187 protein-coding genes, 3 tRNA genes and 2 pseudogenes (1 of these 192 only partly in view) are annotated in these 230,686 nt (G+C 71.4%); 98 read left to right on the forward strand and 94 right to left on the reverse strand.

All coding sequences use genetic code 11. The features are described 5' to 3' along the window. The first annotated feature begins 168 nt into the window (after positions 1 to 168). The 10 genes from ACFYZF_RS14270 (at position 169) to ACFYZF_RS14315 (ending at position 9,258) form a co-directional block, all read left to right on the forward strand. Entirely contained in the window at positions 169 to 948 is a 780-nt protein-coding gene (locus ACFYZF_RS14270; protein WP_387019897.1) for a hypothetical protein, read from the forward strand. 181 nt (positions 949 to 1,129) lie between these two features. Continuing rightward, complete coding sequence (locus ACFYZF_RS14275) at positions 1,130 to 1,798, forward strand: hypothetical protein (protein WP_387019900.1); 669 nt, start codon at positions 1,130 to 1,132, stop codon at positions 1,796 to 1,798. A 267-nt stretch (positions 1,799 to 2,065) separates the two neighbouring features. Next, on the forward strand, positions 2,066 to 2,752 hold the full coding sequence (locus tag ACFYZF_RS14280) for a dienelactone hydrolase family protein (protein WP_387019901.1): 687 nt from the start codon (positions 2,066 to 2,068) through the stop codon (positions 2,750 to 2,752). Between the two features lie 19 nt (positions 2,753 to 2,771). Then, on the forward strand, positions 2,772 to 3,485 hold the full coding sequence (locus ACFYZF_RS14285; RefSeq protein ID WP_387019904.1) for a uracil-DNA glycosylase: 714 nt from the start codon (positions 2,772 to 2,774) through the stop codon (positions 3,483 to 3,485). A gap of 18 nt (positions 3,486 to 3,503) precedes the next feature. Then, complete coding sequence (locus tag ACFYZF_RS14290; protein ID WP_387019907.1) at positions 3,504 to 4,259, forward strand: DUF4129 domain-containing protein; 756 nt, start codon at positions 3,504 to 3,506, stop codon at positions 4,257 to 4,259. Beyond that, entirely contained in the window at positions 4,256 to 4,837 is a 582-nt protein-coding gene (locus ACFYZF_RS14295; protein ID WP_387019910.1) for a hypothetical protein, read from the forward strand. Before ACFYZF_RS14290 ends, ACFYZF_RS14295 begins: the two co-directional genes overlap by 4 nt. Then, the gene (locus ACFYZF_RS14300; RefSeq protein ID WP_387019913.1) at positions 4,837 to 5,844 is read left to right on the forward strand and encodes an AAA family ATPase; all 1,008 of its coding nucleotides are present in this window, start codon (positions 4,837 to 4,839) and stop codon (positions 5,842 to 5,844) included. The genes ACFYZF_RS14295 and ACFYZF_RS14300 overlap by 1 nt, the downstream gene beginning before the upstream one ends. Then, complete coding sequence (locus ACFYZF_RS14305) at positions 5,841 to 7,217, forward strand: DUF58 domain-containing protein (protein ID WP_387020417.1); 1,377 nt, start codon at positions 5,841 to 5,843, stop codon at positions 7,215 to 7,217. Before ACFYZF_RS14300 ends, ACFYZF_RS14305 begins: the two co-directional genes overlap by 4 nt. A 28-nt stretch (positions 7,218 to 7,245) precedes the next feature. Next, positions 7,246 to 7,815 carry a hypothetical protein gene (locus tag ACFYZF_RS14310; RefSeq protein WP_387019916.1) on the forward strand — a complete coding sequence of 190 codons (570 nt, stop codon included), beginning with the start codon at positions 7,246 to 7,248 and terminating at the stop codon, positions 7,813 to 7,815. Between the two features lie 114 nt (positions 7,816 to 7,929). Then, complete coding sequence (locus tag ACFYZF_RS14315) at positions 7,930 to 9,258, forward strand: NAD(P)/FAD-dependent oxidoreductase (RefSeq protein ID WP_387020419.1); 1,329 nt, start codon at positions 7,930 to 7,932, stop codon at positions 9,256 to 9,258. 56 nt (positions 9,259 to 9,314) lie between these two features. Here the strand turns inward: ACFYZF_RS14315 and ACFYZF_RS14320 are convergent, their stop codons facing one another. Beyond that, on the reverse strand, positions 9,315 to 11,225 hold the full coding sequence (locus tag ACFYZF_RS14320) for a hypothetical protein (RefSeq protein ID WP_387019918.1): 1,911 nt from the start codon (positions 11,223 to 11,225) through the stop codon (positions 9,315 to 9,317). Positions 11,226 to 11,325: 100 nt separating this feature from the next. Here ACFYZF_RS14320 and ACFYZF_RS14325 point away from each other — a divergent pair. The 4 genes from ACFYZF_RS14325 to ACFYZF_RS14340 all read left to right on the forward strand — a co-directional run bounded on the left by ACFYZF_RS14325 (position 11,326) and on the right by ACFYZF_RS14340 (position 13,650). Next, positions 11,326 to 11,406: transfer RNA gene (locus tag ACFYZF_RS14325), tRNA-Leu, on the forward strand. 120 nt (positions 11,407 to 11,526) lie between these two features. After that, on the forward strand, positions 11,527 to 12,345 hold the full coding sequence (locus ACFYZF_RS14330; protein ID WP_387019921.1) for a Bax inhibitor-1/YccA family protein: 819 nt from the start codon (positions 11,527 to 11,529) through the stop codon (positions 12,343 to 12,345). A gap of 190 nt (positions 12,346 to 12,535) precedes the next feature. Continuing rightward, complete coding sequence (locus tag ACFYZF_RS14335) at positions 12,536 to 13,294, forward strand: Bax inhibitor-1/YccA family protein (RefSeq protein ID WP_387019923.1); 759 nt, start codon at positions 12,536 to 12,538, stop codon at positions 13,292 to 13,294. Positions 13,295 to 13,329: 35 nt separating this feature from the next. Next, positions 13,330 to 13,650: a hypothetical protein gene (locus tag ACFYZF_RS14340; RefSeq protein WP_387019925.1), complete on the forward strand. Its 321-nt coding sequence runs from the start codon at positions 13,330 to 13,332 to the stop codon at positions 13,648 to 13,650. 51 nt (positions 13,651 to 13,701) lie between these two features. On the opposite strand, the gene ACFYZF_RS14345 is transcribed toward ACFYZF_RS14340, so the two are convergent. The 3 genes from ACFYZF_RS14345 to ACFYZF_RS14355 all read right to left on the reverse strand — a co-directional run bounded on the left by ACFYZF_RS14345 (position 13,702) and on the right by ACFYZF_RS14355 (position 16,971). Further along, positions 13,702 to 14,964 carry an acetyl-CoA C-acetyltransferase gene (locus tag ACFYZF_RS14345; RefSeq protein WP_387019927.1) on the reverse strand — a complete coding sequence of 421 codons (1,263 nt, stop codon included), beginning with the start codon at positions 14,962 to 14,964 and terminating at the stop codon, positions 13,702 to 13,704. A gap of 127 nt (positions 14,965 to 15,091) precedes the next feature. Beyond that, a complete protein-coding gene (locus tag ACFYZF_RS14350) occupies positions 15,092 to 15,922 on the reverse strand; it encodes an SGNH/GDSL hydrolase family protein (RefSeq protein ID WP_387019930.1) in 831 nt (276 codons plus the stop codon). Then, on the reverse strand, positions 15,919 to 16,971 hold the full coding sequence (locus ACFYZF_RS14355; RefSeq protein WP_387019931.1) for an SGNH/GDSL hydrolase family protein: 1,053 nt from the start codon (positions 16,969 to 16,971) through the stop codon (positions 15,919 to 15,921). Before ACFYZF_RS14355 ends, ACFYZF_RS14350 begins: the two co-directional genes overlap by 4 nt. A 130-nt stretch (positions 16,972 to 17,101) precedes the next feature. On the opposite strand from ACFYZF_RS14355, the gene ACFYZF_RS14360 reads away from it, so the two are divergent. The 3 genes from ACFYZF_RS14360 (at position 17,102) to ACFYZF_RS14370 (ending at position 20,062) form a co-directional block, all read left to right on the forward strand. Then, positions 17,102 to 17,458 carry a YkvA family protein gene (locus tag ACFYZF_RS14360; protein WP_387019934.1) on the forward strand — a complete coding sequence of 119 codons (357 nt, stop codon included), beginning with the start codon at positions 17,102 to 17,104 and terminating at the stop codon, positions 17,456 to 17,458. A gap of 75 nt (positions 17,459 to 17,533) precedes the next feature. Continuing rightward, the gene (locus tag ACFYZF_RS14365; protein WP_387019936.1) at positions 17,534 to 18,904 is read left to right on the forward strand and encodes a cystathionine beta-synthase; all 1,371 of its coding nucleotides are present in this window, start codon (positions 17,534 to 17,536) and stop codon (positions 18,902 to 18,904) included. Between the two features lie 201 nt (positions 18,905 to 19,105). Next, the gene (locus ACFYZF_RS14370) at positions 19,106 to 20,062 is read left to right on the forward strand and encodes a hypothetical protein (protein WP_387019939.1); all 957 of its coding nucleotides are present in this window, start codon (positions 19,106 to 19,108) and stop codon (positions 20,060 to 20,062) included. Between the two features lie 16 nt (positions 20,063 to 20,078). Here ACFYZF_RS14370 and ACFYZF_RS14375 read toward each other — a convergent pair whose 3' ends face one another. The 5 genes from ACFYZF_RS14375 to ACFYZF_RS14395 all read right to left on the reverse strand — a co-directional run bounded on the left by ACFYZF_RS14375 (position 20,079) and on the right by ACFYZF_RS14395 (position 26,704). Next, entirely contained in the window at positions 20,079 to 20,591 is a 513-nt protein-coding gene (locus ACFYZF_RS14375) for a GNAT family N-acetyltransferase (RefSeq protein WP_387019942.1), read from the reverse strand. Beyond that, on the reverse strand, positions 20,588 to 21,517 hold the full coding sequence (locus ACFYZF_RS14380) for a ribonuclease Z (RefSeq protein WP_387019945.1): 930 nt from the start codon (positions 21,515 to 21,517) through the stop codon (positions 20,588 to 20,590). Before ACFYZF_RS14380 ends, ACFYZF_RS14375 begins: the two co-directional genes overlap by 4 nt. A 380-nt stretch (positions 21,518 to 21,897) precedes the next feature. Then, the gene (locus tag ACFYZF_RS14385; RefSeq protein ID WP_387019948.1) at positions 21,898 to 23,085 is read right to left on the reverse strand and encodes an osmoprotectant NAGGN system M42 family peptidase; all 1,188 of its coding nucleotides are present in this window, start codon (positions 23,083 to 23,085) and stop codon (positions 21,898 to 21,900) included. Next, entirely contained in the window at positions 23,082 to 24,917 is a 1,836-nt protein-coding gene (gene ngg, locus ACFYZF_RS14390) for an N-acetylglutaminylglutamine synthetase (protein WP_387019951.1), read from the reverse strand. Before ngg ends, ACFYZF_RS14385 begins: the two co-directional genes overlap by 4 nt. Positions 24,918 to 24,919: 2 nt before the next feature. Further along, the gene (locus ACFYZF_RS14395; RefSeq protein ID WP_387019954.1) at positions 24,920 to 26,704 is read right to left on the reverse strand and encodes an N-acetylglutaminylglutamine amidotransferase; all 1,785 of its coding nucleotides are present in this window, start codon (positions 26,702 to 26,704) and stop codon (positions 24,920 to 24,922) included. Between the two features lie 349 nt (positions 26,705 to 27,053). Here ACFYZF_RS14395 and ACFYZF_RS14400 point away from each other — a divergent pair, with 349 nt between their 5' ends. Further along, positions 27,054 to 28,706 carry a PKD domain-containing protein gene (locus ACFYZF_RS14400; protein ID WP_387019956.1) on the forward strand — a complete coding sequence of 551 codons (1,653 nt, stop codon included), beginning with the start codon at positions 27,054 to 27,056 and terminating at the stop codon, positions 28,704 to 28,706. 133 nt (positions 28,707 to 28,839) lie between these two features. Here ACFYZF_RS14400 and msrA read toward each other — a convergent pair whose 3' ends face one another. Then, positions 28,840 to 29,502 carry a peptide-methionine (S)-S-oxide reductase MsrA gene (gene msrA, locus ACFYZF_RS14405; protein ID WP_387019958.1) on the reverse strand — a complete coding sequence of 221 codons (663 nt, stop codon included), beginning with the start codon at positions 29,500 to 29,502 and terminating at the stop codon, positions 28,840 to 28,842. A 479-nt stretch (positions 29,503 to 29,981) separates the two neighbouring features. Then, complete coding sequence (locus tag ACFYZF_RS14410) at positions 29,982 to 30,392, reverse strand: HIT family protein (RefSeq protein ID WP_387019961.1); 411 nt, start codon at positions 30,390 to 30,392, stop codon at positions 29,982 to 29,984. Positions 30,393 to 30,505: 113 nt separating this feature from the next. Between ACFYZF_RS14410 and ACFYZF_RS14415 the strand changes: the two genes are divergently transcribed. The 3 genes from ACFYZF_RS14415 (at position 30,506) to ilvA (ending at position 34,484) form a co-directional block, all read left to right on the forward strand. Continuing rightward, positions 30,506 to 31,648 carry a cystathionine gamma-synthase gene (locus ACFYZF_RS14415; RefSeq protein WP_387019964.1) on the forward strand — a complete coding sequence of 381 codons (1,143 nt, stop codon included), beginning with the start codon at positions 30,506 to 30,508 and terminating at the stop codon, positions 31,646 to 31,648. Between the two features lie 16 nt (positions 31,649 to 31,664). Beyond that, complete coding sequence (locus tag ACFYZF_RS14420) at positions 31,665 to 33,074, forward strand: amidase (RefSeq protein WP_387019966.1); 1,410 nt, start codon at positions 31,665 to 31,667, stop codon at positions 33,072 to 33,074. Positions 33,075 to 33,263: 189 nt separating this feature from the next. Then, positions 33,264 to 34,484, forward strand: coding sequence for a threonine ammonia-lyase (ilvA, locus tag ACFYZF_RS14425; protein WP_387019969.1), 1,221 nt, complete (start codon positions 33,264 to 33,266; stop codon positions 34,482 to 34,484). Between the two features lie 54 nt (positions 34,485 to 34,538). Here ilvA and greA read toward each other — a convergent pair whose 3' ends face one another. Beyond that, a complete protein-coding gene (greA, locus tag ACFYZF_RS14430) occupies positions 34,539 to 35,039 on the reverse strand; it encodes a transcription elongation factor GreA (protein WP_387019972.1) in 501 nt (166 codons plus the stop codon). Positions 35,040 to 35,178: 139 nt separating this feature from the next. After that, on the reverse strand, positions 35,179 to 35,613 hold the full coding sequence (locus ACFYZF_RS14435; protein ID WP_387020421.1) for a DUF4307 domain-containing protein: 435 nt from the start codon (positions 35,611 to 35,613) through the stop codon (positions 35,179 to 35,181). Between the two features lie 193 nt (positions 35,614 to 35,806). Here ACFYZF_RS14435 and mca point away from each other — a divergent pair, with 193 nt between their 5' ends. The 4 genes from mca (at position 35,807) to ACFYZF_RS14455 (ending at position 42,917) form a co-directional block, all read left to right on the forward strand. Continuing rightward, complete coding sequence (gene mca / locus ACFYZF_RS14440; protein WP_387019975.1) at positions 35,807 to 36,688, forward strand: mycothiol conjugate amidase Mca; 882 nt, start codon at positions 35,807 to 35,809, stop codon at positions 36,686 to 36,688. Positions 36,689 to 36,736: 48 nt separating this feature from the next. Next, positions 36,737 to 37,018: a hypothetical protein gene (locus tag ACFYZF_RS14445; RefSeq protein WP_387019978.1), complete on the forward strand. Its 282-nt coding sequence runs from the start codon at positions 36,737 to 36,739 to the stop codon at positions 37,016 to 37,018. Between the two features lie 229 nt (positions 37,019 to 37,247). Further along, positions 37,248 to 39,737 (forward strand): putative bifunctional diguanylate cyclase/phosphodiesterase, encoded by a 2,490-nt coding sequence (locus tag ACFYZF_RS14450; protein ID WP_387020423.1) that lies wholly within the window; start codon positions 37,248 to 37,250, stop codon positions 39,735 to 39,737. A gap of 441 nt (positions 39,738 to 40,178) precedes the next feature. Then, positions 40,179 to 42,917 carry a tetratricopeptide repeat protein gene (locus ACFYZF_RS14455; RefSeq protein WP_387019980.1) on the forward strand — a complete coding sequence of 913 codons (2,739 nt, stop codon included), beginning with the start codon at positions 40,179 to 40,181 and terminating at the stop codon, positions 42,915 to 42,917. A gap of 78 nt (positions 42,918 to 42,995) precedes the next feature. Here the strand turns inward: ACFYZF_RS14455 and ACFYZF_RS14460 are convergent, their stop codons facing one another. Both ACFYZF_RS14460 and ACFYZF_RS14465 read right to left on the reverse strand, forming a co-directional pair. Continuing rightward, positions 42,996 to 44,027, reverse strand: coding sequence for a phosphatidylinositol-specific phospholipase C domain-containing protein (locus ACFYZF_RS14460; RefSeq protein ID WP_387019983.1), 1,032 nt, complete (start codon positions 44,025 to 44,027; stop codon positions 42,996 to 42,998). 88 nt (positions 44,028 to 44,115) lie between these two features. Further along, positions 44,116 to 44,724 carry an NUDIX hydrolase gene (locus ACFYZF_RS14465; protein WP_387019986.1) on the reverse strand — a complete coding sequence of 203 codons (609 nt, stop codon included), beginning with the start codon at positions 44,722 to 44,724 and terminating at the stop codon, positions 44,116 to 44,118. Here ACFYZF_RS14465 and ACFYZF_RS14470 point away from each other — a divergent pair. From ACFYZF_RS14470 to purE, 3 genes are all read left to right on the forward strand, one after another. After that, positions 44,702 to 46,741: a thioredoxin domain-containing protein gene (locus tag ACFYZF_RS14470; RefSeq protein WP_387019989.1), complete on the forward strand. Its 2,040-nt coding sequence runs from the start codon at positions 44,702 to 44,704 to the stop codon at positions 46,739 to 46,741. The genes ACFYZF_RS14465 and ACFYZF_RS14470 overlap by 23 nt on opposite strands. Before the next feature lie 70 nt (positions 46,742 to 46,811). Then, positions 46,812 to 47,972 (forward strand): 5-(carboxyamino)imidazole ribonucleotide synthase, encoded by a 1,161-nt coding sequence (locus ACFYZF_RS14475; protein WP_387019991.1) that lies wholly within the window; start codon positions 46,812 to 46,814, stop codon positions 47,970 to 47,972. A 40-nt stretch (positions 47,973 to 48,012) separates the two neighbouring features. Further along, complete coding sequence (gene purE, locus ACFYZF_RS14480) at positions 48,013 to 48,504, forward strand: 5-(carboxyamino)imidazole ribonucleotide mutase (protein WP_387019994.1); 492 nt, start codon at positions 48,013 to 48,015, stop codon at positions 48,502 to 48,504. A gap of 139 nt (positions 48,505 to 48,643) precedes the next feature. Here the strand turns inward: purE and ACFYZF_RS14485 are convergent, their stop codons facing one another. Together ACFYZF_RS14485 and ACFYZF_RS14490 are read right to left on the reverse strand one after the other, a co-directional pair. Then, positions 48,644 to 53,560, reverse strand: coding sequence for an SCO7613 C-terminal domain-containing membrane protein (locus tag ACFYZF_RS14485; protein ID WP_387019997.1), 4,917 nt, complete (start codon positions 53,558 to 53,560; stop codon positions 48,644 to 48,646). Positions 53,561 to 53,722: 162 nt separating this feature from the next. After that, complete coding sequence (locus tag ACFYZF_RS14490) at positions 53,723 to 55,147, reverse strand: UDP-glucose dehydrogenase family protein (RefSeq protein ID WP_387020000.1); 1,425 nt, start codon at positions 55,145 to 55,147, stop codon at positions 53,723 to 53,725. 245 nt (positions 55,148 to 55,392) lie between these two features. Here ACFYZF_RS14490 and ACFYZF_RS14495 point away from each other — a divergent pair, with 245 nt between their 5' ends. Beyond that, positions 55,393 to 56,562 carry an acyl-CoA dehydrogenase family protein gene (locus ACFYZF_RS14495; protein ID WP_387020003.1) on the forward strand — a complete coding sequence of 390 codons (1,170 nt, stop codon included), beginning with the start codon at positions 55,393 to 55,395 and terminating at the stop codon, positions 56,560 to 56,562. A gap of 50 nt (positions 56,563 to 56,612) precedes the next feature. On the opposite strand, the gene nshR is transcribed toward ACFYZF_RS14495, so the two are convergent. Then, positions 56,613 to 57,410, reverse strand: a complete 798-nt coding sequence (gene nshR, locus ACFYZF_RS14500; protein ID WP_387020006.1) for an NshR/TsnR family 23S rRNA methyltransferase — start codon at positions 57,408 to 57,410, stop codon at positions 56,613 to 56,615. A gap of 646 nt (positions 57,411 to 58,056) precedes the next feature. Here nshR and ACFYZF_RS14505 point away from each other — a divergent pair. Then, positions 58,057 to 58,863, forward strand: coding sequence for a BTAD domain-containing putative transcriptional regulator (locus tag ACFYZF_RS14505; protein WP_387020009.1), 807 nt, complete (start codon positions 58,057 to 58,059; stop codon positions 58,861 to 58,863). A gap of 16 nt (positions 58,864 to 58,879) precedes the next feature. On the opposite strand, the gene ACFYZF_RS14510 is transcribed toward ACFYZF_RS14505, so the two are convergent. Genes ACFYZF_RS14510 through nocL form a run of 12 tightly spaced genes read right to left on the reverse strand, consistent with a single transcriptional unit; the run spans position 58,880 to position 74,797 of the window. After that, entirely contained in the window at positions 58,880 to 60,103 is a 1,224-nt protein-coding gene (locus ACFYZF_RS14510) for a cytochrome P450 (protein ID WP_387020011.1), read from the reverse strand. Further along, complete coding sequence (locus ACFYZF_RS14515; RefSeq protein ID WP_387020014.1) at positions 60,093 to 61,262, reverse strand: cytochrome P450; 1,170 nt, start codon at positions 61,260 to 61,262, stop codon at positions 60,093 to 60,095. Before ACFYZF_RS14515 ends, ACFYZF_RS14510 begins: the two co-directional genes overlap by 11 nt. Beyond that, complete coding sequence (locus tag ACFYZF_RS14520) at positions 61,259 to 62,497, reverse strand: cytochrome P450 (RefSeq protein WP_387020016.1); 1,239 nt, start codon at positions 62,495 to 62,497, stop codon at positions 61,259 to 61,261. The genes ACFYZF_RS14515 and ACFYZF_RS14520 overlap by 4 nt, the downstream gene beginning before the upstream one ends. A gap of 13 nt (positions 62,498 to 62,510) precedes the next feature. Then, positions 62,511 to 63,521 carry a lantibiotic dehydratase C-terminal domain-containing protein gene (locus ACFYZF_RS14525; protein ID WP_387020019.1) on the reverse strand — a complete coding sequence of 337 codons (1,011 nt, stop codon included), beginning with the start codon at positions 63,519 to 63,521 and terminating at the stop codon, positions 62,511 to 62,513. Beyond that, positions 63,511 to 66,123, reverse strand: a complete 2,613-nt coding sequence (locus tag ACFYZF_RS14530) for a lantibiotic dehydratase (RefSeq protein ID WP_387020022.1) — start codon at positions 66,121 to 66,123, stop codon at positions 63,511 to 63,513. The genes ACFYZF_RS14525 and ACFYZF_RS14530 overlap by 11 nt, the downstream gene beginning before the upstream one ends. Beyond that, positions 66,120 to 67,598 (reverse strand): nitroreductase family protein, encoded by a 1,479-nt coding sequence (locus tag ACFYZF_RS14535; protein WP_387020024.1) that lies wholly within the window; start codon positions 67,596 to 67,598, stop codon positions 66,120 to 66,122. Before ACFYZF_RS14535 ends, ACFYZF_RS14530 begins: the two co-directional genes overlap by 4 nt. Then, entirely contained in the window at positions 67,576 to 69,489 is a 1,914-nt protein-coding gene (locus tag ACFYZF_RS14540; RefSeq protein WP_387020027.1) for a TOMM precursor leader peptide-binding protein, read from the reverse strand. The genes ACFYZF_RS14535 and ACFYZF_RS14540 overlap by 23 nt, the downstream gene beginning before the upstream one ends. Continuing rightward, complete coding sequence (locus ACFYZF_RS14545) at positions 69,486 to 71,393, reverse strand: hypothetical protein (protein WP_387020030.1); 1,908 nt, start codon at positions 71,391 to 71,393, stop codon at positions 69,486 to 69,488. Before ACFYZF_RS14545 ends, ACFYZF_RS14540 begins: the two co-directional genes overlap by 4 nt. Then, on the reverse strand, positions 71,390 to 72,673 hold the full coding sequence (locus tag ACFYZF_RS14550; protein WP_387020033.1) for an AMP-binding protein: 1,284 nt from the start codon (positions 72,671 to 72,673) through the stop codon (positions 71,390 to 71,392). Before ACFYZF_RS14550 ends, ACFYZF_RS14545 begins: the two co-directional genes overlap by 4 nt. Then, on the reverse strand, positions 72,643 to 72,837 hold the full coding sequence (locus ACFYZF_RS14555; RefSeq protein ID WP_387020036.1) for a hypothetical protein: 195 nt from the start codon (positions 72,835 to 72,837) through the stop codon (positions 72,643 to 72,645). The genes ACFYZF_RS14550 and ACFYZF_RS14555 overlap by 31 nt, the downstream gene beginning before the upstream one ends. Next, a complete protein-coding gene (locus ACFYZF_RS14560) occupies positions 72,834 to 73,544 on the reverse strand; it encodes an alpha/beta fold hydrolase (protein WP_387020038.1) in 711 nt (236 codons plus the stop codon). Before ACFYZF_RS14560 ends, ACFYZF_RS14555 begins: the two co-directional genes overlap by 4 nt. Continuing rightward, positions 73,541 to 74,797 (reverse strand): 3-methyl-2-indolic acid synthase, encoded by a 1,257-nt coding sequence (gene nocL / locus ACFYZF_RS14565; protein ID WP_387020042.1) that lies wholly within the window; start codon positions 74,795 to 74,797, stop codon positions 73,541 to 73,543. The genes ACFYZF_RS14560 and nocL overlap by 4 nt, the downstream gene beginning before the upstream one ends. Before the next feature lie 331 nt (positions 74,798 to 75,128). On the opposite strand from nocL, the gene ACFYZF_RS14570 reads away from it, so the two are divergent. From ACFYZF_RS14570 to ACFYZF_RS14580, 3 genes are all read left to right on the forward strand, one after another. Continuing rightward, positions 75,129 to 75,278, forward strand: a complete 150-nt coding sequence (locus tag ACFYZF_RS14570; protein ID WP_117665676.1) for a thiocillin/thiostrepton family thiazolyl peptide — start codon at positions 75,129 to 75,131, stop codon at positions 75,276 to 75,278. 162 nt (positions 75,279 to 75,440) lie between these two features. Next, positions 75,441 to 76,679 (forward strand): coproporphyrinogen-III oxidase family protein, encoded by a 1,239-nt coding sequence (locus tag ACFYZF_RS14575; RefSeq protein ID WP_387020045.1) that lies wholly within the window; start codon positions 75,441 to 75,443, stop codon positions 76,677 to 76,679. Further along, positions 76,676 to 77,785 (forward strand): hypothetical protein, encoded by a 1,110-nt coding sequence (locus tag ACFYZF_RS14580; protein ID WP_387020048.1) that lies wholly within the window; start codon positions 76,676 to 76,678, stop codon positions 77,783 to 77,785. The genes ACFYZF_RS14575 and ACFYZF_RS14580 overlap by 4 nt, the downstream gene beginning before the upstream one ends. Positions 77,786 to 77,851: 66 nt before the next feature. Here ACFYZF_RS14580 and ACFYZF_RS14585 read toward each other — a convergent pair whose 3' ends face one another. Beyond that, entirely contained in the window at positions 77,852 to 78,295 is a 444-nt protein-coding gene (locus ACFYZF_RS14585) for a hypothetical protein (RefSeq protein ID WP_387020051.1), read from the reverse strand. A 632-nt stretch (positions 78,296 to 78,927) separates the two neighbouring features. Between ACFYZF_RS14585 and ACFYZF_RS14590 the strand changes: the two genes are divergently transcribed. Further along, positions 78,928 to 80,094, forward strand: a complete 1,167-nt coding sequence (locus ACFYZF_RS14590) for a cytochrome P450 (RefSeq protein ID WP_387020054.1) — start codon at positions 78,928 to 78,930, stop codon at positions 80,092 to 80,094. Positions 80,095 to 80,178: 84 nt separating this feature from the next. Here the strand turns inward: ACFYZF_RS14590 and ACFYZF_RS14595 are convergent, their stop codons facing one another. From ACFYZF_RS14595 to ACFYZF_RS14615, 5 genes are all read right to left on the reverse strand, one after another. Further along, positions 80,179 to 81,015: a TylF/MycF/NovP-related O-methyltransferase gene (locus ACFYZF_RS14595; RefSeq protein ID WP_387020056.1), complete on the reverse strand. Its 837-nt coding sequence runs from the start codon at positions 81,013 to 81,015 to the stop codon at positions 80,179 to 80,181. 37 nt (positions 81,016 to 81,052) lie between these two features. Next, positions 81,053 to 82,000: an NAD-dependent epimerase/dehydratase family protein gene (locus ACFYZF_RS14600; protein WP_387020059.1), complete on the reverse strand. Its 948-nt coding sequence runs from the start codon at positions 81,998 to 82,000 to the stop codon at positions 81,053 to 81,055. Beyond that, positions 81,997 to 83,259: a glycosyltransferase gene (locus tag ACFYZF_RS14605; protein ID WP_387020062.1), complete on the reverse strand. Its 1,263-nt coding sequence runs from the start codon at positions 83,257 to 83,259 to the stop codon at positions 81,997 to 81,999. The genes ACFYZF_RS14600 and ACFYZF_RS14605 overlap by 4 nt, the downstream gene beginning before the upstream one ends. Position 83,260: 1 nt before the next feature. Continuing rightward, the gene (locus tag ACFYZF_RS14610) at positions 83,261 to 84,088 is read right to left on the reverse strand and encodes a class I SAM-dependent methyltransferase (RefSeq protein WP_387020065.1); all 828 of its coding nucleotides are present in this window, start codon (positions 84,086 to 84,088) and stop codon (positions 83,261 to 83,263) included. Positions 84,089 to 84,542: 454 nt separating this feature from the next. Continuing rightward, the gene (locus tag ACFYZF_RS14615; RefSeq protein WP_387020068.1) at positions 84,543 to 85,202 is read right to left on the reverse strand and encodes a hypothetical protein; all 660 of its coding nucleotides are present in this window, start codon (positions 85,200 to 85,202) and stop codon (positions 84,543 to 84,545) included. Between the two features lie 23 nt (positions 85,203 to 85,225). Here ACFYZF_RS14615 and ACFYZF_RS14620 point away from each other — a divergent pair, with 23 nt between their 5' ends. Together ACFYZF_RS14620 and ACFYZF_RS14625 are read left to right on the forward strand one after the other, a co-directional pair. Beyond that, complete coding sequence (locus ACFYZF_RS14620) at positions 85,226 to 85,744, forward strand: acyl-CoA thioesterase (protein ID WP_387020071.1); 519 nt, start codon at positions 85,226 to 85,228, stop codon at positions 85,742 to 85,744. A 196-nt stretch (positions 85,745 to 85,940) separates the two neighbouring features. After that, complete coding sequence (locus ACFYZF_RS14625) at positions 85,941 to 87,986, forward strand: acetoacetate--CoA ligase (protein ID WP_387020074.1); 2,046 nt, start codon at positions 85,941 to 85,943, stop codon at positions 87,984 to 87,986. A gap of 50 nt (positions 87,987 to 88,036) precedes the next feature. Here the strand turns inward: ACFYZF_RS14625 and ACFYZF_RS14630 are convergent, their stop codons facing one another. Then, a complete protein-coding gene (locus ACFYZF_RS14630) occupies positions 88,037 to 88,726 on the reverse strand; it encodes a TIGR03089 family protein (protein ID WP_387020076.1) in 690 nt (229 codons plus the stop codon). A 151-nt stretch (positions 88,727 to 88,877) separates the two neighbouring features. On the opposite strand from ACFYZF_RS14630, the gene ACFYZF_RS14635 reads away from it, so the two are divergent. Further along, on the forward strand, positions 88,878 to 90,023 hold the full coding sequence (locus ACFYZF_RS14635; RefSeq protein WP_387020078.1) for a glycosyltransferase family 4 protein: 1,146 nt from the start codon (positions 88,878 to 88,880) through the stop codon (positions 90,021 to 90,023). A gap of 53 nt (positions 90,024 to 90,076) precedes the next feature. Further along, on the forward strand, positions 90,077 to 91,168 hold the full coding sequence (locus ACFYZF_RS14640; protein ID WP_387020081.1) for a mannose-1-phosphate guanylyltransferase: 1,092 nt from the start codon (positions 90,077 to 90,079) through the stop codon (positions 91,166 to 91,168). 55 nt (positions 91,169 to 91,223) lie between these two features. Here the strand turns inward: ACFYZF_RS14640 and ACFYZF_RS14645 are convergent, their stop codons facing one another. Continuing rightward, the gene (locus tag ACFYZF_RS14645; RefSeq protein ID WP_387020083.1) at positions 91,224 to 91,811 is read right to left on the reverse strand and encodes an NUDIX hydrolase; all 588 of its coding nucleotides are present in this window, start codon (positions 91,809 to 91,811) and stop codon (positions 91,224 to 91,226) included. Between the two features lie 70 nt (positions 91,812 to 91,881). Here ACFYZF_RS14645 and ACFYZF_RS14650 point away from each other — a divergent pair, with 70 nt between their 5' ends. Both ACFYZF_RS14650 and ACFYZF_RS14655 read left to right on the forward strand, forming a co-directional pair. Beyond that, a complete protein-coding gene (locus tag ACFYZF_RS14650) occupies positions 91,882 to 92,916 on the forward strand; it encodes a hypothetical protein (protein WP_387020085.1) in 1,035 nt (344 codons plus the stop codon). A gap of 280 nt (positions 92,917 to 93,196) precedes the next feature. Then, entirely contained in the window at positions 93,197 to 94,192 is a 996-nt protein-coding gene (locus ACFYZF_RS14655) for a helix-turn-helix domain-containing protein (RefSeq protein ID WP_387020088.1), read from the forward strand. Between the two features lie 57 nt (positions 94,193 to 94,249). Here ACFYZF_RS14655 and ACFYZF_RS14660 read toward each other — a convergent pair whose 3' ends face one another. Further along, complete coding sequence (locus ACFYZF_RS14660) at positions 94,250 to 95,335, reverse strand: coenzyme F420-0:L-glutamate ligase (RefSeq protein WP_387020091.1); 1,086 nt, start codon at positions 95,333 to 95,335, stop codon at positions 94,250 to 94,252. Beyond that, on the reverse strand, positions 95,332 to 96,285 hold the full coding sequence (gene cofD, locus ACFYZF_RS14665; RefSeq protein WP_387020093.1) for a 2-phospho-L-lactate transferase: 954 nt from the start codon (positions 96,283 to 96,285) through the stop codon (positions 95,332 to 95,334). Before cofD ends, ACFYZF_RS14660 begins: the two co-directional genes overlap by 4 nt. Before the next feature lie 100 nt (positions 96,286 to 96,385). Between cofD and ACFYZF_RS14670 the strand changes: the two genes are divergently transcribed. The 3 genes from ACFYZF_RS14670 to ACFYZF_RS14680 all read left to right on the forward strand — a co-directional run bounded on the left by ACFYZF_RS14670 (position 96,386) and on the right by ACFYZF_RS14680 (position 101,097). Continuing rightward, a complete protein-coding gene (locus ACFYZF_RS14670) occupies positions 96,386 to 97,402 on the forward strand; it encodes a hypothetical protein (RefSeq protein WP_387020096.1) in 1,017 nt (338 codons plus the stop codon). Between the two features lie 189 nt (positions 97,403 to 97,591). Beyond that, positions 97,592 to 100,207, forward strand: coding sequence for a bifunctional FO biosynthesis protein CofGH (locus tag ACFYZF_RS14675; protein ID WP_387020099.1), 2,616 nt, complete (start codon positions 97,592 to 97,594; stop codon positions 100,205 to 100,207). 632 nt (positions 100,208 to 100,839) lie between these two features. After that, positions 100,840 to 101,097, forward strand: a complete 258-nt coding sequence (locus ACFYZF_RS14680; RefSeq protein ID WP_007074725.1) for a WhiB family transcriptional regulator — start codon at positions 100,840 to 100,842, stop codon at positions 101,095 to 101,097. 100 nt (positions 101,098 to 101,197) lie between these two features. On the opposite strand, the gene ACFYZF_RS14685 is transcribed toward ACFYZF_RS14680, so the two are convergent. After that, on the reverse strand, positions 101,198 to 101,647 hold the full coding sequence (locus ACFYZF_RS14685) for a metallopeptidase family protein (RefSeq protein ID WP_387020101.1): 450 nt from the start codon (positions 101,645 to 101,647) through the stop codon (positions 101,198 to 101,200). 176 nt (positions 101,648 to 101,823) lie between these two features. Between ACFYZF_RS14685 and ACFYZF_RS14690 the strand changes: the two genes are divergently transcribed. After that, positions 101,824 to 102,201, forward strand: coding sequence for a DUF3499 domain-containing protein (locus ACFYZF_RS14690; protein WP_387020104.1), 378 nt, complete (start codon positions 101,824 to 101,826; stop codon positions 102,199 to 102,201). A gap of 11 nt (positions 102,202 to 102,212) precedes the next feature. Here the strand turns inward: ACFYZF_RS14690 and ACFYZF_RS14695 are convergent, their stop codons facing one another. Both ACFYZF_RS14695 and ACFYZF_RS14700 read right to left on the reverse strand, forming a co-directional pair. Further along, positions 102,213 to 103,589: an NAD(P)/FAD-dependent oxidoreductase gene (locus ACFYZF_RS14695; RefSeq protein WP_387020107.1), complete on the reverse strand. Its 1,377-nt coding sequence runs from the start codon at positions 103,587 to 103,589 to the stop codon at positions 102,213 to 102,215. A 13-nt stretch (positions 103,590 to 103,602) separates the two neighbouring features. Beyond that, complete coding sequence (locus ACFYZF_RS14700) at positions 103,603 to 104,949, reverse strand: aspartate aminotransferase family protein (RefSeq protein WP_387020110.1); 1,347 nt, start codon at positions 104,947 to 104,949, stop codon at positions 103,603 to 103,605. Between the two features lie 1,171 nt (positions 104,950 to 106,120). Between ACFYZF_RS14700 and ACFYZF_RS14705 the strand changes: the two are divergent. Continuing rightward, positions 106,121 to 106,890, forward strand: a pseudogene (locus ACFYZF_RS14705) (DUF5753 domain-containing protein). After that, a complete protein-coding gene (locus tag ACFYZF_RS14710) occupies positions 106,881 to 107,090 on the forward strand; it encodes a DUF397 domain-containing protein (protein ID WP_387020112.1) in 210 nt (69 codons plus the stop codon). The pseudogene ACFYZF_RS14705 and the gene ACFYZF_RS14710 overlap by 10 nt, the downstream one beginning before the upstream one ends. 129 nt (positions 107,091 to 107,219) lie before the next feature. On the opposite strand, the gene ACFYZF_RS14715 is transcribed toward ACFYZF_RS14710, so the two are convergent. After that, positions 107,220 to 107,732, reverse strand: a complete 513-nt coding sequence (locus ACFYZF_RS14715; RefSeq protein ID WP_387020114.1) for an Lrp/AsnC family transcriptional regulator — start codon at positions 107,730 to 107,732, stop codon at positions 107,220 to 107,222. 210 nt (positions 107,733 to 107,942) lie between these two features. On the opposite strand from ACFYZF_RS14715, the gene ACFYZF_RS14720 reads away from it, so the two are divergent. From ACFYZF_RS14720 to ACFYZF_RS14750, 7 genes are all read left to right on the forward strand, one after another. Continuing rightward, positions 107,943 to 109,127 carry an extracellular solute-binding protein gene (locus ACFYZF_RS14720; protein ID WP_387020117.1) on the forward strand — a complete coding sequence of 395 codons (1,185 nt, stop codon included), beginning with the start codon at positions 107,943 to 107,945 and terminating at the stop codon, positions 109,125 to 109,127. Positions 109,128 to 109,132: 5 nt separating this feature from the next. Next, positions 109,133 to 110,299 (forward strand): ABC transporter ATP-binding protein, encoded by a 1,167-nt coding sequence (locus ACFYZF_RS14725; protein WP_387020120.1) that lies wholly within the window; start codon positions 109,133 to 109,135, stop codon positions 110,297 to 110,299. After that, on the forward strand, positions 110,296 to 111,210 hold the full coding sequence (locus ACFYZF_RS14730; protein ID WP_387020123.1) for an ABC transporter permease: 915 nt from the start codon (positions 110,296 to 110,298) through the stop codon (positions 111,208 to 111,210). The genes ACFYZF_RS14725 and ACFYZF_RS14730 overlap by 4 nt, the downstream gene beginning before the upstream one ends. A 120-nt stretch (positions 111,211 to 111,330) precedes the next feature. Further along, positions 111,331 to 112,176 (forward strand): ABC transporter permease, encoded by an 846-nt coding sequence (locus ACFYZF_RS14735; protein ID WP_387020125.1) that lies wholly within the window; start codon positions 111,331 to 111,333, stop codon positions 112,174 to 112,176. After that, entirely contained in the window at positions 112,173 to 113,594 is a 1,422-nt protein-coding gene (locus ACFYZF_RS14740) for an NAD(P)/FAD-dependent oxidoreductase (protein ID WP_387020128.1), read from the forward strand. The genes ACFYZF_RS14735 and ACFYZF_RS14740 overlap by 4 nt, the downstream gene beginning before the upstream one ends. Next, positions 113,594 to 114,796 carry a saccharopine dehydrogenase family protein gene (locus tag ACFYZF_RS14745; protein ID WP_387020130.1) on the forward strand — a complete coding sequence of 401 codons (1,203 nt, stop codon included), beginning with the start codon at positions 113,594 to 113,596 and terminating at the stop codon, positions 114,794 to 114,796. The genes ACFYZF_RS14740 and ACFYZF_RS14745 overlap by 1 nt, the downstream gene beginning before the upstream one ends. Positions 114,797 to 115,046: 250 nt before the next feature. Then, complete coding sequence (locus ACFYZF_RS14750; RefSeq protein WP_387020133.1) at positions 115,047 to 115,739, forward strand: DUF559 domain-containing protein; 693 nt, start codon at positions 115,047 to 115,049, stop codon at positions 115,737 to 115,739. 125 nt (positions 115,740 to 115,864) lie between these two features. On the opposite strand, the gene ACFYZF_RS14755 is transcribed toward ACFYZF_RS14750, so the two are convergent. The 5 genes from ACFYZF_RS14755 to ACFYZF_RS14775 form a co-directional block, all read right to left on the reverse strand. Continuing rightward, positions 115,865 to 116,275, reverse strand: a complete 411-nt coding sequence (locus ACFYZF_RS14755) for a DUF779 domain-containing protein (protein ID WP_387020136.1) — start codon at positions 116,273 to 116,275, stop codon at positions 115,865 to 115,867. Then, positions 116,275 to 117,780, reverse strand: coding sequence for an aldehyde dehydrogenase (gene adh, locus ACFYZF_RS14760; RefSeq protein ID WP_387020139.1), 1,506 nt, complete (start codon positions 117,778 to 117,780; stop codon positions 116,275 to 116,277). Before adh ends, ACFYZF_RS14755 begins: the two co-directional genes overlap by 1 nt. A gap of 41 nt (positions 117,781 to 117,821) precedes the next feature. Beyond that, entirely contained in the window at positions 117,822 to 119,102 is a 1,281-nt protein-coding gene (locus ACFYZF_RS14765; protein ID WP_387020142.1) for a GAF domain-containing protein, read from the reverse strand. A gap of 148 nt (positions 119,103 to 119,250) precedes the next feature. Further along, on the reverse strand, positions 119,251 to 120,522 hold the full coding sequence (gene gabT, locus ACFYZF_RS14770; protein ID WP_387020144.1) for a 4-aminobutyrate--2-oxoglutarate transaminase: 1,272 nt from the start codon (positions 120,520 to 120,522) through the stop codon (positions 119,251 to 119,253). Positions 120,523 to 120,525: 3 nt separating this feature from the next. Further along, positions 120,526 to 121,962, reverse strand: a complete 1,437-nt coding sequence (locus tag ACFYZF_RS14775) for a gamma-aminobutyraldehyde dehydrogenase (RefSeq protein ID WP_387020147.1) — start codon at positions 121,960 to 121,962, stop codon at positions 120,526 to 120,528. A 142-nt stretch (positions 121,963 to 122,104) separates the two neighbouring features. On the opposite strand from ACFYZF_RS14775, the gene ACFYZF_RS14780 reads away from it, so the two are divergent. Next, positions 122,105 to 123,544, forward strand: coding sequence for an aldehyde dehydrogenase family protein (locus tag ACFYZF_RS14780; protein WP_387020148.1), 1,440 nt, complete (start codon positions 122,105 to 122,107; stop codon positions 123,542 to 123,544). 2 nt (positions 123,545 to 123,546) lie between these two features. Here ACFYZF_RS14780 and ACFYZF_RS14785 read toward each other — a convergent pair whose 3' ends face one another. Continuing rightward, positions 123,547 to 124,776 (reverse strand): SUKH-3 domain-containing protein, encoded by a 1,230-nt coding sequence (locus ACFYZF_RS14785; protein ID WP_387020151.1) that lies wholly within the window; start codon positions 124,774 to 124,776, stop codon positions 123,547 to 123,549. An 80-nt stretch (positions 124,777 to 124,856) separates the two neighbouring features. Here ACFYZF_RS14785 and ACFYZF_RS14790 point away from each other — a divergent pair, with 80 nt between their 5' ends. The 5 genes from ACFYZF_RS14790 to ACFYZF_RS14810 all read left to right on the forward strand — a co-directional run bounded on the left by ACFYZF_RS14790 (position 124,857) and on the right by ACFYZF_RS14810 (position 130,682). Then, positions 124,857 to 125,270, forward strand: a complete 414-nt coding sequence (locus ACFYZF_RS14790; protein ID WP_387020153.1) for a YbaB/EbfC family nucleoid-associated protein — start codon at positions 124,857 to 124,859, stop codon at positions 125,268 to 125,270. A 5-nt stretch (positions 125,271 to 125,275) separates the two neighbouring features. Continuing rightward, positions 125,276 to 125,620, forward strand: coding sequence for a hypothetical protein (locus ACFYZF_RS14795; protein WP_387020155.1), 345 nt, complete (start codon positions 125,276 to 125,278; stop codon positions 125,618 to 125,620). Positions 125,621 to 125,638: 18 nt separating this feature from the next. Beyond that, positions 125,639 to 129,952 carry a toxin glutamine deamidase domain-containing protein gene (locus ACFYZF_RS14800; protein WP_387020158.1) on the forward strand — a complete coding sequence of 1,438 codons (4,314 nt, stop codon included), beginning with the start codon at positions 125,639 to 125,641 and terminating at the stop codon, positions 129,950 to 129,952. 8 nt (positions 129,953 to 129,960) lie between these two features. Next, positions 129,961 to 130,398, forward strand: coding sequence for a hypothetical protein (locus tag ACFYZF_RS14805; RefSeq protein WP_387020159.1), 438 nt, complete (start codon positions 129,961 to 129,963; stop codon positions 130,396 to 130,398). Between the two features lie 211 nt (positions 130,399 to 130,609). Next, positions 130,610 to 130,682, forward strand: a tRNA-His gene (locus tag ACFYZF_RS14810). 58 nt (positions 130,683 to 130,740) lie between these two features. Here the strand turns inward: ACFYZF_RS14810 and ACFYZF_RS14815 are convergent. Together ACFYZF_RS14815 and ACFYZF_RS14820 are read right to left on the reverse strand one after the other, a co-directional pair. After that, the gene (locus tag ACFYZF_RS14815) at positions 130,741 to 132,039 is read right to left on the reverse strand and encodes an Ig-like domain-containing protein (RefSeq protein ID WP_387020162.1); all 1,299 of its coding nucleotides are present in this window, start codon (positions 132,037 to 132,039) and stop codon (positions 130,741 to 130,743) included. A 212-nt stretch (positions 132,040 to 132,251) separates the two neighbouring features. Beyond that, positions 132,252 to 133,523 (reverse strand): Ig-like domain-containing protein, encoded by a 1,272-nt coding sequence (locus tag ACFYZF_RS14820; RefSeq protein ID WP_387020165.1) that lies wholly within the window; start codon positions 133,521 to 133,523, stop codon positions 132,252 to 132,254. Between the two features lie 186 nt (positions 133,524 to 133,709). On the opposite strand from ACFYZF_RS14820, the gene ACFYZF_RS14825 reads away from it, so the two are divergent. Continuing rightward, positions 133,710 to 133,785: transfer RNA gene (locus tag ACFYZF_RS14825), tRNA-Lys, on the forward strand. A gap of 230 nt (positions 133,786 to 134,015) precedes the next feature. Here the strand turns inward: ACFYZF_RS14825 and xerC are convergent. Then, a pseudogene (gene xerC / locus ACFYZF_RS14830) lies at positions 134,016 to 135,551 on the reverse strand (tyrosine recombinase XerC); the annotation flags it as partial. 110 nt (positions 135,552 to 135,661) lie between these two features. Between xerC and ACFYZF_RS14835 the strand changes: the two are divergent. Further along, positions 135,662 to 135,826: a hypothetical protein gene (locus tag ACFYZF_RS14835; RefSeq protein ID WP_387020168.1), complete on the forward strand. Its 165-nt coding sequence runs from the start codon at positions 135,662 to 135,664 to the stop codon at positions 135,824 to 135,826. 1,113 nt (positions 135,827 to 136,939) lie between these two features. Here ACFYZF_RS14835 and ACFYZF_RS14840 read toward each other — a convergent pair. Then, positions 136,940 to 137,377: a helix-turn-helix domain-containing protein gene (locus ACFYZF_RS14840; RefSeq protein WP_387020171.1), complete on the reverse strand. Its 438-nt coding sequence runs from the start codon at positions 137,375 to 137,377 to the stop codon at positions 136,940 to 136,942. A 521-nt stretch (positions 137,378 to 137,898) separates the two neighbouring features. Between ACFYZF_RS14840 and ACFYZF_RS14845 the strand changes: the two genes are divergently transcribed. The 17 genes from ACFYZF_RS14845 to ACFYZF_RS14925 all read left to right on the forward strand — a co-directional run bounded on the left by ACFYZF_RS14845 (position 137,899) and on the right by ACFYZF_RS14925 (position 155,755). Beyond that, positions 137,899 to 138,765 (forward strand): MinD/ParA family protein, encoded by an 867-nt coding sequence (locus tag ACFYZF_RS14845; protein ID WP_387020174.1) that lies wholly within the window; start codon positions 137,899 to 137,901, stop codon positions 138,763 to 138,765. Positions 138,766 to 138,847: 82 nt separating this feature from the next. Beyond that, positions 138,848 to 139,162, forward strand: a complete 315-nt coding sequence (locus tag ACFYZF_RS14850; protein WP_387020176.1) for a hypothetical protein — start codon at positions 138,848 to 138,850, stop codon at positions 139,160 to 139,162. 12 nt (positions 139,163 to 139,174) lie between these two features. Beyond that, complete coding sequence (locus ACFYZF_RS14855; RefSeq protein ID WP_387020179.1) at positions 139,175 to 139,882, forward strand: hypothetical protein; 708 nt, start codon at positions 139,175 to 139,177, stop codon at positions 139,880 to 139,882. Positions 139,883 to 139,922: 40 nt separating this feature from the next. Next, positions 139,923 to 142,037: a hypothetical protein gene (locus ACFYZF_RS14860; RefSeq protein ID WP_387020182.1), complete on the forward strand. Its 2,115-nt coding sequence runs from the start codon at positions 139,923 to 139,925 to the stop codon at positions 142,035 to 142,037. A gap of 13 nt (positions 142,038 to 142,050) precedes the next feature. After that, positions 142,051 to 143,547, forward strand: a complete 1,497-nt coding sequence (locus ACFYZF_RS14865; RefSeq protein WP_387020185.1) for an SCO6880 family protein — start codon at positions 142,051 to 142,053, stop codon at positions 143,545 to 143,547. Further along, complete coding sequence (locus ACFYZF_RS14870) at positions 143,544 to 145,118, forward strand: hypothetical protein (RefSeq protein ID WP_387020187.1); 1,575 nt, start codon at positions 143,544 to 143,546, stop codon at positions 145,116 to 145,118. Before ACFYZF_RS14865 ends, ACFYZF_RS14870 begins: the two co-directional genes overlap by 4 nt. A 47-nt stretch (positions 145,119 to 145,165) precedes the next feature. Continuing rightward, positions 145,166 to 146,971 carry a type IV secretory system conjugative DNA transfer family protein gene (locus tag ACFYZF_RS14875; protein WP_387020190.1) on the forward strand — a complete coding sequence of 602 codons (1,806 nt, stop codon included), beginning with the start codon at positions 145,166 to 145,168 and terminating at the stop codon, positions 146,969 to 146,971. Then, the gene (locus ACFYZF_RS14880; protein WP_387020192.1) at positions 146,971 to 147,570 is read left to right on the forward strand and encodes a hypothetical protein; all 600 of its coding nucleotides are present in this window, start codon (positions 146,971 to 146,973) and stop codon (positions 147,568 to 147,570) included. The genes ACFYZF_RS14875 and ACFYZF_RS14880 overlap by 1 nt, the downstream gene beginning before the upstream one ends. Next, positions 147,567 to 147,827 carry a hypothetical protein gene (locus tag ACFYZF_RS14885; RefSeq protein WP_387020195.1) on the forward strand — a complete coding sequence of 87 codons (261 nt, stop codon included), beginning with the start codon at positions 147,567 to 147,569 and terminating at the stop codon, positions 147,825 to 147,827. Before ACFYZF_RS14880 ends, ACFYZF_RS14885 begins: the two co-directional genes overlap by 4 nt. 8 nt (positions 147,828 to 147,835) lie before the next feature. Next, entirely contained in the window at positions 147,836 to 148,048 is a 213-nt protein-coding gene (locus ACFYZF_RS14890) for a hypothetical protein (protein ID WP_387020198.1), read from the forward strand. Continuing rightward, complete coding sequence (locus tag ACFYZF_RS14895; RefSeq protein WP_387020200.1) at positions 148,045 to 148,548, forward strand: hypothetical protein; 504 nt, start codon at positions 148,045 to 148,047, stop codon at positions 148,546 to 148,548. Before ACFYZF_RS14890 ends, ACFYZF_RS14895 begins: the two co-directional genes overlap by 4 nt. Then, complete coding sequence (locus tag ACFYZF_RS14900; protein ID WP_387020203.1) at positions 148,545 to 149,624, forward strand: M23 family metallopeptidase; 1,080 nt, start codon at positions 148,545 to 148,547, stop codon at positions 149,622 to 149,624. Before ACFYZF_RS14895 ends, ACFYZF_RS14900 begins: the two co-directional genes overlap by 4 nt. 196 nt (positions 149,625 to 149,820) lie before the next feature. Then, complete coding sequence (locus tag ACFYZF_RS14905) at positions 149,821 to 150,354, forward strand: MarR family winged helix-turn-helix transcriptional regulator (protein ID WP_387020206.1); 534 nt, start codon at positions 149,821 to 149,823, stop codon at positions 150,352 to 150,354. Next, the gene (locus tag ACFYZF_RS14910; RefSeq protein WP_387020208.1) at positions 150,351 to 151,739 is read left to right on the forward strand and encodes an APC family permease; all 1,389 of its coding nucleotides are present in this window, start codon (positions 150,351 to 150,353) and stop codon (positions 151,737 to 151,739) included. Before ACFYZF_RS14905 ends, ACFYZF_RS14910 begins: the two co-directional genes overlap by 4 nt. A gap of 128 nt (positions 151,740 to 151,867) precedes the next feature. Further along, positions 151,868 to 153,154 (forward strand): MFS transporter, encoded by a 1,287-nt coding sequence (locus tag ACFYZF_RS14915; protein ID WP_387020425.1) that lies wholly within the window; start codon positions 151,868 to 151,870, stop codon positions 153,152 to 153,154. A 114-nt stretch (positions 153,155 to 153,268) separates the two neighbouring features. Then, complete coding sequence (locus ACFYZF_RS14920; protein ID WP_387020211.1) at positions 153,269 to 155,107, forward strand: hypothetical protein; 1,839 nt, start codon at positions 153,269 to 153,271, stop codon at positions 155,105 to 155,107. Positions 155,108 to 155,374: 267 nt separating this feature from the next. Continuing rightward, positions 155,375 to 155,755, forward strand: a complete 381-nt coding sequence (locus ACFYZF_RS14925; protein WP_387020214.1) for an Lsr2 family protein — start codon at positions 155,375 to 155,377, stop codon at positions 155,753 to 155,755. Between the two features lie 469 nt (positions 155,756 to 156,224). Here the strand turns inward: ACFYZF_RS14925 and ACFYZF_RS14930 are convergent, their stop codons facing one another. After that, entirely contained in the window at positions 156,225 to 157,565 is a 1,341-nt protein-coding gene (locus tag ACFYZF_RS14930; RefSeq protein WP_387020217.1) for a hypothetical protein, read from the reverse strand. Positions 157,566 to 157,900: 335 nt separating this feature from the next. Here ACFYZF_RS14930 and ACFYZF_RS14935 point away from each other — a divergent pair, with 335 nt between their 5' ends. The 5 genes from ACFYZF_RS14935 (at position 157,901) to ACFYZF_RS14955 (ending at position 169,709) form a co-directional block, all read left to right on the forward strand. Then, positions 157,901 to 158,977, forward strand: a complete 1,077-nt coding sequence (locus ACFYZF_RS14935) for a TauD/TfdA dioxygenase family protein (RefSeq protein WP_387020220.1) — start codon at positions 157,901 to 157,903, stop codon at positions 158,975 to 158,977. Then, positions 158,974 to 159,588: a DUF6875 domain-containing protein gene (locus tag ACFYZF_RS14940; RefSeq protein WP_387020223.1), complete on the forward strand. Its 615-nt coding sequence runs from the start codon at positions 158,974 to 158,976 to the stop codon at positions 159,586 to 159,588. Before ACFYZF_RS14935 ends, ACFYZF_RS14940 begins: the two co-directional genes overlap by 4 nt. Before the next feature lie 104 nt (positions 159,589 to 159,692). Then, on the forward strand, positions 159,693 to 166,964 hold the full coding sequence (locus tag ACFYZF_RS14945) for an amino acid adenylation domain-containing protein (protein WP_387020226.1): 7,272 nt from the start codon (positions 159,693 to 159,695) through the stop codon (positions 166,962 to 166,964). A 160-nt stretch (positions 166,965 to 167,124) separates the two neighbouring features. Then, on the forward strand, positions 167,125 to 168,618 hold the full coding sequence (locus tag ACFYZF_RS14950) for an IMP dehydrogenase (protein ID WP_387020229.1): 1,494 nt from the start codon (positions 167,125 to 167,127) through the stop codon (positions 168,616 to 168,618). Between the two features lie 143 nt (positions 168,619 to 168,761). Beyond that, positions 168,762 to 169,709, forward strand: coding sequence for a DUF5954 family protein (locus ACFYZF_RS14955; RefSeq protein WP_387020231.1), 948 nt, complete (start codon positions 168,762 to 168,764; stop codon positions 169,707 to 169,709). Between the two features lie 79 nt (positions 169,710 to 169,788). Here ACFYZF_RS14955 and ACFYZF_RS14960 read toward each other — a convergent pair whose 3' ends face one another. Beyond that, positions 169,789 to 170,871: a hypothetical protein gene (locus ACFYZF_RS14960; RefSeq protein ID WP_387020234.1), complete on the reverse strand. Its 1,083-nt coding sequence runs from the start codon at positions 170,869 to 170,871 to the stop codon at positions 169,789 to 169,791. Next, entirely contained in the window at positions 170,871 to 175,139 is a 4,269-nt protein-coding gene (gene mobF, locus ACFYZF_RS14965; RefSeq protein ID WP_387020236.1) for a MobF family relaxase, read from the reverse strand. The genes ACFYZF_RS14960 and mobF overlap by 1 nt, the downstream gene beginning before the upstream one ends. A gap of 235 nt (positions 175,140 to 175,374) precedes the next feature. On the opposite strand from mobF, the gene ACFYZF_RS14970 reads away from it, so the two are divergent. Further along, positions 175,375 to 175,815: a hypothetical protein gene (locus ACFYZF_RS14970; RefSeq protein WP_387020239.1), complete on the forward strand. Its 441-nt coding sequence runs from the start codon at positions 175,375 to 175,377 to the stop codon at positions 175,813 to 175,815. Between the two features lie 61 nt (positions 175,816 to 175,876). On the opposite strand, the gene ACFYZF_RS14975 is transcribed toward ACFYZF_RS14970, so the two are convergent. The 12 genes from ACFYZF_RS14975 to ACFYZF_RS15030 all read right to left on the reverse strand — a co-directional run bounded on the left by ACFYZF_RS14975 (position 175,877) and on the right by ACFYZF_RS15030 (position 185,824). Then, positions 175,877 to 176,548 (reverse strand): hypothetical protein, encoded by a 672-nt coding sequence (locus tag ACFYZF_RS14975; protein WP_387020241.1) that lies wholly within the window; start codon positions 176,546 to 176,548, stop codon positions 175,877 to 175,879. A 92-nt stretch (positions 176,549 to 176,640) separates the two neighbouring features. Then, entirely contained in the window at positions 176,641 to 177,027 is a 387-nt protein-coding gene (locus ACFYZF_RS14980) for a hypothetical protein (RefSeq protein ID WP_387020243.1), read from the reverse strand. An 11-nt stretch (positions 177,028 to 177,038) separates the two neighbouring features. Next, positions 177,039 to 177,440 (reverse strand): hypothetical protein, encoded by a 402-nt coding sequence (locus ACFYZF_RS14985; protein WP_387020246.1) that lies wholly within the window; start codon positions 177,438 to 177,440, stop codon positions 177,039 to 177,041. A 132-nt stretch (positions 177,441 to 177,572) separates the two neighbouring features. Next, positions 177,573 to 178,022: a hypothetical protein gene (locus ACFYZF_RS14990; protein WP_387020249.1), complete on the reverse strand. Its 450-nt coding sequence runs from the start codon at positions 178,020 to 178,022 to the stop codon at positions 177,573 to 177,575. Between the two features lie 61 nt (positions 178,023 to 178,083). Continuing rightward, on the reverse strand, positions 178,084 to 178,725 hold the full coding sequence (locus ACFYZF_RS14995) for a GGDEF domain-containing protein (protein ID WP_387020251.1): 642 nt from the start codon (positions 178,723 to 178,725) through the stop codon (positions 178,084 to 178,086). A gap of 121 nt (positions 178,726 to 178,846) precedes the next feature. Beyond that, positions 178,847 to 179,272, reverse strand: a complete 426-nt coding sequence (locus tag ACFYZF_RS15000) for a hypothetical protein (RefSeq protein WP_387020254.1) — start codon at positions 179,270 to 179,272, stop codon at positions 178,847 to 178,849. Between the two features lie 601 nt (positions 179,273 to 179,873). Next, a complete protein-coding gene (locus ACFYZF_RS15005; protein ID WP_387020257.1) occupies positions 179,874 to 181,487 on the reverse strand; it encodes a hypothetical protein in 1,614 nt (537 codons plus the stop codon). Between the two features lie 336 nt (positions 181,488 to 181,823). Continuing rightward, entirely contained in the window at positions 181,824 to 182,042 is a 219-nt protein-coding gene (locus ACFYZF_RS15010) for a hypothetical protein (protein WP_387020260.1), read from the reverse strand. 85 nt (positions 182,043 to 182,127) lie between these two features. Then, positions 182,128 to 182,631, reverse strand: coding sequence for a hypothetical protein (locus ACFYZF_RS15015; RefSeq protein ID WP_387020263.1), 504 nt, complete (start codon positions 182,629 to 182,631; stop codon positions 182,128 to 182,130). 134 nt (positions 182,632 to 182,765) lie between these two features. Beyond that, positions 182,766 to 183,980: a DUF932 domain-containing protein gene (locus ACFYZF_RS15020; protein WP_387020265.1), complete on the reverse strand. Its 1,215-nt coding sequence runs from the start codon at positions 183,978 to 183,980 to the stop codon at positions 182,766 to 182,768. A gap of 628 nt (positions 183,981 to 184,608) precedes the next feature. After that, positions 184,609 to 185,022, reverse strand: a complete 414-nt coding sequence (locus ACFYZF_RS15025; RefSeq protein ID WP_387020268.1) for a hypothetical protein — start codon at positions 185,020 to 185,022, stop codon at positions 184,609 to 184,611. 283 nt (positions 185,023 to 185,305) lie between these two features. Continuing rightward, positions 185,306 to 185,824 (reverse strand): hypothetical protein, encoded by a 519-nt coding sequence (locus tag ACFYZF_RS15030; protein ID WP_387020271.1) that lies wholly within the window; start codon positions 185,822 to 185,824, stop codon positions 185,306 to 185,308. Between the two features lie 348 nt (positions 185,825 to 186,172). On the opposite strand from ACFYZF_RS15030, the gene ACFYZF_RS15035 reads away from it, so the two are divergent. The 3 genes from ACFYZF_RS15035 (at position 186,173) to ACFYZF_RS15045 (ending at position 191,846) form a co-directional block, all read left to right on the forward strand. Next, complete coding sequence (locus ACFYZF_RS15035) at positions 186,173 to 189,562, forward strand: AAA domain-containing protein (protein ID WP_387020274.1); 3,390 nt, start codon at positions 186,173 to 186,175, stop codon at positions 189,560 to 189,562. Further along, entirely contained in the window at positions 189,555 to 190,991 is a 1,437-nt protein-coding gene (locus ACFYZF_RS15040) for a hypothetical protein (RefSeq protein ID WP_387020277.1), read from the forward strand. The genes ACFYZF_RS15035 and ACFYZF_RS15040 overlap by 8 nt, the downstream gene beginning before the upstream one ends. 273 nt (positions 190,992 to 191,264) lie before the next feature. After that, positions 191,265 to 191,846, forward strand: coding sequence for a hypothetical protein (locus ACFYZF_RS15045; RefSeq protein ID WP_387020280.1), 582 nt, complete (start codon positions 191,265 to 191,267; stop codon positions 191,844 to 191,846). Positions 191,847 to 191,879: 33 nt separating this feature from the next. Here ACFYZF_RS15045 and ACFYZF_RS15050 read toward each other — a convergent pair whose 3' ends face one another. The 9 genes from ACFYZF_RS15050 to ACFYZF_RS15090 form a co-directional block, all read right to left on the reverse strand. Next, on the reverse strand, positions 191,880 to 192,320 hold the full coding sequence (locus ACFYZF_RS15050) for a hypothetical protein (RefSeq protein WP_387020283.1): 441 nt from the start codon (positions 192,318 to 192,320) through the stop codon (positions 191,880 to 191,882). After that, positions 192,317 to 194,209, reverse strand: coding sequence for a hypothetical protein (locus ACFYZF_RS15055; RefSeq protein WP_387020286.1), 1,893 nt, complete (start codon positions 194,207 to 194,209; stop codon positions 192,317 to 192,319). The genes ACFYZF_RS15050 and ACFYZF_RS15055 overlap by 4 nt, the downstream gene beginning before the upstream one ends. Before the next feature lie 138 nt (positions 194,210 to 194,347). Next, positions 194,348 to 195,844 (reverse strand): DUF3560 domain-containing protein, encoded by a 1,497-nt coding sequence (locus ACFYZF_RS15060; protein WP_387020289.1) that lies wholly within the window; start codon positions 195,842 to 195,844, stop codon positions 194,348 to 194,350. A 99-nt stretch (positions 195,845 to 195,943) separates the two neighbouring features. After that, positions 195,944 to 196,207, reverse strand: coding sequence for a hypothetical protein (locus tag ACFYZF_RS15065; RefSeq protein ID WP_387020291.1), 264 nt, complete (start codon positions 196,205 to 196,207; stop codon positions 195,944 to 195,946). 104 nt (positions 196,208 to 196,311) lie between these two features. Then, positions 196,312 to 197,235, reverse strand: coding sequence for a PP2C family protein-serine/threonine phosphatase (locus ACFYZF_RS15070; protein ID WP_387020294.1), 924 nt, complete (start codon positions 197,233 to 197,235; stop codon positions 196,312 to 196,314). Positions 197,236 to 197,671: 436 nt separating this feature from the next. Next, positions 197,672 to 198,412, reverse strand: a complete 741-nt coding sequence (locus tag ACFYZF_RS15075; protein ID WP_387020298.1) for a GntR family transcriptional regulator — start codon at positions 198,410 to 198,412, stop codon at positions 197,672 to 197,674. Positions 198,413 to 198,881: 469 nt separating this feature from the next. Continuing rightward, positions 198,882 to 200,627 (reverse strand): ParB/RepB/Spo0J family partition protein, encoded by a 1,746-nt coding sequence (locus tag ACFYZF_RS15080; RefSeq protein WP_387020300.1) that lies wholly within the window; start codon positions 200,625 to 200,627, stop codon positions 198,882 to 198,884. Between the two features lie 446 nt (positions 200,628 to 201,073). Further along, entirely contained in the window at positions 201,074 to 201,595 is a 522-nt protein-coding gene (locus ACFYZF_RS15085) for a hypothetical protein (RefSeq protein ID WP_387020303.1), read from the reverse strand. Then, positions 201,592 to 201,957: a hypothetical protein gene (locus ACFYZF_RS15090; protein ID WP_387020306.1), complete on the reverse strand. Its 366-nt coding sequence runs from the start codon at positions 201,955 to 201,957 to the stop codon at positions 201,592 to 201,594. Before ACFYZF_RS15090 ends, ACFYZF_RS15085 begins: the two co-directional genes overlap by 4 nt. A 975-nt stretch (positions 201,958 to 202,932) precedes the next feature. Between ACFYZF_RS15090 and ACFYZF_RS15095 the strand changes: the two genes are divergently transcribed. The 4 genes from ACFYZF_RS15095 to ACFYZF_RS15110 are packed head-to-tail and all read left to right on the forward strand — an operon-like array spanning position 202,933 to position 208,661. After that, a complete protein-coding gene (locus ACFYZF_RS15095) occupies positions 202,933 to 204,285 on the forward strand; it encodes a site-specific integrase (protein WP_187691461.1) in 1,353 nt (450 codons plus the stop codon). Beyond that, complete coding sequence (locus tag ACFYZF_RS15100) at positions 204,269 to 206,173, forward strand: hypothetical protein (protein WP_387020309.1); 1,905 nt, start codon at positions 204,269 to 204,271, stop codon at positions 206,171 to 206,173. Before ACFYZF_RS15095 ends, ACFYZF_RS15100 begins: the two co-directional genes overlap by 17 nt. Further along, positions 206,170 to 208,248, forward strand: a complete 2,079-nt coding sequence (locus tag ACFYZF_RS15105; protein ID WP_187691557.1) for a hypothetical protein — start codon at positions 206,170 to 206,172, stop codon at positions 208,246 to 208,248. Before ACFYZF_RS15100 ends, ACFYZF_RS15105 begins: the two co-directional genes overlap by 4 nt. Then, on the forward strand, positions 208,245 to 208,661 hold the full coding sequence (locus ACFYZF_RS15110) for a hypothetical protein (RefSeq protein WP_187691558.1): 417 nt from the start codon (positions 208,245 to 208,247) through the stop codon (positions 208,659 to 208,661). The genes ACFYZF_RS15105 and ACFYZF_RS15110 overlap by 4 nt, the downstream gene beginning before the upstream one ends. A 139-nt stretch (positions 208,662 to 208,800) precedes the next feature. Here the strand turns inward: ACFYZF_RS15110 and ACFYZF_RS15115 are convergent, their stop codons facing one another. The 3 genes from ACFYZF_RS15115 to lgt form a co-directional block, all read right to left on the reverse strand. Continuing rightward, on the reverse strand, positions 208,801 to 209,286 hold the full coding sequence (locus ACFYZF_RS15115; protein ID WP_208810960.1) for a VOC family protein: 486 nt from the start codon (positions 209,284 to 209,286) through the stop codon (positions 208,801 to 208,803). Positions 209,287 to 209,371: 85 nt separating this feature from the next. After that, a complete protein-coding gene (locus tag ACFYZF_RS15120) occupies positions 209,372 to 209,620 on the reverse strand; it encodes a hypothetical protein (RefSeq protein ID WP_274477752.1) in 249 nt (82 codons plus the stop codon). Positions 209,621 to 209,806: 186 nt separating this feature from the next. Continuing rightward, complete coding sequence (lgt, locus tag ACFYZF_RS15125) at positions 209,807 to 210,691, reverse strand: prolipoprotein diacylglyceryl transferase (protein WP_187691560.1); 885 nt, start codon at positions 210,689 to 210,691, stop codon at positions 209,807 to 209,809. 212 nt (positions 210,692 to 210,903) lie between these two features. On the opposite strand from lgt, the gene ACFYZF_RS15130 reads away from it, so the two are divergent. After that, a complete protein-coding gene (locus ACFYZF_RS15130; RefSeq protein WP_187691563.1) occupies positions 210,904 to 212,073 on the forward strand; it encodes a cysteine--tRNA ligase in 1,170 nt (389 codons plus the stop codon). On the opposite strand, the gene ACFYZF_RS15135 is transcribed toward ACFYZF_RS15130, so the two are convergent. From ACFYZF_RS15135 to ACFYZF_RS15155, 5 genes are read right to left on the reverse strand one after another with little or no spacing between them, the layout of a single operon-like run. Beyond that, positions 212,044 to 212,565: an isoprenylcysteine carboxylmethyltransferase family protein gene (locus tag ACFYZF_RS15135; RefSeq protein WP_187691561.1), complete on the reverse strand. Its 522-nt coding sequence runs from the start codon at positions 212,563 to 212,565 to the stop codon at positions 212,044 to 212,046. The two genes, ACFYZF_RS15130 and ACFYZF_RS15135, sit on opposite strands and share 30 nt — an antisense overlap. Before the next feature lie 9 nt (positions 212,566 to 212,574). Next, complete coding sequence (locus ACFYZF_RS15140) at positions 212,575 to 213,159, reverse strand: rhodanese-like domain-containing protein (protein ID WP_274477754.1); 585 nt, start codon at positions 213,157 to 213,159, stop codon at positions 212,575 to 212,577. A 33-nt stretch (positions 213,160 to 213,192) separates the two neighbouring features. Continuing rightward, a complete protein-coding gene (locus ACFYZF_RS15145; RefSeq protein ID WP_274477755.1) occupies positions 213,193 to 214,026 on the reverse strand; it encodes a sulfite exporter TauE/SafE family protein in 834 nt (277 codons plus the stop codon). Continuing rightward, positions 214,023 to 214,364, reverse strand: coding sequence for a rhodanese-like domain-containing protein (locus tag ACFYZF_RS15150; RefSeq protein WP_208812871.1), 342 nt, complete (start codon positions 214,362 to 214,364; stop codon positions 214,023 to 214,025). The genes ACFYZF_RS15145 and ACFYZF_RS15150 overlap by 4 nt, the downstream gene beginning before the upstream one ends. Next, entirely contained in the window at positions 214,361 to 215,182 is an 822-nt protein-coding gene (locus tag ACFYZF_RS15155; RefSeq protein WP_208812869.1) for a GntR family transcriptional regulator, read from the reverse strand. Before ACFYZF_RS15155 ends, ACFYZF_RS15150 begins: the two co-directional genes overlap by 4 nt. A gap of 99 nt (positions 215,183 to 215,281) precedes the next feature. Between ACFYZF_RS15155 and ACFYZF_RS15160 the strand changes: the two genes are divergently transcribed. From ACFYZF_RS15160 to ACFYZF_RS15170, 3 genes are all read left to right on the forward strand, one after another. After that, on the forward strand, positions 215,282 to 216,640 hold the full coding sequence (locus ACFYZF_RS15160; RefSeq protein ID WP_187692054.1) for an MBL fold metallo-hydrolase: 1,359 nt from the start codon (positions 215,282 to 215,284) through the stop codon (positions 216,638 to 216,640). A 71-nt stretch (positions 216,641 to 216,711) separates the two neighbouring features. Then, the gene (locus ACFYZF_RS15165; protein ID WP_208812868.1) at positions 216,712 to 217,917 is read left to right on the forward strand and encodes an FAD/NAD(P)-binding oxidoreductase; all 1,206 of its coding nucleotides are present in this window, start codon (positions 216,712 to 216,714) and stop codon (positions 217,915 to 217,917) included. 15 nt (positions 217,918 to 217,932) lie between these two features. After that, positions 217,933 to 218,289, forward strand: a complete 357-nt coding sequence (locus tag ACFYZF_RS15170; protein WP_187690160.1) for a DsrE family protein — start codon at positions 217,933 to 217,935, stop codon at positions 218,287 to 218,289. A 163-nt stretch (positions 218,290 to 218,452) separates the two neighbouring features. Here ACFYZF_RS15170 and ACFYZF_RS15175 read toward each other — a convergent pair whose 3' ends face one another. From ACFYZF_RS15175 to ACFYZF_RS15185, 3 genes are all read right to left on the reverse strand, one after another. Continuing rightward, a complete protein-coding gene (locus ACFYZF_RS15175; RefSeq protein ID WP_387020320.1) occupies positions 218,453 to 218,800 on the reverse strand; it encodes a hypothetical protein in 348 nt (115 codons plus the stop codon). Between the two features lie 377 nt (positions 218,801 to 219,177). Continuing rightward, complete coding sequence (locus ACFYZF_RS15180; protein WP_387020322.1) at positions 219,178 to 219,855, reverse strand: HAD family hydrolase; 678 nt, start codon at positions 219,853 to 219,855, stop codon at positions 219,178 to 219,180. A gap of 116 nt (positions 219,856 to 219,971) precedes the next feature. Then, positions 219,972 to 221,018, reverse strand: a complete 1,047-nt coding sequence (locus ACFYZF_RS15185) for a protein-L-isoaspartate O-methyltransferase (RefSeq protein ID WP_387020325.1) — start codon at positions 221,016 to 221,018, stop codon at positions 219,972 to 219,974. Positions 221,019 to 221,638: 620 nt separating this feature from the next. Here ACFYZF_RS15185 and ACFYZF_RS15190 point away from each other — a divergent pair. Continuing rightward, a protein-coding gene (locus tag ACFYZF_RS15190) for an IS3 family transposase (RefSeq protein WP_387020327.1) occupies positions 221,639 to 222,807 on the forward strand; the annotation gives its coding sequence in 2 pieces (ribosomal slippage) (positions 221,639 to 221,923 and positions 221,926 to 222,807; 1,167 coding nt in all). A gap of 9 nt (positions 222,808 to 222,816) precedes the next feature. On the opposite strand, the gene ACFYZF_RS15195 is transcribed toward ACFYZF_RS15190, so the two are convergent. Continuing rightward, on the reverse strand, positions 222,817 to 223,635 hold the full coding sequence (locus tag ACFYZF_RS15195) for an AAA family ATPase (RefSeq protein ID WP_387020330.1): 819 nt from the start codon (positions 223,633 to 223,635) through the stop codon (positions 222,817 to 222,819). Between the two features lie 1,099 nt (positions 223,636 to 224,734). Further along, positions 224,735 to 226,249, reverse strand: coding sequence for a multiprotein-bridging factor 1 family protein (locus ACFYZF_RS15200; RefSeq protein ID WP_387020333.1), 1,515 nt, complete (start codon positions 226,247 to 226,249; stop codon positions 224,735 to 224,737). Between ACFYZF_RS15200 and ACFYZF_RS15205 the strand changes: the two genes are divergently transcribed. Together ACFYZF_RS15205 and ACFYZF_RS15210 are read left to right on the forward strand one after the other, a co-directional pair. Continuing rightward, positions 226,236 to 226,703: a glycine-rich domain-containing protein gene (locus tag ACFYZF_RS15205; protein WP_387020336.1), complete on the forward strand. Its 468-nt coding sequence runs from the start codon at positions 226,236 to 226,238 to the stop codon at positions 226,701 to 226,703. The genes ACFYZF_RS15200 and ACFYZF_RS15205 overlap by 14 nt on opposite strands. 113 nt (positions 226,704 to 226,816) lie before the next feature. Then, on the forward strand, positions 226,817 to 227,575 hold the full coding sequence (locus ACFYZF_RS15210; protein ID WP_387020339.1) for a hypothetical protein: 759 nt from the start codon (positions 226,817 to 226,819) through the stop codon (positions 227,573 to 227,575). A 123-nt stretch (positions 227,576 to 227,698) separates the two neighbouring features. Here the strand turns inward: ACFYZF_RS15210 and ACFYZF_RS15215 are convergent, their stop codons facing one another. The 3 genes from ACFYZF_RS15215 to ACFYZF_RS15225 all read right to left on the reverse strand — a co-directional run. Then, positions 227,699 to 228,610: a hypothetical protein gene (locus ACFYZF_RS15215; protein ID WP_387020342.1), complete on the reverse strand. Its 912-nt coding sequence runs from the start codon at positions 228,608 to 228,610 to the stop codon at positions 227,699 to 227,701. A 455-nt stretch (positions 228,611 to 229,065) separates the two neighbouring features. Further along, the gene (locus ACFYZF_RS15220) at positions 229,066 to 229,734 is read right to left on the reverse strand and encodes a 2'-5' RNA ligase family protein (protein ID WP_387020345.1); all 669 of its coding nucleotides are present in this window, start codon (positions 229,732 to 229,734) and stop codon (positions 229,066 to 229,068) included. Then, a protein-coding gene (locus ACFYZF_RS15225) for a helix-turn-helix domain-containing protein (RefSeq protein WP_387020348.1) crosses the window boundary here: on the reverse strand, positions 229,731 to 230,686 show its 3' portion. The gene runs 352 nt beyond the window's last position; the window shows 956 of its 1,308 coding nt (coding positions 353-1,308); its start codon lies beyond the right edge, outside the window; it ends in the stop codon at positions 229,731 to 229,733. Before ACFYZF_RS15225 ends, ACFYZF_RS15220 begins: the two co-directional genes overlap by 4 nt.

The raw sequence follows: 230,686 nt of genomic DNA on the forward strand, positions 1-230,686 counted from the left end.
GGCCCGGGGGGGGGGGGCGCCCCGGGCGGGGGGGGGGGCGGGGGGGGGGCGGCGCGGCGGGGGGGGGGGGGGGGCCCCCGCGGGGGGCGGGGGGGGGGGGGGGGGGGGGGGGGGGGGGGGGGCCCCCCCCCCCCCCCCCGCAACCTGGACCAGCGGGCCACCGCCGTCGTGTCCTGGTTCCGCGCCCGGCTGCGCGCGGCCGACCTGCGGCTCGGCCCGATCCTCGGGTACGCCGCGGCGAGCGAGTACCTGCGGCTGCTCCGCCCCGCCTGGTGGGTCCTGCGCGGATACCTCGCGGCGATGCTGATCACCGTCATCACCACGGGTGCGCCGTTCGGGCTGCTGCCGAGGCTGGGCGGCAGCACGCTCGCCGCGTTGCTGCTGCTCGCCGTCTGCGTGCTGGTCTCGGTGTGGCTGGGCCGGCGCACCCCCACGCTGGGCCGCTGGCCCCGGATCGCGCTCCGCGCCGGCACGGCCATCCTCGCCGTCTTCGCGTTCGCCGGGTTCGTGGACGCGGACGACCGGCTCGGCTGGAACGAGTCCGGCTACGAGCCCACCTCGGAACAGGTGCCGTACGTCCGCGACGTCTTCGTCTACGACAGCGAGGGGCGGCTGGTGGAGAACGCCCGCCTGTTCGACCAGGACGGCAACCCGATCCGCCTCGGGTACCGGGAGTGCGTGCGCGAGGGGCTGCCCGAGTCGAAACAGGGAGCACCCGCGTACCCGTACTGCCCGGAGCACGCGCCGTTCCGGACCGGGCCGGGCGGGCCGCGCCCGTCGCCCGTTCCGCCGATCGTGGGGCCGGTCCCGTCCGCCGTGCCGACCGAGGGCCCGACGCCGTCCGGCGCGCCGACGGCCGGGTCGACCCCGCCGCCGGCGGCGACCATCGGCCCGCTGCCCGGCACCGGCGTGCCGGTTCCGACCGCGTCGCCCGCGCCCACCTCCTGATTCGCACCCACCCGCCACGCGTCGGGGTGTCCGGGCCGCCGGACGCCCCGACGCGCTCGTTCGTGTCCTGGAGCGAGCCGGGGGTGGAAATTGGCTGAACGGACGATCCGGACGGGACAGCATCCCTCGATGTTGATCGCTACGGTGTCGTCTGCTCGTCCACCCCTCGGAAGGAACCTCAGTGCCAGAGCAGGTCGCACCGCCCCCCAACCCGCCGTCCGAGGACGCGCCGCGACCCGCCGACCCGCCGGCCGCCGCCGAGGCCGCCCCGCCGGCCGCCGGGCCGCCGCCCGCTGCCGAGTCCACCGCCGCCGGGCAGCCCGCCGGGCCGCCGGCCGCTGGGCAGACCGCCGCCGGGCTGCCGGGAGACTCCGCGTCGGCCCCGGCCGGGCCGCCGGCCGACGCCGCTCCGGCCGCCGAACCGACGAAGCAGCCGGAGGGGGAGCCGGAGAAGAAGCGGTCCGTCGGCCGCAAGGTGCTCGGCGCGGTCGGCGTGCTGCTCGCCGTCGGCGTGGTCGCGGCGCTCAAGTTCGGCGTCGGCTCCGCCGTGGCCACCGCGTTCGACAAGGACGGCACCGCCGACGCGAAGACGGGCGACTGCCTCGCCGAACTGCCGGACGTGGCCGAGGGTGAGCGCAAGGACGCCAGCGGCGCCGAGGTGGTCGCCTGCACGTCCAGCCAGGCGGCGTACACGGTGGTGGGTCGGGTGAACAGCCAGACCGAGGCCCAGGCGCGGACGGGGAAGGCCTGCGAGCCGTTCCTCCAGCCGGGCCAGGAGGGCTACTTCTTCTACAACATCAAGCCGGGCAGCACCGGCTACCTGCTCTGCCTGACGAGGAAGGCGGCCTGACCGGGCCGGGAACGACGTGCCGGTTCCGGACCGGAACGGCCCGGTGCCGGCGGCTGACGGCGGTGCGGGGGACCGCGCCGCCGTCGGTGTACCGGGAGGCAACGAGCGGGCGAGAGCCGTCGACATACCAGGTGTCACCGGCGGGGGGACAGGAGGTGAATGCCACTGTTCCGGCGTCTTCCCGACGGCGGTCGCGGCGTGGCAGGCTACCGGAACGTGGGAACACCCTGCGACCAGCCAGCGTTGACTGACCGCTTGGAGGAGCCGATGGGCGAGATGGTGAGCTACGCCAGCAGCGGAGGGACGCGCGAGGGGTATCTCGCGGTACCCTCCGCCGGTGCGGCCAGCCCGGCGGTCATCGTCATCCAGGACTGGTGGGGCCTCGTGCCCCACATCCGGTCGGTCGTGGACCGGTTCGCGGAGGCCGGCTTCGTCGCCCTCGCCCCGGACTTCCGGCGCGGCCAGCCGGCCAGCCGGCCGAGTGAGCCCCGGCACATGCTGAACAGCGCGCAGATGGACGAGGCGGCGGCGGACGTCGCCGTCGCGGCGGAGTACCTGGCCGGCCGGCCCGAGGTCGCCGGCAAGGCCGGTTGCGTCGGGTTCTGCGCCGGCGCCAGCCTGGCGCTCTGGGCGGCCACCCGGTCCGAGCGGATCGTGGCCACCGCCGCCTTCTACCCGCGACTGCCTTGGGACGGGATGAGCCCACAGTGGAGCGGGTACGCGGGCAAGGACGCCGTCATCCACTGCTCGGAGGCGGACGGCACCTCCACCGCCGACGGCGTGCAGACCGCCCGCCGGGCCGTGGAGACGGCCGGAGGCAGCTGCCAGACGTACGACTACCCGGGCACCGCGCACGCCTTCTTCAACGAGGACCGGCCGGAGAGCTTCGACCAGCGGGCCGCCGCCACCGCCTGGGCCCGCACCCTCGAACAGTTCCGGGCGAAGCTTGGCTGAGCCCCGTACCCCGGGTGAGGTGGTCGCGCGTGCCGCGCGGGCGGCCGACCTCGCCGACCTCGACGGCGCGGTCAGCGACTGTTTCGCCTGCCCGCGCCTGGTCGGCTGGCGGGAGGAGGTCGCCCGGACGAAGCGGGCGGCCTTCCGCGACCAGGAGTACTGGGGGCGGCCGGTGCCCGGCCTCGGCACCCCCGACGCGCGCATCGGCATCCTCGGCCTGGCCCCCGCCGCGCACGGCGGCAACCGCACCGGGCGCATCTTCACCGGCGACCGCTCCGGCGACGTGCTCTTCGCCGCGCTGCACCGCGCCGGCCTGGCCAACCAGCCGACCAGCGTGGCCGCCGACGACGGGCTCGCGCTGCGCGACACCCGGATCTTCGCCGCCGTGCGCTGCGCTCCGCCGGACAACAAGCCCACCCCGGCGGAGCGGGACACCTGCGCGCCGTGGCTGCACCGCGAGGTCGCGCTGATCAGGCCCACCCTGCGCGTCGTGGTCGCGCTCGGCGCGTTCGCCTGGGCCGCGTGGTGGCCGGTGTTGCGCGAGGTGTACGGCGTCCGCCCGCCCAGCCCTCGACCGGCTTTCGGCCATGGGGCACACTGGTCCGGCACGACCGCACCGGCGCTGCTCGGTTGTTACCACGTCAGCCAGCAGAACACCTTTACCGGGCGGTTGACCCCGGGGATGCTGGACGACGTGTTCGCCCGGGCGAGGCAGTTGGCCGGGGTGGACTGACGGCGTGGGGCGGTGGCGATGGACCTCAGCGTTCTGCGCAGGTGGTGGCCGGTCGGCGCGGTGGCCGGCCTGCTCGCCGTCGCGGCGCTGGCCGCCGGTCACTCGTCGCTCGGCGCCAGCCGCATCCCACCCGCCGACAACATCCCGTACGTGCCGGACTACCCGTCGGCGCAGCCGCCGACCTCGATCCCGGCCGAGCCGCGCGACGCCGGGGAGGCCACCCGCGCGCACATCCCCGAGTGGCTCGGCACCGTCGCGGTGGTGCTGCTCGGCCTGGCGATCGCCGTCGCCCTCGGCTACCTGACCTGGACCCTGGTCCGGGGGATGGCCCGCCGCACCACCCGGGCGCTGCCGTCGCGCCGCGCCCGGCGCACTGCCGAGGGAACGGCCCGCGAGGTGGTCGCCGCGCTCGACGCCGGCCTGGTCGAGCTGGACGACGCCGACGTCGACCCGCGTACCGCCGTGATCGCCTGCTGGGTGCGCCTGGAGGAGGCCGCCGACGCGGCCGGGGTGGTCCGGCGGACCGGGGACACCTCCACCGACCTGGTGACCCGGCTGCTGCGCGGCGACCCCGAGGCGGGGATCCCGGCGATCGTCAGCGCCGACGTGCTGGCCGAGTTCGCCCACGTCTACCGCGAGGCCCGGTACGCCACCCGCCCCGTCGACGAGCGCACCCGCGACCAGGCCCGAGCCGCGCTGCGCCGGCTGCGCGGCGAGCTGACCGCCGTGGCCGCCGGCGAACCGGTCGCCGCCACCGGTCGGGTGGAGCCGTGAGCGCCAGTATCGACGACCTGCTCACCTTCGAGGAGGAGCCCCCGCCGCAGGCCCGGGTCACCCGGGGTGGCCGGTTCCGGGGCGTGCTGCGGACCCTCGCGGTCACCGGGGCGCTCACCGCGGTCGCGGTCGTCGGGCTGCGCACGATCGGCCTCCAGGTCTCGCTGGCGGTTGTCGTCGCCGGGGTGGTCGCGCTGCTCGCCGTCCGCCGGGTCACCGCCGCGCTCGCCCCGCCGCCCCCGCCCCGGGGCGGGGCCCGCGCGCCCGCCGGCGAGGAGGACGGCCACTACCACTGGGCCGCCCGGGACGCGCTGCGCACCGCGATCAACGGCTGGGAACGGCCGCTGGACTGGTCGTCGGGCCGACCGGAGCGGTTCGCCGAGCGGCTCCTGCCCCGCCTCGGTGAGCTGGCCGACGAGCGGCTGCGCCAGCGGCACGGCGTCACCCGCGATTCCGACCCGGCCCGCGCCCGCGCCCTGCTCGGGGACCGGCTCTCGATGTTCCTCGACACCCCACCCCGCCGCACCCCGTCGCCGCGCGACCTCGCGGCGATCGTCGCCGAACTGGAGAAGATCTGATGAACGACGTGGACCGCACCCTGCCCACCGTCGAGGTCGGCCGCCTGGCCCGGGCGGTGCTGGACGCGGTCGGCTCGGTCGTGGTCGGCAAGCGGGAAACCCTGGAGCTGGTCCTCGCCGGCATCCTGGCCGGCGGCCACGTGCTGCTGGAGGACCTGCCCGGGTTGGGCAAGACGCTGACCGCCCGCTGCTTCGCCCAGGCCCTCGGGTTGGACTTCCGCCGTCTCCAGTTCACCCCCGACCTGCTGCCCGCCGACGTCACCGGCTCGTTCCTGTACGACCAGCGCAGCGGCGACTTCTCCTTCCGGGCCGGCCCGGTCTTCACCAACCTGCTGCTCGCCGACGAGATCAACCGGACGCCGCCGAAGACCCAGTCGGCGCTGCTGGAGGCCATGCAGGAGAAGCAGGTCTCCGTGGAGGGCGTCACCTACCGGCTGGACGAGCCGTTCCACGTCCTGGCCACCGCCAACCCGATCGAGTACGAGGGGACGTACCCGCTGCCGGAGGCGCAGCTCGACCGGTTCCTGCTGCGGGTGTCGTTCGGCTACCCGGACCGGGAGGAGGAGTGGGACGTGCTGCGCCGGCGGATCGCCCGCCGCCACGAGGAGGCCGAGATCAAGCCGGTCGTCGACGCCGCCACCCTGCGGGCCATGCAGGCCGCGCTGGAGGACGTGGTGGTGGAGGACTCCATCGGCCGGTACATCGTGCAGTTGACCGCGGCCACCCGGGAGCACCCGTCGGTGCTGGTCGGGGCTTCTCCGCGTGGCTCGCTGGCGCTGCTGCTGCTGGCCCGGGCCAGGGCGGTCTTCGCCGGCCGGGACTACGTGGTGCCGGAGGACGTCAAGGAGGTGGCCGCGCCTGCCCTGGCGCACCGGATCACGCTGCGCCCGGAGATGTGGCTGCGCCGGGTCGACCCGTCCTTCGTGGTCGGTGAGGTGCTCGACCAGACCCCGGCCCCGGCCAGCGGCGCGCTTCCGAGCTACGCCGCCGGCCGGCCGGGGCGCTGACGGCCGTGCCCACCGACGAGGGGCAGCAGCCCGCGGCAGGCTGGGCGCCGACCCGGGCGCTCGGCCGGGCGGTGCTGCTCACCGGCCTGCTGCTGATCGCCGGGGTGTTGCTCGGCCGGGTCGACCTGGTCGTGCTGGCCGCGCCGTTCGCGCTCGGCACCGCGTACGCGCTGCGCCGCCGGCCGAGCGCCGGGCCGCAGGTGTGGGTCGCCGCCGACGAGGGGCACCTGGTCGAGGGCGGCGAGTTTACCGGCACGGTCACCGTCGGCAACCCGGACACCGTCGGGTACGACCTCGCCGTGGTCCGCACCCGCGTCTCGCCCTGGCTGCTGGTCGAGCGCGCCCAGGTCGGCGGGGCCCGGGTCGACCTGTCCCGCAGCGGGGTGGACCGGCCCTTCGTCACCGTCGTGGACACCGGCACCGCCGTCGACCTGGAGCTGACCGGGAAGGCCCGGCGCTGGGGCCGGCACCCCGTCGGCCCGGCCGGCGTCCGGGTCGCCGCTGCGGGCGGGCTGCTGGTCTCCCGGGCGGCGGTCGCCGAGCCGGTCCGGGTGCGGGTCTACCCGAGGACGGAGCCGTTCGAGGCGGTGGAGGCGATGCCCCGGGCCGCGGGCCTGGTCGGTGCGCACCACTCCCGCCGCCCGGGCGAGGGCGGTGAGCTGGCCGGCGTGCGGGTCTTCGGCCCCGGCGACCGGCTGCGCCGCATCGACTGGCGGGTCTCGCTGCGGGCCCGGCAGTTGCACGTGGCGGCCACCCTGTCGGACCGGGACGCCGAGGTGGTGGTCCTGCTGGACGTGCTCGCCGAGGCGGGCCGCTCGGGTGGCGTCGGCGGGGCCGCCTCGGTGTTGGACACGACCGTCCGGGCCGCCGCCGCGATCGGCGAGCACTACCTGCACCGGGGCGACCGGGTGGCGATGCTGGAGTACGGGCCGGCTGCCCGCCGGCTGCGCGCCGCGTCCGGCCGGCGACAGTACCTGACGCTGCTGGAGTGGCTGCTCGACGTGCGCGCCGAGGCGTCCCCGCACGAGCCGTACGACCAGGTCTTCGGGCCGCACCTGCTCTCCTCGGACGCGCTGGTGGTGGTGCTCACCCCGCTGCTGGACGAGCGGTCCGCCCAGATGTTGGCCCAGCTGGCCCGGTCCGGGCGGTTCGTGGTGGCCGTGGACACGCTCCCGGCCGACCTCGCACCGCCGGGCGGGCAGGGCTGGGCCGAGGTGGCCTTCCGGCTGTGGCGGCTGGACCGGGACACGATGATCGGCCAGCTCCGCGAGCACGGCGTGCCGGTGGTCCGCTGGGCCGGCGCGGGCAGCCTGGACCAGGTGCTGCGGGACGTGGCCCGGCTCGCCATCGCCCCCCGGGTGGGTGCCCGGTGACGGCCGCGCGGACGAGGGGGCGGAACCGGTGAACCCGGTCGAGGTGGTGACGGAACGGGCCAGGGTGGCGCGCTCGGCGGTGATCCGGGTGAGCCTGGCGCCACTGCTGGTCCGCGCCGGAATCTTCGGCACGGTGCTGGCCGGCCTGCTGCTGGCGTACCCGGTGCAGGTCCTCGACGGGCGGCCGCTGGCCGCTCTCGCGATGGTGGCGCTGCTGCCGGCGGTCGGGCCGCGCCGCGTCTGGCCGACCTTCGCCGCCCTGGTCACGGTGGGTGGGTGGCTGCTGTCCACCGAGGGGTACGGCCGGCCGGTCGCGCTGTGGCGGCTGCTCGCCGTGGCGGTGGCGCTCTACCTGGCCCACTCGCTGTGCGCGCTGGCCGCCCTGCTGCCGTACGACGCGGTGGTGGACCCGGAACTGGTCGTGCGCTGGCTCACCCGGGCCGGCGGGGTGCTGCTCGCCTCGGCGGTGCTCGGGGTGCTCCTGGTCGAGGTGTCGGGCGTCGGTGGGGACCGCGGCTTCCTCGCCGCGACGGTGGTGGGGCTGCTGGTCGCGGTGGCGCTCAGCGTGCTGCTGAGGTGGCTGTTGCGTCGCAGATAAGTCGCAGATAACGGGACGGCGGGAGGACGTCGCGCAGTTCACACGTGTTGTGCTCCGTCACAGAAGGGGGTCTCGGACGGGATTACCCGGGTCGCCCGGGGAAAGATGGATGACGTGAACCCGAAGCGGATCCTTGTCGTCGGTGCCGGGCACGTCGGTCTCTACGCCGCCCTGCGTCTGTCGAAGAAGCTCTCCTCAAGTGAGGCGGAGGTCGTCGTCGTCGACCCGCAGCCCCACATGACGTACCAGCCGTTCCTCCCGGAGGCGGCGGCGGGCAACATCTCCCCCCGGCACTCCGTGGTGCCGCTGCGGCGGGAGTTGCGCCGGTGCAAGGTGGTGGCGGGTACGGTCACGCGGATCGAGCACGACCGCAAGGTGGCCACGGTGCAGCCGATCAGCGGCCCGACCACGGAGATCGCCTACGACCACGTGATCGTGGCCCCCGGCGCGGTCTCCCGGACGCTGCCGATTCCCGGCCTGCACGAGCACGGCATCGGCTTCAAGACCATCGGCGAGGCCATCTACCTGCGCAACCACGTGCTGGACCGGCTCGACGTGGCCGCCGCCACGCCGGATCCGGAGGTCCGGCGCAGCGCGCTGACGTTCACCTTCGTCGGCGGCGGGTACGCGGGCATCGAGGCGCTGGCCGAGATGGAGGACATGGCCCGGGACGCCCTGCGTTACTACCCGGAGCTGAAGCCGGAGGACATGCGCTGGGTGCTGGTCGAGGCGACCCAGCGGGTGCTGCCCGAGGTCGACCGGGACATGGGCGCCTACACGGTGCAGCAGCTGCTGAAGCGGAACATGGACATTCGGCTGGACACCCGCCTGGAGTCCTGCGTCGACGGGGTGGTGAAGCTCTCCGACGGTGACAGCTTCCGCTCCGACACCATCGTCTGGACGGCCGGCGTCAAGCCGTCGCCGATGCTCGACGCGACCGACTTCCCGCGCGACGAGCGCCGCCGGGTCACCTGCCTGCCGACCCTCCAGGTCGTCGACGGCGACCGGGTGGTCGAGGGCGCGTGGAGCGCCGGCGACTGCGCGGCGGTGCCGGACCTGACCAAGGAGCCGGGCAACTTCTGCTCGCCGAGCGCCCAGCACGCCGTGCGCCAGGCCGCCCGGATGGCCGACAACATCGTGAACGTGGTCCGCGGGCGCGAGCCGGTGGACTACAAGCACAAGCATGCGGGCAGCGTGGCGAGCCTCGGCCTGTACAAGGGTGTGGCCCAGGTCTACGGCATCAAGATGACCGGCCTGCCGGCGTGGTTCATGCACCGGACGTACCACATGAGCCGGATCCCGTCGTTCAACCGCAAGGTCCGGGTCGTGGTCGACTGGTCGCTGGCGTTCTTCCTCAAGCGCGAGGTGGTCGCCCTGGGCCAGTTGCACGACCCGCGCGAGGAGTTCGTCGAGGCGTCCCAGCCGGTCGCCCCCCGCGTCTGAGTCGCACGAAGAATGGGCCTCCTCGCCGACGAGGGGGCCCATTCTTCGTGGGGGCCTCAGACCCGCCAGATCCAGGCGTCGGCGATCCGGGTGGACGGGCCGTAGAGCTGGTCCAGGACGGCCCGCAGGTCGTCGGCGCGCGGCGTGCTCTCCGCCAGCGCGAAGCAGGACGCGCCCCAGCGGTCGGCGTCCCAGGCGGCCTGCTGACGCTCCGCGTCGCCGATCACGGGCCGGCCACCCTGCTGCGCCACGTTCGTGAGCAGGGCCGACGTCGGTCGCTTCCAGGTGCCCATGGCGGCGGTGTCGCCGCGGCCGTACGGGCCGATGAAAAAGCCCTCCGGCATGCCGAAGGCCGCGTCCGCCGCGGTCGCCCAGCGCATCGGCCACGGCTCCTTCGGGGTGGGCAGCGGCACCGGCACCAGCACCCCGCCGGGCCGGACGCACTCCTGCCAGTGGCCGCCGGTGACGAACTCGGGAAGCGCCGGCCGCTCGGCGGTGGGCAGCGGCGCCGGCAGGACCGGCAGCAGCGCGATCCCGACCGCCGCCGGGACCAGCCGGCGGGTCGTCCCGGCGGCGCGCAGCGCCCGGTCCACGGCCAGCACCAGCAGTGTCGCGATCACCGGCAGCACCCCCAGGGCGAACCGCATCGGCAGCGCCCCGTCGACCACCGGCAGGCCGCCGAGCAGGGCGTACGGGCCGGCGACGGTGGTCCGGTCGCCGCCGAGGACCACGTCCGGGCCGAGCGAGAGCGCGCCCATCACCAGCGCCCCCGCCGCGCAGGCGATCACCAGCGGGCGGCGGCCCAGCCAGACCGCGCAGCCGACGGTGACCACCAGCAGCGGCCAGCCGAGGAAGGTGTTGTACTCCGCCGGCCCGGTCGTGAGCCGGGCCGCCTCGTCGCTGCCCATCACCGACAGCGGGGAGACGGTCCACCAACTGCTCAGGTCGGCTGAGAAGTAGTGCGGGCTGAACATCCCGTCCGCGACGCCCAGCGGGCCGGCGAACTGGAACCACAGCGGGTACCCCAGCACGAGCAGGGCCAGCCCGGCGGCGAGCAGTGTCCCGCCGGCGAAGCCGGGCAGCGCCCGGCGCAGCAGTGCCCGGTCGGCCAGGGCGTACGCGACGGCCATCACCAGCAGCGTCACCGCGCAGAGGAAGAGCACCTCCTCGCCGACGAAGACCTGGACGCTGACCGCGGCGGCCAGGCCGACGGCGGAGGTGAGCATCCGGCGCCGGTCCGGGCCGACCCGGGCCGGTCCCGTTCCGCCCGCGTCGCCCGTCCCGCCCGCGTCGCGCACGTCGCCTGCCCGGCCCCGGGGGCGGCCGGCCCGGCCCAGCGGGTCGGCGGCGCGCAGCAGCCGGACCACCAGCCAGACGATCACCGGGACCAGCCACTGCGCGGTCATGTGCAGGTGGCTGTTGGTCTGCGAGATCATCCCCGGGCCGAAGCCGCACAGCCCGGCGCCAAGCGCGGCGGCCAACCGGCGGGCCCCCAGGACCCGGGTGAAGAGCAGGTGCCAGGCGACCGCGGTGCCGGCCAGGTTGAGTGCCGCGAGCAGGGCGAAGGTGACCGGCGCGCCGAACAGCAGGGTCACAGGGGCGAAGAGCACGCCGAGCGCGATAACCGTGGTGTTGGCCATCAGGTTCACCCCGTCCGGGGCGTTGAGCCGGTCGGTGAGCAGACCGAAGTCGCCGAGCAGGGCGCGCGAGTCGACGGCCAGGAACCATTCGTACAGGGCCTGGTCCTCCGGGTTGAGCGTCAGCACCCGGCCGGCGGGGTCCGGCCACAGGCCGTGGGTGAGCCAGACCGCGAGGGCCGCGAAGAGCAGACCGACGAGCAGGTCGGCCCGGTTCCGGGCGGCGGCGGCCCGGAGCCTGGCCCACCGGGAACCGGCCGGAGCAGGGGCATCGGAACGGGGTGCTTGTGCGGGGGCGGCGTCGGGGGCCGTGGGGGCTGCGCTGCTCACGCCTCGACCCTAGTGCGGCGGTGGTGACGGGGTACGCCGGGTCGTCGCGGACCCGCTACGGTGACACTGCACCGATGCGTCGGCGCGTCGGCGTGGCCCCGCCCGGGTGGTGGAAAGGCAGACACGGCCGCCTTAAAAGCGGCTGCCGCAAGGCGTGCGGGTTCGACCCCCGCCCCGGGCACCTCGCCTCTCAGCTTCTTCACAGCTCCTGCCTCGCTCGGTGATCTCCACGGCGTCGATCGCGGCGTTTACCCTGGAAGGGCACGTTCACGTGCGACGACCCCCTGAGGGAGGCCAGACAGTGAAGACTTCGAACCCGGTGCTCGCCCGACTCGGCCAAGCGGCCGAGCGGGAGCGCGCCACCGGGTACGCCCCGACCGGGCCCTACGGGCAGCCCGGATACCCCCCACAGCAGTACCCGGGCGCGACCGGCTACCCGGCCGCGCCGCCCACCGTGACGCCGATGTCCATCGACGACGTGGTGGTCAAGACCGTCACGCTCCTCGGCATCCTTGGCGTGTCCGCCGCGGCGGCCTGGGTGCTCGTGCCTGACTCGCTGCTCGGCGTCGCCTGGATCGGCGCCGCGGTGGTCGGCCTGGTGCTCGGCCTGATCATCTCGTTCTCCCGGATGGCGAACCCGGCGCTGGTCGTCGCGTACTCCGTCGTCGAGGGCGTCTTCGTCGGCATGGTGAGCAAGGCCTTCAACTCGCTCTACGACGGCATCGTGCTCCAGGCCGTGGTGGCCAGCTTCGGCGTGTTCTTCCTGATGGCCATGCTGTACAAGGCACGGGTCATCCGGGCGACGCCCAAGTTCGTCCGCGGCATGCTCGCGGCGATGGTCGGCCTCTTCGCGGTGATGATGATCAACCTGGTGCTGTCGCTGTTCGGCGTCAACACGGGCCTGCGTGACGGCAGCCCGCTGGCGATCGGCTTCAGCCTGGTCTGCATCGTGGTCGCGTCGCTGAGCTTCGTGCTCAGCTTCGCGGAGGTGGAGGAGGGCGTCCGGATGGGGCTGCCCCAGCGCTACTCCTGGACGGCCGCGTTCGGCATCCTGGTGAGCCTGGTCTGGCTCTACATCGAGATCCTGCGCCTGCTGAGCTTCTTCCAGGGTGACGACTGACCCGTGTCGCCGACCGGCGCCCGCCCCCGCGACCCGCGGCGGCGGGCGCCGTCGTCTGCGGGGCAGCCGCCGCCGGGAGCGGGCCACGGCGCCACCGGCCCCGCCGGGAGCGGGCCACGGCGTTTGCCCGCCGCCGTCGAGCCCGCCGGGGCAGAGTGACTGCGAGGGGTACGTCGGTCAGGAGGTGACGGTGCGCAGTTCCAACCCGGTGTTGGGCCGGCTGGACGACACCCGCCGACGGGAACGCGAGGTGCTCGGGCTCGGCGGCGCCGAGGCGATGACCGTCGACGACGTGGTGACGCGCACCGTCGGGCTGCTGCTGCTCACCGTCGCCACGGCGGGGGTGGCCTGGTTCGTCGTCCCGCAAGCAGTGTGGATCTCCGCCGCCCTGGCCGGCTCCGCGCTGGCGGCGATCGCGCTGGCGCTGGTCATCTCGCTGCGCGGCAGCACCAACCCGGCGCTGATCGCCGGGTACGCGGTGCTCCAGGGGCTGCTGCTCGGGGTGGCCAGCCGGGCGTTCGAGCTGGTCTACCCGGGGATCGTGGTGCAGGCCGTGGTGGGCACGGCCGGCGTCTTCCTCGGCATGGCGCTGCTGTACCGGGCCCGGGTGGTCCGGGCCACCCCGCGGCTGGCCCGGCTGGTGGCCGGCACTCTGCTCGGGATCGTCGCGATCAGCGTGGTCAATCTGGTCGCGTACCTGATCACCGGCCGGCAGGGGGTGGAGGTGTACAGCCTGACCGCCGACGTCGGCTGGCTGGCGTACCTGTTCTCGGTGGTGGCGATCATCGCCGGCGCGTTCAGCTTCATCCTCGACTTCGACCTGGTCGAACGGTCGGTCCGCGCGGGCCTGCCCCGCCGGTACGCGTGGTACTGCGCGTTCGGGCTGCTCGCCGGCCTGGTCTTCCTCTACTGGCAGCTGCTGCGACTGCTCAGCTACCTGCGCCGCTGACCGGCCGGCCGGCGGCCTTTCGTAGACTCGGTGCGGTGAGCGCAGCGGAACTGGACCGGGCGGTGGGACTGCTGGTCCGTCAGGTCGGGCACTGGCAGCAACCGCGCTGGGCGGCGGTCGCCGGGAGCGGCAACGTGTCCCGGGCGGACCTGGTGCACCGGCTGGTGCAGGAGCTCGCGAACCTCGCCGCCGACGCCGAGGGGCAGCCCCGCCGGGCGGTGCCCCGGCTCGGCAACAACCTCGCCCTGCCCGACCAACTGCGGGTGGTCACCGCCGACCTGCTGGCCGCAGCCCCGGCCGCCGACCTGCTGGCCCGGGCCGCCGCCGAGGTGACGGCGACCCGTACCACGCTCTGACCGCGCCGCGCCGCGCCGCGCCGGGCCGGTACCCGCCCCGGCCCGCCGTTGTCAGCCGAGGCGCTCGAGGACCATGGCCATGCCCTGGCCGCCGCCGACACACATGGTCTCCAGGCCGACCGACCCGTCGTGCCAATCCAGGGCGTTGAGCAGGGTGCCGGTGATCCGGGCGCCGGTCATGCCGAACGGGTGGCCGATGGCGATCGCCCCGCCCATCACGTTCAGCTTCTCCTCGGGGATGCCGAGCTGCCGGTAGGAGGGGATCACCTGGGCGGCGAACGCCTCGTTGATCTCGACCAGGTCGACGTCGTCGATGGTCATCCCGGCCCGCGCGAGCGCCTGCCGCGACGCCTCGACCGGACCGAGGCCCATGATCTCGGGGGACAGGGCGGTGACTCCGGTGGAGACGATCCGGGCCAGCGGGGTGATGCCCAGATCCCGGGCCCGCTGGGCGCTCATGATCACCACGGCTGCCGCGCCGTCGTTGAGCGGGCAGCAGTTGCCGGCGGTGATCCGGCCGTCGGGGCGGAACACCGGCTTCAACCCGGCGACCCCCTCCAGGGTGACCCCGGCCCGGGGCCCGTCGTCGCCGTCGACCACGGTGCCGTCGGCGGTGGTGACCGGGGTGATCTCGCGGGCCCAGAAGCCGTCGGCGATCGCCTTCTCGGCCAGGTTCTGGCTGCGCACGCCGAAGGCGTCCATGTCGGCGCGGGTCACGTCGTGCACCTGGGCCAGGTTCTCGGCGGTCTGTCCCATGGCCACGTAGATGTCGGGCAGCTCGCCGGACTCTCGCGGGTCCGTCCAGACCTTCGCGCCGCCCTGGGCGCGCTGCGTCGACCGCTCCCGCGCCGCCGCGAAGCGGGGGTTCTCCCAACCGCCACCCACCAGCGCCTGCGCCTCGGGCGGCAGCCCGTCGGAGTTGCCCCGGGCGTACCGGGAGACCATCTCGACCCCGGCGGAGACGAACACGTCGCCCTCGCCGGCCCGGATCGCGTGCATCGCCATCCGGGTGGTCTGCAGCGAGGAGGCGCAGTACCGGGTCAGGGTGGCGCCCGGCAGGCCGTCCAGGCCCATCAGGGTGGCGACCACCCGGGCCATGTTGAAGCCCTGCTCGCCGCCGGGCAGGCCGCAGCCCAGGTAGAGGTCGTCGATCTCGGCGGGGTCGAGCTGGGGGACCTTGTCCAGGGCGGCCCGGACGATGGTGGCGGCGAGGTCGTCGGGGCGGACGTCGCGCAGGGAACCCTTGTGCGCCCGGCCGATGGGGGAGCGGGCGGTGGCGACGATGACGGCGTCGCGGGACGACTCGGTCGGCATGAACCAACGTTAACTCGCCGGTAACATGCCGGGGAAGCGTCCCACCCGGCGGGAAATGTCACCCGGAGCCCGGAGCCCGGCTGTGCTGCCACGGCCCGGCCGTGCCGCCGGGGCCCGGCGGCAGCGGTCAGTGGCGGGAGGCGACGTTCGCGGCGGCGGCGACCGCCGGGATCAGCGCGTGCGCCCAGATCCGGTACCCGTCGGCGGAGGGGTGGAACCCGTCGTGGCAGAAGGTGCCGGCGTCGGCCCGGAACACCGGGCCGGTCTCGGAGCCCAGGTCGACCACGGTGCCCCCGGCGTCGAGCACGGCGACGGTCTGTGCCCGGGCCACCCGCCGGCCGGCCCAGCCGACCACCTGCCGCAGCGGTGGGGCGATCGCGTGGACCGCCCCCAGGTCGGGGCAGGTGCCGACGACGACCTCGACGTGCGCCTCGCGCAGTCGCCGCACGGCCGCCCCCAGGTACGCCCCGGCCTCGGCCGGCCGGCGCAGCGCGGTGGCGTCGTTGGCGCCGATCAGGATCACCGCCACGTCGGGGCGCGGGCCGAGCAGCGCCCGGGCCACCTGGGTGGCCAGGTCGGTGGAGCGGGAGCCGGACACCCCGACGCTGGACAGGTGCACCTGGCGGCCCGCCGGCCCCTCGGCGAGCAGGTGGGCGAGCTGCCCGCCGACGGTGTCGCCCAGCCGGCCCACGCCGACCCCGAGGGCGGACGAGTCGCCGAGCAGGACCAGCCGCAGCGGCGGCGCGCCCGGCCGCCCCACCGTCGCACGCAGGGCCAGCCCAAGCTCCGGCTGGGCGTACCGGCGGTTGCGGGCGACGAACGCCTCGCCGGCGAGGACGGCCGCGCCGCCGATCGTCCCGGCGATCAGGGACAGGGCCGCAGCCCGGCCCAGCCGGAGGGCGAGTTCCGCGCCCAGACCCCGGTCCCCCGCGCCGTGGCTACCGCTGTGCTCGGTCATGGCCGTCCCTCCAGTGTGGGTGAGTCGGCGGCCGGGCCGGGTTGCGGCACCGCGCCGACGCCGAAGAAGGCCCGCCGGCGCAGCTGCGCCCATCGCCCGCCCGGCCCCCGGTCGCGCCCGTGGACCTGGGTGGCGCTGACCTCTGTGCCCGCGTGCCGAGCCGCCTCCTGGGCGGCCTCAGGCAGCGACCGTACGCCTTCCCCGCGCGCGAGGCCAGGGCGGCGCTCCTGCCCGGCGCCGAGCGCCGAGAGCACGGTCGGCAGCAGCGCGGCGGCGGCCATCGCGTACCCCTCGGCGGAGGGATGGAACCGGTCCCAGGCGAACATCCGGGTCGGCTCGGCGACGAACCGGGGACCGAGCAGGTCGCCGAGGGAGACCGTCCAGCCGCCCGCCTCGACCACCGCCACCGTCTGGGCGGCGGCGAGCTGCCGGCTCCACCGCCGGGCCAGCCAGCGCAGCGGCGGCTGGATCGGCCGGATCGCCCCGAGGTCGGGGCAGGTGCCGACCACCACCTCGCACCCGCCCTCGCGCAGCGCGTGGACCGCGTCGAACAGGTAGCGCACGGCCAGGCTCGCCGGGGCACGGTTGGTGACGTCGTTGCCGCCGATCAGGATCACCGCGACGGCCGGCTGGTGCTCCAGCGCGGACTCCACCTGCGGCTTGAGCCCCGACGAGATGGCGCCCACCACGGCGAACCGGTGCAGCCGCACCGGGCGGTGCAGGCGGCGGGACAGCCCGGTGGCCAGCAGCGACCCGGGGGTCTCCCGGCGGCGGTGCACCCCGTACCCGGCGGCGGTGGAGTCGCCGAGGATCACCACGGTCAGCGGCGGGCCGGGGAGCTTCGCGCCGTAGACGCCGTCGCAGCGGGGCGGGGGCGCCTCGGCCATCGGTATGGTGCGCCGGGCCTGCCGGGCCTGGCCGATCAGCACCCCGCCCGTGGCGACGGCGGCAGCGGCGGTGGCGCCCGTGCCGAGCGCCGCCAGGCGGGCGACCCGCCGGGCGCGGCGCCAGCGCGGACCAACCGGTACGGCGGAACCAGCGACCCCCATACAGCGACATTATCGCGCCGGCACGACATGCCGCTGTCGTCGTGCTGCCCTCTGCGATGCCTGGGATCCGACGGTTGCGGGTATTCCTTGCACCGACACCGCACGATGTCGGGCGGAGAGGGGTGTGGAGATGGGAAAGACACTGAAACGTGGCGCGGCGTTCGCGGCGTTGGCCAGGGCGCTGTCCTCCGGGGCGAGGGGCGGCCCGTCGCTGGGCGCCCGGCTGGGGGCGCTGCCCCGGATGATCCGGGCCACCACCCGGGGCGAGTACGACGGCGGCCTCCGGTTGGCCCTGATGACCGCGGCGACGGCGTACATCGTCTCGCCGATCGACCTGCTCCCGGAGATCCCGCTGGCGATCTTCGGGCTGGCCGACGACGCGGTCATGGTCACCTGGCTGGCCGGGGCCGTGCTGGCGGAGACCGAGCGGTTCCTTGAGTGGGAGACCCGCCGCAGCTCGGTCATCCCGGGGCATGTGACCCCCTGACGGCACGTACCCTGGGCGTCGAATCAACGTCTGCCCGGCCGCCGTCGCCGGCGCCGTAACGGAGGGCACAACGAGGTGCAGTACTACGACAACGTCGTCGAGCTGATCGGCAACACCCCGCTGGTACGGCTGCGCAGCGTCACCGAGGGCATCCGGGCGACCGTGCTCGCGAAGGTGGAGTACCTCAACCCGGGCGGTTCGGTGAAGGACCGGATCGCGCTACGGATGGTCGAGGACGCCGAGGCCGCCGGGATCCTGGGGCCGGGTGGCACCATCGTCGAGCCGACCAGCGGCAACACCGGCGTCGGGCTGGCCCTGGTGGCCCAGCTCAAGGGCTACCGGTGCGTGTTCGTCTGCCCGGACAAGGTCAGCCAGGACAAGCAGGACGTGCTGCGGGCGTACGGCGCGGAGGTGGTGGTCTGCCCGACCGCCGTCGCGCCGGAGGACCCGCGCTCCTACTACAACGTCTCCGACCGGCTGGCCCGGGAGATCCCCGGCGCGTGGAAGCCCGACCAGTACAGCAACCCGGCCAACCCGCGCTCGCACTACGAGACCACCGGGCCGGAGCTGTGGAAGCAGACCGGCGACAGGCTGACCCACTTCGTGGCCGGGGTGGGCACCGGCGGCACCATCTCCGGCATCGGCCGGTACCTGAAGGAGGCCTCCGACGGGCGGGTGAGGATCGTCGGCGCGGACCCGGAGGGCTCGGTCTACTCCGGCGGCACCGGCCGGCCGTACCTGGTCGAGGGGGTCGGCGAGGACTTCTGGCCCGAGACGTACGACCGGGGCATCACCGACGAGATCGTGGAGGTCTCCGACAAGGCGTCCTTCGAGATGACCCGGCGGCTGGCCCGCGAGGAGGGGCTGCTGGTCGGCGGCTCCTGCGGGATGGCCGTGGTCGCCGCCCTGGAGGTGGCCCGCGCCGCCGGCCCGGACGACGTGGTCGTGGTGCTGCTGCCGGACAGCGGCAAGGGGTACCTGTCGAAGATCTTCAACGACGCCTGGATGGCCCGGTACGGCTTCCTGGACAACTCGGGCAGCGAGCCGACCGTCGCCGATGCCCTCGCCGGCAAGCCGGGCGGGCTGCCCGAGCTGGTCCACGTGCACCCCACCGAGACGGTCCGGGACGCCATCGACTACATGCGCGAGTACGGCGTCTCCCAGCTCCCGGTGCTCAAGGCCGAGCCGCCCGTGGTGACCGGCGAGGTGGCCGGCTCGATCGCGGAGAGAGACCTGCTCGACGCCCTGTTCACCGGCCAGGCGCACCTGCACGACACGATCGAGCGGCACATGACCGACCCGCTGCCGATGATCGGCGGCGGCCAGCCGGTGAGCGAGGCGGTCGCGCTGCTGGAGAAGTCCGACGCGGCGCTGGTGCTGGTGGACGGCAAGCCCAAGGGCGTGCTGACCCGGCAGGACCTGCTCGCCCACCTCGGCGCCCACTGACCTGACCGCGCCCACTGACACCTGCCGGGCCCAGGCGCGTCCTGGTCCGGCGACGTGCCGCAGGGCCTCTTCCCCGACCGGGAAGGGGCCCTGACGCGTTACACAGCGGGCGCACAAGTTCGGCACAGGAGCCGCCCAACCCCTCGGCCTAGCGTCGGTGCCGGATCGGTTGATCCGTCATCGAGCCACCCGGGAGGACCCATGCGCCACGACCTCGACCACCACGAAGGGCAGCGGGTCAGCCGTCGTCGGCTGATCGCCGGCGTCGGATCGATCGGGCTGGCCGGCCTGCTGGCCGCCTGCGGACGGGACGACGGCACCGTCACCACGTCGACCGGTGAGACCGTGACGCCGCAGGCCACCGCCGGCACGTCGGGCGACCTGGCCGCGCTCTTCGCCGACGCGAACACCTGCACGCTGACCGCGAGCACCACCCAGGGCCCGTACTACTTCGACGCCGACAAGATCCGTCGCGACATCAGGGAGGACCGGCCGGGCACCCGGCTGCGGGTGGCCATCCGCGTGCAGGACAGCGAGAAGTGCGCGCCGCTGGCGAACGCCGTCGTGGAGATCTGGCACTGCGACGCGGCGGGGCTGTACTCGGGCGCGGAGGTCCAGTCGACCGGCGGCGGCGCCCCCGGCGGTGCTCCGCCCAGTGGTGCCCCCGGCGGTGGACCGGGCGGTACTCCGCCCAGTGGTGCCCCCGGCGGTACTCCGCCCAGTGGTGCTCCCGGTGGGACTCCGCCCAGCGGCGCCCCCGGCGGCGGGGCTCCGGGTGGCGGCTCCGAGGGGCAGGCGGCCGACCTGACGCCGACCGACGACAAGCGTTACCTGCGCGGAGCCCAGGTCACCAACGCCGACGGGATCGTCGAGTTCGTCACCGTCTGGCCGGGCTGGTACCGGGGCCGCACCGTGCACATCCACGCCATGGTGCACGTGAACAACAACCGCCTGCTCACCACCCAGGTGATGTTCGACGAGGCGCTCAACACGAAGGTCTTCGCCGCGGCGCCGTACGCCACGCACACCGGGCGGGACACCTTCAACGACAAGGACACCATCTACGCCGACAGCATGCTGATGAAGGTCGTCGAGGACGGCGACGGCTACCTCGGCGTGATCAACTTCTCGGCGGACTCCGACCGCGACGGGGCCTGACGCCCCGGACGGGGGATCAGTCCAGCTCGCGGGCGTAGCGGAGCTGGGGGGTGCGGACGGTGCCGATCTGCTCCTCGCGGCGCTCACCGGTGGGCCGCCAGCCGCCGCGCTCGTAGAACCGGCGGGCGTGGGCGTTGGGCTCCAGCACCCACAGCACCGCCCGGTGCCGGCCCCGGCCGCGCATGGTGGCCAGCGCGTCGGCCATCAACGCCCGGCCGGTGCCCCGGCCCTGCTCGGCGGGGTCGAGGTGGATGGCGTTGAGCAGGCCGGTCGCCGGATCGTCCTGGTCGTCCGGGCCGAGGTAGCTGAACCCGACCAGCCGGCCGTCCCGCTCGGCGACGGTCATCAGGTGCTCGTCCCGCTCCCACGTCCACCGCTCGGCCCAGTACTCGCCCATCGCCTCAGGGGTCGGGTCCGCGAGGGCCTCCGCCGGCAGGAACGACGAGTACGCCGCCACCCGGGACCGCTGGTGCAGCGCCCCCACCGGGCGCAGGTCGTCGATGGCCGCGTGGCGCAGGGTGATCGTCACCCGCCCGAGGCTACCCGCCGGGGCGGGACCGGCACGGTCATCAGGTCCTCGGCGACCACCAGCTCGCCGGCGAAGTGCTCCCGGGCCTCGTCGGCGAAGCGCCGGGCGTCGGCGTACCGCTGGGAGAAGTGGGTGAGCACCAGCGTGCGTACCCCCGACTCGGCCGCCACCCGGGCGGCCTGGCCCGCCGTGAGGTGCCCGACCTCGGCGGCGAGCGCGGCCTCGGACTCCAGGAACGTCGACTCGATGACCAGCAGGTCGGCGTGCTCGGCGAGGGCGTACACCCCGTCGCAGAGCCCGGTGTCCATCACGAAGGCGAACCGCTGCCCCGGCCGGGTCACGCTCACCTCGTCCCGGGTCACGCGGCGACCGCCGACGTCGAGGTGGCCGACGCGGAGCAGCTCCCCGACGGCCGGCCCGGCGATGCCGTACGCGGCCAGCTTCTCCGGCAGCATCCGGCATCCGTCCGGCTCGACGAGCCGGTAGCCGTACGTCTCGATCGAATGCCGCAGCCGACGGGCCTCCAGCGTGCCGGAGCGCAGGGCGAACCGCTGCCCGTCGGCGGTGACCGGCTCGACGACCAGCTCGGCGGTCTCGTGGAAGCTCGACGCGTGCCGCAGCCGGGCGAAGTACTCGGCGCCGCCGGCCGGGAAGTGCACCGCCACCGGGCGGGGCACCCGGTCCAGGGAGAGCCGCTGGATGGTGCCGGGCAGGCCGAGGCAGTGGTCGCCGTGGAAGTGGGTGACGCAGATCCGGGTCAGGTCGGTGGCGGTGACGCCGGTGTGCAGGAGCTGCCGCTGGCTGCCCTCGCCCGGGTCGAAGAGGATCACCTCGTCGTCCCAGCGCAGCACGTACCCGTTGTGGTTGCGTGCCCGGGTCGGCGCCTGGCTGGCCGTCCCGAGCACCACCAGCTCGCGCATGGACAAGGATGCCTCCCCGGCTGAGCTGACCGGCCCGGCTCGGCTCGGCCGGACATGGAGCGACCCCCGGGGCGTCCGTGCTCGCGCACGGGCCGGCTGGACTGGGCCGGCACCCCGGGGGTCGGGTGGCTGTCGTGGTTTCGCCGCACCGCTGCCACACGGTCTCGACGATGGTGCATGCCCGCCTCGCGGCGGACAGGGTTCTCACTGTCGAGGACAGCGGCTAGCGGACAGCCACCTCACGAGTCCGATTGCTATACAACTCTGGACCACCTCCCTTCACGTGTACGACCACGCTATCCACTACCCGGGATGGCGGCAACGGAATTTCGCTCACAGGGCCGGCGGGAACAAACGCGGGCCGGGCGGTGGCGGCCCGGCCCGGCTCAGTCGGCGATGCCGATCGGGCCCTCGCGGGGGCCCTCCTCGCTGGCCGGCTGCACCGCCAGCGACGGGAAATCGGCCAGGTCACCCTCCGGCTCGGCGTCCCACTCGGGGAAGACCAGGTCGCTCTGGAGGTAGAGGCAGAGCAGCTGGGTCAGGTGGCTCAGCCCGTCGAGGTGGGTGCGTTCGTGGCCGTGGGTGGCGTCCACCCCGAAGCCGAGCAGCGCCACCCGGGCGTGCGCGCCCGCCTCGACCGCCGCCGCCACGTCCGAGCGGTAGTACTCGAAGACGTCCCGGACCAGGTCCACCCCGTGCTCGCGGGCGATCGCCGCCAGGTTGCGGGTGAGGTGGTAGTCGAACGGGCCGACGCCGTCGCCCATCGCCAGGGTGGCCGCGTTCTCCCGGGACTGCTGCCCGGGGGCGACCACCGCGGCGTCCACGGAGACGATCTCCGCGACGTCCGGGTCCAGGCCGTGGCTGGCCCCGTGCCCGATCTCCTCGGTGACCGTGACCAGCAGGTGCGCGGTCACCGCCGGGGTCACACCCGCGTCGACCATCGCCTTGAACGCGGTCAGCACCGCCGCCACCCCGGCCTTGTCGTCCAGGTGCCGGGACTTGACGTACCCGCTGGGGGTGACCGTCGGGTTGGGCAGGAACGCCACGAAGTCCCCGGCGTCGATGCCGAGGGCACGCAACCCGGCCTCGTCGGTCACCGGCTCGTCGACCCGGACCTCGACCTGCTCCCAGCCGACCCCCTGAAGGTCGACGGCCTCGTTGTAGCGGTGCCCGCTGGCCTTGAGGGGCAGCACCTGGCCGGTCACCACCCGGTCCAGGTCGTCGGTGAAGATCCGCACGTGCGCGCCCTCGGCGAACCGGGCGCTGTGCGTGCCGATCTGCATCAGCTCCAGCCGGCCGTTCTCCTTGAGCCGCTTCACCATGCCGCCGATGGTGTCGGTGTGCACCACGATCGCCCGGTCCGCGCCGGTCTGCCGGGGCCCCGGCAGGCAGGCGCCCAGCGCGCCGCGCCGGGTCAGTGTGGAGGAGATCCCGAACGCGGAGAGGCGCTCGCCGACGTACTGCTGCACGTGGTCGGTCCGTCCGGACGGGCTCGGGATCTCCAGCAGCTCCAGCAGCACCTGGCGGAGATAGTCCAGGTCGATCTTCAGCGGGACGGGCTTGCGTGCTCTCATACCTGAGAGCTTGCCGCACCCGCCGGTGACCAGAGGCGTTGCGGTGCCCGCGTGCCGGGGAAGAGCAGGTCGACGAAGCGCTCGGCCGTCGGCTGCGGCTCGTGGTTGGCCAGGCCGGGCCGCTCGTTCGCCTCGATGAACACGTGCTCCGGCCGGTCGGGGGCGGGAACCAGCAGGTCAACCCCCGTGACCGGGATGTCCAGCGCCCGGCTGGCCGCCACGCACGCCTCGGCGATCTCCGGGTGCAGCTCGCCGGTGACGTCGTGGATCGTGCCGCCGGTGTGCAGGTTCGCGGTCCGGCGGACGGCCAGCACCGTGCCCTCGGGCAGCACGTCGCGCAGCTCGTACCCGGCCTCGGCGACCACGTCCCGGGTCATGTCGTCCACCGGGATGCGGGACTCACCCCCGGTGGCGGTGGCCCGGCGGCGGCTCTGCCGCTCGATCAGCTCGGCGATGTCGTGCACCCCGTCGCCGGTCACCTGCGCGGGCCGGCGGACAGCCGCGGCGACCACCTCGTGGTCGATGACGATCACCCGCAGATCCTCGCCGTCGCGCATCTCCTCGACGAGCACGTCCGGGCAGAAGCCCCGGGCCAGCGAGACAGCGGTGGCCAGGGCCTCCGGGGTGCGCACCCCGACGGTGATGCCGTTGCCCTGCTCGCCGCGCGCCGGCTTCACCACCACCCGGCCCACCTCGGCCAGGAACGCGGCGTCGGCGTCGTCCCCGTTCGCGGTCCGGCCATGCGGCACGGACAGGCCCGCCTCGGTGAGGATCCGCCGGGTGACCCGCTTGTCGTCGCACCGACTCATCGCCACCGCCGAGGTCAGCTCCGACAGCGATTCGCGGGTGACGATCGTCCGGCCGCCGCTGCTCAGCCGCAGCTCGCCCCACTCGGGGTCGGTGACCTCCACCCGGATGCCCCGGCGCATCGCCTCGTCCGCGACGATCCTCGCGTACGGGTTGAGCAGGTCGTACCCCTGCGGGGTGGCGGGCAGGAAGAGCCGCTCGTTGATCGGGTTCTTCCGCTTCACGCAGAGCGTGGCGGTGCGGTAGAAGCCGAGCCGCTCGTACAGCCGGATCGCCCCGGTGTTCTCGGCCAGCACCGACAGGTCGACGAACGCCCGGCCGCGCTCGGTGAGCCGGTCGGCCAGCTCGGTGAGCAGGGCCTGGCCGGTGCCGGGCGGCGCGGTGTTGAAGTCCACGGTGAGGCACCACAGGCTGGCGCCGTTGCCCGGGTCGGCGAAGACCGCGACGTGGTCCACGCCGGTGATCGTGCCGACCACGTCCCCGGTGGCGTCCTCGGCCACCAGGTGCAGGAACCGGTCGGTGCGGGCGTTGTCGACCAGCACGTCGACCGGGGCGGTGACCATGCCGTTGCGGGCATAGATCCGGTTCACCGCGTCCGCGTCGTCGGCGTCGCGCAGCGTCCGGATCCGCAGCCCGGGCAGGGCGTCCTCCTCGCCGGTGGCCGGGCTGCCGGCCGGGCCGGCGGGCAACCGCAGCCGGTACGTCAGAGACGGGTCGATGAACAGCTCGTCGGGCAGCCGGGACACCAGCACGTGCGGGTCGCGCAGGTAGATGCAGATGTCCCGGGCGCCGGCGGCCTCCGAGCGCAGCACCGCGGCCACGGCGGCCTGGTCGGCGAAGGTCTGGCCGAAGACCAGCCGGCCCCAGCCGCAGTCGAGCACCACGCCGTCGCCCCCGGTGGGCCGTTCCGCCTCGGCCGGGGCGGGAGCCACGGGATCCCCGCCCGGCCCGACCCGCTCGCGTCGCCGGCCGAGCACCCGTTCCGGGTCGGTGGATGCGGTCCCGGTCGCCAGTGTGTCGCTCACCTTCAGTCGATTCCGTGGCTCTGGAGCCACATTTCCAGGAGTCCCAGCTGCCACAGCTTGTTTCCGTTCAACGGGGTCAGTTCGGCGTTCGGGTCGGACAACAGCGCGTCGACGTACTCGGTGCGGAACAGGTTGCGGCGGCGGGCCTGCGGCGCGTGCAGCGCGTCGCGTACCCGGTCGAGGAGCCTGCCCTCCAGGTGGGTGAGGCCCGGCACGGGGAAGTAGCCCTTCGGCCGGTCGATGACCTCGTGCGGCAGGACCCGGCGGCCGATCTCCTTCAGCACGCCCTTGCCGCCCTGGGCCAGTTTCAGCTCCGGCGGGCAGCTCGCGGCCAGCTCCACGAACTCGTGGTCGAGGAACGGCACCCGGGCCTCCAGCCCGTGCGCCATGGTCATGTTGTCGACCCGCTTCACCGGGTCGTCGGTCAGCATGATCTGGGTGTCGATCCGCAGGCCGGCGTCGACCGCCGTCTGCGCGCCCGCCCGGGCCAGGTGGGCGGCCACGAACTCCCGCGCCGGGTCGCCGTCGGCCAGCCACGCCGGGTCGAGGACCCGGGCCAGCCCGGCGGCGTCCCGGTCGAAGAACGCCTTCGCGTACGTCTCGACGGCCCGCTCCCGGTCGACCCCGGCCAGCGGCGGGTACCAGTGGTAGCCGCCGAGGATCTCGTCCGCGCCCTGGCCGGACTGGACCACCTTGACGTGCTTCGACACCTCCTGGCTGAGCAGGTAGAAGGCCACGCAGTCGTGGCTGACCATCGGCTCGCTCATGGCCGCCACGGCCGCCTCCAGGGGCGGCAGCAGGTCGCGGGCGGCCACCCGGATCTGGTGGTGGTCGGTGCCGAACTTCTTCGCCACCAGGTCGGAGAAGACGAACTCGTCGCCCTCCCGCCCGCCGACGGCGTCGAAGCCGATGGAGAACGTGGACAGGCCGCGCTGGCCCTCGCCGGCCAGCAGGGCCACCACCAGGCTGGAGTCGAGCCCGCCGGAGAGCAGCACGCCGACCGGGACGTCGGCGACCATCCGGCGGCGCACCGCCGTGGTCAGCGACCCCAGAAGGGCGTCCTCCCAGTCGCGGGCGGACCACCCGGCCCGCTCCTCGTGCCGGGTGAACGACGGGTCCCAGTAGACCCGCTCGTGGGTGCTGCCGTCCGCCTCGTACACCCGGACGGTGGCCGGGGGCAGCTTGGTGACGCCGCGCAGGATGGTGCGCGGTGGCGGCACGATGCTGTGGAAGCTCAGGTAGTGGGCGAGTGCCACCGGGTCGATCGTGGTGTCCACGCCGCCGCCGGCCAGCAGGGCCGGCAGGGTGCTGGCGAAGCGCACCACGCCCGGGGTCTCGGCCAGGTAGAGCGGCTTGATGCCGAGCCGGTCCCGGGCCAGCACCAGCCGGCCGCTGTCCCGCTCGCTGATCGCCACGGCGAACATGCCGACCAGGTGGTCGACGAAGTCCAGCCCCCACTCGGCGTACGCCTTGACGACCACCTCGCTGTCGCCGGAGGAGAAGAACCGGTGGCCCTTGGCCTGGAGTTCCTCGCGCAGCTCGCGGTAGTTGTAGACGCAGCCGTTGAAGACTCCGGTCAGCCCGGACGCCGGGTCGACCAGCGGCTGCCCGCTGGCGGCCGACAGGTCGATGATCTTCAGGCGCCGGTGGCCGAGGGCGGTCGGCCCCTGGGACCACACCCCGCTGTCGTCGGGGCCCCGGTCGCTCATCGTGGCCGCCATGCGCTCCACCGCCGCGACATCGGCCCGCGAGCCGTCGCGGCGAAATTCCCCAGCCAGTCCGCACATGCCAGACAACTCTGCCAGAGGTGAGCGTAGTTCGCCTGTTGAGATGATGTCGTCGTCGTTCCGTGTTTGCTAGAATGCGCGCCGTCGCGCCCGAGGTGGCTCCCGCGCGGGCGTTCGCACCCGCCCCCGGCGGCCTCCCGGTCCACCCCCGGCGACCTGCCCGGTTCGCCCGACCGACCGGATGTGACAAACGCCGCACCGGTGGAACGCCACCCTCCGCCCGTCGCCCGTACCCGCCGAACGGTCCCGCCCCACCAGCACCGGGTGCCGGGTTTCCACCCCGACGGGGCATGGAGTCGAGTTCGTTCCCGTGCCACGCTCGCCGGTGAGCCACGAGGAGGCGATGCTGATGCGCGCGACGACGCGACGACGGGTTGTCCGGACGGTCGGCCGGCTCGCCGTGGCCACCACGCTGGCCGCCGCCGGGGTGCTGGTCGGGGCGTCCCCGGCGCAGGCGGTCGCCACCCGGACGGTGGCCTTCTGGAGCATGGACGAGCCGGCGGGCGGCACGGTCCTCGCCGACAGCAGCGGCAACGGCCGGCACGGGACCGTCGGCACCGAGGTGGCCGCCGGCGTGCGCTACGCGGGCGCGACCGCCCACCGGTTCGCGTACCACAACCCCGCCGACCACGAGTACGTGCCGGGACACGTCGACCTGGTACCGGCGAGCAACGAGTTCAACCCCGAGGCCGGGGACTTCTCGTTCACCATCCGGTACCGCACCACGCGCTCCTTCGGCAACATCCTGCAGAAGGGGCAGGGCAACACGGCCGGCGGCTACTGGAAGTTCGAGGCGCCCGCCGGCAAGCCCCGGTGCATGTTCCGCGGCGGCGACGGCGCGACGCGCACCGGCTACACGGGCACGTCCATCGCCGACGGGCAGTGGCACACGGTGACCTGCAACCGCACCTCGACGTACGTCGAGATGTACGTCGACGGCGTGCGCACCAGCCGGCTCACCGGCCCCACCGGGACGATCGCCAACAACTGGCAGCTCTCCGTCGGCGGCAAGAGCGCCTGCGACGGGGTGGACGTCACCTGCGACTACTTCGCCGGCGACATCGACTGGATCAGGCTGCTCAAGGGCCCCGGCGGCGCGGCCAACACCCCGCCCGTGGCCCACCTCGCGCCGTCCTGCGCCGGGCTGGCGTGCACCTTCTCGGCCGCCGGCTCCACCGACGCCGACGGGGCGGTCCAGGACCACGCCTGGGCCTTCGGCGACGGATCGACCGCCGACACGGACAGCGTTCCGAGCACCACCCACACGTACGCCGAGGCGGGCACCTACCCGGTCACGCTCACCGTCACCGACGACCGGGGCGCCACCGGCACCGCCACGCTGGACGTCACGGTCGCGCCGCTGCCGGAGCTGATCTCGTACGTCGGGCAGGCCACCGCCAACGCGAACGTCACGACCCACTCCGTCGCGGTGCCCTCGGGTGTCCAGGCGGGCGACGCGCTGCTGCTGTTCCTGAGCCAGAACACCCACGCCACCACCGGCGAACCCGCCGGGGTAACCGGCTGGACCCGGTTGGACCGCCTCGACGGCGGCTACGCCACCACCACCGCCTGGTGGAAGGTCGCCGGTGCCGGTGACGCGGGGTCGACCGTACGGGTCACCCTCGGCACGCGGTCGAAGGGCAACCTGGTGCTCGCCGCGTACCGGGGGACCGACCCGGCCGGTCCGGTCGCCGGGCACGCCCGGGCCACCGACCCGGCCAGCTCCGCCGTCCGGATCACCCCGACCGCCCCGGTCACCGCCGAGCGGGGCTGGGCCGTGTCGTACTGGCTGCACGGCGACGCCACGTCCACGGCGCTGACCGCCCCGCCCGGCGTCCAGGTGCGCGGCAACAGCTCGCAGACCGGCGGCGGCCGGGTCACCGGGCTGCTCGCCGACTCCGGGACCTCGGTGCCGACCGGCGCGTACGGCGGCCTGAGCGCGACAGGCGCGGCGGCCAGCACCACGACGACCACCTGGACCGTCGTCCTGAAGCCGGAGTGACGCAATGCCGTACGACGGGCATGCGGGTACGACAGGACGGTGCCTGCCCCGGTGAGTCACCGGGGCAGGCACCGATCCCAATAAGTTCCGTCCGCGCCGCGATCGGCGCTCAGGATCCGGGTGGTGAGTGGCGTCAGCCGGCCGTGCGGGCCACGCCGACGGGGCAGCTCAGTCCGTTCGGCCCGTGGTTGCAGTATCCGTTCGGGTTCTTCGTGGGTGCCAGGTACTGCTGGTGGTGGTCCTCGGCGAAGTAGTAGTCGCCGAGCCGGTCGATCTCCGTGGTGATCTCGCCCTTGCCGGCCCGCGCCACGATCGGTGCGAACGCGTCCCGGGACGCCTGCGCGGCGGCGAGCTGGTCGTCGCCGGTGACGTAGATCGCCGACCGGTACTGGGTGCCCACGTCGTTGCCCTGGCGCATGCCCTGGGTCGGGTCGTGGTTCTCCCAGAAGACCTTGAGCAGGTCCTCGTAGCTGATCACTGTGGGGTCGTAGACCACCTGAACCACCTCGGCGTGCCCGGTCCGGCCCGAGCACACCTCCTCGTACGTCGGGTTCGGCGTGGTGCCGCCCGCGTAGCCGGCGGACGTGGTGAGCACGCCCGGCAGCGTCCAGAACAGCCGCTCGGCGCCCCAGAAACAGCCCATGGCGAACACGGCTACCCGCGAGCCAGCCGGGAAGGGGCCCTTGAGCGGGCCGCCCAGCACCTCGTGCCGATCCGCGATCGGCATCGCGATGAGGCGACCCGGCAGGGCCTGGTCGGGGGTGGGCAGCTCGGGCTTCGTATGGCGCAGGAACACGATGGAACTCCTCTCCTACCTCTCCCCGCGTGCAACACCGCCGGGCCCGCCTTCCTTACCCACTTCTCCCGTACCCAGGCGGATCCCGCCACGGAGCGGAGGCGAGAGGGGGCCGTAGCCGTTGGCGTCGCTACTGTCGGCCACCGCGCCTGCCGCCGAGGGTATGCCCCCCGCCGCTTTGCTCTGCGTCCCCATCCGCAACAGTTACCTTCAGTGACGATTGCTCCGGCGGGTCCGGCGGCCGCCCCCCGCATTCGCAATGGTCAGCGCGGTGTTGCTGGTGGGGAAGCAGAGCAAAGCGAGAGTGGGGTGCCGCCACCCCCAGCCGTTGACGTCACTTAGCGTTGCGCCGCACTGTTACTACCTTGCGTTATCGGCGTCGGCCTCGACCGCATCCCGCCGCTGCGCGAGACCGTCGCCGACGTGCGGGCGGCGCCCCTGCTATCCGCGGTGACCGGGTGCGGTGGCGGTGCGCGGGGTCAGAGGGCTGCCGTGATGCGAACGGCGTAGGACTCGGCTTCGGCGTCGTCGGCGTAACGGGTGCGGGGCCAGAAGAAGCCGCGCAGGCCGTCGCCCTTCGTCCTCGGCACGACGTGGGTGTGCAGGTGCGGCACGGACTGGGACACCCGGTTGTTCATGGCCACGAACGTGCCGCCGGCCCCCAGGCCGGACTCCACCGCCACGGCGAGCCGCTGGACCAACCCGAAGTAGCCGGCCAGGGCGTCCGCCGGCAGGTCGGCCAGGGTGACCAGGTGGGTGCGCGGCACCACCAGCAGGTGCCCCGGGAACACCGGCCGGGTGTCGAGGAAGGCGACCCCGTCCGGGGCGTCGACCACCCGGAACGCCGGCACGTCGCCCGCCACGATCCCGCAGAACACGCACCCGCCCATCCGGCCAGGCTAACCTCACTGGCAGAGGCCGACGTCGCGCCGGTCGTGCGGAGGTCTCTCTGCTGGAGGTGTTGACCGGGGTTCCTTCCGCCCCACCGACTAACGTCTCGGGCATGAGTCACGGCTTCGACACGCTCGCCATCCACGCCGGACAGGACCCCGAGGCCCGCACCGGCGCGGTGATCCCACCGATCTACCAGACCAGCACCTACGCCCAGGACGCCGTCGGCGCGCCCCGGCAGGGCTACGAGTACAGCCGCTCCGGCAACCCCACCAGGGATGCGCTCCAGGAGTGCCTCGCCGCGCTGGAGGGCGGCCCCGTCGGGCTCGCCTTCGCCAGCGGCCTGGCCGCCGAGGACACCCTGCTGCGCGCCGCCTGCAAGCCGGGCGACCACGTGGTGATCCCGGACGACGCGTACGGCGGCACGTACCGGCTGTTCGCGAAGGTCGCCGAGCGGTGGGGGCTGGCGTACACCCCGGCTAAGGTCTCCGACGTCGATGCCGTGCGGGCCGCGATCCGGCCCGGCACCACGAAGATCGTCTGGGTGGAGACGCCGACCAACCCGCTGCTCGGCATTGCCGACATCGCCGCGCTGTCCGCCGTCGCCCACGACGCCGGGGCGCTGCTGGTGGTGGACAACACCTTCGCGTCGCCGTACCTGCAGCAGCCGATCGCGCTCGGCGCGGACGTGGTGGTGCACTCCACCACCAAGTACGTGGGCGGGCACTCGGACGTCGTCGGCGGTGCGCTGGTGGCGGCCGACCGCGGCCTGGGCGAGGAACTGCGCTTCCACCAGAACGCGATGGGCGCGGTCAACGGCCCGTTCGACGCCTGGCTGACCCTGCGCGGCATCAAGACCCTGGGCGTCCGGATGGACCGGCACTGCGACAATGCCGAGCGGATCGCCGCGTACCTGGACGGGCACGCCAAGGTTGGTCAGGTCATCTACCCGGGCCTGCCGTCGCACCCCGGGCACGAGGTGGCCGCCAAGCAGATGCGCCGGTTCGGCGGCATGATCTCCTTCCTCGCCGCCGGCGGCGAGGAGCACGCCGTGGAGATCTGCAACCAGGCAAAGTTGTTCGTGCTCGCCGAGTCCCTCGGCGGGGTGGAATCCCTGATCGAGCACCCGGGTCGGATGACACACGCAAGTGCTGCCGGCTCGCCGCTTGAAGTTCCCGGCGATCTCGTGCGACTGTCTGTCGGCATCGAGACGGTCGACGACCTGCTCGCCGACTTGGAGCAGGCGCTGGGCTGACCGCTGGCTGGGGAGGGTGGCCGTGCAGGACATCATGCCGACCTGGGTGGGTGCGACCGCGAAGCAGATCGCCCGCGGCGTACGGCGGGGTGACGTCTCCGCCACCCAGGTCGTGGCCGACCACCTCGACCACATCGCCCGGGTCGACGCCGACCTCGCCGCGTTCCGCACGGTACGCGGCGGGGAGGCGATCACCGAGGCGGAGAAGGTCGACGAGCAGGAGGAACTGGCGAACCTGCCGCTGGCCGGGGTGCCGGTCGCGGTCAAGGAGAACACCCCGGTCGCGGGCCTGCCCACCTGGAACGGCTCGGCCGCCGTGCGCAGCGCGGTGGCGGAGGCCGACCACGAGGTGGTTCGGCGGCTGCGTGGCGCGGGCGCGGTGATCCTGGGGGTGACCCGGATGCCGGAGCTCGGCCTCTGGGCGCTCACCGACGACGGCAGCGCGGTGACCCGCAACCCGTGGGACTCCGGGCGCACCCCGGGTGGCTCCTCCGGCGGGGCCGCCGCCGCGGTCGCCGCCGGGCTGGTGCCCATGGCGCACGGCAACGACGGCCTCGGCTCGATCCGCATCCCGGCGGCCTGCTGCGGTTTGGTTGGGCTGAAGCCCGGTCGGGGCGTGGTGCCCTGCCAGCTCGGTGCCGACGACTGGTTCGGCCTGACCGAGCACGGCATGCTGACCTCCACGGTCGCCGACGCGGCCGTCGGCTTCCAGGTGCTCGCCGGCTGGCCACAGGCGAAGCTGGTCCCGCCGCATCGGCTGCGGGTCGGCGTCTCGCTGCGGTCCCCGGTGCGCGGCATCTCGCCGGACGCGCCCAACCGGGACGCGGTGGCCGCCGCCGGCCGGCTGCTCGCCGCCGCCGGCCACGACACCGTTCCCGCCGACCCGGTCTACCCGACCCGGCTCGGTCTCCAGGGCATCGCCACCTGGTTCGCGGCGGCCGCCGCCGACGTGCGGGCCGCCGGCCTCGACCGGCGCGACCTCCAGCGGCGCAGCCGCCGGCACGTCGCGCTGGGGGAGTGGGCGCACCGCCGGGGGTACGTCCGGGAGGCCGACCGGATCGCCTGGCGCGAGCGCTCGATCGGCTTCTTCGCCGACCACTCGGTCGACCTGCTGCTCACCCCGGCGCTGGCCGGCCTGCCGCCGGAGGCCACCGGCTGGTCCGGCCGGTCCTGGAGCGCGAACATGAAGGCCAGCATCCGGTACGCCCCGTACGCCGCCCCGTGGAACATCGCCGGGCTGCCCGCGATCGTGGTGCCGGTGGGCCGCCGCCCCGACGGGTTGCCGGTGGCGGTGCAACTCGTCGGCCCGCCCGGCTCGGAGCTGCTGCTGCTCGGCGTCGCCGGCCAGTTCGAGCTCCAGGCGCCCTGGACCCGACACGCCCCCGGCTACCCCCGCGTCGGAATGGCCTTGCCGTCCACCCCATGATCGTCAAGCGGTGACCGCCGCACACCCCGGCCGCCCGCCGTCCGGGCCGGGGTGCCGCGGCGGTGGGGGGAGGGCGTCCGGTCGCGCCGTTCATCGGTCTTCCGTCACAGGCCCGTCGCCGCAGGTAGCGGGCGTGGGGAGCGTGGTGGCGCTGCTGGGCGCCGGGGCGGCGGGTGGCACGATCGGGGCATGACGGAACTGGTCGGTCTCGCCGACGTGCGTGCCGCGCGGGAGCTGCTCGCGGGCATCACCCGCACCACCCCGCTGGAGCCCTCCCGCCCGCTGAGCGCGGCGCTCGGCGGGCCGGTCTGGCTCAAGTGTGAAAATGTGCAGCGCGCCGGGTCGTACAAGGTGCGGGGGGCGTACGTGCGGATCTCCCGGCTGTCCGCGGCGGAGCGCGACCGGGGCGTGGTGGCCGCCAGCGCCGGCAACCACGCGCAGGGGGTGGCGCTGGCCGCCGGGCTGGTCGGCACGCACGCCACCGTCTTCATGCCGGTGAACGCGCCGCTGCCGAAGGTCGCCGCCACCAAGGGGTACGGCGCCCAGGTCGAGTTGGCCGGCCACACGGTCGACGAGTCGCTGGTCGCGGCTCAGACCTTCGCCGAGCGGACCGGGGCGATCCTCATCCACCCGTTCGACCACCGGGACGTGATCGCCGGGCAGGGCACCGTGGCGCTGGAGATCCTCGAACAGTGCCCGGACGTGAAGACGATCATCACCGGGGTCGGCGGGGGCGGCCTGATCTCCGGGATGGCGGTTGCTGCCAAGGCGCTGCGGCCGGACGTGCGGCTGATCGGCGTGCAGGCGGCCGGGGCGGCGGCGTACCCGCCCTCGCTGGTCGCCGGTGAGCCGGTCCGCCTGCCCGCGTTCAGCACGATCGCCGACGGCATCGCGGTGGGCCGCCCGGGGGAGATTACCTTCAGCCACGTCCGTGAGCTCGTCGACGAGATCGTCACCGTCTCCGAGGAGGACATCTCCCGGGCGCTGCTGATGCTGCTGGAGCGGGGTAAACAGGTGGTGGAACCGGCCGGCGCGGTGGGCGTGGCCGCCCTGCTGGCCGGCGTGGTGCAGGTCGAGACGCCGGTGGTGGCGGTGCTCTCCGGCGGCAACATCGACCCGCTGCTGCTGCTACGGGTGATCGAGCACGGACTGGCGGCGGCCGGCCGGTACCTGCGCGTCACCGTCCGCTGCTCGGACCGGCCGGGGCAGCTCGCCTCGCTGCTCAGCGAGATCGCCGAGCACCGGGCGAACGTCGTCGACGTGGAGCACCAGCGGGCCAACCCGCACCTGGGGATCGGCGAGGTGGAGGTGGCGCTGTCGGTGGAGACCCGGGGCGTCGAGCACTCCGACACGCTGATCAGCGCCCTGCGGGCCAGCGGCTACCAGGTGGTCTTCGCCGCAGAGTCCTGACCCGTGGCCCCGGGGCCGGGCTACCGGCCCCGGGGGTCATCTTCGGGGTGGCTCTCAGCCCGCGAACGGCTCGAACTTGACGATGGTCACCTTGATGTCCGCGCCGCTGGGGGCGGTGTAGGTGACGGTTTGCCCGGGCCGCGTGCGGAGGATCGACTTGCCCAGCGCCGACTCCGGGCTGTAGACGGTCAGCTCGGTCGTCGCCGAGATCTCCCGCGATCCGAGCAGGAACGTCTCGGTGTCGTCGGTGTCGTCGTCGAAGTAGATCGTGACGACCATGCCGGGGGACACCGAATCGGCGGTCGGCGCCTCGCCCACCTTGGCGGTGCGCAGCAGCTCCTTCAGGTAGAGGATCCGTCCCTCTGCCTTGCCCTGCTCCTCGCGGGCGGCGTGGTAGCCGCCGTTCTCCCGCAGGTCGCCCTCTTCGCGCCGGGCGTTGATCTCGGCGGCGATGACCGTCCGGTTGGCGATCAGCTCGTCGAGCTCGCCCTGGAGGCGGTCGTGCGCGTCCTGGGACAGCCAGGTGGCGGGCGCCTCGTTGTCAGTGTTGGACACAGGCGGTCTCCTCGGTTGTGCGGACTGGCTGACAGGTGAGCTACCAAGTTACCAGTGCGCCGCCCGTCGGGGTGCCGACGATCACCGCGGGTGCCGACGACGGGACTCGCAGTATGCGTGGCGCGGGTGTTCCGGCAGTTCAGCCGGCCGGTCGGCAGCGCACCACCTCACCGATGAAGGGCCGGGCGCTGGTGGTCAGCCGGTGCCGGGCGGTCACCTGCGACTCGCCTGCGGGCGCGGTCACCGTCACCTCCTCGCGGGCCAGTTCGGCGCCGTCGTGCGAGCGGGCCCGCAGCGCGCAGGTCGCCGAGCCACCCGCCGGGACGGTCACCCGGAAGTCGACCACCACCTGGGAGTCGGTGATGTCGGTGTAAGTGATCACCTGAGCGTCGTAGTCGGGGTCGCCGTATTTGCCGTACATGGTGAACGTGGCCACGCCGAGCACCGCCGCCAGGGCGACGGCGAGCAGGGCGACCAGCGCCGGGCGGCGGCGGGCGGGCTCGCGGCGGCGGCCGTAGCGGCCCGGTGGGAACACCGGCGCGCCGGAGGTGATTGTGGCGTGCGTCTCGGTCACCGGCGGGTATCTCCTGGCGTTGTTGTCGGCGGCATCGGCAAGAATGGCAGAGTCCATCTTCCCAGCCCGGCGCTGACTCACCGGACGAGCGCTGAGTCACCATGATGAGTCAGCGATGATGAGTCAAGGATGACAGGTCGGCCCGCGTCGTCGACAGGTCAGCGCCGGTGGGCACGAACGAGGAGCGCCGCAAGTGGCAGAGCAGCTGCGTCTCATGGCCGTCCATGCGCACCCCGACGACGAGTCGAGCAAGGGTGCCGCGACCATGGCGAAGTACGTGGCCGAGGGGGTGGACGTCCTGGTCGTGACGTGCACCGGCGGCGAGCGCGGGAGCGTTCTCAACCCGAAAATGGACCGGCCGGACGTCTGGGCCAACATCGGCGAGATCCGCCGCGCCGAGATGGACGCGGCCCGCGCGGTCCTCGGCGTCGAGCAGGCGTGGCTCGGCTTCGTCGACTCGGGGCTGCCCGAGGGCGACCCGCTGCCGCCGCTGCCCGAGGGGTGTTTCGCCCTCCAGGACGTCGAGGTCGCCGCCGGGCCGCTGGTGCGGCTGATGCGTCAGTTCCGGCCGCACGTGGTCACCACGTACGACGAGGAGGGTGGCTACCCGCACCCCGACCACGTCATGACCCACAAGGTGAGCGTCGCCGCCTTCGAGGCCGCCGGCGACCCGGCGCGCCACCCGGAGCTCGGTGAGCCCTGGCAGCCGCTCAAGCTCTACTACGACGTGGGGTTCTCCAAGGGCAAGATCCTGGCGCTGCACGAGGGCATCCTCGCCGCAGGGATCCCCTCGCCGTACGAGGAGTGGCTCAAGCGGTGGGATGACCGCCCCGACAAGGGCCCTCGGATCACCACCCGGGTCGAGTGCGCGGAGTACTTCACGGTCCGCGACGACGCGTTGCGGGCCCACGCCACCCAGATCGACCCGGACGGCTTCTGGTTCCAGGTGCCGATGGAGCTCCAGCAGCGCGCCTGGCCGACGGAGGACTTCGAGCTCGCCCGCTCGCTGGTCGACAGCCCGCTGCCCGAGTCCGACCTTTTCGCCGGGGTGCGCGAGACGGCCCATGCCCGCTGATCCGGCGGCGGGTTACCCTGGTCACCAGCCGCCCAACGGAGGAACGCCATGCTGACCGCTGCCCAGGTGCTCGCGGAGAACAACTTCGGTGACACCCGCACGGGTGGCCTCGCCGGTCCGATGGGCCTCTTCCTTATTCTGGTGCTGGCCGCCGCCACCGTGTTGCTGATCCGCAACATGAACGCCCGGTTGCGCCGGCTGCCCGACCGGTTCCCGGGGCAGGACGGCGTCGACGCGGGCCGGGTCGAAGCGGGAGTCGTCGATCCGACAGACGGGACTGTGGGGCAGGAGTCACGCCCGAACGCTCCCAAGCGGCCCCAGCAGGGCTGAAACGTATGATCCGCGCGTGATTCACGCCGAACCCGGCTGTCGCCCCCTGTTGCGGCCACCGGCTTTGGCTTAGCCTTCCGCCGGGGGACCAAAAGTCCCCGAGCCGCGCGCGGGAGGGGGCACCGATGACCGGGTCAGCGACGGCTGCCCGCCGTGCCGTGCGACGACCTGCGGACGGGAGAGATCGGTGACCTCCGGCAGGGCCGGCGGTCAACTCGACCGGCTCGGCCTGCGCGGCACCCCGGGCCGGGTCCTGCTGCTGACGGCCGCCGTTGCCCTGACCGCCCTGGCGGCAGCGGTGGTCGGCCTCACCCTTCCGACGGGCCTGCCGGCCGACGACCCGCTCCCGGGGCCCGCCCGGTTCGGCATCGGCGTCGCGGCGTTCGCCGTGGCCCAGCTCGCCCGCCTGCGGTTCCGCGCCGGTTCCGGGATGGTCAGCATCACCTGGGGCGAGGCCGCGCTCATCGTCTGCCTCTACCTGGTGCCCGCCGGCTGGCTCCCGGCCGCCACGCTGCTCGGTGCGGGGGCGGCCTGGACTGGGCTGTCCCTGGCCGCCGACCGCCGGCCGCCGCTGGAGACCGTCCGCATCGCGACCTCGCTGACCGCCGCGACCGCCCTCGCCGTCACCGTCGCCACCGCCCTCGGCACGCCCCTGCTGGCGGCCCCCACGCCGGAGCTGGCACCGGCCCTGGTGGCCGGCTCGATGACGTACCTGCTCGTCAGCGCCTGGCTGGGCGGGGTCACCGTGGCGCTGCGGCACGGCGTGCCGCTGGGCCCGCCGTTGCTCGCCGCGCTGCGCGGCAAGCTGCTGATGTTCGTCGGGAACGTGGCCGTCGGACTGGGCGTGGTGGCGCTGTTGGAGATCGACGCCCGCTGGCTGCTGCTGCTCCCGCCCGTGCTCTGGCTGCTCCAGCAGACCTACCGGCACCGGCTCGGCGCCGACCAGGAGCGGCGCAGTTGGCGGGCCTTCGCCGAGGCCACCGCCGCGCTCAACCAGCTCGACGAGCGGGGCGTCGCCACCGCTGCCGTGACGGGCGCGCTGACCCTGTTCGGTGCCGAGCTGGTCGACGTGGACGTGGCCCGCGGCGACGGCCGGTGGCGGCGCTACCGGGGCGAAACCGGCGGCCAGGTGATCGACCGGGAGATCGGCCCGCCCGCCCGATCCGGCCCCGACGCGCACGAGCTGGTCCGGCCGCTGACCGTCGGTGCCACCCGGGTCGGCGAGCTGCGGGTCCGCTTCCCCCGTACCGCGCCGCCCAGCGCCCGCGAGCAGGACGCCGTCGCCGCGTTCTCCGACGCCCTCGCCGCCGCCCTGCACGACGCCGCGACCCACCGGGAGCTGCGGCTGGTCACCGCCCGATCGTCGTACGAGGCGGTGCACGACCCGCTCACCGGGCTGCTCAACCGGGCCGCCATGCTCGGCAAGGGCGACCAGGCGCTGCGGCAGCGCGCCCACGACCACCCGGTGGCGTTGCTGCTGCTCGACATCGACCAGTTCAAAGAGGTCAACGACACTCTCGGGCACGCCGCCGGCGACCAGCTGCTGCGGCTGAGCGCCAACCGGCTCGGCGCGCTGACCCGCTCGGGCGACCTGCTGGGCCGGCTCGGTGGCGACGAGTTCGCCCTGCTGCTGACCAACGTCCCGGTGCTCGGCGGCCGGACCGCCCTGATGGCGTACGCGCTGCGCCAGGCCCGGGAGATCGCCGAGCGGCTGGCCGCCCCCACCGAGGTGGCCGGGGTGCGGATGTCCGTCGAGGTCTCCGTCGGGGTGGTGGTCGCCGACGCCGGCACCGCCGACCTGACCGAGCTGCTGCGCCGGGCCGACATCGCGATGTACCAGGCCAAGGAGGGCGGCGGCAGTGTCGCCGCGTACGACAGTTCCCGGGACGCCGCGAGCACCGACCAGCTCGCGCTGCTCGCGGAGCTGCGGGAGGCGCTGGCCACCGACGACCAGCTCGTGCTGGCCCTTCAGCCGGCGGTGGACCTGGCCACCGGCGCGCCGACCGGGGTGGAGGCGCTGATCCGCTGGCGGCACCCCCGCCGGGGCTGGCTCGGCCCGACCGACTTCATCCGCCCGGTGGAGAACAGCGAGCAGCTCGGCACCTTCACCCGGTACGTGCTGGACAAGGCGCTCGCGGTGGCCGCCGACTGGGCCCGCCAGGGCCTGGACGTGCCGATCTCGGTGAACCTGTCGGCCCGCAGCCTGCTCGACCCCCGGCTGCCGGCCGAGATCGGCGAGGCGCTGCGCCGACACCAGGTCCCGCCGCGCCGGCTGGTCCTGGAGATCACCGAGACCGTGGTGATGAGCGAGCTGGAGATCATCGACGAGGTGCTCGCCACGCTCCGGTCGATGGGCGTGCAGCTCGCGGTGGACGACTTCGGCACCGGGTTCTCGTCGTTGTCGTTCGTGACCCGGATCGCCGTGGACGAGCTGAAGGTCGACCGGTCGTTCGTGATCCGGATGGCGGACTCGCCGGAGGCGGCGGCGATCGTCCGGGCGACCGTCGGGCTCGCCCACGAGCTGGGCCTGCGGGTGGTCGCCGAGGGAGTGGAGACCGCCGAACAGCGGCTGGCGCTGGCCGAGCTGGGCTGCACGGCGGCCCAGGGGTACCACTTCTTCAAGCCGATGCCGGCCGACAAGATCGGTGCGGTGCTCGGGTCGCTGCTGAACACCGCCCAGGGCAACGTCTTCCCGCTGCGCGCCGACGGCGCCTCCTGACCCGCGTTTGTCCTCTACATCGCGGGGATCGGCGGTCGGCAGCGAAGCCGGAAAGCCTGAGCCGCGCGGACCTTCCGCCGGTTGTAGCCGGTTGTTCACGGTCGATACGGTGCCCGGGTGGCGAGATGGTTGGTCCGTGGGCTGTGCGCTCTGGCGGCAGGCGCCCCGGCGGCGTTCGCGTCGTGGACTGCGGTGGCGGAGAACAAGTCGATATCCGCGGTGTTGATCGGTGGGGCGGCTGCGTCAGTGGGGGCGTTCGCTCCGGCCGCGTACGAGTGGGCTTCGCGGTCGGTGCGGCGGGTGGATTTCGGTGCCGTGGCAACGGTGGAGCCGCCGTCAGTGGTGTGGTTGCTGTATCCGTGGCAGCAGGTAGTCCCGTTCCGGGGCAGGGACGCTGAGATCCGGCAGTTGTCGGCGTGGTGTGAGGACCGTGGGGGGTCGGTGGTCCGACTGGTGTTCGCCCCTGGCGGCTACGGCAAGACCAGGCTGGCGTTGCGGCTGATGGATGAGTTGGGCCGGGGTTGGCAGTGGGTGCCTGTTCGGCCCGGTTGTGAGGGGCAGGCGGCGGAGGAGGCGACCGCCGATGGTGCGCCGGGTCGCCTGCTTCTGGTCGTGGATTATGCGGACGCACGTGTACCAGGCGGGCTGGCGGAACTGCTCGTGGCGGCGTCGCGGCGGCGTGGTGACCGGGTTCGGGTGTTGCTGCTGGCCCGTACGGCTGGTTCCTGGTGGACGTCGTTGTCCGCCTCGGTTCACGAACATGCGGCCCTGTTGGACGCGCTGACCGGGGATCGACGCAACGTGGTGGCGCTGCGTGCGCGGATCGACGCGCGGGCCCCGGGGGAGGTGGTGGCGCAGGCAGCGGAAGTGTTCGCGCGCAGGCTTCGGCGGCCGGTTCCGGCGGAGCTGGAGCGCCGCGCATATCCCGAGGACGCTCCGGTGCTGCGGTTGCACGCGTCGGCCCTGGTGGCGGTGCTGGGTGGCCCGGCCGACGGCTACGGCCGGGGTGATGTGATCGCAGAAGTGCTGGGGCATGAGCGTCGGTATTGGCGCGCCAAGGCCAACCGGCAGCGGGTCGAACTACCGGCCGATGAGGTTGAGGCGGATGCGCTGCTGGCCCGGGTGGTCGGGGTAGCGGCGTTGTTCGGGGCCGAAGACGAGCGTGGGGTCACCGAACTGGTACGGCGTGCCCTGCCCTCGCTGCCGAGTGGAGAGGTGACCAGCGCGCAGGTCCCGGTTCGGCTGGTCGAGTGGGTGCGCTGGCTGTCCGGCCTCTACCCTGTCGACGACAACCCTGTGCCGGCGGGTCGATTGGGCACGCTACAGCCGGACCTGCTCGCTGAGCATCTAGCGGTAGGGGTGCTGGGCGGATGCACCGCTGAAGAGCGGGGGGAGCTGTTCCGTGGGCTCGTGGTCGGGCAAGCGGTGCAGGCGTTGACCGTGCTGGGCCGGGCCGCCCTTGACCATGCCTCGGTTGAGCATGCCGACTTGGACGGGTTCATCGGTGAGGCGCTAGCCGCAGACATACCGACGATGACCGAGGCTGTGATCCAGGTGGCTGTCCAGTTCCCCGGCCGCTTCGCCTCGCGGATGGCAACGGTGTTGGCCGAGCAGCCGCCGCAGGAGCTGCGGTTGTTGCGGAGCCTCGTACACCGGGTGCCGTACCCATCATTGGAGTTGAACCGGTTAGCAGTGGCACTGACCACCGCGATCACCGACAACGACATGGCCGAACCAACTGCCGACCGTGCGAGATGGCGCACGTTGCATGCCAGCCGGTTGGCGGAGGCGGGCCGGCGGGCTGAAGCCTTGAACGCCAGCACCGAGGCCGTCGACCTACGCCGGGAGCTGGTCGCTCTCAACCGCGATGTCCACCTACCGGACCTGGCGATGTCGGTGCACAACCACGCCACCCGGCTGGCGGAGGCGGGCCGGTGGGCTGAAGCCCTGACCACCAGCGACGAAGCCGTCAAACTGTGCCGGGAGCTGGTCGCCCTCAACCGCGACGCCCACCTACCGGGCCTGGCCGGATCGGTGAACAACCACGCCATCCGGCTGGCGGAGGCAGGCCGGCGGGCTGAAGCCCTGAACGCCAGCACCGAGGCCGTCGACCTGTACCGGGAGTTGGTCGCTCTCAACCGCGATGCCTACCTACCGGACCTGGCGATGTCGGTGGACAACCACGCCGTCCGGTTGGCGGAGGCGGGGCGGCGGGCTGAAGCCATGACCACCAGCACCGAAGCTGTCGACCTGTACCGGGAGTTGGTCGCTCTCAACCGTGACGCCCACCTACCGGACCTGGCGATGTCGGTGCACAACCACGCCAACCAGTTGGCGGAGGCGGGGCGGCGGGTCGAAGCCTTGAACGCCAGCACCGAAGCCGTCGACATACGCCGGGAGCTGGTCGCCCTCAACCGCGACGCCTACCTACCGAACCTGGCGATGTCGGTGGACAACCACGCCAACCGGTTGGCGGAGGCGGGGCGCCGGGCTGAAGCCTTGAACGCCAGCACCGAGGCCGTCGACCTGTACCGGGAGCTGGTCGCCCTCAACCGCGACGCCCACCTACCGAACCTGGCGATATCAGTGAACAACCACGCCGTCTGGTTGGCGGAGGCGGGTCGGCGGGTCGAAGCCTTGAACGCCAGCACCGAAGCTATCGACCTGTACCGGGAGTTGGTCGCCCTCAACCGTGACGCCCACCTACCGGACCTGGCGATGTCGGTGCACAACCACGCCAACCAGTTGGCGGAGGCGGGGCGGCGGGTCGAAGCCCTGAACGCCAGCACCGAAGCCGTCGACATACGCCGGGAGTTGGTCGCCCTCAACCGCGACGCCCACCTACCGGACCTGGCCGGATCGGTGAACAACCACGCCATCCAGTTGGCGGAGGCGGGCCGGCGGGTCGAAGCCCTGAACGCCAGCGCCGAGGCCGTCGACATACGCCGGGAGTTGGTCGCCCTCAACCGCGACGCCTACCTACCGAACCTAGCTCGGTCGCTCTGTGGCATGGGATGGGTCACGATTGTGCTTGAGGCTTGGGAGCATGCGCCACGTGCGGTCGAGGCGGTCACCGAGGCGGTACGCATCTACACCGAACTCTCCGCCACTGAGCCTGATGCCTTCGTTCCGCTGCGCGACGCCGCCGCGAAGACCCTCGACCAACTCAACGAGAAGTAGAACCACACGCGGCGGCTGCCGTGTCCCGCCTGCAACAGGCCGTCCCATCAGTTTCACCCGTGTCCGAGGCCCTCTAGCTCACCCCCGGGGAAGCACATCGTCCACCACGCTCGGCAGGGCCGCCCAGTCGGCCGAGGCGACGCTGGCGTGCGCCCGCGCCAACTGGGCCACCCGGGCCGCCGCCGCGTCGGGGTCGGTGTTGCCCACCGCCGGGGGCACGTTCTGCGCGTCGGTCATCACCAGCAGGTAGTGGTTGGCGTCGTACCAGGCGGTGTCGATGCCGCCGGTGACGTATGCCGACGCGTCGCCGTCGAAGACCACGAACCAGGGGCGCAGGCTTGCGTCGGCGTACCGGGTGCGGGGGTCGCCGGCCTGGGCCCGGTGCACGGCCGGGAACGCCTGCGCCGAGCCCAGCGTCCCGGCGGTGGCGAGCGCGGCGAGGTGGCGGGCGTACTCGACGTCGGTCCAGAGGGTGTCGGTGGGGTTGCCCTCCTCGACGGTGCCGGGGATCAGGTGCACGATCACCCGACCGGCGAGTTGCGGTCGGGTCGGCCAGTTGTCGGCGCGGGCGGCGGCGTCCAGGGTGGCGTACCCGCCCCTCAGGTCGACGGGCCGGAACACCGCCGCGCCGAGCCGGGCGGCCAGCAGCGCGTCGAGCTGTGCGGGCCCCTGCCCGGTACGGCCGCTGAAGCCGGTCTTCAGCTCCAGCTTGAGGTGCAGCGGGCCGGCGTCGGGGTGGGCGGCGAGCCAGAGCCGGATGTCGTCGAGGCAGTGTTCGAGGTTCCTGTTGCGGGTGCCGGTGTATAGCTGGGCGGCGCTGGTCGCGGCGACGCAGTTGTTGGCGCTGCCGAGCGGGTTGGAGTGGCTGACCCGCCACTGCCTGGTGATGATGTCGGGCCAGACGTCCAGCTCGATCATCCCGGGCCGGGCGTCGAGCGCCTGGGCCAGGTAGGCGTACGTGCCCTGCTCGTACGCGTTGTGGGTGCCCACGGTGGTGGTCGCCGAGACCCGGGCGCCCGGGTCGACGGCTGCCTCCGCCGGGCCGGCGGCGAGCACGGACGCGACCAGCGCGACCGACGCGAACGCTGACAGGGGACGGGTTCCGCGCATGCGTGCCTCCTCGGAGGGGCCGGCGACGGTCGCCGGGCATGCACTCATATAAATACATGAAGGTCAATGGCGGAAGGCCCGCAGGAATCTACTGTCGACCGGTGCCGGGGCGCAGCATCGCCGGGTGGAGCATGGTCGCGTCGCCGCGCCGGCACAGCGCCGCCGGACGGCCGGTGGGCGGGTTGCGTCGCTCCCCGGTGGGCACCACGAACCCGCTCAGCCCGGTGACCTTGCGGTGGAAGTCGCGCGGGTCGAGGTCCACCTGCCAGACGGCCTCGTAGACCGCGCGCAACTCGCCGATGGTGAACGTCTCGCCGCAGAACGCCGTGGCCAGGGGCGAGTACTCCAGCTTGGCCCGGGCCCGTTCGAGCGCGTTCCGCAGGATGGTGTCGTGGTCGAAGGCGAGCCAGCCGTCGCCCAGCCGCTCGTGGTCGATCGGCTCCCACCGGGCCCGTGCCGAGTCGGTGCCGGCCTCCGGCACCGGCAGATCCGGGGCGATGGCCAGGTACGCGACCGAGGCGACCGCGCCGCGCGGATCCCGGCCCGGCGCGGCGTACGCGCGGACCTGCTCCAGGTGCAGCGCCCGGCCGTGTGGCCCGGTCTTTTCGGAGACGCGTCGGTCGTCCTCGGATGACCGGGGTGCCGCCGCACCGCGGGCTGGATATGGTCGTCCGGTGAACCGACTCGCCAGCGCCACCAGCCCGTACCTCCTCCAGCACGCCGACAACCCGGTGGACTGGTGGCCGTGGTGCGACGAGGCGTTCGCCGAGGCAAAACGGCGCGACGTGCCGGTGTTGATCTCGGTCGGCTACGCGGCCTGCCACTGGTGCCACGTGATGGCCCACGAGTCGTTCGAGGACGCCGCCGTCGGGAAGCTGCTCAACGACGGCTTCGTGGCGATCAAGGTGGACCGCGAGGAGCGGCCCGACGTCGACGCCGTCTACATGACCGCTACCCAGGCGATGACCGGGCAGGGCGGCTGGCCGATGACGGTCTTCGCCACCCCGGACGGCACCCCGTTCTTCTGCGGCACGTACTTCCCGAAGCCGAACTTCGTCCGGCTGCTGGAGTCGGTCGGCACCGCCTGGCGGGAGCAGCGCGAGGCCGTGCTCCGGCAGGGCTCCGCCGTGGTCGAGGCGATCGGCGGGGCGCAGGCCGTCGGCGGGCCCACCGCCCCGCTCACCGCCGAGCTGCTCGACGACGCCGCCGCCCAGCTCGCCAGGGAGTACGACCGGAGCAACGGCGGCTTCGGCGGGGCCCCGAAGTTCCCGCCGCACATGAACCTGCTCTTCCTGCTGCGCCACCACCAGCGCACCGGCTCCGCCGAGAGCCTGGAGATCGCCCGGCACACCGCCGAGGCGATGGCCCGGGGCGGCATCAACGACCAGCTCGCCGGCGGCTTCGCCCGGTACTCGGTCGACGGGCACTGGACCGTGCCGCACTTCGAGAAGATGCTCTACGACAACGCCCTGCTGCTGCGGGTCTACACCCAGCTCTGGCGGCTCACCGGCGACCCGCTGGCCGCCCGGGTGGCCCGGGACGTCGCCCGGTTCCTCGCCGACGAGCTGCACCGCCCGGGCGAGGGCTTCGCCTCCGCGCTCGACGCCGACACCGAGGGCGTCGAGGGGCTCACCTACGCCTGGACCCCGGCCCAGCTCGTCGAGGTGCTCGGCCCCGAGGACGGCCGCTGGGCCGCCGACCTCTTCGGGGTCACCGAGTCCGGCACCTTTGAACACGGGATGAGCGTGCTGCGGCTGGCCCGGGACGTCGACGACGCCGACCCGGCGGTGCGCGGCCGGTGGCAGGACGTCGTCCGGCGGCTGCTGGCCGCCCGGGACAACCGCCCCCAGCCCGCCCGCGACGACAAGGTGGTGGCCGCCTGGAACGGCCTGGCGATCACCGCGATCGCCGAGTTCGTCCGCCTCGTCGAGGCGCAGGGGGCGGCCGGCGGGGACGAGGCCGCCGCCAACCTGTTGGAGGGCGTCGCCATCGTCGCCGACGGCGCGATGCGGGACGCCGCCGAGCACCTGGCCACCGTGCACCTGGTCGACGGCCGGCTGCGCCGGGTCTCCCGGGACGGGGTGGTCGGCGCGCCGGCCGGGGTGCTGGAGGACTACGGCTGCGTGGCCGAGGCGTTCTGCGCGATGCACCAGGTCACCGGCGAGGGGCGTTGGCTGGAACTGGCCGGCGGGCTCCTGGACACCGCGCTGGCCCGGTTCGTCGCCCCGGGCGGCGGGTTCTACGACACCGCCGACGACGCCGAGCAGCTCGTCACCCGTCCAGCCGATCCGACCGACAACGCCACCCCGTCCGGCCGGTCGGCGATCGTCGCCGCCCTGGTCGCGTACGCGGCGCTGACCGGGGAGAACCGGTACCGGGAGGCCGCCGAGGCCGCCCTCGCCACGGTCGCCCCGATCGTCGCCCGGCACGCCCGGTTCACCGGGTACGCGGCCACCGTCGGGGAGGCGCTGCTCTCCGGCCCGTACGAGATCGCGGTGGTGACCGACGACCTGGCCGGCGATCCCCTCGTCGCCGCCGCGTACCGGCACGCCCCGCCCGGCGCGGTGGTCGTCGCGGGCCGCCCGGACCAGCCCGGGGTGCCGCTGCTGGCCGACCGGCCGCTGGTCGACGGCCGACCTGCCGCGTACGTCTGTCGGGGCTTCGTCTGCCAGCGCCCGGTCACCACCGTCGAGGACCTGCGCGCCCAGTTGTGAGGGTGCCGCCCCGACCGCCCCGGACCTCGGCCCGGGGCGGTCGGGGCACGCCGCTAGGCTGGCGGGCGAGATGGATACCCGAACCGGTCTGCCTGTTGTCGGCATGGTGGGGGGCGGCCAACTGGCCCGGATGACCCACCAGGCCTCGATCGCCCTCGGTCAGTCGCTGCGCGTGCTCGCGCAGGCCCCGGACGACGGCGCGGCCCTGGTCGCCGCCGACGTCCGATACGGCGACCACACCGACCTCGCCGCCCTGCGCGCCTTCGCCGAGGGCTGTGACGTGGTCACCTTCGACCACGAGCACGTGCCGACGGAGCACATCCGTGCCCTCGCGGCCGAGGGGGTGAGCCTCTTCCCGCCGGCCGACGCGCTGCTGCACGCGCAGGACAAGCGGATCATGCGGGAGCGGCTCGCCGCGCTGGGCGCACCGAACCCGGTGTGGCGACCGGTCGCCGAGCCCGCCGACCTGGTCGCCTTCGGCGAGGCCCAGGGTTGGCCGGTGGTGCTGAAGGCCGCTCGGGGTGGGTACGACGGCCGGGGCGTCTGGCTGGTCGACGACGCCGCGCAGGCCGCCGAGCTGGCCGCCACCCTGCTCGCCGGGGGGACCAGCCTGATCGTCGAGGAGCGGGTGGCGCTGCGCCGGGAGCTGGCCGTGCAGGTGGCCCGCTCGCCGTTCGGGCAGGTCGCCGCGTACCCGGTGGTGGAGACGGTGCAGGTCGACGGGATCTGCGTCGAGGTGCTGGCCCCGGCGCCGGGCCTGGACGAGGAGCGGGCCGTCGCCGCCCAGCAGCTCGCCATCGACCTGGCCACCGCGCTCGGCGTGGTCGGCCTGCTCGCCGTGGAGCTGTTCGAGACGCCGGCCGGGCTGGTGGTCAACGAGCTGGCCATGCGCCCGCACAACTCGGGCCACTGGACGATCGAGGGGGCCCGGACCTCGCAGTTCGAGCAGCACCTGCGGGCCGTGCTGGACTACCCGATGGGGGACACCGCGCTGACCGCCCCGGCGGTGGCGATGGCGAACGTGCTCGGCGGCGAGCCGGGCGGGATGTCGATCGACGAGCGGCTGCACCACCTCTTCGCCGCCGAGCCGGGCGCGAAGGTCCACCTGTACGGCAAGCAGGTGCGCCCCGGTCGCAAGATCGGCCACGTCACGGTGCTCGGTGCCGACCTGGACGACGTACGGGCGCGGGCGGCCCGGGCCGCCCGCTGGCTCCGCGAGGGCCACCAGTGAGCCTGCGACCCCCGCAGTCGTCAACGAGAGGCAGACCAGCATGAGCACCGTCGGGTTGATCATGGGCAGCGACTCGGACTGGCCGACCATGAAGGCCGCCGCCGAGACCCTGGCCGAGTTCGGGGTCGGCTACGAGGTCGGCGTGGTCTCCGCCCACCGCACCCCCGGCAAGATGATCGAGTACGGCCGCACCGCCGCCGACCGGGGGCTCAAGGTGATCATCGCGGGGGCTGGTGGGGCCGCCCACCTGCCCGGCATGGTCGCCTCGGTCACCCCGCTGCCGGTGATCGGCGTGCCGGTGCCGCTGAAGTACCTCGACGGGATGGACTCGCTGCTGTCCATCGTCCAGATGCCGGCCGGCGTGCCGGTGGCCGCCGTGTCGATCGGCAACGCCCGCAATGCCGGGCTGCTCGCCGTCCGCATCCTGGCCGCCGCCGACGAGGAGCTGCGGGCGCGCATGGTCGCCTACCAGGAGAGCCTGGAGGAGTTGGTCGCCGAGAAGGAGGCCGCCCTGCACGCCTCCCTCGGCTGACCCCGCCGGCCACGGGCTGTCCCCACCGGCCACGGGCTGTCCCCACCGGTCGCCGGCTGCTCCACCGGCGGCCGGCGCTCACGTTCGTGGCCGGCCCACTCGGCGCGACACGGCAGCCACGCCCCAGGGCCCCTCCGCTTCATCGCATGCCGCGCAGCGCCGTCTGGAGGCGCTCCTGGGCACGGCGTCTGCGCTCGTTGCTCGCGCCGAGGACCAGCAGGACCAGCCCGGCCGGAATCAGCACCAGCCACGGGCCGAGGCTGAACAGCGCGTGTATCGCCGCGATCGCGGTGACGGCCGCCCCGACGATCACCGGGGCCTGCTGCTGGCTGGTGGTGCCGAAGATCAGCACCGCCACCGCGCCGAGCAGCAGCAGCACCTGGCGCAGCATGCTGGACTCGGTGGCCAGCACGATCGCCAAAGTCGGCACGAACGCGGCGACCAGCGCCGGCCCGTACGCCACCCAGCTCGACAGGTCCGGCCGGTGCCGCAGCTCCAGCACCCCGACCAGCAGAGCCAGCGCCGCGAACGGCAGCGTGTACGCCTCCGGCAGCGCCACGTCGGCGACCCGCATCAGGATCCACCAGGCGACGATCTCGCAGAACACCACCGCCCAGAACAGGATCTGCCGCTCCACCGGCCGACGACCCGGCCGGGCGGCGGCCACCCCGAGCACGGCGCCCCAGGCGGCAAGCAACGCGGCGATGTGCCGGGGCGAGTCGAAGGCCAGCGCCAGGGCGATCAGCGCGGCGGCGTACCCGCTCCACTCCACCGTTGCCGCCTCGCGCTGCGCCTCGGGGCGGCGCAGCCGGGGCAGGGTCGCGGCGAACACCTGTAGGGCCGCCCCGACCGCCAGCACCCCGAACGCGGACCACACCGCGGCCAGCCCGGCCACCAGGCCGGCGACGAGGACGAACAACTGCGCCATCAGCGAGGCGAACAACCAGCCCAGGATGCGGGCCCGCTGGGTGGCGCCGTACAGGGCGGCGACCGTGCCGACGCCCATCGCCCCGCCCAGGGTGAACAGGGTCAGCTCCCGGGTGGCCAGGCTGCCGAGCAGTCCCGCCCCGCCGCCGGCCAGCCCGATGACGAAGACCAGCACCCGGGCGGTGCGCAGCGACCGGGCCCGCTCCGCCAGCGGCGGAGGCGGGGTGAGCGCCAGCCCCAGCATCGAGATGGTGAACACCGACAGCGCCGCAAGCGTGCTCACCGGCCAGCCGTGCCCCAGGGCGATCGGTGTGATCAGCAGGGTCATCGCCGCGCCGGGCAGCACCACCGGCACGGCCCGGGACCGTCGCCCGCCGCTGAACCCGACGGCGGCCAGCGCCGCGGTCACGGTCAGCAACAGCGCCGTCAGCACGTGCGCCGGGTCGACCGCGTTGGCGGGCGGGATGATCAGCTCCGGCGGCGGCCCCTGCCACACCCGGCCCAGCGACCGGTACGGCTCGACCAGCGCCACCAACAGCGTGGGGGCGAGCGAGGCCACGGCCAGCGCGGTCGGCAGCGCGGCGGCGGCCAGCGCCCCGGCAGCCGGGCTGACCCGCCAGCGCGCCACCGCCGGATCGTCGTCGGGCGCCCGGCGCAGGGCGCCGTCGAGCAGCACCGACCAGCGCCGGACCGGCCGGGCCGAGCCGGCCGGGGGGACGGTGGCGGCCCGGACCAGCTCGGCGAGCACCCCGAGCAGCGCGCCCGCCGCCGCGTACACGCCGGCGGGCAGGCCGGTCACGATCGCGGCGACCGCGCTGACCGTCGCGCCGCCCACCACGGCCGCACTGGCGTACGGGAGATACTGCGGCACCTGCCGGCGGACCGCGGCGATCGCGGCCAGACCCAGGCTGGACGCGGCCAGCGCGGCGGTCAGCACCACCTCGGGCGACCGGCCGAACTCGGCGGCCAGGGCGGCCACCGCGCCGGGCAACGCGAGCAGCGCGGCCCCGGCGGCGGCCCCACCGACCTGCACCAGGTGCGGCGGCATCCCCTCGGTCTCGACGTCCTCGACCAGCGGGGCGGCGAACACCCGGGCCAGGGTGGCCACCACGACGCCGATCAGCGCGATGCCGCCCAGCGCCAGCGCGGTCGTCCACGGCCGGACCAGACCGGCACCGGCCGCGTGCAGGGCGACGGCCCCGGCCACGGTGGCCCGGGACAGCCCGGCGCGCGGGTCGATCGAGGCCGCCGCAGCCGTGCCGAAGGCCGTGGCGACGGCCAGGCCGACCAGCACCGGCGACCACCAGGGCAGGTCGAAGGCGGCCGACGCCCCGATGGTGGCCAGGACGGCGGCGACGCCCGAGACGTCGTACTTCCAGGGGGCCGGCAGCAGCACCCCGGCCGCGACGCCGAGCAGCGCCAGCGCGACGGGCGCCTGCCAGGTGGACCCGCCGACCGGCGCGGCCGGCCAGCCGGACAGGTCGCCGGCCCAGATCGGGCCCGGGGTGGCCAGCACGCCCCACCCGCCGCGCAGCGCGCTCCAGCCGGCGAGCAGCCCGATCAGGGTGCCGCCGACGGCGAGCCCGAGGATCGGCCCGCGCCGCCACTGTTCGGGCATCGCCCGGGCCGCGACGGCGACCACCGCCACCAGCGCGGCGGCGACCACGAGCTGCCCGCCGGGGGTGAGCACCGCCCCGATCCGTACCAGGGTGGCGATCAGCGCCGCGGTGACCGCGGCGGCGGCCAGGTCGGAGCCGTCCATGGCCAGGTCGGATCGGCGGCCCGCGTCGATCGACGGGGCCAGGAAGACCAGCACCCCGGCCACGAACAGCAGCCCGCCCACCCAGGCGTCCGCGACGGTGGCCCCGGGCGCGCCGAACGCGGCGGCGGTCACCGCCAGCGCCCCGAGGCCGGTGCCCATGGCCAGCGGCGCCGGGATGTGCCGCTCGGACACCTGCACCATGGCGGCGTACCCGAGGGTGACGCAGACCGCCAGGAAGCTCGCCGCCAGCACCGGCACGGTGGCCTCGCGCAGGCTCGCCGGGGTCGGCGTCGGATCGGTCGGCATGGTCGCGGCGACGAACGCGGCGACCGTCCCGGGCAGGGCGAACGCGGCGCCGCCGGCGGCCCAGGCGGAGACGACGCCTGCCGTGGCGGGGGTGATCCGAATCCGGGGCGCCACCGCGACCAGCGCGCCGGCCAGGAAGAGGGCGAGCAGCACGGCGGCGGTCAGCGCCGGCCGGGCCAGCCCGGCGCCCGCGCCGAGCAGGCCCACCACGGCCGCGGCGACCGCGTGCACCGTGGCGGCCCGCGTCGTGCCGGCGGTGAGCCCGGCCGCGCCGATGCCGATCGCGACCAGCACCATCGGCCACGGCGCGGCAACCCAGCCCAGGCCGAACGACGCCGGCACGGCGAGCGCGGTCAGCGCCGCCCCGACCACCGCGAACTCGCGGCGGATCTCCGGCGGCAGGGCCAGCACCGCGGCGACGGTGAGCAGGAAGGCGCTGGCGGCGAGCTGCCAGGCCGCAGGCCCGACCGAGGCGGCCAGCTCGGCCGGGTAGCGGGCGAGGTCCGCTGCCCAGGCCGGGAGGGCGGCCCGCGCCGGGGCCAGCCCGGCGCGCAGCGCGCCGCCGGCCACCACCAGGCCGCTGACCGTGAGCGCCGCGGCCGAGGCGAGCTGCGGCCCACGCCGGGCGGCTTCGGGTACGGCCCGCACGGCCAGCCCGGTGAGGGTGATGACGGCGGCGATCAGCAGCAGGGCCCGGCCGGGGAAGGCCACCGAGGCGACCCGGCCCAGCGCGCCGATCACCGCGAGGGTGAGGATGCCGGCGGCCACGTCGGGCAGCGGCGGGCGGCGCAGCACCAGCGCCCCGCCCAGCCCCACCAGCGCGGCCAGCAGCAGCACCGCGCCCGCCCCGGCCGCCGCCGGCACCGTTCCGGCGCGCAGCAGCGCGGTCACCGCGTACGCGAGGGCCAGCGCCACCGCTGCGGCGTGCAACAGCCAGGTCAGCGCGCCCAGCGCCGGGACCGGGCGGGCCGGCGTGGCGGCGACGGGCGCGCCACCGGTGCCGTCGAGCACCTCGCCGGACTCCTCCGGTGCGCCCTCCGGCCGGCCGTCCTCGGCGGGGCGGCGGGGCGGTGGGGCGGCGGAGGCGGCCGGCGCGGCCGGCGGCGTCGGCAGGTCCTCGCGCACCGGTCGCTCGACGGTGACCGGGGAGCGGGCCAGCACCAGGTCCACGACGGCGACCATGGTCAGCGCCAGCGCCCAGCCGGCCGGCCCGGTGACCCACTCGTAGGCCAGCAGCGGCAGCACCGGCTGCGCGGCCAGCACGGCGGCGAAGCGGGGGGCGCGCAGTCCCGTCCAGAGCGCGTAGCCGAACCCGACGGCGGCGGTGACGGCGAAGATCACCGCGGCGAAGACCGCCCCGGACGCGCCCCCGCCGCCGATCCGGTCCACCGCCCACAGCGCGTACCCGGCCAGCGGCACCAGCAGCAGGCCGACGGCGGCGATCGTCTCGGCGGTCGAGGTGAGCCCGCGCCGGGCCAGCACCGGCGGGGTCAGCAGCAGCAGCACCGTCGCGACGAGCAGGATGCCCAGCCGGGACAGGGCGTCCATCGAGCTGGTGGCCACCGCGGCGAAGACCACCGCGGCCACGGCGAGCAGCAGCGCGCCCAGCCCGAGGGGGATGTTCTGCACCTCCCGCGAGGACGCCTCCGGCGGGTGCTCGGGGTTGTCGGCGTCCAGCCAGCGGGCCGCCGACGGCGGGGGCGGGTCCTCCGGCCGGGGCGGCGCGGCGCCCTGCCGGGGCACCCGGGGCGGCGCGGTGGCGGCGGTGGGCGGGCGACGACCCGGCCGGCGGCGCAGCACCCGCCGGGGGCGGGCGGTCTGCCTGGTCCGCTCCTCACCGGCGTGCGCGAGGATGTCCCGCTGGAAGAGCGCGGCCTGCATCTTCGCGGCGATCTGCCGCTGCTCGGCGGCGATGGCGGCCTCGCGGGCCTTCATCTCCGCGATCGAGCGCTCGACGTCCGCCAGGTGCCCGGCCCACTGGGGCTGGTGCGCGCCGCAGTGCGGGCACTTGGCGGCCGGCTTGATCTCCCGGCCGCACGAGGAGCACTGAAAGGTCTGCACGACACCCCTCCACCCGCTGGCCCGCACTGTGGACTCCCACTGTCGCAGCATGCCCTGAGCCGGCGCGGATTTCGACACCTGTCGGCGGGTTGACGGTGACGAACAGCGGACGGCCGGCCGCGGCGGGGGGCCACGGCCGGCCGTCGCCGGTGTCGGGGTGGATCAGGGGCGGCCCATGCCCCGGTACTCCCAGCCGGCCTGCGTCCACAGTGTCGAGTCGAGGCAGTTGCGGCCGTCGACCACCCGACGGCCGGCGACCAGCTCGCCGAGGGCCACCGGGTCGGCGTTGCGGAAGTCGGCCCACTCGGTGAGCACGCAGACCAGGTCCGCCCCGGTCACCGCGTCGGCCATGCTGGACTCGTACGTCAGCTCGGGGGCCACCCGGCGGGCGTTCTCGGTGCCCTGCGGGTCGTAGACGTGCACGTCCGCCCCGGCCTTGCCGAGCAACCCGGCGACGGCGAGCGCCGGGGCGTCGCGTACGTCGTCGGTGTTGGGCTTGAAGGTCGCGCCGAGCACGGCGACCCGGGTGCCGGACAGGTCCGGGCCGGCCGGCCCGGCGCGGCGGCCGAGCAGCTCGGCGGCGAGCCCGACGACCCGGGTACGGCGACGCAGGTTGATCAGGTCGACCTCGTGCAGGAAGCGCAGCGCCTCGCCGGCACCCAGCTCCTGGGCACGGGCCTGGAAGGCGCGGATGTCCTTGGGCAGGCAGGCCCCGCCGAAGCCGAGGCCGGCCTGGAGGAACCGGTTGCCGATCCGGGGGTCGTACCCGATGGCGCGGGCGAGCTGGGTGACGTCGCCGCCGGAGGCCTCGCAGACCTCGGCCATCGCGTTGATGAACGAGATCTTGGTGGCCAGGAAGGCGTTCGCGGCGACCTTGACCAACTCGGCGGTGGCGAAGTCGGTGGCCACCAGCGGGACCTCCCGGTCCTCCGTGGCGGCCAGGTCGAAGACGCCCTTGTGGGCGGCGTAGAGCATGCCGTTGGCCCACTCGCTCTTGACGCCCACCACGATCCGGTTGGGGCGTAGTACGTCGTCGACGGCGAAGCCCTCCTGGAGGAACTCCGGGCTCCACGCCACCTCGACCCCGAGGTCGGCCGGGGTGTGCTTGCCGACGAGCTGCTCCACCCACTCGGCGGTGCCCACCGGGACGGTGGACTTGCCGACGATCAGCGCCTTGCGGGTGAGGTGCTGGGCCAGGCTGGTCACCGACGCCTCGACGTACGACAGGTCCGCGCCCATCCCGTCGGCCCGCTGCGGGGTCCCGACGCAGATGAAGTGCACGTCGCCGAACTCGGCGGTCTCGGCGATGTCGGTGCTGAACCGTAGCCGGCCGGCGGCCAGGTTGCGCCGCAGCAGTTCGTCGAGGCCGGGCTCGTGGATCGGCACCTCGCCGGCGTTCAGCTTGGCGATCTTTTCCGCGTCGACGTCGTAGCCGAGCACCTCGTAGCCGAGTTCGGCGTAGCAGATGGCGTACGTCGCACCGAGGTACCCGGTGCCGAGGAAGGTGACCCGGGGACGGGCCGCGCCCGACGGCGGCGTCACCGCGGCGATGGCCGGCATCGGTTGGTTCGGGTACGGGATCGTCACGCCTGTCTTCTCCGCTCGCGCTGGCGGCGCTTTCTCGCGTCGCGTTCGGCTGAGGCGCCTGGCCGGGCACCGAAGGGAATTGTGTTGTTTTGTGCGCGCCGTGCCGTATCGACGCCTCCGTCAGGCCCGAGCCTACGCGGCGGTAAGGATCACCCGAGCGCTGGTGGCTATCCTTCAGTCTGCGCGGCCGGCGGTTCCGAAACGCTACAGACTGCGCATGATAGCGGTGAAGGGGAGGGGCCGACATGGCCGCAGAGCAGTCGTTTGACGTCTACCGGTTGCCCGAGGAGCACGGGGCGATCCGCGAGGCGGTGCGTGAGGTCTGTGCCGCGAAGGTGGCGCCGCACGCCGCCGAGGCGGACGAGACGGGCGAGTTCCCGAAGGCGTCCTACGACGCGCTCCGCTCGGCCGACTTCCACGCCCCGCACATCCCCGTCGAGTACGGCGGGGCCGGCGCGGACGCCCTGGCCACGGCCATCGTGATCGAGGAGGTGGCCCGGGCCTGCGCCTCGTCCTCGCTGATCCCGGCGGTGAACAAGCTGGGCACCCTGCCGCTGATCCTGGCCGGCTCCGAGGAGCTCAAACGCAGGTACCTCACCCCGGTCGCCGCCGGGGACGCGATGTTCTCGTACTGCCTCTCCGAGCCGGAGGCCGGCAGCGACGCGGCCTCGATGACCACCAGGGCGGTCCGCGACGGCGACCACTGGGTGCTCAACGGCGTGAAGCGGTGGATCACCAACGCGGGCGTCTCGGAGTACTACACGGTATTCGCCGTGACGGATCCCACAGCCCGGTCGAAAGGCATCTCGGCGTTCGTCGTCGAGAAGTCCGACCCGGGGGTCGGCTTCGGCGCCCCGGAGAAGAAGCTCGGCATCAAGGGCTCGCCGACCCGCGAGGTCTACCTCGACAACGTCCGCATCCCGGCCGACCGGATGATCGGCGCCGAGGGCACCGGCTTCGGCACCGCGATGAGGACCCTGGACCACACCCGGGTCACCATCGCCGCGCAGGCCGTCGGCATCGCCCAGGGCGCGCTCGACTACGCCAAGGGGTACGTGCTCGAGCGCAAGCAGTTCGGCAAGCCGGTCGCCGAGTTCCAGGGCATCCAGTTCATGCTCGCCGACATGGGCATGAAGCTGGAGGCGGCCCGGCAGCTCACGTACACGGCCGCCGGCAAGTCCGAGCGGGGCGACGCCGACCTGACCTACTTCGGCGCGGCGGCCAAGTGCTTCGCCTCGGACGCGGCCATGGAGATCACCACCGACGCGGTGCAGTTGCTCGGCGGCTACGGCTACACCCGGGACTACCCGGTCGAGCGGATGATGCGGGACGCCAAGATCACCCAGATCTACGAGGGCACGAACCAGGTGCAACGGATCGTGATGGCCCGTCAGCTACTCAAGGGCCTCGCGTAGCGGCCGGGCCGCCGGTGTCGTCGCGGTAGCGCGGTCGGCTACCGCTCGGCTCACCGGGAGAGGTTGCGGGCGACCCTCTCGTACAGCGCGATACCGGCGGAGACGGAGACGTTGAGCGACTCGGCGGCGGGATTGATGGGAATCGAGACCGACCCGGCCGAGATTCCCTCGAAGTCGCTCGACGTGCCGGTCTTCTCGCTGCCGAACAGGAGCGCCAACCGCTCGTCGACGTTGCGGAGATCGCTGACGGCGAACTCCCCGTCAGCGTCGAAGGCCATCAGTCGCATGTCCGTGCCTCGGAAGTAGTCGACAGCCTCCGTCCGCGACGCGAGAATGACGGGCAGTGAGAAGACGTATCCCCGGCTCGCCCTGACCAGGCGGCGATCCGCGATGCTGACAAGATCACTGTCCACGAGCACGATGCCCGCGGAGCCAAGCGCGAACGACGTCCGCACGATGGCCCCGATGTTGCCGACGATCTTCACGCCGTCGAGGACGATGACGTCGCCGGTCGAGCGGGCCAGATCGTTCAAGCCCCACGGCCTCGGCACCCGGGCGATGCCGAATGTCTTCGGCACCTTGTCGGTCTTGAAAATCTGCTTCACGATCGACGATTCGATCAGCCGGACCGGAATGTTCCGCTGCCGACAGGCGGTGAGAAGCGCATCCGGCACGGGATTGGTGTCGATCCCGTAGACCTCGACAAACTCCACGCCCGCGCGAATGCACTGAACGAGAGGCTCCGCGTCCTCAATCAGCGCCGTCCGAACAATGGACCTCGAGTGCTTCGTGACGTCGATGATTCGCTGAACGGCGGGATCGGACCTCGTGGTGATTATGTCGAGCACGCGCAGACTTTAGCACGGGGGAACAACGACTCAGCGCGGTCGAAGGGGCGGGGCCTCCGTGTCGGCGCCCGGCGTCCGCCCGCCGGTGGGCGGGCCGCGACGGCCGCCCGTGGGGTTACCCTCCGCTGCCGCCCGAGCACGCTCGGCCGCGGTCGCGTGGACCGGGAGGAGCACGAAAGAGTCAATTGCCAGACACCTCGATGCGGCGGCTCCCCGTCCTGTGGACGGGACAGGGCTTCGCGATGCACGGGGCGGGGGCGCTCGGCCGACCAGGCTGGCTGGTGCGCCACGGGCGGCTCGTGCCGGTCCTCACCGGACGGGGTGCGGCCAGGGAAGAGTCCCGGTCCGGGGCCTGGGCGTACTTCTCCGGGTCGGCTGCCGACGGGCCGCCGACATGCCCCCGGACCGCGCGGACATTGCGGACGGTGACGGCTGCCGTCAATCTGCGAGGCAATGCGGAGCATGAAGATCCGTTATGCTCAGGGCTGGTCGGGCTGCGGGCTGCCAGTTTCAGTGCCGTGCAGAACGCGCTGATCGGCCGTGCAATTAATGGAGGGGACGAACGTTGCGTATCGCCATCCTTGGCCCGCTCGCCGCCACTCATCACAACCGACCCATCGCTCCGACAGCGGCCAAACCCCGCACCGTGCTCGCCGTATTGGCCGCGCACACCAATGATGTGGTCCCCATAAATGTGCTCATCTCCGAGTTATGGCAGGAATCGCCGCCCCGCAACGCCCGCACCACGACCCAGACCTACATCCTCAGCCTCCGCAAGCTGATCGATGCCGCCGCTCGGCAGACGGGCGTGGCGGACGATGCCAAGAAGGTCCTGGTGACCACGTCCGCCGGCTACCAGCTGCGGGTGCCGGCTGACTCCGTCGACGCCAGCCACTTCGAGCGACTCGCCAACGTGGGACACCGTGCCCGGGAGCGGCAGGACTACGCCGCGGCGGCCCGCGCGTTCGCCGAGGCGCTGAGCTGGTGGCGGGGCCCGGCCCTGGTGGACGTTCAGGCGGGCCGACGACTGCGGATATACGCCCAGCGCCTCGGCGAGGTCCGGCTCAACGCCCTCGACTGTCGGATCGAGGCCGACCTGCGCCTCGGTCGCCACCACGAGCTGCTCGGTGAGCTCTCCGCGGTGACCGCGCAGCATCCCACCCACGAGGGCCTGGTGGCTCATCTCATGCTCGCGCTCTATCGGTCGGGACGACGGTGTGAGGCACTGGAGGCGTACCAACGGCTCCGGACGGGACTCACCGAGAAGCGCGGTCTCGAACCGGCGCCGGCGCTACGTCGCCTGCACCGCTCCATGCTCAGCTCCGACGAGGCGACGACGGACCTGACCGAGACGTGGCAGGCGACGCACGCGGTGCTGCGGCGGGCAGCGCCGCAGCAGAGGATCCCCGCTGACGTGGCGGCGATGCCGTGGTCGGCGTCGCTACCGACCTAGCCGCCCGCTACCCCACTCAGCGGGCGGCCAGGCCGGTCACGTCCAGCCGGTAGGGCAGGGCGTGCACCGTCCGGGCGAAGCCGTCGTCGGTCACCCGGAAGCCGGAGACGTCCGGGTGCACGTCCCAGCGGCCGACCAGCCCGGCCAGGCCAGCCACGACCTGCATGCGTGCGCTGGCGGCGCCGAGACAGTAGTGCGCGCCCTTGCCGAAGGTGATGTTGACGCTTCGGCTGCGACCGGGGCAGAAGCTGGTCGGCTCCGTCACCCGATCGGAATCGAGATTGACCGCGGCTATGTCGACGACGACCGCGTCGCGTGGTCGCAGCCGTACGCCCAGGCAGTCGCAGTCCGTCGTCACCCAGCCATAGACGCCGAGGAACGGCGGCGACAACCGCATGGCCTCCTCGGCGACATCCGTCAGCTCGACCCCGCCTGCCCTGGCCGAGGCCAGCAGCGCCCGGTCGCCGTAGAGCGCGTGACAGGCCACGCCGATCCCGGTGGAGACCTGGGGGACTCCGGCCGCCAGCAGTTGGGCGACCGTCGCCACGTCCGCCCACGGGTCCGGGCCCTCCGCCTCGGCGTACGCCCGCAGGCAGGCCGCCAGCGGGGTGGCCGCCGGCCCGGCGGTCAACTCCTCCACGGCTTGCCGCAGGTAGCGCATCGCGGCGGCGAACGCCGCTGTGGACCGCTCCGGCAGGTCGAGCACGCCGCCGAAGCGGGCGCGGATGACGTACATGACGATCTTGTAGATCTTGGCCAGCGCCGGCCACCGGGTCGGCGGGAAGCCCATCAGTCGGAACGTGCCGTCCAGGCAGAACGGCTCGATGAACTCCGCGACCAGGTCACCCGCCGGCGGCAGGGCCGCCGCTCGGGCGGTGGCCAGGTCGGCGAACGCGTCGACGAACTCGCCTACCGAGGACGGTGCGTACGCTCGACGCAGCGCCCGACTGAACGTGGGGTGGTTGGCGCCGCGGTGATACCACAGCTCGAAGAACTGGGCCACGGACGGGACGTCGGCCACCCCGGGCAGCGGGATCCCCTCCCGATCGGGTTCCAGCGCCGTGCCGATGTGCGGGTCGCGCAGGACGGTGTCGGCGAGGTCATGGCTGCGCACCACCCACTGGCGGGTGTCGGGGCGCCAGTGCAGACCCGGCGGGAGCGGCTCGCCGGTCGGCCCCCGTCCGGCGGTCACCAGCGGTTCGCCGGGAAGGGCGGTGACCGTGCCCGGCTCAGTCGACATCCTCGTCCCCGATCCGGTACGGGATACTGCGTACCTCTTTGAGGTTGTTGTGGGTGTCGATCCGTGTGCCGGCGACGTCGATCCGCAGCTCGGGTCGGCCGTGGACCAGCTGGCGTACCCCCGCCGCGACCTGGATCCGTGCGCTGTGCGCACCCAGGCAGTAGTGCGTGCCCCTGCCGAAGGTGAGCACCTCGCTCGGGCGGACGGGGCAGCCGTGGGCCGGGTCGGCGGCGGCGGTCCGCTGCAGGTTCACCGCCGCCACGTCGATCGCCACGATCGTGCCGGCGGGCAGCGGCAGCCCCAGGCAGTCGCACGGTTCGCTGACGAAGCGGAAGATGTTGCCGAACGGCGGGTTCTGGCGCAGCACCTCCTCGGCCAGGTCGGTCACGTCGACGGTCTCGCGCAGGATCGCGTCGCGCAGGTGCGGCACGGACCAGATGTCCCGGCAGGCGATGCTCGACCCTACGATCATCGGTTCGATGCCGGCCATGAGCAGTTGCCCGACCAGGGCGGCGATCGGCCAGGTGCTGGGGTCGATCCGCGCCAGTTGACGGGCGGCCAGCAGGAACGGCTCCTCGCCCGGACCGGCGAGCAGCTGGTCGGTTAGTTGCTTCAGGTAGCGCATCGACGTCGCGAAGGCGGCAGCCTCCCGCGGGCCGTACTTGGTGACCCCCAGCAGTTGCTGCTTGAACAGGTGGATCACCAACCGGGCGACCTTGGTCAGCCGGGGCCACTCCGCCTCGGGCACTCCGATGAGGAGGAAGGTGCTGTGCATGAAGTACGGCGAGAGGTAGTCGCGGGCCAGGTCGCCCCGGGGCGGCATGGCCGTCACACACCGCTCGGCCTGATCGAGGAAGGCCGCTTCGAAGCCGCTGACCGTCCGGACCGTGAACGCCCGGCGCAGCTCGGTGTTGAAGACGTGGTACTGCTCGCCGACGGTGTACCAGAGCTCGAAGAACTGGGTGATCGTGGGCGCCTGACCGGGTGACGGCAGGGCACCCGCCCGGTCCGACTTGCCGTGGTCGACCCCGGTGATGATGTGCGGGTCGCGCAGGACGATCTCCGCCAGGCGCGGGTCGCGGACCTTCAACCGGCTGCGGTCGGCGTCCCACCGCAGCCCGGCGGGAAGGTCCGCGGTGGCGAGCGGTGACGTGGTCATCGCGCCCTCCCGGCGGTCGTGACCGGCAGCTCGCGTGGGTAGTACGTGAACAGGTTGCTCGACAGGACCACGTCGGACAGTTCGCCGTCGGGGCGCAGGTCGGGGAAGCGGGCCAGGATGCGGGAGATCGCCTCCTGCATCTCGGCCCGCGCCAGCGCCGCCCCCAGGCAGTAGTGCGGCCCGTAGCTGAACGCGATCTGGCTGGTGGCCGACGGGCGGGTCAGGTCAAGTACATCGGCGTCCACCCCGAAGACGGACGTGTCCCGGTTGCCCGAGCCGAGCGAGATGAACACCGTCGCGCCGGCCGGAATCGTGACGCCGCCCAGCTCGATGTCGGCGGTGGCGGACTTCGCGACGGCGAAGCCGGTGCCCATCTGCCCCCAGCGCATCAGCTCCTCCACCGCGTTGCCGATCAGCTCGGGGCGCTCACGCAGCACGGTCAGTTGCGACGGGTTGAGGAACAGCGCGAAAAACGCGTTGCCCAGCTGGACGGCGGTGCTCTCGTAGCCGGCCATGAGCAGGAGGATCACGGTCGAGACGAGTTCCTCGTTGGAGAGCTGCGACTCGTCTTCGTCCTTCAACGCGATCAGCTTGCTGAGCAGGTCGTCGCCGAGGGCACGCCGCTTGCGGGCGATCAGCATGGCGGCGTACCGGCCGATGCCGCCGAGCGCCTCGCCGAACTCGGCGAACGACGACTGCATGTCCCGGCGGGTGAGCTTGGCGGCCAGCTCGGTGAACTCGGGGCGGTTCTCGATCTCGATGCCGAGCAGGTCGCAGATCACCCGGATCGGCAGCTGGTAGGCGAAGTCGGTCATCAGGTCGAAGCGATCGCCCCTCGCCATGATCTCGTCGAGGATGTCTTCGGTGTGTGCGGCGATCCGGGGCCGCATCACGTCCGCCTGGCGCTGGGTGAACGCCTTGGCGACGATGCGGCGCCAGCGGGTGTGGCCGGGCGGTTCGGAGATGGAACCACCGAAGTTGAAGACGGGGCTCGACCGGTCCGCCTGGTATCCGGTGGAGACCCGCGCGGCGCCGTCCCGGTTGATGGTGCGGCTGAAGCTCTGTTCCGTCATCGCGGCGCGGACGTCCTCGTAGCGGGTGACCACCCAGGCCTGGTCGCCGCTGGCCAGCTTGACCGTGGATACGGGGGCGTGCTCGCGCAGCCAGCCCCACTCCGGCGGCTCCTCGAACGGCCGGTTCCGGGTGAAAGGATAGGTTCGAGCGGTCACATCCATCTGTGTCCTCCGGTTACGGTGCGGTCGTGGTCAGGGTGCCGAGACGGTGCGCCCGGTAGGCGCGGACGCGGTCGATCAGGTCGGGGTCCGGGGCCACGTCGGCGCACCCGCTGAGCACGTGGTGGCCGAGGAAGCCCAGGAAAGCCTCCCGCTCGGGGGTCAGACCGAGCCGGTTGTTGTGGGTGTGCAGATAGCCGACCAGCAGCACCCGCCGACGACGCGCGTCGTCCGCGTCCGCCCCGGCCAACGCCACTGCGGGCAGCACCGTCGGATCGGCGTGCTCTGCGGTGACGGCCGCCCGTACCGCGGTGCTGTAGCCGTCGGCCAGTGGGAGCGTGACGAGCGTCCGGCGGGCCTGGTCGGTCACCGGGCCGCCGCAGTCCGCCAGCAGCGTCGGCCAGGTCTCCAGGAACTCGTCGAACACCCACGGCGACCACAGCAGGCAGTAGTCGCGGAAGAAGACCGCCACCTCGGCGGGGGAGAGCCCGGCCGCGCAGAGCCCGCGCAGCATCATCGTGAAGCCCAGACCGAGCCGGCGATCCGGCTGCGCGGCCAGCCGTGGCAGGGCGGCCAGCACGAGCCTGGAGCTGCGGTCGAAGAAATCCTCGGCGATGGCCACCCCGCCCGGGCCGCCGTACTTGTCGTACTCGGGGGTGTAGGTCGCCTCCCGGACGGTGTCCGGTGGGTACATCCGCCCGGGTGACACGGCCTCCAACGCGGCCATCGTGGGCTGCGCTTCCCGCATGAACTCGTCCTGGTCGAACTCGACGTCGTCCGGGTTCCCGCGCAGGTACCGGGTGGCCGCCTCCGCCAGCCGCGCCACGACGACGTCCGCGGCGGCCGGGTCGGTGCGCACCCGCACCCGGATGTGGTGTCCACCCTCCCAGTAGCGCAGGAAGAACGAGCGCCGCACCGCGCCCTCGGCGCGTAGCCGGGCCAGCGCAGGTGCCAGCCCCTCGACGAGGAACGCGTCCTGACGGCCGAAACGGTGTACGTGCAGACTGCGCCAGACGTCATCCGACATCGGTCACCGCCCGGTTGAACTCCACGAAGAACTCCTCGGCCGCAGCGGGCTCGTTCTGGCGCTCGGGTATCGGCAGGCACTCGTGGAGCAGCACCGATCCACCCGTCATCGCCCGCGCCTGCTTGGCGAAGACGTGACACAGGAAGGGGTTGCGTACGTCCAGGTAGTGCGGTTTGTGCAGCCGGGCGCTGCGCGCCTCCAGCGCCCACTGGCGGGTTTCGGCCAGCAGGTCCCGCTTGCCGGTGGGCACCACCGGCGGCGCCATCATCCGGAAGAACAGCTCCCGTGGTAGGCCGACGGAGCGGCGCCAACTGTCGAAGGCGGCCAGCCCGCTGCCCTCGTAGCGCTCCAGCTCAGCCAACCCGGGGAGCTGGTCGACGCCGAAGCGCCAGGACCGCCGATCCAGCACCAGGTCGCCGAGGACCAGCCGGGGACGGGGGCCGGTCCGCGGGCCGTCGGCGCGGTCCAACTGGTCCCACAGGCCACCCCGATAGGTGCGGGTGGGCGCGAAAACGCACAGGAACCGGTACAACATGGGCGCTGCTGCGGGATAGAGGAAGTTCAGCGGCACCAGGTCGATGGGCTCGCCGTCGCGGCCGGAGACCAGCACGAGCCGGTGCCGCTCCGGATCGGCCCGCACCGTGAGGTCGGCGAGCGTCATCGCCGCCCGGCCGCCGGGCGCGGCCACCGAGCCCGGGTACACCAGCTCCAGCGGGCTCAGCCGGGGATGCAGGTTGAAATTCAGCCCCAGCACCAGCGTGAGGTCGGTCTGCCGGGGACCGGTGCGGGCGACGTGCCGGCGCAGTGCCGTGGCGAGATCCCAGCCGTCGCCGTCCTCCGGCGCCAGCAGATCGCAGAACCGGGAGAAGAACACCCCGTGCCCGGTGGTCATTCCGTTGATCACCGCTCTGCTGCCCGCCTGGTCGAACTGCACCCGGTACGCCGCCGACCGCCACGGCTGCACCGACGCGGGGAGCCGGTCGGTGACGGCACGTAGGTCGCCGGGGTCCAGCGTGAGCTGCTCCGCCTCCGGGGCGGCGCCCAGGCGCGCCCGCAGCAGGTCGAAGAACTCGCCACGCATCGCCCGGACGCCCTCGCTGGCCGGATCGTCCACGCCACACATCACCGCGCTCGCCTCCGCCGGCGGCAGCTCGGAGAACTGCCGGTACAGCTCCACGAGCGGCACCTCGGCGGTCGCGCCGAAGCGTCGGGTGAAGAAGCGGTACAGCCCCAGCTTCTCGATGGTCGCGTCGTCGAGCACCGGCACCAGCCGCTGCAACAGGTCGAAGGACTCGCGGTTCGCGGTCAGCAGCTCCGGCCGCCACGAGCTCGGCCGGGCGTGGGTGCCGACGTCCTCGTACATGGCCGCGCGCATCGCCTCCCGCGCCGGGGGCGGCCCGCCGCACACCTCGGCGAACCGGTGCACCAGCTTCCGCAACTCGGCCAGCAGACCGGTGCGCCGCCGGGCGCTGGCGAACCCGTAGGAGCGTTCGATGGCGCTGAGCCGTTCGAAGATCTCCGCGCAGCTCGCCGCCGCCGGAGTGTCGACCTTCCGCAGCAGCACCGCGGTCCGGCCGGCCAGGTCGGTGGTCTGGTCCGGTAGGCCGATACCCCGGTGGCACAGGCCGACCTTGACCAGCTTGTCGATGGTCTCTCCGACCGCGGTGGGCGCCAGCCCCGCTGCCACGAGCCGCTCGCGGAGCTGTCGTACCGTCAGATCGCCCTCGCCCAGCGCGGTCGTCAGGACGCGGACCAGGTCGGTGTGGCGCGCGACGACGACCCGGTCCGGATCGAACCCGTCGTCGGCGCCCTCGATGGGGCGGCGGACGAAGACCGCGCGACCGTCCCGCACCGCGAGCGAGTTGTTCAGTCGTATCCGCAGCAGGTCGTCCGCGCCGTCGATGCGGTGAAGCTGGTGCACCATCCACATGAGCAGGCCGACGCTGAGCCGGACCTGGGTGCGACGGTTTCCCGGCGTCCCCCGCCACTCCCACGGCCCGGCACCGATCTCGGTGAAGGCACCGAACGGGGAGGGCTTGAGCGCCACCCGGTAGGCGAAGCTCGTGATCGTGCTCTCGGCCCGCCGGGCCCGGCTCGGTTTGCGGCCCTGGTCGAACGGGTCCGCCGCGTACGCCATCACCTCGCGGTAGACGTCCTCGCCGGAGAGCTGCACCCCACGCTGGAACTCCTCACCCTGGGCCACGGCCGCCAGCGTCCGACGCCCGGCGGTCAACTCCGCGGACAGCACCTCCTGGACCCGCGCGGCCAGGGCGTCGGCCGCGTCGCGTTCCCGGCACCACTCGTCCAGCAGGTGCCGCACCGGCTCGGGCAGCAGGTCCCGCCGGTACGGCGGTCGGGCCACCCGGTCGTTGTGCACGACGCGGCGGAGCGCCAACAGGTCACGACGGTCCTCGGGTGACGCCTGCGGCACCAGGGCGTGCAGCGCGTCACCCAGCTTCTCCGCCAGCGGCCGCCGTCGCCGCGCCGTGGCGTCGACCTCGTCCAGCAACGCCCAGAACCGCCGGGGGACCAGGTCGTCCAGGGCGGCCAGGCCGATCGTGCCGCGCCGGAAGAGCGCGTACGGACTGAATTCTCCGGTCATCGGGGCCTCACCGTCACCTCCCACTCGGAGCCGGCGCGCACGACACCGACACAGATCTGCGCTTGCGCGCCGGAGCCCTGGCCGTCCAGGCCGTACGCGGCGTCGACGGCCGGCGCGTCGAAACCGAGGAACGGGTGGTTGCCCAGCCCGACCGCCGTCGCCGCCAGGACCACCGCCTCCATCGCCACGCCCACGGCCAGTTGCTGCGTGCGGTAGTTGCGGGCCGACCGGCCCGCCTGCCGGGGCGAGGCGACGGCGTGCACGGTGAAGGCGGCGAGTTCGGCGTTGACCGAACTGCCGAAGAGCGCGCCCTGTAGGTACGGGCCGAGGTCGGGGTCCGGGCCGCGACCGACCGGGATGAGCCGGCCGTCGTGGTGGGCGTACCAGCCCGCCGGGACGCCCGGCACCCGGTGCACGGCCACGCAGAAGGTGATCTCCGGCAGCCTCGGGCCACCGTGGCGACGCAGGGTGGTGATCGCTGTGGTCGCCTGCCGCAGCACGGTGGCCAGCTGTGCCGGGCCGGCCGGCCGGCCCGTGAACTGTCGACCCCCGGACCGCCGGCGGACGATCACGTCCTCGTCGGTGAGATCGACCGCGAGGGGCGGGGGCAACTCCACCGTCCCCGCCCCGACGGCACCGGACGCCGCGAGCGGTGCGGCGGGGGGTGCCCCGGCGGCCACCGCCCGAGCTGACGGGGCCGAGCGGGCGGACGCGTGCACCATGTCGAAGACCGGTGATCGCTTGACCCGGCGTGACCGCTCCACCAGGCGGGGCGCCGCGACGGGCGGCGAGGCGGCCCGGCCGGTCACGTCGGCACCGCCGGTCGCCACGTTCGGGCCGCAGCCGACGACGGCGTACACGCTCTCGTCGCGGCCGTCCACGCCCAGGCAGTCGTTCAACGCGTCGTCGGCGAAGTCGGTCCGCACCCACGTGGCGCCGAACTCGCTCCCGGCGAGGCGCAGCAGCCGCCCGAGCACGACTCCGGCATCGACCGCCCCCAGGCGGTAGGAGAAGTCGCCGTACTTGTAGAAGTTCTTCCAGAACCGGCTGGTCAGCAGGAGCACGACGGCCGGGAGCGGCGCGTCCGCGGCCAGGCGCAGGCCCTCCCGCAGGCGCCGGGTCGGGCTGTCACCGGGCAGCGCCAGCAACTCCAACCGGTACGGGTCGACGTGGCAGAGCCGATCGCTCCCGGTGAGCACGACGTACGCCTCGGTGGGATGCATCGCGCCCCCCGACGGAACGGCCCGCCGCAGCGTCGCGGTCGGCCCGCGCACCGCGGTCACCGCCACCGTGCCCCGCAGCACCCGGGCCAGCGCACCGGTCGCCGGGGCCCGCTCACCGCCCTGGTGCACCTTCACCGGCCAGGGGCCGTCGCTGAAATCAGCCCGCCAGCCGGGCGGGTTCGCCGACTGCGGATCCTCGCGGAGCAGTCGTAGGTGCTCGGCGACCCGATCAGGGGAAGGGGTGCGGGACACTGCCCACCTCCTCGCCGGGGAGCAGTTGGCTGCCGTACGGGATCCCGGTTCCGTCCGTGAGTCGCGGCAGCCCCTCGGTACGCCGGTTGACATGCCCGAACGTCATCGGCACCAGGCCGGGCACGATGACCCGGACGCAGTGCAGCCCGTTGCGGGTCAGCTCCGGCATGCTCTGGTCCACGACCAGTACGTCGAGGCCGGCGGCGAGCAGATCGCCGACCGCCCGGCGCAGATCGGCGCGGATGTCCAGGTCGTGCTCGACGACCGTCCCCGGGATCTCGGCCAGCGGGACGGTCGGACGCCGCCCGTCGAGGAGGAAGGCGTAGCGGCCCCGGGCCTCCGGTAGGGCGCCGACCAGTGAGTGATCCTCCATCCGCCGGATGAGGGTCGGATCGGCGAGCATCCGCAGCCCGTCGGCTCGACGGCTCGGATAGCTGTGCCGGGTGGCCAGGATGCTGCCGATCAGCTCGTGCAGCCCGCCGAGGACCGCCTGCCTCGGGTCGGGGTGCGCGCCGGACCCGGCGAAGACCGCCGGAGCGTCGACCGCCCGTCCCCGCCCGCCCCCGCCCTCCGCGACGAGCCAGAACGTCGGCAGGTGGTACTCCATGGTGGACCGGAAACACCGGAAGTCGAATCCGGTGAACAGGCGTGCCTTCCGCAGCAGGGTGCCGAGCTCGCCGTCGTCGGGCAGCTCCACCTCCGGCAGGGCCAGGCGGCGATACCAGGTGAGCAGGAACGAGTCCCGCTCGGCCACCTCGCGCAGGCCGTGCAGGATCGCCTCCTCCACCGAGTTGCCGAGGGCGCACCCGTTCGAGGTGTCGTAGCAGAACGACACCTCGTCGTCGTGCCGAGGGCCCCAGAACGCGGCCCGCTCGGGGATCAGCACCCGCTCACCGTCGCGGAACGAGTACCCCCACACCCAGTCGACGACGGTCTCGGGGTCGAAGGCCCGGTAACGAAAGCCGTCCATGGCGTACGAGCTGGTCGGGTGCGTGCCCAGCCGGGGCGGGTACAGGGCGTGGTCGGCGATATCGGCGTACGCGGCCCGGACCGGCGCCCGCCGGCCGCCCCGGTGCATGCCGGCGTAGCGCTCCAGGCCCTCCAGGACCGCGATGGTACGGCTGTCGGCGTAGCTGCGCGCCCGACCGATGGCCGGCTCCCGCCGGCCCCACCGGGTGGAGAGCTCCACCGAGCAGGCGCCGTAGGGGTTCTGCAGGTCCTGCTTGAGCTCCTTGAACAGGCCCAACCCGGGGAACAGGTAGTCGGCGGTGACGGTCCTGGCGTCCAACTGGGCGGTGCGCAGCGTCGCCGGGGCCAGCTTCTGCAGGGCGACGTCCACGGGGGTGAACGTCGGCACGGTATCGGCTCCCGGCCGGCCGCAGCCGACGCAGGTGGAGTCCGGCAGCAGGACCTGCGGCTCAGCCGTACCGGCTTCCGCGTCCACGACCAGGACCGAGCCGGGCGGCACCAGGGCCCCGGCGAGGGATGCCTGCGTGTACCGCTCCACCATGGCCAGCGCGGCCGGGCGAAGGGTCCACACGTCGACGTCGCGGTGCGAGGAGTCCGGTGCCGCGTCGCCGTCGAGATCGGGACCGAACGGTGTGTTCGCGACCCGGGTGACCAGGCAGCGGACACATCCTGCCCGGCCGGGCGCCCACACCGGGCCGATGTACACCAGGCCCCGCCACGTGCCGACGAAGAGCAGTGAGCGCCCGAGCCCGACGCACTCCACCATGGTGTCGTGGTAGGCGTCCACCTCGGTGAGCTCGGCGACCAGGACGCAGACACCTCCGGGGTCGCTCCCGGCGGGCCGCACCAGCCGCGCGGCGAGCTGCCTCGCCAGGAAGCCCACTCCGACCACGTCCACCGCCGACGTGAGCGCCGCGGTCACGAGAGCTCCCTCGGCGCGGCGACCACGTACGCCTCGCCGTCGAGGAAGCCGAGCAGGTGACCGAGGTCCCGGCCGGGGTCCCGTCGGGCCTGCCCGCCGAGCCGGGCGAGGGCGTCGGACCAGGTCCGGACCGGCGGTGCCAGGTGCCCGAGCACGTACCGGTCGGCGTTTGTCCCGGCCTCGTCGGCCAGACCGTCCGCGACGGCGCGGAGCAGGGCGTTGTCGAGGGCGTGCGCGGTGTCCACGCCGAAGCCGGCGACGGTACCGCCGCCGGTGCTCAGCATGACGCGGACGAACCCGGTGGGCATCGTCCGCACACTGTCGAGATGCCATTCCCGACCGCCGGCGGCGAGCTCGTCGACGAGGAACGCGCCGATCGGGCTCGGCACCGCGTCCGTGGCGGAGTCGGTCTCCGAACGGGCGGGCGCCGTGGCGTCGGATGCCACGGCGGCGGAGGCTGCCAGGCGGGCCCGGTAGCCGGCCTCCGCGCGGGACCAGCCGGCGCCGACGAACCAGCCGGGTGGGAGCACCCCGGCGGCGACGGCCAACTGCCGGGCCAGGTGCTCCAGCGTCACCAGGACCACCTGGTTGCGGGCCTCACGCGGCGACACCGAGCGGCAGGCGATTCTGGTGGTCCGCTGCGCGGCGGCGGTGCTGTCGGGCTCGGCGACCCGGCAGATGCTCACCGCCAGCGGCAGCTGGTCGGCGTCGCCCTCGGCAAGGTGGTGGATCGGCCCGACGAGGTGGTCGGTCCAGCCCGAGGTCACGGTGACGATGCGGTCCGCGACAGCCACCAGGGCCGCGCTGTCCTCGGCCGCGGGGATGTCCGGGCGGACCAGGTCGTCCTCGTGGCTCGGCGGGGCCGGTGAGGATCCGTGCGGGGCCGGTGGCGAGCTCGACTCGTGCAGGGGGCAGCTCGGGTGGCGGCGCGGCTTGTGGGTGCGCACGATCGGAGCGATCGGTTCCACGGTGGCGATGCGCCCGAAGCCGGCGCGCGGCACACCGGCCAGGGTGGTGAAGGCGTGCTGGGCCAGGTGCAGAGCCGCGACCGCGGCCGGAGCCGCCGCCAGCGGCAGCGGCTGGCCGGTGACCGCGACGGCGCGGGCCGCCAGCCATCGGTGGAGGCAACCCCAGCAGCTGTCGGGCCCGCCCGGCAGGGCCACGGTGAAGTCGCCGCACCGGCCGAGGACCCCCAGTCCGCGACCGGAGTCGCGGAGCCGGCGCTGGGCCGCGCCGACGCGGGCCGGCGCGTCCGGGTCGTCGCCGAGTGTCTCGTCGGCGAGCAGCGCCATCGGGACGTCCAGCTGGCCCGCCCGGTCGACCAGATCCGTCGGGTGGATCTCGTCGACGTGGTGGACCTCGTAGCGCAGCTGGCTGTCCCGTCGGACGGCTGCGGCGAGTACCGCGGTCACCTGCTCGTCGGCCGCCTTCGTGGTCAGGACGTGGAGGCGGGCCAGTCCGAAGTCGGTCAGCGCGCCGAGCAACGCGGTCAGCGCGACACCACCGCCGGCGACCAGCAGGGGCGCCGACCGGGCCCGGTGGAACCGCGTGACGGGTCGGTCGGCGTGCAGATCGAGGAAGTCGAGCTGGGCCGGGTAGAGCTGCCGCAGCCAGTCCGGCACCGGCTCAGCCGGGTGCCGTGCCTCGGCGACCAAGCCGTTGCGGGCCAGCGTGGCGATGAGCTCCAGTACCGAGCGCCGGGCCGTCTCGGACAGCCCCGACACCAGGTCGTCGAGGGTGCGCTCGCCGTCCAGGTTGCCGAAGACGGCGGCGACCAGTTGGTACGCGCCGGCGCCCCGGATCGTGAACGACCCGGCGTTGTTGCTGAGCCGTACGCCGTCGGCACGACGGACGTAGAACGCGTCCGGCCGGACCGTGAACCGTCGGGTGTCGGGCATGGTCATCGCAGCTTTCCGTTGGCGTTGTAGACGGCACCGGCAGCCAGCTCGGAGACGACGTCGACGATCCCGGGCCGTTCGTTCTCCGCCAGGTCCTGGCAGTGCTCGTGGACGGCGGCCGGGTCGACCTCGCCGACGATCCGGGCGACGAGGCGCTCCAACCCGGAGTCGGTGCGCTCGATGAGGACCCGCGCATCCGCCACGCCGGGCAGGAGCAGCAGGTGCCGTTCGATCGCCCGGGGGTAGACGAGGACGCCGCGCAGCTTCTCGCCGCCGTCCACCCGGCCCTCCAGGCACAGGTTTCCGGCCGCGTCGAATCGCCCGTAGTCGGTGCTGGCGACGTGGTCACCCGTCGGGCGGGGCGGCTCGCCGGGGCACCACAGGTGGTGACAGCAGTCCACCCCGGAGACCGCGACCCGGCCGATCCCCCGGGCGTCCGGGTTCCGGATCCACACGGCCTTGCCCGGGATCGGCGCTCCGACGTGCTGGTTGTGGCCCGGGTCGGGGTCCACGGCGATGGCCCCGGTCTCGGCGGTGCCGTACAGGTTGGCCGGTGCCACACCTCGGAACCGGTCCCGGATCAGGTCGACCCGGGTCTTGGTGACGTGCCCGCCGCCGAGGAACAGAGCGACGTGCCCCATCTCCAGCGGCGTCGGGGTGCCGACGCAGGCGGCGGCGGCGACTGCCGGGACGCTGAGTACGAACGTGTCTCCGCGCGCCTGCGCCACCGCCGACCAGTCGTGTGGCGGGAAGACCACCAGATCCCGTTGGAGGAAGAGGCTGGGCAGCACGGTCATGAAGAACGCGGCCGAGAACTGCGGTGGCAGGCAGGTGGCGAGTGTCGTCGGGGTGCGCCCGGAGAACGCCGGTCGCAGCATCGCCTGTTCGTAGTGCAGGGCGACCAGTTCCCAGGAGTCCGCGTGGCCGATGGCGAGCTTCGCCAGGCCGGTGCTGCCGGAGGTGGCCACCCCCCACAGGGGCCGGTCGGTGGTGCCGACGAGGGGTGGGTCGATCTCGTGCAGACCCGGCATGAGTTCGCGGCGGCCACCAGCGACGGCGTCGACGGTGGCCCACAGCAGCGTGGTGTCCGGCACGCTGGCCACCGCGAACAGCGCGGCGAGGGAGGCCAGCCCGGAGGTCGGGTCGACCACGTACGCGCCGCCGGGGCGCACCTGGTCACAGCGGGAGGCGGACAGCTCGGCCCAGGTGGCGTACTGCCCGCCCCAGCGAGCTCCGGTAGTGGTCGCCGGTGTGCTCAGGAAGCGCTGGAATGCTGGCCGACCCATGCCACCCACCCCTCGATCGTCCGGGGCCCGTCCTCGGCGGGCGCGCCGTAGCCCTGGTTGGTGAGGTACGTCCGCACGACCACCGCCTCCAGCGAGTCGAGCGTGCGGTGCGGGTCTTCCTCCTGGACCAGGTGGGAAAGCTGCGCCCGCAGGTCACTGCTCACCGTGCTGTCTCCTTTCGCCAGAAGGCCTCGACGGCCTCGTTGAACTGTTCCGGAGCGTCGTGGCTGGCGATGTGTCCCGCGCCGTCGAGGACGTGCCCCCACACGCGGGGGCCGTACCGGCGCGCGTCGGTTGCGGCGACCCGCTCGACCGACTTGAGCGTGCCGTTGACCAGCAGCGTGTCGACGTCGAGCGTGGCCAGGTCCTGCGGGCGCACCAGCGCCGTCGTCTCGAAGGCACGCTCGACGTGCTGAGTGAAGGCGGCCAGGGTGGCGCGCCAGCGCGCGCCGTGCAGCCGGTCGTACTCCGCCATCAGGGCGGCGTCCGCGTCGACGAGCGTGCCGAAGCCGGCCAGCAGGGTGAGGAAGACGTCGCGGTCCAGTCCCGGCGCGAAGCCGGTGAGGACCAGCGACCGCACCAGGTCGGGTCGGGCGGCGGCGGCGCGGGTGGCGAGCGGTCCACCCAGGTAGGAGGCGGCGACGAGCCGTCCGGGCCCGAAGCGTTCAACGAGCGCGACCACGTAGTGCAGCGCGGTGTCGAGGTAGTCGGGCCCCGCGTCGAGGCGGCAGCGGCCGTGCCCGGGCAGGTCGATGGGGATGACCTGGTATCGGCCGCTCCAGGCGCGGATCTGGCCGCTGAAGTGTCCGTACGCGGTACCCAGCAGCCCGTGTAGCAGGTACACGGGCTGCTGGTCGTCCTGCCTGCTCAACCGATCGCGACGGTCGCAACGCCGGCGGGATCGACGAAGTGGTCGACCTGTAGTCCGCTGGCTTCCAGCCGGCTCAGGATGTGACGGGGCCGGCGCAGGTCGGCAACGAGGAACTGGGAGGTGTTCGCGTCGTTCTGCGCCTGCCTGTCCGACCGGTAGGGGGCCACGTCGGGGCTGCCGGGGCTGAACACGCCGGCGAGGCCGACCGCCCGGTCCTGGAACTCCTGCGGTTCCCGGGTGGTGAGTACGAGCCGCTGTTCGGGGCAGGTGAACGCGATTGCCGCCATCATCCGCAGGTAGTCGTCGTCGTTGATGCGGGTGGTGTCACGCGAGGCGTTGGCCGGGCGCATCCGGGGCAACGACAGATCCACGATCGCCCCGCGGTCGCGCAGGTGAGTGCCGTGGGCGACCAGATCGACGAGTTCTGCGGAGACGTCGTCGTGCAGCCCCACGAGGACGCCCGGGTTAACATACCGGAATCCGGCGTCGAGCCAACGGTCGAAGGAGACGACGCGGCGGTCGAAGTTGGCCTTGGGCACCTCCAGTGGCGTCTTACCCATGAAGCGCCGGTAGGTCTCCCGGTCGTAGGATTCCTGGAATACGCACATGGTCACCGGCTCGGTGGGCCGGATCCATTCGGCGAGGACGTCGATCTCGTCCGGCTCCATGCTGCCGATGTTGAAGTAGATCCGTTCGAAGCCCATGTCCAGGGCGGCCCGCATGGCCCAGCCGATGCGGAAAGCCGTGCTCAACCTCGTGTACTTGTCCTGGTACTCGCCCGTCAGAAAACCGACGCCCCGGACGCCTTCGTGAGTGAAGAGGATGTTGAGCTGCTCAAGGAGCTCGTTCCGGCCGGAGAACTTGCGTTCCATGCGGCTGTTGCCCTTGCGCATCGAGCACATCTTGCACTCGGAGTCGCAGTGGTTGGTGGTGTAGAGCGGCACGAACGTGTGCAGGCGGGGCTGCCGGACCGCGCAGCGCGCCTCGGCCGCGGTGATCAGCTCCGCCGTCGAGACGGTCCTGTCCTGCCACAGCGCGAGCGCGACTGCGGGCCGACTGGCGGTCGGCTCCTGGTCGACGGGCAGCGTCAGGACCGCCCTCGTGTCGACCGTTTCGGCCTCCTTTTGAACCGTTGCGAAGTCCGGCTTGACGAAATCCGTCGAAGCGGTGATGGCCTCTTCCCCCACGACATTCCCTTCCAGCAGTTGGGCGACTGAATCGCCGTTAACGCTTGCTGTCAGGAGTGCGATCACGGTCGCACCCCCGTCGTGTCTGCGGCGACGCTACCGCACTCCGATCAATGCCGAAAGGTGCCCTTGACAGTTTACAATTGCGATGCTAGAAGCCGTCGGCGAGTCTGCGAACGCCCCCGCCGAGCTGGAAGAATGTGTCTTATCCGTGCTGTTTCTACAGTGCGACGATTTCGTTTCTGTGGTCCGAGAATAGCTTGCCTGTAGGGGTTTTATAGCGAACATTTATTCCATCGAAGATTGCTCGGATAGCCTTGACAACACCACTGGATGCTCCATAACTTCGTCGGTGTCGGGGGCCACGAGGTACCGAATCAGAAAGAGGGTGGCGATTATGGAGAACGAGCTGCTTACGCTCGACATCGACGACCTGGAGATCTCGGAGTTCCTGGACGAGAGCCGGCTCGAGGACAGCGACGTCGTCGCGAAGGTCATGTCGGCGTCCTGCACCACGTGCGAGTGCAGCTGCAGCTGCTCCTCCTGACGACGCTGGCGCTCGATCCCGCGGGTCCGCTCGGCGACCGCCGATAGCCCGACATCGAGATAGCCCATCACGCCGGAACGTGCCCCGCGGCCAAGGGCCCCCGCCGCCGCGGGGCACGTTCCGGATGTGCAGCAACGCGGCGGCGCCCGAAAGGAACAGCTCATGACTACCGCACCCATCGCCGACACCGAGCTCCACCTGCCGAGCAGCAGCGCGGAACAACGCGTCCTCATGCTGTACGTGCATGTGCCTTTCTGTCACTCCCGCTGCACCTTCTGCGACTGGGTCCAGGCGATCCCCAACAGGGACCTGCTGCGCAAGCCCGGCGATTCAGTCCGAATGAACTACATCCGGGCGTTGTGCCAGGAGATCGAGCACCGCGGCGCCGAGCTGGCCGGTCTCGACACCCTGCCGTACGTCGTCTACTGGGGCGGCGGCACGGCGAGCAGCCTCGACAACGACGAGGCCACACAGGTCATGGCCGCCCTGCGGAACTCGTTCGACCTGAGCACCGTCGCCGAGGCCACCATCGAATGCAGCCCGGACACCGTGGACGAGGAGAAGCTCGCCTTCTTCCGTGACCTCGGCTTCAACCGGGTCTCCAGCGGCGTCCAGTCCTTCGACGACGAGCGGCTCAAGCGGCTAGGTCGTCGGCACAACGCCACCCAGGCCAGCCGGCTCACCCACGCGGCCCGCGCCGTGGGGTTCGAGGACGTGTCGATCGACATCATGTCCGGCTTCCCGGACCAGAGCCTGGACGAGCTACGGCACACGGTGGACAGGGCGTTGGAGCTGCCGATCAACCACCTGTCGCTCTACTCGTTCCGGCCCACGCCCGGCACGTTCATGCGCCGCAAGATGGATCCCGACGAGAAGCGCGGCTACGTGCGCAACCAGAAACACCTGTTCACCGAAGCGCGCCGACTGATCAACGCGGCCGGAATGCACGAGTACGCCTCCGGCTACTTCGGCAAGGTCTCGCCGTTCGCCGCGATGTACTTCCAACTGCGCGCCGACACTGTCGGCTTCGGTTCCGGGGCGATCTCGCTGGTGAACCAGCAGTTCCAGTCCCACCGCAAGGGCCTGCTGCACAGCTACGTCCAGGCGCCGACCAGCTTCGACATCGCCGTACCCGCCAGCCAGGACCGGGTGCTGGTCTCGTTCCTCCAGGCCGGTCTCGCGATGTTCGACGGAGTCCTGCGCGACGAGTGGCGCATCGCCACCGGCACCGAGCTCGACGAGGTGCTCACCCGTCCGACCATCGCGCCGCTGGCCGAGTTCCTTCGGGGACGAGGGCTCGTCTCCGACGAGCGGGGCATCCGACTGCCGGTACGCAACGTCGGGGTGACCCTCATCGAGCTGGCGTTCGAGATGGCGATGTCCCAGCCGGAACTTGAATGACTGGTACCACTCGCCGCTGGTGGGAGTTGGAGATCGTCGTTCCCGCCGATCGGTGGTGCGCCTTCGTCGCCGACGTGGCAGGGCCGTTGCTGGACACCTGCGCGAGCACCGGTTCCGGGATCGGTGGCGCGCTGCTGGTCCGCGACGTCACCGCTCAGGGGGTGCCGGCGATCTACGTGCAGGCGCTGGCGGCGAGCGGTTCGGAGCTGGCGGACGCCTACCGGACGGTGCTGCGGGCGTCGCCCGAGCCGGCGGTCGCCGGGGCCGTCACGGTTGATTCCCGGCTCCCGGGCGGGCCCGCCGGCCCGCCCGACTCCCCGGTGGCGTCCCTCGACACCGCCGTGGTGCGGCCCGCCCGACTGGTTCCGCTCGCCGGGCCGGTCTTCGGTGGCGCCGCCCTGCCCGCGCTCACCCGCACCTTCCTGCACCGGGTCGGCCCGGCGCTGGTGCAACTGGCGCAGGAGGGCCGGGGCCAGCGCCGGTCGATGCTGGAGGCCGCCCTGCCCGTGATGGCGGCGCAGCTCAAGGCGCAGGGTCCATCGGCCGCTCCGGGCGCCGAGAATCTCGCCCTCAACGGCGTACCGCTGGGCTTCCTGAGCTTCCGGTCCCACGCCGAGGCGTTCTTCGCGACCTGCCGGGATCCGGCAGCCGCACGCGCGGCGATGGACGGCCGATACCACGGCGCTCGGGCCGGTATCGACCGGACGGTCGCCGCAGTCTTCGAGGCGGCCGAGACCGGCTCGCTGCGAGACGGCCCCGCCGGGCTCTGGTACGCGACAGCCTGTGCGGCGAAGGCGGAGTTCATGTCCGCGTTCCGGGCGGGGGAGTTGACGATCTCGGCGCCGCCGGACCCGACCCGGCACGGCAACGACCTGGCCCACAGCCGGTTCCATCGCAAGGCGGGCGCGTCGACGACGCTGCAGACGTACATCCAGGGTGATCCGGCGTTCCTCGCTGTACGTCTCTGCACCAGCCTGCTCTACCTCGGTCTGCACACCGCCGGTCTGACGCTGGCCGAGCGGTACTTCCTCTGCCACGTCATCGGTCGAGCCTGCGAATCGTTGAGCGGCGCCGATGCCCTGTCGATCCTCGACGACCTCTCCTGAGGCGACCGACCCGCGGCGCGACGCCGGTCGGGCCGCCGGTCGGTCGCGTGACGTGGGCTCGGCGCCTCAGCCGCGCCGGGGGTGGACGGGGATGATCGAAGCGGTGCCCCGGTTGTGCTCCACGGGGCGGACGAAGGGCTCCGCCTCCGGCGCCTCGTAGGCCATCCCGACGCCGGCCACGAGCTTGCCGACGTCGCTGAGCCCTTCGGCAGCGGCCTCCACCCCGAAATACTGTCGGCTGGTGGGGAGATAGCCGATCAGCTCACCCACCCGGGAGGCGACCGGCGGAGCGCCGTAGGCGGCTTCCCTGTTGTCCCACAGGTATACCGCCCCCCAGGTCTCGCCGTCCGGTCCGGTCGACGAGATCCACACCTTCTGCCGTAGCCCGGGCACCTGTGAATAGGCGTCGACGGCGTAGTCGCGCAGGTAGGCCCGCAGCGAGGCCACCGTCTGCTCGGAGTGGGACAGGTCCCACAGGATTATGGAGCAGTAAAGGCCGTTGTCCTGCACGACTTCCTCCAATATCAGGCCGATAACCTGCCGACGAGTCTATCGGGAGACTACGGAGTCCGAAATGGGTTCGGGACGCGGCGTGCCGGGCGGGTGGTCGTTGACGGGCCGACGGCCTGGTCACTGCCAAATCAGCGGCGAGTGTGGTCGCTCAAGAGCCGGACAAGGATGGCTAAAGAACGGCATTATCTGTATCTACCTGCCACCACAATCGGGGCTCAGCGTCAGCGAGATCGTCGACGAGTCCGCAGGTGGAACATCATGCCGGCGCATATCGTCACCGCCTATCATGGTAATTCACCCCCGTCAACTTCCCTTGTCTGCCTCCGGTCGTCCGGGATATTTTCCGAGCCGGACCGCGATTCTTCACGCAGGAATCCGTACCTCTTCATCGTCGAATACCGTCAGGCGCCGAGCCGATGGCCGGCGACTTGACCCGTTCACCACGTAGACAGGGAGCGCGCATGACATCGCCGGACCATCCCGGTCACGAGGTCGCCGCCGAGAGCGTAAGCCCCGTTGACGGCCCGGACTCAGCGTCGGCCGGATCCACCGCCGCCCCCGCGCTCGCGGTTGCTGCGGCACCCGTATACCCGTTTCCCCCGGAGTGCCCCTTCCGGCTTCCTCCGGAGATGGCGCGCCTGCGCCGTACTGAACCGGTCGCCCGGGTCCAGCTCGCCAGCGGCGCACCCGCGTACCTGGTCACCAGCTATCGGCACGTCCGGATGGTGCTGAGCGACGAGCGGTTCAGCCGGCGTCCGGTGCGGGCTCGGGCAGTCGCCCCATCCGGTGGTCGTCCGACGGGCGGGAGCACCAACGGGGCACCCTCCTCCGCGCCGGCTCCGGTGTTCGACTTCGGACTGTTCATCGCCGACCAGGCGGACCACGCCCGCTGGCGTAGCCGCACCAACCAGGCGTTCAACGTCCGGCAGGCCGAGGCCATGCGGATCCGGGTCGGCGAGCTCGTCGAGGAGCTGCTCGACGGGTGCGAGGCGGCGCCCCGTCCGGTCGACCTGATGGACCGGTTCGCCTTCCGGCTGCCGCTGCGGGTGCTCTTCGCGCTCTTCGACGTGCCGGACCAGCTTCGCCCGGCGTTCGAGGCGTGGGCTCTGGCGATGCGGGCCGGTGGAGCGTCCATGGCCGCCTTCGGCGCGGCGATGGCCGGTCTGCACGGGGCCGCGGTCGAGCTGGTCCGCCACAGGCGAGGCCAGCTGGGCGAGGACCCGCTGTCCCAGATGATCGGGCAGTCCGGTGACCTGTCCGACGAGGAACTGGTCTCGACGGTGATGCTGCTGACCGTCGCCGGCTACGAGACCGTGGCGACGCAGCTCGGCAACGGGCTACTGGCCCTGTTCCAGCACCCCGCTGAGCTCGACCGGCTGCGCTCGGGCGGCGTCGCCGTCGACCTCGCCGTCGAGGAGATCCTCCGGTACGCCCAGTCCGGCACCGGATTCGCCGGTCTCCTCTACACCACGTGCGATGTGACGCTCGATGACGTCGTGGTCCCGGCCGGCGCGGCGGTGTTCATATCGCCCGACGCGGCCGGCCGGGACGAGCTGCGGCTGCCCGACCCGGAGCGGTTCGATCTGTCCCGGGGCGCGGCGAGCCACCACCTCGCGTTCGGCGCGGGGGCGCACTTCTGTCTGGGTGCGCCGTTGGCCCGCGTCGAGTTGCAGGAGGCTCTCGCCCGGCTGATGGCCCGGTTCCCGGGCCTGAGGCTGGTCCCGGCCGCGGCGGACGTCCCCATCGTCAGCAACCGGTTCAACCGGCTGCCCGCCGAGCTTCTGGTGACCTGGTGACCTGGACCGACCGGGGCCGCGGTCGGTGGCCCCGGTCGGTCCAGGGAGACCAAATGTCCTGGGTGCCGCGGTACGGCGACGGAGTCAGAAGCCCTTGCGCCAGTACACCCCACACCGGTCGATGGTGACCAGGTCCGGGGTCTGCTCACCGGAGGCCTTCAGGTAGTCGTGCACGGCCAGCCGGCACTCCTCAAGGAAGTGGTAGTCGTCCACGATGACGTAACCGCCGGGCGAGACCCTGGGGTACAGGTGCTCCAGGGTCGCGTACGTGGACGCGTAGAGGTCGTTGTCGACCCGCAGGACCGCCAGTTGTCGCACCGGGGCGGTGGGCAGGGTCTCGGCGAGCCAGCCGGGCAGTAACCGCACCTGCTCGTCGAGCAGTCCGTAGCGGCGGAAGTTCTCCCGTACCTCCTCCTCGGAGCCGCCCTTGAGGAACCGCGCCTTCATCGCCTCCGCCGCCTGCCGCTGCTCCTCGCGCTGCTCGCCGGCCAACTCCGGATAGACGTCACTCATCTGGTACCGCGCCTCGGCGGGGGGTGGCGGGAATCCCTGGAACGAGTCAGCCAGCCACACCGAGCGGTCGGTGACCCCGTACGCCTTGAGCACGCCTCGCAGGAAGATCATCGCGCCACCGCGACCCACCCCGGCCTCCAGGAAGTCGCCGGGGACCCGGTCGCGGAGCACCGTTTCGGTCAGCTCCCGGAGGTTGTCCAGTCGCGCGAACCCGACCATGGTGTGGGCCTCGCTGGGGCAGTCGAGACCGGCGGCCCGGGCCTCGGCGTCGAACTCGGCCTGCGGTACCCACGGCGGTGAGATCGGCGGGTCCTGGTAGATCGTGTTGGTCACGCAACGCTTGAGCAGGTCCAGGTATAGCTGCCTGGCGCCGCTGTCCGGCCCGTCTGGTGCTCTCAGTCCTGTCACGTTCGTTGTGCCTTTCCTGGTGGCCCGGATCGGTTTGTCAGACGCCTCGACGCAGACCGTTCGGCGCGGTCCAGTGCTCGCCCTCGGTCTTGATGAACCAGTCGACGGTCTCGGCGAGGCCGTCGGCCAGCCCACGCAGGGAGGCGGGCTCGATGCCTATGGAGCGCAGGGTCCCCGCGTCGGCCCGGACCGGCGTCGCCGGGTCCTCGCCGGGACGCATGGGCAGGTCGACGATGGGCACCCTGCCGAAGCCCCGTTCGGCCACGAGGTCGATGACTGTCTCCGCCGCGTGCCGGATGTTGTTCGACTCGGTGGGGCCCACCTCGAGCACGTCGACGATCCGGCCGGCCGCGGCGGCTTCCAGGGCCGAGACCAGGCTCCGTGCCACGTCCCCGACCCAGACCATGTCCGAGACCTGGTATCCGCCGCCGTACAGCTCCACCGGCATGCCCGACAACGCCCGGCACACCGCCGCCGGCGTGATCTTGCGGACCTTGCTCGGCCCGAACGGCGCCGCGGCGAGCTGGCGCGGACCGTAGGCGTTGACCACCCGCACGCAGTTGACCCGCGTACCGCGCTCGGAGTTGTACATCCGCACGAACCGCTCGACCGTGGTCTTGGTGATCGAGTAGCAGTTGTTCATCGTGTGGTTGCCCACGCAGATATAGACGCCAGGCAGGTTGTACTGCGCGATCGCCTCGAGAAAGTTCAGCCCGCCGAACGTGTTGGTCTCCGCCGCCGGCCTCGGATTGTGGATCGTCTCCTGGGTACCGAGGACGGCCGCCAGGTGGATGACGGCGTCGCAGTGCGCGGCGAGCTCGACCATCGCGGTCGCGTCGCGGACGTCGCCGAGCATCACCTCCCACGGGGGTGCCTGTGCCCGCCGCTGACGGTCGAAGGTGACCGGCTCGTGCCCCCGCTGTGCAAGTTCCTCGCACACGTAGGTGCCGATGAAGCCGCTTCCTCCGGTTACGCCGACCTTCATGAAAGTCCCTCCCGCACTCGACGGCTGACGATGCTCGGTCCGACCCTGGCTGAATGGCCAGGGCTGGTGACGAAGGCCAGCAGGTCGTCCGCCATCCGGTCCAGGGGCGGCAGGGCGTCCATGCGGCATCGCATGTCCTGGGCGCGACTGCGGTAGCCGGGGTCGCGCAGGACGGTGGAGACGGCCGTCCGCACCGCCGCCGCGGTGACCGAGGCGACGTCCAGCTCGACCGCCACCCCCAGGCGCGCGAGGCGGGCGGCGCTGGCCGGGTGATCCCCGAACAGGGGCAGGGCGATCATGGGCACACCCTCGCTGAACGCCTCCCGTACCCCGTTGAACCCGGCATGGGTGATGAACACGTCGCAGAGCGGCAGCAGAGCCCGTTGCGGTACGAACGACCGCAGGTGGACGTTGGCCGCCCGCGCTCCTGCCCACTGGTCCGGGTCGTAGTCCGACCCGATCGCCACCACACCCGTCACCGGCAGTTCACCCAGGGCTTCGATGACCGCGTTCAACACGGTGGTGGCCCGGGGGTCGAAGCGTGGAGCGTTCATCCCCAGACTCGCCAGGACGAGGGGGCGGTCGCCTGCGTACTCGGAGAGGCCGGCGGTGAGCTCGCGGTCCGCGCGTACGTCCAGCGAGGACGGGCGGTAGTAGTGCGCGCCGCTCCACCGCAGTTCCTCGGGGTAGAAGATCTCGGGGATCAGGCCTATCCGGAAGGGGCGTACGGCATGCCAGGGATCGTCCACCGCAGGCAGGTCGAACTCGGCCCGCAGCCGGTTGAGTTCCTGTAGCGCTCCGGGCCGGGCGCATGGTGACAACGGGGCGATGTCGACGGTTCCGCAGGGAACGTCGACGACTTCGGCCGCCACGTATCCGCCGAGTTCGGTGGAGTCGCGCAGTACGCAGTCGGGGCCCCACGCCCGGAGGGCGTCCACGATGTCCGCCGCCTGCCGGGCCGTTGCGGGGGTGATGAAGGGATGCGCCCGTGGCGCCGGTGGCCCGCCGGAGGGCAGGGGCCCCGGGCGTACGGTCGTCGCGACCGTACCGCCCGCGGCCGCTCGGGCGGCCACCATCTCGTCCATGGACATCAGGCTGGCCACGGGCAGGGCAGCGAAACCCGCCTGCTCGATGCGGTCGACCACGCTGGGGCCCGACACCACGGCGACCTCGTGTCCGGCGAGTCGGGCGACGCGCGCCGCCGACAGGACGCCCACCAGGTGGCTGGGGTTCGGGTGACTCGTCATTGCGACGCGCACGTCAGAAACCCACCATCGGCGCCGCGCCGGCACCGCCGCCGGAGTAGACCTTCGAGTACACCGCCCGCAGGCTGGCCGAGTATCTCTGCCAGGCATCCGCGGTCATCGTGACGCTGCTGGCCGCGTGTCGGCCGAGCAGGACGGAGCCCTTGACGTCGAGGTCGGGGCGGTCGGTGACCGCAGCCGTGACCTCCTCGCCGGTCAGGCCCGAGGGATCCCAGGTGGCGTAGAACTTGCCCTTGCTGAGGGCCAGGGGAATGAGGTCGCCGGTCAGGTACTGCTCCCAGAGCGCCATGGCGACACCCGGGATGTGTGCGCTCGACCAGTCGTCCACCACCACGACGCCGCCGGGGCCGAGTAGTCGCCTCGCGGTCTCGATGTCGGTGCGCGTCGCCTCGTACGTGTGCGCCCCGTCGATGTGCACGAGGCGGCAGGATCCGGCCGGCACGACATCGCTCAGGTCGGCCGAGGGTCGGGCGTGCACGGTCGGCAGTTGATCATGGAAACGCAGGTAGTTCTTTTCGAAGTCCCCCCGCTGAAGGCCGGGATAGAATGCGGCGTTCTCGCGGTGGTTCTCCTCGCTGACCGAGGCGTCGGAATCAAACAGGTCGCAGGCGATCAGCGTCTCTCCGGGGCGTGGGAAGAATCCCAGCAGAATTGCGCTCTTCCCTTTGTAGACGCCTATTTCGAGAATGTCGCCAGCATGACCCCGGCTCGCCTGGACGTCGTTGATCACGCAGAGGAGTTGGGCGTCCGTCGGATACAGCCAGCCCTGCACGTCGTCGTTGGCCGGATCGCCGATGAACTCCAGATATTCGGTCACGCTCATGTCAGGCACCGATTCCCGTCGCGACGACATTCCATGTGAACTGACGCGGTACACCCGGTCGTTCATCGCAGGACCGGGGAGCGGAAAGAGCCAGAATTGCCTTCCGCATGAGGGCGAAGTCTAAAAACGGGCATGTCGCCTGTCAACCGCCGCCGGTCAATATGCGATTCGTTCTGAAGCTCATTTAGAGCGGCGTTTTAACGGTGCTGTGTTCACTTCGGGTCGCCCCCGTCGCCACGAGCCCGTGCCGCCCCCGTCCCCGCGAGCCCGTGCCCGCAGGTCAGCGCCCTGCCGGGCAGGTTCGGCAGCCTCTGCCCGGCCCCGGCGTCGTCCTCGCCCGGGGTCACGGCCCTTCGTCCCTCTACGGTCGGCGGGCGGGCCGGTAGTCCGGCCCGCCCGCATCGTCACCCGATCCCGTCGTCGGCCGCCGCGCGGCGCGCGTACGGCCGGATCGTCACCGGATCTCGGTCGTGTCCTCCTCCGACCGGGTGGCGCCGCGCGGCGGCGCCGACCACGGTGACTCCCCGCCGGTGCGGCGCGGCAGCGGCTCGGTCGGCGTCGGGTCCGGGTAGCCGAGGCTCGGCGGGGTCGTGTCCCGGTCGGCCGCGCCGGCCGGCGGCCAGTCGGTCAGCGTGAATTCGTTGCGGTCCGGCCCCTCGGCGGGCGTCGGCGTCGGCTCGGCCACCGGTCGGGGCCACCGCCGCCAGCGCTGCCCGCTGAAGGTGGCCACGACCAGCAGCAGGCCGATCAGGAACAGCGTCCCGTTCGCCACCGGAACGTGCAGCGGCAGGGGGTCGCCGAAGACCTTCCAGCCGTCCGGGATGCGGTCGCGCACCTGGAAGGGTGAGACGAACATCCCCACGTACGGGGCGGCCAGCAGCAGTCCGGCCACGAGCGGGCCGAGCGGTGAGGTGCGCAGCGTGCCGAGCAGGCCGAGCAGGACCCCGCCGACGGCGAGGTATGCGGCGGGCTCGATGAGATTGGCCGAGTTGGACGTGCCGATCTCGACCCAACGGTCGACGGTGCGCCCCGACCCGTCCTGCCCGAGGGTGACCAGCACCCACGTGACGGGCGCCACCACCAACCCCGCGAGGAAGCTCCAGAGATGTCGCATCCGCGCACCGTACCGTTTTCGACATGACCGAGCACCTCTCCACCGCGCCAGCCGGCAAGCCGACCTCCTACTCCCGGGTCACCCTGAGCCGGATCATGACCGCCGTCGACGTCAACCTCTACGGCACGGTGCACGGCGGAGTGCTGATGAAGTTCATCGACGACGTGGCGGGGGCCGCCGCGGCCCGGCACAGCGGCGGTACGGCGGTCACCGCGGCCATCGACGAGATCGTCTTCACCGAGGCGGTCCGGGTCGGGGACCTGCTGCACGCGCACGCCCAGGTGAACTGGACCGGGCAGACCTCGATGGAGGTCGGGGTGCGGGTGGTGGCCGAGCGGTGGGACTCGGCCGAGAACGAGCCGGTCCGGGTGGCCACCGCATACCTCGTCTTCGTGGGCGTCGACCTCGGCGGGGCACCGCGGACGGTCCGGCCGGTGCTGCCGGAGAGCCCGGAGGACGAACGCCGGTTCCGGGAGGCGGAGATCCGCCGCGCCCACCGGCTCGCCCGCCGCCGCGCCATCCAGGCCCACCGAGCCGGCTGACAGGTGTGCGGAGTGCCCCTTCCTGCGCCGGAGACGTCAGGTAAGGGGCGCTGGCCCACGCCTGGCGGGGGTGGGGCATGTGGGGTCGGCACGTGCGCCGACGGGGGTCGGGCGCGGAGAATGGCGTTCTGAGGTAGGGCAAGATGGCGCACGGCCCACTTCACAGTGTCGTGCGGGGCCAGGGGAGAGTGGAACAGTGGGTGACGTGCTGTGGACGCCGCCGGCGGACGTACGCGAGCGGTCCCGGATCGGGAGCTACCTGCGCTGGCTGCGTGAGCACCGAGGGCTGGACTTCGCCGACTACGACGAGCTGTGGCGCTGGTCGGTCACGGACCTGGACGCGTTCTGGCGGTCGGTCTGGGATCACTTCGCGGTCGTCGCGCACACCCCGCCGACCGCGACCCTGGCCGACCGGGGCATGCCCGGCGCGCGGTGGTTCCCCGGCGCCACGCTCAACTACGCCGAGAACGTGCTGCGGATGCCGGGCCGGGCCGACGACGACGCCGTGGTGATCGCGCACGGTCAGACCCGGGCGCCGGTGACCCTGACCGCCGCCGAGCTGCGCGAGCAGGTCCGCCGGGTGGCCGCCGGGCTGCGCCGGCTGGGCGTCACCGCCGGTGACCGGGTAGCCGCCTACGCGCCCAACATCCCCGAGACGTACGTGCTGCTGCTCGCCACCGCCAGCCTCGGCGCGGTCTTCTCGTCCTGCGCCCCCGAGTTCGGCACCCGCAGCGTCACCGACCGGTGGCGGCAGATCGAGCCGAAGGTCCTCGTCGCCGTCGACGGCTACCGGTACGGCGACAAGCCCGTCGACCGGCGTGCCGAGGTGGCCGAGATCCGGGCCGCCCTGCCGTCGCTCCGGCACACCGTCGGCGTCACATACCTCGACCCGGCCGGGGCCGGCGGCCACGATTCGGCCCCCGCGCCTCTCGGCGGCGCTCCGGACCGAATGAAGGCCGTGCCCGAGGGCGCGGTCTCCTGGGCCGAGCTGGCCGCGCCGACCGACGAGCCGCTGGCCTTCGTCCCGGTGCCGTTCGACCACCCGCTGTACGTGCTCTACTCCTCCGGCACCACCGGGCTGCCCAAGCCGATCGTGCACGGCCACGGCGGCATCCTGCTGGAGCACCTGAAGATGCTGGCCCTGCACCACGACCTGGGCCCGTCGGACCGGTTCCTCTGGTTCACCACCACCGGCTGGATGATGTGGAATTTCCTGGTCTCCGGGCCGGCGGTGGGCGCGGCGATCGTGCTGTTCGACGGCAACCCGGCCCACCCCGACCTGGGCGGGCTGTGGCGACTGGCCGAGGAGACCGGCACCACGTACTTCGGCACCTCCGCGCCGTACCTACTGGCCTGCCGCAAGGCCGGGCTGGTGCCGAGGGAGATCGCCGACCTCTCCGCGCTGCGGGGGGTCGGCTCGACCGGCGCGCCGCTGCCCGCCGAGGGCTTCACCTGGGTGTACGCCAACGTCGGCGACGCCCTCCAGCTCCAGTCCCTCTCCGGCGGCACGGACGTGTGCACCGGCTTCGTCGGCGGGGTGCCCCTGCTGCCGGTGTACGCCGGGGAGATCACCTGCCGGGCCCTCGGGGCAAAGGTGGAGGCCCGCTCCGCCGACGGCACCCCGGTCGTCGGCGAGCTGGGCGAGCTGGTGATCACCGCGCCGATGCCGAGCATGCCGGTCGGGTTCTGGAACGACCCGGACGGCGCCCGCTACCGGGAGGCGTACTTCGACGTCTACCCGGGGGTGTGGCGGCACGGCGACTGGATCACCATCAACGACCGGGGCGGCTGCGTGATCACCGGCCGCTCCGACGCCACCCTCAACCGGGGCGGCGTCCGGCTCGGCACCGCCGAGTTCTACTCCGTCGTCGAGGGCCTGGACGAGGTCGTCGACTCGGTGGTGGTGCACCTGGAGGACGACGAGGGCGGCGCGGGGGAGCTGCTGCTGTTCGTGGTGCTCGCCGGGGGCCTGGAGCTGGACGACGACCTGCGCAAGAAGATCTGCCGCGAGCTGCGCACCGCGCTCTCGCCCCGGCACGTCCCCGACGAGATCCACCAGGTGCGGGCCGTCCCGCGCACCCTGTCGGCGAAGAAGCTGGAGGTCCCGGTGAAGAAGATCCTCACCGGCACCCCGGTCGACAACGCGGCGGCCAGGGGCGCACTGGCCAACCCGGAGTCCCTGACGGCCTTCGCCGCCTTCGCCCAGCGCCGCTCGGAGTCGGGCTCCCCGAGCCCCGCCTGACCCCGTAGATCATTCCAGGCCCCGGGGACCGGCGCACGCCACGGATCGGCTCAGGTCAGGGTCAGGGTGACCTTCTCCATGTCCGTGCGGGACTGGACGCGGGCCGGGTCGAGGTCGGCGCAGAGGACGACGGTGGCGCCGGCCATCAGCGGGGCCAGCAGCCAGTCGACCGGGTCGGGGTGGACGGCGGCGTCCAGCAGGACCCGGTCGCCCCGGGCGATGCCCAGCTCCGTCGCGCGGGTGGCCGCGCGGGCCAGCAGCTCCGCGTCCTGCGGCCCGCCCTTCGGGTACGGGGTGAAGTGGTCGCCGTGCGCCCGGACGGCGAGCACGTAGTCGGCGAAGCCGGCGGGCACCTGGCGCAGCGGCTGGGCGAACGGGGCGAGCGCGAGCACGTACCGCTCGCCGGCCGGCCAGGCATCCGCCTCGGCGACCCGGTCGACGGCGGCGAAGAGCACCTCGGCGGGGCCCGGGCCGCCGGCCACGGTCAGCCCCACCGACCAGCAGCCGAGCAGCACGGCGGCGGTCTGCCAGTGCGGGGGCAGCAGCACCGCGGCGGACTCGCCCGGCCCGGTGCCGATCTCGTCGACGAGCAGGTTGGCCGTCTTGGCCACCCAGTTGGCCAGCGTCGCGCCGGACAGTTCGGCGCGCTCGCCGGTGGCGTCGTCGTACCAGGTCAGCAGAGGGCGGGCGGGGTCGGGCGCGATCGCGTCGGTGAACACCAGGGCAATGTTGTCGGCCATCGGCGCGAACGATACGCCCCCCGCGCCCGTGCTCGTTGACATGGACAAGTCGGCGTACCGTCGGGTCGCAGTCAGCGCCCGGACCTGGCTCCGGCGTAGGCTTGCCCGGAGTGTTGTTCCCCACAAATTCGCCACTGCAAGGAGTTGCCTCGTGACCGCCGGCCGCCCGCCCCGCGTACTCATCGACGCCACGAGTGTCCCCGTCGACCGCGGTGGCGTCGGTCGATACGTCGACGGCCTGCTCGGCGCCCTCGGCAAGGTGTGCGGCCAGGGGGTCGACCTGGCCGTGGTCAGCCTCCGCACCGACCTTGAGCGGTACAGCCGGATGCTGCCCGGCGCGGAGATCGTCGCCGCCCCGGCCGCGGTGGCGCACCGGCCGGCCCGGCTCGCCTGGGAGCAGACCGGCCTGCCCCTGCTGGCCCAGCAGGTCGGCGCGCAGGTGCTGCACTCGCCGTTCTACACGTGTCCACTGCGGGCGGGTTGCCCGGTGACGGTGACCGTGCACGACGCGACGTTCTTCACCGAGCCGGAGCACTACGACAAGTCCCGCCGGACGTTCTTCCGCAGCGCGATCAAGACCTCGCTGCGCCGGGCCAGCCGGGTGATCGTGCCGAGCAAGGCCACCCGGGACGAGCTGATCCGCCTGCTCGACGCCGACCCGACCCGGATCGACGTCGCCTACCACGGGGTCGACCACGCAGCCTTCCACGCCCCGGGCGAGGAGGAGAAGGCCAGGGTCCGGGCCCGGCTGGGGCTCGGCGACAGCAGCTACATCGCCTTCCTCGGGGCGAAGGAGCCGCGCAAGAACGTCCCCAACCTGATCCGCGGCTGGGTCCGGGCGGTGGCCGACCGGGCCGACCCGCCGGCGCTGGTGATCGCGGGCGGCCAGGGGCACGACGACGACATCGACCGGGCGGTAGCCGAGGTGCCGTCACACCTGCGGCTGCTCCGCCCGGGTTACCTGCGCTACGGCGACCTGCCGGGCTTCCTCGGCGGGGCGCTGGTCGCCGCCTACCCGTCGTACGGTGAGGGCTTCGGCCTGCCGATCCTGGAGGCGATGGCCTGCGCCGCCCCGGTGCTGACCACCCCGCGGCTGTCGCTGCCGGAGGTCGGCGGCGACGCCGTCGCCTACACCAGCGAGGACCCGGCCCAGATCGCCACCGACCTGGTCGCCCTGCTGGACGACGAGCAACGCCGATTGTCGCTGGCCAAGGCCGGTTTCGACCGGGCCAAGGAGTTCACCTGGAAGTCCAGCGCCGAGGTGCACATCGCGGCGTGGAGCCGGGCCCGCGTCTGAGGCTTCGACCCGACGGTTCGTCCGTAGCGTGGCGGTTCGGGCATGATGTGCTGATGCTTTACGCCGTCATCCCGGCGGGCGGCAGCGGCACGAGGTTGTGGCCGTTGTCCCGTGCGGGCCATCCCAAGTTCCTCCACCCGCTTACCGGCACCCCCGCCTCCCTGCTCCAGGCGACCGTGGACCGGTTGGCCCCGCTGGCCACCCCGGAACGCACCCTGGTGGTCACCGGAGCCGCGCACGTCGCGGCGGTGGCGCGACAGCTTGCCGGCCTACCCGAGGAGAACATCCTCGTCGAGCCCTCACCCCGGGACTCCTGTGCGGCGATCGCCCTCGCCGCGGCGGTGATCGCGCTGCGCGAGCCGGACGCGGTGATGGGCTCCTTCGCCGCCGACCACCTGATCCGGGACGCCGACGCATGGGTGGCCACGGTCCGCGAGGCGGTACGTGGTGCCGAGCAGGGCCTGCTGATGACGGTGGGGATCACCCCCACCCGGGCCGAGACCGGGTACGGCTACCTGCACACCGGAGACCCGGTCGGGGACGGGCCGCTGCGGCCGGTGCGGGAGTTCAAGGAGAAGCCGGCCGCCGAGGTGGCGGAGGCGTACCTGCGTTCGGGGCACCACCTGTGGAACGCCAGCATGTTCGTCTGGCGGGTCGACGTGTTCCTGGCCGAGCTGGCCCGGCAGCAGCCGGCGCTGCACGCCGGGATCACCGCGATCGCCACCGCCTGGGGCACCCCGGAGCAGGACGACATCCTCGGCACGGTCTGGCCGACCCTGCCGAAGATCTCCGTCGACTACGCGGTGATGGAGGGCGCGGCGACCGCCGGCCGGGTGGCGACGGTCCCCGGCGACTTCGGCTGGAACGATGTCGGCGACTTCCACACCCTCGGCGACGTGCTCCCGGCCGACCCGGCGGGCAACGTGGTGCTCGGCGCGGACGCCGGACCGGGCGTGCTGCTGCGCGACAGCACAGGCCTGGTCGTGGTCCCGCAGTCCGGTCGGCTGGTGGCTGTGCTCGGCGTGCACGACCTGATCGTGGTCGACACCCCGGACGCGGTGCTGGTCTGCCCCCGCGACCGCGCCCAGGACGTGAAGGCTCTCGTCGACGAGCTGAAGGACCGGGGCGAGGAGAGCTACATCTGACCTTTCCGACCCGGGCGGCGGCCGGCCCGCCGCCCGGACCCGGGGCCAGCCCGGGTCAGCTGGTTCGGCGGCGCAGGGCGGCGAGGGCGGGGGCGACGAGCTGGGCGGTGCCGCCGGCCAGCGGCTCGGGCAGCCGGTCCGGGGGGAACCAGCCGAGCGCGTCGGACTCGTCGCTGACGCGCTCCGTCGCGCCCGGCGGGGCGAAGATTGCGAACCGCACGTCGTAGTGGAACGAAGCGCCCCGGCAGGACACGGGGTGGATGTCCACGTCGATCGGGACCGGGTCGACGACCAGGCCGGGAATGCCGGACTCCTCGCCCGCCTCGCGCAGCGCGGCCCCGGCCAGCGTCCGGTCGCCGGGTTCGCAGTGCCCGCCGAGCTGCACCCACCGGTGGAACTTGCCGTGCAGGCAGAGCAGGATCCGCTCGCCGGTGGCGTCGAAAACCAGCGCGCTCGCGGTGACGTGGCCGGCCCGGTGCTCCCGGCCCAGCGCCGCCGGCCCGCCGGCCAGCAGGTCGAGGGTGCGGTCCCGGGCCCGCCCGGCCGCCGCGCCGGTCGGCGTCCATCCGGCCAGCAGGGCCGTCGCGTCGGCGTGCAGGGCCGCGTACGCCCCGACGCCCGGGGAGCTGTCACGAGGGGTCACCAGGGGACTATTCGTCACATCTGACACGGTCACACTCTAGGCGCGTGCGTCCGCTGCCTACCCTTGCCCCGTGCCCCTGCGACTCGTCGAGTTCGTCGTCGCCGGCAACGAGGCCAGCGACCTGCTGCCGGTGCGCTCCCCGGCCCTGCTCGCCGCCCACCGTGCCCGGCGCGGCTTCTGGACCGTCCTCGACGAGGGGCCGGTCGAGCGCTGCCTGGCCCTGCTGCTCGAACACGAGGACGGCGGGTGGTCCGCCCGGCACGTGGACGCCGACGCCGGCCCGGAGAACGGCCGCACCGAGGACGGTGAGGCGCTGGCCCACCACGACGGCTGGGTGTACGTCTTCGGCTCCCACTTCGGGTCGAAGGGCGGCCCGCTGCGCCCGCGCCGGGCATTCGTGGCCCGGTTCCGCGAGGACGACGCCGCCGGCGGTCGCCTGCCGGTCCGGGTGGTGCGGAACCGGTTCCGGCTGCACCGCGCGGTCAACGACGCGCTGGCCGGGGCCGAGTTGGCCACCCTGCCGCCGGGGGATCGGGTGCGGGACCGGTTCATCGTCGAGACCGTCGCCCGGGGCACCGCCCGGGCCAAGGGCTGGGTGACCCGGCTCGCCGAGGGGGACCTGCCGCTCAACGTGGAGGCCGCCGCGTTCACCCCGGACGGCACCGCGCTGCTCGGGCTGCGCTTCCCGGTCACCGTCGACGGGGACCCGATCCTGGTCGAGGTGGCGGGGGTGCCCGAGATGTTCGAGGCGGGTGCCTGGCCGCGCGCCCTCGGGGCGTACGCGCTGACGGGGGTGACCCCGCCGGGGGCGTTGACCGGCTTCCGGGCGGTGACCCCCCGGCCCGACGGCGGCTACGCCGCGATCGTCGGCTCGATCGACGCGCTGGGCAAGGGCTCGGTGCTGCTGGACGACCACCCGCAGGGTGGGCACGTCACCTCGCGGCACGTGCGGTTCCGCCTGGAGAAGGCCGTGGGGCATCTGCTGCCGGCCGAGCTGGTGGCCGACCTGGCCCCGTTCCACCACGTGGAAGGGCTGGCCGAGGAGCACGGCCACTGCTGGTACGTCACGGACGAGAACCACCGGATCGCGCTCTGGATCGGCTGACCGCCCTCGCCGGGTGAGCGGCCGGGTGGCACCCCTGCGGAACAAGGGCCGCAGACCCTCGTGGTGCCGCCCGGCCGCCGGATCCTCCCCGGCCCCGGTGCCCCGGGCCGACGCCGAACGACGGACCGGCCCGTTGCGGGGCAAGCAGAGCATGCCGAAGTCGGGCCCGGGCCGTCGAGGTTTTTCAGTCCACGCTTAAAAATGGAGATAAGTGCCGTCCGGGTACAGTGCGAACGGTCAGCGGGCCCGCCCGCTGTCCACAGGCACGGGGAGCGCTCCAATGCTGAAGATCCACTTTTCCGCCGAGGACATCCTCCGTACCCGGGTCGCCCCGGGTGCAGACCCGCTCTGGGAACTGATCCTCAGCATGCACGTGCTCCAGGTGGGCCGCCAGGACCCGCTGACCTCAGGCTGGCGTCGCGGCGTCTCCCGGGAGCTGCGCCGGCACGCCGGCAAGGAGCACCTCCGGCTGCTGTTCGCGCTGAACCCGGGCTGGGGCTACTTCCCCGACTTCCTCACCCCGCACGACAGCGTGCAGGGCCTGGAGGCGGGGCTGGACGCGGTGCGGAGCACGCCCGCCCCGCAGTTGCACCGGGACCTCACCCGGGTGGTCGCGGAGAATCCCCTGCCCCCCTCGGCGGCGGCGCTGGCCCGGGGCGAGCCCGAGATGCTGCGCCACCTCACCGAGTCGATGGAGCAGTACCGGGCGCTGGCGCTCAGCCCGTACTGGTCGCGCATCCAGGCCGCGGTGGAGGCGGACCGGAAGCGGCGGGCCCGGTCCCTGCTGGACCGGGGCGTCGAGGGGCTGCTGGCCAGCCTCCGCCCGATGGCCCGGTGGGAGTCGGGGGTGCTGGAGATCCACGGCTACCCGAACAGCCGGGAGCTGCACCTGGACGGCCGGGGCCTGCTGCTGGTGCCGTCGTTCTTCTGCGCCGGTGTTCCGGTGGCGCTGCTCGACCCGGCGCTGCCGCCGGTGCTGGTCTACCCGGTGGACCGGCTGGGCGGGCTGGCCCCCGCTCCCGGCGAGGGCGGCGCGACCGGCAGCGGCCGGGAGGCGCTGGCCGCCCTGCTCGGCCGGACCCGGGCTGCGGTGCTGGAGGCCACCGGCGAGGGGCGCACCACCGGCGAGGTGGCCCGCCGCCTGCGCATCTCCCCGGCCGCGGCGAGTCAGCACGCCACCGTGCTGCGCAACGCCGGCCTGCTGGTCAGCCACCGGGACCGCAACACGGTGCTGCACACCCTCACCCCGCTGGGCCGCGCCATCCTCGACGCCTGAGCGGACCGCCACCCGCCAGCGGCAAGGACCACGCGTCAGCGCGGTGCTGGCCGGGTGTCAGAGGGCGAGCGCGGCGCTGGCCGTGCTGCCGGTCGGCGGCGGCAGCAGCGCCGACGGGACCCCCTCGGCGGCCAGCGCGGTGCGCAGTCGTTGCAGGTCCGTGCCGAGACGCACCAGGTCTGCGGGGTCGACCGGGGCGGGCAACTCGCCGAGCACCAGGTCGGTGGCCTGCTCCGGCCAGCGGGGCACGGCGGCGACCAGTACGGCGCGTACCTCGTCGTCGGTGACGTGGGTGAACATCGTGCCGGGTGCGACCATGCCAGCCACCGCGGCGATCGCCCGCCGCACGGCGGCCGGGTCGGCCCTGGCCTCGCCCGGGCCGTCCGGCAGCACCGCGGCGGCGGCGAGCCCGGCCGCCATCGCCTCGGTGGTGCCGAGCGAGAAGAGGTCCAGCTCGGCGTCGCGGACCAGCTCCCGGGCGCCGACGTCGTCGTCCCGGGTGGCCGTGAGGTAGCCGCGGACCACCGCGACCGGCACCTGGTCGCATTTGCCCTTGATCAGCTCCCCGGCACCGGCCAGCTCGTCCACCACGGCCATCTCGGTGAGCTGGAGCTCGTTGCCGTACGGGTCGACCTCGCCCCGGTGGTCGCGGATCGCCGGCATGCCGGCCACCCCGAGCGCCACGTCGGTGAGCCCGTTGCGCCAGGGCCGGCCCATCGTGTCGCTGACGATCACCGCGACGTCCAGGTCGTAGCGCTCGCGCAGGGCCGCCCGCAGGGCCCGCGCCGAGGCGTCCGGATCCTCCGGGAGCAGCACCAGCCGGGTCTTGTCGACGTTCGAGGCGTCGATCCCGGCGGAGGCCATCACGAAGCCGTGGTGGGTCTGCACGATCCGGGTCGCCCCCCGGGTGGCCACCACCCGGGCGGTCTCCGCCGCCAGCACCTCGTCCCGGGCGGCCAGCCGCTCCGGCCCGTCGGCCGGCACGTCCACCAGCCTTCCCTCGGCCTTGGAGACGATCTTGCTGGTGACCACCAGCACGTCGCCGTCGTGCAGCCAGGGCGCGGCGGTCGCGATCAGCGCCGCCAGGTCGTCGCCCTCGGTCACGTCGCCGATGCCCAGCACCGGCAGAATCTCTAGCCTCACACCAGCTCCAATGCGGCCCGGACCATCGCCGCCGTCGACGCCTCGTCCGTCATGAGCAACGGCACCGCCCGGACCGTCACGTCCGGCACCACGGTGTCGGCGTCCTCGGGTGCCACGAGCCAGCCGTCCAGCAGGCCACCGGAGGACCGGCTCCCGTACAGCCCACCCACGCCGGCGGCGCTGCACTCGACGCCGACCACGGCCAGGCAACGGTCGGCCATCCCGCGCACCGCCGCGCCGCCGATGATCGGGGAGAAGCCGACCACCGGGGCCGGCCCGTCCGTGACCGCCTCCCGCAGCCCCGGCACGGCCAGCACCGGGGCGACGCTCACCACCGGGTTGCTCGGTGCGACCAGCACCACGTCGGCCGAGGCGATCGCGTCCACCACGCCGGGCGCGGGCTTCGCGGTCTCCGCGCCGACGAAGACGAACCGGTGGGTCGGTACGTCCGCCCGGTGCCGCACCCACCACTCCTGGAAGTGGATCGCCCGCTGGCCACCGCCGTCGGGATCGTCCACCACGACGTGCGTCTCCAGCCGGTCGTCGGTCGCCGGCAGCAGACGTACGCCGGGCTGCCAGCGGGTGGCCAGCGCCTCGGTGACCGCCGACAGCGGATACCCGCCGGTCAGCATGGTGGTGCGGACGAGGTGGGTGGCGATGTCCTTGTCGCCCAGCCCGAACCAGGTCGGCTCGGCCCCGTACGCGGCCAGCTCCGACTTCACTGTCCAGGTCTCGCCGACCCGCCCCCAGCCCCGCTCGGGGTCGGCGCCGCCGCCGAGCGTGTACATGACGCTGTCCAGGTCGGGGCAGACCTTCAGCCCGTGCAGGTAGAGGTCGTCGCCGACATTGACCACGGCGGTCACCTCGGCCCCCACCTCGCGGGCGTACGCCCGGACGCCGAGCAGGAATCGGGCGCCCCCGATGCCGCCGGTCAGAACGACGATTCGCATGGCGTCCATCCTTCCGCACGCCCCGCCCCGAGGGCGCGGGTGCCAGGGGAGACTAGGCTCACGTCGGCAACTGTCCGTTACCGCCTCCTAGGGGGAGTTCGTGACCAGCCCCGCCGAGCCCGCGTCCGGTGACACGGCGCCCGCGCCCCACCCCGTCACCCCGGCCCGCCAACTCACCAATCCGCTACGCGAGCTGATCGCGTTCGTCCTGCTCGGCGCAAACGCCGTGCTGCTTTTCGTCGGCCTCGTCCGGCTGATCGCCCCGACCGACTACAGCACCTTCTACAGCCGGGCGGGCAGCAGCTTCTTCTCGTTCGCCGGGCTGGAGGCGACCGTGCTGCCGGTGCTGGCCGTGCTGCTCGCCACGCACGTCGCCCCGGTGGCGTCCCGAGCCAAGCTCATCACCCAGGTGGCGTTGGGCCAGTACGCCTTCGGCGCCCTGCTCGGCGCGCTCACCCTGCTGATCTGGACGGTGGACCGGCTGGCCAAGGCGGAGGTGCTCGACGCGTTCCTCGGCCTGCTCACCCGGATCGCCTGGCTGGCGATCTTCGCGACCGTCGCGTTCGTGGTGGTCCGGGTCTGGCGTGCCCTCTACTTCAGCCCGAAGCCCAAGCCGGCCCCGGGCGTGTACGGGCAGCCGCAGCCCGGCTGGCCGCAGCATCCGGGTCAGCCCGGCCCGCAGGGCGGCTGGGCCCCCCAGGGGCAGCAGGCCGGCTACCCGGCCCCCAACCAGCCCAACCAGCCCGGCGGACAGTTCGGCCAGTACGGTCAGCCGGGCCAGCCCGGTCCGGCCGCCGGCCAGTATGGCCAGCCCGGCCAGCAGACCACGTCGTTCGCCCCGGCCCCGCAGTCGGCGCCGCCGTTCACCCCGCCGTACTCGGCGCCGCCGCAGTCGGCGCCGCCGTTCACCCCGCCGCAGTCGGCGCCGCCGTACTCGGCACCGCCGTTCACCCCGCCCCAGTCGGCGCCGTCGTTCACCCCGCCGCCGCCGTTCGGCCAGCCGCCGTCGGCCGACCCGACCCAGGCCATCCCGCGTCAGTCCACCGAGGCGGGTGCGCCCGACGGGCAGCAGGACTCCGACAGCGACCGCACCCAGCGCTTCCACCGCGAGGACTGAACCGCCGCAGCCCTCCGGGTGCATCTGTTGTGTGGGAATGACAACAGATGCACCCGGAGGCCCGGGTGAACCCGCCCCCAGGACCCGGGCTGCGAGGAGCTCCCGTGCCGGCGGCCCGGTTGCTCCGCCGGGTAAGGGTGGGCACGCGGACGGTAGCGGCGTTCGTGAACCAGCGCATAGGCTGGACGGATGGTTGATCGCACGGAGTCGGGGCCCACCGCGATGAGCATCGAACGGGCGCTGCGCCGAGTCGGGTCCGGGCGGGCGCTGGACGTCGACGAGGCCACCGCGCTGCTCGCCGCCCGGGGCCCGGCCCTGGACGAACTGCTCCGCGTCGCCGGTGACATCCGCGACGCCGGCCTGCGCGAGGCCGGCCGCCCCGGCGTGGTCACCTTTTCCAAGAAGGTCTTCATCCCGTTGACCCGGCTGTGCCGGGACCGCTGCCACTACTGCACCTTCGCCACGGTCCCGCACCGCCTGCCGGCCGCGTTCCTCGACCGGGACGAGGTGCTGGCCATCGCCCGCGAGGGCGCCGCCCAGGGCTGCAAGGAGGCGCTGTTCACCCTGGGCGACCGGCCCGAGGAGCGCTGGCCGGCGGCCCGGGAGTGGCTGGACGAGCGGGGCTACGACTCCACTCTCGACTACCTGCGCGCCTGCGCGGTGGCGGTGCTGGAGGAGACCGGGCTGCTGCCGCACCTCAACCCGGGCGTGCTCTCCTGGTCGGAGTTGCAGCGGCTCAAGCCGGTCGCGCCGAGCATGGGGATGATGCTGGAGACCACGGCCACCCGGCTCTGGTCGGAGCCGGGCGGTCCGCACTACGGCTCACCCGACAAGGAGCCGGCGGTCCGGCTGAGGGTGCTCGACGACGCCGGCCGGGTCGGCGTGCCGTTCACCACCGGCATCCTGATCGGCATCGGCGAGACCCCGGCGGAGCGGGTGGACGCGATCTTCGCGATCCGCCGCGCGCAGCGCGGGTACGGCCACCTCCAGGAGGTGATCGTGCAGAACTTCCGGGCCAAGCCGGACACGGCGATGCGCGGCATGCCCGACGCCGAGCTGCACGACCTGGCCGCCACGGTCGCGGTGGCCCGGGTGCTGCTCGGGCCGAAGGCCCGCATCCAGGCCCCGCCGAATCTCATCGCGGGGGAGTACGACCTGCTGCTGCGCGCCGGCATCGACGACTGGGGCGGGGTCTCGCCGGTCACCCCGGACCACGTCAACCCGGAGCGCCCCTGGCCGCAGCTCGACGAGCTGGCCCGGCGCACCGCGCAGGCCGGCTTCACGCTGCGCGAGCGGCTGACGATCTACCCCGAGTACGTCCGGGCCGGCGACCCGTGGCTGGACCCGCGCCTGCTGCCGCACGTGTCGGCGTTGGCTGATCCGGCCACCGGGCTCGCGGTCGAGGAGGCCCGCCCGGTGGGCCGTCCCTGGCAGGAGCCGGAGGAGGTCTTCGGCGGCGGCCGGACCGACCTGCACGCCACCATCGACACCACCGGCCGCGCCGACGACCGGCGCGGCGACTTCGACAGCGTCTACGGCGACTGGTCGGAGGTGGCCCTCCAGGCCGACGCCAGCCTCGCGGGGGCGCCCCGGCCCCGGCCCGCCCCCGCCGGGGCGGCCCAGGCCGACGCGGGCCCCGGTGCGCCGGGCCCGGCCGGGGGCGGCGCTGCCCTGGGGGCGACCGCCGGCTCGGGCGACGCCGACCTGCGTGCCGGGCTGCGGCTGGCCGCCGACGACCCGGCGGCGCTGCTCGACCCCCGGCACACCGACGCGGCCCTGGCGCTGTTCGCCGCAGACGGCCCGGCGCTGGACCGGCTCTGCCGGCTCGCCGACGACGTGCGCCGGGACACCGTCGGCGACGACGTCACCTACGTCGTAAACCGCAACATCAACTTCAGCAACGTCTGCTACGTGGGCTGCCGGTTCTGCGCCTTCGCCCAGCGCGAACGCGACGCCGACGCGTACCGGCTCTCCGTCGACCAGGTCGCCGACCGGGCCGAGGAGGCGTGGGCCGTCGGGGCCACCGAGGTCTGCCTCCAGGGCGGCATCGACCCCAAGCTGCCGGTCACCGGGTACGCGGACCTGATCCGGGCGATCAAGGCCCGGGTGCCGGGGATGCACGTGCACGCCTTCTCCCCGATGGAGATCGTCACGGCGGCGGCGAAGGCCGGCGTGCCGGTACGGGAGTGGCTCACCGGGCTGCGCGAGGCCGGCCTGGACACCATCCCGGGCACCGCTGCCGAGATCCTCGACGACGAGGTGCGCTGGGTGCTCACCAAGGGCAAGTTGCCGGCCGCCGCCTGGGTCGACGTGGTCAGCACGGCCCACGAGCTGGGCATCCGGTCCAGTTCCACGATGATGTACGGCCACGTCGACCATCCCGGGCAGTGGCTGGCCCACTTCCGGGTGTTGGCCGGGGTGCAGGACCGCACCGGCGGTTTCACCGAGTTCGTCGCGCTGCCGTTCATCCATACCAACGCCCCGATCTACCTTGCGGGGATCGCTCGTCCCGGCCCGACCTGGCGGGAGAACCGGGTGGTGCACGCGATGTCCCGGCTGCTGCTGCACGGCCGGATCGCCAACATCCAGTGCTCCTGGGTGAAGCTCGGCGACGAGGGCACGGTGGCGATGCTCAACGGGGGCTGCAACGACCTGGGCGGCACCCTGATGGAGGAGACGATCTCCCGGATGGCCGGTTCGGGCAACGGCTCCGCACGGAGCGAGGAGCAGTTGCGGGGCATTGCCACGGCGGCCGGGCGGCCGGCCCGCAAGCGGACGACCGCGTACGGCCACCCCCGGCCGTAGCGTCGAGGGACGACGCTCTCCACAGTGCCGTTCACCACGTCCTGCCAGTGGGCGTCTATACCGTCTGATGGGACATGGGCACACCATCGACACGATGGCCTTCGTCGGTGGCTCGGTGGCTGATTTGCCCGAACGAGCAGGGAATCAGGGGCCCTGCACTGATCCTCCGATCAGGGTCGACCGCCGCGCTCCGTCCACGATGTGGACGGGGCAGGGTCGGCGGTCCCGGCTCGACGGGCGATCACGGCCGAGGCGCGTTAACCTGTCCCCCACCAAGATCAGCATCGTGGTGGGGCACCCCGTCGGGGCCGCCGTCGGCGTATCCGGTGGTGTCGGTCGGTGGGCCGCCACGGCAGAAAACTCGGGCAACTCGCCGAGGAGGGCGTTACTCGTCCGGGGTCTGAATCGATAGGGCAGGTTGCGAGGTCGGGCGGCCGGAGCGGTCGCCCGTGGCGTGTCGGGAGGACGACTCCATTATCAAGTCCGGCTTGACGGCGCACGTATTACACGCGTGTAATTTGAATGGGGTTGTTCGCACGGAACGCAACAAATCGGAACCGTACGGACAAGCACGCCTTTGCGTGGGGGGTTGCAGCGGCGACGAGCCGGTGCGCGACAAGGAGGCATCTTAGATGGACGGCCAGCTCGAGGTGGCCGACCTGCTCGGGAACGCACCGGAGTGGCAGGAGCAGGCACTCTGCTCCCAGACCGATCCGGAGGCGTTCTTCCCCGAGAAGGGCGGCTCGACCCGCGAGGCGAAGCGGATCTGCTCGCGGTGCGAGGTCAAGACCGAATGCCTGGAATACGCTCTTGGCCACGACGAGAGGTTCGGAATCTGGGGTGGGCTCTCGGAACGAGAGCGGCGCAAGCTCAAGCGGCGGGCCGCCTGAGCGTTGCCGGGCCGGGGCGGTGGGGGCCGCCCGGCTCAGGCAGTCGGCCCGGAATGGTGGGGGTCACCCCGCGAGGCCCGTGGCCCGGCGACGGGTGGGCTCAGGCCAGCTCGTCCGGGTCGACCCCGAGCAGGTTCGCCACCTGCTCGATGATCACGTCGTGCACCAGGTCGGCCAGGTCCTCCCGGTCCATGGCCCGGAACTCCAGCGGACGGCGGTAGAGCACGATCCGCGGCGGCACCTCCTGCTGGCCGGGGCGGCCGGGCAGCAGCCGGGCGAGCGGCACCTCGCCGTCCTCCAGCACGTCGGAGTCGTACACGTTGAGGTCCGGCGGCACGTCCTCCACCGCGAACTCGACGCCGGCCAGCTCCTTCGCGAACCGTCGTTCCAGGGTCTCCACGGTGTCCAGCACGAGATCGTCGAAGACCTCGGCCTTGGTCCGGGCCAGCGGCACCGTCGCCGGCACCAGCCGCCCACGCAGGCCCCGCCCGTGCCGGTCACGGTGGGCGCGCCGGCCGGAGCCGGGGCGGCGGTGTTCCGGACTGGTCATGCGCTACAGGGTAGCCCGGCGCGCGGCCCGGCCCCCGGCTGTGTCGCTCCTGCGGCGCGCCGTCCCCGCCCGGCCACTGTCCTGCTCGTCGGATGTTGCGAATTGTGATCTCGATGACGGGCGTGTCGCAACGCGAACCAGTGCGTCGGACCCGGTAATGGAGATACCCTCCCGCCGTGAGGTCACCACGGCGCTGCTCCCGAAACGGCTGCCCCCGGCAAGCGGTCGCCACATTGACCTATGTCTACAACGAGTCGACGGCCGTGGTCGGGCCCCTCGCGGCCTTCGCCGAACCGCACACGTACGACCTCTGTGAGCAGCACGCCCGCAGTCTGACCGCCCCCCGGGGCTGGAACGTGGTCCGCCACGAGGGCGAGTTCGAGCCCCCGCCGCCCAGCGCCGACGACCTGGTCGCCCTCGCCGAGGCGGTCCGCGAGGCGGCCAGGCCCGCGCCGCCCCGCCCTCCGGACGACCAGCACCACCAGCAGCAGTACCCCCAGCACCCGCAGACCGGCCGCCGTGGCCACCTCCGGGTGATCCCACCCAACCACTGACCGCGCCGGGGTCAGTGGCCCAGGAAGCGGTTGCACAGGGCCGCCCGGCGGGACGGCCGGCCCGTCCGCAGCTCCGCCCGGTCGGCGGAGAACATCACCTTCAGGCCCGCGTTGACGGCCAGCCAGCGCACCGGCTCCGGCTCCCAGCGCGGCGACCGGTGGCCGACCCAGGGGAGCGACGTCAGGTCGCTCTCCGCGCCCCGGATCAGGTCGGCGAGGGTACGCCCGGCGAGGTTCGCGGTGCCCACCCCGTCGCCGACGTACCCGCCCGCCCAGGCCAGCCCCGTCGAGGTGTCCAACCCCACGGAGGCCGACCAGTCCCGGGCCACCCCGAGCGGCCCGCCCCAGGTGTGACTGACCGGCACCTCCGGACCGAGCACCGGGAACAGTTCGCCCAGCGTCCGGCGCAGCGCGGCGAAGACCCGGGGCTCCCGGTCGTAGCCGGGCTCGACCCGCGACCCGAAGTGGTACGGGGCGCCCCGCCCGCCGAACGCCAGCCGCCCGTCGGCGGTGCGCTGGCCATAGATGATCACGTGCCGGTGGTCGGAGAACGTCTCCCGCTGCGCCAGCCCGATCCGCGCCCAGATCTCCTCGGGCAGCGGCTCGGTGGCCACCATCAGTGAGTAGACCGGCGCGACCGCCCGCCGCTGCCCGGGCAGCCCCGGCGTGTATCCCTCCGTCGCCCGCACCACCACCGGCGCCCGCACCGTCCCGGCCGGGGTCACCGCCGCCCCGGCCCGGATCGCGGTCACCGGCGTCCGCTCGTGGATCCGCACCCCGCGTCGTTCGACCGCCCGGGCCAGCCCGCGGACCAGCCGGGCCGGGTGCAGCACCGCGCAGTGCGGGGTGTACGTCCCGCCGCGTACCCCCTCGGCGGTGCACCTGGCGGCGGCCTCGGCGGCGTCGAGCAGCACCAGGTCGGCGGGGTCCAGGCCGTGCGCGCGGGCCTCGGCCACCTCGGCCCGGGCCCGGCCGAGCTGGGCCTCGCTGCGGGCCAGCACCACCGTCCCGCCGAGCTGCCAGTCGCAGTCGATCCCCTCGGCGGCGACCGCCCGGCCCACCTCGCGGACGGTCTCCTGCATGGCCCGCTGCATCCGCAGCGCCGCGTCCCGGCCGTGCCGGCGGGCGAGTGCCGGCAGCGAGGTGGGGAACAGGGCCGAGCACCAGCCCCCGTTGCGCCCCGACGCCCCGAAGCCGGCGATCTCCCGTTCCAGCACCGTGATCCGCAGCGCCGGGTCGGCGACCGCGAGATAGTACGCCGTCCACAGCCCGGTGTACCCGGCCCCGACGATCACCACGTCCGCGTCGGCGTCCCCGCCCAGCGGCGGGCGGGGCGTCAGCGGATCGTCCATGGTGGACAGCCAGTACGACAGCTCCTGATAACGCATCGCCGGCCGACCGCTACAGCCGTGCCCACGCCTCGGTGAGCACCGCGCGCAGGATCTGCTCCATCTCGTCGAACTGCTGCTGCTCGGCGATCAGCGGCGGGGCGAGCTGCACCACGGGGTCGCCCCGGTCGTCGGCCCGGCAGTACAGCCCGGCCTGGAACAGCGCGGTGGACAGGAAGCCGCGCAGCAGCCGCTCCGACTCGGCCTCGTCGAACGTCTCCCGGGTCGCCTTGTCCTTGACCAGCTCGATGCCGTAGAAGTACCCGTCCCCCCGCACGTCGCCGACGATCGGCAGGTCGTGCAGCTTCTCCAGGGTGGCCCGCAAGGCGTCCTCGTTGGCCCGGACGTGCCCGAGCAGGTCCTCCCGGGCGAACACCTCCAGGTTGGCCAGGGCCACCGCGCAGGAGACCGGGTGGCCGCCGAAGGTCACCCCGTGGGCGAACATGCCGGTCTCGGTGAGGAACGGCTCCATCAACCGGTCGCTGGCGATCATCGCGCCGAGCGGGGCGTACCCGGAGGTGAGGCCCTTGGCGGTGGTGATGATGTCCGGCTGGAAGCCGTAGCGGACGGCGCCGAAGTACTCGCCGAGTCGGCCCCACGAGCAGATCACCTCGTCGGAGACGAGCAGCACGTCGTACTCGTCGCAGATCTGACGGACCCGCTCGAAGTACCCGGGCGGTGGGGGGAAACAGCCGCCGGAGTTCTGCACCGGTTCCAGGAAGACCGCCGCGACCGTGTCCGGCCCCTCACGCTCGATCGCTCGGCGGATCTCCTCGGCGGCCCAGCGGCCGAACGCCTCCGGCGAGTCGCCGTGCTCCGGCGCCCGGTAGAAGTTCGTGTTCGGCACCTTGATCCCGCCGGGCACCAGCGGCTCGAAGTCGCTCTTGATGCCGGGCAGTCCGGTGATCGACAGCGCACCCATCGACGTGCCGTGGTACGCCAGGTGCCGGCTGACCACCTTGTGCTTGTTCGGCTTGCCGGTGCGCTTGAAGAACGACCGGGCCAGCTTCCACGCCGTCTCGACGGCCTCGGAGCCGCCGGTGGTGAAGAAGACCCGGTTCAGATCGCCGGGGGTCAGCGAGGCGATCTTCTCGGCCAGCTCGACGGCCTTCGGGTGGGCGTACGACCAGAGCGGGAAGTAGGCCAGCTCGCCGGCCTGCTTGGCGGCGGCCTCGGCCAGCTCGGTGCGGCCGTGCCCGGCCTGGACGACGAAGAGCCCGGCGAGCCCGTCGAGGTAGCGGCGGCCCTGGGAATCCCACACGTACGCGCCCTCGCCGCGCACGATCGTCGGCACCTCGCCGGCGGAGTAGCTGGCCATCCGGGTGAAGTGCATCCAGAGGTGGTCGGTCGCGTTGGCCATGTCAGCCCCATCGGGTCTCGGGGCCGGTCAGGGGGGTGATACCGGCCGCTCTGCCCACGGTTATCCCACAGCCCTGACCGGTAAAGCAAGTGGGATCGGTGGCTCTGCACGCCTACAGCAACGGAATCAGCGAACGGTTGCGCCATGTGCAACGGAATCCGCATCATGCGCTAGCGCTCGGATTCCGCCCCGCCCCCGCCCTCGCCCCGCCCCCGCCCTCGCCCCGCCCTCGCCCTCGCCCCGCCCTCGCCCTGTCCTGTCACCCGCCGCCCCAGCTCTCGGGCGCCTGCGCTCCCATCGCCGGCTCCACCGGTTCCGTCCGTTCCACCGGTTCCGTCGGGGCTGACGGGGGGTCCCGCGGCCCTTCGGGAGCTGAGCCTTCCGCGACGCCATGCTGGGGCCTGCCTCGAATGGCTGGGTCCCTTGCGGGGGCGGGGGCGGGCGCGGTCGATGGGGCCCTGCGGAGCTGCCTCGTCGGCGCTGCTGTTCCTGGTTGGCGCTATCGCCTCTGATCGACACTCCGGCGGGCGGGTCCTTGGTGCGCGCGAGGTCGTCGGTGCCTCCTACGGAGCTGCCCCGTTGGTGCTACCGCTGCTGCGGTGTTGCCACGGCGGGCAGGGTGCGGTCGGTGGCCCTGTGGAGCTGCCCCGTTGGCGCTACCGGCCTCTGCGCAATGGCATCCTGCACCGGTGCCCGGTGCCCGGTGCCCGGTGCCCGGTGCCCGGTGCCCGGTGCAAGCGTGGCTGGCTAGAGCGGGCCGCCGGGCCGACGAGTTCGATGCGCGATCAGGGCGGAGGGCTTTCCGCGCCGCACCGCCGGTAGCGCAGACGGGGCAGCTCCAAAGGGGCCCGTCGGGGACTCCCGATGCTCGCCAAACGGGCCTTCGTCAACCCGCCGCCGTCGCTGTGGACGCCGGGCGGGTGGAACGTGGGAGGGCTGAGCCGAAGGGCTCAGCTGCCTGGCTGGCTTGGCTCAGCTGGCTTGGCTCGGCTGGGCTGGCTGGCTGGGCTGAGTTGGGCTGGGGTGGACATTGTCAGGGCCTTTGGCGGACGGCTGGTGGGCATGTCAGATGCACGAAATAGGTCCCGCCGCCACCAGCCGTTTCGGGGCCGACATGGGCACGGGGCGTCGCTATGGTGCCCACCATGCGTAATCGGTGGTGGGAGGTCTGATGGGCAACGAGGTGCTGCGGGTGGCGATGGCCGCCGTGGGGGAGACGGCCGAGTCGTTGGCGGAGAAGGTCCGTGTCGACCCGAAGACGGCCGCCCGGTGGCTGGCGGACGGGCGAATTCCCCACCCCCGGACCCGGTTCGCGGTCGCCGGCCTGCTCGGCAAGGAGGCCGCCGAGCTGTGGCCGGAGCCGTTCCGCCGGCGGGACGTGCCCTGGTTCCGTAAGTGGGCCGAGCTGGAGCAGGACGCCACCTCGCTCCGGTCGTACCAGCCGTTGCTGGTGCCGGGGTTGCTCCAGACCGAGGGTACGCCCGGGCCGTGCTGAGCACCGGCGGGCTGCTGCCGTCGGCCGAGGTGGAGCGGATCGTGGCCGGCCGGCTCGACCGGCAGGTGATCCTGTCCGCCGAGGCCCCGCCGCAGCTCGTCGCGGTGATCGACGAGGTGGTGCTGCGCCGGATGGTCGGCGATCGGGCGGTGATGGCCGACCAGCTCGCCCACCTCGCGGCGATGGCCGGTCGGGAGCACGTGCAGGTCCGGGTGATCCCCGCCGAGAACCCGTGGCACACGGGGCTGGCCGGTCCGTTCGTTCTCGCCCGTTTGCCCGACGGGACGGAATTGGCGTATATCGACAACCAGCTTCGCGGTCAGGTCGTGAGCGATCCGGTCGACGTTGCTAGCCTGGGGCGCAGGTGGGAGAGCGTCACCGGCGAGGCGCTGCCGTGCCGCCGGTCGATCGAGCTGATCAGGGAGGTGGCGACGACATGGAGCTGACCGACGCGCCGACGGCTGCCCGTTGGCGCACCGCGACCCGGAGCAGCAACAACGGCGGGGACTGCGTCGAGGTGGCCGACAACCTGCCCGGGCGGGTGCTGGTGCGCGACAGCAAGGACCGCGACGGCGGCACCCTCAGCTTCGCCCCGGCCACCTGGCGGGCCTTTGTGGACCTCGCCCGCCGCCCGCCGACCGCCTGACCAGCAGCCACCGCCCGCCGGCCGCCTGACCGGCGCAGCCACCGTCTGACCAGCCACCGCCCGCCTGACCGGCGCAGCCACCGTCTGACCAGCCGCCGACCGCCTGACCAGGCGGCCGGGCCGGGTGGCTCAGGCTGTACCCCAGCTGTAGGTCTGCTTGCGGAGCTTGAGGTAGACGAAGGCCTCGGTGGCTAGCACGCCCTCGACGGCGCGCAGCCGTTGCAGGATTTCCAGCAGGTGGGCGTCGTTGCGGCAGACCACCTCGGCGAGCAGGTCGAACGACCCGGCGGTGATCACCACGTAGTCGACCTCCTCGAACTCGGCGAGCCGGTCGGCCACCGCCTCAAGGTCGCCGTCGGTGCGCAGGCCGATCATGGCCTGCCGGGGGAAGCCGAGCTGGAGCGGGTCGGTGACCGCGACGATCTGCATCACCCCGGCGTCGAGCAGTCGCTGCACCCGCTGGCGCACCGCCGCCTCGGACAGGCCGACCGCCTTGCCGATCGTCGCGTACGGCCGGCGGCCGTCCTCCTGGAGCTGCTCGATGATCTGCTTGGCGACGTCGTCCAACAGAGCGTGACTGGCACCCCCGCGGACGGCGACGCGTCGCCCGCCGTTGCCGCTCTCCTGCTGCCGGATGGCCATCGTCCGCTCCCCATGTCCGCTTCTTCCACGGAATCGTAGTGCCCCGGCGCAGTCTGGCGTAATTCGTGGTGGATTGCTATCACGGCAACGGAATCCCTTGTGAGGCAGGTCAGCTCATGTCAGGATCAGTCGTCCATCGCCTGAAGACCCTCCCGCCGTCGGGCCTCCCCCGTCCCGCCCGCCGGCGATGACCCCCCTAGGAGTCGTCACATGCGAACTCCCCTCCGGCCCCTCACCCGGCGTGGTCTGCTCACCGGCACCCTCGGATCCGCCGCGATGCTCGCCACGGCGGGCGCGCTCGCCGGCTGCGGCACCAAGGGCGCCCAGCAGACCGAGGCCGGCTGCGTCAGCGAAGACCTTTCCGGCGCGGAGAAGAAGCTGGCGTTCTCGAACTGGCCGCAGTACATGGACGTCGACGACAAGAACGAGTCGAAGCGGCCCAGCCTGGACGCGTTCGTCGCCTCCAGCGGCGTCCAGGTGACCTACACCGAGGACATCAACGACAACAACGAGTTCTTCGGCAAGGTGCAGAACCAGCTCGCCGCCTGTCAGGGCACCGGGCGGGACATCATCGTGCTGACCGACTGGATGGCCGCCCGGATGATCCGGCTCGGCTGGATCCAGAAGCTCGACCCGGCCAGGATTCCCAACGTGACGGCCAACCTGCTGCCGTCGCTGCTCAACCGCTCCTTCGACCCGGAGAACCGGATCTCCATCCCGTGGCAGTCCGGCCTCGCCGGCCTCGCCTACAACGGCGGCGTCACCAAGGAGATCCGTACGGTCGACGAGCTGCTGACCCGCCCCGACCTCAAGGGGAAGGTCACCGCGCTGTCCGAGATGCGCGACACGATGGGCCTGCTGCTCCAGTCGAACGGCCACGACGCGGCGAACTTCACCTCCGCCCAGTTCGACGACGCGCTGAACAAGCTCAAGAAGGCCGTCGACTCCGGGCAGATCCGCAAGTTCACCGGCAACGACTACGCCCCCGACCTGGCCAAGGGCGACATCGCCGCGTGCGTCGGCTGGTCCGGCGACATCATCCAGCTCTCCGGCGAGAACGAAAAGATCAAGTTTGTGGCGCCGGATTCCGGCGTGATGCTGTTCAGCGACAACATGATGGTGCCGAACAAGGCCACCCACCGGGCGAACGCCGAAGAGCTGATCAACTACTACTACCAGCCGGCGGTCGCCGCGAAGCTGGCCGCGTACGTCAACTACATCTGCCCGGTCAAGGGCGCGCAGGCCGAGATGGAGAAGATCGACCCGGAGCTGGCCGCCAACCCGCTGGTCTTCCCCGACGACGCCCTGCTGTCCAAGTCCAAGGTGTTCATGGCGCTGGACGAGAAGCAGGAGAAGGAGTACGAGGGCAAGTTCCAGCAGGTCATCGGCGCGTGACGGGGATGAGCGCGAAGACGACGCGACGAGACGAGCCGGCCGGCGACCTGCGGCTGGTCAACCTGACCAAGAGGTTCGGCATCTTCACCGCGGTCGACGACCTCGGTCTCACCGTCCCGCAGGGCTCGTTCTTCGCCCTGCTCGGGGCGTCCGGCTGCGGCAAGACCACCACCCTGCGCATGATTGCCGGCCTGGAACAGCCGACGAGCGGTCAGGTGCTGCTCGGTGACCGGGACATCGCGCGGCTACGCCCGCACAAGCGGCCGGTCAACACCGTGTTCCAGAGCTACGCGCTCTTCCCGCACCTCAACATCTTCGAGAACGTGGCGTTCGGGCTGCGCCGGCGCGGCATCCGCTCCGTCGACGACGAGGTCATGCGGATGCTCGCGCTGGTGCAACTCGACGACTTCGGCCACCGCCACCCGGCCCAGCTCTCGGGCGGGCAGCAACAGCGGGTAGCGCTGGCCCGCGCGCTGATCAACCGGCCCCAGGTGCTGCTCCTCGACGAGCCGCTCGGCGCGCTCGACCTGAAGCTGCGCCGGCAGATGCAGATCGAGCTGAAGCGCATCCAGACCGAGGTAGGGATCACCTTCGTGCACGTCACCCACGACCAGGAGGAGGCCATGACCATGGCCGACACCGTCGCGGTGATGAACGCGGGGCGGATCGAGCAACTCGGCGCCCCGGCCGACATCTACGAGTACCCGGGCACCGCGTTCGTGGCGAACTTCCTCGGCCAGTCCAACCTGCTCGCCGCCGAGGCAGCCGGTCCCGCCGGGCCCGAGGTGCCCGTCAGCGCCCACGGTGCCGGCTTCTCCGTGCCCGCCGACCGCGCCCGCGCCGACCGGGGCGCGGTCTACCTGGGGGTACGCCCCGAGAAGCTGCACCTGGCGGACTCCGCCGACCAGGTTCCCGCCGGCCACCAGCACGTCACCGGCGTGGTCACCGACGCCTCGTACGTCGGGGTCAGCACCCAGTACCTGGTGCGCACCGGCTGGGGCGGCGAGTTGTCCGCGTTCGCGGCGAACAGCGGGCTCGGCGGCCGGCTGCCGGTCGGCGCGTCCGTGGTGGCGCACTGGGACCCCCGGCACGCGTTCCTGCTGCCCCGGGAGCCGGGTCAGGACGACCGCACCGCCGGCCTGGTCGACGAGTCGGTGGGTGCGTCCTCGTGACGGCGCTGGCCCACGTACCCACGTCGACGGGGCGGCCGGCGGGGCCCCCGCCGCCGGCCCGGCGCGGGCGGCACCGGCTGCTGCCGTACCTGCTGCTCCTGCCCGGCGCGGCCTGGCTGCTGCTGTTCTTCGCCGTGCCGCTGTTCCAGCTCGCCGCCGCGAGCCTGTACGACCCCAGCGGCTCGCTCTCCACCGGGTATGCGCTGACCTGGGCGTTCGGCAACTACCCGGACGTGTTGCAGGCGTACTGGCCGCAGTTCGCCCGCTCCTTCGGGTACGCCGGGATCGCCCTGGTGCTGGCCCTGCTGATGGGCTACCCGCTGGCGTACGCGATCGCGCAGAAGGCCGGCCGGTGGAAGAACCTGCTGCTGGTCTGCGTGGTCGCCCCGATGTTCACCAGCTTCCTGGTGCGCACCCTGGCCTGGAAGACGATCCTGTCCGACAACGGCGCTCTGGTCGGGCTGCTGCGCGACGTGCACCTGCTCGGCCCCGACGGCCGGCTGCTGGCCACGCCGATCGCGGTGATCCTCGGGCTGACGTACAACTTCCTGCCGTTCCTGGTGCTGCCGCTGTACGCGAGCCTGGAGCGGCTCGACCACCGGCTGCTGGAGGCGGCCGGCGACCTGTACGCGAGCCCGGTGCAGACGTTCCGCCGGGTGACCCTGCCGCTGTCGATGCCCGGCCTGATCGCCGGCACGCTGCTGTTCTTCATCCCGGCCACCGGCGACTACATCAACGCGGAGCTGCTCGGCACCCCCAACGAGTACATGATCGGCAACGTCATCGACTCGGCGTTCCTGGTCCGGCTGGACTACCCGCAGGGCGCGGCGCTGTCGTTCCTGCTGATGGCGGCGATCCTCGCGGTGGTCTTCGGCTACCTGCGCCGGGCCGGCACGGAGGAGGTGCTCTGATGAGCGCGAGGAGTGCAGCGCAGCGGAGCCCCGCAGTCGCGAATGAAGGGCAGGCGCTGTGAGCGCGAGGAGTGCAGCGCAGCGGAGCCCCGCAGTCGCGAATGAAGGGCAGGCGCTGTGATGCACCGGTTCTTCCGTTGGCTCGCCGACCGCTGGGTGATGGGCGTGGCCCTGCTGGTGCTCGGCTACCTGTCCCTGCCGATCGCCGTGGTCGCCGCCCTGTCGTTCAACCGCCCGTCCAGCCGCCTGTCGTACGACTTCAACGAGTTCACGCTCGACAACTGGCGGCAGCCCTGTGCCACCTCCGACATGTGCGACGCCGTGCTGCGCAGCGTGCAGATCGGCTTCATCTCCACCGTCGTCGCCACCGTACTCGGCACGCTGATGGCGTTCGCGCTGGTGCGGCACCGGTTCACCGGCCGGTCCGGGATCAACCTGCTGATCTTCCTGCCGATGGCCACCCCCGAGCTGGTGATGGGCACCTCGCTGCTGGCCCTGTTCGTCTCCGCCGGCGTGCCGCAGGGCTTCTGGACTGTCGTCATCGCACACGTCATGTTCTGCGTGTCGTTCGTGGTGGTGACGGTCAAGGCGCGGCTCGCCGGGATGGACCGGCGGCTGGAGGAGGCCGCGGCGGACCTGTACGCCAGCCCGTGGCAGGCGTTCCGCCTGGTCACGCTGCCGCTGGTGCTCCCCGGAATCGTGGCCGCCGCGCTGCTGGCGTTCTCGCTCAGCTTCGACGACTTCATCATTACGAACTTCAACGCGGGCACCACCGTCACGTTCCCGATGTACGTCTGGGGCGCCGCCCAGCGGGGCATCCCGCCGCAGGTCAACGTCATCGGCACGGCGATGTTCGTGATCGCGCTGCTGCTCGTCGGGCTCACCTCGCTGCGTGGGCGGCGGTCCCGCCGCGCCGGCCTCCCGGTCGCCCCGGCAGCCGACCGCCGGACGAAGAACCCGTCATGATCCTCCCGCATACCGGCCGGGCGCTCGCCGACGCGGCGCCCGTGCCGTACTGGCTCGACCGTCCGGAACGCCCCGACCCGCTGCCGCCGCTGACCGGCGCCCACGCCGCCGACCTGCTGGTGATCGGCGGCGGGTACAGCGGGCTGTGGGCGGCCCTGCTGGCCAAGCAGGCCGACCCCGACGCCGACGTGCTGCTCGTCGAGGCCGGCACCTGCGGCTGGGCGGCGTCCGGGCGCAACGGTGGGTTCTGCGCCGCCTCGCTCACCCATGGGCTGGCCAACGGGGCGGGCCGGTTCCCCGGCGAGATCGCCGAGCTGGAACGCCTCGGCCGGGAGAACCTGGCCGACATCGCCGCCACCGTCGACGCATACGGCATCGACTGCGACTTCGAGCGCACCGGCGAACTGGCGGTGGCCGTCGAGCCGTACCAGCTCGCCGGGCTCGCCGAGGACGCGGCGCTGGCCCGCCGGTACGGCCACGACGCGCGGCTGCTCGACCGCGACGAGGTGCGCGCCGAGGTCGACTCGCCGACGTACCTCGGCGGGATGTGGGACCGCGACCGGGTGGCGATGCTCGACCCGGCGCGGCTGGCGTGGGGGCTGCGCCGCGCCTGCCTCGACCTCGGCGTGCGCATCCACGAGCACACCCGGGTCACCGGCCTGCGCGGCGACGGCCCCGCCCTGCGCGCCGCCACCCTCGGCGGAGCCGGGCGGGCCCCCGGCGTCGTCCGCACCCGGCGGGTCGTCCTCGCCACCAACGCGTTCCCGCCGCTGCTGCGCCGGCTGCGCGCCTGGATCGTCCCCGTCTACGACTACTCCCTGATGACCGAGCCGCTGACCCCGGCCCAGCGGGACGCCGTCGGCTGGCGCAACCGGCAGGGGCTCGCCGACACCGGCAACCAGTTCCACTACTACCGGATCACCGGCGACGGGCGGATCCTGTTCGGCGGCTACGACGCGGTCTACCACCACGGCAACCGGGTCGCCCCCGAACTGGAGCAGCGGCCGGCCACCTTCACCGCCCTCGCCGAGCACTTCTTCACCACGTTCCCACAGCTCGCCGACGTGCGCTTCAGCCACCGCTGGGGCGGCGTCATCGACACCTGCACCCGGTTCTGCCCGTTCTTCGGCACCGCGTACGACGGGCGGCTGGCGTACGCCGCCGGCTACACCGGCCTCGGCGTCGGGGCCACCCGGTTCGGCGCGCGGGTGATGCTCGACCTGCTGGCCGGCGGGGACACCCCGCTGACCCGGCTCGACATGGTCCGGGGCAAGCCGCTGCCGTTCCCGCCGGAGCCCGTCCGGGCCGCCGGCATCCACCTCACCCGCTGGTCGCTGGCCCGCGCCGACGCGCGCGACGGCCGGCGCAACCTCTGGCTCCGTACGCTCGATCGTCTTGGTTTGGGGTTCGATACCTGATGCGCATCCTGCTCGTCGGCGCCGGCGGTGTCGGCTCCGCCGCCGTCGCCATCGCCGCCCGCCGAACATTCTTCGACACCATGGTCGTCGCCGACGCCGACCCCGCCCGCGCCGCCCGCGCGGTCGACGGCCACGGGGACCGCTTCGTCGCCGCGACCGTCGACGCCTCCCGCGCCGACGCGGTGGCCGCGCTGTGCCGCGAGCACCGGATCACCCACGTGCTCAACGCCGTCGACCCGCGCTTCGTCATGCCGATCTTCGACGGCGCGTACGCGGCCGGCGCCGACTACCTCGACATGGCGATGTCCCTGTCCCACCCGCACCCGAAGCGCCCGCACGCCGAGACCGGTGTGAAGCTCGGCGACGACCAGTTCGCCGCCGCCGACCGGTGGGCCGGGGCGGGCCGGCTCGCGCTGTGCGGCATCGGCGTCGAGCCGGGCCTGTCCGACATCTTCGCCCGGTACGCCGCCGACGAGTTGTTCGGCGAGATCGACGAGATCGGGGTACGCGACGGCGCGAACCTGACCGTGGAGGGCCACGCCTTCGCCCCGTCCTTCTCCATCTGGACGACGATCGAGGAGTGCCTCAACCCGCCGGTGATCTGGGAGAAGGACCGGGGCTGGTACACCACCGAGCCGTTCAGCGAGCCCGAGGTGTTCCACTTCCCGGAGGGGATCGGCCCGGTGGAGTGCGTCAACGTCGAGCACGAGGAGGTGCTGCTCATCCCGCGCTGGGTCGACGCGCGGCGGGTCACCTTCAAGTACGGCCTCGGCGAGGAGTTCATCGAGATCCTGCGCACCCTGCACAAGCTCGGCCTGGACTCCACCGAACCGGTCACCGTGCGCGGCGTGCCGATGTCCCCGCGCGACGTGGTGGCCGCCTGCCTGCCAGACCCGGCCACCCTCGGGGCGAAGATGCGCGGCAAGACCTGCGCCGGTACCTGGGTCCGGGGCCTGTCGAAGTCGGGCGGGCCCCGCGAGGTCTACCTCTACCACGTCGTCGACAACGAGTGGTCCATGCGCGAGTACGGCCACCAGGCCGTCGTCTGGCAGACCGCCGTCAACCCGGTCGTCGCCCTGGAACTGCTCGCCACCGGCGCGTGGTCCGGCACCGGCGTGCTCGGCCCGGAGGCACTGCCCCCGATCCCGTTCCTCGACCTGCTCACCGACTACGGCTCGCCCTGGGGGCTCCAGGAACGCTGACCCAGCATGGTCGCCCTACCGTGCGATCAATCGGACATCACCGTTCCCGTTCCGGGACGGCCGGCGCAGCGAACTTCAGTGCCGCGAGCACGTCCTCGCGTTCGAGGTTCGGGGTACCGTGTCGCTGCTCCAATCCACCCCGCGGAAGCGGCTCCGGATCGGTGTAACGAAGGGGCGGGTTGTCCGGGTCCGGCGAGGGGTGTACGCGAATCGCCCTGTCGATGATCGGGACGCGCTACGAGCCCTGTTGATGTGCCTGCCGCCCGAGGCGATGCTGGCCCGGCAGACTGCCGCCCGAATGCATGGTTTCGGTGTCCTGCCCGAAGGCGCCGTTCATGTGCAGTTGCCGCCCGAAGTCCCCAAGCCCCGCCTTCCTGGTCTGTCGGTCCACCACTCGGCTCTGCCGGCGGAGCCGGTCATGGTGAGCGGGCTGCCCTGCGTGCCGGCTGCCAGATGCGCGGTGGACCTGGCGAGGACGGTTCGGCGACTGGACGTTCTCCCGGTGCTCGACGCTGCGGTTCGGTCCGGCACGGTGAGCCGGGATGAGTTGGTCGTGAAAGCCTTGGTCCATCGAGGGCTACGGGGTGTGCGCCAGGCGCGCTCACTGGCGTTGTTGGCTGATGGGCGCTCCGAGTGTCGACAGGAGAGCCAGCTGCGGCTGGTGCTGATCGACGGTGGCCTGCCGGCGCCGGAGCCGCAGATCTGGGTGCTGGACGGGGGCGGGGTGGCGCGATACCGGCTCGACCTGGGGTATCGCGAACGGCGGGTCGGCATCGAGTACGACGGTCTGTCCCACCTTGATCGTGATCGACTGCGACATGACCGGGACCGTGCCAACTGGCTGGATGCCGAGGGCTGGACGATGCGCCACTTCACGGATCGTGACCTCTATCGCCGCCCTGCCCACATCGTCGCGACAGTCCGCGCAGCCTTAGCCTGCTGACCCATCCCACCCCTCTCCCGCGATCTTGCACCAGCGGCCCCGACGATTCTCGTGAAACGGGCATTTCGTGGGCCGTAACTGCAAGATCTCGGGAGAGGGGTGGGTGGGTGGGTGCGTCCGGGCGGTCAGGGGGTGGGGGCTGGTATGAGGTGGGAGCGGATCAGGAAGCGGACGCCGTCGGGGGCCTCCAGGCTGAAGCCGCTGCCCCGGCCCGGGACCACGTCGACCGTCAGCCTGGTGTGTTGCCAGAGCTGCCACTGGGATTTCGACATCCAGAACTCGACCGGCTCGGGGACGCCGTCGACCGCCAGCGACGCCAGCAGCACGTCGGAGCCGCCGGTGCGGAACTCGCCCGCCGGAAAACACATCGGGGCGCTCCCGTCGCAGCAGCCGCCGGACTGGTGGAACATCAGCGGCCCGTGCCGCCCCCGCAGCGACCGGATCAGCTCGGCCGCCGCGGGGGTGATGGAGACGGGTGACGACGTGCTGCCCGGGTCGGGCGAGAAATGCACGCCGGCACCGACCGGATCGGCCATCAGAAGAAGCCGAGCTTCTTGGGGGAGTAGCTGACCAGGAGGTTCTTCGTCTGCTGGTAGTGCTCCAGCATCATCTTGTGGTTCTCCCGGCCGATGCCGGACTGCTTGTACCCGCCGAACGCGGCGTGCGCCGGGTACGCGTGGTAGCAGTTCGTCCAGACCCGACCGGCCTGGATCGCACGTCCGGCCCGGTACGCGGTGTTCATGTCCCGGGTCCAGACGCCGGCCCCGAGCCCGTACAGGGTGTCGTTGGCGATCTTCACGGCGTCGTCCAGGTCGGCGAAGGAGGTCACCGAGACGACCGGGCCGAAGATCTCCTCCTGGAAGATCCGCATCGCGTTGTCGCCCTCGAAGATGGTCGGCTGCACGTAGTAGCCGCCGGCCAGCTCACCACCGAGGTCGGCGCGTTCCCCGCCGGTGAGCACACGAGCGCCCTCCTGGCGGCCGATGTCCAGGTAGGACAGAATCTTCTCCAACTGGTCGTTGGACGCCTGCGCGCCGATCATCGTGTCGGTGTCCAGCGGGTGACCCTGGCGTACCGCCCGGGTCCGGTCCACCGCCGCGGCGAGGAAGTCGGCGTAGTGGCCCTGCTGGATCAGCGCCCTCGACGGGCAGGTGCAGACCTCGCCGGAGTTGAGGGCGAACATGGTGAACCCTTCGAGGGCCTTGTCCAGGAAGTCGTCGGACGCCGCGCTCACGTCGTCGAAGAAGATGTTCGGGCTCTTGCCGCCCAGCTCCAGGGTGACCGGCTTGATGTTCTCGCTGGCGTACTGCATGATCAGCCGCCCGGTGGTGGTCTCGCCGGTGAACGCCACCTTCGCCACCCGGGGCGAGGAGGCCAGCGGCTTGCCCGCCTCGACGCCGAAGCCGTTGACGACGTTGACCACGCCGGGTGGGAGCAGGTCGGCGATCAGCGAGATCAGGTGGTGGATGGATGCCGGGGTCTGCTCGGCGGGCTTGAGCACCACCGCGTTGCCGGCCGCCAGGGCCGGGGCGAGCTTCCAGACGGCCATCAGGATCGGGAAGTTCCACGGGATGATCTGCCCGACCACGCCGAGCGGCTCGTGGAAGTGGTACGCCACGGTGTCGTCGTCCAGCTCGCCGAGGCCGCCCTCCTGGGCCCGGATCGCCCCGGCGAAGTACCGGAAGTGGTCGATGGCCAGGGGGATGTCGGCGGCCAGGGTCTCCCGTACCGGCTTGCCGTTCTCCCAGGTCTCGGCGACCGCGAGGGACTCCAGGTTCTCCTGCATCCGGTCGGCGATCCGGTTGAGGATCAGCGCCCGCTCGGCGACCGGGGTGCGGCCCCAGGCGTCGGCCGCCCCGTGGGCGGCGTCGAGGGCGCGTTCGACGTCCTCGGCGGTGCCGCGGGCCACCTCGCAGAACGTCTGGCCCGTGATCGGGGTGGGATTCTCGAAGTACCGGCCGCCGTGCGGCTTGACGTACTCGCCGCCGATGAAGTGGTCGTAGCGGGACTGCCAGTGGGTGGGCGCGTCGTAGCGCGTCATCGGTACCTCCGCCGTCGGTGCTCGGGGTGACGGCGGCGACGCTAGTTACACCGACGTTGCAGCGACGTTGCGCGCGGGAGGTCGTACTCGATGCCGAGCTGGTGGGCGCGGGCCAGCGCGAGGGGCCGGCGGGGCGCGCCCGGCGGTAGTGCCCGCGCCAGGGCCTGCCAGGCGGCCAGGTCGTCGGTGCCGGCGGGCGTCGCGGTCCAGGCCGCGAGCGCCGCCGGGTCGCCGCCGGCCAGCACGGCGGCGCGCAACTGCCCGTCGACCAGCCGGCGCAGCCGCGCGACCCCCGGCGCGTCGGAGGCGGGCAGCAACGACCCTGGGTACGCGTCGAGCGCCCCCGCCACCTCACCGCGTTCCAGCAGCTCGGTGACGGTCCGGAAGTCCGCCCACACCTGGGCGCGCAGCCGGTACGGGCGGGAGTCGAGCAGCTCCGCCCCCAGCGCCCGGCGCAGCCGGGACAGCTCGGCGCGCAGGGTGACCGGGTGCAGCCGGTCGTCGCCGTACAGGTCGAGGCCGAGCTGCTCGCCGGTGCGACCCTCCGGATGGTCGAGCAGCAGCACCAGCAGCTCGCTGTGTCGGCGGCCGAGTCGGACGGTCCGCCCGCCGACCCGCACCTCCGCCTCGTCGCGGCCCAGCGCGCGCACGGTGACCGCGTCCGGCTCGGCCGGGCGGGCGGCGGCGAGCTGGGCCTCGGCCGCCCGGGCGGTGGCCCGGACCAGGGCGAGGCTCTGCGGGTGGGCGAGGTGGTCGCCGCCGGTGATGTCGACCGCGCCGAGCAGCCGCCCGGTGACCGGGTCGTGGATCGGGGCTGCGGCGCAGGTCCAGCGCTGCACGCGCCGGCTGAAATGCTCGGTGGCGAAGATCTGCACGCTGTGGTCGCAGGCCAGGGCGGTGCCAGGGGCGTTGGTGCCGGCGTGGGCCTCGTCCCAGCGGGCGCCGGGCACGAAGTTCATCCGCTCGGCGTGCCGGAGCACCCCGGGATGCCCCTCCACCCAGAGCAGCCGCCCGTGCGCGTCGCAGACCGCCATCAGGTGCGCGCCGTCCAGGGCGATGCCGCCGAGCAGGTCCCGGAACAGTGGCAGCACCCGGGCCAGCGGGTGGGTGGCCCGGTAGCCCTCCAGCGCGTCGTCGGTCAGCTCGACCGGCGGGGCGACCTCGGGATCGACCAGCGCCGAGCGCTGCCAGGACCGGCGGACCACCTCCCGCACCCGGCCCGGCTCGGTTCCCGCGAGGAACGCCTCGTGGGCGGCGCCGACCTGCGCGATCCGCTCCGCCGGATCGGCGCCGAACTCCAGGGCGAGCCACGGGTCAGCCATCGGCGACCTCCTCGCGACCATCGTGACGCAGCTCACCACCGATCGCCAATACCGGTTGCCGGCCGGGTTTCGTCCGGGCGTCGCGCCCGTAGCCCCGGTGGCGGCCGGACGCGGGCCCATGGACGGCGTCGTCCGGGCCGCGGGCCCGTCAGCCGAAGGCGCCGCCGAGGAGGTCCAGGCCCCGGGCCAGCTCCGCGTCGGAGATGACCAGCGGGGGCAGCAGGCGCAGCACGTTGCCGTACGTGCCGCAGGTCAGCACCAGCAGGCCGGCGGCGTGGCAGGCCGCCGCGACCGCCGACGCGGCAGCCGGGTCCGGGACCAGGGTGCCGGGCCGGACCAGCTCCACGGCGAGCATCGCGCCCCGGCCGCGCACCTCGGCGATCCGCGGATCGCCGGCGGCGATGGCGCACAGCCGCTCGTCCATCGTCGCCCCGACCCGGCGGGCGGCGGCGGCCAGGTCCAGCTCGTGCATGGTCTCGATCGTCGCCAGCGCCGCCGCGCAGGCGATCGGGTTGCCGCCGTACGTGCCGCCCAGGCCGCCCACGTGCACCGCGTCCATCAGCTCGGCCCGGCCGGTCACCGCCGCGAGCGGCAGGCCGCCGGCGATGCCCTTGGCCAGGGTGAGCAGGTCCGGGACGACGTCCTCGTGGTCGCAGGCGAACCAGTCCCCGGTGCGGCAGAATCCGGTCTGGATCTCGTCGGCCACGAAGACCACCCCGGCCGCCGTCGCCCACCCGCGCAGCGCCGGCAGGAACCCCGGCGCCGGTACGACGAAGCCGCCCTCGCCCTGGATCGGCTCGATCAGCAGCGCGGCGACGTTCTCCGCGCCGACCTGCTTCTCCACCGTCTCGATCGCCCGGGCGGCGGCCTCCGTCCCGGACAGCCCCCCGTCCCGCAGCGGGTACGACATTGGCACCCGGTAGACCTCGCCGGCGAACGGCCCGAACCGGTGCTTGTACGGCATGTTCTTCGCGGTCAGCGCCATGGTCAGGTTGGTCCGGCCGTGGTACGCGTGGTCGAACACCACCACCGCCGGCCGCCCGGTGGCGTGCCGGGCGACCTTCACCGCGTTCTCCACCGCCTCGGCGCCCGAGTTGAACAGCGCCGAGCGCTTCTCGAACGTGCCGGGGGTGAGCGCGTTGAGCCGCTCGCAGACGGCCACGTACGACTCGTACGGCGCGACCATGAAGCAGGTGTGGGTGAACCGCTCGACCTGGGCCTTGACCGCCTCGACCACCCGGGGCGCGGAGTTGCCGACGTTGGTGACCGCGATGCCGGCGGCGAAGTCGATCCACTCCCGCCCGTCGACGTCGGTGATCGTGCCGCCGCCCGCCCGGTCCACGTACGCGCCGACGACGCTGCCGACGCCCCGGGCCACCGCCGCGCCGCGCCGCTTGTGCAACTCCTCGCTCGACGCCACCGGTCAGCCCTCGATGTTGTGCATGACGTGCTTGATCCGGGTGTAGTCCTCCAGGCTGTACACCGAGAGGTCCTTGCCGTGCCCGGAGTGCTTGAAGCCGCCGTGCGGCATCTCCGAGACGAACGGGATGTGGGTGTTCACCCAGACGCAGCCGAAGTCGAGCCGGCGGGTCATCCGCATCGCCCGGCCGTGGTCGCGCGTCCAGACCGACGCCGACAGGCCGTAGTCGACGCCGTTGGCCCAGCGCACCGCCTCGTCCTCGTCGGAGAAACGCTGCACGGTGATGACCGGCCCGAACACCTCGTCCTGGATGATCTCGTCGGCCTGGCGCAGCCCGGAGACCACGGTCGGCGCGTAGAAGTAGCCGCAGTCGCCCTGCCGGGAGCCGCCGGTCCGGATCGCCGCGTGGTCCGGGAGCCGGTCGACGAAGCCGCTCACCCGGGCGAGCTGGTTGGCGTTGTTCAGCGGGCCGTACAGCACGTCGGCGTCGTCCGGGGCGCCGGTCCTCGTGTTGCGGGCCTGCTCGGTGAGCGCGGCCACGAAGTCGTCGTGGATGCCGGGGCCGGCGAGCACCCGGGTCGCCGCCGTGCAGTCCTGGCCGGCGTTGAAGTAGCCGCCCGTCGCGATCGCCTCGGCCGCCGCGGCCACGTCCGCGTCGTCGAAGAGCACCACCGGGGCCTTGCCGCCCAGCTCCAGGTGGGTCCGCTTCAGGTCCGGCGCGGCGGCGGCGGCGACCTCCATGCCTGCCCGGGTCGAGCCCGTGATCGACACGAGTTGCGGGGTCGGGTGCGACACGAGGGCACGACCGGTGTCCCGGTCGCCGCAGACCACGTTGAACACCCCGGGCGGGAAGAACTCGGCGGCGATCTCGGCCAGCAGCAGCGTCGACACCGGCGTGGTGTCCGACGGCTTCAGCACCACCGTGTTGCCCGCCGCGAGCGCCGGGGCGATCTTCCAGACCGCCATCATCAGCGGGTAGTTCCACGGGGTCACCTGGGCGCACACGCCGATCGGCTCGCGCCGCACGTAGGAGGTGTGCCCGGCCAGGTACTCCCCGGCGGAGCGGCCCTCCAGCAGCCGGGCCGCGCCGGCGAAGAAGCGGAACTGGTCCACCGCCGGCGGCAGCTCCTCCTCGGCGGTGAGCCGGCGGGGCTTGCCGGTGTTGCGGACCTCCGCGTCGACCAGTTCGGCGGCCCGCGCCTCCACCGCGTCGGCGAGCCTGAGCAGCGCCCTCTGCCGTTCCCCCGGGGTGGTGTCCCGCCACGTCTCGAACGCGGCGGAGGCCGCCCCCATGGCCGCGTCCACGTCCGCCACGCCGGAGACCGGCGACTGGGCGAAGACCTCGCCCGTGCACGGGTCGATCAGGTCGGCGTACCCGCCGTCCACCGGGTCGACGTACGCGCCGTTGACGAAGTTGCGCAGCTTCTGCTGGTCGCTCATCAGGTGTCTCCGAAGGATGGCCGGGGGTGCGGACAGCGGAGGTTATCGGAATCTGACTGCCATCTTGGCTACCGAATTCGCGGCAGACAAGGTTTTGAGCGACTGTTTCCGTGCGAGTGCGGGTGGTCTAGGCTGCCGAGGTGTGGAGCCGAGAGCCTTCTTCGTCGCCGGCCGCCCCGCACACGGCGAGGGCGAGCTGACCGTCACCCACCCGTACGACGGGCGCGCGGTGGGGCGTACCACCCTCGCCACGCCCGACCAGGTCGAGGCCGCCGTCGCGGCGGCGGCCGGGGTGGCGGCGGAGGCCGCGGCCCTGCCCGCGCACGCCCGCGCGGCGGCCCTGGACCACGTGTCGCGCCGGCTCGCCGAGCGGGCCGAGGAGGTCGCCGCGCTGATCACCGCCGAGAACGGCAAGCCGGTCAGGTGGGCGCGGGCCGAGGTGGGACGCGCGGTGTCGACGTTCCGCTGGGCGGCCGAGGAGGCCCGGCGGTTCTCCGGCGAGCTGCAACGCCTCGACACGGACCCGACGGCCACCGGGCGGATCGCCCTGGTCCGGCGGGTGCCGAAGGGGCCGGTGCTCGGCATCGCGCCGTTCAACTTCCCGCTCAACCTGGTCGCGCACAAGGTCGCCCCGGCCATCGCGGTCGGCGCGCCCATCGTGGTGAAGCCCGCCCCGGCCACCCCGCTGTCGGCGCTGCTGCTCGGCGAGATCCTCGCCGAGACGGACCTGCCCGAGGGGATGTTCTCGGTGCTGCCGCTGCCCAACGAGCGGGCCGCCGAGCTGGTCGCCGACCCGAGGCTGCCGGTGGTGTCGTTCACCGGCTCCGGGCCCGTGGGCGCGGCCGTCCGCCGGTCCGTGCCCGACAAGCACGTCACCCTTGAGCTGGGCGGCAACGCGGCGGCCGTCATCTGCGAGGACTGGAACACCGACGAGGACCTGACCTTCGCCGCGCACCGGATCGCCACGTTCTCCAACTACCAGGCCGGGCAGTCGTGTATCGCCGTACAGCGGGTGTACGTGCACGAGTGGCTCTACGACGCCTTCCTGCCCAGGCTGGTCGCGTCGGTGCAGGCGCTGCGGACGGGAGACCCGTCCGACGAGCTGACCGACGTCGGGCCGCTGGTCTCCGTCGCGGCGGCCGAACGGGTCGAGGCGTGGGTCGACGAGGCGGTGGTGGCCGGGGCGACCATCGAGGTGGGCGGCCGGCGCGACGGCGCGACCTACCCGCCGACCGTGCTGTCCGGGGTGCCGGCCGACGCGAAGGTGCACGCCGAGGAGGTGTTCGGACCGGTCCTGGTGGTCGCCCGGGTGGAGAACGACGCCGCCGCGTTCGCCGCCGTCAACGACTCGGCGTACGGCCTCCAGGCGGGCGTGTTCACCCACCGCCTCGACGTCGCGTTCGCCGCCCACCGGGCGCTGGACGTGGGCGGGGTGATCGTCGGCGACGTGCCGTCGTACCGGGCCGACCAGATGCCGTACGGGGGAGTGAAGGGCAGCGGCGTCGGCCGCGAGGGCCTGCGCAGCGCGATGGACGACTACACCGACGCTCGCGTCATGGTGCTGACCGGCGTGCAGTTGTAGCGCTACCAGGTGCCGTCGTCGCGTACCCGGGCGGGGGCGCGGCCGAGCAGCAGGGTGGTGAGGGCGGCGTCGATGTCGTCGCCGAGGAACCACTCGCCGGCCTGGTCCAGCACGAACACCCGGCCCCGCTCGTCGATGGCGATGATGCTGTCCTGGCCCTCCGCGCCGATCGGAAACAGGCGCGTGCCGAGGACCGCGCCGAAGTCGGCGAGGGTGTCCGCCGAGTGCGCCGCTCGCGTCGGATTGGTGTTGAACCAGCTGATCCACACCTCCTGCCCGGGGCCACGACGGTGGGAGTAAACGGCCGGGAAGGCGGTGAGGGCGGCCCTCGCCGCCGGGAAGGGTTCGTGCCGGTGCAGCTGACCGGCCACCTCGCACGTGTCCTCGATGGCCCCGGCCGCGAGGGCCGGGTTGAACATCGTGTCCTTCCACCCGCCGTCCATCAGCGAGTCGGCGACCTCGGCAGGGAAGCGGCCAGGGTGAGTCGGCGCCTGCGACTCCGGCCGCCGCTCCCGGGTGTAGGCGAGGTCGGACCAGTCGAGCGCGTGGAAGTGCACCAGGAAGTTCACGCACGAGTCGCAGGGCCGCTCGGCCGCGCCCCCCGCCGGATCCCCGGGCTCGCGCACCCGGTGCACCTCGATTCGGCAGGTCTCGAGAAGGGCGCGGGCGTCGTCCATGGTCATAGGTCTCCCGCCCTCGGCGGCGCGGCGGTGGTCGTACGCGTGCAGCAGGTCGGACACGACGATCACTTCCGCGTGTCGGTCTCCGCCCCGCGCCAGGTGGCCCGGAGGCAACTCGTCGAGGTAGGCCCGGACCAGTGGGTGGTGCCGAAGGGCGACGTCGCCCTTGGCACCCTGCGCCGTGTATAGACGACCCTCGACGGTCAGGTGCGCGACGGCACCGGGCGTCGACAAACGGCGTACCTCGCGGAGGAGTTGGGTCGCCGGGTCGACCGTGCGCGGCGCCGGCCGCTCCGGCCGGCTGCGCCGATACATCTCCCGCACGGCGGGGAAGGGCAGGCGGGGCCAGGTCGAGACCTCGCCGGTCTCCTTGTCCACCACCACGGTCGGCAGGTCGCCGGGAGGCACGGCGGCGGCCTGGGCCACAGTGGACGTGATCAGGAAACCGAGGTCGAACTCCTCGACCAGTGGGGCGCACTCGTGCCCGAGGCGCTGGGAGTCCCGGTGGGCCCAGACGGCGGCGAGTTGTTCGGCCTGCTGATGGTCGATCACCCGATTGAAGTTACCGGACCCCACGGATTCCGTGGCACCCGGTATGTTCTGGCCTACCTACGGTGACGAGGAGCGGAAAGTTGGCCGAGATCGTGGACCGGGACGCCAACCGGGCGCTGCGGGCCCGGTTCGACGAGGTGCACGGCCAGTACCGACAGCTCCGTTCGGGACTGGACGAACTCCAGACCCGACTCGCGCACCTCCGGGTCACCGAACGCTCCGACGACGGGCAGGTGACCGTCGTCGCCGGCGCCCGGGGCGAACTCGTCTCGGTGGACGTCCACCCCGCCGTGTTCCAGGACCGGGATGCCAAGGCACTGAGCCGGAAGATCACCACGACGGTGCACCGGGCCACCGCCGCCGCGGTCGCCGCCACACAGGAGTTGGTCGCCGGCTACCTGCCGGCCGGATCGGGCTCGGTGGAGTTCCTCCGGACCGGCGACTTCGGGGCCCTGCTGGGCCGGGTCGACGCCGTCATGCGGCGCGGGGAGTGAGCGGCATGGCCGCTGGGCAGCTCTGGCTGGACCCGGGCCGCGCGCGGCGCGGCGGCGCCGACCTGGTCTCGGCCGGCGAGGCGGTGACCGCCCGGCGCGCGCAGGTGGGCGGCCGGATTGCGGCGGCCAGCGCGGCCCGCCCCTGGGGCCGCGACGACATCGGTGCGGCCTTCGAGAAGCAGTACCGCGGATTCGAGGAGACCCTGCTGCGGGCCTGGACGGGCGTCGGGCGTGCCCTGGAGGACCTGGGCGAGGACGTCGTGCGGTCCGTGGACAACGAGGTGACGACGGACGCCCGGAGCGCTGGACGGCTCGACCGGATCTCCGACCAGCGGCCCGCCGGGCGCTGACGACCCCCGAGGACCGCTGTGAGCCTGCTGCCGAGCCCGATCCCGCACCCCCTCGACTACTCGCCGTGGGAGCTGCCCGGCTGGGTCTACGAGGCCCTCGACTGGGTGATCGGCGTGGAGTGGCCGGAGGGTGACGAGCGAGCGGTCTGGGACCTCGCCGACCAGTGGTACGGCGTGGCCGAGGCACTGACGGGGCCGCGCGACGACGCGGTCGCCGCCGCCGGTGAGGTGCGGAGCGGTTACGGCGGCATCGGGGCGGTCGCGGAGGCGTTCGACGCCGCCTGGCGGCGGGTGGCCGACGGCGACGAGGCCCCGCTGCCGGTCCTGCTGGCCGTCAGTGGCGACCTCGGCCGGCTGGTCGAGGAGTGCGGGTGCGACATCGAGGGGGCGAAGCTCGAGGTCTGGATCGAGCTGGGCATCCTCGTCGTCGAGCTGCTCTCGTTGGCCGTGGCGGCGGTGCTCACCGCAGGCGCCGCCTCGCCCGCTGCCGGAGCCGCGATCACCGCGAGCCGGTTCGTCGTGCAGCAGATCTTCAAGCGGCTGATGGCCCAACTGGCCCGCAAGACCCTCAAGCAGGGCCTGAAGGAGGCCGGTGAACGCGCCGCCAAGCGGGTGGCCGAGGGCGGCGTGCGGGGGCTGGCCCGCAAGGCGGCGCTCGGCGGGCTGGCGGAGGCGGCCGAGGAGGCCGGGGTCACGCTCGCCACGCAGGCGTACCAGAACACGACCGGCCGCCGGAACGGCCTGGACCTGGCGGACGCGGGAATGTCCGCGCTCGGCGGCCTGGCGGGCGGGGCGGTGGCGCCGCTGGCCGGTCTCGGCCGACACGCGACCGGGCGGGCGGCGCGCGTCGGCGAGCACCTCGGCCGCGAGATGACCGGTGAGATGATCGCCGAGCAGGCGGCCCGCCTGGCCACCGGCCAGGGCCCGATGTCCCTGGAGGACGCGGCGCGGGCGGCGGCGTCGGGTGCCACCGGATCGGCCACCGGCCAGACCGACGCGGCGCTGCACCATCGGCTGGACGGCCGGATGGCGGCCCTCGCCGGGGCGTCCTTCGCCCCGACTGACCTCGGAGCCGTGTCGGTGCCGACGACGCCGGACGGTGCACAGCTCCCCGCCGCCGGGATGACCGTCGGAATGACGAGCAGGGAGGGTGACCAGCCTCAGCCTGTGGACGGTGGCGTTCCGTCCGAGCGCGTGGTCGCTGCCGCTCAGTCACCGGCCACCGCCACGACGCCCGCGCAGGCGCAGGCGCCCTTCGTTCCCCCGGTTGACACCCCCGGGCTCCCGGCGGCGCCGGTCATGTCCGCCATCACGGTAGATCCCACGGTCGGCCTGCCGGCCTCACCGCAGAGCGGCCCCGGTGCGGTGGACGCAGCAGGGCCCGCCCACCCGGTGCTGTCGTCGATCCCGGCCGACGCCGCACAACCCGGGAACCGGGGCGTGGAGACAGGCCCGCCGGCAGCCGCAGGCGGCACCCCATCGACCGCCAGTGGATCGAGCCCCGTTCCACTGACGGGCGCGACGTCGACTCCGCACTCATCGCCGATCTCGGCGGCGTCCGGCGTGAACCCGACCACCCTCCCACCGGTGGTGTCGGCGTCGCCGTACGGCACCGCCAGTCCGTTCGGCGCGACCGGGCAGAACAGCTCGGTCACGGGACACGATCCGACTCCGCCGCCCCGGTTGCCCCCGCTGGAGACCGGGCACCCGCATCCGCGTCCGGCTCCGCAACCGACCCCGCAGTCCGCGCCGGAGCCCCCCGATCCCGCAGACCCCACCGTTCCCGTGCCGAGGTCACCCGAGTGGTATGCGGCGCAGTGGGCTGCTGAGCGCGAGGCGTTCGACCGGCGTCGGTACCGGGACTACTTCCAGCGGCAGCGTGCCTGGTACGAGGACAAGCGGCGACGCGATCGCGCGGCCGAGCTTCGTGAGGGGGCTGAGCAGCACTACGAGCAGGCGCGCTGGCTGATTCGCGAGGCGTACGGCCTGCACCGCGCAGGCCGCAGTGACCTCGCCGACCAGTTCGTCCGGGACGGCCGGCAGGCGGAGCGCCAGCACCACCGGCAGATGACCCTCGCAGAGGAGGTGCTCGCCGGAAGGGCCGCCCCCAAGGTCGTCGAGGTCGACAACCGTGAGGACTTCGAGCGCATCAACAGCGACGACCCCTCCCTCATCGTCGGCGTCGTGGAGGGCGACGGCCCTTCGGCGCTGACCGGCGACGACAATCCGCCGCCGATCGACCGGTCCCGCCGCTACGGGCAGTGGGGCGGGCTGCGCCCGCCGCTGGCGCTGCATCAGTCGGACCTCGAACAGGCTGTGCCCCGGGACGCCGGTGGGCGGGTCATGCGGACCGCCGACCCCCGGCGGGGCCGCTGGTTCCGGCTGGCCAACGACGGCGGTCCGGCCGCCGACCCCACCCGGGGCATCAACTGCCTGGACTGCACCCTATCCTTCTACGAGACGTGGATGCACGGGCGTCCTCGGGTCTCCGCACCCCGCACCTTCGACGGGTACGCCGTCGGGGACATCACCCGGCCCCTCGGCGGTGAGATCGATGGCCCGGGGCGGGTGGAGGACGCCACCGGCGGGCGCTTCCAGAAGGTTGTAGGCCCCGATGAGGAAGGCCTCCCGGGTGATACGTGGAGGGCGGTGAGCCGAGGGTTCGGCAGCCTGGAGGGCCGGTTGCGGGCCGGCGGTCACGGCAGCTACGCGTTTCTCATCACCACGTACGAGGGCGGCGGATCGCACGCCTGGGTGGCGCTCAACCAGAACGGGAGCGTGCTCTACCTGGACCCGCAGAGCGGTGCCGTCTCGGACATGCCGCTCTACACGCACAGCAGCAGGCCGGCCCCGCACAACGTGACGGGCCTGGACGCCCTGATCCTCGGCCCGGACGGCCGTCCCATGCCGCTGGCCGGCGCAGGGCCGGGGACGTTCAGCCAGCGGGCCGAGGTGTCCGATGAGCCTCCCGCACCCGTGCGGGAGCGGCAGCCTGGCCCCGACGACCCGTCAGACGACGATCTGTACATCAACCGGATGCACCTGCTCGAAGGCCCAGCAGCGGTTGATCCGGGGCCCCGGAGACCCGAGAAATCGGGGCGTCCGAAGGACTTCCCTCCCACGTCTGGCGAGGGCGAGGCGGATTCTGAAGGCGACAGGCTCCGCCAAGCCCGTAACGAGGCCCGGGATCACAGGTTGGCGAGTGGGATCTCGCCGAAGCGTGTTGTCGCTGCCAGCTCTGATCTCGATCAGGTATTCGCCGCCGGTGTCACACCGGCGGAGCTCGCGTCCGAACTGGACGGGGCCACCTTGCGACGGCTCGTGCCGCAGCTGGACGAGGCGGCAGCTCAGGATGTTGCCAGGCTCCTCGCGGACCATCGGGTACGTCAGATGCTGGACGACACCTGGCGAGTTTCATCAATCGGCGAGCCGTTACTCGCCGAGATGCTGGTAGGGCACATGGTGCAGCAACCGAACCTCGCGCGGATGATGTTGGAGACGCCGGAGTTGGTCGTGTCCCTGACCGCGCGTCCAGAGACGCTGCATCATCTTGCGAGCTATGAGCGTGCGATCGGCGTACTGGAATCCGTAGCGGTCGAGGTCAACGGGCGCGATCTAAATTCGATGGCCGATGCGAGTCCGCCAAAGCCACGGCCCACGCCACTGAGCGCCGAACAGCGAGAAATCAGCGCGAGTGTTGATCTGGGGTCCAGTGATCCGGCGCAGCCAGGTTTCGACCAGACGCGGCGCGCAGATGTCGAATACCAAGCCGAGTTTCTCGAACGCCTCTACCAGGCTTCGGTGCCCGCGCAGGAAGAGTTGGTGACGCTGGCCCAGGGCCTTGCCCATGATGGGGACCGGGTGGTCGGTGCGGCGGGCTGGCGCCCGAGGCCCAAGGGTAGGCAACGCGCGGAGGATAAGATAAGAAAATACCAGGGTGACGTATCACGGTTGCTCGATCTCGCTGCGGCGAAGGTCGAGTTCAACTCGCTGGGTGATGTCTACAAGGCCCTCGAGCGGCTGCGTGACAATCCCAGAGTTCAGATCGTCGCTTGCGACGACCGGTTCCAGGCTCCACAGAATAGTGGCTATCGGGACGTTCAGTTGGTGCTGAGGATGTCCAATGGGCATCTTGCGGAGTTTCGGCTGCACTTGGCAAGCATGGACGAGGTGGCTGCCTGGGAGCACTCTCTCTATGAGGTTAAGCGAGACCTTGAGGCTCTGGCCCGTCAGGATGGCCGGAAGTTGAACTTGCGAGAGCGGGCGATAGTTGACGGTATCCTTGAACGCCAGCAGCAACTTTTCTGGAACGCGCTAATTTCGTCTCTATAGGAAGCCAAATGAGACCTGTGCCCGGCCTGATTCTTCCCTCCTATTATCGCTATTACGCCTCGCCGGTGAAGATTGTTGCTTCATCCGATGGTGGTATCCGGGTATGGCGGGTCTCCATCGACACAGGCGGCTGGCGGCAGGAAAACGAGATTTTCGAAGAGATAGCCTTTGCCGTCGGTGGTGAAATCTTCACGCTTTCACCTGACCGGTTCGTGCAGGAGGTGGAAGCGTATCGAGGACGGCATCTGTCAGGGAAGGGGCCGATTTTCGCGCTCTACGAGACAGTCGATGCAATCATCGGCGCGGAGGCGCGAGAGGGCCGCCGCCTCACGGAGCGAGAGCAGGCGCTGGTGCGCGGCATCAGGCGGAAGACCTTCGTCTTGTTCGAGGAGCAGTTGCAGCAGGGAGGTGATCCTGGGGCAGACCCAACCATCGCCGCTCCCTAGTCCGGAACTATCCGGCGGGGGATCTCTCGATCAGTCGTTCTGGCCGCGGAAGTTGGCCCCTCCCCGAGTCCGCGCCCACCAAGATCCACTAACGGTGCTTGAGGGGTGCCCCCGGAAGAGAGCGGGGCGGGGAACCCGGTGGACGCGGATGGCGGGGGTGTGGCTATTATTAGTCCGCACGCCGCCCGGTCCAGCCGGCGCGGGGAGCATGGTGGCTGTAGCTCAGTTGGCAGAGCACCGGGTTGTGGTCCCGGTTGTCGTGGGTTCAATTCCCATCAGTCACCCGTTGCACGAAGGCCCCCTCCGCACGGAGGGGGCCTTCGTCGTATCCGGGGCGGCCGGTCAGGTGGTCGGCTCGGCGCTGGGGGTCTCGGCGGTGTCGCCCGGGGTGGCCTCGGCGCTCGGGGAGGCGGCGGCGTCCGGGTCGTACGGAAGGGCACTGCCCTTGACGTACTCGTCCCAGCTCATGTTCCAGTCGGTCCAGCCGTTGCCGTTGGCAAGCTTGCGCTCGGTGCCCTTGACGGTGATCGGGTCGCCGATCCGGGTGTTGGCGAACAGCCAGGCGCCGTTCTTCATCGAGACGTTCACGCAGCCGTGCGAAACGTTGACGCTGCCCTGCTGCCCCTCCGACCAGGGGGCGGCGTGGATGAACTCGCCACCCCAGGTGAGCCGCTGGGCATAGTCGATCTTCGTGCGGTAGCCCTCCTCGGGGCCCAGTTCCTCCATGGTGTCGAAGACCGTCTTGCGCAGCTTCTCGATGACGACCATGGTGCCGCTGGAGGACGGGGTGCTCTTCTTGCCGAGGCTGACGGGGATGGTCTTGATTGCCTTGCCGTCCTTGGTGACGGTCATCCGCTTGGTCTTGTTGTCGACCGTCATGATCACCGCCGGGCCGGTCTTGACGTCGACCGACAGGTCGGCCCGGCCGTACCAGCCGTCACCGAGGGGCAGGCCGCCGGCCTGGATCCGGTACGAGACGGCAGTGCCGGCCTTCCAGAAATTCTTCGGCCGAAACCGGATCTCGGTGGGGCTGACCCAGTGCCAGATCCCCTCCTGGGCGGGCGTGGAGGTCACCGTCATCCGGAGCTGGACGTCGTCGCGGTAGTCCTCCGGGACGGCCCGGCTGAACTTGACGATGAGCGGCATGCCGACGCCGACGACCTGGCCGTCCCCGAGGAAGCTGCTGATCCGGACCTGCTTGCTCGGCTTCGCCATCGTGGTGAAGGTGCTGGTCGCCTGCGCCGGCTTGCCGTCGTCACCGGTGGCGGTGACGGTGGCGGTGTAGGTCTCGCCGTACTTCAGGGTGCCCTTCGGTAGCCAACTCCCGCCATCGGCGGCCACGTTGCCCTCGACGGCCCCGCCAGCGGAGTCCTTCAGCTCGACGGTGGTGTCCTTCGCGTCCTTGGTGGTGAAGGCGACGCCGGTGGACGCCGGCACGTCCTTGGCGTCGGCCGCGGGCCCGGTGATGGTGGCGGTGGCCTTCGGTGCGCTCTCGCCGCCGCCCTGCCAGGCCGGCGACTCGCCCCCGCCGCCCTCGTTCGTGCAGGCGGAGGTGACCGCCAGTACGGCGGCGAGCAGCCCCGCCGCGAACATCCGGCGGCGGCCGTCCCGCCGGCTCAGCTGGTCCTGCGTCGCGCGCATGATTCCCTCACTGTCGTGGTGCCCCGGTTGCCATCGTCTCTCACTGACGCACGGGAACGCGTACCCGTTGCGGGGGGTGAAGAGAAACACGCGGACCATCATGTCCGAATGCTGATAAAATATCGACCTTTGCGAGCGCCGTTCCTAAACGGCAGGGAGGGCGGGGCACCCGACTTGTCGGGTGCCCCGCCCTCCCTTGGGCGGTCGTCGCGTCAGGCCAGATCCGGGCCGGAGCCACCCTCCGGCACCGGCAGGGCGCTGCCCTTGACGAACTCGGCCCAGCTAAGGCTCCAGGCCGTCCAGCCGTTGCCGGCGGCGAGCTTGCGCTCGGTGCCCTTGATGGTGATCGGGTCGCCGACCTTAGTCTGCGAGAAGAGCCACTTCGCATGCACCGTCGAGACGTTCACGCAACCGTGCGACACGTTCTGTCGCCCCTGCACGTGCTCGGACCACGGCGCGGCGTGGATGTACTCGCCGCCCCAGGTGAGCCGCTGGGCGAAGTCGATCTCCGTGACGTAGCGGTTGGCCGGGTTCGGATCGTCCCGGGTGTCGAAGGTCGTCGACTCCTTCTTCTCCATGACGACCATGGTGCCGCTGGAGGACGGGGTGCTCTTCTTGCCCAGGCTGACCGGGATCGTGCGAACGACCTGGCCGTCCTCGTAGACGGTCATCTTCTTGGTGGCGTTGTCGACCTTCATGACGAACGACCGGCCGATCTTGGCGGTGGCGCTCCGGTCGACGTTGCCGTACTTGCCGTTGCCCAGCGGGATGCCGGCCAGCGCGATCCGTACGGTGATTGTGGTGCCGGCTTTCCAGTACTCGGGTGCCCGGTAGTACGCCTGCGTACCGTTGGAGACCCAGTGCCAGGCACCCGGCTGCGGCGGGTCGGTGCGGACGAACATCCGCTTCTGCACCGCCTTCCGGTCCTTGGCGGGGATGCCCGGGTGGAACTCGGCGACCACCGGCATTCCGACGCCGTACGTCTTGTCGCTGAACAGGTAGAGCCCGGAGGCGATCGTCGACTTCGGCTTGGCCATCGTGGTGAAGGTGCTGGTGCCCTGCCGGGTCTCGCCACCCTCGCCGGCGGCCGTGACGACGGCCGTGTAGCGGGTGCCGTACTTCAAGGCGCTGTTCGGAACCCACGACGAGCCGTCGGCGCGCCAGCGGCCCTCGACCTTGCCGCCGTTGGCGGCGGTGAGGGCCACATCGGTCACCTTGCCGCCCTTGGGAATCTTCGCGGAGATCTCGGCGCTGACCGGCCTGTTCTTGGCACCGTCCGCCGGGCTGACCGTGAGCGGCGGGCCGGCACTGGTGGCCGGCTCGGCCGGGGCCGTCCCTGATTCTGCGGCGACGCTGCTGCCGACGGAGGGGGCAGCGTCGACGAACTCCGCCTTCTTCTGGTCGTCTCCGCACCCGGTCAGTGCCAGCGACGCCATCAGGCTCAGGGCCCCCACCCTGGCCCCGACCCGCGCGAACCTGCCCATTTCCACCCCTGTTCTCGCGTCCTGGCGGACATCGTGCCGCATGAGGGCCAGGAAGTATCGCCTGCCTGCAACCTGAGGCGATGATTCGAGAGTGTATGTCCGGTAAGCCTGCCCGAAGGGGGGAGCCGGGTATCGGGTTGGAGCGCGCTCCAGAGGGCATGCTAAGGTTCTCCCCGTTGCCAACGAGCGCCGCTAGCTCAACTGGCAGAGCAGCGGACTCTTAATCCGCGGGTTCGGGGTTCGAGTCCCTGGCGGCGCACCATGTTTGACCTGCGCGTTCTTCCCTGAGGGAAGGGCGCGCAGCGTCGTTTTCGGCCCGTGGGGGACCGAAGGGGGACCGCCCGTCCCGGTGGCCGCCTCCGGCACCACTTGAACGGCGCGCGGGATGGTCTGGGCGACCCTCTCGGCCTCCGCTCGGGCCAGCCGGGGAGACACGCTGGAGTAGGTGTCCCGGGTCAGCACGCTCGACGCGTGCCCGAGTTCCTCCTGCACGACTTTGATGTCGACACCCGCTTCCAGAGCGTGCGTCGCGGCACCGTGGCGCAGGTCATGCAGGCGGATGGGCGGCAGCCCGATGGCGGCAACCCGTTCGTTGAAGGTCTTGGTGACCTCGGCGGGGTGCAAGGCGCTGCCATCGGGATTGGTGAAGACGCGCCCCGAGTGGACCCAGGCGCTACCCCACTGCAGCCGCTCCGCGATCTGCCGCTTCCGCCACGCCTCGATCACCGCGTTCGTTGCGGAGTCGACCGTGACGATGCGCCCGCCCGCGTCGCTCTTGGGGGTGTCCGCCTCGACCGCCCATCCCAGTTGTACGAGCTGCTCGGAGATGATCAGCGCGTGGGACTTCGAGTCCAGGTCGATCCACCTGGCGCCACATGCTTCTCCGCGGCGCAGGCCGCGATAGGCGATGAGGTGGTAAAGCGGGTACAGGCGATCCCGGTAGACGAAATCCAGGAACGCGCCGGTCTGATCCGTGGTCCAGACCATGACCGGGGAGGGACGCTCCGTCTCGTCAAGCCGGTCGAGTTCGACCACCAGCCTGGCCATGGCGGAGGTGTCATGGCGTTCCTTGGCCGCGTGCAGCTCTGCCACCACCAGGACGCGGCGGGCCCGGTTCTCGCGCCAAGCGGCGACGTTGGCGTCCGTCCACATCCGAGCCTTCGGTCGCTTGCCCGACTCCAGTTCGACGAAGGTCGCTGGATTCACTGTGATCAGCTGCTCGGCCTTGATGGCCGTGTTCAGGGCGACGCGGAGGGTCGCCCTGATCCGCTGCTTGGTTGCCGGCCCCACGACCCGTCGGCCCTTCACCTGGGCGCGTTGCACCGGATCCCCAGACTTGCGTGCGGCGCGGATGAACTCGTTGGCGGAGTCGATCTGGTCGAACATCTCCGAGATGTTCACGCCGCGCGGGCGGTCAAGTGGCAGGTGCCCGAGGTGTGGCTTCAGGTAGAGCCGGATGTGCGACTCGTACGACCGAATCGTCCCCTTCTTGATCTTGCGGCCAGCGATCCACCGCTCCAGCCACTGGCCGACCGTCGTGGTCGCATCGATTACCTGTCCCGTCTGGTGGCGCCGTCTCGTCTCGTCGTAGTTCGGCAGCGGCTCGTTGTTCTTGAGGGCTCGTTTGATCGCGGCCAGGATGTCCTGCCTCGATTGCTCGCCCCCGACTCCGGGGTCCGGGATCGAGAGCAGCAGGTCGACCTGCTGCAGAGCGTTCTCGGCCTCGGACTGCTGGGCCCAGCCGCCGTGCTTGAGGCTGCGTCGCGGGCTGCCCGCAGGCACCGGAAGCTCGCGCTTGAAGTACCACTGGCCGTGTCGCGGGTTCCATGCACCGTCGCGTCGGCGTAGCGCCGGACAGGTTGATCCGAGCTCCCGTCCATCGCCGTCTCGACATCGGCATCTCTTGAAGAGCGAACCAGCCATGACTCTCCTCCTAGTCTGGTACCTAAATAGGTACCCATTGTGGTACAGCATACGCGGAAGTGGAATCCGCGGGTAGGTGCCGACCGCTCGGTGTCGCTGTGGCATGGTCGACACGATCCGTTGTCCCCTGGCTGGGAGCCCTGATGCCAAGACGTCGCGCCGCGGACCCCGCTCTGCCGCCGCTGCCACAGAATTGGGAGAAGCGTGATCGGCAGGTGAAAATCAGACTCACCGCGACGGAAGTGGCCAGGCTTGAGGAGCTTCGCCCCGACATGGCCGTGGCGGGGATCGTGGCGCTGCTCGTCGACGACGTTCTTGCCAACCGCTATCGCCCCGCTTGGTCCGTGCCGTTGGAGGGTGGCGAGCCCGCAGGTGAGTAGAAGTTTCTGGGGGGTCCTATCCGTGGCAGGTCCGTTGCCCCCTCCCGTACGGACATCGGTTCGCAGCCTTCTCGGGCTGCGGTAATGGGGTTGGACTATGGGGTGGAGCGCCTGAGTTGAACGATGACCGATGTTTCACCTAAAGTTGCTCGATGATTGCAAAGCTCCCCATGCGACAGGCAGTGATCATCAATACTCAGTCGTCAGAAGTTCTGTATCGAGGTGCCGGGTAAACGGTTCGTTTTCTCAATGGAGCGGTGCGGACCTGCCGCAGTTGGGAAAGGAGCAGTAGCCATTGGCTCCCTGGACGTATGGGTGGTTCTGGCTGGTGTTCGTCGAGCCTCGCGCGGTGGGGCGATGTTTGGTGTTTGAATCCGGTCCGGTGGTCGGACCAGGTTTGTCCGGCTGTCGGACTAGCGCTAGTTCTGTGGTCGAACCAACTAGCGTCTGTGGGGGTATTCGAAGGCGATAGGCGGTCCTTGCTTTTTTGCGGCGGGCGTCGTCAACCTTTGGTCTGAACCGTGTGACCCAGCCCAGCACCTCTAGCCGGTTGAGCCAGACGGTGATTGTGGAGCGAGCCATTCCTGTTGCCAGTTCGAGGTCTGTCAGGCTCGGTGAGAACTGCGTCGGGATTACTGCGGTTGAGGTGTCTGTCCACGTTAAGAGTGTGAGGATAAGGTGGCGTCCTGAAGGGCTGAGGCGGCAGTCAGCGTCTCGAACTGCGCGCTCTACGGCCCATCGCTCTACCATGCGATACGTCCTTCCCGTCGCCGCTTGCGGCCGTGGCTCCCTGATTCCGTCTGGCACCCGAGCCTCGTGACCGTAGTGGTGCGATCCTGTTCTGGCCAGGCGCGGAGCTGCTTGTCGCGCGGGCTTGGTCGCTCGGCGGCGGCGATGACCTGCGGTTTCCGTTTTTGCGGGGATGCGGCCACGATTGGCCGCATCGGCGGGTGAACGGGGGCCGGCTGCTAACTGGGAGGGCAGTGGCAGGCAGGCGTGGACGTGCTCGACCGCCGTTGGCGGTGGGAGAGCGACCTTGTTGGGTCGGCTGTCGATGCCAGGCTTGTCGACCGGGGTAGGGCTGTCTGGCTGCTGGGCTGCGGACTGCCTTGGTTACTCGCTCGTGTGCCCGTGCTTGCTGGTAGGCGAGTCGGGTGGCGTCTGGGCGGCCTGCTCCATGGTCAGGATGTTCTTGATGATCGCGGCGATGCCTTCACGTGCTCCGGGCGACAGCTTTTCGATGGAGCGTGTGAGCACCTGGACATCGGCGCTGCTCTGTGATGAGTCGAGGAAGAAGGCTGGCGAGACGCCGAAGAACTCGGCCAGGGCCGTCAGTGTCGCGGCTGTGGGGTTGTTGTGCTCGTCGGTGCGCAGTCTGCGCAGGGTTTCCGGAGAGATGCGATGACCTCGGGCTTTGAGTGCCTCAGATACCTCGGCGTCCGTGTAGGGACCTCGGCCCTTGGGGTGGTGGTAGGCGTACAGGTATCGAAGCCGGTCTCTGATGAGTGCCGGGCCGGAGCCACCTGGTGGGTCCTCGTGCGGTGCCGCCATGACGCCCCAAACTGCGACTGGAGTTGGTCGTAACCCAACTTTATGTGGAAGTTCCACGCCGGCTGTGCTTAACTCTCAGTGCCCGAGCCACACCAAGTTGGACAGGTGCCAACTTGGTGGGTTGAGGGTAGCGCATCGGCCGGCCTCACTGGAGGGGCTTGTGGGGCTCCGATTCGCTTCGTTGGAAGACCGCGAAGCCTTGCGGTGACACGGTCTCCGACGGGCCTGCTCGTGTGGTCGACGTCCAGGTCGTGACAGTAACGGGGGACCGGCCCGCGGCGACGACATCGCGTCGCCGCTGGCTTGTGCTGTACGGCGAGCCCTCGGGGGAGGCGGACGTGTCGGATCCAACGACTGGCCGAGCAGGCCACCTCGCCAGCACCGCGACCTCTTCGGAGGTGTCGGACGGCGAACGGGGGAGGTTGGCGGAGCGGGCAACACCCGCTCCGCCAACCGAACCCCGCCAGTCCACGGCGCACCGCGCGAGTCCGGAGGGCGTTGCGCCCTGGTGGGCGCCGGGCGTGACACAGGGACCGCGGGAGATTCCGCGCGAGTTCGGCGGTGGCAGCCGAGTCGAGTCGCTGTGGCTGCGTATGTCGTCGCTGCGCGCCGGCTGCCCCTTGGTGAGCGTGTCGTCAGCCGATGGCGGTGTGGGGCGCTCGACGCTGACGGCGGCGCTCGGTGGGGTGTTGGCGCTGGCGAGTCCCGCTCCGATCGTGGCGGTGGATGCGACCGGACGTGCGTGGGGCGGTTTGGGTCACCGTGTAGTCCGAGGTGGCTCGGCGTCGGCGTGGGACGCCAGCGTCGCCCAGCAGCAGTTGGCCGATCCGCTGATCGCCGAGGAGCTGATGTACCGAGGGCCGACTGGCCTGCGTGTGTTGGTCGGTGAGAGCCGGATGACGGTGCGGCGGCGTCCTCCCACCTGGTCGGAGATGTTCGGTGTGATCGGCCATCTGCGGTCGGTGTACGCGATGGCGTTGCTGGATCTTCCTGCGGCGGACAACACCCCGACGTGGCGGGCGTTGGGATGGGCAACCGTGCCGGTACTGGTAACCCGTGCCACCGTCGATGCCCTGCAACACGCCATGCGGCTACTGGCGCATCTGAAGGCAGCGGGACTGGACCGGGTGGCGGAGTCTGCCGTGGTTGTGGTCATGACGACTACCCATTCCACCGCGCGGGAGGTTCGCGCGGTCGAGCACCTCGCGCGGCAGGCGGCGACGCATCTGGTCCGGGTGCCCTTCGACCCGGTGCTCGCGCGTCCCGACCCGCTCGATCCTCGGTCGCTGAGCAAGGCCACGCGAACCGCGTTGACCGAGGTCGCTGCAGCGGTTGTCGACCGCTGTCCTGCTGCCCCTGACCCGCGCGAGGGGGCTCCTGTCGCCTGAGGACGGCGACTTCTACGGGGAGGAACTGGTTGTGATCGTGAATTGGGTAGCGGCTGTGTTGACGGCGCGGGCGCCTGCGGTAGTGGCAGTGCTGGCGCCTGATCCGACGCCGACGCCGTCCGGCGGGGGGTTCGACTTCGGCCGGATCAGTCCGGACCCGGCGGCGGTGCCGCGTTCGGATCTGTTCTACAAGCTCGCCAACGCGGCGCTGTTTCTCGGCGTGATCTCTGCGGTGGCGGGCCTGGCGGCTGGTGCGATCGCGTTCGGCATCGGACCGATTTTCGGCGCGCACATCATCAGCGATCGAGGCAAGTCGATGATGTGGAAGGCCGGTCTGGTGGCGATCGTCGTGGGGTCGGCGACGTCGATCATCGCGTTCCTGCTCAGCGAGATTTAGGAGGTGTCCCGCGTGCGGGAAACGGGTTACAAGACGACCGACGGTCGGCGTGGCGGGGTGACGGTGTTTCTGCTCCTCGTGGCCGTTGTGGTCGCGGGGACTGCGGTCTTCGTCGCGGGGCGCGCCAGCGCACCGGAGCGGGCTGCGCCGGTTGGCTACAGCGATCGGCTGGTCAGGGGAGTGCCGGTCGGTTTCGCTGGGACGCCTCGCGGGGCGGGTGACGCGGCGGCGGCGTACGTGGTGGCGGTGTCCGCTGCGGTGGGCCGTCCGGAGGCCGAGCGGCAGGGGCTGATCGACATCATCGCTGTGGACGGTTCGGGCCCGGCGGTGGTCGAGATGATGGGCGCGGGCACGCCACCAGCCGGCAATGCGGGGATCTCCCAGACGGTGGCCGCGCGGGTGTGGGTCGCCGACGTGGACCTCAACGCCCAGGTGCCGGCCGGCGCCGAGGTGACGGCGCGGCTGCTGGTGTGCGCGCTCATCGGGTCGATGACCGATGGTGTCGTCGCGGGCCCGGAGACGGGCCTGGCGGGTGGCTGGTACGTGCAGTCGGTGACGGTGCGGTGGATCCAGGGCCGTTGGCGGGTGGTGGCCGTGCAGCGGCCGGTGCCGGTGCCGCCGCCGGACCAGCGGGGCGCCCGCCGTGACGGCGGCCCGCGGGACACCCAACCACTGCTCGACGTGCTCAGCGCACGCTCGTGGGTACCGGGAACGGTCTGAGCCCATGACGAGGTTGCACTCGCTGCGGCGTGGAGTCGGCGTGGCCGTCGCCGTGCTGGTCCTGGTGGGCTCGGTGACCGTCCTCGCCGGTCCGGCCGTAGCGGCGCCGACCCCGAGCCCCGCTGCGTCGACCCCGGGTGAGCCCTGTCCCGCGCCGCCACCTGCCGACGTACCTGTTCCGCCGGGCGGGGAGCAGGCAACTCCGCAGGTGAACTGGTGTCTGCCGTGGGCGCGCTGGGAGGCAGGCGACGGTTGGGTCACCTACTGCGCGAAGGCCGCTGGCGCGGTCGAGCAGGAGCGGTGCGACGCGGTGTCGCTCACGGTGCAGTCACCGCCGCCGGAGGGCACGCGATCGGTGCTCGACGAGCGGCTGCCAACGGGCGGAGCCCCGCCGGTGAGGTGCGAACGATTCGCCGACCGCGCGAAGGAAGATCAGGGCAACGCCGAGCGGTGGACGGCCAAGCAGCACCGCTGCGAGGCCCTACGCGCGTCGCTGCTGCCCTTTTCCTCTCTCAAGCCACCAACTTGCAAGACCCTCGATGTGAGCTGCAAGGTCGGCGAGCAGGTCAAGCAGGCCGCGAGGTCGGGGTTCGAAGGGTTGACCGACATCGCCGTCGCGGGCTTCGCCTGGGCGTTGGGCAAGTTGGCCGAGGTGGTGTTCGAGCAGTCCTCCGCGGTGCCGGACGAGCCGTTCTACGGCGTCTACAACGACATCTCCGGCGTCCTGATCGTGATGGTGCTGCTCGTCTTCCTCATCTCCACCGCCATCAACGGGCTACGACTCAACGGCCCCGGTCCCTTGTCCACCCTGGGTGGGTTGGTGCGTGCCCTGTTCGGGATCGCGTTCGCCGGCGGTATCGCCTACATCCTCATGGCCGCCTGGGACGAGGCGACCGTGGCGCTGATCGCCCGCAACCAGCAACGCGACTGGCAGCCGAGCATGTGGGTCGACGCATTGAACGCGCTGACCGCGGACACCGGCACGATTCTGCTGGCCTTTGTCATCGCGGTGATCAGCGTGATCGGGCTGGTGCTGGTGTTCGTGATGCTGCTGTTCCGTTCACTGCTGGCCGCTGGAGCGGCGCTGTTCGGGGCGATGGCGATGACCGGTCAGGTGATGGCCGAGACCCGCTCCTGGGGCCGCAAATGGTTCTGGACCTGCAACGCCCTGGCCAGCAGCAAGTTCTTCATCGCCGCGTTGTGGATCTACGGCACGCGCACCACCTACGAGAGCGACAACGTCATCAACGTGCTGCGCGGCATGTTCATGATCATCCTGATGGTGCTCGCGCCGTGGATCCTGCTGCGGCTGACGAGCATGTGGGACGGCTACCTGGCCGACATCGACGCGCGAGGCTTTCTGACCTCCGCAGCCAGCGCGGTCGGTATGGACGCCGCTGCCCGACGCCTCAGTGGCGCCCTCAGCGGCGGTGACGACAGCAGCGAGGGTCCGGATGCCGCATCGTTGATGCAGGGCAACGCCGATGCCATCCCGACGAATCCCACCAGCGATGCCGGCCCGCGTCCTGACAAGGTCCCCGAGGCGGTGGAGGCACTGCACGGTCGCGGTGACGCAGAACAGGTCGGGCAGCCCAGCGGCGAACCGGAAACCGGCCACGAAAGCGGGGAGAACGCGCAGGAGGCCGAGGGGGTCGAGCGCGACTCCCGCACCGCCCAAGACGATATGGCGAAGGGACAGCTGTCCGCGCCCGGCGACGCGGCCGATCAGGCGGCGCTGCCGGTCACGCCGAACGCTGTCACGCAGAAGGCCACCGGCGCGGATACCCCGGCATCCGGCAGCCCAGCTGGTCAGGACGGCCCGCAGCCACACAGCGGCACCGGCGCAGCCACTTCCCCCGGCGCGACACCGCCTACCAGCTCGCCGTCCCCGGTGCCCTCGCCCGGTGTGACGTCGCCTGCCAGCTCGCCGCTCCCGTCGCCGACGCCCGACCCGACGCAGCCTGCCAGCACGCCACCTGCCAACACCACGTCGCCGTCGCCTGGTGCGACCGGGCACGGCTCGTCGGAGGCCGCCGGCGGAGCGTCCAGCGGGAATCCGCCGGCGCAGGGCGACGCCGCTGCCGGCGCGGGCGCCGGTCGTGCGGGGGGCGCCGCCGCCGGCGGTGCCGCCGAGCTACCCATCGTTCCGGTCTAGGTGAGGAGACCAGGTGACCCAGTTCCAGTTTCCACCGCGGTCCACGCGCGGCTCGATCATGGGCTTCTCGTGGGGACAGATCGGCATGGCCGTGGCCGGCGTGATCTGCCTGGTCGTTGCCGCGAATCTCCTGACGGCCGGCCGGCAGGGCACCGCCGGGGGAATGCTGATGGCAGCGCTGCTACTGCTCACGGTGGGTCTGCTTCGGCTGCGGGGCCGACGTGTCACCGAGTGGGCCCCCATCGTCGCCGGGGCGCTCGCCCAGCGCGTCGCCCGGCAGGACCGGTACCGCGGTGGTGTGTTCGGGGCCAATCCGGGCAGCACGCACCTGCACCTTCCGGGTCCGGCCGCCGGGTACCGCTGGCTGCCGGCGGTCGCCGCTGACGGGCTGACCGAGGTGGGGTTGCTGCACCACCGCCGCGAGAACACCGTCACCGCGGCCCTGCTGTGCGCGGGCAGCAACCTGGTCCTGACCGACACGTCGGTGCAGCAACAGCGCCTGGCATCGTGGGCGGAGGTGCTGAACCTACTCGGCACCGAGTACGCCGACGCCGGCCTGAACCGGTGGGCACTCACGGCCCGCGCCGTGCCCGATGCCGGCAACCGGGCGCAGCGCCACCTGGTGCAGGCGGCGGTCGACACCGACACACCCGCATACCGGTCGCTGGCGGAGCTGACCGCCGGGGCGGCCCCATCGACGCAACGCCACGAGGTGTACCTGAGCGTCGTGTTCGACACGAAGAAGTTGTCGGCGGAGATCGCCGATGCGGGTGGCACCGACGCGGCCATCGCCGCCGTCGTGCTGGACAAGCTCACCGGTGTGCGGGCCGCGGTCGGGGAGGCGGGCATCGACACGGGGGGCTGGTTGACGCCTCGCGAGTTCGCCGCCGTGTTGCGTACCCAGTTCGACCCCGAGGATCAGCCGCACGTGGACATGCGGACCGCAGACGCGGGCGGGGTGGCGCCGCACATGGCCGGACCTGTTGCTGCGGAGAACATCGGCTGGTCGTCCTACCGTCACGACTCCGGGTTCTCCCAGACCTTGTGGGTGTATGAGATGCCGCGTCAGCCGGTGGCGATGACGTGGATGACGGCCCTGTTCACCCGCACCACCGGCCGGCGCGCGGTGACGCTCGTCGCGGAGCCGGTGCCCGCGCAGCTCGCCCAGTTGGCGACGCGGCGCGACAAGGTCGCCCGCGCCGGCGACGAGATCACCAAACGCAAGATGCGGCTGGTGCGCACCGCGCGCGAGGACGAGGAGGCCCGCTCGGTGGAGCAGGTCGACCGGGAGCAGGCGGTCGGGCACGTGCGCTACCGCTACGCGATCGTCGTCACCGTCACCGCCGGCAGCGAAGAGCAGCTGCGCCACGACGTGCGCGCTATCAAACGCGTCCTGGGCCGCACCGGCTGCCAAGCCGTCGTGCTCTACGGAGAGCAGGACCAGGGCTTCATCGCTGGGGCGTTGCCCTTGGCGCGGGGGCTCAAGCCGATGCGGGGGTGGTGGGCGTGAGTCGGGCACGGGTGCGGCGGGAAGGATCCCTTGGGCAGCGCATCGAGCAGGCGGCGCAGCGGCGGGACCTGGCGGCGGCGCAGGCCGACCTAGAACGGGAGCAGCGCGCCCTGCGTCGGACGTCGCAGCGGCTGCTGGGCGCGCCGCCGGTCGACGGGCGCGGCGCGCTGGGGCGGGCGGCGGGGCGGGTGTTCTGGCGGCTGCGGTTGCCGCCGCTGGTCACCACCAGCGCTCAGCTGTGCAGCGTGTACCCGTTCGTCGCTGACCCGGGCCTCGGGGTGGACGGGCCGCTGATCGGGCAGGAGGTGTACTCCCGGACCGGGTTCGTGTTCTCGATGCGGGAGCTGTACCGGGCCGGGGTGCTCAGCGCCCCGAACATGGTGGTCACCGGGGAGATCGGATCGGCGAAGTCGTCGCTGCTCAAGACGATCGCGTTCCGGGGGATCCCGTTCGGCACCCGCTTCTACATCGTCGACGTCAAGGGCGAGTACGACGCCCTCGCCCAGGCCTCCGGGATACGACCGGTACGCGTCGGCCCCGGTGCCGGGGTCGTGATGAACCCCCTCGCCGGGATCCGCCGCCAGCCGGGGCAGGGGGAGGCACAGTGGCTACAGATCCAGCGGGCCCGCCGCCTGCTGCTGCTGGAAGGACTCCTGGAGATCCAACTCGGTGGGCCGCTCGGTGAGGCCGAACGGTCGCTGATCGAATACGCCCTCGACGCGGTGACCCGGGGCGATGACGGCACCAGCGTCGACCGGTTGGCCACGCCCACCCTGTCGTTGGTGCTGCGGGCGATGGGCGATCCGCAGGCGTGGGCGCATCGCCTCGCCGGAGTGCACTACGACGTCGACCAGTTCACCGCCGACAGCCGCCGGGTCCGCCTCGCGCTGGAGCGGCTGATCACCGGCGCTCTCGGCGGGATCTTCGACGCCCCGGTGGCGTCGACGTTGACGGTGGACTTCGACCAGCCCGGCGCGATCCTGGACCTGCGGGCGGTACGGACCTCGGACCAGATGATGGCGATGGCGATGACCTGCGCCCAGTCGTGGCTGGAGGCGGAGCTGACCCGGCCCGACGCCCCACCTCGGGTGTGCCTGTATGACGAGTTCGCGTTGATCACCCGCCACCTCGGCCTGGTGCGGCGGATGCGTGAGCAGCTGAAACTCGCCCGTGCGTTGGGCACGGAGAACATTCTGGCGTTTCACCGATTCTCGGATTTGGCGGCCAGCGGCAGCGCCGATTCCGAGCAGGTCCGTATCGCCCGCGGGCTGATCGAGGACACCGGTGTGCGGGTGTCCTACCGCCAGGCTGCCGGCTCGCTGGACGCCGCCCGCGAGTTCTTGGGCACCACCGACGTGGAGACCAACCTGCTGCTGCACCTACGTCGCGGCGTGGGGCTGTGGAAGGTCGGGATGCGCTCCTACGTCGTCAAGCACCAGCTCTCCACGTTGGAGCAGGACATGGTTGACACCGACAGCCGCATGCGCGTTGACCCTGACCGGCCGGGGCGGGAGCTGACCGACGCGGAGTACGAGGCGCGGGAGTCCGACGCGGTGGGGCAGGTGCCGTGATGGCCGGCTCCCTCATGTCCCCCGGACACCGGCTACCCAAGCGCGGCATGCCCCGGGCTGACGTCCTGGCGCGGCTGGCGCTGCTGGGCATCGCCGCGACGGCCGCGCTGCTGGGCACCGTGACGCTGTGGCTGGCCGGGCAACTCGGTGGGATCCTCACCCACCTGTCATGGCCGCACAGCACGCCAGCGGACGCACCCGGCATCGCCGCACGGATGATCTTCAACGGCGGTGATCCCGGTGCGGCGTGGCCCGCCGAAGCCCGCGCGGACCTGCCGCCGAACGGCCTGCTGTACGCGCTGTGGCTCGTGCTGTTCAGCGCGGCCGTCGTGGGCCTCACGGTGCCGGCGGTCCGCGTCGCGCAGCGGCGGGTGCAGCGGCACGGATTCGCCCGCCGCAAGGACCTCGACCAGGTCGTCACGGCGGCGGCGGTGCTGCGCCGCGTCGACGTGCTCCGCCCCGGCCTGATCGTGCAGGTGAGCGACCGGCCCGAGGTCGTGCAAGCCAAGGTGCGCCGTCGCGCTGATCCGCTGGAGGTGGCGCGGCGCCTGGGCGAGCACGCGCTCACCGGTGAGCCGTTGTACCTGGCCAATGAATACACCGAGCTGCTCGCCGGCGCGGCGCGCTTCGCGGGTAAGACCAGCCGTTACGTGGTGCCCCGGGTCGCGGACGCCCGCGGCGCGGTCCTCACCACCTCCACCCGCCTCGACGTCGCCGCCGTCACCTACGACCTGCGCGCGCAGATCGGCCCGACCTGGATTTTCGAACCGCAGGGGCAACTTCCCGGGGTGCCCCGGCTGCGGTGGTCACCGATCGAGGGCGCCGAAGATCCCGACATCGCGGCGCTGCGGGCGAAGGGGTTCGCCGCCGGCGCCGGCCTCAAGGCCGACGCCGAGAACGGCCAATACTTCCAGGACCAGGCCGCGTCCATCATCCGCGGCCTGCTCCACGCCGCCGCCCTGGACGAGACGACCACGTTGACCGATGTGGCCAGCTGGGCGGCCAACCCCAGCGACGCACGAGCGGAACGGATCCTGCGCCACCACCAGCAGACGGTATGGGCCGACCGGTTGGCGTTTCACCGCGAGTCCACCGGCCGCAGCCGCGACGCCATCCAATCCGTCGTCTTCGGCGCGCTGGACGCGTTCAGCAACCCGCGGATCCTGCACGCCTGCTCCCCGCCGCGCGGGCAGCAGTTCCGTCCGGAGCCGTGGCTGGACGCCTCCGGCACCCTCTACCTGGTCGGTACCCGCAGCGGGCAGTCGCTGGTCGCGCCGCTGTTCGCCGCGATCGCCGAAGACATCATCTACCGCACCCTGCAACGGGCGCTGGTCGCCGTGGGCGGCCGGGTGGAGCCGTGCCTGTACCTGGTCGGCGACGAGATCACCAACATCGCGCCGCTGCCGTCGTTGCCTGAGCTGGTGTCCGAGGGCGGCGGCAGCGGGATCGCCCTGTCGCTGTGCTGCCAGAACACCCACCAGTTGCAGCAGCGGTGGGGACGCGACGGCGGCCAGGCCCTGCGTGACGGCGTGAACGCCCGCTTCGTGATGGGCGGCATGCAGGACGTGTCGGCGCTCAAGGACGCCCAATCGCTATTTGGGCAGGTGCAGGAGGTGACGTCGGCGGCGTCCTGGGGCGGCGGGCGCGCCAGCGTGCAAGAGAACAGCCGCCGGGAGAACCTGCTCGACCTCGCCGAGCTGCGCACCCTGCCGGCCGGGCACGCCTTGGTGCTGCTCGGGAACATGCCTCCGGTCGAGGTGGTGCAGCCGGCGTGGTGGGAACGCCCAGACGCTGACCGGTTCCACACCGCGCAGGCCGCGTTCACGGCCCGCCTCGAAGGGCGGCGTCCCTGATGGCACAGCGCACCTTCCAGTTCGAGCTGCCGCAGCAGGCATCCGAGGAACAGCAGGCCCTCGCGGAGCTCGCCGAACTCATCGACACCCTGCGCGGCACCGTCGAGCAGCTCGCCGAGGCGCACGTCGCCCTCACCGAACGCGTGGACACCCTCGACGCCCCGGCCGGGTGGGCGCCGGCGGGTTACTGCTGGCGCGACCTGGACGCCGACGCCGCACGCCAGCTCTGGGCGTGGCTGGCTGCGTGGACGCGGTGGCTCGTCGAGCGCTACGGCCTGGCCCAGGACCTCGGGGCGTGCTGGCCGGCGCACCCCGCGCTGGTGGAGGAGCTGACCGCGCTGAGCGTGTCCTGGCACCACGCCTACTCCGGCAAAGCCGACCCGGACGCGCCCCTGCGCTGGCACGAAGCGCTGCACCGCGCCCGGCACCGCTGGCAGGCATGGGACACCACCCGCTGCCGGCACGGCCACCACACACCCCGCAGCGGCGAAACGCTCTGGTCGCAGCCGTGGCCCGAGGCCGCCGAGCGGGCCGTCACCGACGACATCGACGCCCGCCGACGCGCGGCGGCGACAGCACCACGAGGGGGGACGACATGACACAGCCAGCCGAGGTCACCAGCGTCTGGGACTGGCAACGCTTCGAAGCCGCGCTGCTCGGGCTGCGCGAAGGCATCGACACGCTCCAGGAATACATCGCCGAGATTCACGACGCACGTCACGACCGGCGCGACGACCAACAGGAGGACAAGCAGCGATGGACCGAACTCGACGAGATGACGCGGCGGGAGACGGAGCTGGACTTCGCCAGCGACGGATACCTCGACGGGAACTACACCCCCGACGTCGACGAATGAGCGGCACCGTGCGCAGCGCCAAGGCTCCGCTGGCCCGCATCGGCGTCGGCTTGGAGCAGCTACGCCACGACATCGACGCCCTGGTCGACGTCGTGGCCCGTCACCCGCACGCGCGCCCACAGCTCGTGGAGATCCACCACCAGGTGCGGCTGCTGGGACAGCACCTAAACACCGCCCTCGGGACGCCCACCGAGCCCGTCCCGCCCGAGGAGCACCAGTGACACGACACCCCGTCAGGGCGGCCATCGCGGGGGTGGCCACCCTGCTACTCACCGCCTGCGCCGGGACCGCCCCGGCTCCGGCCGGCAGCGCACCTGCCATCGGCCCCACCGTCGAACCTGCGGTGCCAGCCGGGACGCTGCCCGCCGACCCTGACGGCGTCCTACCCGCCACGCCGTCCGCCGCCGATGCGGCGGCGGTGGACGCCGCGATGCGTTTCGTGCGCGCCTGGGCCCGACCCGACCTGCCCGCCGACCGGTGGCTATCAGGCGTGCGCCCGTACGCCGTTTCCGCCTACGCCGACCTGCTGGCCACGGTGGAGCCGGCCAACATTCCCGCCACCCAGGTCACCGGCCGGGGTCAGGTGGTGGCGGCCACGGCGGAGCGGGTCGACATCGACGTCCGCACCGACGCCGGGGTGCTGCGAGTGCGGTGCGTGCGCGACGGCGCCCGGTGGCTGGTCGCCACGGTGGGCATCCGGCAGGAGGCGGTGGAGCGGTGAACCGCGCACGGATTGGGCTCGGTGTGGCGCTCATCGCCGTCCTGCTGATGTGCGCGCTGCCGATGACGGTGGTGCTCACCGACGCGACACCGGCTGCGGCATGCACTGCCACCGGACCCTCTCGCGCACCCACGAGCGAGGTAGGGGCGGTGGGGCGGTGGAACGCCGAACAGGTCGGCAACGCCGCGCAGATCGTCGCCGTGGGACGGCAGCGTGGTGTGCCGGCCCGGGGGTGGGTCATCGCGGTGGCCACGGCGATGGTCGAGTCGAGCCTGCGCAACCTGCGCGGCGGTGACCGCGACTCTCTCGGCCTGTTCCAGCAGCGTCCCAGCCAGGGATGGGGGACTCCCGCGCAGATCCTCGACCCGGTCTACGCCAGTGGGAAGTTCTACGACAAGCTGCTGCGCATCACCGGGTGGGAGCGCCTGCCGGTGACCGTGGCCGCGCAGCGGGTGCAGGTCTCGGCGTTCCCCGACCGCTACGGCCAGTACGAGCACGACGCCGAGCAGGTCGTCGCCGCGGTCACCGGTGTCACCACGGTCGCCGAACTACCCGGGGCCAGCCTCGCCACGTGCCCGGGCGGTCCGGTGACGGTGGCGGCGTCGGGGTGGACGGTGCCGTTGCGCGCCGCGGTGGGCAGCGGCTACGGGCCCCGCGCCGGCCGGCTGCACGCCGGCGTGGATCTCAGCGTGCCCCGCAACACCGTCATCCGTGCGGCCAGCGCCGGTCAGGTGGTGTGGTCGGGCTGCGACCCGAGCACCGGCAACTGCGACGTCGACGGTAGCCCGAGCACCCGCGGGTGCGGCTGGTACGTCGACCTCGTGCACGCCGGCGGCTACGGCACCCGCTACTGCCACATGGTCCGCCGCCCCGATGTCACCGAGGGCGACACCGTGCAGGCCGGACAGCAGATCGGCCTGGTCGGCACCAGCGGCCACTCCTCCGGCCCGCACCTGCACTTCCAAACCCATGAGGGCGCGTGCGCGGGATCGCGCTGCGACCTGGACAACTCCAACTCGGTCGACCCGGTCCCGTTCATGCGGCGACGCGGTGTGGCACTCGGCGAAAGGGGGTGAGGCGTCAAGCAGGAGTTGGCAGGTAGGTCATCAGCCACAGCACGGGGGAGACAGGTATGTACGACGAGGATGAGGACACCGAGCGTCCGCGCCGACCGGCACCGCAACCGCCGCCGCCGACCGACCGCGGCGGGCAGATCGGCCAGCGCCGCAACCGCAAGCCCCACCGGCGCCCGCCACGGCACAGGTGGATGCGATGAACGCCGCCACCGACCGCCGGCCACGTCGCGTCGCGGGCGTCTACCGGCCGCCGGTCAACGCGGCGCGGATGCCGCCGCCCCGGCCGGGCCCGCTGGCGCAACTGGTGCGCACCGCCAACACCCTGCGCGCCCAACTCGAACGCGACGTGCTGCGCGACGAAGGGTTGACCTGGACCACCTACGACGTGCTCGTGCTGGTCTGCGCCCGCCGGGCGGTAGAAACCCGCACGGCGGCCGTCGAGGTCGGCATCGCCAAAGCCACCCTGACCCACGCCCTCGTGTCGCTCGTCGACCGGGGACTGGTCCGCCGGGACCTTCACGAGGAGGACCGGCGGCGGGTGGTCCTGCGCCCGACCCAGGCCGGCATGGAACTAGCCCGCCGTGTCCAAGGCCCTGTCGAAGCCGCACAAGCCCGGCTGTTCAGCGAGCCGGGCATGCCCTCGGAAGACAGCCTTGCCCGCGTCCTGCGGTCCCTCGCCACCCGCTCGCAGCAGGACAGCACCACCGACGAGCCGGACGAAACCCGGTGACCGGGCGCATCGGGGTCGCCCGCGGCACCGCCCTGTACGTCGGGGCGGTGCTCGGGCCCGGCGTACTGGTGCTGCCCGCGCTCGCCGTGCAGGCCGCCGGGCCGGCGTCGCTGCTGGCCTGGGCCCTGATGCTGGCGGTCTCGGTGCCGATCGCGGCGGCGTTCGCCGCGCTCGGCATCCGCTACCCCGACTCAGGCGGGGTGGCTACCTTCACCCGACAGGCGTTCGGACCTGGGGTCGGAACCGTTGTCGGCTGGTGGTTCTACGCGGCCGTGCCGATGGGCATGGTCGCCGGGGCGATGGCCGGCGCCCGGTACGCCACCACCGCGCTGAGCACCGGGCCGGGCGCGGCGGCGGTGATCGCCACCGGCATGCTCGCGGCGGCATACGCGCTGAACCTGGTCGGGCTGCACCTGTCCGGCCGCCTGCATCTGGCGCTCACCGGTGGCCTCTGCGCGCTGCTGATCACGGTGATCGTCGTGTCGGCGCCACACATCAAGGCCAGCCGGTTCACGCCGTTCGTTCCTGAGGGCCCTGCGGGTGTCGGAAGCGCCGCCGCGGTGCTCTTCGTCGCGATCTGCGGGTGGGAAGCCGCCGCGCACCTGGCGGGCGAGTTCACGCGCCCTCGCCGGCAGCTGCCGATCGTGGCCGGGGCAAGTCTGGGCATCATCGCGATCCTCTACGCCGGCCTGGCGATCTGCACCGTCGGCGTGCTCGGCGCGTCCGGTGGGCGCAGCGAGGTGCCACTGCTGCGCCTACTCGGACCGCAGGGCGGCGTCGCTTCGGTGGTGACGGCGCTGTGCGCGCTGCTGCTGACCTTCAGCGCGTGCTTCACCTTCATCGCCGCCGCGGCCCGCGCCGGCGCGGCCCTGGGCCGTGACGGAGCGTTCCCCGGCTGGTTCGCCGCCACCGGCGCGGGTGGGGTGCCGTGGCGCAGCCTCGCCGTGCAAGCCGGCGGCGCGGCCGTGGTCGCCGTCGCCGCGTTGGCCGCACCGACTGTGGTCGACGTGGACCTGCTGATGCGCGCGTTCTCGGTCCTGCTGGCATCGGTCACCCTACTGGGGCTCGCCGCGGCAGTGCGGCTCCTCAGCTCACCGCTGATCCGAGGTGGTGCGGCCGTGGGCGCGGTCGTCGTCGGCGGGGTCGCCGTGTGCGGCGGCCCCCTGCTGATCCTTCCGGCGGCGGTCGCCGTCGCTGCCCTGACGTGGCGGCGACACCGCCCAGCGCAGCGCGACCTACCGGCCGTCAGGCCGGGGCCGAAACCCGCCGGGGGCACGACGTCGCGACGCATCGCGGAGGTGGACGTTCAACCCCGCCGCTCGTACGACCTCGTCAATCCGGCAGCCAGGACCGGCGCATCCGGCCGAACTCATCGCAGCCCATAGCGGTGACGTTCGCTGGTGGTCGTCGGCACTTCCCTGGCCGGCGACCACCAGCGCCTCCTGTCCCTGACCCGGTAAAGGAGCCTCTGGTGACATCCACTTTCGCACCTACCGCAGCCTCGGCAGCTAGCGTGGGCTGGCGCCTCGGCGCCCTCTACGGCCCGGCGGTCTACGGCGTCAGCGCCGCATCCGTCGCTGTGCCCGCTGTCGCTGACGGCCTACACACCGCGCCGGCAACGGCCGTATGGATCTTGACCATTCACGCTCTGGGCCTCGGAGTCGGTGCCGCCGTCGCCGGCCGCGCCACCGACGTCTGGGGGCCACGGAGTGTCCTCACCCTCGGGGCGGTGCTGCTCGCGGCTGGGACGATGCTCTGCGCGGTGGCGACCGCTCTCGTCGTAGCTGTCGCGGGCCGCGCTCTGCTCGCCACCGGATCGGGAGCGATGACCGCGACCGCTCTCACCCTGGCCGCTGGTCAGCCGTCATCGCAGCGGCCGGCGGTGCTGGCCCGACTCGGCGCCGCAATGGCGCTGTTCTCTGCCACCGCACCGCTCGCCGGGGCCCTCGCCGTCGCCACGTCCTGGAAGACGGCGCTCGTCCTGCCCGCCCTGTCGCTGACCGCTATACCCCTGTGCTGGCCGCTCGCCCAATCCCGCCGAGCACTGCCGGCACGAGTCGACTGGGCGGGCGCCGGCCTGTTGGTCGTCACCGCGGCCGGGCTGCTGCTGACAATTCAGTCCGCCACACTGCACTTCCCACCGCTACCCGTCCTCGGTCTGTTCACGGGCACCTGCGCGCTCGCGATCCTGCTGAACCAGCACCGCCGTCGGCACCCCGAGGGCTTCCTCCCCGCCGTGACCAGCCAGCGACCGTTCGTTCTCGCCGGCCTGGCCGGCGCCGGCATCTACGGCGGGCTGTTCGGCTGCGTGTTCGCCGTCCCGCAGATGCTCACCCACCTCGGGTACACCGCCCAGAGCATCGGGTTGCTGCTCGTGCCGGGCGCGATCGTGGCGGCGGCGGCTGCCCGCCTTGCCGGCCACGCCACGGCTGATGTGACACGACGCCGGGTGCTGGCTGCCACGAGCGCGCTGTTCAGCGCCAGCCTGCTGCTCGCCGCCTGGGACCAGCAGCCGGTAACGCTGATCTGCGCGACAACTGCCGGGTTCGCCGCCTTCGCCATCGCCCAGACGACCCTGACCGCCGCCATCACGGCTCACATCGCCCCTCGCCAACGAGGCGGGGCACTCGGCCCGCTGAATCTCATGTTCTTCATCGGGGGCGCGCTGGGCGCCGCGACGTGCTCGGCGTTGTGGCAGCCGTGGGGACTGCCCGCCGCCCTTGCCACCATGGCCGCGCTACCAGCAGTCAGCGCGGCAGCCGCACGTGCGGCGCTGCGCGAGCCACAGCGGGGGAGCTGAGCGAATGGGCGGTGGTATGCGCCCTTGGGGCAGGAGACGTCGCTGGCAGGCCGGCAGCGCGCCCCTTCCGTAGCATCCTGTAGTCGATCAGTAACTGTAGATGGGGAGAGTGGTATGAGTCACGGCAGCGCGGCAAAGGACCGCGAAGACGAAGCCGAATCGATTGGCGAACCGACCCTCGACCCACGGGAGGTGCTGCTCAAGCTCGGTAGGCACCTGTGGGATGAGGCGCGAGACACTCGTGGCGACAACTGGCCACCGCCCTGGCTGATTCTCGCGGCGGCCGGTACCGGGGTCGGCGTCGTGCTGATGCTGATCGTCCCGGTCGTGCGCGGATTGCTGTTCGCCGCAGGTGACGCGCTCGCGGCCCTGGCCGGCTGGACCCACGACCAGGCGTACGCACAGGTCGTGCTCGCGCCGGTACGCCGATACCTGGAGAACCACGCCGAAGGTCTGCCGATACCCGCGACCACCCTATGGTGGACATGGTGCATCACCGGCGTGCTGCTGCTGGCCTGGTGCGTGCTGCGCGTCACCGCCGCACGCATCGGATGGGTCCTGTACGGAACGGCAACCACGGCGATGGTGACATCCGCGACACCCGGGCAGGGACGCTGGATCGCGGCGGCTATCAGTGGTGCCTGGTGGGTGTTGCTCTCAATTCCCGCGTTCGGCAGGCCCCGGTCCTCACCGGTGCTGGTGCTGCCCGCGTCGCCCACCCGCGCAGCGATCCCGCAGCCGCCGGTCCAGGTGAGCTCGGCGACCGCCTCGGTGGCTACGGGCGCGCTGGTGCAGGCAGAGGCCGATGCCGAGAGTGCGGAAGACGGAGATTCGGCTCCGAATGACTACGCGGCGTGGACCGCAGTCCTCTACGAGAGGCTGGTCCGCAGAGCCGATCACGCCCCACCCGCCGACGTCACGGTCTCCTGGACGGCTGTGGCTACCGGCCCGACGTCCTTCGCCGCCCTCGGAGGCGACCGCCACGTCAGCGGCATGGTCATCAACGGACTCGCCGCCGAGGATCTGCTGAGGCAACTGTCCACGCCTGTAGGCGCCAGCACCATCGTTCAGTGGACGACAAACCCACCCCAGACCCCCCGCCGCCGCCGGCTCTCCGACGAGGGCTATGACGGACCTCCGTCGATCGCCGACTTCGTACGCGACAGCGTCGACTCGCTCTCGACCGTCACTGCCGCACTCACCCAGATCAGGAGCCGCTGGAGCGATCTCAACCTCGACGAACAGATCGCCACCCGTGCCGAACTGCTCAACCACACCGCACCACTGACCCGCGATGTCGTCGACTGCATGCCCGACTCCGACGACGACGTCTACCTCGGCAGCATCGTCTTCAACGACTGGATCAACCTCGACACGGTCATCGGCGGTAACGCCTCGTCGTGGAACGACTTCGCGTCTCACCGGCCGCAGGTCGTCGGCCTGATCATCGAGAAACTGCTGACAGCCAACGACCCCGGCATCGCCCTCACTGAGATCCTCACCGACCTTGGACACGCCTGCATGCTGCGCTACGACGGTCCCGCAGGTCCCCTGCACCGCATCGGCCGGAACGGCACCCACCGCACACACGCTCTCCGCATTCTCGGGCTACCGATCATGGCCGCCGAAGTAGCAATCGAGGCACTGCCTCTGCGCATCGACGCCATGAGCACCTGGGGCGAGGGCAACTGGGGCGACAGCTACAACGGCCCAGCTGACCGGATGTGGCGCGCCCTGCGCGACCGCGGCCTACTCGACGGAACGATCTCCGGCAGCGGCCCGCACGCCAAACTAGAGCCTCACCGCGCCGCTGCTCCCTGGCTCCTCGGCAACCCGCGCTCCGCCGCCGCCGTCAGCGCGGCTTACGAACGGATCTATCCAGGAGCTCTCGGCATCCCGGCCGACGCGATGACCGGCCCGCAACAATGGCTCCGTTGGCTACTTAGCGCCTAGCGAAAAATTCTGCCCGATGTGCCTGGCTAGTGCCATGTGGTCAATGCATCTGCCAGGCTCAGCAAGTGCCTGACGCCAGCGATCCACGCGGAAAACTCATGATTCTGTGATGAAGGGACTACCGCGGTGAAGCTCAGGCGGCTGCCTGATGCGCGCAAGTCGCTGCTTGTTCTTGGGTCGGCACCTGAAAGTGAACCTTCGAATTCCGTTATTCGGTGCGGGAGGCTATCATCCAGGTCACGCTTTTCAGGCTGGAAGGACGACGAGGTGGCTAAGCAGACCATTCATAAGCTCATCGACGACCTGGACGGAGGCGACGCTGACGAAACCGTCAAGTTCGCTCTCGACGGTGTCCAGTACGAGATCGACCTGTCGGCCTCCAATGCCGAAAAGCTTCGGAACGTCTTGAAGCCCTACACCAGTCATGGGTCGAAGGTTGGCCGTGGTGGCGTCGCCGTCGGCGTTCGAGTAGCCCGGACTTCTGCGACTCCTGCCGGTTCGCGTCGTGTCGGCAGCGGTGCCGCCGTCAATCGGGAGCAGAACAAGGCGATCCGGGACTGGGCAAAGAGGGCTGGCAGGAGCATTTCGGACCGGGGACGGATCCCGCAGGACGTGGTGGATGAGTATCACCAGAGCGCGGGGCGTTGATCAGCGTCCCACGGCATACCGGCATCCCGCCTGCGCATCAATCCTGCGTCGGGCGATGTCGCGCCTGTAGGGGCGATGGCGCGACGGCGGCGCTTCATGGCGAGTCGCCGCCAGCGGAATGGCCCTGATGGGGCGGAGATCCGCTTTGCTGCTCGCGCCATCGCCCTGCGGTCTCAGCGCCCAGGAGTCGATTGACCATCGCTTCGGCCTCGTCGTGGGAGTCGTACGTCCACCGCAGCACCCTCCCGCTCTCGGTGTCTCCTGCTCGCGCGACGACCTGCCACCGTGTCTGGCGGATCAGCCACACGTCGCGCCGGGCCAAGCGCCCCCAGCTGCCGTTCCACCACCGCCGGACAACCTCCTCCACCACATCCGGATCGTACACACGTTCGACTGCTATGCCGAGGTGAAGCGGCAGGTGGGCAGGTTCATTCGCGTCACGGCGCGCCCTCAACCGCGCACGAGGTGGTCAGCCTGCCGCTTTCAGTAGCACGTCACGCGCCTGTGGGTGAGTGCATCGCGCATCGCGGAGCTGCCGGACCACATTCTGCAGGTATGTGGATACCCGGGGTGAGTCGACTGTTCTGGCTACGTCCAGCGCGTGGTCGAGCGGTTCGCAGGCGGTGACGGGGTCGCCTGCCCGAAGCCGGGCGTTGGCCAGGTCGCAGAGGGCGAGCAGGCGGTCCCTCGGGTATGCGCTCGTTGCGGTATTCGCGCGCTGTGTCAGATAGGAAACGGCCTGGTCGGGCCTGCGTAGGGCCAGCCATGCGCGACCGGTCGCCCCGTCGACGGCCGTCCGGGTTAGCCACTGCGTCCACCACGGCTGATCGTCGTGGCTGGCATCGTCGAGTTGTTGGTGGGCGTGGGCGCTGGCTCGTTGGACTCCGTCGATGTCGCCCCGGCGCCCGGCGATGGTGATCTCCCGCTGAGCGATCACGGCGCGCACCCGCCCCGGTAGGGCGTCGGTGTTGCGGGTGGCAGCGATCGCGATCAGTGTGGCTGCTTCGGTGTGGTGGCCCAGCCAGGATTCCTGGTAGGCGGTTGAGGCGAGTAGGTTCGCGGTGGCCTGGTGCAAGACGGGATCGGGGTCCGCTTCGCGGGCCACCCGCAGTCCGGTCAGGTAGACCCGCTGGGCGCGTGCGTGTTGGGCGGCGTCGAAGAGCATCCAGCCGTACGTCTCGGACATTTCGATGTAGAGGCGGTGGAGCTGTCGTCCTTCGGCGTCGCCGTACGAGCATTGGGTGACGATTTGGCTGAGCAGGCTCCACAGGCCGCCGGCCCACAGCAGCGCCGGCCTGCTGCCCTCGGTGTCGTCGAGTTCGCGGCTGCGTCGCACGGATGTCTCGATGTTGGCCAGTAGTGACGTGGACACGCGGTCGCCGGCGAGCGCTGGCTGCAGGCTCTCCGCGGCCGGCAGCAGGAGGTCCAAGGCGCACGCGGTGACTGCGGATCCGGTGAGCAGTACGAACTTGCGGCGCTTCATGTCGTCTCCCTGGCTCGCCAGCAACAGCTCCCGGGCGGGGACAGCGTAGGGGTCATCCAGAGCATGCGACCGCCGGGCCGGTCTGTCCCAGCCTAGGTCGGCGGGCGTGAGACGCAAGCCTCGATGCAGATGGAGGACGGCAACGACGTCGGTCATGGTCGCCGCCGTTGGCTGGCGACCCTGCACCCACTTGTAGGCACTTTTCGCGTGCAGGGCCGCCGCCCCGCGCTGGCGGCGTACCTCGTTGATTCTGGCGATGAGCTGCTCGGGGCTCCACCCAAGAGCCTTCATGTGGGCTCGCAGCGGCGATTCGTGCGGCGCTGTCATGTCGCTTCCAAGTCCTTGTGGGCTTTTCGCGCCCCGAAGCTAGCACTGGTTTCGGGCCTTGTCCGGCCCGCTGCACCTCAATCAGGTGTCGTACACCTCTTCGGTGCCTACGCCAGTTGCACCCGGCACCCCGCCTCGCTGTCTAGCCCCAGCGATAGTCACCGGCCGATGCTGATCTCGCAGCGAACGACAGGAACCTCGCAGGCTCGAGGCGCTGCCGCTACTGGCCAAGGCCAGTAACGCAGCGAACGTCAGGACCGCGGCTACGGCCGACGAACTGACGGCCTCTATCGGAGACAGCGCGAGCGCGATGCGGACGCATCAACCGTCTGCCCATGACCGCCGCCGTGAGCCCGCCGATCGATTTGTCAACCGGACGTCGCACAGCAATGGGACAGGAAGTAATGATGCCGAGATCGGATGCAGCTGACCTGCTCACCCTGCGCCGGGCCGCCGGCCATATCGGCGCGCACGTCGACGGAGTCGACTTGGCCGGCGCGTTGGACGAACCGCTGATCGCAGCGCTGCGCGACGCGTTGCTGACCCACAAGGTGCTGTTCTTCCGCAATCAGAATCTGGACCACGCCAAGCACATCGCGTTGGGCCAGAGGTTCGGAACGCTGACCGTGCGGTCCCGGTCGCAGAGCAACGCCTGCCTCGATGTGTACCCGCAGATCCTGACGATCTCGCCGCAGATCGACCGCGACCAGTATGGGATCGACTACGAGGCCCACTATCGCCTCCGGTGGGCATCGGGTATCACCGGCTGGCACACCGACATGTCCCACGTGGTGAACCCTCCGGCGGCGTCGATTCTGCGGGCCGAAACCGTTCCGCCGTTCGGCGGCGACACGCAGTGGACCAACCTCGTGGCGGCCTACGAGGGGCTGTCGGCCCCGTTGCGGACGTTGTGTGATGGTCTCCAGGCCGAGCACAGCTTCTTCGCCGGTTATCGGATGGTGGCATCCGATCCGGTCGACCGCGCGATCCTCGACATGATCGGCCCCGATGCGCCGGTGGCGGTGCACCCGGTGGTCCGGGTGCATCCGGAGACCGGCGAGAAGGCGCTGTTCGTCAATCCTTCCCGCACCGCGCGGATCGTCGGGCTGTCTCCCGCCGAGAGCAGCGCGGTGCTGGGCCTGCTGTTCGACCAGGTGACGCGGCCTGAGTACACGGTGCGGTTCGGTTGGGAACCGGGCTCCGTGGCGTTCTGGGACAACCGGTCCACAGCGCACCTGGCGGCTCCGGACATCGACCACCTCGATGGCGTCGCACGGGTCCTGCACCGCGTGACGATCATCGGTGACCTGCCCGTCGGCCCCGACGGGTACACGTCACGGGCCATCTCGGGGACGCCGCTGGGCGCGGACCGCGCCGCGGGCGACGGGTCTGCGGAAGGGCGCGCCCGGTGAGAGCCGCGCCGATGCAGAGCCAGAGCACGTCGCATGTCTTCGCCCGCATCGAGCCTGGTTCCCTGACCAGCGCCGCCGACGCCGCGAGCCTGTTTCACCGGTTCCCGACCTACCAGCAAGGGCTGACGTGGTTGGAGCAGTTCGTCACCCGCTCCCATCCCGACCTGGGCCGGCCCGGCGCGGTGTGTCCCCGTCTGGCGCCCGCTCTGCGCACCGACACAGTGTGGTTGGTCGCGATCGCTCTCACCGGCGCGTCACCCGATCACGCCGTCGCGGCCAGCAAGCTGCTGGGGCACCTGTTCGAGAACCTGGCCACGCAGGAGCAGCGGCAGTCGACGGCTCTGCTCGGCTTCTTCCCTGACCTGGCAGCCCCGAACGCCGCCACCTTCATCGACGGCGGCCACCGGCTGGCACGGCCGTGGTTCGTCGAACGCGGACTGATGCTCGGGGAGTTCCACCCCACGAGCACCGTCGGCGGCGTCCACAACCGCAACCTGCCGGTGATGCGGTGCCCGGCACCGATGTTCGCGGTCCGCGCGATCACCCCTCACGACCTGATGTTCCTCGACCAACCCGAAACCCCGCCCGCCCACCGGCTGGCCTACCTGTAGGCGTTCGACAAGCACGTCGGCGCGCGCCTGAGCCCGACGGCCCGCGCGGGCCTGCACACGCGGATCGGTGAGGTCCGCGCCGCCCTGACCTCGGGAGGCCCGTCGTGACCGGCCGTCACACCTCAGCGGTCGCGGCACCGACCCTGGCCAGCGCCGTGGAGGCGGCCTACCGCGACAACGGCCCTGCGCCGGCGATCGTCACCCCGGCCGGCACGTGGACCTACCGCGACCTGGCCGCTCGCGCTCACGGTGTCGCCGACGGCGTGCACGCCGTGACGCGGGCCGCCGGACGGAGCCCGATCGTGGCGGTGGTGCTCGATCGTTGCCCCGAGTTCGTGGCCACCGTCCTGGGCGTGGCCGCCGCGGGCGCGGTGTACCTGCCGCTAGATCCCGGCGCTCCCGACACCTACCTGGGTCAGCTCTTCGACGAGTCCACGCCGTCAATGGTCGTGACAAGCAGCGAACATGTTCACCGGCTGCGGAAGTTGACCTGCGCCCCGGTGGTGGACTTCACCCACCTGGCTGGCTTCGCGCCCGCCGCCGGTGATGCCGCCGGCATCACCGGTCGTCCCTGCGTGAGCACGGCCGACGCGGTGGCGCAGGACCCGGCGTACGTGATCTACACCTCCGGGTCCACTGGCAGACCGAAGGGCGTGGTGGTGTCGGATGAAGCGCTGCTGAACGCCACGGCGGCGCGGGTCGACCTGTACGGGCCGGCGGGGCGGGTGCCGCTGCTGCACTCGCCGGCGTTCGACCTCACCACCGGCGTGCTGTTCTGGACGATCCTGTCCGGCGGCACCCTGGTCATCGAACCGGGCGGGCTCGCTGACGTCGGCGCCACCGTGGCGTTGATCCACCGGCTCGACATCACGCACCTGATCTACCCGGCATCGCTGTACGGGGCGTTCCTGGACCGCGCCGCCCTCCGGCCGCCGACCAGCCTGGTGGCGGTCGGGATCGGCAGCGAACGCTGGAGCCCCGTGCTGATCGAAAGGCACGCCCGGGTGCTACCGGCGGCCTTCCTGGTGAACGAGTACGGCCCCACCGAGGCCACCGTCTGCTCCAGCTACGCCCTGCTCTACGACGGGCCCCACGGCCGATCGGCGCCGATGAGCATCGGCCTGCCGGTGCGCAACACGGATTACCTGCTGCTGGACAGCGACAGGAACCTCGCCACCGGTGCCGGCGAGCTGGCCATCACCGGCACGAACCTCGCCCTCGGCTACCTGAACAACCCCGAGCTGACCGCGCAGCGGTTCGTCACCCTCGCCAGCGGGCAGCGGGCCTATCTGACCGGTGACCTCGCCGAGCGTGATCCCGCAGGGGACTTCGTGTTCCTGGGCCGGGCTGACCGGCAGATCCAGGTCGGCGGACACCGGGTCGAACCGGGCCACGTCGAAACCGTCCTGATGGGTCATCCCGGCATCATGCAGGCCCACGTCACCGGTTGGTCGGGTGCCGGTGGCACCGGATCGAGCACCCTCGTCGCCTACCTGGTGCCTCACCCCGACGCGGACCGGCCAGCGCCCACACCCTCAGGTCACGTACCGGCCCGCGGAGGGGATGGGCACGAGATGGGCGACTGCGACCGATACCTGCGCAACCGGGTCCCGGCCTATCTGGTCCCGTCCGCGTATGTGGTGCTGCCGGAGCTGCCCCGCACCCCGGCCGGCAAGATCGACGAGGCGAGGCTGCCCGACCCCACCGCCATCGCCGCTGCTGCCATCGCCGCCGATGCCTCGGCGGACCCCCTGCACCAGGCGTTGGTCAGGGCGGCGGCGGACATCCTGGGCGTGGCCACGGTGCCGGTGGACCAGCCGCTGACGACCCTGGGGGCGAGCTCGCTGGCCTTGATCCGCCTCGCCGCCGTCATCGCCCACGACCACGAGGTCGACGTGCCGATCAGCGCACTGTTCGGCGCGTCCGCCATCAACCAGATCGCCGAGCTGGTCCGGGCAGGGACCCGATCCCGCCGGCCGGTTCTTCGCCCGCAGGCCGGCAATCCCGAGACCGTCTACGGCAGCGCGTGGCCGCTGAGCGGTCAACAGCGCCAAATCTGGGTCCTGACGCAGATGGCCCCCGACGCGATCGCGTACAGCACCCAGTTCTCCCTGCGAATGTCCGGTCCGGTGGACGTCGACGCCCTACAGGCGGCACTGTCTTATGTGGTTGCCCGGCACGAGATCCTGCGCACCACGTTCCACGACGCGCCCGACGGGCCGGTTCAGGTCGTCCACGAACCGTGGGCCGCCCGGGTGGACCTGGTCGACCTCAGCGACCTCGACGATGACGCCCAGACGGCGGAGCTGGACTGCCGGATGCGGGCGGCGGTCGCGTCCGGGTTCGACGTGGCGGCGCTGCCTCTGGTGCGCTGGCACCTGTTCCGGCTCGGACCCGAATCGTGGCGGCTGCTCCAGGTCGAGCATCACTTCGCCCACGACGGCTGGTCCGCGCAGCTGTTCCTGGCCGAGCTGCGCGACGCCTACCGGGCGATCCTCGACGGCAAGGTTCCGCACCTCGACGCGCTGCCCGTGCAGTACCGCGACTACGCCACCTGGTACCAGCGATGGCGCAGCACCGGCGACTACGCCGACCAGGTCACCTACTGGCGGGCCCGGATGCACGGGTGCCCGCCGGAAGGGGTGACGTTCACCCCCGACCGGCCCCGCACTGCCACGCGAACCTACCGCGGTGGCCGGCTGGCCACCCACATCCCGCCCGAGGCCGTGCGACGCCTCGACGATCTGGCCGCCGCGCACGGGGTGAGCAGGTTCGCGGTGTTCCTGGCCGCGTTCGCCCTGCAGGTGTGGCAGCACACCCACGAGCGCGACATGGTGATCGGATCGGCTCTGGTCAACCGGCGCCAAGCTGGCACCGAGAACCTGCTGGGCATGTTCGTCAACGCCCTGCCGCTGCGCCTGGACGTCGACCCCGACGCCAGCACCGCAGCACTGCTGCGCACGACCATGACCACACTGCTGGGCGCGCAGGACCACCAGGAACTGCCGCTGCTGGACCTGCTGGCGCACCTGAACGTGCCCCGCGACCCCGGCAACCCGCTGTTCAACCTGATGTTCGCCTTCCACGACACCCCCCGACCGGACTTCCAGGTCGGGACGCTGAGCGGGCAGCTGGTCATCGAGCACAACGGGACCGCGAAGGCCGACCTCAACGTCGTGTGCGTGCCCGACCCGCCGACCCCCGGCGCCATCGAGCACCGGCCCGGGATGAGCATCCTGTGGGAGTTCGACAGCGACCTGTTCGACGCCGACACCGCGAGAGATCTCTTGTCCGGCTACGAGCGGATCCTGCACGTCCTGCCGCAGGCACCCGACCGGCCGGTGCGTGACCTGGACCTGCTGGGAGCCGCCGAGACCTCCCGGATCGTGGCCGTGGGCACCGGCCCACACGACGCCGTCGCGTTCGACACCCTGCACGCCGGCGTCGACTCGGCCGCCGCCGCCCACCCGCACGCCGTCGCCCTCGAACACGCCGGCGCCCGGTGGACCTATCAGGCACTCGACCTGCGCGCAGGGGCACTCCAGCATCACCTCACCGCCCTCGGCGTACGGCCAGGCCACGTCGTGGCGGTGGCCTGCCCGCCGGGCGTCGAGCTGATCACCACGATCCTGGCCATCCTGCGTCTCGGCGCCGCGTACGTCTGCCTGGACCCCGGCCAGCCCTTGGCCCGCAGCAGACTGATGCTCGCCGACGCCGACGTACGCGTCATCGTCACCACCGCGCAGACCGCGACCGGACACGACACCGGGTGGCCGCCCGCCGGCACAACCCTGCTCTACGCCGACGACCCCGCGACCCACCCCGAACCCGCCGGCCCGCCGCCGTCCGCACCCGACGTGCGCCCCGACGATCGCGCCTACCTCGTGTACACCTCAGGGTCCACCGGCACCCCGAAAGCAGTCGTGACCTCCCACGGCAACGCCAGCGCCGCCCTGCACGCCCGAACCCGCCACCACCACGGCGTCGCGCCCGCACCAGCAGCGCCCACGCGCACCCTGATCACCCTGCCCGCGATCTTCGATGTGGCTCCCCACATGATGCTGTGGACGCTAAACAGCGGCGGCACGGTCGTCCTTCCCGACACCGCCGAGCAGGCCCAGGACCCCGACCAGATCCGCGCCCTGGTCGACCGCCATCAGGTCACCCACGTCAACTTCACCGCGTCGTTCTACCGTGCCCTGCTCGCCACCATGCCCACCGGATGGCAGCCGTCGCTTCAAGTCGTGGCCATCGGCGGTGAGGCGTGCGCACCCGACGACGTCCGCGACCACGCCCGCCGGCTGCCGCACGTGGCCTTGGACAACGAGTACGGCCCCACCGAAGCCACCGTCTGGTGTTCCGTCGCGCGCCTGTACCCGCCGCCACCCGGCGGGGGATCGCGGATAAGCGTGGGGGTGCCGCTTGCCAACAACAGCATGTTCGTCCTGGGCCCGGACGGCGACCTCCTACCCGAAGGCGCCGCAGGTGAGCTGTTCATCGGCGGCGCCGGTGTCGCCGCCGGCTATCACCGCCAACCCGACCTGACCCGGGCGCGGTTCGTGACCCCCCAGCGGGGCCCGCTGGCCGGACATCGTCTCTACCGCACCGGTGACCAGGCACGGCTGCGCGCCGGCCGATACGAGATCCTCGGACGCCTCGACGACCAGGTGAAGATCCGCGGCTACCGCATCGAACTCGGCGAGATCACCGCCTGCCTGCTCCAACATCCTGGCGTCACCGACGCCACCGTCACCGTGCAAGGCCGCCGCGACGCGGGCAAACTGATCGCCGTCGTCGCCAGCGATCACCCTCAGGAAACCCTGCCGGACCTGCTGCGGGCCTGGACCGCGCAGCGCCTACCCGCCTACATGGCCCCCGCCGGCTACGTCGTCGTCGACGAACTCCCGCGCACCGCGGCCGGGAAACTCCAGCCCGAGCGCCTGAGCACACTGAACACCCCGACCGCGACGCCAGCTCCGATCGCCGCGGCGACGACCGAGCGCCAGCAGCGGCTGCTGCGCGCGTGGCGCGAGCAACTCCAGCGACCCGACCTCGGCATCGACGACGACTTCTTTGCCTGCGGAGGCGACTCACTGCAGGCGATCCAAGCAGCGGCCCGCGCCCGTGACCTCGGAGTCGAGGTGACCGTCGCGCAGCTCGTGGCCGCCCCGACAATCCGCGCCCTGGACCGGCTGCTCACCACCCCGGACGACGACGCCACCGCCGCGTCGGCGGCGACCGTGCGGCGTCCCGGTGGCACACCGCTCGCGCTGACCGCCATCCAGGCATGGTTCTTCGCTCAGAACTTCGCCAACCCGGACCACTTCCACCAGGCGCGGCTGTTCACCCTCGCCGACACGTGCGACCTGCCGAGCCTGCGCACCGCCATCAGCTGGGCGCTGCACCGCCATGACGCCTTCCGCACCCGCTTCACCCGCCACGACCACGCGTGGACAGCCGTCCTGGACGACGCCACACCCGGCGACCTCATCCGCGAACACACCCTGCCCCCGGCCAGGAACCGGCCGACGCCCGAACGGCTCGCTCCCGTCCTGAAGGGTCTGCACCACGACCTCAGCATCACCTCCGGGCCTCTGGCATCCGCCACGATCCTGCGGGACAACGACAGCCGCACATTCTGGCTGTACTTCATCGCCCACCACCTGATCATCGACGCGGTGTCCTGGCAGATCCTCGTCGACGACATCGAGAGGGGCCACCGTCTGCTGCGCGCCGGCCAACCCCTCCCCGCTGGCAGCATGCCGGGCCTACCCACCGCGCCCACAACCCGTGTCGGCCCGGCACCCGACCCCCACTGGCAGAACCTGGCCGCCGCGGCGAAACCGGTCCTCACCGGCCCCGGCCCCGGCGGGCCACCCACTCCGGTCGGCGCCCGCATCTGCGTGCGGCGGCGGCTGTCGACCCACGCCGGCATGTACCTGCGCCACGACGCCCACCGACTGCGCGGCGTCGGCGCCCAGGCCATCCTGCTGGCCGCCCTCCGACGAGCCCTGCAACCCCTCACCGACAGCCCCGACCTGTACGTCTGGCTCGAAGGCCACGGACGCTCCCACCACGGATCCGCCGACCACGAGGGCGTCGTCGGCTGGCTGACCACCCTCTACCCGGCCCTGCTCATGGCCACCGACACCCACCCGGGACGGCTCATCGACGTGGCCGCCGACTACCAACGGCAGCTCGCGGCGATCCCCGACGGCGGAGCGGGCTTCGGCCAGGCCCGCTACCTGCACCCTGACTCCCCACTCGGACGCCAACTGGAGACCATCGCCGCCCCCCAGGTCACCGTCAACTACCTCGGCCACCACCAACCCGCAGGAGCGGACCGGATTCTGCGCCCTGCCCCCGGCCCGGACGGTGCCAGCATCGCCGCGAGCAACGTCCTGCCCACACCGATCGACCTGACGGTGGCCGCCGACCCGGACGGCATCATGTCCTGCCGCTTCCTCATCGATGCGGGCCTGCTCACCCCGCAAGCCGCCGAGGACCTGGCCGACCGCTTCAGCGACGAAGTGGAAGCAGCCGCGCGGCTCATCGCCCTCACCCCCGCGCCCGTTCAGGCAGACGCGCGCACCCTGTTCCTCATCCACCCTGTCGGCGGCAAGATCGGCTGGTACACCGAGTTGGCCGCCGCCCTGGGGTCAGAATGGGACTGCTACGGCCTGCCTCACGATGGGTCCGTCGACGCTGACACGCTGCCCGAGATGGCCCAGACCTACCTGGAACGCGTCCGCGCTGCCATACCCGACGGCCCGTACACGCTCGCCGGATGGTGTCTCGGTGCGGTGGTGGCCTACGAGATGACCCAGCAGGCACAACGCGACGGCGACGGCCACCGCGTCGACGATCTGTTCCTGCTCGACCCGCCTCATGCCGAGCCGCCACGTGACGCTGACGACGCCCTCGTCATCCACACGCAGAACGCACTCGTGCACCGCGGCTGGCCGAGCGAATCCCGACAGGCGATCATTGACGCCTTGGACGCGACGAACGCACTATCGATCCCGGACCGGGCCCACGCTCTGGCCGCGATCCTCGCCCCGCAGGCGTCCAACCCGCCGGCCTGGCCTACTCAACACGAGTCCCTGCTGCACCAATTGCGTATTCGACTCGTCTGTCACGCGGCCCTATCCGCCTGGTGCCCCGCCGGCCAGACACCGCGGCTGCACCTGATCCTTCCGCACACCGTCACTCCCGGAACGCAGAACGCGACCCAGACGTGGAGAACCCGAAGCAGGAACGCGCGTGCAAGCACCGTCTCGGGCGACCATGAAGGCATGCTCACCGGGCCGGGCCTCGAACAGATCACGGTGCTCTTCCGTGATCGCCAGCAACAACGGTCGTCGTCGGCCACGTAACGGCAGGCGCACTGCCGTGCAGGAACAGCCTTGCAGCCTACGCCGCGACACGAGGCCACCACCCCGACAGAAACGGCATTTGCGGGTAAGAGGAACTTGCCTGATAGCGTCTTCCGATCGCCACGTAGTACGGCACACGATGTTCTCAAGGAGTGAGTTAGTGCGGATCCTGCCCGAGATCTCCCGCACCTTCGGTGAGTACCTGCTCCTGCCCAACCTCACCGACGAGGCTTGCACGCCGGACCGCGTGGATCTGTCCACCCCCGTCGTGCGTCACCGGGTCGGACAGCCGTCGGCACTGCGGATCGCCGTCCCCATGGTCAGCGCGATCATGGGGGCAGTGTCCTCACCCCGGCTCGCCATCGCCCTCGCCCAGTGCGGAGGACTCGCGTTCATCCACCAGAACCAGCCGATCGCCGAACAAGCCGAGATGGTGGCCGCGGTCAAACGACACAAGGCCGGCTTCCGACACAGCGACATCAACATCAAACCGTCCGCCACCCTCGGTGAGGTCGGCGACCTGCTCGCCGCCGCCGAACGCGATGTCGCGGTCGTGACCGACGACGGAAGCCCCGGCGGAACGTTCCTGGGCCTGATCTCCACCAGCGACTTCAACGTGCACCGCCACGACCTCGGAGACAGCGTCGAAACCCGGATGCGCCCCACTGCCGGCCTCGCCACGGCACCCACCGGAATCTCGCTGTCCGACGCGAACACCCTGATCTGGGACGCCCGCCAAGACGTCCTGCCGATCGTCGACGAGGACGGCCGGCTCACCTCGATCGTGCTCCGCCGCGACTACGAACTGCACAAGCAGTTCCGCAAGGAGAGCATCGACCAGGACAAACGATTCATGGTCGGCGCCGGGGTCAACACCCACGACTACCGCGAGCGGATCCCCGCCCTGGTCGCCGCCGGAGCCGACGTCCTATGCCTCGACTCCTCCGACGGCTACTCGACCTGGCAGAGCAACGTGCTCCAGTTCGTCCGCGAGCAGTACGGCGACACGGTCCGCATCGGGGCCGGCAACGTCGTCGACGGACGCGGCTTCCGCTACCTCGCCGACGCCGGCGCCGACTTCGTCAAGGTCGGTATCGGCGGGGGATCGATCTGCATCACCCGCGACGCGAAGGGCATCGGCCGCGGTCAGGCATCCGCCCTCGCCGACGTCGTCACCGAACGCGACACCTACGCGCGCGAGACCGGCCAGTACGTGCCGCTCTGCTCCGACGGCGGGGTCCTGCACGACTCCCACATGGCCATCGCCCTGGCCTTCGGAGCTGACTTCCTCATGCTCGGACGCTACTTCGCCCGATACGACGAAAGCCCCTCCCCCCTGGTCAAAGTCGACGGGCAACTGTTCAAGGAATACTGGGGCGAAGGCAGCCAGCGCGCCCGCAACGCCGCCCGCTACGGACAGGGCAAAGCCCTCGTCTTCGAAGAAGGCGTCGACGGCTACGTCCCCTACGCCGGCAGCCTCTACGACAACGTCTCCGTCACCCTCACCAAAATCACCTCCACGATGATCAGCTGCGGCTCCACCACCCTGCCTCAGTTCCACGACACGGCGACCCTCGTCGAGGTCTCCCACCAGAGCTACCTACAGAACCGGGAAGACGTACGGCTGCGCGATCGGCCCAGCGCCAACAGCTAGTCCGTCGATGCCAACGGTGGTCGCGTCCGGCCGGTACACCACGGCGTGCTCTGCTGGTCCGTGCGTTGCCCGAGTGGCCGGTGTCTGCGGCGTGGGCGGCGCGGTGCCCGCGCTGAGTTCATGGCAGTCGCAGAATGGCTGCTATGGGTGACGAGGAGATGTCGACGCCGGTGGTTCTGCGGGTGCAGCGGCGTGATGACCCGGTGGGTGCGGTCACGGAGTACGACGCGGCGCGGCGGGCTGAGGAGTATCCGCGGCTTCGGGTCGGTGCTCCGTTGTTCGGGCATGCCGTGCAGGTCGAGGCCGGACGGTGGCGGGTGTATGCGGTGGTGTCGGATACGCCGCAGGCGGCGCGGGACTTCCTCGCGCATTGGTTGCGGGAGTTGCTGGACGAGACCGATGATGTCGGGCGGGCCGCAGAGTTGACTGCCGCGGTCGATGTGTTGGACCGGGAGAAGCGCGACCTCATGGTGGTCGCCGGCCGGGCGCATCGGGTCGTGCGGGTGGACACGTTCGCGCGGTTCGGTGCGGATGGCCCCGAGCCACCTCGGCCCACGGACCGGGACCCGCGCGACGCCGAGGATCACGACAGCTTCCTTGAGGAGGAGATCGTCGCGGATCCGGACGCGGTGACCGGGGTCAGCGAGGCGATGTTGCGGGTCGAGCTGTCGACGGCGCACTATCCGCGCGCGGAGGTGCCCGCTGATGTGTATGCCGACAGCGTCGCCGCCGTCACCGACTATCCGCTCGGGGTGGTTCTCCCGGCTCGTTACGCTGCTGCTGAGTGCGTCGGCGGGTCGTGGCGGCCGTACAGTCGGGCGGTGGCCACACCGCAGTTGGCGCGTGACGAGATCGCGTTCGGCCTGCGTCACATCGAGCCGCGTCTGTTGAGGCTCACCGACGAGCAGGCGGCCGTCCTGCAGCGGGCCGCCGACGAGTTGGACGCCAGTCCCGTGGACGACCTCGTCGTGCTTGGGCGCCGTTTCCGGGTGACGCGCATCGAAACCCTGCTGCGCATGTCCCATGCTGCTCCGGAGGGACCACGTGCATCGGATCCGGACCCGGAGCAGCCGCCGGCGGCTGATCGATAGCCTCGCTGCATGCGCGATCCGCGCCGGCTCGGGTGCGGCGTTGTTGTCCGTGAGCTGCCGGTGTCATGTGCGGTCGGCTTCACGGTGTGATGTCGGGCTGATGGGCAGGCTTGACCTCGTCGTGGAGATCGGGGCGGGGTCGGGGAGCCGCCGCCGCCGCCTGGTTCGGTGTCGTGCCGGTTGTCCCGGGGGTTCGTGGAAGCATTTGGTCGACGGTCTTGCTGAGCCGTTCTACGCGTTCGGCGATGTGTTGTACGTAGCCGAGTACCTCCCGGGTCAGCTGGTCGGAGGCTGGTGTTCTTGCCTGGTCGGCTTGGGCGACGAGGCTTTGCAGGATGGCGCCGGCGTGGTGTGGTTCGGGGTCGGCGGAGTACACTGTCGGTGGAAACATGGCCTGGGCTCTTTGGCTCAGGTTGTGGGGGTCGCGTTCGCCATTTGGTGGAGCGGCCCTTCTCTCATTCAGGTGGAGTTCCGCGCCGGTGGTGGCTTCGATGATGGTGGCCACGTCGGCGATGCGGTTGAACCACTGGGGTTCGTCGGTGCGGATGGCGCGGCCGGCGGACCAGGCGACGGCGTCGGCCATCCAGAGTCCGGGGTCGTTGCGGCCGTCGACGTGGATGAGGCGCATGCGGTGGTTGATGGTGCCTTGGTCGAGTAGCCGTCGGTAGGCGCGGATGTCGTTGCGGTCGGTGCTGGGTAGGCGGCTGCCGGCGTCGCGGGCTTGTTGCCACTCGGCGGGGCTGGCGCGGGTTTCGAGGTAGACGTCGCGGACCCGCTGGCTGTTGAGGTAGCGCAGGAGCCGTTCCAGGCTGACTTGCCGGGCGTGTTCGCGTTGGCTCTCCAGGTGGGAGCGGGCGTGTTGAGGGCTGGGTGGTGGAAGGTCTCTGGTGCCTTGGTTGAGGGGCACTTGCGCGGAGACGACGGACCAGCCGGCGTGTGCGGCGACGACGTCGAGCATCGCTTCGATGGTGCCGACGTGTCCGCGGTGGTAGAGGGCGGTGGAGTGGTAGCCGTCGTGGATTCCGGCGGCGGCGGTGGCGGTGGCTTCGGCGGCGGGGACGTCGTCGTGGTCGATGATGACGGCGGCCATGAGGTAGGCGCCGGGGCTGCCGCGTTGTTGTAGCCAGGACTCGTCGACGAAGGCGGTCGGGTGGTTGGGCATCAGTCGAGCTCCGTTGCGTCTGCGACCGTTTGGTCGGGTGTGGGGCTGACGCGGCGGCGGGCGGCGTCGGCCTGGTGGGTGAGGTGCGCGGTGACGGGCGTGGCGTGGGGTTGTGGGCGGGTGTCGTCGATGGCACGAACCCGGGCGGTGGTGGCGGCGACGGCGTCGGCCAGGTCTGCGCGGCGGGCTGCGGCGCGGCGTGCTTGTTCGGCGGCGGCGGCGAGTCCGGCGTAGCGGGTGGGCAGGGCGCCCGTGTACCAGCGCTGCCAATCGCCGTGGTGGGCTTCGAGGTCGGTGACGCGTTCGCGGCGCTGCTCGATGCCGGCGCTGAGGGTGGCGAGCTTCGCGCTCAGGCTGGCGTGATGGCCCGCCGCGTCGGCGACGCGCTGCTGTGCCTCCTGCCGGGCGGCGAGCATCCGGGCGCGGGAGGGGCCGCGGTGCCACCAGCGGGGTTGCTGCTGTTGGGCTTGGGTGGCGGCGCGCTGACCGGCGGTGGTGATGGCGGCGAGGAGCAGGGTGAGGTCGTGGTGGCGGTGCTCGGCGTCGGTGAGGTCGAGGTGCGCGCCGCGGAGCTGGTCGCCGACGTAGGTCGGCGCGGTGGCGTCGATCGCCTGCTGCGCGGTGATGAGCTGCGCGAGTTCAGCGTTGCCGGTGGTGGTGAGGTGCCCGGCGAGGGTCGCGGCGCCGAGCGCCACGCGGGCGCGGTGCCACGCGCTCCACCGCGAGATGTCCCCGGTGGAAGGTTCGGCCCCGATGGGGTGGTCGCTGGTGAGCTGGTAGCGGTCGCGGTAGGTGACCAGGACCTCGGCGCGGCCGAGCCACTGTTCGCGGCCCGCCTCGTCCTGCGGCACGGCGCCCAGGGCGTGGGCCCAGGCCGGTTGATGCTCGGCGGCGAGGTCGGCCAGCGCGGTGACGCGGCGGTCGCAGATGGCTGCTACTTGGCGCAGGGCGTCTCCGACGTCGCCGGTGAGGTCGGTGGGTAGGCGGTCGGTGTAGGACGCGGCGAGCGCCGGGGTGGTGGCGATGGCGGGGTCGGCGGTGGCGCGAGCCATCAGGCGGTCGATGCGCCAGGACAGCACCGCGGCGATGTCGTCGGCGGAGCTGATTTCCCGGGGCCGGATCGCGCGGCGCAGCACGTCTGCGGGATCGTGGCCGGCTTCGCGCAGGGTGGTGAGGCGGGCGATGAGCGCCGGCAGCGCGAGATCCTGCGCGAGCCGGTCGGCGAGAGTCCGTCCGCTGATGCGGGCGACGATGGCGAGGTATTCGGGGATGCGGGCGCGGGCGGACAGGTCGTCGTAGACGGGCGTCCAGACGTGCAGAGCGTCGACGTCGGCCCAGAGCTGGCGCTCGGTTTCGGTGGCGGAGCGGTCGGGGGTGGCGCGGCGCATGATGTCGGCCAGGACGGCGACGCGGGCGGTGGGCGGTTGGGGTGGGGTGCCTTCGCGGGGGTGGTCGTCGGTGACGACGTACGCCTCGTTGAGGGTGTGGCCGCGGGTAAGCATGACGTACAGCCGCGCCAGGGTGGTGCTGTCATCGACGAGCGCGCGGGCGGTGTGCACGGTCTGCCCCTGCACGGAGTCGACGGTGAGCGCGTAGGCGAGCTGCACGTGCCGCGCGACGTACGCGGCGGGCAGCACCGCGCTCGCGTCGGTGCGCAGGTTGGTCACGTGGAGTCGCCCGTCGCGGGTGACGGCGCCGATGCGCCACTGGTCGCGGTTGGCGACGAACGCGCCGCCGGCACCGAGGCGACGGTCGTTGCGGCGGGTGACGATGGTGTCGCCGACGCTGGCGTGGTTGCCGTCGCGCAGGAGCACGGTCGGGCCGGTGCGGACGAGGCCAGCGCGCAGGAGGATGTCGCGGGCGCGGCGGGCGATGTCGGCGGCTTCGTCGCCGGTTTCGACGAGCATCATGCTGGGGTGTCCGGTGGCCAGGTCGCCGGCCCAACGGTCCAACATCTGACCGATGAGCAGGGTGCGGTGCCCGCCGTGGAGCCGACCTCGGCGGTCATATTCGTGCAGGACGGTGAGGTCGCCGGTGCGCAGCCGCAGCGACGCCGATCCCTCCCACGGCTGAGCGAATCGGTGGACCTGGGTGAGGTGGGTGGTGGCGCCGAGGCTGTCGAGGTAGCGGAACAGCCCGCCGGGTCCGATGGCGGAGATCTGCGCGGGGTCACCGACGGCGATGAGCCGGCCGCCGACGGCGTCGAGTTGGGTGACGAGGCGGGCGAGGTCGTGGCTGGACACCTGCGACGCCTCGTCGATGATGACCCACTGCCCGGGTGCGAACTGCCAGTCGGCGGCGCGGGTGCCGGGCGGCGGCCGGTCGTGGGAGTGCAGCCACCGGGCGATGTTCTCGGTCCGCAGCAGTGTGCCGTCGGGTTGGCGGGTGGCGTCGGCGAGCAGCTGCGCGGCGGACTGCCCGACGGTGAGACCGAGCACCGGCACGCCGGCGTGCCGGGCGACGGCGACGACAGCGCGCTGGAGGTAGGTCTTGCCGGTGCCGGCGGGGCCGACAACGCCGGTGACGCGCCGGTCATCGCCGACGAGGAACCGCAGTGCCGCGGCCTTCTCCGGCGATAGACGGAACATGGTGGTGGCGGCGTCGATCGCCACTTGCGGGGCGGGGCGGGCACCGCGGCGGCCGGCGTAGGCGATGACCTCCCGCTCGGCGGCGAGGACGGCGTGGGTGGTCATCTGCAGGTCGCGGTGGCGGGTGTATTCGCTGTGCTGGTCACTGCTGCGCAGCAGCGTCGGCCCCCACTGCACGAGGGCGGGCGGTGTCAGCACCCGCAGCCCACCGAGGTTCTTGGCGATGGCCTCACCAGCGAGGGTTTGTACCCTTCGCCAGTCGGCGTGCGGCGAGTCACCGGGGGTGATGTCGAGGACCCGGCCGATGGCCAGTTCGAGGTGTTCGCGGCCGAACACGGCCCGCTCGCGGCCGAGGGTGTGCACGGCGCGGGCGAGCGCCAGGTGCACGTCGGCGCGTACGGCCGCGTCGACGACCCGGTCGCGGTCAGGCCCGGTGATCCGCAGTTGGTCGGCGGCGGTGCGCAGCACTTCCTCGTCCACACCGGCCGGTCGCAGCCGACGAGCGCGGCGCAGGACGCGCCGCGCCGCGTCGGCAGTGTCGTCGTGCACCTCACCGATGAGAATCCGGCGAACCTGACCCGGGGTGTCGAGCCCGGCGGTGCGGTCCTCGGCCTGCCACCGCTGCACTGCCTGCTCGGTGGACTCCGCGCCCTTTGCCGGCCGGCGGGTCCGCAGTGTCGCGTCCTGGGCGCGTCGACGCCACTGCGCCGCCGCCGACCGCGGTGCCGGCCCTTGTCGGTCGACGCGGCGGTTCATCTCCTCGGTAATGGCGCCGCGCCGCTTGCTGTACTGACGCAGCGACGCCTCGCTGAACCCGACGATCTCACGGATCCCCGAGTCGGCGCGGGCGGCGAAGGTGACCCCCAGGCGCTGCCGCAGCTCAAGCTCGACGGCACGCTCGTAGGCGATCCGAGCGCCCACGGTGGCGCGGTAGAAAGCGCGCCCGTCCAGGGCCAACCACTGCGGTTCGCCGTTCGCGCCGACCGTTCTGACCTTGGCGGAGACGACGATGTGTGAGTGCAACTGCGGGTCACGCTCGCGGCTCATCCGATGGTCGAAGACCAGCGCCGCCAACCCTTCGGTGTCGAGTTGACGCACGCCACCCGCGCCGGTCCGGGTGAAGGCACCGTGCCTCTGAAGGTGATCGAGCAGCGCGCGCACACCCGCGTGGTGGGAGGCCATCACATCCTGCTTGACGGTGTCGTCGCCGAAGGCCCACAGCAGCGACACGCTGTTGACCGGCGACGCGGTGACGTCGTAGGCGGAAACGGCCCGCCGCTCGGGGGCGTTCATGATGTCGTGCCACACCTTGTCGCGCTGTTCCACCGTGGCGTCATCGGGCAGGTGTGCCAGTGCGCGACGTACCGCTTCCTCGCGGTATTCGTCGGTCATCGGCGCGTAGATGCGCCATTTCTGCCCGAGCTGGAAACCCGTCGTGGGATGCCGCCCCGCACCGATCAGGTTGCGCATCTGTTTCTCGAAAACCCAGCCGCGCACGCCGAGCACAGCGGCGCCATTGCCCGCCCACCAACCGGGGCTCTCACCGCGTGCGGAAGGGTTCATGTAGTAGGGCGTCGGGCCCTCATGTCCGGCAGGGCGCAGGTCATGGCGACCGGCGGCGACCTGCTCCATGACGTAGCGGTAACCGTCGCCGGGCGAGATGCGCGTGACGGTCAACATGACTCGACCGTAGAAGATCAACTACAAATGTGGGAGTCGAGAATGCAAGGGGGTGTGTCCCCTGTAAGTGTGCAAGAGGCGAGGGGGAGAGGGTCTAGGCAGGCCAGCCGTGTTGTAGCCGAAACTGAACGGGTGTGAAGAGAAGGCGCGAGATTGTGGCTAGGTTCGAACGGTTCAGTGATTGTTGTGGGGTGTGGTCTGGCGGGCAGACTTGGGCGGTGGTTACTGTCGAGAAATGGCGAGCAAAACGGGGAATGAGGCGACTCGGGCGCTGCGGCGGCGGCAGGAACTTGAGCTACGGGCGGCGCGTGCGGTCGAGCAGGCTGCCGGGGCGGTACAGGAGGCGCAGCGGCGGCGGCAGGAAGCCGTGGCGCGGCTGGATCAGGAGGTCGGCGCGGCGGCCGAGGTTCACGGCCTGGCCGTGGCGGTCCTGGCGACTGTCCTTCGCGACGACGGTCTAGCAGCAGACTTGACCGGCGTCGACGTCGCCCGAGTGCGGTCGTACCGGCGGGGCGCGGACGGCGCGGCGGTACGGGCGCGGGTCGCGGAGCTGGGCGAGGTGCTGCCGCGTCGTCGGCGTACGGCGGTTCCTAGACCGGCACCGGCCCCCGTGCGGGGGCCGGTGGATGCGGCCGCGGGTGCTGCTGGTGGGGTGTCGGGTGGCGTCGGGTCGTGAATTGGTGAGGCTGGCCGGTCCGGGTGGGGGTCCGGACCGGCCAGCGTGGGGGCTGCGGCGTCTACGTGTAGTCGAGTCCGCATCCGGTGCAGACACGTACGGTGCCGTCGGTGTTCCACTGCATGAGTTCGTCGTCCGTGGCGGTGCAGTGTTCGGGGATGGCGGCGGGCCAGTTGCCTTCGATCACGCGGTGGCCGGGGTAGACCCAGCGTCGGGCGGCGCTGCCGTGGTGCATCACGGGCGGTCCGGGATGTGGGTAGGCCATGGGCAGCGTGACCCGGTGGCGTAGACCGGTGCCGGTGAGGTCGGTCGGGGCGAGGGGCGGAAAGTTCTTGTGTACGGCGCGGCGGTACCGGTTGAAGTCCTTGTAGGTGGGTGAGGCGAGTTCCGCGCGGTCGATCAGGGCGAGCGCTTCGTACGGCTGGGCTTGCGTGTGGTGGTGTAGTGCGGCGGTGAGGTGCGTTTCGGCGCGGGAGTTGCGGTCGGCTTGGCGTTCGGCGCGGTCGGCCTGGGTGGTCCGTGGTGCGGTGAGCTGGTGGGGGTGGGCGTCGAGGTGGGCGGCGACAACTCGCCAGACCTCGCGACGGCTGTACTTGAGGGTGAGTGCGTCGAGGTGGCCGTCTGAGATGTAGCGCACGGCGGCGTCTTTACCGCCGGGGATGCGGAAGTAGTTGGGTGCCCAGTCGGCGCAGGTGTGCGAGATCGTGACGAGTTCGGGGCGGGTCATGTCCACGGGCGGTGTCCTCTCGAAGTAGGGCGTTGGGTGCTGGCGCGGCCGGCTGGTGCGCGATGGGTGCGGCGATCGGCGGCAGGGGCCTGGATGGGTCAGCGGTGGGTTTTGACCTGGCGGGTTTCTGCGACGGTGAGCAGGTGTGCGGGTAGCTGTGGCAGGTGTTCGCGCCAGGCTCGGTACAGGCGGTGGGTGCCGTCGATGAGTAGCGGTGCGGGTTGCGCGTCGGGGATGTCGATGTGCGCCACGATCAGCGGTTGCGTGAGGTCGGTGGTCATGGCGTAGGCGCGATTGAGGGCGTTGTGGGCTGGCCCGATGAGGCTGATCGTGTGGGGGTTCGGTTTGTCGAGGTGCGTTAGGCCGTAGGCGGTGGCCCACGCGGTGACGTCAAGAGGGCTGGGCGTGCGGGGGGTCGCGGCGATCAGTGCTTGTGCGGAGTCGATGTCGAACACCCATGGCCCGAAGTGGAACCGCTGCGGCATCCGGCGGCGGCTCATCCGGCGTTGTTCCTGGCGTTCAGGTGGGTGTAGATCGCGACGCATCGCAGGATCAGTTCGTGTGAGGGCAGGGTCAGCAGCCGCTGTCGTTTGTCGTCGCGGAGGTTGTCCCAGATCAGGACGGTGACCGCTGCTGACCAGGTGTCGACGATGACTCCGTCGATCTTGGCGTATTGCTGGTTGGTGACGATGCGGCGCAGGGTGTCGATCAGGGTGGCGTCGCCGGTCGGGTGGGTGGCGTCGTCGGGTCGTGCTGCCTCGGGTAGCTGGGTGTAGCAGTCGGGGCAGGTGTAGTCGATGCGCGGGGGGTGTTCGGTCTCCCAGCGGCGTACGTCGGTGACGGGGATTCCGCATACCGATTGACGCGGGTCGCGTGGGTGGCGGATGTGTGGGGTCATCAGGGGCTCTCCCCGGGTGCGGGCTTCCGGTTCGGTGGTCGCTCGGGGTAAGGGGCGGAGCGGTAGAGGGCTGCGCGTTGGCGTTCGCTGGCGGGGTGCCCGGCCGGCGGGATGCCGGCCGGGCGTCCGGGGTTAGGCGGGTTGGCCGAGTAGGTAGTGGGGCCGTCCGGTGATGACCCATGCGACGTGGTCGGCCAGGCATGCGGCGGCGCGTTGGGTGAGGTGGAGCGGGAATCGTTGGGGTTGGGTGACGTGGCGGATGCAGGTGCGCAGCAGCTTGAGCCAGAGTTCGGCGAGGCGGGCGGCGGCGCGCATCTGGTGTTCACGGTTGGCGCATCGGTCACACCGGTCGGTGCGGGCGTGTAACGCGATCTGGACGGCTGCGGCGCGGATGGTGGGTAGGTGGTGGTTCTCGGTCGTGGGGGCTGCCGGCCACGCGGGGACGTGGGGGCAGAGGTCGAGTTGACCGAGAGCGGCGGCGACGGTGCGGGTGGCGGTGTCGAGCAGGGGGCGGACGTCGCGTCGGCGGTCGGGGGTGGCCAGCGTGGGCAGGATGCGCGTTGGTGCGGTGAGCGCGTTCATGTGAACTCCAGGGGTGGGGCCGGTGGGCGGGCGTGGGGTGCCCGGCCACCGGCCGCGCGAGTTACGGGCGGTAGGTGCGGCGGCGCTGCGGGGCGTGGGCTGGTACGTCGGGGATGTCGTCGTGGAAGGCGCGGATCGGTGCGCCTGCGGCCTTGGCGGCGTACATGGCGCGGTCGGCGCGGCGTAGGAGTTCCGGCGCGCTGATCCCTGCGGCGGTGTGGGCTGTGCCGGCGGTGGCGGACAACTGGACGGTGTGTCCGGCCGCGTCGATTTGGGCGTTGGCGATGGCGGCTTGCGCGGCGGCGGCGTGCGCGAATCCGGTCTGTTCATTGGTGGTGGCGACCATGAGGAATTCGTCTCCGCCGAGTCGACCGATTGTGACGGGTAGGGCCTTGAGTCGGCGTGCGGCTTCGGTGAGGGCGGCGTCTCCGGCGTCGTGGCCGTGGGTGTCGTTGATGCCCTTGAAGTCATCGAGGTCGAGTAGCGCGACGGAAACGGGACGTGCGGCGGTGAGTTGTGTTTGCAGGTGCGCGAGGATGGCGCGGCGGTTGAGTAATCCGGTGAGGTCGTCGTGTCCGGCGTCGTACTGCGCGAGCAGTAATTGCGTGTTGAGTCTGACGATGGTTCGTCGTTGTTTATAGGCGAGGCACGCGGTGGCGATCGTTAACGCGAGGTTGAGCGCGGTAAGGCTGTGGGCGAGCATGGGGAAGCCTCCGGGGTGTTCACCTCGGCGCGTGGCGGCGTGGGCGGCCGGGCGCGGGGTGTGGCTGGCGGGGCCGGAGGCGGCCGGGGCGCGGGGTGGTCCCGGCCGCCTGGCGGAGGCGTCAGCTGTGGGTGGCCGGGGCGAGGTAGACGTTCGGGTGCTGCTCGATGTTGACCGGGTCGGCGGTGAGGTTGACGGGCATGCCAGAGCCCGCCCCTCCGCTCATGGTGTTGAGGTAGAACCGTCCGTGTTCGGTCCATCGGACCGTGAATTCGGTGGCTGCCCAGTCGATGCCGTTGGCCTCGTAGGCGGCGGCGGTGATGATCTGGTTGGCGCACTTGGGAGCGACGGGGTGGGTTTCGCTCATGGTCAGGTGCAGGAAGATCACGACCACGCGGCGGCTGCGCTCGTAGGTGTCGTCCAGGGTCAGGATGTCGCGCATGGCCTCGGTGGTGAGGCGCAGGTGTTCGGGGTGGCGAGCGCGGACGCGGCGGGCGAGCGCGGCGATCTGGTCGGCCTGCTTGTAGGTGGCGGGAGATTCGCCCATCGTGTTGCCTTTCGTTGGGGGTTTTTGGTTGTGTGGGTGGGGGCTGCTATCCCCTCCCTCACACATGTAATACTACAGCATTAAGGGTTGAGCTGTCCATCCGGGATCCCTAATTCCTGCGAATGGTTTTGCAAGATCACCCGGCGGGCCGTGCCCGGCCGCGATCAGCTCGCGGTGGTGATGACGTCACGGCCCCACCCCTTTTTTGGACGCCGGGGGCGAGCTTGCTCGCCTAGGTACCGGACGGCGGTAGTCAAATCCGACGCGGGGGTTTCGAAGAAAAGATTATGCGGGGTGTGCATGATGTTTTCTGAGCCCGTGGCGGATTTTACTTCCGACGTTTGGGACCGATAATCACCGGTGCAGCCGGCGGCCAAAAAGGGGTGGTGCAGCGCGGCCGTAGGCCGCTCCTTGTTGGTGCTTGGCCCTGTGCCGGCCTTGAGGCACGAGGGTGACTGTGCGCGGAGTCGGCAGGGCGGGCCGGACTTGGGGCGAGCGCAGCGAGTGTCCGGGCTGCCCGGTGCTCGCGGGAGCAACGGTCGCCACCACCACGAACCGAGGAACCAATGGGTTGCGGACTATGGGTGGTAGGTGGCTTGAGTCAGTCCGTGTCGGTTCGTTGGGTGAGGGATGCGCGGTCGACCACTTCGACGTCGGCGGGGAATGCGACGGCTTCGGGCTGGCCGTGTTCGGCGTGGCGGTCGGTGAAGAGCACGCCGGCTTCCGCGTTGAGTCCGACGACGCGGAACGCGCCGATCAGGCGTCCGGCCGGTTCGAGGCCGAACCGGTAGTTGGTGTACTCGTGGATCCGGTCGCCGACGCAGATCAGCCGCCCACGTCGGTCGGTCAACCGTACTGGTCGGTTGGTGAGCAGTCCGCTCGCGGCTAGGTGCAGGGCGGTGCGGTAGCTGCGGTCGGTGGGGCCGTAGAGGAAGCCGGTTTCGGCGTGCTGCACGGTCAGTTCGTAGAGGCGGCGGCCGGGCTGGCGGGTCGGCAGGACGAGTGTTCTGCCGATCATGGCCGCGCCGATGCGGTCCAGTTCGGACAGGGGTGGGCTTGGCAGGGGCGTTACGGCTCCGAAGCGCAACATCGAGGCGGTGTCGTGTCGGTGGACCTGTGGGCGCTGGGAGTCCCCGGGCCCGGCGGTCAGCCACTCGTCGGGGCCAACTCGCTGCCATACCTCGCGGTGCTGTTCTACCGTCTGCACGTCCGCCGGTGGTGGGGTCGGCTCTGGCAGTGGGCTCGTGCGCCGGTCGCGCTCGTGCGGCCTCGTCTCGCCGGTCTTGGCGGCCCGGTCGCGTGCGGTCAGCGGTCGTAGGTAGGTGTCCCGTTCGCGCCGGCCGGTCGCGACGAGGTCGAGGACTTTCCGTGCCTTGGCGGCGGCCTGTTCCCGGAGGGTGGGCGGGCAGTGGTCGGGGAGTGTGAAGGTGTCCGCGAGTAGGTCTATTGCGACCTTGCACCGCCACACCATGGCGTAGCTGCCCTGCTGGCGGACGTAGAGGTGGAGGTCAGCTTCGGCCTGACCGAAGCGGCGCGGCCAGACCATGACGCGTTCATTTCCCCAGGACAGGTACGCGGTGCTCGGGGCCAGCCGGACGGAGGTCGGGCCGCCTCGCTCGCCGTGGTGGAAGGGCCAGGGCCCGTCTCCGTAGGTGATCGCCATGTCGTCGATGTCGTACGCCCAGTCGCCGTCAGCTGGCTTGCGTCCGTAGCTGTAGTACGTCGTGCCGGCGGGCTCCAGCCGCTGGACCAGGTCGTCTGCCTCGGTCTGGGTGGCGAAGTATGCGGCGTTGTCATCGACGGCTTGGCCCAGGGCGTTGACCGCCTTGTCGTGGTCGCGGGCGTAGACGCACCAGGGCTTCCCGGTGGGCCCGCGTAGCCCTTCGCGTAGCGGTGTCGCGGCGAAGTACCGGGGCGGGAACTTGTCGTGCCATTGCGAGGTGGGCGCCAGCAGGGTCCACGTCCACGCGGTGAGGTCCGCACCGGGGTTTTGGAGCATGTGCAGGGTGTCGCCGTCGATCCGGCATTCGTCGGCGCGGGGGATGTAGAGACTGCCGTTGGTGATCGTGCCGTCGGCGTGGAATCCGGTGAAGTGCAGCCGCGTTGTGCCGCTGGTGATGGTGCGCAACCCGGACGTCTCCGGGTATTGCCGGTTGATGCATAACCAGGTGCTGTCGGGTGCGGCGGCGCGTCGGAAGTCGGCGATGGTGCGCATGGGTGTGAGAGGTCCTTCCGGTTGAGGGGTTATGGGGTTCCGGGCACTTCGCCGGGGCGGTCAGTGGGGACGGCGGGCCCGGGATGGTCGCCGGCGAAGCCGGCGACAGAGGGGGGTTAAGCAGCGCGGCCGTAGGCCGCTCCGGTTTGGGGTGCTCGGCCCTGTGCCGGCCTTGAGGCACGAGGGTGATTGCGCGGGGCCGGCAGAGCAGGTCGTACGGGTTTGCGCGTAGCGGAGGTCCAGCCCCGGCCGCTGCGCACCCAAACAGCGGCCGGGGCGCCCACGAGCCGGAACCACGAGGAGGGAAGTCCCGGCGGTGGCCGGTCTGTGAAGCGTTCAGGCAGCTCGTCGAGCGTGAATGTCGATGGTGATGCGGTGGCTGGCGTGAGGACCGCGCTCGACGGTGATCGTGGTGTGCGGACCGGTGATGGCCACGATGGGTGCGGCGTTTCCGTCGGCGGGCGCGGCGGCGGTCAGGTGTCGACCGATGAGGGGTAGGGCGTGGGTGAGGTCGTCCAGGACACCGGCGGTCGGTTGCTCTGGCTGGCTGCGCATCTCGTCTCCCGGATGGGTTGGGCTGGGCGGCCGGGTGGCGGGTGGGGGACACCGGTCGGGCCGGTGTCCCCCACCGGCGGGAGGGCTAGGCGGCGTCGGGTACGGCGGTGAGGCGGAGCGTCGGGGCGGGCATGGTGCAGGCGCTGCACCGGCCCGTGTGCCAGGTGTGCGCGGCGGGCGGGTCGGTGGCGGCGGGGCAGGGTTGGCGTTGCAGTTCGGTCAGGGTGGCGGTGGCGAGGCAGCGGGGGCAGCGTCGCCAGGTTGCGGCGGGTGGGCCGGTGACGATCTCGGTGCAGGTGGTGCAGCCGAATCCGGCCTGTCGTAGGGCGTGTCCGATGGCGTCGGCGTGGTCGATGGCGCGGTGCGCGGTGGCGTTGACGCGGTTCCAATCGTCACTGGTGTGCAGGTGTTGCCATTCGGTGTCGGTGAGGGTGCGGGGGCTGATGCGGGCTTGTGCTTCGGCGCGGCCGATGAGGTAGCCGGTCCAGCCGTAGGCGCGGGTGAACGCGGTGAAGACGTCGCGGGCGTCGGTTTCGGTGAAGGTGCGGGGTAGGCGTACGCCGTGGGGCAGTCCGATGGGTTTGGGCATGGTCTCTCCCGTGCGTGGGTGCGGCCGTGAGGTGCGGGGGCGGCAGCCCGCGTCGGCGTGCTCGATGCGCGCCGACGCGGTCCAGGACCGCGAGGGGCGGGCACCGGTTGGTCGGTGCCCGCCCCTGGCGTGGGTCAGCGGCGGGTGAGGGTGAGCAGGCGGCGGTGGGCCTTGCTCTTCAGTTCGTCGGCGCGGCCTTCCATGACGGCGGTGGCGCGGGCGGCGAGGTTGTTTCCGCGAAGCGATCCGGTGGGCCGGATGGTGGTCTTCCAGTCGGCGAATTCGGTGATGGCGCGCTCGGCGGCGTAGGCGGTGCGGCCCAGGCGGGCGGCGTTGGTGTCGTAGAGGTCGGTCAGGATCTCCAGCCGCTGGGTGTGCTTGTTGATGGTGCGGGTGGGGGCGTCCTCGTCGGGGGTCTTCCACAGGTCGCCGATGACCTCGTGGAACTCGTTGATGGCGAGTTCGGTGCGGGCGAGGGCTTCCTCTTCGGCGGCGAAGTGGTCGAAGTAGTCGACCGACAGGCGCAGGGTGCGGCGGGCCTCTTCGATGCGGTCGCGGGCGTTGCGGGTGTGGCGCACGCCCCAGCGGGTGAGGGCGTCGCGGACGGCGAACCGCTCGGTGTTGCCGCAGACCGGACGCCACGGCGTGACCACGACCTGGAACAGGCTCGATCCGTCGTGGCTGTTCATGGCGACGATGAACGGCACGATCTCGTCGTTGACGCCTGCGGCGTCGATGGTGACCGTCTGCGGCAGGCGCATGGCGACGAAGACTTTGCGGCCCTCGCGCAGCGCTCCGGCGGACTCCCACGTCACGGCGTAGTCGTCGACGAGGTCCTGAAGGAACTCGAAGCCCTGCCGGTTCTGAAGCACCTCGTAGCGGGCTCCGACCACGCCGAGACCGGCGTTGGTGTCCTCCCGGATGTTGACGAACTGGTCCGCCAGGATGCGGGGCTGATCGGTGGGGGTGGCCTGGTAGAGCACGGGGCGGCGGCTGACGTTGAAGTTGATGCCGCCGAGGGTGAGCACCTGGTCGATGTCGGTGGTGCCACCGGGGATGACGTTGCCGAGCTGGTGCCACGCGGGCGTGGTGGTGTAGAGCGCGACCTGTCCGGTCGTCGTGTCCAACCCGTGTTCGGGCATCAACTCGCCCTGGCGCATGGTGAGGACTTCGCCGTTGTCCCAGCTGTCCGGGTCGGTGACCAGGTATCGGCCGTTGCCGAGGTTGCGCAGCGTCCCGGCGGAGACCTGGGCGTCGATGCCGGCCTGCTTGTCGACGGCCCGGTTGATCTGCGCGGCCCGCTCGTCGGCGAACTTCTGGTTGACGTCCGGCAGTGCGAGGGTGGTCATGACTGGCTTCGCCTTTCGTTGGGGGTTTTTGGTTGTGTGGGTGGGGGCTGCTATCCCCTCCCTCACACATGTAATACTACAGCATTAAGGGTTGAGCTGTCCATCCGGGATCCCTAATTCCTGCGAATGGTTTTGCAAGATCACCCGGCGGGCCGTGCCCGGCCGCGATCAGCTCGCGGTGGTGATGACGTCACGGCCCCACCCCTTTTTTGGACGCCGGGGGCGAGCTTGCTCGCCTAGGTACCGGACGGCGGTAGTCAAATCCGACGCGGGGGTTTCGAAGAAAAGATTATGCGGGGTGTGCATGATGTTTTCTGAGCCCGTGGCGGATTTTACTTCCGACGTTTGGGACCGATAATCACCGGTGCAGCCGGCGGCCAAAAAGGGGTGGTGCAGCGCGGCCGTAGGCCGCTCCTTGTTGGTGCTTGGCCCTGTGCCGGCCTTGAGGCACGAGGGTGACTGTGCGCGGAGTCGGCAGGGCGGGCCGGACTTGGGGCGAGCGCAGCGAATGTCCGGGCTGCCCGGTGCTCGCGGGAGCAACGGTCGCCACCACCACGAACCGAGGCATAGCAGGGGTTATGGTTTTGTGTGCTGAAGAGGCTGGTGGTTCCCCTCGTGACGCTCGCTGCTATTGCCATTCGATGCCGTTGAGTCCGTTCTGTAGGAGGAAGGTATCCACGCTCATCTCTAGTGCTTCGCGGGCGGTGGGTCCGTCTGGGCCGTACGGCTTGTTTGGGTCGCGGTAGCGGTCGAGGAATATGCAGAAGATGTCGCCGAAGTTGTAGATCATTTCGCTGCCGTTGTGGTAGTCGGTGGGGAACTGCCAACCTTGGTCGCGGTCGTAAGCGAGCGGTGTGACTTCATATCGGGGCCCGGGGATGCTGCGGACTCGGGGTAGTGGCGTCAGTCGGAAGCGGGTGAGACCTTCGAAGAGGACGACGCCGGTCGGGTTTCTGTTGTCGGCCGCGCGCAGGATTCGGATGGAATATTCGGTCGTCTCGTTAAGGTCGATGTCGGGGTACAGGGGCCGTCGCTTGGGCATTGGGCATCCTCTGGCTCGTCTTGGTGAGGGCTCTTTGGCGCTGACGTTGGCTGGTCATCGCTGCCGTTGATGAGCCGGTCCGTGGTCGTCGTCTCTGTCAGATCGATGAGTCGCAAGGCGTCGTGAGGTAGCGGCAAAGAGCGGTGGGGGTGTCGTAGAGCTTCGGGCGATGGGGTGAAGCGCGGGTCCTCGATGCTCGACCGGCGTCGCGTGGTGTTGACGTGACGGCATTGACCGCCCGCAGTGTGTCCTTCTGGTGAGTCTGTCTTGGTGATCGGCGCGCTCATGCCGCCAGCGCTAGCGCGTCGGGCTGCTTGGGGTAAGGGCCGAACGGCAGTGGTGCGTTCTTGTTGAGCTTGGCCCAGTCCGGCCGCAACTTCCGATTGATCTTGATCTGTTTGCGGTCGCGTTTCGTACGCCCGAGCGGCTTGACGTAGCGGTGGCACCCGCCGTGGCGCAGGAGTCGAATCCCGACTGCCGGGTCGTCGCGGACCTCGCCCAGCCATGCGGCGGGATTCTGCCTGGCCCGGATCGGCCGCGCCCCGAGCGAGATGAGTAGTTTCTCGGCGGCCTCGTGGCCCGCGTCCTGCTGGCGGATCTTCTGCATGGTGATCCCGTTGAGGACCGTGCCGTTGGGCAGAAGCCAGAGCGTGCGCTTGGCGCTGCGGCCGGCGATGAAGAAGTTGCCGCCCTGGTACACGAATCCGACGTGGCTCTTGAACCTGACCACGCCGTCGGCGTCGATGCGCGGCACCGGGTCGGCGAACGACAGGACCGCGTGCACGCCGGCGGCGAGCAGCATCTCCTCGCAGCGGGCGAGGAACCAGGTTTCCTGGCGGAGTGTACGGATTTGTAGGTGACGAATTCGTCCGGGCAAACGCGAGAGTGCGCGGACAATCGCGTCTATCTACGCAACTCGTTTCCAGCTATTGGAATCTTGGATGGGTCGACCATTTCGGACTACAGACCTCGTGTAGAAGATGGGGGTCGCGTTCCAGCCGCCTTCGCTCGGTCGTGGAGACTGAGGCGGGCATGGCTCGACTGGCGGTGCGCCCGACACACGGCACCCTCGAACGTCTGTTCGGTTCGGACCAGGCGATCCGGTAGGCTACCCCGCGCGGACGCGGTGAGGGGGCAAACGTTGCGCCTAGTGGCGAACAGGTATCTCGTCAAGACCGACGCTGAGCGCATCGGCGGTCAAGGCAAAATTGTCGAGGCAATCGACGGCGAAGATGGAGCCCGGGTTGCTCTGAAGCTGATCTCTCGACGCGACGCGGATGCGACGCAGCGCGCGTTCTTCCGACGCGAGGTCGATGCTCTTTACCGGTTGGATCATCCGAACATCGTGTCGTTGCGCGACTTCGGTGAGGATGAGCAGCAGGACGCCTTCTACCTGGTGATGCCGTGGTTCGACAAGAACCTGCTGCAGGAGCTAGCGGCCGAGGAGGGCTTGGGCTGGGACGACTTCGCCGACCGGTGGGGGCTGCCGTTGGTGGAAGCGCTGGCCCACGCGCATGAGCGTGATGTTGTTCACCGCGACGTGAAACCGGCGAACATCTTGATCGCCGAGGACGGCAGCCCCAAACTCGCCGATTTCGGCATCAGCAAGATCCGTAGCCAGATGATCACGGAGTTGACGCTCGTCGAGCACTTCTCCCGTCCGTACGCGCCGCCGGATCTGCAGGGCATGGCCAATGCCAGCCGGGACGTGTGGGGCTTCGCCGCGACCGCGTTGCGATGCCTGACGAACGGGCCGTTCGACGACTACCCCGATATTCGGACTGCTCTGGCCGACATCGATGTGCACCCGAGTGTGCACCAACTGCTCACTCAGTGCCTCAGCTACGACCCGCAGGCTCGGCCGCAGAGCGCGGCCGTGCTGCGCAGCCGTCTGCGGGAGATTCAGTCCGCCCGGCGGCGTAGGTTCTCCGACTACGTCCGGCGAGTGGAGGTGCGGGTGAAGGACGAGGCGGCCCGGCGGCTTGCTGCGCCGCCGCTGGACCGCGACCCCGAAGCGATCGAGCGCGCTCTGACGAGTGAGCTTGTCCAGGGTGCCCATCTGCTGCGCTACGTCGACGGCGCAGGCACCGTCTCGGCCAACACGCTGGAGCTGATCGGCCGGGACCGCCGACTGCGGCTCGCGGTGGTGCCCGGCCGACCCGAGCTTGTTCTGACCAAGGTCAACGAGGCCCCCGAAGCGGTCCTCGAAGGTCTGCGCCGACGGGGCTGGCCCGTGAGCGATCAGATCGTGTGGACATCACGTCCACAGCCACCCGAGGCGGCGATGCAGGCCAAGGAGCTGGTCCTCGCCGGTGTCGACGATCATTACCTCCGGCTCGACGACGAGCGGCATCGTCAGTTCGAGAACCGCATGTTCGACGCATGGATCGACCTGCTCGACGCAAAGGAAGCCCTGGAGATTGAGCGGGAGCCGCCGCTGGCATACACGTCGATTGACGTAGAAGGCCGACGCGTCAAGTTCTTCCTGAAGGAGGCCAGCGGCTCGGACATCCTGGGGAAGGATCGGATCTGCCGCGGACCCGCCGGCCGGCTCGCCGGCGGCCCGGGCGTCGTGATCGCACAAGACGACACGACGATCACGCTCGCCTACCCGAGGAAGATCAAGAGCCTGCCGGGAACTGGCGAGCTCGTGCGGAACATCGGCCCGACCGCAGAGGCGCTGCGCCGGCAGCGCGAAGCCGTTGTCAACGTTCGGGCCGGGATCTCGGTCCGCCCGCAGCTGCGCAAGCTGCTGCTCGACCCCACTCGGATCGCTGTCCCGGTTGCTCGCTTGATCGAGTCGTGGTCTGACCCGGAACTGGACGAGGACAAAAAGACCGCGGTCGCCGCGGCGATGGGAAGTCCCGACTTCTTCCTGCTAGAGGGTCCGCCGGGCACCGGCAAGACCAGGTTCATCACAGAGCTCGTCCAGCAGGAGCTGAAGCGCAAGCCCGACGCGCGGATCCTGCTGGTCAGCCAGACCCACGTGGCGGTCGACAACGCGCTGGTCCGGCTCGCCGAGGCCGGTGTGGCAGACCTCGTCCGGCTCGGCAAGGAGGACAACCCGCGCATCGCCGCCGAGGCACGTGAGCATCTGCTGGACCGGAAGATGCCGGGCATCGTTCGCCAGGTCAGGCAGCGGGCCGAGGCGGAACTGAAACGCCGCGCCACGGCCGTCGGCGTCGATCCTGGGCATGTGGCGGGCGCCGCGGCGATCCTTGAGCTGATCGAGGCGCTGCGTGAGCTCGGTGCCGCCCAGGCCCGCCTCGACGGCATCGACACAGTCCGCGGCAGTATGGGCGGGCATCTGCCCGACTTCGGAGAGCGGGACACCGAGGCGCAGACCGCCGCGCTCAACGACCGTGTTCAGGTGCTCGTCGAGCGGGCCGATGAGCTGCGCCAGCGTGCCAACGTGGCCTTGGACGGCGACCTGGAGCTGCCCCAGGATCTGACGCTGCAGGGCGCCCGGGACGCCTTCGACGCTGTCGTCGGCGACGACGGGCAGCTTCGCAAGCTCGTCGAGCTGCTGACCTTGCAAGCCGAGTGGTTCCAGCGGATCGAGTCGGGCCGCGAGCTGGAAGGGGTGGTGCTGCGCGGCTCCAGGGTGGTTGCCGGCACCTGCCTCGGGTTCCTATCACACCCCGCCGTGCGTGACCTCGAGTTTGACCTGTGCATCCTCGACGAAGCGTCGAAGGCGACTGCGACCGAGACGTTGGTGCCGCTGTCGAGGTCCAAGCGGTGGGTGCTGGTCGGCGACCCGCACCAGCTTCCGCCGATGCAGGAGGAAGTCCTCGACCAGCCCGACCTTATGCAACGCCACAACCTGGAACCTGCAGACATCGGGCAGAGTCTCTTCCAGAGGCTGCTCGACCACGCGCCGGTAGGTGCCCGGCGTCAGCTGACCCACCAGTACCGGATGGTCCCGGGCATCGGCAATCTCGTGTCGGCGTGCTTCTACGACGGCCGGCTGGTGTCGATGTCGACCCATGCCCTGCCCGGCTGGAAGGCGTTGTACAAGCCGGTCACCTGGCTGGACACAGGTTTTATGGCCGATCGGCACGAACGGGCCGAAGGCACGAGCGTCGTCAACCACTGCGAGGAACGCATCATCCGGCGCGCGATCACCTCGCTTCGCGGCGCCGTGGATAAGGGCGTGATCAAACCTCCGGACGGCAAACCGCTGCGGGTTCTGGTGCTGACCGCTTACAGCAAGCAAATGGAGCAACTGCGCCGCGCGGTGGCCGGACCACCATCGCCGGATCTGGAGATCGAGGTCAACACCGTCGACGCCGTCCAGGGCCGCGAAGCCGACATCACTTTTTATTCCGTCGCCCGCAGCAACACCCAACGCCGGCTGGGGTTCCTCGGACCGCTGCACTGGCGACGCATCAACGTCGCGCTGTCCCGGTCGCGCTACGGCCTGGTCATCGTCGGCGACGCCCCGTTCTGCGAGTCGATGCCCGGCCCGTTGAGCACGGTGCTGACCCACATCCGGCGCAACGGCGACACCTGCCGGATCGGAGACGCGCGCAATGGCTGACACCACCGTCACCGCGGCCCGCCGCTACAGCGACCAGCACCCCGGCTACCGACTCGCCTACGCCGGCGAAGCAGCCGTTCCGGTATCGCTGCTCACCCTCGATGTACTGGCACAGGAACGCAAGAGGCTTCCCCTAGTGGACGAGTTCGTGCTGCGACTCGCAGACCACGGCATCCACAAGATCGACAACATGGCGGCCGTTCTCGGCATCGACACGGCGACCGTCTCCGCTGCCGTCACGGCTCAAATGTCGGCCGAAACTGTCGAATACCGGCCGGACAGCTTGGGCGGTCACAAGGTGCTGCTGACCCAAGGCGGCCGGCGCGCGGTCGAGGAACTCTCGACCGTAACCCCACAACGCACCGAATACCCGCAAGCCTTCGACCGGATGCTGTGGCAACCGATCCCACACGTCCGAGCTGACCTGGTCACCCGCGCCGACGCCGAATCGCAGGGCATGCGAATCCTGCCCTCCGTCCGCACCGCCGACGTAGACACCAGCGATGTGTCCCCCCGACGGCTCAACCTCCTGCTCGACCAGACTCAGCAGGACAACGGCCGCTCGGCGATCGAAGTGCTCAGCGTCGAGGCAATCACCCGTCAGCCCCGGCTCTACTTGCCCGCCGTGCTGCTTGTCTTCGCCTCCGACACGGCCGACGACCTGCGCTTCAACATCGTCGTCGACGACTTGCTCAGCGAGCACCACGACAATGCGCTGCACCAGGTGGGCGGGGTCGAACGAACCAAGATCCAAGTAGTGCCCGCCGTCGGTGAACCGGATCTTCCATCACCGCTACGGCAGCAGCGCATACCATACGACGAGGTCCGCGATCTGCAACGCCGGGCCAACAACCCACCGCCGCAGGACGACAGCACGCCCGGCACGCCATCGAACGGAGCCAAGCAGCACGAGAGCGTCACCGCCCGCAGCGCGCTGGAAGCCCTGACAGTTCGCTCCGTGCCGCTGTTTGAGCACCGGGAACTGCTAACAACCGCGCTGAACAGCGCCCGCACCAGGTTCCTGCTGGCCTCACCGTTCGTCCGCGACGCCGTCGTCAATGGCGACTTCCTAGCCAAACTTGAGATCATGCTGCGCAGGTCCGACCTGACCGCTCACATCGGTTACGGACTCGGCCAAGACCCCGCGCACAGCGACGACAACGCCCTCAGCCGGCTGCGCGCACTCGCCCGTCGCTATCCCTTGCTCAAGCTGGCCCATGTACCTGACTCCCATCCGAATGTCCTGATTTTCGACGACACGTGGGTGAGTAGCGGCTTTGAATGGCTATCGTTCCGCGATCAGCCCACACGCACCTACCGCCCGGAGGAAGGCACGCTCGTACGCGACAAGACGCATGTGGACGAGCGACACAACTACTATGCCGAGCTGATCGGTAGGGCCGACGTCGACGCTGCCACCAGAAGCTAAGAGGGCCAGATCGATTCGTGGCTCGGCGAGTTACCCTGCGCCGATGGGTGCAGCCTCGGATCGGACAGGCCACGTTGGAGTGACCTAGCGGCAAATCGTCGCATGGGTACTTCACCACAATGACTCACTTTCCTGGTGGACTGTACGGATTCATGCCTGACGAATCGGTTCGGAGGCTCGACGTGCTGAAGATGCGTCGGCGCATCGCATGCCTATCGGGTGCTCTGATCTTGGACAATCGCCGGACTTGCGGTCTGTCGCTAACCTGAGGTGATGCTTGCCGCTGATGCACCCTCCGTGACCGACTGGATGCAGGGCTGGGGAAGCATTCTCAGCCTGGCGGTTTCCACCGGCGCGTTGGTCTTCACGGGTTGGCTACTCCGACACGAGATCCGCGTGCGCCGTGAGGAAAAGGCGGATGCTGATGCCGCGCAAGCCCGTCTCGTGGTCGCCCGCATTGTCGGCGAGGAAAGATCAGGAACGCATCCCGAAATCGGTCATTTGACCGGCCCGATGATCGGGATCCGGTGGCGGATTAGAAACCACAGTCAAGCGCCGATCTTTGACGTCTTCGTCTCCATCAATGAGTGGCGGGACGACCTTTGGGGTGATGTGGTCGAGGGCGAAGCATCGGGCACGGCCAAGTGCGATCCGCCTTTGCCATTCGACTCCTACCCGTTTGATCCTCGCGAGGCCATCATCGAAGTCGAGTTCACCGATGCGGCAGGTCTTCGCTGGCGGCGGCGCATGGGCGAGCCGCCAGAGCGGGTAATCGCTCCACCGGTTCGACGTGCCGGGCTCGGGCGGTGGATTCCTGGACGGCGGAAGAAGAAGACCGACGACGTCCCCTTCTGATCAGGAGCCAGGATTCCTGACCCGCCACGCCCACTACCTACATTGCGGCAACTGATCGGGTCCAGGGTAAAGGTTCGGTTTCCGAGTTTCCGTGTTGCCGGGCTCCGGGTCCGCCACCACCAGCCTGCCCAGCTCCAACGCCTCATGGCCGGGTTTGAGTTCCGGGAACGCGTGGGTCAGCGCCTTCTTGCTCGTCACGCAGTACGACGCCACCCCGACCAGCTTGTGGGCGCGGTAGAGGCCGAAGGACTGCCAGCAGACGACGTGGGAGCCGGCGTAGTGCCGGGGGATCACGAAGTCCGCGGCGACGGCTCGGCTGATCCGCTCAACGGTGTACCTGCTGGCGTCGAACTCTTCACCCGGGCGTGCGAGCTGCCACTTTTGACGGTGCCCGACCTCCGAGCGCAAGCACCACGGTGACAACGTGGCGACCTCGGGCAACATATCCCGACCGAGGAGAGCGAGCTGCGTCACCAGCTCACCCCGGCCTCGGCGAGCAGAGACGCGATCGTGCGGGCTTGCTGGAACGAGTGCCCGGTGTCCGTTTCAACCCGGGCGTACTCGCGGGCCAGCCCTGGCCGCAGCCGTACGGCGGTGAGGAGGTCCTTCTTCGATCCGAGCACGCACAGCGAGCAGGACAGCCTGCTCATGCCGGCGTCGTGCGGCCACGCCCAGGGCAGCTCGGACTCCCGGATCTGGGCCCACACCTGCTCTTCGGTCCAGTGGTGCACCGGGTACCAGTCCCAGACGTGTCGGCGGGTCTTGTTCGACGCCGCGGCGTTGAACGCGTACGGGATCCTCTTCGCCCTGCTCGGCGACTCCTGGAACGCGCCGACCAGTTGCCCGGCCGGCTCGGGTCCGATCCGGCCGCTGGTGTACTCGTTGACCTGGTCACCGACGGCGATCGGCTGCCCGGCACGGTCGGTCATGCCGGAGTGTGGCCGATCGGGCAGCAGCCTGGTTTCGGTCAGGTGCACCGCGACCAGGGGGTGAGCGGTCGCCCAGCGGGCCGGATGCTCGACCTTCCCGTAGAGGAACCCGCCCTCGGCGTGCTGCACGTGCAGCACCGTGCCGTCGGCGCCGGGGATTCCCGCGCGCATGGTCACCTGCTGGCCGACCAGGGCAGCGGCGATGCGCTGCAACTCTTCGACCGGCCAGCTCGGCACGGTGGTAGCCGGCCCGAACAGGAGCATCGTGGGGGTTTCGTGCCGGTGGAAGCACGGCCGCGGCCCCACTCCGGCGCGGCAGGCGCTCAGCCACTCGTCCGGGCCGACCCGCTGCCAGAAGTCATCGCCCTGACGCACTGCGTGCACCTCGGTCGGGAGGCTACGGTCGGCCACCGGCAGCGGCTGCTCGCGCCGTTCCCGCTCACACGGCACGGCATCACCGTTCTCGGCTGCCCGCTCGGCGTTGTACCGTTCGTGGGCCGTCCACGGCCTGACGTAGGTGTCGCGTTCCGCCCTGGCGGCGAGGATCAGGTTCAGGATTCGCTGTGCCTTCGCCTCGGCCTGCCCCCGCAGCGAGGGCGGGCACCGGTCCGGCACGGTGAAGGTGTCCGCGAGCAGGTCGAACGTGACGCCGTGGCAGCGCCAGATCATCGCGTTCATGCCCTGTTTCCGGACGAACAAGTTCAGGTCCGTGCTGGCCTGGTCGGCGATGTGACCGGGCCACACGGTGACGTATTCGTGGCTCCACGACTGGTAGGTGGTGTTCGGGGCGAGCCGGACGCTGGCCAGCCGCCCCTCCCAGTGGAACGGCCACGGGCCCGCCCCGTAAACCACCCCCGGGTCGTCGACCTCGTACGCCCAGTCGCCGGCCGGTGGGGTGACGCCCCACCCGTGGGCCGTAGTGCCCTCCGGGTCGGCCGGCGGGGGGAGCTTCGCGATAGCTGTCTCGGCGTCGGCTTGGGTCGCGAAGTAGGCGCCGCGGCCGTCACCGTCGGTGTCCGGACCGGCGGTGCTGACCACCCGGGCGCGTTCTGTGTCGAAGATGCACCATGGAGTGTCGTTCGGGCCGCGGTGGTCGCGGTTGAGAGGGTGGGCGGCGATGAAGCGCGGTGGGCGCAGCGCGTCGGCGGGCGCGTCGTCGGAAAGCAGCGTCCAGGTGTGCGAGATCCGATCGGTGTCAGATCCTCCGGGCAGGAAGTGGACGCTGTCGCCGTCGATACGGCACTCGGCGGACTTCGGCCACTCCAGGCGGCCATTGCGGATGGTCGCACCGTCGGCCTTCACGGCGTCGTAGTGGAGCACCGTCTTACCGCCGGTGATGGTGCGGAGTCCGGACACCATCGGGAAGGTGCGGTTGATGCACATCCAGCGGGAGCCGGGAACGGCGGCGCGCTTGAAGTCGGAGAGGTAGCGCACGGGTGGTCGATCCTTTCTTGCAGGTGGCGGTCGGCGACGTCGTCGGACAGCGCGGCCATCAGGCCGCTCCGGTTCAGCCGACGCTTTCGCGGTGGCGGGCTTGCCCGCCAGCGGTGGTCCGGCGGGCAAGCCCCCAGGTCAGGCCGGAGCGGTTGCTTCCCAGGTGCCGGCCGGGTAGACGGCGTACCGCGCGTGGGTCTTGTCCTCTCGCGTGGTGCCGTCGACGAGCGTCACGCTCATCCATGAGCCGGTCGGACGGCTGTGGGCCGGCGAGACGTCGGCGACGGGGCCGGCGAAGTGCCGCCATAGGTAGCGGCCGGAGCTGCTGGAGTCCCACAGGCCCTTTATGAGGTCGCCCGGTCGCAGCTCGCTCGCCCGACGCTCGGCGGGATCGTGGGCGGGGATCCGCCACGCCGGGGTGATGGCGAGCGGTGTCACGCCCGCGCTGACTTCAGCGGGAGGTGTGCCGTCGAGCAGCTGCTGGTAGATGTCGAGGTAGAACATCGCCAACTCGCGACAGTTATCGAGGTCGGTGACCTGCTGCGCGAACGCGGTGACCTCCGAGTCCGCGGCGTCGAGGTCCAAACCGTGGGCAATGCGCTGCGCTGCCTGCACGCAGTAGCGCTTGTGCCGCGTCGCAGAATCGGGCGGGACGCGCCTGGTCTGTGCGCGCAGGTCGACCCACTGGCCGACGCGTCGGGCGTGCTCCACGGGCCACGGGATGCCGGCGGGGGTGTCGAGTTGCTGGCCGTCGCGGCGGCGGCCGTGGATGTGGCGATAGGCGACAGTCGGGAGGTGGCCGCCTTCGGCGACGCTGACGCTCTTGGCGTTGACCCGGGTCACCTTGTGCCAGCCGTACCCGCCGACGCGGACGTGGTCACCGACACGGAAGTCGTCGCGGGTCCAGGGGACGAACTGTCCCGACTGGGCCATCGCGGCGAGCTTGGCGCGCTGGTGCGCGCGGTCCTCGCTGTCGCGGTCGATGTGCAGTTGAGCCCGGCGGCGGAACTCGTCGGAGGACTGCGGGTTGTCGCGCGAGCGTTCCCACCGCCGGATACCGGCGCTCAGCTCCTCAATGCGGTTCGCGATCGCGCGCGGATGGTGCTTGGCATCCTCGTTGTCGCGGGCGCCGTCCGCCCGGCGGCCCAGGTGAGCGGCGTAGGCGGATTCGTCGATGGCGGTGAACCGCAGCGCGTCGCTGCGCTCCTGGTCCCTGCGCGCTTTGTTCTCGCTGTGGTGCCCGATCAGGATCGGTTGGCCGCCCGGTCGGCCGGCGCTGAGCTGATCGGCGCGATCCCGGGCGGCGTCCGCGCGGGCGTCGGCTGCGGTGGCGCGCTCGGAGAGCCGGTCGGCGCGGGTGCCGGCGCGGTCTTCGCGTTCGGCTTCGCGGACAGCGGCTGGTCGCCACTGGTCGTCAATGGTGATGGTCACGGTGAAGCCGGCGGCGCGCAGGCTCTCGGCTGCGGCGTTGATCCGGTCGGTGTCGGAGAACGTGTCGCGGGTGTGCGGCAGGTGAATGCCGGCGTAGCGGCGGTAGATGAAGCCGTGCAGGGCGACGAGGTCGAGTACGCCGTCCTGGGGTGTGGACCCGTCGAGGGTGGTCCCGTCGGAGTGGGTGTGGCTGATGGTGATCACGCTTTCCGCCTTGGTCGTCGTGGGGCTGTTGGTTACCGCCGGGCTGCTGGTCGGCGTGAGTGGCGCGGGTCGGTGGTCGCCGGCCCGCGCTAACTGGGGCTACGGGGTTACGGCGATGTGGTCGAGCCGGGCATGAGGGAACAGAACGCGGACTGGCAGAGGGCGGCCGTCAGCGCTCTTGAAGACGGCCATGCAGGCGCGGCAGAGCGGTTCGCGCGTCGTGCCTGGCTCGCCGGTCTCGATGTCCGAGCCGTCGGGGCGAAGGCTGCACCGGGTGAAGTCGTTGATCCAGACGCTCGGCACCGTCTCGGGATCGCAGAAGATCATGTTCAGGCAGCGGATACACGCGGCGATGAGAACCATGGAGCCTGTTTCTGCCGTTTGGTCTTCCGAGTCGTTCCACATCAACGCTGGCCTCTCCCATCGGTACGCCGTACAACTTGCCTTGCATCTTTAATAATACAGCATCAAGGCGTCGGGTGCGAGGCGAGGGACGGGTGGTGGTAGCGGCTGTTCGCGTTCGCGGGCGGGCCGATCACGAGGGCGGTCGCGTTGTCGGTGCTGCCGGCTTGACGCGCGGCGCGCACCAGCCGGGTGGCGGCGTGCCGGGGATCCCTGTGTACGCGCAGGACGCGGCTCATCGTGTCGGGGGAGAGGTGGCGGTGGACGCCGTCGCTGCACAGCAGCAGTCGGCCGACCGGACCCAGCACGCGGATGCTGGCGATGTCGCCGCGCCCGATAGATGCGCGGATGGTGTTCTCCGCGCGCGGGCCGATCCACTCGGCGGGCATGCCGGTGTCGCGCATGTGCTGCGCCTCGGTGTGGTCGATGGTCAGCTGCGTCAGCGCGCCGGCCTCGTAGGTGTAGGCGCGGGCATCGCCGCACCAGGCGATGTCGAATCCGCCACCGATCGCGGCGTCGATCGGTGCGGCGACGACAGCGACCGCGTTGCCCTCCTGGCCGACCGGGGCGTGGTCGTAGTGGCGGTGCCAGATGGTGCGCGCGGCGTGAAGGCCGGCGGCGGCTCCTCCGGTCGCTGCGGCAGCCGCCGCCGACCAGGCGGCGGTGTAGGCGGCGGTGGCCGGTTCGTAGTCGTCACCGATGCCGTCGGTGACGCAGAACGCCTGCTGACCGGTGCTCGGGTGGCGGTACGCGGCGGCGGAGTCCGCGTGTACCCGGCGTGGGCCCTGGTCGTAGGCGGTCCAGGCGGAGTGCAGGAGGTCTTCCGGGTGGCGGTCGGCCGCGTGGGCGCAGTCGACGCACAGGTGGGGCCATCGGCGTTCGGGGATGTGGAAGAACCATTCGAATCCGCAGGCGATGCAGCGCGTCATATTGCGCTGCCAGGTGTCACTCCAGCGGATGTACGGGTCGTGGTCGATCTGTGAATTCACCGGCGGTACCTCCATTGTGCGGTCTTGGAGAGAAGTGGTCGACCCGCTGCGGCGCTTGGGAAACCTCTCTCACATCGCCACTCTATTAATCATACATTACTTGGTCGGTGTGTCAAGGGAGGTCAGGATGCGGTGCGATCCCTGGCGGTGCACCTCTACACCCGGGCGGGTGCGGTGTCGCCCTGCCCCTGATCCGCTCGGCTTGCCTTGAGTCGATGGCGGACGGAATGACAGTCCCTTTCCCGCGAACCCGCCGCCGTCCGGCGGTCACCTAGGAGCCCTAGCGTTCCCGCCGCAGGCGCATGTGGAAGCACGCAAACCGTTGGTGGGCGGCGACATCGACCGGGGCGCAGTCTCTCCGCCTAGCCGTTGAGGCGGCTGGCGAAAGGTGGTACGGCGTCGACGACGGGGTGGCGCACCTGTATGGCTGTAGGGGTTATTCGCTGTGGGGTGGAGTGTTCGGCGCGAATGTGCCGTCGAAACTGCGGATCAGGACACCTTGCTGGTGAAGCTCGGTCAGCGCGCGGCGGACCGTGCCGGGGCTGACTGTGTACCGGGTGCCCAGCTTTGCTTCGGAGGGTAGAGGCTGGCCTGGCGTGAAGGTGCCATCCGAGATGTCCTGTCGGATCGCGGCCATGGTGAGTCGATACTTCGCTGCGGTGGGGCCGGTTTCTTCGGTGCGTACTGGAGGGCCCGCTCCGGCACCGCGGCCGGGTCGGTTGTTGATCCACTGTTCCACGCGCTGGCGTGTCCAAGAGCGGATGATGCCGCGCTTCGGCGCAGGTTCCTCCAGGTCAGGGCGGGGAAGGTATCCGTCTTCGCCGCGCTCCCACGCTGGTTTGCTCATGTCGACGTACTTGGACCATGTGCTGGCCTTGGCGTCGATGAGTGCCCGGAACTCGACGGCGGGAATCAGCTCGCTGGGGTCGCCGTCGAGGGTGATGGAGTGGACGCGTGCTCGGGACGTCTCGGCGATGTCTTCGAGCGTGGAGGCCAGGTCATCGAGCGGGTACAGCAGGACGCCCTCTGGGCCGGGTACTGGGGCGGGCCATCCGGAGCCTTCGGCGCGGCGCTTCGGGCTGGTTTGGATTGCGATGGTTTGTTCGCTGCGGCCAGTGAACTCGGCGGCGCCGGCGCGGTCGGTCATCCGCCGTCCGTCGACGACCCGAATCTTCACGTCTGTTCCTGCTCGGATCGGGGGCCAGTGTGTGCGGCGGCCGGGAACATGCACCCGCGAGCGGGTGCCAGCAGCGCCCCGGCCGCCAACCAAAAACCTCGACAACGAGCAGATGCGCGCCGTGAGATCGGTGCCGAGTGTAACAGCGTCGTGCCACAGGAATCTCCTGCTGTTGAGGGCGGTCGATGGTGATGTCATGAAGGTCCTGGTCCCTGCCAAAGTTGAGATCGTGAACATGATGTTACCTTTAGTGACTTCCACGAAAGTAGCGGCCCGGCGCGTCGGCGTCGGGCCATGGAGCGTTCGGTGCGGAGCGCGAGGCCAGAGTTCGTCCCTGAGTGGGTAGCGGTCAGGATGGACGGGGGTTGGCGTCTCGGCCTTGCTGAAGTTGTATCCACGGGGCATCGCGCTCGTGGGCAGATCGATGCGGTGGGGGGTGCCCGGACTCGCCGGACACCCCCCACCGCGCTCATGCAGCGGTGCGTTCCTGCACCGCCGGCTGCAACAGGTGATCGTTTACGCCGTCGCTGTGTTCGTCCGCGTCGGGCTGAGGATCGGTGGACGTGGGCGTTGCGTCGTCGCTGGCTTCGGTCGGTGAGCCGTTCGGCACGACGTGAAGAAGCGGCGTGGCGTCTTCCGAGTCGCCGTCATCGGAGTCGTCGTCCTCGGCGTCGCCCTCGCCCTCGTAGTCGTCCTCTTCGGGGTCGGGGTCGCTGTCGGACTGGTGGGTGGGCTTGGCCGTCAGCGACTCACGCAGCTCGCTTTCGGCGTCGGAGAGGCCGTAGCCTGCGGCGCTGAGGCGGTCGAGCCAGCTCAGCGCTGGCCCGCTTCGGAAGCGGTACGGCGCGGCGAGGAAGTTGTTGAGGTTCCTCTCGTTACCAGCGACCCAGCGACCCACCAGCAGACGAACGAGGCGAGCTTCCCCCGCGTCGTTGATGTCGATCTTTTCGGGGGCGATGCCAACCAGTCCGGTGAGCAGTTCGTGCTCGTCCCGGCCGCTGTCGGGCAGCGCCGGATCGGCCAGCGTCGCGCGCAGCGCGTGAACATAGAGCGCCTTCGCGGTCTTGGCGTTGCCGAAGGTCTGCACCACGAACGAACGGCGCAACTCGCCTGCGGTCTGCAACGCCGTGTGGAGGGCTGCGGTCTTCGCCGCCTCGCTCTCCTTGCGGGCGATCTCGGTGGGGGAGACGTACGTGCTGTACACACCGTGCCGCGTGAAGCCATGTGCGTCGGGGTTGAGGCAGATCACGACCACCTCAGCGTCGTGCCCGGAGGTGTCGATGAACGCGGCGAATCCAGGCTTGCTCCGCACGTCGGCGTCCTTCAACGACTCGCCCTCGGGGCCGCGCAGACCCTTGACGGCCACCTCGCGGCTGCTGTGCGGGAACCCCTTCGGCTTCCCGACGACGACGACGCCGGCCTTGTCCAGCTCGGCGCGCAGCTTCTTGGCGGTATCTGCGACTCTGCGCTTGCGCTTCTCGCTGGCGACCTGGTGCCGCAGGCCCCATGTGGTGCCGCTCTTCTTCAGGATCCGGTCGAGTGCTGCCTTGTCACCGTCGAAAGCGGCGACTTCTGCGGCGTCCTCCAGCGTCAGGTCGCCCTTGTCGACCGCGCTCTGGATCTGAGTGCCCTGCTTCGCCAAGGTCAGGGACCGCTCGACGTGGGCCTTCTTGCGCCCGGTCCGCTCCACGATCTGCTCGGTGGTCCAGCCCTCCAGGGTGAGCTGCCGGTAACCACCGGCCTCCTCACTGGCGGTGAGCGCCTTGCGGTGCAGGTTCTCCTGCAACATCGACGCGATCTGCTCGGCGGTGAAGTCCGCCATCGCATCGTGCACCAGTACCGGCACTTCCAGCGCCATCGGTGAACCCAGCTCGATGGCCTCGATGGCGGCGGCCCGGCGACGCTGCCCCTGAGTGATGTAGATGCCATTCGCGCCCGGCACCCCGAGCAGTGCCTGGAAGACCCCGCTCTGCGCGATGCCGTCCCGCAGTTCGCTCAGGTCACCCAGCTCCTTGCGGATCTGGCGCGGGTGGACGCGAAGGTCTCGCGGGTCGGCCCACACCAGTCGGGGGCGCACCGAGCGCGTCGTGCTGTCCGCCTCGGGGCTGCCCTGCGCCTCCTGGCTGTTCTGCGGGTCGGGGTTGTCGAGGATGCCGACCGGCTGATCAATGCCGAGGGCTTCCGGCCGCAATACTTCTGCATTGGTTTCCAACACGACATGACTCCTTGGGTGAGGTTTTTGGTCGCTAACCCGGGCTGCCGTCCGGGCTAACAATTTAATATTACAGCACTCGGGTCCTTGGTGCAAGTGAGACCACTTGTTTACTTGAAGTAGTCGACCGGCGTCTTGGCCAAAGATGAGCGGGAGCCGGGGCGCGATGATCGCCGGCCAGGACGCGCCGCAGCATGTCGGCCGCCTTCACGGTCGTGCGGGCGGCGAAGGCGTGCGAGTTGGTGCCCGGCCAACCGGATCGGGTCGCGGGTGAGGACCGAATCCGCCCACGGGTCTGGCAGCGCGAAGACCGGTGCTGGCCTTTCACTGCTGGAGGTGGTCATGGTCAACTGCTCAGGATAGGGCAGATAGGGCGGGGCGGGATGCCGAAGCTGCGCGCCGCCCGTCCGAGTCGTGACCGGCTCGGACGAGCGGGGAGCGGTGACGGGTCAACCGGTGCGGGCTTCGGCGGCGTTGCTGAGGAACGTCAGCAGTGCCACCGCCGGGTAGAAGAACTCTGAGTCTCCGTGCCAGGGATCGCAGAGGCCGCCGTTGTGCCAGTCCGGTGTGCCGTCGGACATCTCCTCGACCGTTTCGATGAGCTCCCGCTCGATGAGGGCGTAGTGCGAGCGGCTATCGGAGCCGGCCGTGTGCACGGTGATGTGCGCCCCCGGCGCTGCTGCCTCCAGTGCTGGTGGGGCGGCCTGCTGGGGCTCGAAGCGTACGGTGGCGCTCACCTCGTAGGCGCGGCGGTGCTCGCGCGCCCAGGCGACGGCCGCGTCGACGTGCTCGCCGCTGATGCACACGCGGTCGTTGCCCTTCCACCGGCCCATGTCGCCCGGCCGCAGACCTGTCGCCTCGCGCAGGCTGTCCACCTGCTCCTGGGTGGTAAAGCCGAAGACGAAGACGTACCGCTCGGTGGCGACGCCGCCAGCGGCGGTCGGCGCGGCGGTTGCGTAGCGTGTGCTCATCGCCGACCCTCCGAGTAGACGTTCTCGCCGCTGGAGTTGAACTCGCCGATGAGCGGTAGCAGTGCTGGGGGCATATCGACGCTGTCGACGTGGACGAATACCCCGTCGTCGCGGCGGCGAATCGACAGGTCGACGCCGTAGGCGGTGATGATGATCTGCTCGCCTCGGTCGTTGGTGTTCGGATCGGCCAGGTAGGTGCGCAAGCTGAGCGCGTCGAGCAGTGTCTGCGCGGCTGCCACGGTCGCCACCGCCGCGTCCCCGGCTGCCGCTTCGTCGGTGGACTGGTGGAAGGCGGCGAGGCTTGCCCGCAGTCGATCGAGCGCCGGCGAGACCACCGCCGGGCTGTGGTCTGGACGGTTCATGGTGCTCCTCCAAGGGTTGAGACTTCCGGGTGAACCCGGTGCGGGGGTGCCGTCTCCCGCGCAGGGCCGTGGCACTCACATCGACAGGTGGGCGCTATTCGTGCACTAAGCGCAAGTCCGTGGTCCTAGACGAACCTGATGGCGTGGAGCCTTCGGTTGGCTGGCTGGTGTGAGACATCGACATTGGCAAGGTTGGCCAAGTAAGCGGCGTCGCCGTCAAATTGGCGAATGATCTGCGAGGCGCATCGAGTGATCCTGTGGATGTCGTACGGATGCGGGCTTCCGTAATCCAGATCGAAAGCGCCTCGCAGTTATATAATACCCTTTATCGGAGTGGGGCAGGAGTCGCAGTTGACGTTTGTGGAGCGATCTACAACACAGCGGCCTGATCGGTGAAATCGCAATCAGCGCCATTGGGCGAGTTGGCATTTCGCGGAAGGTGGAACCTTCAGGTATCGTGAATGGGACGGCGCTGCTCGTTCCCCCGTGCGAGCAGCGCCGCATCACGACTGACGCGGGTCGCGTCCACGGCCTTGCCGCTCGAAAGATCGATCCGCTCTGAGGGCACCGGCCCGGGTCCGAATCTCGCGTTCGTGCGGCTCGCTTGCCAACGAGCGCATAGCGTCGCAGGTGTCGCCGGTCGAACGGGGGAGGCGACGTGCGGCCACCGATTGAGCCCATGCGCGCTGTCGGCGTCTCTGAATTGCCCGACCCGCGCACCTACCGCAGACGCGGCGAGGTGGCCTATGAGCCCAAGTGGGACGGTTCTCCAGAGACACTGATGTGTCTCAGCTGAGGATCGATGCGTATCGGTTCGCCGTCTCGTCCGTTGAGTGATTGGCATGCTCGTCGATCGCTCGCGGGGTTCTCATGCACCTGTTCTTCTCCGATGTACCGAAGGCCCACCGGGCTGGCGGCATAGCGGGCCTTGGCGCCGCGGAGCTGTCGGGCTTGTTGGCGAGGTGGGCTCCTGCGGTGGGTACGCCGATCGTGTTGTCGGAATCGATGACGCCGGTGGAGCCGCTGTGTTCCTGGTTCCGGGAGTTGAGCCTGGATCGGCGCAGCGTGAAGACGATGCGGGCGTACGCGTACACCACGACGATGTTGCTGCGGTTCCTGCTGGCGCGGGGTGCGGATCTGACGTCGGCTACCGAGACGGATCTGCAGGAGTTCCGGCGTTGGCGCCTTGATGACGCGGAGCAGACGATCAGCGAGGCGGCGTGGGATCGCGATGCTGCGGCGATCGGCAGCCTGTATGACTTCTTGGTCCGGCGGGGCATGATCGCCCGTCGGCCGTGGCGGGCCACGGGCCGAGGCCGGCGTTCGTTGTCGACGGGGGTCAGTCGTGATCTTCGGGTCCGGCACATGGGCTTGGAGCAGTACCTGTTCCTGCGGGATGTCGGGTTCGGTGGGTTGGCTGCGAGCGCGGGCCTTGACGAGCGTTTCCGGGGCTGGCGGCCGCATCGCAACCGGGCGGCGTGTGAGTTGGCGCTGCTGACCGGGATGCGGATCCAGGAATGGTCCACGGTGTTGCTGCCCGAGCTGGGGCTGCTCGGTGACGGTCAGGCGCGGGCGGTGGAGTTCGAGCTGGGGGCGTGCGCGAAGTTCGGGCGCCCGCGGAGGGTCTATGTCCCGGCCGACGCGGCCGAATTACTGGGTCCGTATTTGCTGCTGGAGCGTCCGGAGATCGTTGCTAAGGCGCAGTCGGTGTTGCGGCGCCGGCGGCGGGAACTGTTCGTCGTGACCCGGCTGGAGGCCGACGGCGCGAAGGTCCGCGGGCTCTTGGACGGTGCGGTGGTGACCCGGTCGGTGCGGGGGATGGATCCGCGGCTTCGCCGGCTCGCGGTGCTCGAGACCGGGGACGGTTTGGACCCGCTGGCGTTGTTCGTGGGCACGGGTGGACGGATGCTCACGGCGTCGGGCTGGGATCGGGTGCGTTGGGCGGCCTGGGACCGGATGAGAGCTCAGGCAGGTGACGGGCAGGCAGGGTTGTTGCCGGGCCGCTGCTGGGTGTTTCATGACCTGCGGCACACGTTCGCGTTGCGGTTGCTGATCTATCTGACCGAGCTCGCGTTGCAGGAGCTTCAGCGGCGCGGGGCGAGCATGGCGACGCTGCTGGAGCACATGAGCGGCAACCCGCTGTTGCAGGTCCAGCGCCGGCTGGGCCACGCCAGCCCAGCGACGACCTACCGATACATCCGTTATCTGAAGGACCCGATGCGCGATGTCGCGCAGGCGTTCCGAGCCTGGACCGTGGCCGGCGGAGCGACCTACGCCGAGATCGCCCGCCACGCGTTGGACGGGCAGGCCGATGCCCCGCAGAGGTGAGCACCGGGCGGGTTTCCCGGCCCCGCAGAGGGCCGCAGCACCCGTCGAGCGGATCGGGGGCCGGCAGGTGACGGTCCCGGCGACGGGCGCGGCCGGATTGAAGTCCGCGACGGTGCAGCTGTCGTTCGAGCCAGGAGCGTTTCGATGCGGGCGGCTGGCGGCCGAGTTCGCCGACGAGTGGGTGGAACTGGTGGCGGCCGCCCGATTGCGCGAAGGCGCGGCTCGTTCCTACCTGACGGCGGTGAAGGTGTTGCTGGCGCACGTCGACGCGACGATGCCGGACGCGGCCGCGGCGTCGTTGGCGCGCGGCGAGCCGGATTTGCAGCGGGTGGTCGCCGACTGGGTGCGGGTGCTGCCGTCGCAGCGCCGGCCGGGTTCGCGGACGCCGGGCTGGCATGCGGGCCGGGTCCGGGCGTTGATCGCCCGGCGCATGGAGCATCCGGGCCGGTCGGTGGCCGCTGGGTGGCAGGGGTGGGTCGACGGCGCGGTCGGGGTTCGGCGGGGTTCGAGCAGTGAGCTGGACGAGTTCAGCCGAGCCGACAAGAAGAAGCTGATTCGAGCCGCATTGGTGGCACGCCGGGCGACGACGGCCCGGATCCGGCGAGGCCGGGCGCTGGCCGCCGGTGGCACGGATCCGGAACGCGGCGGATGGCTGGCGGTGGAAAACCTGTTGTGGGCGCTTTGGTCGGACTCAGGCGCCTGCGAGCAGATCCCGGACCGTTTACCGCCGGCGGCGCAGTTCCCGGCCGCCCTACACAAACTGGCGCCGGGCGGGGTTTGGCACAGCAAGCGGCACTTGGTGCAGTTCCTGCTGGCGGAGCTGTTCGTGACCGCGTTGGATCTGCATGCCTACCGAATTTTGTTGATGGCGGCGACCGGCCGGGCGCCGGAGGAGATCACCGGGCTGACCGAGGACGATCTGGAGTTCGGCCCGCACGGGGTGACGATCACCTTCACCAAGGGCCGGGCCCAGGTGCGCCGCCGGCAGACGTTCACCGCCGAGTCGGATGAGGCGGGGACGCTGCATCCGGCGGGGTCCCGGCTGGACGCCGCGGAGATCGTCGCCGAGTTGCTGGAGTTGAACCGGCCGCTGGCCCGGCTGGCCGGGATCAGTCCGGTGCCGTTGTTCCTGCGGGTGTCGCGGCCGGGCGCGGCGCTGGTGGCCAGGTTGCTGACCCGGTCGAGGGGTTACGCGTTCACTGACTGGCTGCGCCTGCACGGTGTGACGGTGTCCGGGCCGGCGGACATTCGCCGGCTGCGCAAGTCTACGAAGGTGGAGAAGGCGATCGCGTTCCGCGGCCGGATCAGCGACATCGCCGACGACCACTCCGAAAAGACGTTCCGCGGCCACTACGCACACGGCACCACCCTACGCGTGATCGCCGGTGAGGTCATCACCGCCGCGCAGCACCGCTGGCTGGACACCGCGTTGGCCGGCCCGACAGTCTTGGACGAGAACGCTGCCCAGTCGCTGGCCGACCCTCAGACCGCGACCGTGCTCGGGTTGGATCCGGCCGAGGTGGAGGCGCTACGGTCCGGGCAGCTCAACATGGGTGTCACCGACTGCACGGACCCGTTCGCGTCGCCGTTCGGCCGGCCCGGACAGCTCTGCCCGGTGGCGCCGCTGCGCTGCCTGGAATGCCGCAACGCGTTCGTGTTGCCGTCGAACCTGCCGCAGCTGCTGCTGTTCGCCGAGCACTTGCAGAAGCTCGCGTTGCGGCTGACCCCCACTCACTTCCACACGTTGTGGGGGCAAAGCCGCACGAACCTGGACGAGGTGCTGAGCTCGCGCACGGCCGCCGAGCTGGCCGAGGCGCGGCGGCAGATCGCCGAGGACGGCATCGTCCTGGTCCTGCCGGCGGCTACCAGGGTGGAGTTCGACGCATGAGCAGCCCTCACCCGGCGGCGGTCGGGCGGTCGGCGTTCTACCGCGACGACGAACCGGTCGTGCAGTCCCATCCGCTGCTGCCGGGCGCGATCGTTCCCCGGTTCGGCGATACCGGCCGCTGGGACCTGAACGGGGTAGTGCATAAGGCAGCGCATCATCCGCCCGTGGCAATCCGGCTGTTGTTCCATGACCTGCAGGGAGGCTGGAATCTGCTGGCGCGGGAACTGGCGATGCTCTGGCTCAACCCCCGCCACCCCGCAGTGCTGGCCGCCGGTGTCCATCTGCGGCCCGATCCGCTGTCGGCGATGACGGTCGCTCAGCGCATCGCGCAGCTACGGCCGCTGGCCCGATTCGGTGTCGAGCAACAACTCCCCGCCGATCTGCAGGGCTGGAGCATCGAGGACGTCAAGGTCTACGTCGCTTCTCGGCAGGCGGCCAGCGAGCCAGGCACCGTCTGCAACATGGTGCACGTGATCAAGGCCCTGCACCGTTTCCGGGACGCGTTGAGCGGGGGCGGCCTGTCTTGCGACCCTTGGCCTGGCATGTCGCCGAATGCGGTGGCGCACCAGCCGATCGTCGCGCCGCTGCGCACGCCAGCGATCCCGCCGCAGACCTGGTTCTCGCTGATCCGTAACTGCTGGGCCTACATCGACGTGTTCGCCGACGACATCCTGCGGGTCAGCGCCTACGCCGACGATCTGCGGTCCCGGGCGGTCAGCGACGCCGGCGGCGACCAGCGGCTGCAGGCCTGGCTGGCTGATCCGTCGACGAGGGTGCCGATGCGCCGCGCCAAAGGCGCCGAAGGTGACGGCAGCGTCGCCCACCTCAGCGTGGTGACCCGGATCGTCGGGGTCGGACCGTCGTTCTTCCAGGTCAGCAAGCCGCACGGTCAGGTCCGACGGGACGCCGTCGCGCGTCTGGTCACTGCCGGCCGCTGCCATCCCGGCCTGCTGCCCGACCTCGCCACGGTGACCCGCCCGGACGGCACCCGCGGGCCTTGGCACGACAACCTCGGTCCTCGCCAGGTCGCGATCGAGCGGGTGATGCTGCGCAACGCGTGTTTCATATTCACTGCGGCGCTGTCGATGATGCGCGAGTCGGAACTGCGCGCGATCACCAAGGACGCGCTCGTCGACTACTACGGCAGCCCCGCCGTTCGGTCCGTCCGGCAGAAACTCGACCCCGACCTGCCGGTCAAGCACTGGTGGATCACCCCGCCGGTCGCCCGCGCAATCGAGCTGGCCGGCCGGTTATCGCGCCACGACCAGCTCACCTTCGCCGCGGTGACCGACACCTGGTCCGGTGAAGGGTTCGCCAGCATCGCCGCCATCGCCGACTTCATCGACCACGTCAACCGGTGGCGGCATATCAGCGGCTTGGAGGCGATCCCGGACGGCAAGGTCACCCCGCACATGTTCCGGCGCACCATGGCCATGCTCACCCGCGAGTTCCCCGGCTCAGAGATCGCCGTCGGGATGCAGCTCAAACACGTCACGACCCGCGCGCTGGCGAACCGGGTCACCGGCAGCTACATGGACACCGACCCGTCCTGGGCCCGCCAGCTGGACGCGGCCATCACCGACCGCCGCTTCGAGCGGCTCACCGAACTGTTCGACGCCGACACCGCCGGCCAGACCGTCGGATACGGCCCCGGCGCCGCCCGGCTCCGGGAAGCCTTCGCCGCGGTCCGGGCACAAGCCGAGCAGCTCCGCGCCACCGGCAAGGCCCGCCGCGGCGACATCCGCGTCGAACACGACCTGCTGCGCCGCACCCGGATCAACATCCGATTCGGCAAGCTCAACCACTGCACCATGAACGACAACGACCCCGTCGGCGCGAAATGCCTCGAAGACGCGATCGCGCCGCCCGGGCACCGTGGTCCGCTACTGGACCGCTGCCAGCCCGGCCGGTGCACGAACAGCATCATCGCCGGCGAACACCTGCCAATCTGGACCGCCGAGCGGTCCTCCCTGAACCGGCTACTGGACACCGGGACGCTCGCGCCAAACCACCGCCGCCGCATCGAAGCCGAGCTGAGCGAGGTCGAGCACGTCCTCAACCGGGCAACCCCATGACCGCCGCTGTTTCCCCGGCCACCCGGCGCCAGCTGCTCGAGGCGATGCAACGGCTGCTTGCCGGCACACCCCAGCACACCGACGGCCGGCTGACCAAGAACAACCTCTACCGGGAGGCCGGGGTCAGCCGAGCCACCATGAACCGCGCCAGCGACATCCTCGCCACCTGGGATGCCCACGTCAGCAGAAGCCCGGCCGGGACCGCCGCCCGCCGCCGCGACGACGACCTCGACCGCCTGCGACACGATCTGAAGGCCAGCCGCGCGCGTTGTCGCGAGCTGCAGCACCACCTCGACGCCGCGGCCACCGTGATCGCCGCTCTCGCCGCGGAAAACGACGCCCTGCGCCGTCAGAACGCGGACACGGCGTCGCGCCTGGTAGTCCCACTACGGCGGGACCCGGCCGGACGGTGAGGCATGATCAGCTGCCGACACCACCGAGTCGGCGGTCTTCGTTTCCACCCTGACGCCAGGTACCGGATGCAAGTCACACGGCCCCGAACGTGCGCTCGCGGTGGTTTCTGAAGCGGGGTGTCGGCATCGAGAAGAGTGATCACCGTGTGGGGCTGCCGAACCGGACGCGGTTGCCGTCGGGATCGGCGGCGATGAACTCGCGGAGTCCGTAGTCGGTGTCCGTGATCGGGCCGATGCCGTCGACCGCCTCTTCCTTCAGCCGTTTCCACAGCTGCCGGGCGTCACCGATATGAACGAAGCACTCGCCCGGTGAGACAGCCCCGTCTGGCTGGGAGAAGTGCAGCTCGGCGTCACCGCTGTTGAGCAGCAGATAGCCGGGGTAGCGGTCGGTCTCGATGAAACCGATCCGCGTCCAGAACGCCGCGGTCCGGTCGAGGTCGCCGCTCGGCAAGATCGGGATAGCGGTCCGGGCCTGTTCTAGGCTCAACGCGTGGGCGTGCGGACGGGCCCAGCGCACCAGCGCCTTCAGTGACGCGGCCGGCAGCCGCCGCACCACAGCGAAGGTGGTCGCCCGCCGTGCCGCCCACAACGCGCACCCGGTGCACACGAACACACCCGGCGTCATGCCGAGCTCGGCGACCTCGTCGGCGGCGAAGGTGTTACCGCAGCAGCCATATCGACGGGTCGGATCGAGCCATCGGCCGGCGTCATCACACGACCCTCTTCCTCAACGCCCTGGCCAGGTCGGCTACCTCGGGCAACCCGGCGAGGCTCCCGGACTCTGTCCGGAAAACCCGGCAGGTCAACCCCGCCGGTACCGCTTCGTTTCCGAGCAGGTCGACCCCGTCGATCAGGAACGTCGGCGACCCGGCCAAGCCGGCCGCCGCAGCCTCCGGTTCGCTGCTGACCACCACGAATTCGACATTCACCGCGGCCTGACCGACAGCGTCCAACGCCACCCGCAACCGTTGTCCGGCCGCCCGTCAATTCGGGCAATCCGCGAAATACACAATCGACGCCCTCACCCGATCTATTCTGCCCCTTCGGACCGCTGAAGCAGTGGTTCAGCCCCGCCTCCGGCAGCAGGGAGGGGAGGGTCGTACCGCGCGGCGCACAAGATCGCCTCGCCGTCGTCGGCGAAGGGTTCAGCGGGGCTGCACGGCGTCCTTGTCTTCCGATGCATTCGAGGGGTGCGGCGCGGGCTCGTCCGGCGTGCTCACTCGGGTGGCCGGGTCGTTCGCCGTTCGTGGGCCTCGCCAGAGGTAGAGGACGGCGGCGAGGAAGATGATCAGGGAAGTCCAGTCGTTAAGGCGCAGGCCGAGGATGTGGTTGGCGTGGTCGACGCGTAGGGCTTCGATCCAGGCGCGGCCGACGGTGTAGGCGGCGACGTAGAGGGCGAACGCGCGGCCGCCGCCGAGCTTGAAGCGGCGTTCGGCCCAGATCACCAGGCCGGCCACGCCGAGGTCCCACAGGCATTCGTAGAGGAACGTCGGGTGGTAGAGGGCGACGGTCGGGGTGTCGGCGGGTCGGTGAGCAGGGTCGATGTGCAGCGCCCACGGCAGGGTGGTGGCCCGGCCGTAGAGTTCCTGGTTGAAGTAGTTACCCCACCGGCCGATGGCCTGGGCGACGACCAGGCCAGGTGCGAGGGCGTCGGCGTAGGCGGTCAGGGCGATGCCGCGGCGGCGGCAGCCGATCCAGGCGCCGAGCGCGCCGAAGGCCACCGCGCCCCAGATGCCGAGGCCGCCGTCCCAGATGTACAGCGCCTGGATGGGGTGGTGGCCGGCGGTGAAGTACAGCTCTGGGTCGGTGATGACGTGGTAGAGCCGGCCGCCGATGATGCCGAACGGGACCGCCCAGACGGTCACGTCGAGGACGTCTTCGGCGCGGCCGCCGCGGGCGACCCACCGGCGGCGGGTGATCAGGACCGCCACGATGATGCCGGCCAGGATGCAGAACGCGTACGCGCGTACGGGTAGGGGGCCCAGGTGCCAGACTCCCCGGGAGGGACTGGGCAGATAGGTCAAGATCATGGTGTCTCCCGCCGGCATGCCGGTGCTCGCCGCAGTCGGCCTCGGCGCCGGGTCGAGGTCACGGTAGGCCCGGCCACTGGCCAGGCATGCTCGCTTGGCACGTTACCGCCGGGCGTGGCCGCCGTTGTCCACGGGTTGGTGGTGCCGAAGCCGTGGGGGCGTTGGGTGCGGCCTGCGGGGCAGGTCGGCGCGTGCGGGCGCATCATGGGGTCATGACCTCTTCGCACGCGGCCGGCACGGTCTTTTCGAACCACCCCGGGCAGGGTGCGGCCGGTTCCGGGGCCGCGTTACGGCTGTCGGGTGCGGTCGTGCCGGTGGTCGGTACGGCTCGGGTGTACACGTGTGGGATCACCCCGTATGACGTGACGCATCTGGGGCACGCGGCGACGTTCGTGTGGTCGGATCTGCTGGCGTCGGTGTGGCGGCTGGCCGGGGTGGAGACGCTCGGTTGCCGCAACGTCACTGATGTCGATGATGTGCTGACCCGGGCCGCGGGTCTGCGCGGCAGTGACTTCGACCAGTTCGCGTTGCAGCAGGAGTACCTGTTCGACAAGGACATGACCGCGTTGCGGGTGCGGCGTCCGGCGCACGAGCCGCGGGCGCGGCATCACATCAGCGCAGTGCAGCAGCTCGCCGGGGCCCTGCTGGCCGGCGGGCGGGCGTATCTGCGGGACGGGTTCGTGTACTTCCGTGGGGCGCAGGTTGCCGCGGCGTGCGGGTTGTCGCGTGCGGAGGCGCTCGCGCGGAGCTCGGAGTACGGCGACGATCCGCAGGATCCGCGTCGTGACGACCCGTTCGACGTGGCGGTGTGGCGGCCGTCGGGTGAGGGCCAGCCGGCGTGGCCGAGCCCGTGGGGGCCGGGCCGCCCGGGCTGGCACGCGGAGTGCGCGGCGATGGCGCTGTCGGTGTTCGGGCCGAGTGTGGACGTGCTGGCCGGTGGGGAGGATCTGGTGTTCCCCCACCACGCGTATCAGGCGGCGATGGTCGAGGCGGTCACGTCGGTGGCACCGTTCGCGCGGGCGCGGTTGCACGTGGGGGCGGTGCATCAGGACGGCACCAAGATGGCCAAGTCGACCGGCAACCTGACCCTGGTCGCCGATCTGTTGCGTGATCATTCCCCGGCGGCGGTGCGGATGCTGCTGCTGGACCGGCCGTGGCGGTCGGTGTGGCAGTATCGTCCCGGTGATCTCGACACGGCGGCGGCCCGGCTCGAGCAGCTGTACGCGGCGGCCGGCCGCCCGGGTGGCACCGGTGAGGCCGCCATCGGTGTTGTCGTTGCGGCCCTGCTCGACGACCTCGACGTGCCCCAGGCGGTCGAGGTGGCGGTGGACGCCGGCGGCGACGCGGCGCGGCTACTGCTGCGGGTGCTGGCCCTGGCGTGAGCGACGCGGCCAGGGGCGCGGCATGAAGCGCGGGGTCCGGGCCGCGTACGCCGGGTAGTCGGGGAAACGGCGGGTGAGCTGGGTTTCCTCCCAGCGGGACTTCGCGGCGAGCAGCGCGGCCAGAGCCACGGCGGCGATGGCCCGAGGCAGGCTGCCGGAGGCGATGATCCACCCGGCGGCGGCCAGGAGCAGTCCGCTGTAGACGGGGTGGCGTACCCGGCGGTAGAGCCCGGTGGTGCGCAGGCGGGCAGCGTCGTTGGGTAGCGGTGAGGCGGTCAGGCCGCGGCCGAGTCCGGCCGCGGCGGCTGCGGCGAGCACCGCCCCGGCAACCGTGACGGCTGCGCCGGCCAGCCGCACCGGCCATGGTACGGGCCAGCCCGGTCGGGCCGGCGCGACAGCGACCGCCGCGATGAGCAGCAGCTGCGCGGCGACGAGACTCCACGCGATTATCTGCGGCCGGGAGCCGGCGCCGGAGTGAGGTGCGGCATGCATGCCGGCGGGTCAGGCCGTGATGGCGGGCAGCCGGTCGATGATCTCGGCCGGGGTGTGATCGCGGGGGCCGCGGTTGTAGGGCAGGGCGGACAGGATGCGGCCCATGGTGCAGGTGTCGCTCAGGGCGGAGAAGGTCAGTCCGGCGCCGATACCCGCGGCGAGCCAGCGGGCCTTGGGGGCGCGTAGGCCGGCGGCCAGCCCGGCCAGGACGAGGCCGCCGGCGACCAGGCGTACCTGACGTTCCAGCGACCAGCGGGCCCTGCCGCGAACGATGTCGCCGCCGGTGACGGCGTACTGCTCGACACCGCCATCGAGGACCCGCAGGCCGCCGGCGCCGGCTGCGGTGAGGCGGCGGCGGGCTTGCTCGGCGCGGGTGCCGGACTGGCACATCAGCACGACATCGCCGTCGAGGCGGGCGGCGACCTGTGGGGCGTGACTTTCGATGACGGTCAGTGGCACGTTCACGGCGCCGTCGATGTGGGTGGTCTCGTACTCGGCCGGGGTCCGCACGTCGACGATGCTCACCTGCCCGCCGCCGGTGAGCCGCTGGAACAGGGCGGTGACGTCGAGGCGGTCCGGGGCCGAGGTGGTCACAGAGTTTCTCCTTCGTTCGGATGTCCGGGCTTGTCAGGTGAGCAGGGTGTGTCCGGCGGTGTAGGCGGCGACGGCGAGGATCAGCACGGCGAACGCCCGGGTGGTGACAGTTTGTGGGAGCCGGTCGGCGATCTTCTTGCCGGCGAGGCTGGCGGCCATCGCGGCGAGGGTGAACGGGATGATGATCGTCCAGTCGAAGTGGGCGTGGCCGGTGCGGGCGGCCAGCGACGCGGCGGAGTTGATCGCGATGATCAGCAGGGAAGTGCCGACGGCGACCGGCATCGGCAGGTCGAGGACGATGACCAGGGCGGGGACGATGACGAAGCCGCCGCCGACGCCGAGGAAGCCGGTGAGGAACCCGACGAGCAGACCCGCGATGACGACCTTGGCGGCGGTGCCGGTGCGGGAGCGGGCGGGAGCGGCGGCTCGGGTGAGCTGGGCGGTACCGGTACGGCTCGTGCTGCCGGTCGAGGGGTCGGGTTCGTCGTCGTGGGGGGCGGCGGGTTCGTGGCGGGCGCGGGCGAGCATGCCGATCGCGGCGAGGGTCATCAGGGCGGCGAAGCCGAGGAGCAGGATGTGTGGCTCGACGTGCCGGTTGGCGGCGGTTCCGGCCACGGCGGCGGCGATCCCGGCGACACCGAACGCGATGCCGGTCGGCCAGCGCACGTGGCGGGAGCGGGCGTGCCCGACGGCGCCGACGACGGCGGTGAGCCCGACGATGATCAGGCTGCTGGTGGTGGCGTCCTGTGGGTTTTGCCCGAGCAGGTAGACCAGGGCGGGGACGGTGAGGATGGCGCCGCCGCCGCCGAGCGCGCCCAGGACCGCTCCGATGAGCAGTCCCAGGCCGGCGGCGGCGAACAGGATCACGCCACTGTCCCCTCGCGGCCGTCGTCGGTGCGCACGGGCAGTCCGGCCTGGGCCCAGGCGGTCATGCCGCCGGTGAGGTTACGGGCGTCCAGGCCGGCGGCGAGCAGTTTTCCGGTCGCGATGGTGGAGCGTTTCCCGGAGCGGCAGACCGCGATGACGGGCCGGCCGGCGGGCACGTCGGCGGGGTTGAGGGAGCCGAGGGGCAGGTGCAGGGCGTGCGGGGCGTGCCCGGCGGCCCATTCGTCGGGTTCGCGGACGTCGACGAGGGTGACAGCGCCCTCGCTGACGAGTTTCTCGGCGGTGGCAGCGTCGACGTCGGTGACTTCTGGTGTGGTCATCGGGGCTCCGTGAGGGTGGCGGCGTGCGGACGGCGACGTGGCCGGGGTGCGGGTCCGGTGACGTCGAGGCGGTAGCCGGTGCGGGCGGTGAACGCGGCGGTGACGCTGAACCGGTCACCGCGTACGAGGGTGGTGCGCCATTCCAGGGGCCGGCCGTGGTGCTCGGAGAGTCGTTCGATGGCGAACGCGGCGACGGTGTCGTCGATGCCGAGCTGGGTCCGTTCGGCGTGGGTGGGTATCACGGCGCGGATGTTCTCGCGGCCGCCGGTGAGGCGGATCCCGCAGCGGGCGGCCAGTTCGGTGTAGAGGGCGGTGTGGGTGAAGTCGGCGTCCAGCAGGGGCGCGGCGATCTGGGCGGGCAGCCACACCCGGTCCACGGCCAGAGGTTGCCCGTCGGCCAGCCGCAGCCGTTCCAGGTAGAGCAGCGGGGTCGACTCCTCCAGGCCCAGGCGTACGGCGACGACCGCGTCGGCGCGGACGTCGAGGCGGCGTACGACGCTGTGCTGGTCCTGACCGGCGGCTTCCACGGCGGCGAACAGGCTGTACAGGGCGCCGAGGGGCTGTTCGATCTCCGCGGTGCCGGCCAGTCGTGGCTGGCGCCCGCGTTCGGCGACCACGACGCCGTCGTCGCGTAGCCGCCGCAGCGCCTCGCGGACGGTGTGCCGGCTGACCGCGTACTGCTCGATCAAGACCAGCTCGCCCGGGAACGCTGTGGCGAACTCGCCGGTCTCGACCCGGCGGCGCAGATCGGCGTGGACCTGCGCCCACAACGGCAGCGCGCTCGCCCGGTCCACCCGCGCGGGCCCTGACTCGCTCATCCCCGCCCCGCCTTCGTCTCGTCGCTCTACTTGCCGTTCACCTTGACTCCACGTAATGTACGGACATTCGGACTCGATGGGCAAGGTGGGGGTTTCGTCGTGGTGGACGTGGCAGTGGTACAGACCAACGAGCTCGGCGACCGCAGCTACATCGCCCACGACGGGCAGCTCGCGATCGTGATCGATCCACAGCGTGACCTGGACCGTTTGCAGGCGGTACTGGACGAGCACGGGCTGCGCTGCGCGATGGTGCTGGAGACGCACATCCACAACGACTACGTCTCCGGCGGGCTGCAACTGGCCCACCAGCACGGCGCCCCGTACGCGGTCAACGGCGCCGACGAAGTCACCTTCGACCGCCAGTCGGTGGCGGACGGTGATCGGCTCGACGTCGGGGACATGCAGATCCAGGTCGTGGCCACCCCGGGACACACCGACACCCACCTCAGCTACGTGATCACCGGCGGCCACACCCCGGCCGCGGTATTCACCGGAGGATCGGTCCTCTACGGCAGTGTCGGGCGCACCGACCTGATCGACCCGGCCCGCACCGAGGAACTCACCCGGGCGCAGTACCGCTCCGCGCACCACCTCGCCGGTCTGCTCGACGACGACGCGCGGATCTTCCCCACCCACGGGTTCGGCAGCTTCTGCTCCTCCGGGTCCGCCGCCGGCGGCCAGGACAGCACGATGGGCCAGGAGAAGGCTCGTAACGACGCGCTGACCGCACCGGACGAGGACACGTTCGTGGCGAAGCTGGTCGCCGGTCTGACCGCCTACCCCGCCTACTACGCCCACATGGGTGCCCGTAACCGCGACGGCGCCGGCCCCGTCGACCTGTCCCCACCGCACCAGGTCAACCCGGCCGAGCTGCACAAACGCATCAGCGCCGGCGAGTGGGTGGTCGACCTGCGCGACCGCACCGCGTACGCCGCCGAGCACCTGAGCGGCACCATCGGTATCGCCCTGGGCCAGCAGTTCGCCACCTACCTCGGCTGGCTGATCCCCTGGGGCACCAGCCTGACCCTCATCGGGGAAAACCCGCAACAGATCGCCGACGCCCAGCGCCAGCTGGTGCGCATCGGCATCGACCGCCCCGACGGCAGCGCCGTCGGGACCCCGCAGGACCTCGCCGACGGCCACGACCTCCGCGGCTACCGCCGCGCGACTTTCGCCGACCTCGCCGCCGCCCAACAGGCCGGCGACCCGGTCACCGTCCTGGACGTACGCCGCGACGACGAACGCGCCCACGGCAACGTGCCCGGCTCCACCCACCTGCCGCTGCACTCACTGCTCAACAACCTCGACAAGGTGCCGCCGGGACCGCTGTGGGTGCACTGCGCCAGCGGCTTCCGCGCCAGCATCGCCGCCAGCCTGCTCGACCGCGCCGGCCACGACGTCGTGCTCATCGACGACGAGTACGCCACCGCCGTCGACTCCGGCCAGGCCACCGGCTAACCCCTACCCCCACCGGTTCACGCCGACGGATCGTGTCCGCCGACGACCTCACACCCCATGGAGGCACCGTCATGAGCACACCCACCATGCACCACCGCATCCTGATCATCGGCGGCGGCAGCGCCGGCATCGACGTCGCCGCCCGGCTACGCCACGCCCAAGCCCCCGACGTCGCCCTGCTCGACCCCGCCGACACCCACTACTACCAGCCGCTGTGGACACTGGTCGGCGGCGGCTGCGCACCCGCCAAGGAAAGCGCCCGCCCGCAGGCGTCGGTCATGCCCAAAGGCGTCGCCTGGATCAAGGACTCCGCCACGGCGATCGACGCCGACAACCAGGTCGTCACCACAGGCACCGGCGCCCGGATCAGCTACGACCACCTCGTGGTCTGTCCTGGCATCCAACTGGACTGGGGCAAAATCCCCGGCATGGCCGACGCCATGGACACCCCGGCGGTCTCCAGCAACTACACCTACGCCACCGCCCCGAAGACCTGGGAACTGATCCGCAACCTGCGCTCAGGCACCGCCGTGTTCACCATGCCGGCCGGGCCGATCAAATGCGCCGGCGCCCCGCAGAAGATCGCCTACCTCGCCGCCGACTACTGGCGCCAGCAAGGCGTCCTGAACGACATCCGGGTCGTGCTGGTCCTACCCACCCCCGGCATGTTCGGCGTCAAAGTCTTCGCCGACGAACTCGAACGCGTCGTCGCCCGCTACGGCATCGAAGTGCACAAGAACAGCGAACTCGTCGAAGTCGACGGCGCCGGCCGCCAAGCCATCGTCGTGGACCACGCCGACGACAGCAAACAAGCCATCAGCTACGACCTGATGCACGTCGTCCCACCCCAGTCCGCCCCCGACTGGCTCAAGGCCACCAGCCTCGCCGACCCCGACAACCCGGCCGGCTACGTCCAGATCGACAAACACACCCTGCAGCACACCCGCTACCCAAACGTGTACGCCCTCGGCGACGCCGGCAACAGCCCCAACTCCAAAACCGGCGCGGCCATCCGCAAACAAGCACCCGTCGTCGCCCGCAACCTGGCCGCCACCATCAAAGGCCGGCCACTACCCGCCTCCTACGACGGATACGCGTCCTGCCCGCTCACCACCGCCCGCAACAAGATGCTGCTCGCCGAATTCGACTACACCATGCAACCCGCCCCGAGCATCCCGTTCATCGACACCACCCACGAACGCACCGACATGTGGTACCTCAAGCGCTACGGGCTACCCGCCCTGTACTGGAACCTCATGCTCCGCGGCCGCGCCTGACCGAAGAGAGACCCGTTGACCAGCCCACCGGCACCGCCGGGCGTCGTGATCCACCTCAACGACGCCGACCCCGACCACCACCAGGCCGTCCTGCGCAACATCAACAATCTGCGCGCCGAACTCGGCGAGGACACCCCCACCGAACTGGTCGCCCACGGCCCCGGACTCGACATCTGCCGGACATTGACCCCGCACGCCGCCGCCGTCACCGCCCTGATCACCGAAGGCGTGACGGTGGCGGCCTGCGCCAACACCATGCGCAGCCAGCACCTCACCGCCGAAGACCTGATCGACGGCGTCCACATCGTGCCCGCCGGTGTCGCCGAACTCATCCGCAAGCAACGCGCCGGCTGGTCCTACCTCAAGCCCTAACCGGCCGAACAGAACCGTCAGAACGGCACTTTCGCGCGGTGCGCCGCGCTCACCGCGCACACGGCGCGACGCCATAAAGCCCGAAAGCCACCCATAGCCGCGCCATCGGGAGAAGACACCCGAGCACGCGTGGGCTGGACAGAGGAAACAGGGATCGTTGACATCAGCGGGAAGTCCTCAGCTCGCGGTCGACAAGGCCGGAAGGCGCCGCCGGGCGATACCGGTCGCAGACGGCGATGTCGGCGATGCGCTGCGGCGTATCCACGACGGCCACGTCGAGGTCGATGACGGCACCGAGCCGGGCCACGGGGGCAGTCAGATAGACGTACCAGCGCACCGCCTGATCCGTCAGGAACCGACGGCGGAACTCGTGACGTTTCTCGCTAGCCCAGATCAGGTCGTAGTAGATCGGGTTCAACGACATGAGCACCGGCGCGCGAACATCGCCGGCGGCTCCGGCGTCATCGAACAGGCCGGGTTGCTCGCTGCTGGTGAACAGGTTCATCGTCACCTAATCCATATTGCTGTATACGTGAGGGTAGCTGCTCGCGCCCGACGGCGTGTTGCATCGGCGGGGTCGGTGTATTTCCTCGCTGCTCGCCCTCCGGCCGGCGTCGTCAACTCCCGCTGCGGTCAACCGGCAGCTCAGCGTCACGGTCTCGACCTCCGGCACCCGCCCCACCCCGACGTGAATCTGATCCGGCGGGCCGGGGTCCCTGGCCAAGGGCGCCGAACGCGCGTCCGACTGCCGGCCCGTATCCATAGCCTGACCACGCGGTTCGCTAAGCAGCATCGGTAGGGCTCGTGTTCGTATCACGGGGTGGGCTCCTGGTGGTTCACTGCTTAGCGGGCGCAGGGGATGCTTGGTGATAAGGCCGAGGCGCGTAGCTATTCGTTCGGCCCAGTCGTCGCAGCACCGAATTGGTCCGGCGGATAGGCGCCGACGACGTCCGTGGTGGCGAGTACGGCGATCTGCGACGGGTGATTGAGTAGGCGACTCGCTCCGGCGTGACGGAGGATCGCTGCGGAGTGGGCACCCCAGGTTGCGCCCGCGACGCGGACACCGGCAGCCCGGCCGGCGACGACGTCGCTGGCGGAATCGCCGACATACCAAGCCTGCCAGCGGGGCACACCGAGCTGGGTTAAAGCCCGCCAGATGGGGGCCGGCGACGGTTTGGGAGAGGCATCGTCATAGCAGACCAGGGTGTCGACTAGCGGTGTGATGGAAGACAGGTCCAACATCTGCAGTCGCCGTCGCCGCTGCAGCGTGACGATGCCCTGCTGGATGCCGGCCTCGCGGAGCTGCCGCAGCACCGCCACCGCCCCGGGTGCGACCGTGGCGAGGTGGGCGTGCCGTGCGTAAGACAGATCGAAGTGCTCGGCGACGGCGGCCTGTGGATCCTTCACTCCGAGGGTGTGCAGCGCGATGACCGGTGGCATCGACAGGACCTGGGCGACAGCCACATCAGTGGGAGTCAGGCGGAGGACTGCTTCGGCGACGTCGGTGAGGACGGCGGCCATCAACGCGGTGCTGTCGAGCAGCACCCCGTCGAGGTCGTAGAGCACGGCGCGCACGCGCCGGCCATGGCCGGTTATCACGGGGGCGAGTGGTGGCGAGGTAGAGGGGGGTAGTCCGGCGTTGACAAGTGGGTGAGGCATGAGGCTGGTCGGTGGCATCGGGGTCATCCAAGAGTCAGGCTGGGGCTGGTGGTGATCCGTAAGTCCCAACCCGGCAGGTCGTTTCCTCCACCGGGCACGAGGCTTGTGCCGAACCATGCGGCGCTGGGGCGTCCGGCTTGTTCCCATCGGTCCAGCCAGGTTCGCAGCGCGGTCAGGGACGGGGAAGCAGCGGTGTCGGCGAGGATGGTGCCGTCGGTCAGGATGACGGCTGCTGTGGTCGCGGTGGTGTGCCCGATGCCGCGCCGGCCGTCGTGCAGAGCGGCGGTGCTGCGGTGTGCTCCGCCGGCCATCACGGAGTACGCCGTCCACGAGGGCCAGTCCGGGGGCGCTCGGTGGTAAGTCTCGGTGTGACCGGGGTTGCGCAGTAGGTGGAGGGCGGAGCGGGCCCCGCTGTGCTGCGGGTCGTCGTGATCGCGCCAGCCGATGGATATCCACGCGGGGTTGGGGTGGTCGGTGTGGTGGTCCACCCAGCGTCCGGGCAGGGTAAGGGCGTCTTCGACGGCGGCGGCGGTGCTCTGGGCGTAGCCACCGAAGGTGACCGTCTCGACGCGCGGTTGTCCTGCGGTCACGGTAATGGTGGTGACCAGGGTGGTGGATGGCTGCGCGGCGATGGGCAGGCAAGCCACGATCCGTCCGTCTGGGGCGAGTTGATCTACCCACGCCCGGGGTAGCCGTGGGGGTGTGCACCAGGCGGCGATGCGCTGGTAGGGGGCGTGTGGCGGGTGGCCGTTCATGCCGTCGGCGGTGTGGCAGGTGATGGTGGTGAGGCCGCGTTGGCGGTGCAGGCGGTCCGCCCAGTCGACGAGGTGGGCGCTGATGTCGATGCTCGTCACGCGTCCGGTCGCGCCGGCTCGGGCGGCGAGGAACGCACCGGAGTAACCGGTGCCGGTGCCGATCTCCAGCACGTGGTCGCCTTCGCATACATTCAGGGCGGTCACGTCGCGGTGGATGGCCTCGGCCGTGGATCGGTGCAGGGTTTCGCCGCGATCTGCGTTGTGGACGTAGAACTGCTCGGGGACGCTGGCGGGCAGCGGGTCGGTAGCGGTCACAGGACTCCTTCCGCGGATGACCGGTGAAGCGTGGGCGGTCTCGTGAGGGATAGAGCTCTCCCGGCCGGGTTCGGAGCTGGCATGCCCCTGCGCCTCCGTACCGGGTTGAAGATCAAGCTAGTGGTGCGCGGCGACCCGAAGAATCTCGGTTACGACTCGGACGGCGGCATCTGGTCGGCCATGTGCCGCGGCGGCTTGGGACATCGCGGTTCGGAGGCGGGAGTCAGTCAGTAGGTTTGTGATGACGGCGCGGAGCTGGTTGGAGGTGGCCTGGTCGCCGTCGAGCATGACTGCAGCGCCTTCCTTTGCCTCAGCACAGCGGTGAGTAGGCGGGACATACGGGTGGTTCGGACGTGGGTCAGCCGAACAAGTCAGGTTGGTCGGCTGTCCCCGTAGGCAGTGCAACGCCGGCCGCAAGCCGAAGGCTCTCGAAAGTCGGCGGCTTCGCCGGCCACCGCCGGGAGATCAGCTCCGGTAGCAGGTGGGCGGTCGCGACGGTGTCCCAATAGGCGCGGTGTGGCTGGCTGCCTCCGGCCGCCGCCTGCATCGTCTGGGTCTGCTGCACCGGTAGGTGACATCTGAGATGGCTTGCCCTGGTGGCGGGCTGGAAGGATGTCGCCGTGCCCAAGCCCTACCCTCGTGAGTTCCGTGATGATGTCGTGCGGGTGGCTCGTGACCGTGACCCGGGCGTGACGGTCGAGCAGATCGCGAAGGACTTCGGAGTTCACCCGATGACGTTGTTCAAGTGGTTGCGCCAGGCTGACGTTGACGCTGGGACCAGACCGGGTGTCAGCGGCAGCGACTCGGCCGAGTTGCGTGAGGCCCGCAAGCGGATCCGGTTGTTGGAGCAGGAGAACGAGGTCCTGCGCCGGGCCGCGGCGTATCTGTCGCAGGCGAACCTGCCGGGAAAAGGCTCTACCCGCTCGTGAGCGAGCTGGCCGCCGACGGTATCCCCGTCGCGGTGACGTGCCGGGTATTGAACATCGCTCGTCAGCCTTACTACCGGTGGCTTGCCCGCCGTGTCACCGACGCCGAACTGGCTGAGGCGCATCGGGCGAACGCGTTGTTCGACGCCCATCGTGATGACCCGGAGTTCGGATATCGGTTCTTGGCCGACGAGGCCCGCGCTGCCGGCCAGCCGATGGTCGAGCGCACCGCCTGGAAAATCTGCTCCGGCATGGGCTGGTGGAGCGCGTTCAGCAAGAAGAAGCGTCAGGGCAAGGGCGGCAAGGTCGGTCCGCCGGTGCACGACGATCTGGTGCGCCGCGACTTCACCGCCGACGGCCCGAATCGGTTGTGGCTGGCCGACATCACCGAACACCGCACCGGCGAGGGCAAGCTGTATCTGTGCGCGATCAAGGACGTGTGGTCCAACCGGATCGTCGGCTACTCCATCGACTCACGCATGAAATCGAGGCTGGCCGTCAATGCCCTGCACAACGCCGTAGCCCGCCGTGGTGACGTGGCCGGCTGCGTGCTGCACACCGACCGCGGGTCCCAATTTCGCAGCCGGAAATTCGTCCGTGCCATCAACCAGCACCACGTGACCGGGTCGATGGGCAGAGTCGGCGCCGCCGGCGACAACGCCGCCATGGAATCCTTCTTCGGCCTGCTGCAGAACAACGTCCTCGACCGCCGGACCTGGACCACCCGCCAGCAGTTGAGGACCGCGATCGTGACCTGGATCGAACGGACCTACCACCGCCGCCGACGCCAACGTTCCCTGTCCCGGTTGACCCCTATCGAGTACGAGACCATCATGACCCCACCGGCCAGTCAGGCCGCGTGACTGAAACTGTCACCTATCGGTGCAGCAGACCCACCCGTGGACGAAGCCGCCCCATGACAGATCGCGGCGAGTGGTGATCAGAATGTGGCCGCGCACGAGGTTGCCGAGGACATCCTCGACCGCCGCGCGAGAGCCGACGTCGTCGAGGATGAGCAGCCACCGGTCGTGCTCTTGAAGCCAGCGAAGGGCCCACTCCGTCAAATCCGCCTCAGCGGTCCCGGAGCGCTGCCTTGTCAGCCAACGAGCCAGGCGGGCTAGGCCGGCGGCGATGGCGTCGGCGCTGTCCGCCGTACTGAACCACACGACGGGGTGACGGTCACGGTTCCGGGCGGCGTACTGCAGGGCCAACTCCGTCTTGCCAGTTCCGCTCAGACCGTGAATCACCGTGACGCGGTGCCCCGACCGTCGCACATCGCAGTCAAGTTGGGCGAGCTCGACCTCTCGGCCGGCGAACGGCTGGGTCGGTGGCCGAGGAAGTCCGATCATCGATGGCTCCGCCAGCGTCGGAGAGCGGCGTGGCCGGCCTCGCCGGCTGCTCTTCTGAATCTCCGCCGCAGTTCTTAGCCGCTCCCACTGCGCCAGGGACCGCAGGGGGAAGTCGGGAGCCTTAGCTAGCAGGTATTCGATCACGGACAGAAACAGCGTTGCATCCGACGGTACGGACTTGCCGCGGAGCCAGCCGCTCAAGGTGGAGTCGCTCAGAGGTGACCGGCCCCGACCCTGCCCCACAGCGTTAATGATCGCGGCGAGGGTAGGCCGCCCAGCAGCCAAGCGCACCTTCCGGAACTGCTCGGCAAAGGCGGCTACGCGTTCGGTCTCGGAGTCCACCCGACTATGAAACACCCTCGCCGTCGATGAACCCGAGGAACTCCTCGGAATCGTCGGAAACATGACCTTGACCAGGCAAATCAGGGTCCGATTGCAACAACTGGGCTCGCCGGAATCTCGCTGCGTTGCGACAACTGTTCCCGTCGACACGCGATGTAGTGACCGGAGGACACTGATGACTAACCTCGGGGCGTTGCTTCCCGCAAGCGCTCAAGCCGCTGTCTGGATAGCCGCCGGATATGGGGCAATCGTTGCGGCTGCCGCCACCACCGCCCTGGTTACCGACAGCGCGGCCCGCCGCCGTGCCGCGTTGACGGTGCTCAGACTCCTCCTCCGTCACCACTAGAAGAGGACGAGGTGTCAGCTGCGCGGGTGAGAGCGATCCTGGCGCTGAGTGGGACGCGTCCTCAGTCGCGGCGGCCGGACTACCGGCCTGGCCACTACACGGACCGTAGGAGTCTCAAGAGTGACGGAGGTCTTCCACCGGCCGAGTTGGCCGGCCAGCGGTACATGTCGCTCGTCGAGCAGCCGCCACAACACGGAACCGCAGTCGGCGCACCGGCCGTGCTGCACCGCGATCCCGGACGGGTGGGCCGACTCGCGGGCGATGACCACGGGGCCGCCGCAACCGCTGCAACCGGCAACTCGGGCCATGTCCACCAGTCCACCGTAGGCGTCGAGTGCACCGCCCGCGACTGCTGCCGCAAGGTCGGCTTCAGCATCGGGCCCCGGTGGCTTGGTCCAGGCTTGGGCACGCCGGCGAAGCTGAGCGGGTCGGGCGGCGTTGAGGCGAAGGCTGTGATTGCCTCGACGGCTGTCTCCGCACCACGGTGACCGACCCCACCACCACGGCGGCCGATCCGGCCGATGAGGTGCCGGCGGGGGATGAGGTGCTGCACGGCGAACTTCCGCCGGCTCGACGTCGATGGGTGGCTGGCCAGCCGACAACTGCCGCCAGGCGCCGACCGAGACCGGCTCCGCGAGCTGCCAGCCGACGTCGCCCGGACGCGCAAGGGTCGCCGCTCCGGGCACACGGCGCATGGACGGCGCCGGCACAGAGATCGATTCGCCGGATTGGCCTATGAATAGGTCCTTCGGGTCATGCCGCCAACGCCTCGTGGAGCGACCGGGCGGCCGGCAGCTCCGGCCAGCGCCGCGCCAACACCCGGTCCAGCGCCCGAAGTTCCCCGGCGATCCGTCCCGATCCCGATTGTCGGCACACCTCGACACAGGCAATACCAAGCTCGGCGGCTCGCAACGGATCCGGATCGACACCCGCGACGACCACATTGGCCAGCTTCGCCCGCAGATGCACGCGATCCCGGGCCAGATGAGCCGGAGTCTCCTGAATCTTGCGCTCCAGGATCGCCGCCGCCTTCGTCGGGTCGCCCGCGCTGCGGAACGCGCTCGCGCTTTGCTCCTCCAGGGTCGACAGGTCGTAGCTGTGCAGGTAAACCGGTGCCGTCGGGCGTACCTCGTCGGGGTGGTCCCGCAGCAGGTCTGCCGCCTTGTCGAGGCAGCCACGGAATCTGTCGACGTCGCCGAGTTGCGCCCAACCCCGGGCCTCCTGCTGGCTGGCCAGCGCGATCAACTTCGGGCTGACGTCGCCTCGTACCTGCTGGGCGGCGGCGGCCAGGCCGATGACGGCGGCCGGGTCGCTGTCAAGGGTGGCGATGTTGCTCTTTCGCACGAGCATGTACGCCACCATCTCGTCGTCGCCTGCGGCCTGCGCCCACTGCGATGCCCGGTCGGACCAGTGCAACGCGGCGGGCAGTTCCCCGGCGTCCTGGTGCAGCCAGCCGGCGAACTCGGCGTACTGGGTCAGCAGCCGCAGCACCGGCTGTTCGGCGCCCGGAGCGACGTGCCGGCGAAGGCCGTCGAGGACATCGAGCTGCGCCATCACCGGCCCGAGGAGTTGCCGGGGGCCGAGCATCTTGTCGGCGGTGTAGTGCTCGGCGAGCAGCCGGCGGAAGTAGTCGAGGACCTGCGGGTCGGGTCGGCGTGGGCCGTCGAGCATCCGGCGCACCCGGTCGGCCTGGTCGAGGTCAGTCACGCCGGCAGGCAGCACGGCCCGCAGCGCGCCGGTAGCCAGCAGGTGAGAGAACTCGCGTCGCGTCAGGGTCACCTGCACGATCCTTCCGTCCGCCGTTCGTAGCTCCAGCCTCACCGTATCGCCGGAGCCGGCGTCCATGGTGGCCCCGGGCGCGGCCCGGCTTGCTCGCCTGGGCGCGGGATCGGGCGGAGCCAGGGAACGGATCCGGGCGAGGAGCCCGCCGCTGTGCAGCGCTTCGTCAAGGGCCCTGACCACAGCAGGGTCAACGAGGTGTTCGCCGCGTTCGGCGCGCGACAGGCGGGTGAAGTCGTAGTGGGAAGCCTTGCCGAGTGCCCGCAGGGATAGCCCGGCTTCGGTACGGAGCCGTCGCAGGGCGAGGCCGAACACGGCTTGCACGGCCGGCTGGGCGGCGGGGTCGGGAAGCGCCTTCTCATTCATCCCTGCCGATGTTGCCGCAACAGCCAAGTCGTTCACAAGGGGTCTTCCCTCCACGACGCTGAGTGAAGAACGGGCAGGAAGCCAAGGCAGAAACACGAAGGAGCAGAACATGACCACGACCACGCTCGACCCAACGACCGCCCTGAGGCGGGGATCCTCGCTGGTGTCTCCCGAGCTGTTCGCTCGACTCACCGACCGCATCGCCAAGGACAACCCGGACCTGCCCGCCGACATGCCGGCGCGCATCCTCGACCAGGCGTTGGCATTCCTCGCCGCCGCTGCCGTCACGACCGCGCCGATCGGCCCGTCCGACCTGGTCGACATCGGCTGGCACACCTTCCTGCTCCACACCCGCGACTACGCCGAGTTCTGCGACCGGATCGCCGGCCGGTTCATCCACCACGAGCCGGAGGACGGCAGCGAGTGGCCGACCACCCCCACCACCGGGGCCGTTCCGCTGACCAGGGCCGTCGAGGCCATCACCAGCGCCGGGTACCAGATCGACCGGCCGCTGTGGCACGGCAAGGTGGACTGCACGCAGTGCCACGCTGGATGCACCGACAGCCCGACACGCTGACCTGCGCCACGCCCAACCGCTGCGGCGGCCGTAGGCTGCAACCCGTCTACGGCCGCCAGCGTCAGCGAGGGAGCGGGATGCCTGACCGACGCTGGGAGGATCTCCCGGCCGCCGTGCGGCTCGTCGTCGAGTCTCACACCGGTCCGGTCCGAGGGGCCCAGTCGGCGTCGGCCGGTTCCGTGTCAAACATCGCCGCGACCCTGGAAACCGCCAGCGGACCCGTCTTCTGCAAGGCCATCCAGACGGACAACCCGCTGGTCCGGATGCACCGCACCGAGGCCCGGGTCAACCCATGGCTGCCCGACATCGCACCCCGGATGCGATGGAAGGTGGAGGAAGCCGGCTGGCTGGTTCTGGGCTTCGACCACGTGCCTGGCCGGCACGCCGTTCTGTCCCCAGGCTCGGCCGACCTGCCGGTCATCGCCGACACGCTGACCGCACTCGCTCAGGGGCTGACGCCGTGCCCGCCGGTCCGGGTTCAGGCCGCCACCAAACGGTGGGAAGGCCGCATCGACCCCGAGATGGTCGATGGCGACACCCTCGTACACACCGACGTCACACTGTTCAACTTCCTCCTCGGCGCCCGGGTGCGCGTCATCGACTGGTCCATGCCCTGCCGGGGCGCGGCGTGGATCGACACCGCCTTGATGATCGTGCGACTCATCCGGGCCGGGCACGGCCCGGATGGGGCCGAGGGATGGGCCGACCAGATCCCGGTCTGGAAACAGGCCGACCCGCCTGCCATCGACGCCTTCGCAGCCGCCCTCGCCGACCTCTGGGAACAGCGGCGCCACGAGAACCCAGCCCCGCACCGAGGGCCGCTCGCGGTAGCCGCCCGATCCTGGGCCAACTACCGGAATCCGTCGGCATAACGAGAGCGACGGCCTCTGCCTTTGTGATCACCGCTGCCAATCGTGTGAAGCTGCCGAGGCGGGATCAACGCCGGATCGGAGGGCTATGGTGCGTGTTGCGACCGGCCGGAGCCCGACCCGCCGTTACGAGGCCGTCGCGTAGGGACGCTTCGGCATGCTGTCGAACCGTTCGAACAGGCTGGCGACTTCCTTGGCCGGGAGCTTGCCGCGGTACGCCATCAGTCCGGCGTAGTCATCGTCTTCGAACATCACATCCAGAATGCCGTCCCAGTCGTAGTCTGCGCTCGATTCGGGTAGCTGCGTCACCTCGTCCTCGAAGGTGTCGGTTTCAAGGAGGGCGTTGGCGCGGTCGGTCATCAGGTGAAGGGCGACTTCCTCGGCGCTCGTTCGCGGTTGGGGCTCCTGACCGTGGGCGAGGTCAGTGGCGAGGTTGAGGAAGGCGGTACCGAACAGGTCCACCGCAGCGGGGTTCAGATGCTGAACGAACGGCGGGAAGTCGGCGAGAATCTCGGGGTCTCCGATAACGCCGCTGAGTTCGTCGCTGAGGATCTCCGCTGCGGCGTGAAGCAGCAGCGCGGTTCGCGGCGTGATCACCGGCATCAGGCAGGCGTCGCACTCGGAGCTTTCGCAGGCTGGGCAGTCGAGGCATCCGTCGCCGCATGTCGTGCAAGTGCTACACCCCCCCGACGGGCAGCCGCTGACGGGGAAGCTGGCGATTCCGGCGGTGATCCGGCGCCGCAGACGGACGGCCAAGGCAAGCCTGCTTGGGCGAAGGGCGTCCAGGACCGATGTGACAGAGGCGCGGACCGGTCCCGGCTCGACGGCGAGCGCGGCCAGCAGTCGGTCCCGGGTCAGCTCGGGCGGGTGTTCCACGGTCAGCAGATTGAGCATGTCCGCGATGATGTCGGCCCGCTCCGCTGTGGGGAAGGTGGCTAGGGCCTCCACCGTTTCCCCTTTGCCATGGTCGACGATGGCGAACACTCGGTGGGTGCTGGCGGTGTGCTGCGGCAGGAAGCCGTGATAGGTCGGGTTCATCTGGAATTCCTTGTGACGGGCAGGACAGCCACAGATGCGGGCAACCTGCGAGGGAAGAAGCATGGCGGGGCTGCACGTCGCGGTGCGTCCACGACGCCGTTGCCCAGAAGAGTCTCGAAGCTGCCTGCCAGGGTTCGACCCCAGCCGCGTTGCCAACTCCTGTCTATCAGAGTCGATCCCACGGGGGCAAACTTTCGGCGGTTCCTGGCGGCGACTCTGCGCGGCGCGAGCGGCGAATGCGGCAGTGGCGCCACGCCGCGCAGTCCCGGGAGCACCGCATCCGGGGACGATAAGGGCCGCGCTGCCGTCGCAGGGGTCTAACAGGCTTGGCGTCTAGTGACCGTTTTCCCGTTGCCGGTGACTACGACGACTGCGGGAACGTGTCGGGCTGACTCGCGGCGAGCAACGCCGCGCCGTTGCCTGTCTCACCGGCATCACGACGTTACCGGCGAGCTTCATCCGGTCAGGGGGCGGTCGCCACGGTCGACCAGCGGTAGGTGGAATCTTCTCGGCGTAACGCGATCAGCGAGGCCGCGCTGATCGTCGCTGTCACCGGCGGTAGGTGCCGCAGTTCGGCCAGCCGGGCGCGAATGGGTGAGGTGGGTGCGGGGGGCGCCGCTGTAGGCGATGGTGATGTGGGGTCGGAACCCGTCGGCTGGTTCGGGAACGACGGGCCACACCGCGGCGATCGAGGCCCGGACCGCGTCGCGTACTCGTTCGACGGCGGCCCAGGGGCGAACGAGTAGGCCGATGCCTTCGGCGTCGGGGTCGACGGGCCCGAGCGACAGCTGCAACGGCGGCAGCCTGCCGCACCGATAGCGGGCTTCGGCGATCATCGCCTGGAGGTCGCTGTCGGACACCTCGTCGGTGAAGCCGACGCCCTGCGTGGTCAGGTGCAGGCCGTCGAGCGGCACCAGGTCCAACCCCGGCAGCAGGGCGAGTTGCTGTTGAAGGTCGATGACGTGGTCGTGGAGTGCCGCCTGGTGCTGGAAGGTGAGGTGCCAGGTGTAGAAATGACGGCCGGGGTGCCAGCCGGGACGCCAGTACCAGTGCTTGATGAGGGTCTGCAGGTCCTGGTAGGCGGTCCACCGTTGTCGCAGGCTGGTCGTCTCCCGGCTGCTCATGTCGGTGATCGTAGGCTCGCCGGTGGTGCCGTGCGGGGGTGTGTGCGTTCGGCGAGCAGGTTCGCGACGTCCTGTATCCGTGGGTGGCGGCGCAGGGGGTGAGCGGTGGCGAGGAACTGCTCGGTGCGCTGGTGGACGGACTCGAAGCGGTGCTCGGCGGTGAGGGCGAGCGCCTGTAGTGCCAGCTCGGCGGCCTGGTCTGGTTCGCCGGCGTGAAGGTGGGCGGTGGCCATGTCGAGGCGGCTGAGTGCTTGCGGGCCGCGAAGCTGGGCGGTGTCGAAGGCGGCGATGGCGGTGGTGAGGTGACCGGCGACGGCGGTGGTGTGGCCGAGGGCCAGGTAGGCGGTCGCCGCGTTGGCCGCGGCCCTGGTGAGGCAGTACGGGCCGAGGGTGAGGCTGGTGCTGACCTGCCCGTCCGACGGGTGCTCGGCCAGCAGTTCGAACGTCCGGTCGACGGCGCGGTCGACGCCGTTCCGGTCGCCGAGGTGGGCGAGCGCCCGCGCCTGCCCGTTGATCGTGAGTCGGATCCGGTGTGGGCCGGTGCCGGCGTGGCGGAGGCTGTCTTCGGCGTAGGCGAGCGCGTCGCGGTGGTTGCCGGTGTAGAAGGCGATCAGGCTTTGGGTGGCGCGGGCCCAGGCCTGGGTGTCGGGTTGCTGGGCGGCGTGGGCGAGGTCGAAGGCTTCGGCGGCGTAGGCGTGCGCGACGCGGAAGGCGCGCAGGTCCAGGGCGAGGGCGGCGAGGAGCCCGGAGAGGTGCGCGGCGGCGGTGTAGAGCCGGGCGCGTTGCGGTGGGTGCTGCCGGGTGCCCATGAGGTGGTCGACGTTTCCGCGCAGCGGACGCAGCCGGGCGACCAGGGCCGCCGGTGGGCAGCGTTCGTTGTCGGCGATCGCGTGCCGGACTTCGTCTTCCAGCTGCGCTAGCCGGTTGTCGTCGTCGCTGGTGGTGCTCAGCG

The organism is Micromonospora sp. NPDC001898, assembly GCF_042891255.1.
In the GTDB taxonomy this organism is placed as follows: Bacteria; Actinomycetota; Actinomycetes; order Mycobacteriales; family Micromonosporaceae; genus Micromonospora.

Excerpts from the sequence above, each read along its gene's own strand:
- ACFYZF_RS14280 (WP_387019901.1), top strand. The coding sequence starts at position 2,066 with ATGGGCGAGATGGTGAGCTACGCCAGCAGCGGAGGGACGCGCGAGGGG.
- ACFYZF_RS14290 (WP_387019907.1), top strand. The coding sequence starts at position 3,504 with ATGGACCTCAGCGTTCTGCGCAGGTGGTGGCCGGTCGGCGCGGTGGCC.
- ACFYZF_RS14300 (WP_387019913.1), top strand. The coding sequence starts at position 4,837 with ATGAACGACGTGGACCGCACCCTGCCCACCGTCGAGGTCGGCCGCCTG.
- ACFYZF_RS14345 (WP_387019927.1), bottom strand. The coding sequence starts at position 14,964 with ATGCCGACCGAGTCGTCCCGCGACGCCGTCATCGTCGCCACCGCCCGC.
- ACFYZF_RS14350 (WP_387019930.1), bottom strand. The coding sequence starts at position 15,922 with ATGACCGAGCACAGCGGTAGCCACGGCGCGGGGGACCGGGGTCTGGGC.
- ACFYZF_RS14355 (WP_387019931.1), bottom strand. The coding sequence starts at position 16,971 with ATGGGGGTCGCTGGTTCCGCCGTACCGGTTGGTCCGCGCTGGCGCCGC.
- ACFYZF_RS14360 (WP_387019934.1), top strand. The coding sequence starts at position 17,102 with ATGGGAAAGACACTGAAACGTGGCGCGGCGTTCGCGGCGTTGGCCAGG.
- ACFYZF_RS14370 (WP_387019939.1), top strand. The coding sequence starts at position 19,106 with ATGCGCCACGACCTCGACCACCACGAAGGGCAGCGGGTCAGCCGTCGT.
- ACFYZF_RS14385 (WP_387019948.1), bottom strand. The coding sequence starts at position 23,085 with ATGAGAGCACGCAAGCCCGTCCCGCTGAAGATCGACCTGGACTATCTC.
- ACFYZF_RS14395 (WP_387019954.1), bottom strand. The coding sequence starts at position 26,704 with ATGTGCGGACTGGCTGGGGAATTTCGCCGCGACGGCTCGCGGGCCGAT.
- ACFYZF_RS14400 (WP_387019956.1), top strand. The coding sequence starts at position 27,054 with ATGCGCGCGACGACGCGACGACGGGTTGTCCGGACGGTCGGCCGGCTC.
- ACFYZF_RS14410 (WP_387019961.1), bottom strand. The coding sequence starts at position 30,392 with ATGGGCGGGTGCGTGTTCTGCGGGATCGTGGCGGGCGACGTGCCGGCG.
- ACFYZF_RS14415 (WP_387019964.1), top strand. The coding sequence starts at position 30,506 with ATGAGTCACGGCTTCGACACGCTCGCCATCCACGCCGGACAGGACCCC.
- ilvA (WP_387019969.1), top strand. The coding sequence starts at position 33,264 with ATGACGGAACTGGTCGGTCTCGCCGACGTGCGTGCCGCGCGGGAGCTG.
- ACFYZF_RS14445 (WP_387019978.1), top strand. The coding sequence starts at position 36,737 with ATGCTGACCGCTGCCCAGGTGCTCGCGGAGAACAACTTCGGTGACACC.
- ACFYZF_RS14460 (WP_387019983.1), bottom strand. The coding sequence starts at position 44,027 with ATGCGCGGAACCCGTCCCCTGTCAGCGTTCGCGTCGGTCGCGCTGGTC.
- ACFYZF_RS14475 (WP_387019991.1), top strand. The coding sequence starts at position 46,812 with ATGGATACCCGAACCGGTCTGCCTGTTGTCGGCATGGTGGGGGGCGGC.
- purE (WP_387019994.1), top strand. The coding sequence starts at position 48,013 with ATGAGCACCGTCGGGTTGATCATGGGCAGCGACTCGGACTGGCCGACC.
- ACFYZF_RS14495 (WP_387020003.1), top strand. The coding sequence starts at position 55,393 with ATGGCCGCAGAGCAGTCGTTTGACGTCTACCGGTTGCCCGAGGAGCAC.
- ACFYZF_RS14510 (WP_387020011.1), bottom strand. The coding sequence starts at position 60,103 with ATGTCGACTGAGCCGGGCACGGTCACCGCCCTTCCCGGCGAACCGCTG.
- ACFYZF_RS14515 (WP_387020014.1), bottom strand. The coding sequence starts at position 61,262 with ATGACCACGTCACCGCTCGCCACCGCGGACCTTCCCGCCGGGCTGCGG.
- ACFYZF_RS14520 (WP_387020016.1), bottom strand. The coding sequence starts at position 62,497 with ATGGATGTGACCGCTCGAACCTATCCTTTCACCCGGAACCGGCCGTTC.
- ACFYZF_RS14525 (WP_387020019.1), bottom strand. The coding sequence starts at position 63,521 with ATGTCGGATGACGTCTGGCGCAGTCTGCACGTACACCGTTTCGGCCGT.
- ACFYZF_RS14530 (WP_387020022.1), bottom strand. The coding sequence starts at position 66,123 with ATGACCGGAGAATTCAGTCCGTACGCGCTCTTCCGGCGCGGCACGATC.
- ACFYZF_RS14545 (WP_387020030.1), bottom strand. The coding sequence starts at position 71,393 with ATGACCATGCCCGACACCCGACGGTTCACGGTCCGGCCGGACGCGTTC.
- ACFYZF_RS14550 (WP_387020033.1), bottom strand. The coding sequence starts at position 72,673 with ATGGGTCGGCCAGCATTCCAGCGCTTCCTGAGCACACCGGCGACCACT.
- ACFYZF_RS14570 (WP_117665676.1), top strand. The coding sequence starts at position 75,129 with ATGGAGAACGAGCTGCTTACGCTCGACATCGACGACCTGGAGATCTCG.
- ACFYZF_RS14575 (WP_387020045.1), top strand. The coding sequence starts at position 75,441 with ATGACTACCGCACCCATCGCCGACACCGAGCTCCACCTGCCGAGCAGC.
- ACFYZF_RS14580 (WP_387020048.1), top strand. The coding sequence starts at position 76,676 with ATGACTGGTACCACTCGCCGCTGGTGGGAGTTGGAGATCGTCGTTCCC.
- ACFYZF_RS14590 (WP_387020054.1), top strand. The coding sequence starts at position 78,928 with ATGGCGCGCCTGCGCCGTACTGAACCGGTCGCCCGGGTCCAGCTCGCC.
- ACFYZF_RS14600 (WP_387020059.1), bottom strand. The coding sequence starts at position 82,000 with ATGAAGGTCGGCGTAACCGGAGGAAGCGGCTTCATCGGCACCTACGTG.
- ACFYZF_RS14610 (WP_387020065.1), bottom strand. The coding sequence starts at position 84,088 with ATGAGCGTGACCGAATATCTGGAGTTCATCGGCGATCCGGCCAACGAC.
- ACFYZF_RS14615 (WP_387020068.1), bottom strand. The coding sequence starts at position 85,202 with ATGCGACATCTCTGGAGCTTCCTCGCGGGGTTGGTGGTGGCGCCCGTC.
- ACFYZF_RS14620 (WP_387020071.1), top strand. The coding sequence starts at position 85,226 with ATGACCGAGCACCTCTCCACCGCGCCAGCCGGCAAGCCGACCTCCTAC.
- ACFYZF_RS14630 (WP_387020076.1), bottom strand. The coding sequence starts at position 88,726 with ATGGCCGACAACATTGCCCTGGTGTTCACCGACGCGATCGCGCCCGAC.
- ACFYZF_RS14640 (WP_387020081.1), top strand. The coding sequence starts at position 90,077 with ATGCTTTACGCCGTCATCCCGGCGGGCGGCAGCGGCACGAGGTTGTGG.
- ACFYZF_RS14655 (WP_387020088.1), top strand. The coding sequence starts at position 93,197 with ATGCTGAAGATCCACTTTTCCGCCGAGGACATCCTCCGTACCCGGGTC.
- cofD (WP_387020093.1), bottom strand. The coding sequence starts at position 96,285 with ATGCGAATCGTCGTTCTGACCGGCGGCATCGGGGGCGCCCGATTCCTG.
- ACFYZF_RS14675 (WP_387020099.1), top strand. The coding sequence starts at position 97,592 with ATGGTTGATCGCACGGAGTCGGGGCCCACCGCGATGAGCATCGAACGG.
- ACFYZF_RS14680 (WP_007074725.1), top strand. The coding sequence starts at position 100,840 with ATGGACGGCCAGCTCGAGGTGGCCGACCTGCTCGGGAACGCACCGGAG.
- ACFYZF_RS14685 (WP_387020101.1), bottom strand. The coding sequence starts at position 101,647 with ATGACCAGTCCGGAACACCGCCGCCCCGGCTCCGGCCGGCGCGCCCAC.
- ACFYZF_RS14695 (WP_387020107.1), bottom strand. The coding sequence starts at position 103,589 with ATGCGTTATCAGGAGCTGTCGTACTGGCTGTCCACCATGGACGATCCG.
- ACFYZF_RS14700 (WP_387020110.1), bottom strand. The coding sequence starts at position 104,949 with ATGGCCAACGCGACCGACCACCTCTGGATGCACTTCACCCGGATGGCC.
- ACFYZF_RS14710 (WP_387020112.1), top strand. The coding sequence starts at position 106,881 with ATGGAGCTGACCGACGCGCCGACGGCTGCCCGTTGGCGCACCGCGACC.
- ACFYZF_RS14715 (WP_387020114.1), bottom strand. The coding sequence starts at position 107,732 with ATGGCCATCCGGCAGCAGGAGAGCGGCAACGGCGGGCGACGCGTCGCC.
- ACFYZF_RS14720 (WP_387020117.1), top strand. The coding sequence starts at position 107,943 with ATGCGAACTCCCCTCCGGCCCCTCACCCGGCGTGGTCTGCTCACCGGC.
- ACFYZF_RS14725 (WP_387020120.1), top strand. The coding sequence starts at position 109,133 with ATGAGCGCGAAGACGACGCGACGAGACGAGCCGGCCGGCGACCTGCGG.
- ACFYZF_RS14735 (WP_387020125.1), top strand. The coding sequence starts at position 111,331 with ATGCACCGGTTCTTCCGTTGGCTCGCCGACCGCTGGGTGATGGGCGTG.
- ACFYZF_RS14740 (WP_387020128.1), top strand. The coding sequence starts at position 112,173 with ATGATCCTCCCGCATACCGGCCGGGCGCTCGCCGACGCGGCGCCCGTG.
- ACFYZF_RS14745 (WP_387020130.1), top strand. The coding sequence starts at position 113,594 with ATGCGCATCCTGCTCGTCGGCGCCGGCGGTGTCGGCTCCGCCGCCGTC.
- ACFYZF_RS14750 (WP_387020133.1), top strand. The coding sequence starts at position 115,047 with ATGTGCCTGCCGCCCGAGGCGATGCTGGCCCGGCAGACTGCCGCCCGA.
- ACFYZF_RS14755 (WP_387020136.1), bottom strand. The coding sequence starts at position 116,275 with ATGGCCGATCCGGTCGGTGCCGGCGTGCATTTCTCGCCCGACCCGGGC.
- adh (WP_387020139.1), bottom strand. The coding sequence starts at position 117,780 with ATGACGCGCTACGACGCGCCCACCCACTGGCAGTCCCGCTACGACCAC.
- ACFYZF_RS14765 (WP_387020142.1), bottom strand. The coding sequence starts at position 119,102 with ATGGCTGACCCGTGGCTCGCCCTGGAGTTCGGCGCCGATCCGGCGGAG.
- ACFYZF_RS14775 (WP_387020147.1), bottom strand. The coding sequence starts at position 121,962 with ATGAGCGACCAGCAGAAGCTGCGCAACTTCGTCAACGGCGCGTACGTC.
- ACFYZF_RS14795 (WP_387020155.1), top strand. The coding sequence starts at position 125,276 with ATGGCCGCTGGGCAGCTCTGGCTGGACCCGGGCCGCGCGCGGCGCGGC.
- ACFYZF_RS14805 (WP_387020159.1), top strand. The coding sequence starts at position 129,961 with ATGAGACCTGTGCCCGGCCTGATTCTTCCCTCCTATTATCGCTATTAC.
- ACFYZF_RS14815 (WP_387020162.1), bottom strand. The coding sequence starts at position 132,039 with ATGCGCGCGACGCAGGACCAGCTGAGCCGGCGGGACGGCCGCCGCCGG.
- ACFYZF_RS14820 (WP_387020165.1), bottom strand. The coding sequence starts at position 133,523 with ATGGGCAGGTTCGCGCGGGTCGGGGCCAGGGTGGGGGCCCTGAGCCTG.
- ACFYZF_RS14840 (WP_387020171.1), bottom strand. The coding sequence starts at position 137,377 with ATGGCGGCACCGCACGAGGACCCACCAGGTGGCTCCGGCCCGGCACTC.
- ACFYZF_RS14875 (WP_387020190.1), top strand. The coding sequence starts at position 145,166 with ATGCCCCGGGCTGACGTCCTGGCGCGGCTGGCGCTGCTGGGCATCGCC.
- ACFYZF_RS14880 (WP_387020192.1), top strand. The coding sequence starts at position 146,971 with ATGGCACAGCGCACCTTCCAGTTCGAGCTGCCGCAGCAGGCATCCGAG.
- ACFYZF_RS14885 (WP_387020195.1), top strand. The coding sequence starts at position 147,567 with ATGACACAGCCAGCCGAGGTCACCAGCGTCTGGGACTGGCAACGCTTC.
- ACFYZF_RS14905 (WP_387020206.1), top strand. The coding sequence starts at position 149,821 with ATGAACGCCGCCACCGACCGCCGGCCACGTCGCGTCGCGGGCGTCTAC.
- ACFYZF_RS14920 (WP_387020211.1), top strand. The coding sequence starts at position 153,269 with ATGAGTCACGGCAGCGCGGCAAAGGACCGCGAAGACGAAGCCGAATCG.
- ACFYZF_RS14930 (WP_387020217.1), bottom strand. The coding sequence starts at position 157,565 with ATGACAGCGCCGCACGAATCGCCGCTGCGAGCCCACATGAAGGCTCTT.
- ACFYZF_RS14935 (WP_387020220.1), top strand. The coding sequence starts at position 157,901 with ATGACCGCCGCCGTGAGCCCGCCGATCGATTTGTCAACCGGACGTCGC.
- ACFYZF_RS14955 (WP_387020231.1), top strand. The coding sequence starts at position 168,762 with ATGGGTGACGAGGAGATGTCGACGCCGGTGGTTCTGCGGGTGCAGCGG.
- ACFYZF_RS14960 (WP_387020234.1), bottom strand. The coding sequence starts at position 170,871 with ATGCCCAACCACCCGACCGCCTTCGTCGACGAGTCCTGGCTACAACAA.
- mobF (WP_387020236.1), bottom strand. The coding sequence starts at position 175,139 with ATGTTGACCGTCACGCGCATCTCGCCCGGCGACGGTTACCGCTACGTC.
- ACFYZF_RS14970 (WP_387020239.1), top strand. The coding sequence starts at position 175,375 with ATGGCGAGCAAAACGGGGAATGAGGCGACTCGGGCGCTGCGGCGGCGG.
- ACFYZF_RS14980 (WP_387020243.1), bottom strand. The coding sequence starts at position 177,027 with ATGCCGCAGCGGTTCCACTTCGGGCCATGGGTGTTCGACATCGACTCC.
- ACFYZF_RS14985 (WP_387020246.1), bottom strand. The coding sequence starts at position 177,440 with ATGACCCCACACATCCGCCACCCACGCGACCCGCGTCAATCGGTATGC.
- ACFYZF_RS14990 (WP_387020249.1), bottom strand. The coding sequence starts at position 178,022 with ATGAACGCGCTCACCGCACCAACGCGCATCCTGCCCACGCTGGCCACC.
- ACFYZF_RS14995 (WP_387020251.1), bottom strand. The coding sequence starts at position 178,725 with ATGCTCGCCCACAGCCTTACCGCGCTCAACCTCGCGTTAACGATCGCC.
- ACFYZF_RS15000 (WP_387020254.1), bottom strand. The coding sequence starts at position 179,272 with ATGGGCGAATCTCCCGCCACCTACAAGCAGGCCGACCAGATCGCCGCG.
- ACFYZF_RS15005 (WP_387020257.1), bottom strand. The coding sequence starts at position 181,487 with ATGCGCACCATCGCCGACTTCCGACGCGCCGCCGCACCCGACAGCACC.
- ACFYZF_RS15010 (WP_387020260.1), bottom strand. The coding sequence starts at position 182,042 with ATGCGCAGCCAGCCAGAGCAACCGACCGCCGGTGTCCTGGACGACCTC.
- ACFYZF_RS15015 (WP_387020263.1), bottom strand. The coding sequence starts at position 182,631 with ATGCCCAAACCCATCGGACTGCCCCACGGCGTACGCCTACCCCGCACC.
- ACFYZF_RS15020 (WP_387020265.1), bottom strand. The coding sequence starts at position 183,980 with ATGACCACCCTCGCACTGCCGGACGTCAACCAGAAGTTCGCCGACGAG.
- ACFYZF_RS15025 (WP_387020268.1), bottom strand. The coding sequence starts at position 185,022 with ATGCCCAAGCGACGGCCCCTGTACCCCGACATCGACCTTAACGAGACG.
- ACFYZF_RS15030 (WP_387020271.1), bottom strand. The coding sequence starts at position 185,824 with ATGCTGCTCGCCGCCGGCGTGCACGCGGTCCTGTCGTTCGCCGACCCG.
- ACFYZF_RS15040 (WP_387020277.1), top strand. The coding sequence starts at position 189,555 with ATGGCTGACACCACCGTCACCGCGGCCCGCCGCTACAGCGACCAGCAC.
- ACFYZF_RS15045 (WP_387020280.1), top strand. The coding sequence starts at position 191,265 with ATGCTTGCCGCTGATGCACCCTCCGTGACCGACTGGATGCAGGGCTGG.
- ACFYZF_RS15065 (WP_387020291.1), bottom strand. The coding sequence starts at position 196,207 with ATGGTTCTCATCGCCGCGTGTATCCGCTGCCTGAACATGATCTTCTGC.
- ACFYZF_RS15085 (WP_387020303.1), bottom strand. The coding sequence starts at position 201,595 with ATGAGCACACGCTACGCAACCGCCGCGCCGACCGCCGCTGGCGGCGTC.
- ACFYZF_RS15090 (WP_387020306.1), bottom strand. The coding sequence starts at position 201,957 with ATGAACCGTCCAGACCACAGCCCGGCGGTGGTCTCGCCGGCGCTCGAT.
- ACFYZF_RS15100 (WP_387020309.1), top strand. The coding sequence starts at position 204,269 with ATGCCCCGCAGAGGTGAGCACCGGGCGGGTTTCCCGGCCCCGCAGAGG.
- ACFYZF_RS15105 (WP_187691557.1), top strand. The coding sequence starts at position 206,170 with ATGAGCAGCCCTCACCCGGCGGCGGTCGGGCGGTCGGCGTTCTACCGC.
- ACFYZF_RS15110 (WP_187691558.1), top strand. The coding sequence starts at position 208,245 with ATGACCGCCGCTGTTTCCCCGGCCACCCGGCGCCAGCTGCTCGAGGCG.
- ACFYZF_RS15115 (WP_208810960.1), bottom strand. The coding sequence starts at position 209,286 with ATGACGCCGGGTGTGTTCGTGTGCACCGGGTGCGCGTTGTGGGCGGCA.
- lgt (WP_187691560.1), bottom strand. The coding sequence starts at position 210,691 with ATGATCTTGACCTATCTGCCCAGTCCCTCCCGGGGAGTCTGGCACCTG.
- ACFYZF_RS15130 (WP_187691563.1), top strand. The coding sequence starts at position 210,904 with ATGACCTCTTCGCACGCGGCCGGCACGGTCTTTTCGAACCACCCCGGG.
- ACFYZF_RS15135 (WP_187691561.1), bottom strand. The coding sequence starts at position 212,565 with ATGCATGCCGCACCTCACTCCGGCGCCGGCTCCCGGCCGCAGATAATC.
- ACFYZF_RS15150 (WP_208812871.1), bottom strand. The coding sequence starts at position 214,364 with ATGACCACACCAGAAGTCACCGACGTCGACGCTGCCACCGCCGAGAAA.
- ACFYZF_RS15155 (WP_208812869.1), bottom strand. The coding sequence starts at position 215,182 with ATGAGCGAGTCAGGGCCCGCGCGGGTGGACCGGGCGAGCGCGCTGCCG.
- ACFYZF_RS15165 (WP_208812868.1), top strand. The coding sequence starts at position 216,712 with ATGAGCACACCCACCATGCACCACCGCATCCTGATCATCGGCGGCGGC.
- ACFYZF_RS15205 (WP_387020336.1), top strand. The coding sequence starts at position 226,236 with ATGACCACGACCACGCTCGACCCAACGACCGCCCTGAGGCGGGGATCC.
- ACFYZF_RS15215 (WP_387020342.1), bottom strand. The coding sequence starts at position 228,610 with ATGAACCCGACCTATCACGGCTTCCTGCCGCAGCACACCGCCAGCACC.
- ACFYZF_RS15220 (WP_387020345.1), bottom strand. The coding sequence starts at position 229,734 with ATGAGCAGCCGGGAGACGACCAGCCTGCGACAACGGTGGACCGCCTAC.